This is a genomic window from Rothia sp. P4278 (genome assembly GCF_048512945.1).
Taxonomy (GTDB): domain Bacteria; phylum Actinomycetota; class Actinomycetes; order Actinomycetales; family Micrococcaceae; genus Rothia.
In genome coordinates this window covers 173,015-403,700 of the sequence record NZ_JBLXXU010000001.1, presented here as the reverse complement: position 1 = coordinate 403,700, position 230,686 = coordinate 173,015, and the positions used below count along the sequence as shown (strand labels likewise).

The window sequence follows — 230,686 nt, the reverse complement described above, 5'->3', positions numbered from 1 at the left end:
TGTTGGTAACGCGCACATCACTAGCTTCGGGGGCGGCCTGGGCGATAGCCTGCTCACCTACAGCAATATCGGTGTTCTGGGTTTGGGAGACAGTAAATTCAGAACCGCCCCGGAACTCGATACCCAGGTTAAAACCGCCACGGATAAACGGGACGAGAGCGGCCGCTACAGTCATCAAAAGAGCTATGGTCAGTAAGCGCTTACGCAGAGCTACGAAGCCGAACGACCGGCGCCCTGAGTGAAGATCATTGCCAAACTGAGCCAGTACATTAGCCACGATTGGCCTCCTCGTTCTTGGGTGACTCTGCTTCTTCCGAAGTGTTTTCCTGTTCCTGCTTTTCAGCGGCCAAGCGTTCGAGTCGCTTGCGCTCAGCTAGGCTGAGACGTTCTTGGTTTTCCTGGACGGTACGGACGCGTCCGGCACCACGGTAAAGCGGAGTTGAGCCCAGAGCCACAGGGTCCATGCCCGAGAAACGCCCGCCCCTAGCAAAGTAGTCCTTACGCCCCAGCAGAACCATCACCGGGTGGATAAAGAGGAAAGTGATGATCAGGTCCGAAACGGCGGTAAGACCGAGGGTAAAGGCAAAGCCTCGCACGTTACCCACTGACGCGAAGTAGAGAACCACAGCGGCAAGGAGGTTGACCGCCTTAGAAGCCATAATCGTCCGTTTCGCCCTGTGCCAGCCATGATCAATGGCCGCTGGGATCGTTCGACCTGTCCGAATCTCATCGCGGATACGCTCAAAGTAAACGATGAAAGAGTCAGCCATCAGGCCAATAGATACGATCAGACCGGCTACACCTGCCAAGGAGAGGCGGTAATTCATCACGTAACCCAGCAGAACGATAACACCGTAGGACAGTAAACCCGCCACCAAGATTGAGGTGATATTGACTAGGCCAACCAGACGGTACTGGAAAAGCGAATAGACAAAAACCAAGAGCAGGCCGATCAGGCCGGCGATCAGACCCATCTTGAGTTGTTCAGCACCCAGGGTAGCCGAAATCTGCTGCTCCGACTGAATGGTGAAGCTGATGGGCAGCGCCCCATATTTAAGCTGTTCAGCAAGGTTCTTTGCAGTTTCCTCAGTGAAGTTACCGGTAATCTGCGGCTTACCATCAGAGATCACGGCCTGGGTTACAGGTGAGGACAGAACCTGCCCGTCAAGCATAATTGCGAACCGTGCCCGTGCATCAGAAGGGTTGGCACCACGAATAGCATTCAGGCGGGTGGTGACGTTCTTAAAAGTTTCGGTAGCAGCGGGGTCAAAGACAATGTTTACCCCCCATTGACCGGTCGAGATTCCGGTGGAGTTTGTGACCGGCGAATAGCTAGCGGTCTCAATATCGGTACCGTTAATTTCGATGGGACCCAGAATATATTTCTCTGTCCCATCGGTAGAACAGGCAACAATAGCCGCCCGGGGATCCTGAGCGGAAGTATCAACATGAGCCGGGAGGGTGCAGTCCAGAGCCTCATACTGCCGCCAAAGTTCAGAAGTTACCCAATTAGTATCCGAGCCATCAGCAGGTTCAGCCGTGGGCTTGGGCAGGGCATCTTCTGCAAGAGCCTTATCAGCGGCAACAGCTTCCGCTGGTCCTGCGCTGATGACCGCACGGAAGCTCATCTGGGCTGATGTCTGTATCAGGTTGCGTGTCTCCGGGCTCAGGGTTCCGGGAACGGATACCACAACATTCTGCCCTGACTGGGTGGTAATCTCGGCTTCAGCAACACCTGAACCATCCACACGCTGGCGGATAATCTCAACGGCCTGATCAAGCTGTTCCGCCGTAATGGTACCGCCCTCAGCGTCATTAACCTGGGGTGCCAAAATAAGCTGGGTGCCGCCGGACAGATCAAGTGCAAGTTTAGGTAACCAGCTACCGCCCGAGGATGTGGTGCTGAAAATACCACCGGCAACGATAAGCAAGACAAGCGCCATGGAAGCAAGTGCTCCCCTAGCCTTGGCTACGGTGGCTGTCTTAGCCATGAATGCCTCTTCTTTTCTACAAAATAGTGACTGGAAGGTGAAAAGGCGCGCCACCGTGGACAGATGGCGCACCTTTGAAGTGTGATTAGTTAGTTGGCCGGGTCATCGTCAACCTGACCCTCAAGTGTGGGTTTGGTTTGCGCTGCTGATTCCTCGGCGGGCTTGTTGCTCTGCTCAATGGTCGTTACAGTCATCAGGTGAACTTTAACGACGGTGCCGGGAGCGATTTCCAGGTAAGCAACGTTTTGCTCACGATCCAGGGAATCAAGGGTGCCAAAAAGACCGAAATTGGTCATTACCTTAGTGCCGGGAACCATGGTTTCCTGCCGCTCTTTAAGCTGTTGCTGAGCCTTTTTAGCTCGGCGGGCCGGAAGCACGATAAGAATAATCATCATCAGGCCAAGGAGCAGGAACATAAACAGGGGTGAACCGCTTTCCACTGGTGTCCTCTTATCTTTGGGATAGGGTCAAGAAACTAAATTCCTATTCTATGCCAGAAAGCTGAGCTAGGACCCAACGACAGGGCCAGCACTCCCTATTTTCGTCACTAGGGAAGTTCAGGAGGCTCCAGGCCCAGGTGTTCCCAAGCAAGCGGTAGTGCCACACGCCCCCTGGGGGTCCGACCTATGAGGCCTTCTCGCACAAGATAGGGTTCAGCAACGGTTTCCACGGTTTCGGTTTCTTCACCTACTGCAATTGCCAGGGTGGAAAGCCCCACCGGGCCACCACCGAATTTGGTTATCAGCGCTGTCAGAACAGCCCGATCGAGCCGGTCAAGGCCACGCTCATCGACCTCATACATATTGAGGGCGGTAGCTGCTGCGGCAGCGTCTATGCGCTGGATGCCGTGAACCAGAGCCCAGTCCCGCACTCGACGCAAGAGACGGTTAGCGATACGGGGTGTACCGCGTGAACGGCCAGCAATTTCGGCAAAGCCCTCGGAAGAAATATTGAGTTCCATGAGCCCTGCTGACCGTCGGATAACGCTTTCCAGCTCAGCAACAGAGTAGAACTCAAGGTGACCGGTGAACCCAAAACGGTCACGGAGCGGACCGGGTAGTAGACCAGCGCGCGTGGTAGCCCCCACCAGGGTAAAGGGCGGCAACTCAAGCGGGATAGAGGTAGCGCCAGCGCCCTTTCCCACCACAATATCGACCCTAAAATCTTCCATAGCCATATAGAGCATTTCCTCAGCGGGCCTACTCATACGGTGAATTTCATCCAAGAAGAGAACTTCACCGGGAGTCAGGGACGAAAGAATAGCAGCCAGATCACCCGAATGTTGTATAGCCGGGCCGCTGGTAATTCTGAGCGGGGCATCCATCTCGGCTGCAATAATCATAGCCAGTGTTGTCTTACCCAAACCGGGTGGGCCAGAGAGCAAGACATGGTCTGCTGAGCGGCCACGCAATTTTGAGGCTTCCAGAACGAGCGAAAGCTGTTGACGCACCCGGTGCTGACCCACAAAATCATCAAGTGATTTGGGGCGCAGGGCGGCCTCAATCATCTTCTCTTCTGGCTCTTCGTCCATAGAGACCAGCCGGCCTCCGGGGGCAGGCCCGTCTGCGTTGGGAAATTGACTCATGCTTTTTCTGGCTTCTTAAATTCGAGGGGAAGGCAACAAGAAATTCTAGCGGCCGGTTGTGCTCTGGTTGCCCAGGGAAGCAAGCACGGAGCGGAGGGCTTGGGCAAGGCCCATAGTCTCGGCCTTGGGGTTATGTTCGATAAAGGACTCGATAGCAGCTGCGGCATCCTTTTCATTCCAGCCCAGGCTGGTCAGGGCATCTTGTACCTGGGGTTTCCAGCTAACGCCCTGGTTGATGGGTAGCTGATCGCTGGCACCATCGGCGAGGATTAGCTTACCTGCCAGCTCTAGCACAACACGTCGCGCCCCCTTGGGGCCGATACCGGGCACCCTGGTAAAGGCCTTATCGTCACCGGTAGCAACAGCCCGTTCAACCTCGGCAGGAGTGTGTACACCCAACACGGCCAAGGCAATACGGGGGCCAATACCCGAAACCGAGAGCATCATGTCAAAGACCTCACGCTCAGCGGCCTCAGCAAAACCGTAGAGAGTCATAGAATCTTCGCGCACAATCATGGTGGTAAGCACGGTAGCCTGCTCCCCCAGCCGTAGATGGGAGGCAGTTCGGGCGGTTAAGTGCACAAGCATGCCAAAGCCATTGACATCAATAACGGCAGTATCGAGGCCCAGGTGGGTTACCGTACCGGTGAGAGAGCTAATCATAGAAACAGTCTATTCGAATATATGTACTAAAACAAGGTGGGTTTATGAGCGCCGAGCACGCGACTCAGCTTCTAACCATGCCTTTTGGGCAGGCGTTAGCTGCCCAGAAAGCCGGGAGGCAGCAGGCTGGGACCCCTGGTGGGTTTGGGTTTTGGCGGCCATATTAATGCCCGAACCAATGCTACCCCCACGCCAGCCGTGACAAATCGCGAGGGCTAGAGCATCGGCGGCATCGGCAGGTTTGGGCATGGTGTCAAGGCCCAAAATTCTTGTGACCATTCTGCCCACAGAGGCCTTGTCGGCCCGGCCTGAACCTGTCACAGCGGCCTTAACCTCGGAGGGCGTATGGAAATGCACCGGTACCCCGCGCGCCGCAGCCGCCACTATCACCACACCAGAGGCATGAGCGGTACCGATAACGGTATTCACTTGCTCCTGCGCAAACACACGTTCAATGGCCAGAGCGTCGGGCTGGTAGGTATCGAGCCATTCTTCCGCTGCCCGAAAAATCTTAAGAATGCGCTGGTCAAGACTTTCGGCCGCGGCCGTTCCGGACACCCCCACCTTGACAAAGTGAGCCTGCCGGTTGGCTGTCATATCAATCAGGCCAAAACCGCACCGGGTCAAGCCCGGATCCACACCTAAAATACGGGCAGCGCCCGGAACCCGCTGCACAGCGGTTTCCGGGCGCCGGGTTGAGGTGCTGGCAGGTACAAGCCTGCCGGTTGGTACACCCTTGACCATTGCTAGGTTTTACTCAGCTTCCAACTCGGCCATAACAGCCTCGTTGATATCGGCGTTGGAGTAGACGTTCTGAACGTCATCAAGTTCTTCAACGGCATCAGCCAGCTTAAGGAACTTCTTGGCGCCCTCTGCGTCCAGATCCACATTCATGGTGGGGCGGAAGACGGGGTCATCATTGTTGTATTCCAGCTCAGCATCAACCAGAGCCTTACGGATAGCAGGCAGGTCAGTTGCCTCGGAGACAACGGTGAAAACGTCGCCCTCGTCGATAACTTCCTCAGCACCGGCATCGAGAACAGCCATCAGCACGTCGTCCTCGGTCAGGCCGTCAGTCTTGGCGACCTCAACAACGCCCTTGCGCTCAAAGAGGAAGGCTACAGAGCCGGAGTCTGCCATGGTGCCACCGTTGCGGGTAACAGCTGTACGAACTTCTGCCGCGGCGCGGTTGCGGTTATCGGTCAGACACTCAATGTAGAGAGCGGTGCCCTGGGGGCCGCGAGCCTCGTACATGATTTCGGTGTAGTCAATGGCTTCACCGGTCAGGCCAGCACCGCGCTTGATTGCGCGCTCGACGTTATCGTTGGGAACAGAGTTCTTCTTAGCCTTTGAAACAGCCAGATCAAGGGCGGGGTTACCGGCCGGGTCGGGGCCACCCATGCGCGCAGCAACTTCAATTGCCTTGATGTACTTGGCAAAGGCCTTGGCGCGCTTGGCGTCAATAGCGGCTTTCTTGTGCTTGGTTGTGGCCCATTTGGAATGACCTGACATGATTCTCCTTGTGCTTTTGAAGTTCCCGGCTATGCGGGCACCTTTTGACGCGTTCTATTCTAGCGATTTCGGCTCTGCTTCGCAGAACCCCTCAGCATGGGCCCTGTCTTCGGGTCCCGGTTTAGCCCCCGAGCCCTTAACGAGGGCGAGCAATCGCGGAGGCTCGAGCCTGCTCAATCAGGCTATCGTCAATGTCTACCGGTACGAATTCACCGTATTTTTTGAGCGCGGCCTGCTTGATTAAGAAATCCGAGATAGCGGGGTTCTTAGGCAGGAGGGAGCCGTGCAGATAGGTTCCCACTACGTTATGGACACGAGCGCCCTCCCCTGTATCGGACTTGTTGTTGCCGTCTCCCTTGGTAACGGTAGCCAGTGGTTTGGTATCACCGTTCAGGTAGGTCAGACCCGAGTGATTCTCAAAGCCAACAAGGATTCCGAACTCAGCTGATTCCTCGACAATATTTCCGATCAGGCGTTCCTCACTGCCCACGGTGTGAGCATCGAAGACACCGATACCCTGTAGCCTCTGACCGCTGACAGTTTTAAAGTCTTGACCGAAAAGCTGATAGAGCCCGCAAATGACCAGCATGGGGGTGCCATCAGCCGCGAGCTGGCGCAGAGTCTCAGCACGGACCAGCAAATCGTCCTGGATACGGGACTGGCCTGAGTCCTGCCCGCCACCACCTAGGAAGATGTCGCCGTCCTTAGGGAACGGGTCACCGGGATTGTAGTCCACAACTTCAACGGAGAAACCGTGGGCCTTGGCACGCCGAGACAGAGACAGAGTATTACCCCAGTCACCGTAGATGTTCATGTCACGCGGGTAGAGCTGAACAATCTTCAGGTGTTTTTCACCTGCTAGATCAGCAGAGGCTTCGTGGCCGGGCTGGTTCTGGAGCTGGCTCATGAAATGGCCTCCACATCGGTAATCTTGGCTAGTTCTTTTCGGATCGCCAGCATGGCGGTGTAAGTGCAGAAGATGCGCATGGGGCGGCCCTGGGACCGAGTAATGAAGGTAGCCAGTGCCTGCTCCAGGTCTTCGTTAACAGCTTCTACAGGAACCTCATCATGTTCAAGGCGCAGGGCCATATCGTAGGCCCGCACGCCTGAAACCATGCTGACCCCACCATTTATCAGTGAGTGGAAGTCGACGTCCCAGAGCCAGGACACATCGCGCCCATCGGCGTAGGCATCGTTAATGGTGATCATGGTTGAGTAGTCCCGGGCGTCGGCCGAGGCCAGTGATAGGCGGAAGCCGCTGGGGTTCTTGACCAGTAGAAGCTGGAGGGTTTGGCCCTTAACGGTCAGGGTTTCACCGCGACCAAAGGCAGGGGTGATATGTTCAAGCTCAGCCAGTAGCTGATCGGTCTTGAGCTTCTCCCCCATCACTGCGCGGGTCAGCGCTATAGCGGCGGCAGCGTTAAAGATGTTGTAGACACCGTAGAGGTTGATAGTGCCCTGCACTTCCTGACCGTCAAGGTCAAAGGTTGCCTGGGTACCCTTAAAGTCTTTGAGAGTGACCGCGGCTGCGGGCCTTTGAGGCCGGCTAACCACCTGAGCCTTACCGTCCGGGCCAAGACGCATCTGATCATCTGAGGGGAAGAGCACACGGAGCTTATCGGAAAGACCGAAGTAGCTGGTCTTGGTGCCTTCAAGCAGGTTCTCTGCTAGGGAGAGGATGCGCGGGTCTTCGCGGTTGAGAACTACAGTGCCGGTGGTAGCGCCCGCAACGCTGGCCAGCATGCGGCGGGTGGTATCGATTTCACCAAAGCGGTCAAGCTGGTCGCGCAGAACATTCAGCAAGAGCGAGTAGCGGGGCTTGACCATGCGCACAAAGTGAACGGCGTGAGCCTCATCAAGTTCAAGAACAGCGATGTCGGCATCAAGCTTGCCGGTCAGGCTCATCTCACCTAGCAGGGCCGCAGCAACACCGCGCACAAAGTTAGACCCGGTCCGGTTGGTGAAAACTTTTAGACCCTGAGACTCCAGCAGTTGGACCACCATCTTGGTGGTGGTGGTTTTGCCGTTGGTGCCCGAGACAACAACGACGCCGTGCGGAAGTTTAGCGAGTTCTTGGGCCACAAAATTTGGGTGGAGCTTTTCCATGACCAGGCCGGGGAAAGCTGAACCGCCCCCGCGTAACTTAGTTGCATAACGAATGCCTTGGCCAACAAGGCGTACTACAGGTCGTGACATGCTCTCTATCTTACTGGTTTGCTCCACGCTAGCCAGCCAGGCCCACGCCCACCGCCTTTCCTGCTGGTTTTAGAAAGGTTTCCAACCCCCGGTCAGTGAGTAGATCTTTTGGTTCGGGGTGCTAGCGAGAATAGCTTGGACCGCACGAGCTGACCGGCTACCGGCGGCACAGTAAACCACAAGCGGCAGCTCTGAGGGGTTCTCCATAAGTTCGCCCAGTGTGCTGCCCTTGCTCAGCTCTGCTAGAAGCTGGTCAAGAGGCAGATGCTGATCGTGTTCGTAGTGGCCGCCCCGGCGTTCGTCCGGACTGCGAACATCAAGTAGCTGGTAACGCTCCCGGTTCAGCCGCAGGTCCTCGTAGCTGATGGAGGGTACCTGCTGGCTATCCTGCTCACTCGAATAGCGCTGAATCTCTGCGAGCGCCGTCTTGAGGTTTCGGGTGGGTTGGCGGTTGGGGTCGGGGGTGATGGTCAGGGTTCTGGTGGTTGCTGTTCGTGCGTCGAAGAGCCAGAGTGTGCCCAGTAGTGGTTGGGGTAGGCCGGTGATGAGTTTGATGGCTTCGGTGGCCATGATGGAGCCGACTGTTCCGCAGAGGGATCCGAGTACTCCGCCTTCGGCGCAGGTGGGGACGGATTGGGGGTGGGGCATGTCGGGGTAGAGGTCGCGCAGGCTCCAGCCTTGTCTTGGGTGGCTGTTGAGGTAGCGGGGTGCGGACCAGAAGACGGTGGCTTGGGCTGTGTATTGGGAGAGGGTGCCCCAGATGAGGGGTTTGCCGAGTATTTCGCAGGTGTCAGCTACCAGGTAGCGGGTGGCGAAGTTGTCTGAGCCGTCGATGATGAGGTCGTAGGAGGCGAGCAGGTTTTCGATGTTGTGGGGTGTGAGGTAGAAGGGGTGGGCTGTGGCCTTGATGGAGGGGTTGAGGGCTTGGACTTGTTCGACGGCGGATATGGCTTTGTTTTTTCCGGCGTTTTGCCAGCGGTGGATGATTTGGCGTTGGAGGTTGGATTCTTCGATGGTGTCTCCGTCGATGATGTCCAGGTGGCCTATTCCTGCGGCGGCGAGGTAGAGGGCCAGTGGTGAGCCGAGCCCTCCTGCTCCGATGATCAGGACGCGGGCGGCGGCGAGGCGGCCTTGGCCGGTTTCTCCGATGCCGGGCAGGCTGGTGTGCCGTGCACCGATACGGGCTTGGATTTCGCTCAGGTGCGGGAGGGGTTCAACCAGCGGTGCTAGGGGTGGTAGTTCTTGACTCATGCTTTGCCTTTAGCTCTGGTGGGTGAGGTCCTGGGCGGTGGGGATGCCCTGTAAGATGCGCCCTTGCATGGGTGATGAGGCTTGGGCGTGGTGTCGTTTGGGGATGCGGCCGGCCTGCCGTGCCAGGTAGCCGGCTTGGACGGCGTGGCGCATGGCCTGTGCCATGGCGACTGGGTCTTGGGCGCGGGTGACTGCTGAGGCCAGCAGGACGGCGCTGCATCCGAGTTCCATGGCGAGCGCGGCTTCTGAGGCTGTGCCGATTCCGGCATCGAGGATGACGGGTAGCTCGGTCTGCTCTGCGATCATTTGGATGTTGTGGGGGTTGAGGATTCCTAGGCCGGTGCCGATGGGTGCGCCTAGGGGCATGATGGCGCTTGCGCCGGCGCGTTCGAGTTGGCGTGCCACGATGGGGTCATCGTTGGTGTAGGCGAAGACGGTGAAGCCGCGTGAGGCGAGCTGTTCGGTGGCCTCGAGTAGTTCGAGGGTGTCGGGGAGCAGGGTGGTTTCGTCGGCTATGACTTCGAGTTTGACCCAGTTGGTTTCGAGTGCTTCTCTGCCGAGTTCTGCGGTGAGGGTGGCGTCTTTGGCGGTGTAGCAGCCGGCTGTGTTGGGCAGGATTTTGATGCCCTTGCGTTGGATGATGGAGAAGAGTGATTCGCTGGTGGTGGGTGTGTAGCGGCGTAGGGCTACGGTGGTGAGTTCGGTGCCCGATGCGGTGAGGGCTTCTTCTAGGTTGGTCAGGGAGGTGATTCCGCCTGTTCCCATGATGAGCCGGGAGTTGAGTCTTACTCCGTCGATGATGAGCTGGTCCTTGATGCCGGTCATGGTACTAGCCTCCTTGGACTGCGGTGATGACTTCGAGTGTGTCGCCCTCGGCTAGCGGTGTGTCTTGCCAGGTGCTTCGGGGTATGACGGTTTGGTTGCGGGCTATGGCGATTCCTCGGCGGGTGTCTTCTTGGGCTAGTGAGCTGCCGTGGAGGTGTTCGACGGCGGTGAGCACGGTTGCTGTTTCGGGGAGGGTGGTGGGTTGGCCGTTGAGCAGGATGTTCATGGGTGTGCCTTTCGGTTTGAGGGCAGGGGCGGGTTTAGCAGAGTGTCAGGGTTAGAGGGTATCGGGTTGAGCGAACCTGTAGGGGTTGCAGGTAGCTAGGTCTGCCAGGTCTTGTTCTGTGGTCTGGCCGGTGAGCTGGCGGGTGATGAGTTGGGCGGCCCAGGGGGCCAGGAGGATTCCGTGGCGGAAGAAGCCGGTGGCTAGCAGAGCGCCGGTGATTGGCTGGCCCCGGTGGGTGAGCTGGCCGATGAGGGGGATGTCATCGGGGGTTCCCGGTCGGGCGCGCGCTGTGGCCTCGTGTATTTCGAGTTCGCTCAGGGCGGGCACGAGTTCGTGGGCGTCGCGCAGGAGCTGGTAGATTCCGCCTGCGCTCAGTCCGGTTTGCTGGTCTTCTCGCATGGTGGCTCCTAGGACCAGGGTGTTGTCCTTGCGCGGAACCAGGTAGACGGGGTTGCCCCGGACAACCCCTCGGATGGTCCGGGTGAGGAAGGGCCGTTGGTGGGGCGGGACCGTTAGGCGCAGAATATCGCCGTGGACGGGCCTCAGCGGCAGACTTTCTAGCGAGTCCGGGCCGTGCAGTTGGGTTGCGGCAAGCCCGTTGGCAACTACCACTTGGGTGCTGGCCATGCTCCCTTGGTTCCCATCGGCATCAACCCAGCTCACACCGGTAACCGTACCGTCTTCTAGGGTGATGCCCTGCGCACTTGCACGAATAACCCTTCCCGCAAGCTCTTGGTCAAGGGCACGCATCAGGCGGCGTGGGTCTATCTGGTGGTCTTGGGCTATGGAAACGGCTCCGGCTAGCGAGGGGCTGAGGACGGGTTCACGGCGGCGAGCAGCTCGGGCTCCGATGGGCTCTGGTGTGAGCCCCAGTTCTTGCTGGTAGGTGGCAAGTTCAGTCAGGTGCTGGGCATCGGCCCGGTCAAAGGCCAGCACAAGGGTTTCGGTGGGCCTCCACCCGACGCTCTGGCCGCTAGTGGCCTCTAACCTTGCGACAAATTCGGGGTAGAGCTGGGCGGAGGTACGCATCAGCGGGAGCAGGGCCTCTTGGCGGTACTGCACTTCTGAGATAGAGGCCAGCATTCCGGCGGCGGCAAAGGAGGCACCGCTACCCCGGTGCGGGTCTAACACAATGGGTTGCCGTCCGGCCTGGAGCAAATGCCAGGCTGTACTGAGCCCGATGACTCCCCCACCGATAAGGACGATGTCGGCCTGCTTGGGTGGTGTCGCTTCAGGGTCTTGCCCCGAAGAACCTATCCTTGGTTCCTTCTGGCAGTTGAGCAGGGTACTGGACATGGTGAACAGATCCTTCCGGCGGCATGACCCGCATCAAGTTGACGGTCGGCTTTCGCCCTCTCAGCGCGCTTTGGGCACAGGTGCCGCGCGCTCCCGTATGTTCTGCCCCTAGTATAGGAAGTAACAGTGTCTGAAAAAAATAGATACGTGACTCGGGAGGTAAAAATGCCCCAAAAGAATTTTGTTAACGTCACAGAGCCGTCATATACGCGCGCTCAAGGCCTTGAATTACTGGCCGCGGCTCAGCTCTACCTGTGCACTGATGCGCGCACCGAGCAGGGGGACCTCACAGAATTTTTGACCAAGGCTTTTGACGGGGGCGTGGATATTATCCAACTGCGCGATAAGACCCTGCCGGTCAATGAAGAACTTGAAGCACTCGCGCTACTAAAAGAGATTGCCCACCGGGCGGGCAAACTTTTTGCAGTCAATGACCGGGCCGATATTGCCGCACTGGTAGGGGCAGATATTTTCCACATGGGCCAGACCGATCTGACACCCAATCAGGCCCGTAGTTTGCTAGGCCCCGATGTGATCTTGGGCCTATCAACGCACACACCGGCCCAGGGTCTAGCAGCTTTTAGTCACCCCGACGTTGACTACTTCGCCTGCGGCCCGGTCTGGGAAACTCCCACCAAGCCCGGCCGTCCGGCCGCTGGCCTAGACTACATCAGCTACATCGCCGCCCAGCAACCGCGCAAACCCTGGTTTGCTATTGGCTCTATCAACCAGGAAAGCCTGCCGCAGGTGGTACAGGCAGGAGCCAGCCGGATCGTCGTGGTTCGCGCCCTCATCCAGAGTTCCGATGTTTCTCAGGCCGCTCACCAGCTCCGCCTGAGCCTGCCTCCACTACTCGGGGCATAAGATAACCTGGTAATTCAGCAAGCAGGCAAGGGAAAAGGGGCTTTTCGGTGTACGGTCTTCTCGATGATGTTCTGGGGCACGATTTTGTGTGGCGAGATATCACCTGGCGGGAGCGCGCCCCGGTTCTGACAGTTGAACCTCTCCAAGCCGGTGAGCCAGCGGGGCAGGTTCATACCCTACCTATCACTCCGGGAGCCTTCCTAGGGGTTCGGGTTCTCCAGCCCGGGGAAGAATCTGCGGGAACCTACTGCACCGGTTATGCCCAAGCCAAGACTGATGGACCTGGTTTTACTCACCTGCCCTGCCCCAGCTCCGCCCTGGTGCCAAAAGGTAAGCAGTGCCCCACTTGTCTGGCCCGCGACGAGTTTGCTCCCATTCACCGGGTGCATTTAGGGGCGCAGATGACCCCGGCAGCGCTGGACTACGTTAACCTAGAGCACTTCCTCTACATTGCGACCTTTCCCGATGCCACCTCAAAGGTCGGTACCGCTTCGCTCCACTCCAATCCGCGCCGTCTGGACGATCAAGCGGTCGCTACAGCCACGATTATTGCCCGCGCGCAGACCGGCATCATTGTGCGCCAGCTAGAAGATTTCGTGTCCCGGGACGCTAACCTGAGCCAGTTTAAACACGCCTCCACCAAGTACCGTTCCTGGGTGAACCCGCTGACCCCCGCAGAGATTAAGTCAGCCCACTATATGGCAGTCGAGGCCGCCACCTGGGCACTTGAAGATGCCGCTGACACTATCAGCGGGTTCCAGCCACTGGCTGAGCCTTGGGTGCCTTCACTGGCTATGGGGCGGGCTTATGCCTCTTTACGGGCAGAAAACCCCGAACCGCTGTATGCTTACCCCTCACTGACCGAGGGTGAGCACGGCTTCTACGTCACCGGCGGTACCGGCAAATTCCTAACAGCCCACACCGGCGACCCGGAAGAAACCTTCTTAGTCAATACCGCCACGCTCTCAAACAAAGCCTGTGCCAGCGTGGGCGGGCTCATTCACCAGGAAAGTAGCGAACCGCGCCTCTTCTAGACTTTTAGCACGATTTTTTTGTCGCACAGTACAGTGCATCTAGTGCCTTGATTGAGCCCAGTGATCGGCCAGCAAGGTACGAATCTCATCCAGGGTTTGGGTAACAGTTTTAGTGCCGGCAACAATCGGCAGAAAATTAGTGTCACCGCTCCAGCGGGGAACAAGATGCTGGTGCAGATGATCGGCAACACCGGCCCCGCCGACCTTACCCTGGTTCATACCAATGTTGAAGCCAGCGGCATTACTGACCGACCGCAATAGGCCCATAGCCTGCTGGGTCAGCGCCGCAATTTCAGCGGTTTCCTGGGGTGTGGCGTCATCGTAGTTAGGAATGTGACGGTAGGGGCACACCAGCAGATGCCCGGGGTTGTAGGGGTAAAGGTTTAGAATGACGAAAGCGTGCTGACCCCTGTGTACGATCAGTGACTGATCATCACTGCGGCCCGGTGCTTCACAAAAGGGGCAGGTCTGTTCGGTGTAGTCCTTCTGACCGCCTTTGACGTAGGCACGGCGGTGGGGCGTCCACAGGCGCTGGAAAGCGTCGGGTACGCCGGGTAGCTCAAAAGAATCGGTGGTGTAATCGGGCGTAGTCGTCACCTTCTCTAGTCTACTGCCCATCTCGAGCAAGTGCAGGAGCCGGAGCACCCAAGAGAGGAAGCTCCGGCTCGCAAAGGTTTGTTAGCGCCGAGTGTTCCAGGCCCGCTGATACTGGGCCGGGTAGTAGTCAATGTCTTCTTTAAGCTCCTGCGCCCACTCCAGTGCGAAGGAGGGGCGACGCAGGGCCTCACGGCCCACCAGCACAATATCGGCCTGTCCAGAGCCCACAATGTATTCAGCCAGACGGGGTGAGTTAATCATGCCAACAGCCGCCACAGGAATCTCGGCCTGCTGCCTAATCTGGTGTGCCAGCGGGGTCTGGTAGCCGGCAAAGACCCTAATCTTAGCCGGATAGTTACCGCCAGCAGACACATCGGCCATGTCAAGGCCATCCTCTTTGAGCCACTGCACCACCTGAACGGTTTCCTCCGGCGTGATACCGCCCTCCACAAACTCACTGGCCGACAGACGCACCAGCAGGGGCATAGTCTCTGGGATGCGTGAACGCATAAGCCGGACTACCCTGCGGATAAACCGTGCACGGTTCTCCAGGCTACCGCCGTAGTCATCGGTACGCTCGTTGGACAGGGGCGAGAGGAACTGGGTCAGCAGGTAGCCGTGGGCGCCGTGGATTTCAATAAAGTCAAAGCCAGCGGCAAGGGCGCGCTCAGCGGCGGCCCCAAAGGCCTCAACCAGTTCCTCAATCTTCTCCAGGCTCAGCGCCTGGGGTTGATCATAGCCCGGGTAGGCAATAGCTGAAGGGGCAAGGGTTTGCCAGCCTCCTTCTTGGGGGCTAAGCGTCCCCTTGTGACCGCCACGAGCCGCAATCTCACCGGCTGTTGAGGCTTTGCGCCCCGCATGGCCAATCTGGATACCGGCCTTAGCGCCCGCTGCCTGGATAGCCTGCACCACCGGTTTGAAGGCCTCGGTGTGCTGATCGCTCCACAGGCCCAGGCAGTTGGGGCTAATACGCCCCTGGGGCTCAATATCGGTCATTTCAACAATGACGGCCCCGGCACCGCCGCGTGCCAGCGCAGAATAGTGGCCGACATGGTAGGCGGTGGCAAGCCCGTCGCCTTCGGTCACAGAGTACTGGCACATGGGCGGCACCCAGAGCCGGTTACGGGTGCTCATAGAGCCAAGAGTGAAAGTTTCATACAGTGGGGAAACCAAAACTTTTCCACTTCCTTTACAAAGTTAGGTAGGTACAGAGCCAACTCTATCTAACCGAATGAACCTCTTGAATGAGCAAAACCGCAAACGCCCCTTAGCTGAGAAATATTGACTTTTAAGACCTGGCTAAAGCTAATCTAGGCAAGACTAATTCGCGCCGCATCGGCATACTTTGCGGGCACTGAGCCGGTTCGTGCCAAGCTAGCCCAGACAGCGCGCAGGGCCCGCCCCTGTTGAGTACGGGTTGATGGCCCCGCACCTGCTCGGAGCGCTGAGCCTTCCCAGGCCGGATTGTCGAAGAGCAAGCTAAGATCTGAGCTGTGGGTTGAGCGCCGGTAGTGCCAGCCCAAGCCAGTTTCCAGCGAATATACAGTCGCTTGCCCACCGGCCCGCCTGTATTTGTCGGCAAAGTTCCGGCTGGCCCGAGTGTAGATCCGCCCGGTGAGCCAACGGGTCAGAGGCTCGCCCCAGGCAAAGAGGAAGTTCCCCAGCGCGGTGGGGAACTCAGGAGTCAGCCCGGCCGCCTCCCTGGGCATGTTGCCCACCAACAGCGGTACCCTAGCCCCTAGCTGTGCCAGTTGGACGGGTTCTTCTTCCTCTGCCGGTAGTGGGTAAGCACCAAACTGACACCCCAGGGGCAGGAAACCGGACCAGCCAAAACGTAGGGGGTTGGCGAAGAAGTAGCGGCCGCCCTGATGCGCCCAGACCTGGGCGGGCGCTCGCCTATCTAAATGCTCGGTGGCCGCCAGTAGGTAGTCAGTCAGCTTTTGCTTGCCGTAGCCCAAGTCCAAGGGTGCGCTCTGGATGATAGCCCTGTGGATGAGGTTCTCTTCCGCCACCTTGGGGGTAGCTAGGAGGCGGGCAACTAGGTCTCCGCCAGCGGATTGTCCCCAGGCTGTGACACATTCCGGGTCACCGCCAAACCTCTCAATATTTCCTTTGACCCAGAGCAGGGCCGTCAGGGCATCCAGTAGCCCCAGGTTGGCGGGGCGGCCCGGGGTCCCACCCAAAAACCCCAGTAGACCTAGCCGATAGGTGACCGTAACGACTACCAGGTTCTGCTCTGCAACCAGCTTGTGGGGGTCATAGGCGGGGGCGTCTCCCCCACCGGTCAGGTAGGAACCCCCGTGGAAGAAGACCATCACGGGTAGTTTTGTGCCCTCTGCGTGAGCAGGGGTCATGATGCTGAGCTTTAAACAGTCTTCGGCGAAACTGGTGGGCTGGCCGATGTCCGGCCCGGCAGGCCCTGTGGGTTGAGGGCATCCGGGGGCGGGGGTCTTGGCCCTGAAGTTGGGAGTCAGGGTTTCTAAGGGGGTGAGTTGGGGGTAGCTAAATCTCTTTGCCTCGGCGTAGGGAATTCCCATGTAGTAGTTGGTACCGTTCCGGGTTTCAGGGTTGGGCAGCGGGCCTGAGCTTGGCCCGTGTACGGTGGAAGCCGACTGTTGCTGGCGTTGTGTATCCATGTTCTTATGGTAGGACACCTAGAGGGCTATGCTAGGTGGCGGGCCTGCGGGGGCTACTGGGTCAGTACGATACGCCGAGTCGAGGCCCCTAGCACCAGCAAGACCCACGTTTCTTGGATTTGGGTGTTGTGATTTAGTGCCCTGGGCAACCCCAGCCGCTAGGGTTAGTGGCGCAATCATCTGCGACGAGTCCAGCTTTGACCCGCCACACCCGAATCAGCTGGGGCTGGCTGCTTGCTTGGCCGGTGCCCTCAATAACCTGCCAGGGACCTCCGGCTACGCTGAATTCGCCCCGGTAGTAGGTGGTGACGCTGTAGTTGAAGTCGCCCGGCTCTGCGTATTTGTGGCTGGTGGGGGTTTCTTGGTCCCAGATGTCTTCGCCTAGCTGGTAGCCGGGGTTGGTGGTCTTGAGAGTTTGGCCGTCACCGTAGGTGAAGGTGTAAGAGATGGGGATAGCACGCACTTGGACAGGTAGGCCGCCCATTTCAATGTCGAAGGTTTGTTCTTGGGGTGTAGCCCAGAAGTTGGTGTTGTAGTTTTTGAGGGTGTGGGGTGCACGTTCTTGGTGGGCTTCTGAGGGCAGGATGCCGAGGTTTTGGAAGTCTTCGGTGGTGACGATGATCGGTTCTGGGGCGGTGACGATCTGGCCGTCGGGTAGGGTGTATTCGATGGGGTCTGCGGCTTGTCCGTCTGGTGTTTTGGGTAGGCAGAGGTAGGTTTGCCCGAATTTGCCTTGCTGGACGCCAGCAACGTCGGGTGGGGCCAGCACCAGATTGCGGGAAGCGTCAGGACTGCTACAGGGGACGTGTACGGGAGAAGACTTCGAGGCACCCAGTGAATTAGAGGAATAACGGTATACATCTTCATCCACTTGCCTAGGCACTGGTTGAATTGTATTTTTATTGTCAGCAAATCTATCGGGATAGCCTGGAGGTAAATCTTTAAATTTCTGATTACTCCATACTTTGATTGTCGAGTTATCAATGGTTCCTTCGACGGCAAAGCAAGAGTTATTCAATGTGACCAGGCTCAATAGCGGAATTGTTACTATAACCCGCAGGCTCTTAAAAGTTTTTGTCAATTTACTGCCCTTCTACTACTTCAACCCCTTTAAGAGTCCAGAACCCTTTTTCAAACTTCGCGATAAAATAAATTCCTTGGCCACGAGTGTGAGACCAGTCCACTAAATCGCCAGGGCCGTCCAGCTGGACTCTCATATCCTCGATATTTAGGTTCCCACCCCAGGTGTAAATTCCATCCCCTTGGGCAACTAGCAGGCCCTCTCCAACGATTGCTTCTCGTCGGCCACCTTCAATCCACCCCTTTCGGTTGTAGATTTCATTGGACCAAATATAAAACTCTCGTTCGCTGGTATATTCATCAGAGACAAGGGGCTCAGCATATGAAAAGTCACCGGTCTGAATCCCATAATTCACACAGTCGTTCCAGTAACCGACGAATTTAAAGAGTCCATCCTCTGACTCAACGTTCATGCCCTCCGGCTTAACCGGCTTGGGTACATTTTGTGCAGGCCCCTGCTTATCAGCTGGGCGATATTCACCTTCTGGCGCCTTAGACCCGCCTGAGTAATGCTCGGCTACGTCACCGGATTCTGCTGGGGTCCCCGTGACGCTGGTTGAAGATACGGCACTGCTGGAAGGTGTTGACGGCTCAGGAATAGATCCAGTTTTCTGCTCCCCACAGCCAGTAAAAGTTAGTGCTGCTAGAGCCACTAGGGTGATGGGTGTTGCGAGAGTTTTGCGGCTTACCATGCTGGTTCTCCTGGGTGACGTGGGGCGATGGGCTGTTACACCGTTTCTACCACTGTAGAAGTGCCCAGGCAAGCAGGTAATGCTGGCACTGTGTAAAACCCTGTTTTGTGTCAACTTGTTACAGTTTTTGAGAACAAATGAATCATTGAAAACAAGCGACGCTGTTCAGCTGGGGCGGGCATAGTTCCTCATTTGGCGAATTCAGTCAGCGATAGAGGCCCGGGAAAAAATATTATGGCGAGCCACAGATATCTTTTTATCTATTACCAGATGGAGTGCTGGAAAGAAATAATATGCAGGCAAAAAAATTGAGGCTTAAGATGGAAACGCCTCAGCAAAAGCAACTATATCCATTACCCATTTTTCGTCTTTATAAGTAGCTTGAAAGTAGACGCTCCTGCCCCGGGTTTGCGAACCATCAACTATTGTTCCAGGCTCATTGAGATATGCCTGCATGTCTTCGACGTTGAGATTACCAATCCATCTATAAACCCCATTACCCTGTTCCGCTAACGCATCTTTGTTTAGAACTACTTCACGCCTGCCACCGACTACCCAGCCACCGCGAGCATATACTTCTTCTGCCCACACATATAACTCTAAATCAGCCGTATAGTCCTGAGACACCAAAGGCTCAGCGTACGAAAAGTCACCAGTCTGGATCCCATAATTTACGCAGTCATTCCAATACAGAATGAACTTTTCCAAGCCCTCCGCTGTTTCTTCGTTCATTCCTTCGGGTCTCACCGGCTTCGGCACATTCTGCGCAGGGCCACGTTCATCTGCTGGCTGGTAACCATTTTCAGGACTAGGGGCATTCCCTAGGGTCACTGAAGCTGAACCAACTACAGCAGAAGGTGCTGATTCTGCTCGTGGTTGGGCCTGACTATTCATACCGCAACCCGCACAAAGCATGCCGCTAATAACGAGTACGACAGCACTCTTCGCGCATAAATAGCAAGTCTTATAACCGCGATTCATAATATTCACCACCAATGTTTAAATTCTGACCTAAAGTTATTTAGCTACTTCAATACCGCTTAGTCTCCATGAACTATTATTGAAATTTACTTCAAAATAGATTCTTTGCCCCCTTGTATGGGACCAATCGATAGTATCTCCTGGGCCGTCAAGCTGCACCCTCATATCCTCAATATCAAGATTTCCTGCCCACTTATAAGAAACAGCATCATGAGCGACCGGAGAGCTATCTAAAACAATAGCTGTGCGTAAACCTCCTTCGATCCATCCGTCACGGTTATATATTTCATTCGCCCAGATATATAGCTCATGTTCGCTCTGATAAGTTTCAGCTACAAGCGGCTCTGCATATGAAAAATCACCGGTCTGGATTCCATAATTTACGCAGTCATTCCAATACAGAATGAACTTCTCCAACCCCTCAGCTGTTTCTTCATTCATCCCTTCGGGCTGCACCGGCTTCGGCACATTCTGCGCAGGCCCTTGCTCATCAGCAGGCCGATACTCCCCCTCAGGAGCCTTAGACCCACCTGAGTAATGCTCGGTTGCATCCCCAGACTCCGGGACAGTCGCTGAGCCACTCATAGAAGAGGCCGCGCTACTAGAAGATGATGATGGCTCAGGAAAAGACCCGGCATTCCGCTCCCCGCACCCAGAAAAAATTAGCACCGCCAGAACAGGCAAAGTAATCGAGATCGCAAGATTTTTTCGAGGTTTCATAAGCTACTCATATGTGACTTGGGGCGATGAATAGTTACACAGTTTCTACCACTGTAGAAGTGCACAGGCAAGCAGGTAGCCACGGGGCTGTGCAAAACCCTGTTTTGTGTCAGCTTGTTACTGCTTGAGAGCACATCCATGGCGTAATTAGGGCCTTTCGATGTCCGGGAAAGAGCCTGTGCAAAGTGCTATATAAGCTGCGAATTCTTGGCCCAAAATAGCAAGGTGCATCCACTCGGTTTTGTCGAGGCACATTGCTATTTTAGGCTGTGCGCCGGGGCATCATGTCGCTAGATGATCTAGCTTATGAGCCTTCGTGCGGTGTTATGGGTGAAGGGCGGATACCGAGCTATTTCTGACGGTCGCTGATATAGCTTTACATCTGAGCCATAACATTGCCCGCCGCATAAGGCCCTTTGATGTGAGCCAAAGAGAGAATGTGGTGAGCAGAGTACACCTTTCGATTAGCCTTAGAAACTACCCTTTGCACAGGGTTCAGGTGACGGCGAACGAGGTCAGGCTCGGCAAATTTAATACCGATTCGATTCCTGCGATTCATAATCTCTATAAATAGTTATCCCACCACAAAGGATGACGAGTATTTCTTGACGAATAGACGAAAAGCTAGGAAAATTCCAGCAAAATCTTTCCTCAAATTAAACCAGGCCTTAATATTTTATCTATTAATATACCCAATAAGGGCGAAGCACTTAAGGCTTCGCCCTTAAAATTTGAACTATAGTTACTTATCGATTATTGCGAATTTTATTAATTTCAAGAATAACTTTTTCAATAGCGCTTTGTTGTGTCAATGTAATATCATCAGTCAAACCAAATAGCTGAATATTTTCATAATCAGTTTTTTTGAGTGAGACATTCAGCCCAGCATTCTTCAGATCATGAAAATGTTTTTCATAATCAAAGTCATCAATGGTCTTACTTGTAACACCCAGATTTAGACTCCAATCCCCCTGAACCTTATTATACCTCAAGAATCCCACACGTGAATCCATGTAAATAACAGACCACTGAGAAAGTTCTTTTTGCCTCTTATACTTCAGATTCAAAATTTGAGTTTCTGTAATAAGTTTCTCTACAGGCCTTACTAAATCGGATGGGGCATTTTCAGATTTAATAAACCCGCTACGTTCAGAAGAGATGCTGTCGTCAGACAAACTTGAATAATTATCAACAATAAATTGCAGAAATTCTTTTTGATAAAGTTTTCGTGAATTTGACAGAGATTCTTCTTTTTTATAAGAATTAATAGCATTCTCAAGCTTAATAATCTTACTCCTGATTGATCCCGACTGCTGGTTTGGGCCCAGTGTAAGCGCTAGGATATAGAATACTTTCTGCTGGCTTTTTTTGATTGAAAGTTTTTTTACAGGATCAGATTTATATTCATCAAGTATCGAAAAATATGTCTTCGCATAGCTGACAATACTTCCACCAGTCAAGTCACTATTAAAAATTGAGTCGTAATAGTCTGTAAATAGCTTTCTTTTTGCGTTTGAAACCGCATAAGGGTACCCCTTTATTGAATAGATAATCTGAGCCATAGTTTCTTTCGATAAAGATCCATTCCCACGCTTCGACGATATCTCACCTCTTTTTCGAATATAATTAATATTCTCAGAGGATAATAACTCTTCTATGGAGCGCTGTATCTTATCGATAGATTTCAAGTCAGCATCATTAATTTTTGATTGACTATTCGTATATTCAGCAACTTGATACTTCATTTCTCCAGATGCCAGCAATACCCTAACAAGAACTTGTGCTTCTCGCAAGTTACTTAGTTTTTCGTTGCCATCGAGGTATCGGTAAATTGTTTTTAGCGTCTGTCCCCCATTTACAACCTGAACACCCTCGAGGATAAGCTTATCCTGGTTTCTCATTTCTTTGAGCTCAGCGCGATCAACTACAATTGTTATACCATTATTAAAATAGAAAAAATACTCAGGGTCACTTGAGAGAACCTTCAACATATTCTTATTAAATTGATTTTTCGGCCCAAGGTAGCCTCGCACATTGTCAAATAAAATATTTGATGCTATTGATATATCAATATCAGATTCAATAATATTGACATCATTTGTATTCTCTCTCAACATAGGATCGTTACATGTAATTCTAATAATTTCATCTAAGTGAATCGATGCTAAATATGAAAGTTTTGAAGACATCGGCGAAATAGAGTGTTTGAGAACCGACCCTTTCGGAAGATTTACTTGGGCATCTATCTTTTCACCTGAATCATATATATAAGATGCTAAGTCATTCAAAAAATGAGTTGTTATTGTAACATCATTCGACTGTTCAAGGTCCTTTAAATCTCGTTCTTGCTTTTCTCTCTCAAGTAATTTCTTCTCACGAAATTCGGGGGAAATTCTTTCCCGATGAGCATTTGTGATAAAATTTATCTGAATATCATAGCTATCATTGGACATCAGCTCCATAATCTGATTTCCTAGCTCTTCAGATTTATTGGGGTCCACAAAGTCACTACCATTTCTCAGGTGGTGTGCAAAAGCTATAGTATTTTTTATTGCATTTATTGGAACAGATCCATGTTTTGATTTTGTAACATGTTTTAAATTAAAAATGTGTACGACCTTTGATTCTTCATCGACCCAAAGAGCGTCCACACCCTTATCATCGAATTGTTCGCAATCAAGTACATTTTTATTAAACTCCCCATCAGTGATAAATTCTAAAAGCTCTTCAGGATTATCGATATCAATAAACTGAGACAGTGAAAGGAAGTAAAATCCAAACTCGGCTTTTTTGTCATCCGGGAGTTTCTTATCGGACACAATATTAAAATATTTAATACTTTCATTTCGTACTGTGCGAAAGTTTATACTATCTACCATAGTTCCTCCAAATACTTACAAACAGGCCCATACCTAATGGTATGGGCCACTCTTCTATATTCACTTATATTACGTATGGTGTGTTATGCCTCAGTTGTACCCTTGGGATCCTCATTCACTCGGCCCTCAATGTGCTCCACAATGCGCTTCACAGCTTCATCAACGGGTACGCCGTTTTCTTGGGAGCCGTCGCGGAAGCGGAAGGAGACGGCGCCGTTCTCGGCGTCCTCTCCCCCGGCAATCAGAATGAAGGGAGCCTTCTGCTTAGAGGCCGTGCGGATCTTCTTGGGGAACCGGTCAGTACCGTAATCCACCTCAACGCGTACACCGGCCGCCTGTAGTTTAGCGGCAACCTGGCCCATGTAATCGTTGAAAGCCTCAGCAACCGGCACACCAATGACCTGAACCGGGGCCAGCCAGGCCGGGAAAGCACCGGCATACTGCTCAATGAGTACACCCAAGAAACGCTCAAAAGCACCAAACTTTGCACAGTGAATCATGACAGGCTCCTGGCGGGTACCGTCCGATGCCTGGTATTCCAGCCCAAAACGCTTAGGCTGGTTGAAGTCGTACTGCACGGTAGACATCTGCCAGGTACGGCCAATAGCGTCCTTAGCCTGAACAGAAATCTTGGGGCCATAGAAGGCGGCACCACCGGGGTCAGCAACCAGCTCTAGGCCGGTCTCTGCTGCAACCTGTTCCAGTACAGCGGTGGCTTCTTCCCACTGCTCATCGGTGCCGATGAACTTGTCCTTCTTATCGCCCTCGGTGTCGCGGGTGGACAGTTCCAGGTAGAAGTCGGTCATGCCGAAATCTTCCAGCAGGGACAGCATGAACTTGAGCAGGTGGCGGATTTCATCCGGTGCCTGCTCCTTGGTCACATAGGAGTGGGAGTCGTCCTGGGTAATCATGCGCACGCGGGTCAGCCCCTGGAGCACGCCGGACTTCTCATCGCGGTAGACGGTGCCAAATTCAAAGAGACGCAGGGGTAGCTCACGGTAGGAGCGGCCACGAGAACGGAAAATCTCGTTGTGCATGGGGCAGTTCATGGCCTTAAGGCGGTAGGCCTGCCCCTCGTCCTCCATTGCGGGGAACATGCCGTCTGCGTAGTAGGGTAGGTGGCCGGAGGTGTAGAAGAGGTCTTCCTTGGATATATGCGGGGTCTTGACGTACTGGAAGCCCTCCTCAATGTGGCGGGTGCGGACGTAGTTTTCCATCTCGCGCAGGATGACGCCGCCCTTGGGGTGGAAGACGGGCAGGCCGGGGCCGATAGTCTTGGGGAAGGAGAAGAGGTCCAGTTCTTCGCCCAGGCGGCGGTGGTCACGGCGCTCAGCCTCAGCAATGCGGTCCTTGTAGGCCACCAGTTCTTCTTTGGTGGGCCAGGCGGTGCCGTAGATGCGCTGGAGCATGGGGTTCTTTTCAGAACCGCGCCAGTAGGCGCCACCGGCACGCATGAGCGCATAACCGTTAGCAATCAGCTTGGTGTTGGGCAGGTGGGGGCCGCGGCAGAGGTCCTTCCAGACCGTTTCACCCTTCTTGTTGACGTTGTCGTAGATGCTGATTTGACCAGCGCCTACCTCAACGGAGGCACCCTCGGCGGCATCGGCACCGGAGCCGGGCCCCTGGGAAAGGGTCAGCAGTTCCAGCTTGTAGGGCTCGTTTGCCATCTCCGCTTCGGCCTCAGCCTGGGTGACCACACGGCGGCGGAAGGTCTGGCCGCTCTTAATAATCTTCACCATGTTCTTCTCGATCTTCTTCAGATCTTCGGGGGTGAAGGGTTCTTCAACGTCAAAGTCAAAGTAGAAACCGTCGGTGATGTAGGGGCCAATACCCAGCTTGGCGTCCTTGCGGTATTCCTGCACCGCCTGCGCCATGACGTGTGCGGCTGAGTGGCGGAGCACGTTCAGGCCGTCTTCCTCATGGATACTGACAGGTTCAAGGGTGCAACCGTCGGTCAGTTCAGTGGAGAGGTCTACCAGGGTGCCGTCGATACGGGCAACGACAATCTCGGGGTTCTCGGCGAACAGGTCGGCTGCGGTGGTGCCTGCTTCAACGGTGTGAGCGGCGCCGGCTAGGGTGATGGAAAGGGATGACAAGGAGTCTCCTAAAGGGTAGTGCCCACCCCTACAACGGGTGAGCTAAAGTGTACATCTGCACGGTACGAGGGTGCAGAACAGTATCAAGTCTACCCTGCCAGCAGGAAGGGCAGCAGAATGCTGGAGACCACAATGACCAGAAAAATGATGCCAAAGACCCAGCTTGCCGGGTGCGCCCAGTTGGGTGAGTAGCCAACACCGATGTGTTTGGGCACCATGATGTTGGGGTTATCCCGGTTGTAGTAGAAAATCCCGTACTTGATGTGGTCGCTTTCGTCGGGCAGTTCTAGTTCGGCGGGGTCCACTGCCCCGGCTTGGGCAAGCGCAAGGACGGCCCTATCGAGCGACCGGGTAGCTTTGACACCGGCCAAGCTGACCAGCAGAGTGGCTCCCAAGACCAGTACTAGGAAGATCCAGAGCTTGGCGGCATGGAACCAACCGGGCAGAGTAATCAGTGCGGAGAGGTCCAGCAGCCCGATACCGAGTGTTAGCGTAAAAGCAAGTAGCCCCAAGGAGCGCAGGGTTTTCTGAGCCGCAACCTTGCTGCGGAGTCCCCGATAGTCTGCGGCACTGACACCAAGGGCATCGCTGAGTAGGTCAAGGTCCTGGGGCGGCTTGGCAGAAAGACCAGCCAGCTTGGCCTCCCCCGGTTTGGCCTGGCCGTTCATCTGGTGGGCCACGAACCAGCCGCACAGCCATACCGTGCCGAGGGTAAAGAGGGCACTGGAAAGAGGCATAAAGACGGCCCACGCCGTTTTAGTCGCCCAGCCGTCGGCTTCACCCGCCGCGTTGAAGTGAACGGGGTAAGGGTCGGGCAGCTGGGGGTAGCGCAGAAAAAGGGCGAGAGCCCACAGGGCTACCAGGAGCAGAGAGGCCACAAACCAGCCGGTTGGCATGCTTAGGGGTGAGCCTTGGCTGACCTTGATGTTAAAGGTCTTTCCGGTTTCTACCCCGGCGTACCACTTGCCCCGTTCCTTAAGGTCTGCAACCACCGTGCGTGCTTGAGCAATAGCGTAAGCCGTTCCGGCCAGCTGTAGAAAAGGGAGCAGGGTGAGAGCCACCAGCCCGTTCAGCTGGCTGAGAACCGCTAAAAGGCTTGCCCCCAAAATAAGCGGTAGAGATGTGGCTACCGTCCAGAGAGTAAAGACCCGGTTTGCCTGCTTGAGCTCCGGTGTGTGGACGTAGCTCAGGGGGATGTTCACCCCGTAGGGCTTGTTGACCGCTGCGAGATTCGGGGTTGTCAGCAGAACGGCCAGCATAAAGAGGCCCGTGATCAGGGTAAGTACGGGCAATGCTAATGCGTTAGACATGGCTAACCTCCTGCTGGGATTCGAGCCAGGTCAGTTGCTGGCGCACAGTGAGAAGAATGGCTTCGGTGTCTCTGCCTTGGGCGCGCCCTAAGGCCAACAGGTGCAGGAGGGCTTCTTCCCAACTACTACTGTCCAGGTCTGTAGCCGTATGGTGCGGGTCGGCGGCGACGGTTGTTTTCCCTCGGTTGTGGCTAACAATCAGGCCTTCTGCCTTAAGCAGGTCGTAGGCTTTGAGCACCGTGGCGGGGTTAATGCTGAGTTCCTGGGCCACGGCTCGCACGGAAAGAAGCTGGTCGCCGTAGGCCAGCTGGCCGGTAGCAATTGCTTGGACCACCGCATCGTGTATCTGCTGGTAGACCGGTAGCGGCGAATTATCCCTAATGGTGATGTTCATGGTCCCCCCTATCTGTATTAGTTTTAATAATACAGATAGGGGGGTGGGGCACAAGACCTCCATGCAGAAATTGCGGGGCAAGCGACCTTAGGAAAGTGCCTTGTACCCCAGTTCAAAGAAGTCATATTCAAGCTGAAGAGCCTTTCTCCACAGCGGCAGCAGGGTCTGAACCTGCTCACCATCAAGAAGTTGGCGCTCCAGCTCCCCTGCCAAGAAGTTCACCCACTCCTTGAAAGAATTGCCACGGTGCAGATCAATCCACCCCCGGTACAGATCATTCTCTGGAAGCTCCCTCTGCAGAGAGCCCCAGTCCAGGTAGAGCCCTTCAGCGATAACCAACATAACCAGGAGCTCCGCGTAGCTACCCTCCCGGCTCACTGAGTACATCAGCTCTTGAAACTGCCTGGTTGTTGCATCCAGTTCAGGCTGCGAATAGTCCGCTTCGGGCACTCCGAACTGCCCGAAGGCCTTCAGGAAGTATGAGTCTTCATCGCTAGCCAGAAAGCCTAGCTGTCGTGAGAAACGGATCTTTGCTTTCATGCTGTCAGCCCGGGCAACGCAAGATCCCAACATGCAGATGAAAGCCTCGAAGAATTGGTAATCCTGAATCAGGTAGCGGCAAAAGACTTTTGGGTCCAAGGTGTCATTGAAGAGTTCATCAACGAACCTGTGCTGGATAGAGGCCTGCCACAGCTCCTGAGTCTCGGTGAGGAATTGTGAAAGGCGGGGGCCTACCCCAAAGGTGTGTTGGTTCTGAGCCATGAATCTGCACTTTCTCTGGGAGACATGGTTGCACCAACAATTATGCTGTTTTTAGACAGCCTTTGGGAGGTTTTGTGAAGCTTTAGCTCGTGATTTCTTAAAGGTGACGTCCAGACCGTCCACAGCTCTCAGGCGCTTGCGCATGACCTTAATGGCCTCGGGGTTCTGGTCAATCATCAGGAATTTACGGCCCAGCTCCGCACAGGCGTGCCCGGTTGTACCGGAGCCACCAAAGAAGTCCAGCACCCAGTCACCCTCGGCACTCGATGCCTGCACTATACGGCGCAGGATACCCAGGGGTTTTTGGGTGGCATAGCCAGTTTTTTCTCTACCGCTGGGTGAGACAATAGTGTGCCACCAAACGTCTGTGGGCAGTTTGCCAATCGCGGCTTTCTCTGCGGTAACCAGCCCGGGCGCCATGTAGGGCTCCCTATCAACAGCCAATGAATTGAAGTAGTAATTTTGGGGGTCTTTGACGTAGACCAGAATATTGTCGTGCTTGGCGGGCCATTTTTTCTTTGACTTAGCACCGTAGTCATAAGCCCAGATAATCTCGTTCAAAAAGCATTCACGGCCAAAGAGCGCATCGAGTACCACCTTGGCGTAGTGCACCTCGCGGTAGTCCAGGTGCAGGTAGAGCGTGCCGCTGGGCTTGAGTAGTCGCCAGGCCTGCATGAGCCGGGGCTCTAGAAACTCCCAGTAGTTCTCAAATGAGTCTGAATAGCCGTAGATATCGCCCTTAATAGTCTCGTAAGTCTGGCCTTTATAGCCGACCCGGGTTCCGCTCTCAGCACGTACGGTTTTGATGCTCTGCCGCTTCTGGGTTTTACCCGTATTAAAGGGCGGGTCGATGTAGATGAGTTGGAAACTCTCTTCGGGCAGGTTTTTGAGCACGGCAAGATTATCGCCGTGAACCACCATGCTGGAACTATCTACTGACCACAAAGAACGTTTTGACACAAGCTATAGGATACCCCACGAGCTTACCTACCCTTAGGGTATCCCCGCCGCCGGGATCCAGCCAGTCTTCCTGATGAGCAGTTTAAAGCCCTTGACTTATAAAAATTTCTTTATATAAAATATCTCTTATGGATACCGCTGAAGAATACCCACTAGAGACCTACCAGCCCTCAGTGGCGCTCTTCTCGGCTCTAGCTCACCCCTTGCGGCTAGCTATGTGCCACCACATTATGGACCAACCCCATACGGTCAGTGAGATTCATAACTGCCTAGGGGTTTCCCAGCCCCTGGCCAGCCACCACCTCAAGCTCCTCAAAGAGGCCCAGGTTATTACTAGCTGGCAAGAGGGCCGCAAAACCTTCTACCAGCTAGCTGATCAACATATCAAACACATCATTCAAGATGTCCAACAACATACAAAGGAACAAAGATGAGCACCCTTAGCCACCGCGAATCAGAAGCCCACGCCCACACCCACGGCCCAGACTGCGGCCACCAGGCTATCATCCACCTGGACCATGTAGATTACCTGCACGATGGTCACGCCCACCGTGAGCACGAGGGCCACTACGATGAATGCAGCACCTGCCAATGCCAGGACTGCTCAGACATCTGCGCCACCTGCGAATGCAGTAACTGCGACTGCCCCACCTGCAACCACCAGAGTTGCCAGTGCGCAGAGTGCAGTGACAGTTGCGCCAACTGCCTCTGCGATAACTGCAGCTGCTCCACCTGCCAGCACGCAGCCTAAAAAGCAAGCAGTCTACGGACCATAGAGCACCTACAGAGAACGCCACAGGCGGCCCCCCGGGAGCCGCAGGATAAAATTATCCTGCGGCTCCCGGTTTACTGAGGATAAGTAGGCAATACCCCCTCAAGACGGTATTCTATAAATCACAAGTACAAAACTTGACATCCCCTGAGGAGGAGAGAAGAAGATGAGCGGAACAATTACCCTGGTATCGCAGACCTCTAAGTCACATAAGCCTCTAACGGTAAACACTCGATGGGCGCAGCCACAGGATGCTCAGGATTTGGCTCGTTTGTACTTTGCCTCCTATGACGAGAACCGCTTTGGTTCCCAGTCAGAAGCTGAGCAAGAAATATCGAGCATCCTGCGCGGTGAGCACGGGGACTTCTATGCTGAAGCCTCCCCCGTCATCCTAGATGACCACGGCAGGATCATCGCCGCTGCGCTCTGCCTCAAAAACCGCATCGTGACCGAGCCCAAAAATATACCGACCATCTACGAGCTGTTCACTGCGGCCTCACGCCGCCGTGAGGGCCTGGCTGAGCAGCTGATTCGCCGGAGCCTGGATCAGATGTTTGCAGACGGCTACCAGCAGGTATCGGTATGTATTAGCGATAATAACGCTGCCGCGCTAGCTCTCTACCTGACCCTGGACTTTAACCGCTGGTTCCCTGAGCCCGAGGATATTATCTAGGCCTCCCGCAGCCTGCCTTTACAATCCGGTCAGTAGGTCCTCAACTGGCTCGATCAGGTAGCTGGCCTTATTGTGCACGTTACCCACGTCCTTACTGACCGGGTGCAGGGTCCAGGCAGAGAGCTGGGCGAAGGCTTCTTGGCGAATTGAGTCTAGCTCGGCTTCCGCGGCCTGTCGATACTGCGCTTTGAGGGCAGAGGTTGAGGGTGCTTGCCCGCCAGCGGGCCGACCTGCCTGCAACCAGCGGGTGAGACTGTCACTGGGGCTGATAGCTTTATCATCGGCGACAGAGAGAGGCACCGGTAGCCGGCTGTGTAGCTTCCCCAGTTCCTCTTCCATGGGGCTGGCATAGGCGGGGCTCCCTCCCACATCAGCCACAATTCCGGTGTCAAACTCACCATTGCCTGGTGAATCCATGGTGATAATGGAGCAGGACAGCAACCAGCTCTTGGCTCGACCCTCAAATACTTGACCGGGACCGGCAAAGTCTTCAGGAATCCGCCACCAGGAATACAGCCCCGCACAATAAATGGGTCTGCGGTCAGAACGGTGCACAAAGTAGGGTGTCTTGGCCTGTTTACCGCCAGCAGTGGTCTCGGTCTTCCATTCGTAGTAGCCGCTCATAGGGATTGCACAGTGCCCGGCTACAGCGGCATCACGGAAGGTGGGCTTAGTAAAAATAGTCTCGCTCCGGGCGTTAAAGGCACGGGAAGACTGCGCCGGGTCTTGAGCCCAGGCAGGTAGCAAACCCCAACGGGCACTGTGCAGTTCGCGCACAAAGCTACCGTTCTCAAGCCTATCGACCAGAATAGGCACGGAGGCTGTGGGTGCAACGTTGTAATTAAGGACTGGTTCAGCTAGCTCAACACCGGCCACATACTGGGGATGTTCCATAGCAAGCTCTAGGGCGTAGCGGCCACACATGAGAACCCCCCCTTTTCGTAGGCGTCAAGGAGGGCATCTTCGACATCATCAACGGTCACTAAAGGCTCAATGTCCTGGACTGCACCGACTGTTGCAGGGTCTAACGGTAGCTCTAAAGCCTGATAAACATCGCGAGTGACCGCGCGCAGGGGTGCTGAATCTTGCACTACTATCCCCGCTGAAAACCACCAGGCACCAGCGACAACCCGCTGAGCTGTTCCAACCAGTTTAACCTTCTTACCGTTGGCCAGCTGACCCCAGACCGAATACTCACCGGGGCAGTACTCCCCCGCTATCTCTCCCAGGCCAGCCTCTACCCCCAGTGTTTCGAGCGCCTGAGCGAGTAAGTCCCCAAACTGCCGGTAGCGCAGGTGGTTGCCACTGACAGCATCCGGGTCGTGCTGAAAATGGTCAATGACCAGGCACCCCCGGTGGTAAGCGGCAGCTCGTCCGCCCACCCGCCGAACAAGGGGTTCAAAACCGTGTGCTTGCGCTAGCTGCGCGGCCTCTTCAAAGCCAGGATTGAGCTGATCCCTACGTCCAAAGGCAAGAGCAGCCGCAGGGCGGTAAAGCCTGATATGTGATTCTTCCTCCCCCCTGCCCACAGCCCTGACGGTTTCTAAAGCACGCTCAATCGTGTTGGCCATCCTCGACCCCTCTCGGCCAGGCCGCCGAATCTCTACCATTAGCTCACCGAAATTTCATTAAGACTGGTCGAGACGAACTCCCACCAGGCCGGGCGCAGACCGGCCTTCAGGGCTACCTGCTGGCTCAGGATATGTGAGGGGCTTGTACCGTAGAAAGGAACGAATCCTTCCAGCAGAATAGCAACTGCAAGTTCACGCACCAGATAAGAAGCCAGCCCCCTACCCCGGTACTCGGGGAGCACATCAATCCCAATTTGCCGGCACCAGTTGGAGTCTTCGCTAGCCCCTGAAAGAGCAACCACTTCGCCCCCGGCAAGGGCCCCCAGTACCTGGACATCTGGGCGGAGCTCCTTGAAACCCAGGGCATTTTCGAAGCGGCTATCGCCCCGGAATTTCTCGAATTCTTCCGGCTCAAGCCACCGGTACTCAAAGCCTGCGGGGGCAGACCGTTGTAGGTTCTGTTCCTGCCAAAAATCTTTGCCGGGGGTATAGAAGAGCGAGGTACCGCTTAGCTGTAGCGCATAGGGGGTCAGGTAATCGTTGAGTTTGCGCAGTTCGGAGTAGTCCCCCACCCAGTTGCCGTTGTCCCCTGCTAGTAGGTTATCGGCGGCCTCGCGGACTCGCGGGTGCTGGGCGCAAATCACCGTCAGCCCTCGAAAGTTTATCAGCCTCAGCTCCCAGTGGTCACGGTAGCGGCGGCGGGCCGGGTGCATTTGGTCCAGCGGTAGTCGAGGCGCAGAAAGCTGGGTAGAACCGTGCTGACGAGCTATGGCAATGGCCTGTTCAGGTAGGCACAAATCTACCGACAGTTGGGCGGCCAAAATTTCTTCTACAGCTACATAGCTGGTGATGGCGGCAGGCATAGCTCTCTTTCTCTGGCTATCTGGCTCGTCTCCTGGGGCGCGGGCAGCTACTGGTGAACGCACCTGTCATGCCTCTCCCCCGCTTGTGTGCGGTGGAGAGGCAGCTTTCTTCAGGTTAAACGTTGGGGCTTAGCTTAGAAGTCCCAATCCTCGTCCTCTGTGTTAACGGCCTTGCCGATCACGTAGGATGAGCCGGAGCCAGAGAAGAAGTCGTGGTTCTCATCAGCGTTGGGTGACAGGGCTGCCAGGATTGCCGGTGACACGTTAGTGACGGTTGCCGGGAACATAGCCTCGTAGCCTAGGTTCATGAGTGCCTTGTTGGCATTGTAATGCAGAAACTTCTTAACGTCCTCGCTCAGGCCAACCCCGTCGTAGAGTGAGTGGGTGTAGGCCACTTCGTTCTCGTAGAGTTCGTAGAGCAGGTCGAAGGTGTATTCCTTAAGTTCTGCCTGGCGCTCGGGGGTTTCCTTTTCAAGAGCGCGCTGGAACTTGTAGCCAATGTAATAACCGTGCACGGCTTCGTCCCTGATAATCAGGCGGATCAGGTCTGCGGTGTTGGTGAGCTTGGCACGAGAGGACCAGTACATGGGCAGGTAGAAGCCGGAGTAGAAGAGGAAGGATTCCAGCAAGGTTGAAGCTACCTTCTTCTTAAGGGGATCGCTGCCCTGGTAGTAGTCCATGACGATGCGGGCCTTCTTCTGCAGGTGCTCGTTCTCGGTGGACCAGCGGAAGACCTCATCGATTTCCTTGGTGGAGCAGAGCGTGGAGAAGATGGATGAGTAGCTCTTGGCGTGTACGGACTCCATGAAAGCGATGTTGGTGTACACGGCTTCTTCGTGGGCAGTTACGGCATCTGGCAGCAAGGAGACAGCGCCAACGGTTCCCTGGATGGTGTCCAGCAGGGTCAGGCCGGTGAAGACGCGCATGGTGAGCTGCTTTTCTTCCTCGGTGAGGGTCTTCCAGGACTGGACGTCGTTGGAGAGCGGCACCTTTTCTGGTAGCCAGAAGTTGGCGGTCAGGCGGTCCCAGACCTCTAGGTCTTTTTCATCTTCGATACGGTTCCAGTTGATTGCTTCAACGTGATGGACCAGTTCGACCTTCTCACTCATGGTGATGGGTTCTCCTCGCATGGGGGTGGTATGTGTGCCGGTGAGGGCACTTTCGTTTCTATTCTGTCACCCTACCGGGTAAAAAGCATGGTGACCTTGAGGCGGGTTTGGGGGTGCTCCCCCGCCGGGCTCGAAAAAGCTTGCTGGGCTTCATAGTCCAGCCCAGCAAGCTTCAAGCCTTTAGAGCATGCAGGACACGCAGCCTTCGACTTCGGTCCCTTCAAGAGCCATCTGGCGGATACGCGAGTAGTAGATGGTCTTAATGCCCTTTCGCCAGGCATAAATCTGGGCCTTGTTGACGTCGCGGGTAGTTGCGGTGTCCTTGAAGAAGAGGGTCAACGACAGGCCCTGATCCACGTGCTGGGTGGCAACAGCGTAGGTGTCGATGATCTTCTCGTACCCGATTTCGTAGGAGTCCTGGTAGTAGTCCAGGTTCTCGTTGTTCATGTAGGGCGCGGGGTAGTAGACACGGCCCAGTTTGCCTTCCTTGCGGATCTCAATCTTGGAGGCAATCGGGTGAATCGATGAGGTTGACCCGTTAATGTAGGAGATTGAGCCGGTGGGCGGAACGGCCTGCAGGTTCTGGTTGTACATACCGTATTCAGCGACGTTGGCAGCCAGCTGCTTCCAGTCATCAGCGGTGGGTACAGAGTGTCCTGTAAAGAGTTCACGGGCTCGTTCGGTCTCAAAGTCCCAGGTTCCGTTGATGTACTTCTCAAAGTACTCGCCGCTGGCGTACTTGGACTTATCGAACCCCGCAAAGGTTTCCTTGCGTTCACGGGCGATTTCCATAGAGGCGCGGATTGCGTGGTAGGTGACGGTGTAGAAGTACATGTTGGTGAAATCAAGTGCTTCTTCGGAACCGTAGTAGATATGCTCGCGGGCCAAGTAGCCGTGCAGGTTCATCTGTCCCAGGCCAACGGCGTGGCTCATGGAGTTACCGCGTTCGATGGAAGGTACGGAGCGAATATCAGACTGGTCTGAGACTGCTGTTAGCGCGCGAATTGCGGTTCCCACGGTCTGACCCAGATCACCACCGTCCATTGCCAGGGCAATGTTGAGTGAACCCAGGTTGCAAGAGATGTCCTTGCCAACGGTTGCGTAACCCAGGTCGGGGTTGTAAACCGAGGGCTCGGAAACCTGCAGGATCTCGGAGCAGAGGTTGGACATAATGATTTTGCCGTCGATGGGGTTGGCCTTGTTGACGGTGTCCTCAAACATGACGTAGGGGTAGCCGGACTCGAACTGGATTTCTGCCAGGGTCTGGAAGAATTCGCGGGCCTTGATTTTAGTCTTCTTGATGCGAGCATCATCGACCATTTCGTAGTACTTCTCAGAGACGTTGATATCTGAGAAAGGTAGGCCGTAGATACGCTCAACATCGTAGGGCGAGAAGAGGTACATGTCCTCGTTCTTCTTAGCCAGTTCGAAGGTGATATCGGGGATGACTACGCCCAGGGACAGGGTCTTAATACGGATCTTTTCGTCAGCGTTTTCGCGTTTGGTGTCCAGGAAGGAGTAGATATCTGGGTGGTGGGCGTGCAGGTAGACTGCACCTGCACCCTGACGGGCACCTAGCTGGTTGGCGTAGGAGAAGGAGTCTTCCAGGAGCTTCATCACGGGGATAACACCCGAGGACTGGTTCTCAATCTTCTTGATGGGTGCGCCGGCTTCACGCAGGTTGGTGAGCGCAAAAGCCACACCGCCGCCGCGCTTGGAGAGCTGCAGGGCCGAGTTGATGGAGCGTCCGATGGACTCCATGTTGTCTTCGATGCGCAGCAAGAAGCAAGAAACCAGTTCGCCACGCTGCTTCTTACCGGCGTTCAGGAAGGTGGGGGTCGCCGGCTGGAAACGACCTGCGATGACCTCTTCAACAATCTTGGTGGCAAGAGCCTGATCGCCCTCTGCTAGCAGCAGGGCTACCATGACCACGCGGTCTTCGAAGCGTTCCAGGTAGCGCTGACCGTCAAAAGTTTTGAGCGCGTAGGAGGTGTAGAACTTGAAGGCCCCCAGGAAGGTGGGGAAGCGGAACTTCTTGGAGTAGGCCAGTTTAGAAAGCTCTTTGACGAACTCGAAGGGGTACTTTTCGAAGATCTCTGGCTCGTAGTACTGGTGCTTGATGAGGTAGTCAATCTTTTCTTCTAGGTCGTGGAAGAAAACAGTGTTGTTGTTGACGTGCTGCAAGAAGTACTGGCGGGCTGCTTGCCGGTCAGCCTCGAACTGAATCTGGCCCTTCTCATCGTATAGATTTAGCAGGGCGTTGAGCTCGTGGTACCCCATGCCCTGGTATTTTTCGGGGGTGCTTGGGTCCTCGTGGCCTGGTTCTAGGCTGAGACCGGGTACAGGGAGTTTTGAGTCCAAAATTCTTCTAGTCCTTTTCGTACGGTGTCTACGTCTTCTTGGGTGCCCATCAATTCAAATTTGAAGAGCACCGGTACCTGACATTTAGCGGCGACTTTATCTGCTGCTACGCAGTAAAGGTCACCAAAGTTTGTGTTCCCGGCTCCAATGACTCCTTGTAGGAAACGGCGGTTTTCTGGGATGTTGAGGAACTTCAGCACCTGAGGTGGGATAGATCCGGCCCCTCCTGGACGCCCGTAGCTTGGTAGACAGAGGACGTAGGGGTGGTCTACTAGGGGTGGCTCGTCCTTGGTTTTCAGGGGGAGCCTGACACTGTTTATCCCGGTTTTCTGGATGAACTTGTGTGTGTTTTCAGAAACTGATGAGAAGTAAACGATAGTGGGTTGGCTCGTGATCTGTTCTGGTGTGTACTGGGGTTTTTCCATGAGCGCAGTCGCCTGGCCTGAGGTTGTAGTTACTGGGTTCTTGCCTGCTCTTATACGGCGGCAGTTCAAGGGGCCCTTGCTGGCTGTACAGTCCTCTAAAGCCCCAGAAGATTTTTAAGCGGCGAGTTCGGCTAGAGAGTTAATGCGGTCGGGCTGGAAACCTGACCAGTGGTTTTCGCCGGCGATCACAACGGGTGCCTGCAGGTAACCCATGCCCTTGATAAGTTCTAGCGCTGCGGGGTCCTCGGTGATATCAACGGTGTTGTATTCGACTCCGAGCTTATCGAGTGCGCGGTAGGTCATGTTGCACTGAACGCATGCTGGCTTGGTGTACACCGTTACGGTCATGGTGGGGTCTCTCCTTGGTATCCCGCTTGCGCAGGAAGTGACTGAAGCGAACAGCCCTTGCGAGCTGTGTGGGGGTGTTCTGGGGAGGAATCTCCCTTATCCCCCGAACCGGGATTTAATACTACATCTAGTGTTCAAAGCACGCACCTAGCCCAACATAGTGTGGTCTGTTACGAAAAAATTTTTGGTCGACGTCTATCCACAGGGCCTTCCGCGGGTTTCCGCGCTTTAAGGGGGTTATCCACATATTTATCGGTTACCGTAGCTCAGTTGCCCCATCATGTGAGTTACGATGCAGGCTCTGTTCCCGGGCTCGCACCGGGTGGCTAAAGCTACCGCGTATTTACAAGGGAATGGCGCTTAACCCTAAATTGAGCCTTGAGCCTTTAAGGCTTGTTCACCAAGATTTAAGAGATTTTTTTACCAAGGTGTGTCATCGAAAAAGCACCCTTGCCAGGCTTGACAAGGGTGCTTTTTAAGGTTTTGGGGGGACAAGGGCTACACTAGGCCGCGTTCTTTCAACTGCTCGTAGAGGGCAGTACCGTCATTGCCTTCCAGCCAGAGGTCACCTTTGATGATATCGCGGGCTCGATTATCGCCCCAGACACGGCCTGAGGAAAGGACCGATTCGCCAAAGGTGAGGTTACGAATCAGGATTGCTTCTACGTTCTGGGGGTAGCGCACAGCAAACCCATTGTAGATTTCGGGGTCCCGCTGACCATCATCACCGATGAGAATCCACCGTATATTGGGGAACTCACCGGCAAGGCGTTTGAGGGCGTTTACTTTATGGAGCGATCCGGAGCGGAACCAGCGATCAGGGGTGGGCCCCCAGTCGGTGAGCAGGAAGGTGCCTTTGGGGTAGCCGTTACGGTGCAGAAAGCGGCGGAGGGTGGGGGTAACGTTCCAGGCACCGGTGGAAAGATACATGAAAGGTGCCTTGGGGTGAGCTCGGTGTAGGCGATCCATCATCACCGCCATGCCGGGGGTCGCACTCCTGGCGTGCTCGTTGAGCACAAAACTGTTCCAGGCTGCCACGAAAGGCCGGGGAAGGGCCGTGTTCATGACAGTATCGTCCACGTCGCAGATAACGCCCAGGGTTTGGTCTTCGGGTACGATGTAGACGCTGGTGGTTACCGGCTGGCTCCCCTCTGTGGACATCGTGACGTCGTGCAGACCGGGTGCAAGGTCCAGCTTGAGCTTCTCATCAATTACTCCCCCTCGGTCTGTATAAACTGTGTGGGTTAGACCGTCAATGGTGACGTTAATCGGGGCGTGAGAAATCGCTACCGAGGTAAAGGACCGCCAGCCCCGCACAGGGTCCACGGAGGGGTCGCCCTTTTCAACAGAGTCAAAGAACTCCTCAAACAGGTTTGTTTTGTAGAGTGCCCGTCCGAGTATCCGGACCCAACCTTGCCCACCGTACCCAACGCTGGGAACGAGGACGGGTTCAAGCCCGGTTTGGCGGGCACGTTTGGCTCGGAATGAGTGAATGTTATCGCCAACACGGTAAACGATGTTGGCGGCTTCGTCAGCTGCTTCTGCAACGATGGTTCTTAGTTCGTGCGCCCCGGGAGTGCTCATAGGGCTAGTTTTTCATATTCTTGCTCTCAACGCATATTTGGCTCGGCCTTAAAGCGTAAGGTGGGCACCGTCTGCGGCGCCCACCTGTGTGTGATGAGAGAGTGTTATTGGTTATGCAACATTGAGAACGCAGGTTGCGCTACCGGTGCCCTCAGCCGCGTTGTTGTGGTTAACATGCTCGCCTTCTTTAAGAGAGTAGCCGGTACCCTTAATAGCGCAGGAGACCTCGGCCTCAGCATCCTGAGCTGAAACTGAAATACGGAGCTGGGAACCTGAGAGGTCTGCCAGGTCGTCGAAGGTCAGCTTGTAGAAGTTTTCGCCTTCAAATTCTGTGCTGTTGCCCTCAAAACTAATCTGGTCCTGGTAAACAGTGACGGTTGCGGGTACTTCGGCGCCGTTATGTTCGGCAGTTACCTCAAAGGTGATGTCGTCACGGCCACCCCAGCCGTCAGTTTTTTCGAAGCCCAGGCCGGGAACAGTGGTTTGCGCACAGCCAGCGAGCAGGGCGGTCGCCGCAAGCGCGGATACTACGGTAACTTTTTTCTTTGCCATACATAAAAATATAGCCGGTTGGCAGGCTCTTGAGGTAATGCTACGCGCCGGGAGCTGACAGTTTGTGCTCAAAACTGTCTCAAGCTCCCTAGAAAGCTAAGTAACAATAACCTCTGAGACCCGACCCTATTGGTGGTGATAGGGGCGCCCAGCCGCAATTTCACCGGCCCGGTAAATCTGCTCGGTAATAATCAGTCGGACCAGCTGATGGGGAAAGACCAGCTCCGAAAGGCTCCATACAGTATTGGCGCGGGAACGCACTGTCTCATCTACCCCGTAGGCCCCACCGATCACCAGGACGATCCGTTTAAAACCCAGCTGTGCCTGAAGAACCCGAGATAACCCCGGGGAGCTGAGCATCTTGCCCCGCTCATCGAGCAGAATCAGGTAATCATCACGGCCAATTTTTTCCAGGATGCGCCGGGATTCTTCGGCACGAGCGGCTTCTTCTGCCAAAGATGAGTGCGGTAAATACTGCCAGGTCAGGTCCCAGGGCTTGCGCAGGCGGGTTTCGTAGCGATCAATTCCGTCCGCAACCCATTTCTCGTGCTTCTTACCGATGGCAATAATTTTGATAGTCATAGTTTCTTTCTGCCTATTTCTTGCTGGCACTCAAGACGGTAAAGGTGGGTGTACGTTCCAGCTGGCGGGTATTAATGAAGAGTTCTTCTACCTGCTGGCGATAGCGAGCGTGCGAATTATGCACTAGATATAAGCGCCCACCGGGTGCCAGCACACGGTAAGCGGCTCTCAGGAGAGGACCAATCAAAGTAAGGTCCACCGCTGTTCCTAGATGGAAGGGCGGGTTGAGCAGGACAGCATCTACGCTGGCATCAGGTAACCTACTCGCAGCATCATCCCAGCTCACCTGTACGGCAGGGTTCTTAGTGAGGTTAACTGTAGCCGAGCGAATAGCGTCAAGGTCCAGGTCAGTGGCATAGAGCGCTGATACCCGGCACCCCACAGGTAAGCTACCCAAGATGTCCAAACTCACAGAGCCATTACCGCACCCTAAATCGAGCAGAGTTAATGGTCGTTTGTTCACAAGCTCATTATCGGAGCTTGCAAGGTCGCTAAGGAAGGCACGGGCTAAGAGCTGACCACCAGCATCGGGCTTACCGCCGGAGAACACCCCACCAAAAGCGGCGAGCGCACCAGCCAGCTTAGGTGGACTCCCCTGGGGTTTTGGTTCGGTTGCTAAGAGGCACCGGTGTTTGCCTTTGCCGCGCAGTCCACGAACGCTGGCGAAGCTCTGCCCCAGTGTCTCGTTAAAGGTGTGAACCATGTGTTTAGTATTACCGCCTACTAGCAGAGTTGCCCCGGCTCCCTTGGCCTGTTGGTAGGTGGAAAAATCGTAGCTGGTGTCCGCTAGTGCAGAGTGGCTCTTAGGTAGGTGCCCCAAAGCTAGGTTGCCCTGAAAGCTGTGGGCTACCAAAAAGTTGGTGAGGCCAAAGGTGCCTGGGTCTATCTCTCCTTTGTTATCGAGGCCGGCTATGAGGAGGCGGGCGGACGCTTCCTCCCCTAGGGTGTGAGCCGTGTGGAAGAGCTCTAGCGCTAGGTCATAGGAGCGTTGACGGCTGAGCACCCGCCCTCCGCGAGCAAGCACTAGGGCTAGTGACTCCAAAGTTAAAGCACCGGTGGGGTCATCGAGAATCAAGATATCCTGCCCCGGCCCCTTAGTAATCTGGCGCATGTCTTTGGAGTCAGCAAGAATGAGTCGGTCAAGGGCAGTGCCACGGGAGTCAGCCAGGGCTAGTATTTGCTTGCTCAGGAGGGTATTCACCAACCTATTATCTCACGGAGTCAGCATGGGACTGCACGGAAAACTATCTAGACAATTGTCAACATATATTGACACTATCCACCATTAGCAACTAAGGTTGACATCATGGATCCAGAAGCAGCCACCCATCAGGCAGCCAACACCAGTGACCCTAGACGGGGTCTGCGTGCAGTAGCAACACTGAAAGCTCTTGCCGACTCTCTTGAACATCAGCAAGTCGAAGCCGCGCTCAAGAGCGGCATGAGCTGGCAGGCCATTGCAGATTGCCTAGGGGTTAGCCGGCAGGCTGTGCACAAAAAGTACGCCAAACGGATAGACCCATCTATCCCTCTCCCACGGAGGAAATCATGACCCTACAGAAGAAGCAGGCGCCTTCATTAACTGATTACATCGCAACCCTTACCCTAGCCCGGGATATTGCAACAGAGCGCGGCAAAAATATCATCGACCTGCCTGATCTGCTCATGGCTCTCGCACTCGATGCTGGCCAAGTAGGGGTCACCCTCCGCAGTCACAGAGCACACCCAAGAGTCCTAGCTAGCGCGACCAGAGCAGTTGATAACAAGCTACTCAAAGAACTCGGTATCAGCGCACCAGCCCCAGTGTCACTCCCGGAGCTTGCTGGCTACCAGCTGACTGACCGCGCAAGGAGAATTCTCAATCAGGTAAAGACATCCCGTGAGCTAGCCCTTGCTCTGGCCCAAGAGTCCAGTGGGTATATCCAAGAGATCCTGAGCGAAGCCAAGATAGAGCATTCAGCGCTTGTAACGGCCCTAGAACAGCTGCCCTCCTCTACATCCAGGCAGGTTGTTGACACTTCACATCAGAACCGTATCGGTGCAAGTCACACGGTATTCCTTCCGACCAACCCGCAAAAGGCCTGGGAATTCGTCAGTAACCCCAGCAACCTCCCCAACTGGCTACCTGCTATCGAGTCTCTCGAGGTAGAGCCAGGATCCACCGGACCCTGGCTTGGTCGCTCAGCTGCTCCCACCGGAAAATTTTCTAAGGTTCCAAGCAAACCAAGCCGGCAGGTTCAAGAAGTCACTCTCATAGGAAAAGACGCAGAAAGTAAGCGCATTGAGTATGAGCTCAAGTTCCCCCATGAACCGCAGCTGAACACTCAACAGGTTTCAGTCCAGCTCACCGAGGACTCAAATGGGTGCATCTGCCGGCTATCTCTCGTATGGGTTCGGCCCAACAGCAAGAAGATAGGTACCCTCCAAGGCCTGGTGCGCAAGCCACTTGGCCTTATTGCTAAACCTGCCGTGAGGTACTTTGTGATGGGGCAGGCAACCGCTATCACGAGGAACCTACGTCAAGCATTAGATAAGGAACTTTAAGGTCAGCTAGGTAGACCGTCCCCAGGAATTAGCGTCTGCTAGCCCACAGCCCTATCGCCCCGGGGGCAAGGAGCAGACCAGCTAGCCCGGCAAGGACAGGGAAGGATGCAGCCGCCAGTACAAGGCCTGATGCCAGTGCTGCCATAGCTGCCCCCAGGTTCATGAGCGCATCTAGGCCGCCTGAGGCTTCAACTCTCTGTTTCTGCGGGAGCGAGGCCGCAAAGAGCGCCGATCCGGCGACAAACACCGCCGACCAGCCCAAGCCCAGCAGGGTCAGGGAAAGTACCATCACAGGCTGGTTCTCGGGTGCAACTATGGCTAGTGCGAGTGAAAGTACAAGTGTCATCAGCCCCGCCATAATAACCGGTCGTTGCCCAAACCTATCAGCGGCAATTCCCATGAGCGGGGACAGGCCGAACATGCCCAGAACGTGCAAGCTGATCGTCAGGCCAATGACTTCAATGCTGGCGCCCTGGTGGTTCATGTGAACCGGCGTCATGGTCATCACGCTCACCATCACAGTATGGGCACCCAGCAGAGCAAGAACAGCGCACCGTGCCTGAGCGTTACCAACAATATGCCGGTAAACCGCTGCACACCGGGCACCAAAAGAAGGCCGGTGGGGGCTGACTCCCGGCGGGTCAGTCACATTCGATGTAAGGGAGGGGGCAGGCAGGAACAGGTAGGCCATCGCTGTAGCTAAGCAGAGAGCAAGGGCAGCTAGCCCGAAGGCTGTGCCGTAGAGGTTGGTACCCCACCGCTCAGAGAGCAGGCGGGCTGGCGTACCGATGTTAGGCCCGAGCACAGAACCGATGGTTCCCACCCACACGATAAAGCTCAGGGCTGAGGTACGCTGAGACTCTGAGGCCTGGTCGGTCGCTGCAAACCGTGCCTGGTAGCTAGCTGCGCTCCCCGCACCAATCATGAGCATACCCAGGATAACCGGGGTAAGGTAGGCGCCCCCTGCAGAGAATGCCAGAAGAGCAGCCCCCAGACTTGCGACCAGCCAGCCCGCCGAGAGAGCACACCGGCGTGATGTTCGTGCTGCCAGGTTGGCCAGCGGAATACCGAACAGGGCCGCACCAAAAGTGGAAGCCGTCCTCGCTACTCCTGCGAGCGCCTGGCTGTGGGTCATCTCGCTGGCAAGCAGAATACCGATGGTAGGGGCGACTCCTAGCCCGATGGTTCCAAAGACCTGAGTGAGGGCTAGGGCTAGGAGGGTGCGGCGTTGCGAAGCGGGGGCAGTCATAGCAACCATTGTATGAGGGGTTTACAGGGATGGGGGTGTCCATTTGTTGTTTGTTCTTTTTGTTGTTTGTTCTTTTTGTTGTTTGTTCTTTTTGTTGTTTGTTCTTTCGGCTTGGGTCTTGCCTCCGATTTAGGATAGTGCTATGACTTTCGCCCTCTGACTTTGGTTGGTCGGGGCTTTTGGGTGAATATGTCTAACCCTAAGGCTATTGTTTTTATGCTTGCCTTTATGCCGCAGTTCATTAGACCCGATCAGCCGCAACTTCCCCAGTATCTGATTCTGGCCGTGACCATGGTGGCTATCGATCTTGCGGTGATGTGGGGCGGTTTTGCTGTGGTGGCTCAGCCGCTGACCCGGCTGAGCCATTCACCGCGCGGGCAGAAGATTCTTAACCTTATTTTTGGTTCCCTCTTCGTGCTGGTGGCCCTCCTGATGATTTTTGCTATCCACTAAGGGCCAAGCTCTTCTGGCCCATTACCTGCTAGACGGTAGCGGGAGCATCCGAAACCATTGGCAGACCACCAGGGTATTTTCATCAAGCTCAATCTCCGGTTGCCCCAAGTGGGTTCGGTAGTCTTCTGATCCCCAGAAAGTACGGTGAGCCGCCCACCAATCGTCAACCGAGGTAAACCCTTCACCTTCTGCCAGAGCAAAGTCAAGTTTCATGTCGCTCACCGGCAGTACCTCCACGGCTACGGTTTCGGTTAGACAGACCGGATGCTGGTGTGAATCAAGAACGATTTCGCGCTGGCCCACCTGGGGCAGGTCTTCCCCAAAGCGCCGGTATTCCTCGTATAGGGATGAGGTCGCGGTCTTCTGCCCGCTAAGAATTGCGGCGACAAGCCGGTCCCGCAGCGGCCTGGGAGTTCCATATTCCCCGACCGGTAGTGCGCCCATATCAGCCCTTGCCCCATCTCAGCTTTCTCTCCTGATAACCATATCTAGGTAACGCTAGCTTCGCGCCAGTTGTCAAGCGTCTTGTCTCGAGCCCAACTCGTCCAGGTAGCGACTTCTTCTGCGCCAATGCGCTAAACTCTAGCCAGATAGCGGAGGGATAACAATGGACGCGGTAACTATAGACCAAGAACTAATCCACGAGGTCATCGGCGCAGTTGCCCCAGAGCAAACTCTGGATCAGGTCGTACATCTGGGGACAAGTTCGGTCGTGGCCTTGACTGAAGATCTGGCGATACGTATTGCCCGCAACACCGAAGTGGCAAAATCAATTCTGCGGACCCAGAAGCTAGTTGATGCCCTACCCGAGTATTCTTTCGGCCTCCCCCGCTCCGCCGGAGAGCCCTTACAAGAAGAGAGGGTTACAGCTGTACCAACCCTACGATTATGGGGAGAGCCTCACGCCGCCGGGAGAGGTAATACAGCAGTTTTATACGGGGTTCTTCAAGAAATTAGAGCTACCTCCACCAGCCATATCCGACCTTATCTTGCAGAGCCCCGAGCCTTCTGCGGCGGTAAACGGTGGCGGAATGAGATGTTAGAGCAGGTGATACCGCTTCTGAGCTACGCAGCTCAAGAGCGAGCGCTGGCTATTATTAACGACCTCAGTGCCCTCCAAGCAACTTTAGACACATCTCAACTTGTGTTTTCACATGTTGACCTAGCCGGAACCAATATGTTGTTTGAAGGTGGCAAGGTCAGCGGAATCTTAGACTGGGACCTCGCAACTGTGGATGACCCAGCAGTAGATATCGCCTGCCTGGCTGCATGGCATGGGGACCAGTTCATCCGGTTGCTCGCGCGTACCCGTGAGGAGGCCGAGCGTGCCATGCTTTTTAGGCTCTCGCACCCTTTGCAGGTGATAGCCTTTTCTATTCTACATAAGCACCCCAAAGAGCAAGTTGATGCACTCATTGCCAGAGCTGAGGAGCGTCTACTTAAAAACTATTGAGCCGGTTAGTCCTGGCCCCACGGCACCGGAGTGCTTGTTCCGCTTTCCCAGTCACTGCGTAAGATAGCGTAGGCTACCGAATCGCGGGGTTCAGCGCCGGTGACCGGCCAACCCTGTCTGTAGTATGCTTCCTTAACCCAGCCGGCTTTGACAAAGGTACGGCGCATGGGCAGGTTATCGTCCCTTGTCTGCCCCTCGAAGCGGCGTGTAGCTGGCATGTGCTCAAATACCCAAGCCGTTGCTACCTTAAGAACTTGAACTCCCAGGCCCCTGCCGCGATACCGGCTAGCTAGACGTAGATCAAAGACCGGGGTGTCATCTTCCAAATCCTCAAAGCGAATAAGGCCAATTCGACCAAGGTCAGCATGATCAACCCAGTAAGAATCACGTTCATCACTCCGGTAGGCTCCGGATTCAATGGCTTTTTCAATCTGCTCACGCGGCATCTGTGGAGTCACATGAAAAGGCCAGTGGTTACCCGTTATAAAGTCAATAAGGTCTTCTCTCTCAGCGATTGGATCAATGCGAGTTAACGTTATGTGGTCGAGGTTCATAAGATACTCCGAATAAAGAATTATTTGTAATCTGAAAGATAAGGAGCCTAAAAGTCAACCTAACAGATGAACCTGTAGATGACCAGATGCACCCAACGGGCTGGTAGATCTTACGCTGAGCAATAGGGTTCAAGTATGCGATAATAACCTGGTGCGAGATGAGAGGGGCCCCACCGTGGGAATTGAGAGTGAACGCTTTGCCCGGCTAAGACTGGTCCTTAGAGATGAGGGTCTACAAAAACTGCAGGATGCGACCGTCATGGTTCTTGGATTGGGTGGGGTAGGCTCTGCCTGCGCCGAAGCCCTAGCACGGGGCGGGGTAGGTAACCTGATTGTGCTCGATCGAGATGTGGTTGAAGAGAGCAACATCAACCGTCAGGCTCTGGCGTTTACCTCTACCCTGGGCAAGGTCAAAGCTCTGGTCATGGAGGGCATGATTAAGGAGATTCAACCCGACTGCAAAGTGATTGCCGAGCAGATTTTCCTGACACCGCAGAACATTGCTGAGACCCTTGGGCAGTTCCCGCGCCCTGATTACGTCATTGACTGCATCGACACTATCTCCCAGAAACTGGCCGTCTACCGCTGGGCGGCAGAGAACAACCTTAACCTGCTGGCCTCTATGGGTGCAGCCAACCGGCTTGACCCGACCATGCTGGAGTTCGCCAATATCCGTAAGACCTATAACTGCTCTATGTCCAGGGTCATTCGCTCGGAGTGCAAGAAACGTGGTATCTACGGTCTAGAGGTTCTTTTCTCCACAGAGCTACCCTTTGCCGTGGAAAAGACCGGTGGAAACACCAAGGGAGAGACCCTGGGGTCCATGAGCTATATGCCGCCTATTATGGGTCAGATGCTGGCAGGTAGGGTCATCCGCCAGCTAGCTGGCATGGAAGAGATTCAGGCACCGCCCTACCTTGCTCCTCAGCCCGGTGAGTAACTCTGTCGAAGAGGAGGGAACCAGCATGCCTAGTCTGCTTCTGGATTCTCATTTTCACCTTGATTTTCTGGCCCCTAAGCTGCGCGAACCTTTTGTGGATTCCCTGATCGCTCAGGGTGCACAGGTTGTTGCCCAAACCCTGCTACCGTCAGCCTATAAAGAGCTAGCAGCTTACTCCCCCAGCTCTAGTCTAAGAGGTCAGGCTCCCCTGCTTTCTTTGGGCTTTCACCCCTGGTGGATTACCTCACCGGAGCAGGCAGAGCGGGAGCTCGCTATTTTTGAGGAAGAGGTCATGAGCACCAGGTTTATCGGTGAAATTGGCTTGGACTTCCTCCCCCGGCGCTTAGAAACAGCCAGTGCTGACCTCCAACTGCAGGTGTTGGGGCGTATCTTGCTGTCAGTCAAGCAAGCCGCTACAGGATGGCCGGCAGATCAACCCTATGTGCTTTCTCTGCATGCGGTTCGGGCGGTCAGCCCGGTGCTTGACCTTCTTGATCAGTTAACTTCACCTGATTGCTCTGTCGTCCCGGTCATGCACCGTTTTGGGGGCAGCAGCGACGAGCTAACCCGGCTAATCAAGCTGGGCGGTTATATCTCGGTGCACCCGCAGATGTTAGAGACCAAGCGCGGGCGGGCCTATGTGCGCCAGGTGCCTGCTGAGCGGTTGCTACTGGAAACCGACCTTCCCGAAAGCCCGACAGCTGAACTGGATAGTGGTCTCTTCGCCCGCCAGGTTGCTGGGTATCTGCAGCAGATGGTGGATGACATATCAGCTCTGCGGGACGAGGACTTCCTGCTCACGCTACTGGCTACCCAGGCTCTGCTCTACCCCCTCTAGCCCTTCGGCTGAAACGGATACCGGGCACGAAAAAGCGGTCTCCGTGATATGTCATCACGAAGACCGCCTTTCTTGGTGGAGGTAAGGGGATTCGAACCCCTGACCTTCTGCATGCCATGCAGACGCGCTACCAACTGCGCCATACCCCCGTGGAGCTAAGGGGATTCGAACCCCTGACCTTCTGCATGCCATGCAGACGCGCTACCAACTGCGCCATAGCCCCTTATAAAGTTGTGTGCCACTCTTGGCGACCTCTCCATCTTATGGCACACCCAAGCACTAAGGCAAATTCACCGACCGGCAACATTTATGAACTGCGCCACACCCTGCGCCTATTGGGAGTTACAGAAAAAGGTGCCCCGCCCACTCGGGGCAGGGCACCTCAAAAAGTAAGCTACCTTCATGGCTAGCTAGAGCAAAAATTTAGTCCTCGCGCTGGTTCATCAGATCAGCCTCAGGGGTGATGATATTGAAATCAGCTTCAGCCCCTTGGGTATCAACCCTACCAGCTTCACTTTCCAGGCCAAGGTCGATACGGGGCGCTTCGCCCCACAGGCGGTCCAAAGCATAGAAGGCGCGGTCTTCTTCATGCTGAACATGAACCACAATATCCCCAAAGTCCAGCAAGACCCAGCGGCCCTCGGCGCGGCCTTCCCGGCGCAAGGGCTTGAGGCCCAGTTCTTCGCGGAGCTTGTCCTCCACCTCATCAACAATCGCGTTGACCAGTCGTTCGTTGTGGGCCGAGACCACCAAGAAACCGTCAATCAAACCCATGATATCCGAAGCATCGACCGCCAGCAGGTTAGTACCCTGCATCTGATCAGCCGCGCGTGCGGCTACCTTCAATGCTTCAATAGACTCTGCAGCAGCAGTCATTTCGCCCTTTCCGAGCACTTCACTCCCCCAAACTTTTTGAGGGGTTTTATTCATCTAAAATCTAATTGTAAAAAACGACCCAGACAAGAACCAAGGCAACCAAAAACAGGAAGATGCCCCCCATAGCGACAAGGGTGCCGCCCTTGCCGGGCTTCTCCGAAGATGCCGATTCAACAGCATCAGTCGCCTCAGCATCTGCTGATAGGTCAAGAGCACCGGTACCACCCTGTTGCTGACCTGTGATGACAGAAGCATCAGGTCCGTCAACCAAATCTGCCTGGCACAGTTCATCTGAGGTATCGCTCTCCGATTCAGCAAGAAGCTTGCCCTCAGGAACCTGAGTGTTTTCTTCAGAACTATCAGATTCTACAGCACGAGCCGTCTCGCTGGCTAGGGCACGCTCACTCGGTACAGGCTGGGCAGGTGTGTCGAGTTCAGTCAAGTCCAGGCCTTGGGCATCGATAGCACGAACGGGGCTAGGTAGCTCTAGAGCAGGAGTCGCAAGGGGAGCCGAGACCGCTTGGGCTACAGCATCATCGGCCTGGTCGGCAGTTTCATTCGTTTTAACTTCTGCTTCTTCAGGGCTGATGGCTTCTTCCTGGGCCTCTTCACCGGCAGCAGGCTCATCGTTAGCCTCAGAATTTTCATGGGCTGTTTCGTGGGCGTCGCCCCCTGATGCAAGATCTTCAATACTGATGAAATCGCTGTCGCTACCAATCTCAATCGGTGCTGCCGCAAAGTCAGTCTGGTCAGACCCTAGAGCTTGCCCATCATCGGGTTCACCAAGAATCTGTTGGCCAATATGCCCCAGGGGGTCCTCAACAAGAGTGACCTGGTTATGGTCATAATCAATGTCAAGCTCTCCCTCATCAGTGCTAATACTCCCCATCTGCGAAAGCCCCACCAGGGTAGCACTCGGGTCAGCTTTGACGGTCAGCCCCTCAACCTTCCCCATAAACATAGGAGGAGGGGGTAGCTCATCATCCCCGCGCGCCACGGCCCGCAGGTAATTGGCAGCTTCATCATAGTAGCGAGAAAGACGACGAGGACCCATCGGCCGCGTAGGAGGTGGCACCTCAATACCATCATCTGTGATGAAAGTATCGGAGAGATAACTGGGCGCGACATTTTTACTGGTGCCCTCTGCCTTCTTGGGTGTGCTGCTCACAGTTTCATTCCTCACGAAAGTGCCTAAATCTTGACTCAATAGTACCAAGTCAGCCTTAAAGTCCCCATCAGCCAACCTGGGCCGTTACCTATTTATGGGCCGGCAAACCATCGCTGTATCGCCCGCCCCCCTCTTCATCGGCGGTGTGCTGGTAGAGGTCATACTTGTTGATGTACTGGACCACCCCGTCGGGCACCAGGTACCACACCGGCAGACGGTACCGCACCCGATCCCGAATATCGGTTGACGAAATCGCCATAGCCGGAATCTCAATAACACGGACCCTACCCTCCGCTTGGGGCGGTACGGTGAGCTCATGACCGGGCCTGGTCACCGCAACGAAGGTAGCCAAATCCCACATTTTATCTGCGTCTTTCCAGGTAGCGATCTGGCTCATAGCATCGGCCCCGGTGATGAAGAAAAGCTCAACATTCGGTCGATCTTTATGCAGGTCAGTCAAGGTATCGATAGTGTAGGTCGGTCCCCCACGGTCGATATCGACCCGGCTGACGCTAAAGCGCGGGTTAGAAGCTGTGGCAATCACCGTCATCAGGTAACGGTGCTCCGGGTCAGATACCCGTTTCTTAGCCTTCTGCCAGGGGTTGCCCGTAGGCACAAAAACAACTTCATCCAGGCCTAGCACGGCAGCTACCTCGCTGGCGGCCACCAAGTGCCCGTGGTGGATCGGGTCAAAAGTGCCGCCCATGACACCTAACCTCGTTGCTGAGGGGTCAGGCTCAGGGATACTCAAGGCTTTACGGATATCTTGGGCAGGGCGAATCACGGGACTCCTGGGAAGCGGGTTCGGGGTACAGATTCGGCGCGGGCCCCGCGCCCCGAAAGGTCACTGCAGGCAACCGCGCCGAATCTACTAAAGGCTAATTAGTGCTTGTGCTTGCTGGTGTAATCACGCAGAGCTTTGGCCTCATCCTCTGAGAGATGGTCAGCTGCATGATCGGGGCGAACGATGCCGCGGCCAGAGAAAGAAATAGTAATGAAAAAGAGCAGGCCGAAGAAGACAAAGCCAAAAATGGCAAACATGTAGGTAGGCATACCCAGAACATGGAGCTGGTGGCTACCTTCTTCGGAGGCAAGGACTGCGGTGCCTGCTGCAAGAGCAGATGAGATCATGTGTGTACCTTTCAAACCTTAGGGGCGTATGCTCCCCTCAGCGCGGGCATAGTATGGAGCTAACACCATGCTACCGGTTAGAGCCGGCTTCTGCTGGTCTTTCCCCGATAGCCGACAAGTTTTTTACTCACTTAGTCGCGGGTGTGCCAGTCACCTCGCACAATCCACTTGCTTGTGGTCAGTTGTTCAAGACCCATGGGACCGCGAGCGTGCAGTTTCTGGGTGCTAATGCCGACTTCTGCGCCCAGACCGAACTGACCACCATCGGTAAAGCGGGTCGAAGCGTTCACATAAACCGCAGCCGAATCGATATCACGGATAAACTTTTCTGCGTTGCTCACGCTATTTGTCAGGATCGCCTCGGAGTGGCCCGTTGAGTATTTGCGGATGTGTTCAATAGCGGCTGGCAGGTCCGGGACGGTCTTAACCGCTAGGTCGAGAGAACCGTACTCGGTAGCCCAGTCCTCTTCTCTTGCATCAAGTGCCTGAGCACCGGCAGGCAGGTGAGCTCGTGACGCTTCATCAAGGTGCAGGGTTACCCCTGCCTTGACCAGTGCGGCCAGGACAGCAGAGGAGGCTTCGGAGCCCTCAGCCAGCAGAAGGGTCTCGACCGTGTTGCAGGTACCGGGGCGCTGGGTCTTAGCGTTCACCAAAATCTCAGCTGACTGAGCAGGGTCGGCTGAAACATCGACAAAGATATGGCAGTTGCCTTCACCGGTCTCAATGACGGGAACACGGGCCTTGTTTACCACCGACTGAATCAGCTGGTGGCCACCGCGCGGAATCAGGACGTCAATCAGGCCACGTGCCTGCATGAGCGCATTGGCGCCGTCGCGACCAAACTCATCAACAGACTGCACTGAGTCAATCGGTAGCCCGGTAGCGTGCACAGCATCACGGATAATTCGAACAATGACCTGATTGGTTTTGGCAGCAGCTGAGCCGCCACGAAGCATGACCGCATTACCGGATTTAATAGCCAGGCCAGCAATATCGACCGTGACATTCGGCCTTGCCTCGTAAATGGCACCGATAACGCCCAGGGGCACCCGAACCTGCTGCATACGCAGACCGTTGGGTAAGGTTGAACCCCGTACCAGCTCGCCCACGGGATCTGGAAGGGCAACCAGCTCACGCAGAGCAGCTGACAGCTCACTCACGCGCTTGGGGTTCAGGGCAAGCCTATCCAGCATGGCCTCGCTCATGCCCTTATCCCGCTCCCGGGCAAGGTCCAGAGCGTTCTGCTCCGTAATAATCTCGGCGTGAAGTTCCAAAGAATCCGCTACCGCAAGCAGGGCTTTATTCTTCCACCGGGTATCAGCCTTCGCCAGCCTACGCGAGGCAATGCGTGCATCCTCAGCCATATCGGCTACCTGACACATCACGTCTTCTGGAACAAGCAGTTGCTCTGCCATCACCCTAACTCCTTCACTCGTTCAAAACCTACACCCCATGCTATCGACAGATCAGGGCATCGGCCAGGAAAACTTTATCTAACGCACGGCACTAGCAACCAGGGCAATATTATCGGCGTGGGCGACTGTACCGTCGTATGTTTCACCCATAGCCTGCTGAATCTGCCCGGTATGTAGCCCCACCATCTGCGCTGTCTGATCAGAAGAGTAGGAGCTCAAAGCGTGGGCAAGAACCGTGCCTGACTCATCGGCAATCGCTACGGGGCTACCGCCCTCAAAGTTCCCGGAAACACGCACCAGCCCAGCAGCCAGAAGCGAGCGTCGGCGGAGCAGAGCTGCGGCGGCTCCCTTGTCCACGACCAGGGTTCCCTCAATGTCGGCCAGATGTTCCAACCACAGGGTCTGGACGGGCCGGCGCTCGCCGGTAGCGTAGAACCAGGTGCCCACGTCCTCACCAGCAAAGGCTTGGCGGGCCAGAGCCGCGCTGGTGACCAGGGCAGGAATGCCTGAGGCGGCGGCCACCTGGGCCGCCTTGACCTTAGTAACCATACCGCCTGAGCCAACACCGGCAGAACCCACCGAGCCAATACTCAGCCCAGCCAAATCCTGCTCATTTTTTACGTGGCTGACACGTTCACCGCCCTGGTCAGGGTGACGTGTGTAGAGCGCATCAACATCGGATAGCAAGAGTAGAGCATCAGCTTTGACCGTATGGGCAACCAGCGCCGCAATCCGGTCATTATCGCCAAACTTAATCTCAGTGGTCGCCACCGCATCGTTCTCGTTAATAATGGGCATGACTCCCAAATCCAAAAGGCGCTCCAACTGGCGGTGGGCATTCTGGTAGCGGTCACGGGCCATGAGGTCCTCAGCGGTCAAGAGCACCTGTGAAACAGTCACGCCGTAGCGAGAGAAAATATCGGTATAGCGGCTCATCAACAGCGACTGCCCCACCGATGCCGCAGCCTGCTGGGTCGCCAAATCCTTAGGACGGCGTGACAGCCCCAGCGGTGCCAACCCGGCGGCAATAGCACCTGAAGACACAAAAACCAGCTCAATATTGGGGTGCTGCCGCTTTTTCTTGGCGAGGACATCGGAGATGGTAGCAATAGCCAACTCGTCCAGCGAATTCTCAATAGAGGTAAGGGATGAGGAACCAACTTTCACCACAATGCGCTGAGCCAGCGGCATATCCGAGCGATGGAGAATCGGGCTACGCCGGTGTTTGCCCCGAGACTCAGCACTCGCCTGAAAGGCGTCCTTCAAATCCATTGCTTAGCTCCCTTAAAGAATCGTCTTTAGCTCTTTGAATATACAGCAGAGTCGCCCACCAACTCACGCTGGCAGGCGACTCATTGCACATTATGAAACCCTAATCGCAGCTTTATACCCGGCGCCCTACTGGTCCGAGGAATCCTGAGAAGGCTTTGAATTCTTCTGGGCAACAGATTCGGTCCAAATACCGGCTTTACGCTCAGCTTCAAGCTCTGCTCGAGCCTCAGCCTTGGCATCCATACGCTCGTGGAACTCAGCCTTACGCTGGGCACGAGTCGGGCGAATCAGCTCTTCAAGGCGGGCATCGGTACCGCGCGGTGAGGAGAGTAGCTCTGCGCCACCAACCATAGTGGGTTCCCAGTCAAAGACCACTGCATCGGCTTCTTCACCGATGACCACGGCATCACCCGCAACGGCACCGGCCTTGAAAAGTTCGTCCTCCACGCCCAGACGGTTCAGACGGTCGGCCAGATAGCCCACGGCCTCATCGTTGTTAAAGTCAGTCTGTTTGATCCAGCGTTCAGGCTTTTCGCCCATCACGCGGAACAGCGGCTCCAGGTTACGTTCTTCCTTGCGGATAATGAACTCCTGGCGCTTACGCGAGCGGAAGCCCTTGGGCTTGACGATGGTGACATCTTCAGCAGGTATCTCTTTGCTCTTCTTGCGCGCCTCGCGGTCTTCTTCCACCAGCTTGGCCATGGCAAAAGTGAGCTGGCGCAGGCCCTCATGAGAGGCGGTAGAAATCTCAAAGACTTTGTAGCCGCGCTCTTCGAACATGGGGCGCACGAACTCGGCAAGCTCACGCGCTTCGGGGACATCGACCTTGTTCAGAGCGATAATCTGGGGGCGATCATTGAGGGGGACGGTCACACCGGCGGTGGGGTCAACCTCGTAGTTTTCCAGCTCAGCACGAATCACATCGAAGTCAGAAATGGGGTCGCGGTTGGGTTCCAAGGTGGCGCAGTCAATGACATGTACCAGTGCGCTTGAGCGCTCTACGTGACGCAGGAACCTATGGCCCAGGCCCTTTCCTTCTGAGGCGCCCTCGATGAGGCCGGGTACATCGGCTACGGTGTAACGGGTATCGCCTGCCTGCACAACACCCAGGTTAGGAATCAGGGTGGTGAATGGGTAGTCGGCAATCTTGGGGCGGGCAGCAGAAATAGCGGCAATCAGCGAAGACTTACCGGCTGAGGGGTAGCCCACCAGAGCGATATCGGCAATTGACTTGAGTTCAAGGACGATATCTCGCTGTGAACCGGGAATGCCCAGCAGAGCGAAGCCAGGTGCCTTACGCTTGGTCGAGGCTAGAGCCGCGTTACCCAACCCCCCCATGCCACCTTCAGCCGCAACGAACTCATCGCCCATGCGAATCAGGTCTGCAAGCACGTTACCGTCTTTATCCTTAACCACGGTGCCCTGGGGAACAGGCAGAATAAGGTCTTGCCCATTGAAGCCGTGCGACATGTCGCCACGGCCAATATCGCCGTTAGGGGCGTGCTGGTGAGGGCTGTGGTGGTACTCCAGGAGGGTGGTTGTTTGACCGTCCACACGCAGGATAACGTCACCGCCTTTGCCCCCGTTACCGCCGTTAGGACCGCCCAAAGGCTTAAACTTTTCACGGCGAACCGAGACACAGCCGTGCCCACCGTGCCCGCCTGTTGCGTGCAGGACCACGCGATCTACAAATTCTGCCACGAAATAAAGCTCCTTAAAGCTAAAAATAAAAAATAGTGTGGGTATAAGTCTACAGGCTCAAAAAAGAGCAGGTCTGGTTATTGCGAACCTTACCCAAAAACATGAGAAAGGGCGACCACGTCTAGCGTGGTCGCCCTCTACACTGAAAAAGCTATAAAACCTTACTCAGCGGCTGCAAGGATGTTGACTACCTTGCGGCCCTTGCGGGTACCGAACTCGACCTTGCCTGCTGCCAGAGCGAACAGGGTGTCATCGCCACCGCGGCCAACATTGTTGCCGGGGTGGAAGTGGGTGCCACGCTGACGAACGAGAATCTCGCCGGCATTGACGGTCTCGCCGCCGTAGCGCTTAACACCGAGGTACTGGGGGTTTGAGTCACGGCCGTTGCGGGTGGAGCTTGCGCCCTTCTTATGTGCCATTGATGCCTACCTTAGGTAAAAAGAATGGGTTGTTTTAAAACCAGTCTAGTGCGAACTTACGCCTTGATCGCAGTGATCTTAACGGTGGTCAGTTCGGCGCGGAAGCCCTGACGCTTCTTGTAACCGGTCTTGTTCTTGTACTTCTGAATAACGATCTTGGGACCGCGGAGGTCTTCGATCTTTTCAGCAGTTACCTTGGCAGAAGCCAGGGTCTTTGCATCAGCGGTGACCTTGTCCCCATCAACTAGCAGCAGTACAGGAAGCTCAATAGTGCTTCCAGGCTCACCAGCGACGCGGTCAAGGGTAACGAGATCTCCTACTGAGACCTTTTCCTGGCGGCCGCCAGCGCGAACAATTGCGTATGCCACTTGGGAACTCACTTCTCTTGACGTCATTTTAATAATTGCAAGATAACCATCTCTGAAAGCTTCACCGGCTCAAACAGCAAGGTGCCTTACCCGGTTACCACAGTTTGCACCGGGTATTTTCAGTGATGAATTATCCTCTGTTGGCTTGGCCTTGAAATACCCTAGAGGATGTTCATGCCCTAGCTGAACTCACGCTAACGCTTGCTTGTGAGAACAGCACCACCTCACAAGTTTACGCCTTAACCTTGCGTTGGGCAAGCAGAGAGCAGGGGTGTGGGCAAGCACTCACCCTCAATCTCGCGGTAGCTCAAAACGCAAACAGGCCCCCGTCCCGGCGAAGGGGCGGGGGCCAACCGGCTAGGGCTTAGCGGCCCTGACGCTTGATGTCGGCGGCAGAGACACCAACACCCAACATAACGGGGCCGTTCTCAGCCGCGGTTACCGGCTTCTGAACCTGCTCAAGGCTGGCAACAACCGAAGTACCCTGGGCAGCTGCAACTTGCTCAGTCTTGACAGCCGAAGATCCGGCGCCTGAGCTGACAGCACGGCGGGGGCGGCGCTTCTTACGCGGAGACTCAGCTACCGGCTCAGCGATAGCTTCGACCTGCGCTACCTCAGCAACAGGCTCAGCAGCTTTCTTACCTGGGGTTGCCACACCGGTGACACCGGGTTCAGCAGGAACCTCAAGGGGAGCGACATACTTGACGTCCGAGCTGGTAGCCCTGCGTGGACGCCGGCCACGGCCCCGACCACCTTCAGGTGAGCTATCCCGCTCATTCCAGTTACGGCGGTTGGAGCTACGACCCGTACGGTCGCCACCGCGCTGGGGAGAGTCCTTAGACTCTTCGCCGTCGCGAGGTTGGTACTCACGGCCAGCACGCTGGGAGGCGCGGGCCCTAGCCTCAGCGGCACGGATAGCATCGAGCCTGGTTGAGCTCTGCGTAAAGCGAGAGTCAGCCTCGGGGTCAACTTCCAAACTGGCATCAGAGTTCGCAGACAGAGCATCGGCAGAAATCTCCTGACGCTGTTTACTGCCACGGCGCTTACCCTGGTTGCGGGCACGGCCTACGGGGCGGTTGTCCTCTTGATCCGGGGCCTCAGAGTCGAACACAGCGGCCAGAGTTTCAAGCGTGAAGGAGCCCTGCTCCCCCATGCCCTCTTCAAGAGACTCAAGCTCACCACCGGTGGGAAGCTCAATGACATCATCACCGATAGTAAGGACCTGCTCTGCACCCTGCTGGCTAGCATCAAATTCTGCACCAGCTTCGGCACGGCGGTTACGCTTGCGGCGCTTACGCTTACGAGCTGACTTAGATTCGGCTTCTCCCTCTTCATCCTCGTGCTGGCCGCTGGTAGCGGCTACCAGATTGGCAAGAGCCGCCTTACGGGCCTCAGCCTTCTGCTCATCGCTCTCATCAATTTCGGCGATGTCAGCACGGCGAACCTGATTCTTCTGGTTGCGGTAACGCTTGCGGTCATCGCGCTCAGAACGGTGAATGAAGTCCGACGCGCCGCCGCTACGGCCCTTCAGCGGCTGGTCATGCACCAGCAGACCACGGCCTGCACAGGCCTCGCAGGGCTCCGAAAAAACCTCAAGCAGGCCGGTTCCCATACGCTTACGAGTCATCTGAACCAGACCCAGGGAAGTCACTTCAGCGACCTGGTGCTTGGTGCGGTCACGGCCCAGGCACTCCACCAGACGGCGCAGTACCAGCTCGCGGTTAGACTCAAGGACCATATCAATGAAGTCAACCACGATGATGCCACCAATATCGCGCAGACGGAGCTGACGGACGATTTCTTCGGCCGCTTCCAGGTTGTTCTTAGTAACGGTTTCTTCCAGGTTGCCACCGCTACCGGTGAACTTGCCCGTGTTCACATCGACTACGGTCATAGCTTCGGTGCGGTCAATCACCAGCGAACCACCGGAGGGCAGGTAGACCTTACGGTCAAGTGCTTTCTGGAGCTGTTCCTCAATACGGTAGTGGTCAAAGAGGTCATCGTCCTCTTCCCACTGCTTGAGGCGATCGAGCAGGTCGGGGGCAACATAGGTAACATAGGCCTCAATCGAGTCCCAGGCTTCCTGCCCCTGGACCATCATGGACGTAAAGTCCTCATTGAAGACATCGCGGACCGTCTTGATAGTCAGATCGGGTTCCTGGTAGAGAAGCTCAGGGGCAAGTACCTTGCGGGACTCGCTCTTTCCCTTGATTTCCTCCCACTGAACACGCAGACGGTTGATATCGTTGCTCAGCTCTTCTTCGCTAGCGCCCTCAGCGGCAGTACGCACAATAACGCCCGCATCTTCGGGGAGCTTGTCCTTAAGAATCCTCTTCAGGCGCTGACGTTCAACATCGGGTAGCTTACGAGAAATACCGGTCATAGAGCCACCGGGTACATACACCAGGTAGCGACCAGGTAGCGAAACCTGGCTGGTCAAACGGGCACCCTTATGCCCCACGGGGTCCTTGGTTACCTGCACCAGAACCGAATCCCCAGCTTTGAGAGCGTTCTCAATTTTGCGGGGGGCACCATCCAGGCCACTGACATCCCAGTTGACCTCCCCCGCGTACAGCACAGCGTTACGGCCACGGCCAATGTCAACGAAAGCAGCTTCCATAGAGGGCAGAACGTTCTGGACCTTGCCCAGATAGACGTTGCCAATCAGGGAATCCTGCTGGGTCTTAGAGACAAAATGCTCGGCCAGAATACCGTCTTCAAGAACACCGATCTGGATACGATCGTCCTTCTGACGCACCAGCATCTGGCGGTCCACCGACTCGCGGCGGGCCAGGAACTCAGCCTCGGTGATGATCTGGCGACGACGGCCGGTTGCGCGGGTTTCGCGGCGGCGCTGGCGCTTAGCCTCAAGGCGGGTAGAACCGCGAACACCGGTGACCCGGTTGCTGCTGTGAGAATCAGGCAGGCGGGGTGCGCGCACCTTAACAACGGTGTCCTCGGGATCACCCTCAGTGCCACCCTCAAACTCAAGGTCAGCGTCGCCGCGGCGGCGACGACGACGGCGGCGGGAAGTAACCTCAGGGTCAAGATCAGCCAGACGGCGCTCGCGTCGCTCAGCCTCTTCTGCCGCACGGCGGGCCTCTTCCTCAGCGCGGAGCTGTTCCTTGATGGAATCAAGGTCGGGTGAGTAGAAGAGCAGGCTATTAGCGCTGGCAGCAGCTGCAATACGGGCCAGTTCTTCTTCTTTCTGTTCACGCAGGGTCTTCTGGCGGGCAGTTTCTGCGGCCTGTTCCTCGGCGGTCATGGTCGGGTCTAGCCCGCCAGCTTGGTCCTCTTCCTCGGCGACAACAGCTTCTTCTACCTCTTCCTCCGTCTGCCCTGAGGGTCCTTCGGTGGCTTCCGAGCCACTGTCGGTAGATGACTGCTCAGCGGGTTCGGCAGACTCGTCGACTTCGCTGGTTACTGTAAGACTTTCGGGCTCCGAATCGGATTCACCCTGCGGCGCGACTTCTTGGGGTTGAGCCTTCGTGACAGGGCGACGGGTGCGAGTCCGCTTTTTGACGGGCTTATTCTCAGCGGCCGGAGCCTCCTGAGTCTCAGGCTGATCTTTAACCGCAGTCTGAGGTTCCTCCACAGACTGGGGTTCGAGGTTTTCTGGGGCCTCGTTCTGTTCGCTGCTCATCAGCGTCCACTCTCCTTTAAGTACATGTGCCGCCACCGCATGAGCGGACTTATAGTTCGTCGATGATCCCACCGCTTACTAACGCGGTGTCCACCGAAATCCTGTCTACCCGGTTCGCTAGAGCACCTAGGCTTATCCTCGGTCGGTCAAGGCTTCTATGCTCCGTACCGAGTGAAAACCGGGCCAGCGGCGACCTCCGAGGCGGCCCATCCGGGGCCACTCTTTGCAGGGAATAACCGCTCCGACAGCGCAAAGCTAGCGGCGTAGCGGTCTCCTATCAGGGTGCCTACTGGGTAGTGAGACCGTATGCGGACGGCACACTACCACACTCATTCTCTCACAGACAGGGACATTTAGCCCCATTAAAGTAGGTGAGCCTTTCACGGCAGACCGAGCACAAAACCAGCCCGCTCCAAGGACCATCAAGGCCACAGCCATACAGCAGCTGTGAACTTTCGTAAAGAAACCCCCGACGGTGGCACTTACCCCCTTGCTCCGGGAAACCTGCGCGTACTATGGAGAGGTAAGCGCTATATAAAACCTAAGGATTCGCTGTGTCTACACCCGTTAGCAGGCTTGATACCCTACCGGAAGAAGAACATGCCAGAGCAGACCGCCGTCTGGGCTGGTTCACTCTACTCCCTGGCCTCATCGCTTTAGCTTCTTCCTCGATGCTAGTTTATGAGCGCCTGCAAATTTATATGGACGGGGCCCACAAATCTGTCTGCGACCTGAACGCCCTCCTCAACTGCGGAACGGTTATGCGTACCTGGCAGGCTGAAGTATTCGGCTTCCCCAACCCCTTCATCGGTCTGGTGGGTTACGGAATTGTTCTCGCTATCTCCACCGCTCTCATAGCTGGAGCCCGCTTCAAGCGCTGGTACTGGATCGGTATGCAGGTAGGGCACACGCTCGCTATGGCTTTCGTTCTTTGGCTCTGGTACAACACTACTTTTGACATCAATGCCCTGTGCCTGTTCTGCATGATTGTGTGGGTTATGCAGACCATGATTTTTGTTAGGGTGACAGCCCGTAACCTCCAGGCCGGTCTCATCCCGGCTCCCGAATCAATCCGTCTGGCCGCCCCCACCTGGACCTGGTTCTCCATCACACTGATTCTAATTCTAGTGTTCGGTATCGTCTTTATCCGCTTCTTTGACGTGATCGTGGGAATGTTCTAAACCCAGCCTCACCATCAGAAAAGCTGTGGCCTCCACTCAACCGGTGGAGGCCACAGCTTTTTGGCACCTGCCTCAAACCCTTAGGAGGCGAACCAGAGGGCGATTTCTCGGGCTGCCGATTCAGCTGAATCGGACCCGTGAACCAGGTTCTTCTGGACGCTCTGACCCCAGTCACGGGCAAAGTCACCGCGGATAGTGCCGGGAGCCGCAGTGGTGGGGTTAGAGGAACCCATCAGGCTGCGGGCACCCTCAATAACGCCCTCGCCCTCAAGTACCAGAGCAACAACAGACCCGGAACCCATGTAAGAAACCAGCGGCTCGTAGAAGGGTTTGCCCTCGTGCTCTGCATAGTGCTGGGCCAAAAGCTCCTGGGAGGGGACCAGCATCTTTAGCTCAGCCAGGCGGTAGCCCTTACGCTCAAAACGGGCCAAAATTTCACCGGTCAGGTTGCGTTCTACGCCATCGGGCTTAACCAAAATTAGGGTGCGCTCAGACATGAAGATCTCCTTTAGTAGTCAGGGAAAAGTTTATTCTCACCCTACCAGAGTAGGAGGATCAATCTTAGAGTTACCAGACATAAGCTCAGTGCCCCCGAACCGCACAGGGCGGGCGAGGGCACCGGGCCGCTTGAAAAGGTTGCAGCTAGAAGAGGTTTCAGTCTTTATCTATTTCGCTGAGCCTTCTCCCATTCTTCCTGTTCGCGGGCACGAATCTCGTTTTCCGCGTCAAGGCGGCTACCGCGAGTCACTCCAAACCAATAGGCCACCGCAAAAGCGGCACCCACCAAGAACATGGAAGGCAGAGCAAAGCCAACCGCAATCAGCAGGACCTGTAGGAGGTACCCCAGATGGTAGCCCCAGGGTTTACGGAGCAGAGCCGGAGTAAGTACCAGGGCACCTGCCAGGAAAAGACCCAGCACCCAGATCAGGACTTTGATCCAGGTAGGGTCATTGAAATGGTGGCCAAAAATAGCCAGGGTCGCAAAGAAAGCAACCAGAGCTTCCAAAGAAAGCACCATGGAGGTAAACAAAACCTTGATAGACCGCCGTTTGGGGGCTTGCCCGGGCTTCCACTCCCGCTGAGCGCGTGTCATACGAGCCATCGGTATTCCTTTCCTTACAGACCTAGCAGGGTGCTGGCTTGGCCCACTACGGTGATAGAACCGGTGACCAGCACAGCAGAGTTCAGGTTGGGAACATCAGCCGCAACAGTGACAGCAGCAGCAAGAGCATCGGCCACATTTTCGTGGGTCTCGACCTTATCCTCATCAAAGCCTGCTTCAAGGGCCAGCTCCACAAGAGCCTCCGGGGCAATTGCACGCGGCGAATCAGAGGCAGTCAGGTGCAGAACAGTGCGGAAGTCCTGACGATCGACGTACTCGCTGAGCAAGATCTCGAACATGCCAGCAGCATCCTTCTCACCCAGAATACCTACCACCAGATGCAGTTCCTGGAAGCTGAAGGACTCCTTGAAAGCGGTAGCCGATGCAAGCAAACCGTGAGGATTATGGGCCGCATCAAGCACCACGGGCGGCTCAGTACGGGCAAGTTCCAGGCGACCGGGTGAACGAACCTCACCAAAAGCCAGTTTAACCAGCTCAAGGTTCAGTTCTTTCTGCCCACCACCTAAGAATGCTTCCACCGTTGCCAGGGCCACCGAGGCGTTCTGAGCCTGATGGGCACCAAAGAGTGGCAGGGCAATGTCATCGTAACGGGTAGCTAGGCCCTCAATAGTGATGAGCTGGCCCCCCACACCTGCGGTTCGTTGGGTCGTCCCAAATTCAACACCCTCGAAACGGTAGTCGGCGTTCTGGGCCTGGGCTGCTTCAAGTAAGACCTGTGCCGCCTGCGGGTCCTGAACGGCAGAAACCAGGAAACCATCAGGTTTGATGATGCCGGCCTTTTCAGCGGCGATTTCGGCCAGGGTCTCCCCCAGTATGTCGGTGTGGTCAAGGCCGATGGGGGTCACCACTGAAACCGTAGCATCGGCGACATTGGTGGCATCCCAGGTGCCCCCGATACCTACTTCAAGAACCATGACGTCAACCGGCTCATCGGCAAAGATAGCGAAAGCCAGAATGGTCAAGGCCTCAAAGTAGGTGATACGGGGCTGACCTGCGGCTTCAAGCTCAGCATCCACAATATCCAGGTAGGGCTTGATTTCTCCCCAGATACGCACAAAAGTGCTATCTGCCACCGGCGCACCGTCAATATTGATGCGCTCGGTGACCCGTGCCAGGTGAGGGCTGGTGTACCGGCCGGTACGGATATCGTGGGCCATGAGCAGACGCTCAATCATGCGGGCGGTAGAGGTCTTCCCGTTCGTTCCGGTCACATGAATCACCGGGGCAGAGCGATGAGGCTCCCCCAGGATATCCACAGCCCGACGCACTGCATCAAGACGGGGTTCCATCTTGTTCTCGGGCGCACGGCCAAGAAGCTCCGCGTAGACCGTTGCCAGGCCGGGGGCGTCATCCGCAAGGACGCCCTGAGCCTGAACCTCGGTGAAGACAGGATCTATATTCAGGGACTGGTCCGTCATTTAGGCCTTCTCTACGGTTGCTGAGAACTCAGTTCCCTCAGCGTAGGAGATGCTCACTGCCAGAGTCTCACCTGCAACCAGCTGCTCGTGGGCGCGAATCGCTTCAAGGTCAGCAGCAGGTGCCAAGACGGTGAGCTTGATACGGTCAGCGACGTTCAGGCCGGCTTCTTTACGCTCGGACTGGATTGCGCGGATTGCATCGCGGGCAGTGCCCTCTGCAAGGAGCTCATCTGTCAGGGCGGTATCAAGAACTAGGAATCCTCCACCGGGCAGAACAGAAACCGCGCCTTCGGCGGCCCCATCGGCCTCAGCGACCACGGTTTCAAGCTCATATTCACCGGCCTCAAGAGCCATACCACCCTCAACAGCCTGGAAGCCAACGACCACAGTACCGTCCTCGGCGACCTTCCAGTCACCGCTCTTGGAAGCCTTGATAGCGACCTGAACCTGCTTGCCCAGGCGGGGCCCAGCGGCACGCGCATTGACCTTAAGTTGCTGAGAGATACCGAAGTCAGCAGGGGCCACCTCTGCGGCATCCAGCAGTTCAACGGTTTTGATATTTAGCTCATCAGCGATGATGCTCTCGAAGGTTCCGGCGAGTTCCTTACCGCCAGCAACAGCAACAGTCAGGTGAGCCAGGGGCTGGCGTACGCGCAACTTCTTAGCCTTACGCAAAGCCGAACCGGCAGAAGCAACTGCCCGGGTAGTCTCCATGAGAGCAAGCAGGTCCTCTTCGTTCTTGAAGTCCTCAGGGGTGGGCAAATCGGTCAGGTGAACCGAGCGCTCGCCGGTCAGGCCACGGTAGATTTCCTCGCTGGTCAGCGGAAGCAAGGGGGCGGCAACCTTGACCATAGTGACCAGGGCGGTGTAAAGCACATCAAAGGCTGCGGTATCTTCGTTGAAGAAACGCTCGCGGGAACGGCGCACATACCAGTTAGTCAGAGCATCGGTGTAGGAACGCAGAGCATCGCAGGCGGCAGACACATCGTAGGCGTCCATTGCCTCGGTGACCTGGGCGACCAGCTGGCGGGTCTTGCCCAGGATAAAGCGGTCCATGACGTGCTCGGCCTCGGAGACCAGTTTTGCCTCGTAGCCAGTGCCCTGGTGAGCTGCGTTGGTGTAGAGAGCAAAGAAGTGGTAGACGTTCCACAGGGGTAGCATGACCTGGCGGACCCCCTCACGGATACCCTGTTCGGTCACAATCAGGTTGCCACCGCGCAGAATGGGGGAAGACATCAAGAACCAGCGCATAGCGTCAGAGCCATCGCGGTCCAGCACCTCGGACACATCGGGGTAGTTGCGCAGGGACTTAGACATCTTCTGCCCATCTGAGCCCAGCACTATACCGTGAGCAATGACGTTCTCAAAGGCAGTACGATCAAAGAGCGCGGTTGCCAGAATGTGCATGGTGTAGAACCAGCCGCGGGTCTGGCCGATGTACTCCACAATGAAGTCAGCCGGGTAGTGAGCCTCGAACCACTCCTTGTTCTCAAAGGGGTAGTGGAACTGGGCGAAAGGCATGGAGCCGGAGTCGAACCAAACATCCAGTACGTCCTCTACACGGCGCATGGTGGACTTACCGGTGGGATCATCGGGGTTTGGGCGGGTTAGCTCGTCAATGTAGGGGCGATGCAGGTCAACCTGGCCGTCCTTGTTCAGGGGCAGGCGACCGAAGTCTGCCTCTAGCTCAGCCAGTGAACCGTAAACGTCGGTTCGGGGGTAGTTGGGGTCATCGGAAACCCACACAGGGATTGGTGAGCCCCAGAAGCGGTTACGTGAAATTGACCAGTCGCGGGCGTTCTCTACCCACTTACCGAACTGACCGTGCTTGACGTTCTCGGGGATCCAGTTGATATTCTCATTCAGTTGGCTCATGCGGTCTTTGAAGTCGGTGACGCGCACATACCAGGAGGTGATGGCGCGGTAGACCAGCGGGGTGCGGCAGCGCCAGCAGTGCGGGTAGGAGTGCACGTAGGACTTCTCACGAATCAGGGTGCCGTCGGCCTTGAGTACGTTGATGATGGTGCGGTTGGCATCAAAAATCTGCACACCGGCAATATCTGCCAGGGGCGCACCCTCAGCCAGGTTGGGGTCGGCGAACAGGTCAAGGAACTTAGCGCCCTCGTCCATAGAGAGGATCACGGGAATACCGTAAGCCTCGCAGGCCTTCTGGTCCTCTTCACCGTAGGCAGGTGCCTGGTGTACCAGACCGGTACCATCGGTGGTGGTCACGTAATCAGCCAGCAGAATCTGCCAGGAGTTTGCGGTGCCAAACTTCTCGGCATCGGTGAAGTAGTCCCACAGGGGTGCGTAGCGCAGGCCTTCAAGCTGGCTACCGGTGTAGGTTGCCAGGACAGCGGCACGGGCTGCCTCCACCGGGTTTTCTTCAGCGGCGTAGCCCAGGTCCTTGGCGTACTCCCCTAGTAGGTCCTCAGCCAGCAGGAAGCGGCGGCCAGCCAGCTCACCGGCACCGGCTACAAGGGCGTAGCGCACCTGGGGGCCAACGGCAAGCGCCTGGTTGGTGGGCAGGGTCCAGGGGGTGGTGGTCCAGGCAAGAGCCTCAACCCCCACCAGTTCAGCGGCAACAGCCTGATCGGCGGCTAGGGAGGTGTCGCCGGTAATGCGGAAAGCAACGGTGACCGAGGGGTCCTGGCGGTCCTTGTAGACGTCATCGTCCATGCGCAGCTCGTGGTTTGAAAGCGGGGTTTCGTCTTTCCAGCAGTAGGGCAGAACGCGGAAACCCTCGTAGGTTAGTCCCTTGTCGTGCAACTGTTTGAAGGCCCAGATGACCGACTCCATGTACTCAACGTTCAGGGTCTTGTAGTCGTTCTCAAAGTCGACCCAGCGGGCCTGACGGGTGACGTATTCTTCCCACTCTGTGGTGTACTTGAGCACTGAGGCGCGGGCGGCATCGTTGAAGTTATCAATGCCCATCTCGATAATCTGTTGCTTATCGGTCATACCCAGCTGCTTCATGGCTTCAAGCTCAGCGGGCAGGCCGTGAGTGTCCCAGCCAAAGCGGCGTTCGACTTTGTGTCCGCGCTGGGTCTGGTAGCGGGCTACCAGGTCTTTAACGTAGCCGGTGAGCAGGTGGCCGTAGTGGGGCAGGCCGTTAGCGAAGGGAGGACCATCATTGAATACAAACTCGTTGGCCCCGTTAGCGCCTGCCTCCCTGTTGTCAATGGAGGCTTGGAAAGTACCGTCCTGCTTCCAGTAGCTCAGCACGGCTTCTTCGAGTGCTGGGAAGGAGGGGGAAGCGGCTACGAAGCTGGCACCGCTTGCGCTTGCCTTAGGGTAGACAGGCTTTTGAGTCATGGTTGCGACCTTTAGTTCTCGACATGGGTTGAGTTTGGGTTCTGCAAGGACGCTAGGCCCGAACTAGGTGCCGGGTTTGGCGCGGTACCACCTTGCTTACTGAAAGAACCGGCCCGACTCCCAGCCATTGCCTTACGGGGCTTGCATGGGCCTGCGCCAGCGGCTAGCTCGTCGTGAGATGAGCCAGCCGCTGGCGCAGGTGCCGAACCGGTTATCAGTCGCTTCATGACAGCTGTTTCGGGCTTACCCGTCCGGGTCTACTGGGGTTATATCTATTCCGCGCACTCCCCTCGTCGCAACGAATTTACGGGGGTGTGCAGGTATAACCTGTTCTTCCGGATTGCTCGCCGGTGATGGCCGGGTCTTTGCAACTGATACTTAGTTTATGCGCTGATTCCGCCTCTGTCTAACCTGTTTTTGACCCATTTTTTACCTGTTTATTCATTGAGGCCTCAAATTACAGAGATGTGAGTACAAGATATAGGGGTAGCGCCCCACGGTGCCCCCAAGATAGCGGCCAGTGCAGGTAAAACAAGGTGAGCAGACCAACCTAAATTACAATTTTGGGTTTTGGGAATTCTGCTCTTCGAAGCACTCTCCCAGCTAGAATTACCACCATGACAAACGATAAATCTACAGCTACTGTTCCCCCTTGGCCGTTCTTTGTTCGTCCAGCCTTGGAGGTGCTTGAAGAGCACGATGTGGTCAGCACGAAAGACATCGTAAGACTTATCGAAGACCGATACCTAGCCTCCCCTGATGCACGCTCAGCAAAGTTGCCCAGCGGTATGAAAGTTTCTGCTCACCGTATTGGCTGGACGCTCAGCCACATCACTAAAGCAGGATGGGCAGTCCGCCCCTCGAAAGGCTTCTATACCATCACTGAAGCCGGTAAAAATTGGCTGGAAGGTAATAGAAACACCAACCTTACCTATGCAGAAGCGAACAAAATATTTAGGCAGTTCTGGCCTCAGAGAAAAACGAGTGGGGAAATAAGCTCTGTTGATTCTCACAATCTAGAAATTGATTTGGAGCCCCCGGCTGAATCAATCGAAAAGGGTATCGCTCTTCTCACTTCACAAGCGAAAGACGAGTTACTGGTGCGCCTTCGCGCCTCAGACCCGTCTTTTTTCGAGAAAGCTGTTATCAAGCTATTATTCGCTATGGGCTACGGAGGTGCGGAGAAGCGAGGCCAGCAGATCGGAGGTAGCGGAGACGGTGGTGTAGATGGAGTAATCGACCAAGATGCGCTGGGACTCGAAAAGATCTATGTACAGGCCAAAAGATATGCAGAAAACAACAGTATCGGTAGCGCAACCATACGTGAGTTTATCGGCGCCTTAGCTATCAAAGGGGTAAGTTCTGGAGTTTTTATCACAACCAGTAATTTCACCGAGTCCGCCCGGCGAACTGCTGATTCACCTTCCCATAGCATTGCCTTGATCGATGGTGAACGTCTTACGTCCCTCATGGTCAAGTACAAAGTAGGTATCCAAATAAAGCAGATGTACGAAGTTGTTGAGCTGGACGAAGAGTTCTTCGATGATGCCGATATGTAGTGATTCAACCGATTCTGCGCCCCCATTGCGCCCTTTGCGAGCTTCCACCGATTAGTTCCTGAGATATTTGGTGCATGGGATATCACGGTAAGTAGCGTCAATGCCTGCCATAATAGTATTTACACATTTTGTTTACTCTATCTATATTGAGGTCTTACAGTGACTCAGTCAGCTACCCCCACGCACCCGGCACCCCGCCCACACGTCAGCTTTGGACAGGCCCTTAAAAATTGGCGCAAGTACATGTTCCGCTTTAGCGGACGCGCTTCACGCTCAGAATTCTGGTGGGTCATGCTCGTATGGTTTATTATCAGCTTGGTGCTTTCCATAATAGCTTTGGTGGCAATTGTTCCAACATTCAACCATCTTCAGCAACTACAAGAAGCGGCGTCCACAAGTCTGGATGCATACAATGAATATAGGCAGGCGTCTAATGAGCTCGGCCCGGCGTTGGCTGGTAAGACGTTGATTTTCGCACTTATTATCGGTGTATTTGGAATTGTACAGTTTGTCACCATGCTGGGCCTCTGGTGGCGCCGCCTGCAAGACGCCAATTTTCACGGTGCTTTTTACTTACTGAGCTTCGCAGGCCCCGGTGCACTTGTTCCCCTAATTATGGCTATTCTGCCCTCTAACCCTGCAGGTGTCCGCTTCGACAAACCAGAAGATGCAACCCGCCCGTAGAACTTACGTGGTTTAGCAATCATGCCGCTGGCTCCTTACCCGGGTCAGCGGCATTTTTGTTGATCAAGCAGCCTACTGGAGCAATCCTTGCTCAGTCTGGGCCGCCCAGCTTGCGAAGCTCTGGTCGCGGTACTGGAGGTGGACCAGGTAGTTCCGAACCTGCGGGTCCACCTTACATATACGTAGCTGGTGGCCGGGACTCATGCTCCTTGTTGCCCCCTCCCGCCTAGGTTAGCTACCGCTGGCAAGCCCATTCACGCCAGCCCGACCATCCACTTCTCTGGACCCAGCCCTACCTACCCTTGATGTAGATCAGTCCTTTTAAGATTTGGTCACAAGCATGTACCGCCCCCTTTTTTCTATTGCCGCGTGGTGTAGTGAAAGGTCATAGGGTCACAGGGAATCATGGGTCTGTGACACAATACCTTTATGCGTATTTTGTCTATTCAGTCAGCCGTAGCCTACGGGCATGTCGGCAATTCAGCAGCAGTTTTCCCCCTCCAGCGCCTAGGCCACGAGGTTATGCCAGTCAACACCGTCCTCTTCTCTAACCACACCGGCTACGGTGAGTGGCGCGGCCCCTTGATGTCCGGCGACGATGTGCGTGAGGTTGTTACCGGTATTGAAGAACGCGGCGGCCTCGATGACACCGCTCTGGTCATTTCTGGTTACCAGGGTGGCTCATCCATTGGCGATGCCATCTTGGACGCAGTGGCTAAAGCCCGTGCCAAGAACCCCAAGGTACTCTACTCCTGCGACCCTGTTCTGGGTAACGCCACCAGCGGTTGCTTTGTTTCACCTGAGGTGCAGGAGCTGATCCGTGACCGGGTCATCCAGCACGCCGATATTATTACCCCCAACCAGTTTGAGCTGGGCTTTGTCACCCGCACCAACCCGCAGACCCTCGATGAGGTGCTCGAGTCGGTCAAGAAGGCCCAGAAAATTGGCCCGAAGACGGTGCTGGTCACGAGCGTTTCGACCCCTGAAACTCCCGGCAACAGCATCCAGATGCTAGCTGTCTCCGGCGATGAGGCCTGGCTAATTACCACGGACCGGCTGCCGCTGAAGGCTAACGGTTCAGGAGACGTGACCCAAGCACTTTTTGCTTCTCACTTTACATCGGGTAAGTCTTTGAAGGAGGCCCTGGAACTGACAACAGCCAGCGTCTATGAGCTTCTGAAGAACACCCTAGAATCTGGCCAGCGCGAGCTACAGCTCATTGAATCGCAGCAGTCCTATGTGGCTCCCCAGGTTTCCTTTGAGGCCGTGCGGATCCGCTAATTTCTACTTGCGTCAAGGCCCCGCTCCCCCGGTGGGCGCGGGGCTTTAGCGTACTTCAGGGGCAGACTTGATGTGGGGTTCTCAAGGCTTTGGTAGTTGGCTCTTCAGGGTTTAGGGAGTTGAGGGGCTTGGGTTGGCTAGGCAGTTCGTGTTTCTACGGACATCAAAAGCGGCCGGGTTCATCAGAACCGCTCATCCTAAACACCACAACGCTCCCGAAAAGCCACCACAAAATCAATAAAATACGGCCGCTGAAACCTCACTTCCTTAGCAGCATGCCGAGCCTCAAACTCATCCAGCCACCCCAAAGCCTCATCCCGCAAACCAACCACCTCAAGAGCCAACACATAACTAGCCCACCACCGAGCACCGCCCATATTAGGATGACACCCCCGCTCCCTCAAAACCTCCAACGCATACTCCACCGAACACATCTTCCGCATATGAGGCACGCCCTGCTCCACCAAATACGTCAAAGGAGCCGTCAAATCAATCGGCTCATGAGGGCCTTCCTGAATATCCCAGTTAACACCCAACCTCTGGCTCCGCAAAGGATCAATCTCATGTAAAGGCTCAGCAAAGACAGGAGTTCCTTTAGGAGACAACACATAAGGCGCCACCTCACGAGCCAACTCCGTAAAAGGGTGCCATATAACCCCAAGAGACACCGACACAGAGGAACCGGCCCCGTAATTCGAACTGGTAGTCATCCGAACACAGGAGGACCACTGATCATCAAGTCGATAATGAGCATAATTGCCCACCTTCTTAAACCCTAACTGGGCAAGCTCAGCATGCCAGAGCTTTTGCACATCACGATCTCTTGCCATACAAACCACCCTCCCTAAACACCACAACGCTCCCGAAAAGCCACCACAAAATCAACAAAATACGGCTTCTGAAACCTCACTTCCTTAGCAGCATGCCGCACCTCAAACTCATCCAGCCACCCCAAAGCATCCTCCCGCAAACCAACCACCTCAAGAGCCAACACATAACTAGCCCACCACTGAGCACCCCCAATATTAGGATTACACCCACGCCACCTCAAAACATCCAAGGTGTACTCCACCGAACACATCTTCCGCATATGCGGCACGCCCTGCTCCACCAAACAGGTCACAGGAGCCGACAAATCAATCGGATCATGAGGGCCTTCTTGAATATCCCATTCAACACCCAAACGCTCACTCCGCAAAGGATCAATCTCAAACAAAGCCTCACCAAAAACCGGCTCCCCCTTTTCTTCAACCAAAAAGGGCGCCACTTCACGAGCCAACTCCGTAAAAGGATGCCACACAACACCAATAGTCACATCAACAGAGGAACCGGCCCCATAATTAGAACTCGTAGTCAACCCAACAAAACCTGACCATTCCTCATCAAAAAAGTACTGGGCATCCCTGCCCACCTTCTTAAAACCCAACTGGGCTAACTCAGCATGCCAGAGCTTCTGCACATCACGATCTCTTGCCATTATGATTCTTACCTTTCTGGGTATCCGTCAGGGAAAAAATGGTGAACCTCTATCGGGAACCCCTTGGCCGCTTCATCAACTACAAAAGTAGCACCGCGTCTTTTGGCTGCTTCTGCCTTAGCTCCGTGAGGGGTTACATCGCTCTCCAGGAAATGAGGATAAGCCTCCTGCTGGTTGGTCGTAAATTTCGCTTTAGGACCCAGCTTGGTCTCAACCCCAAAAATGGTACCATCCGGGCGGGCCGCCACAGCGTCCAATCGAACTCTAGTAGAGCCAATATCCGGTACATCCACATCAAAAGTAACCTCAGTAGCCAAGATACGATCACCGCGGGCTTCAATATCTTTGACTGCTAGTTCTGTGCCCAGCTTCCCTTTCTTATGAGCAGACAGGGCAGCCACATCAAGACCCGAATCCAGCACAGGGTTAGAGGATAAGTACTCTAACTTTCCCGGAGAATATCCACCACTTATGGGAATCCCAGAACTAATATTTCGCTGTGCAGAACTCTCCGCAACCTGCTGCACAGCACGAGTAGAAACGCTATCGGTTGCTGCCCTCGAGGTCTGAGAAACCACTGAATCAGCAGCCTCACCCACCAGCTTCTTACCCGCAGACGAAGGCCCCGGCAAAACAGCCACAGAAGCCAAAGGATCAACACTCAAGAATGAAGCCGTACCCGGGTCGTAGCCACGCGCACCCATCAACTCCACACCGCAACAACGGGGACACCACCAACACAGGTGATCTCCACTAGAGTATCAACCTTTGTGGCGTGTGAGACAAGTTCCTAAACATTACCTGTAGTGAGCTCGATACCGCGGAGATGACCAGTAACACCATAAGAGAACTCGCGTACGGCCTGGCTTTAAGGAACTTTATTCGCAACAATTAGTGAGTTTTGCACTCATCGAGCAGTGTTGAATTTATGAGATATCTATAATTCCCAGAGTCAGAAAGATAAAATGAGATACCCTACGGAACCTCACTAGGTAACTCGATACGTTTCACCTGAACCAAGCTATCGATCCAATCAGATAGCTGAATTGGATGTAACCAAAACAGCACTTGCTGGTCATGATATGAGTTCAATAGCTCAACTGCTCCATCAGTAGAATTTGCCCCCAAATCACCGCGATACACCAAGTCGCCACATTCTTTAGTCTCAATAATAATTTTTGGTGTAGCTGACGAACTCTTCAGACCACCGCCAGAACCTGATTTATAAGCCTGTGAGATTGTGCAATGCGCCTCGCGCTGCAAGGATTCATCATTTCCCACTATGAAATACAGGGGTATGCTTGCAAGACCGCCAACAACTAAAACAGTCATTGTTAATAATCCTAAAAAACCTACATAGAATTTTGGCCCCTTAGTCTTCGAGCTATGCGCTAGTGGATTTAATTCTTTATATTTGGGTTTTTCCTTGAGTTTATCCTGCGTGTACTTATTTTCATATCGCATAGGGTTCATTCCTTAGCAAAACAAATGAATTAACTGTCATTGAGCATCACTGCCTCCACTAGCAATACCTGTATTAGACCCTACATGACCGGCATGGGTAGCAGTGCCACCAGCCACATACTCCCAGTTATCGGCCACCCAGTTCCCTGCGGTGGCTAGCGCGCCCTGGTGTGCTTGCGCGTAGGCCTGTAGGTCAGCGTCGGTGGCTGGACGTAGCCCTCCCACGGGTCTACTGGTTGATCGGGTTGTTACCAGCATAGGAGTATGGGGTAAAACTCCACGCGGCCTAGCTATTTCAACAAGCGGAAAAGTCACATCGTGGGTAAGTCCAGCTGACAGCCAGAAGCCGCTAGAAATCTACGCGTTCAGCACGAGTGGAGTCAGAGCTGAGCTGTAGTTTTCCGATGTGGAAGGTAAGGGTTTGCCCTTCGTTTTCGTTGATTTTGGTGGAGAGTTCTTCGAACGAGCTGACGTTCATGTTGTGTAGGCGGCTGATATAAATCATGCCGCAGTCAGAGGTGTGGATGAAGACGCTTTCATGCTTAGTCGCTGAATGCGGCCCACCCGTTGATAAATCAATTTCTGCCGACTCGACAGTGCAAGCAAGAGGTGCTGAGGTCGTATCGTTGATAAAATTTAGTAACGGCTGGAACCAAAAACTCCCGTCGCAAAAGGAATACACAATAAAATTACAGCAAACCGTCGAAACTTAGTATTTTTAGTTTTTGCGGTTTCTGATTCTTTTTGTGTTGCTATATTCATTGTTTTAACTTCCAGACTCAAAAATGAAGCCGTACCCGGGTCGTAGCCACGAGCACCCATGAGTTCGATGCCTGCAACGACGGGGATGCTGTCTGTGTTGAACGTAAAATCTAACCCTTAGAAATCTACGCGGTTAGCCTCGGTGCTTCCACTATTCATTTGTATCCTACCGATCTAAAAAAATAAGAGCCTTATCTTTATTCTCATTGAGTTTATCGGCTAATTCTTGAAAGCTTCTGAAGCTACTCCAGAGTCGGTAGATCCTGATTTCTCCGCATTCTGAGGTTTGTATATGCACAATTTCGTGTTTGGTGGCTGATTTGGATCCACTAGTCGATGTTTCAACTACAGCTGATTCAACGGTGCATGTGCGGGGTTCAGCGGTCATATTATTGACCCATGGAACGAGTATGGGGTTAGCCATCATGAATATTACGGTTCCAAAAATCAAGGGCATAAGGATTTTTGCTCGCAGGGGAATGTGGGAGTTTTGTTTGTTTGGTGGGTGATTATTAGTTATTTTCAAAACTTTGTTTCCTGAACTATAGAAAAAACAATTATCTGCGACCAGAATCAATTGCATCCAAGAAGTAGCCTCCCCAGTTACCTCCCCCATAACACGACGCCCTGCGCTTGATGGGCCTGGTAAAGCAGTAACGAAGCCAGCGAACGCAACATTTCCAGTCAGCCCAGAAGCAGTGTAGGGTCCTGGTTGTTTCATATACGAATACGCGGCAAAGGTGCCACCGGCAAGGGCTCGAACCGCAATCCCACCGGGAACCACGTCCATGGCTAGCTGTCGTGGGCCTACTAAGACTACCCCTATTTCCTTGCTCTAATCGTATCTACACGAAGCTGTAAGGGAACATAGGGGGTAGGAACTCCATACGAAGATGTCAGCGGTGTCTGCTTGTGAACCAGGGGGCGGGTTGTTATTTACAAGACTGGGTTTTCTACCCCATCAATCAGGCCCTGGTTTGCCTCTGCATCGGTGGGCGCACGCCAGAGAAGATTCCCCTTGTCATCAAGGATGCGCCAGGTCAAGGCGGGTTCGCTTGAACCGATCTGCCTCAAGCGCAAAGAATCAAAAACCAGCGAACATCCATATAATCCGAAACCGCTTCCAGTGTAACCTTGTAGAGTTTCACCCTGAGCAATAGAGGCAAAATTGAGTGCTCCGGCCTTGGTAGCATTATCCATTAATAAAACTTTATCTGAATAAAAGGCCCAAGAATTCCAGAATTGAATCTTATATTTTTCTACGGAATTTTTCTGAAGATAAATTTCAAGAACTCGATTACTATGGTCCTTTTCAAGCAAATTCAATGAAATAATTTTTGCGCCAATCAAACCATGAGGAAAACTTTTTTTGTTACTTAAAATAACTGGCGTATATAAAGCATCCCACTGAGTAAAATCAGTGCCAAGGGCAGAAAGTTCGTAAGGATAAATCTCTCCTGCAAAAAGCTGTTCTCCCTCGCCCACAACAGTTAGACTCCATTCCGTGGCAAATTTATTATCAGACGTGAGGGCTCGGATCATTCCCCCGTCTTCTAAAATGTATGTTGCATCGTAAACATTATCTGGCCCTAGAATATCAACAATTTTGACGCCAATAATTCTCTGGAGATTGCTATTAATTGTTTCATCTGTATTATCCCAACTAAAAACATCTCCTGCATAATATATTTCCCAGTAGAAATCTAGATATAATGAAAATTCTCGACCGCTGGAAGTTTTTCCAGCCAGGGAAAGTGCGTAACTACCTGGTTGGAAATATTCGATAGTGAAGGGCAGTTCATTAATAAATTCTTTGATGTTATTCATTATTTACTCATAACGGTGCAGAGGCAGATGTGATTTTTCCATCATTTTTATAGATCTCTCGTGCCCTTTTAATCCTGCATCAGGTTTGGGCACGTCCCAAGTGGCAGGATCAAGTTTTAGAGGTTTTTTATCTAGACCTGCTGGATTCTCTCTTTCATAAACTGCACGCAAAATATGGTGCTGATGATTAGGGTTTGTGCCAGTGTTAGATTCCATGATTCGAATTATAGAACCATCGAAAGTACTCACCCACTGTTGACCGGGGCTACGTGTGGGGTACGGCCCATCCCAAACCGGCGAATCATTAAGAACCTTCGCGAACCTATCAGCATTCGTATTACCAACGGCCACGCCATCTTTGTTCATTATCCAAGCATTTTGAGCCAAAGGATAGTCGTGGGGAATTACCTGGGGAGAAAGGTTCTGCAGTTTTGGTTGGGCCGGTGGTAATGCAGGTAAAGTTCCGTAAACACCTGGCCCGATAGCTTTCTGTCCAGAATGTACGGTGGCCGGTGACGGACTAAAAGCAGCAGGCTGTAATACTTCTCCTTCAATTACTCGAGTTGTCTTACTACCTCCGACAGAAACGACTTCGTCTGTTAGCTTCTTGCCCGCAGACGAAGGCCCCGGCAAAGCAGCCACAGAAGCCGCCAACGTCACTTCACTCAACAAACCAGTCGCTGAATGGGACCCCGGTTGCCTCATATACGAATAGGCCGCCGAACCACTGCCAGCTAACCCTTGCACCAGGGGGCCACCAGGAACCATATCCAAAGCAGTCTGAAGAGGATCAACCGAACCGGTAGTAGCCTTCTGCACCCCCACAGAAATACCGCCCTGAACCAGCATCAAACCAACAGGGCCACCAACACCGGTAGCCATCAAAACACCACCGGCAATCACCATACCGGCAGCCGCTAAATACTCCCAGTTATCCGCTAGAAAATCACCAGCATCAGCCAGAATACCCTGATGAGCCTTCTGGTAGTCCGCTAGTTCAGCGTCGGTAATAGGCCGCAAACCCCACGGGTCCACCTGATTCACCGGATTATTACCCGCAAAAGAATACGGGTTAGAACCCCACGCAGCACCAGCCACAGGAGCCAGAGGATCAACGCTCAAAAATGAAGCGGTCAGCGGATCATAACCACGAGCACCCATCAACTCCACACCGGCAACAAGAGGCACACCATCAGAGGTATCGGGTCCAGCCCCAGCCACCCCAAAAAAATCCTGGGAACCAGCCCCGCCTGCTAAACACCAAAAAGTAGCAGAAACTACACACTCCTACTCTGTTCTTCTACATACTCCACACAAAGATCATATAAACGCGTTCTCAGACGGTCTAACATCACATTTTCTTGTGGATAGAAGTTGCCCGCGGTAGACAAAACAAGATCTGAGAAACTACCAGCCCCTCGGTACATTTTGAGGATATTTCTGATTACGATTTCTTCGTTTGGGACTGAATGAAGGGAATGCACTATGCCTTCAAAAGAAGAACTATAAGGTTCGCACTGCATAGAATTAAGCAGGGCATGTATTTTTTCGACACATTCTGTGATGTGTTTTTTTAGTTGAGTTCCCAATGTCCTACCGCTTTCGCCCCTTCAATAGTCCAGGTTTTCGATGAGAGTTTGTTGAGTTCATCCCATGTAAAGCCCTCCGGAGCAGTCCGATAAGCATGGGCTTCCCTCAGCGCACTTGGGGGTTTACTTGACGGGATTCAACGAAGTCACACCAGTGGACCCAAACACATCCTTTTGCAACTACAGGAAAACACCAACAAACAACGTGGCATCATCGCAAGCAGGAAATACATGCCGCTCAGTTTGTGCTGCCTAAACATCACGCGCTCTAGTGCTCAGCCCGTTTCCGAAGGCAACTCGATACGTTGAGCATCAAGCACAGCACCAGTCCAACGAGGCAGCTGATATGGGTGTAGCCAAAATATCACGGTTTCCCCCTGATGCAGGTCTAAAAGATCCACAGCCCCTTCAGTAGAGCCTGTTCCTAAATCACCTTTGAACCCAATAACCCCACACTCTTCAGTACGAATCATAATCGTCGATGACGTCGAGGCGCTTCTCAGTCCCCCACCTGAACCATCAATATAAGCATCTTCAATAGTACAGCGCTTCTCTTCTTGCATGGATTCAATATTGCCCGCGATAAAATACCAAGGAATACCAACCATTAGAGTTAAACAAACACTAAAAAATACCAATAACCCTAGACATCCTAAATAGTTTTTAAATCCAACTTTTCCCTCAAGGTTACTTCCAGGATGATTAGACTGAGATATTTTAGTTGAATATTTTTTCATAGTAACTTTCTGATAATTAGTGTGAGCCTTCGCCACCACTCCCTATAGAAGTGTTGGCTCCAACTTGCCCCGCGTGGGTAGATGCACCCCCAGCCATATTCTCTAAACCTTTAATAACCATATCCTTACCTGAGAATTCACCTCCATATCCGATAAGATAGTTTCCTGCACCTGTCGAGAAATCAATGATTCTGTCTGAAGTATACCCTGCAACCTTGTGCACACTTGAATTATTTATAGCTAGAGAAGGTAATGGATTTAAAGCAAAAAGTTGATCTACGATCGGATTAGCAGCTTTCAGGCTGTTTTCTCCAAGTTTTCTAGCAGAATTGCCCAAGGAGGGAGTAACGCCACCAAAGATGGTGCCAGAAGCCCAAGTCCTCAGTGCTCCATCCACACTTAGGTCGTACTTTTCGCCCCCCCTTAGAATCGATAAAGTAACCACCTAAGCTATTGAAGCCACCGGTTGTAGCGCCTTCCACGACTTACCCTGGAAGCACCTGACGGAATGTACTCAACCTTGCACAATTATTAGCCCGAGAAATGGCTGCCTGTTCAGAGCGTCTTACACTTTCACCTTGCAACACCAAACTCTTAAAGTCGCTTCGAGGTCGTCCTGTCTTATAAAAATTAGTAGCCTTCTGGAATAACATAGCTGATTCATCACTTAGACTAGCTGCCGTACTTGCAGCACGTCCTGCAAGTATTTTGCCAACACCCAATGCAGCACCTCCACCCAAAAGAGCTGAAGCTCCGCCTACTAGAGCGTTCAATCCACTCCTATAAAAGTAAGAGCCGCCCCTACAACCCCCGCTGCAACAACAGCTTCACACCCCCAACAACAGGCACACCAATAGCCGGTAGGTCAAAAAGCCAATAAAACCATCCAAACCACTTCAGGCTCCACCTGATTCACCGGGTTAGTGCCCGCAAAGGAATAAAGGCTTGATCCTCTGTGGCCCCATTCCAGTTATTCAGGCGAGATCAGGTTAATCCGTGGTAGCCCAAAATATTTATGGAGATTTAGATTATACAAGTCTATTAATCGATTTTCCGATACCTTTTACAATTTATTACTCGACCACTGTTGCAATTATTATATATTACTTACTACTCAACAGAAATCTGCTTCAAAAAGCTATCAAAATCTTCCGGAGAAAAAGCTGCCTGAACAGGCTCAACACTAAGATTCACAAAACAAACTACCCACCAGTGCTTAGGGACACCCATTACTTGTTTTTCAAACAAAGAAGACTCGGGAGCCCAATCTACATTCGCAATAAAAACTGGCCCATTTGATGAATCAAAGGACTCAGCAATCGCTTGCCCTTCAAAAAAATTCTTGGTTAATTCGGAAGTTTCAAATTCAGCCCATTCTTTGCCAACCGTCAACCGGACACGATGAAAAGTCTTATTCTTCTTCCACAGGACTTTCTTCTCATACACTTTTCGCTCCACAGAAATCTTCCGACCCGAGGAATCTTTAAAAACCATCGTCACACACTTTATCTCTCAATAATTTTAATTTTTTCTCGTTGATTAGAACCAACGTGAACACCTGGAAAAAACCCTGGGATAATCATAACCATAGATTTATGCCATACTTCATCTCCCGCTACACCATAGGCAAACACGAATACCCACAGAGCAAAAGATAGCCAGTAAGCAATACTTCTTGGCAAAAAGCGAAATATCAAGTAACCCAATACACCGAATGCTATAGTCGCAATAAACAATATAAAAAAATGTTGTAAACCAATAAAAAATAAATACAGCACAAACAGTGAAACAGGCGCCGCAAACAGCGAATATAAATTTTTAGATTTCTTACTCACCTTTTAATATGTCTCCAAACAATATATCATTAGCTCCAGAAATTGAATCTCCCAGTAAAGCGCCTCTCCACATCCTAGAAGACTGGGTGCCTTTAAACATGCCACGAAGTGTACTTGGAGACGTCCAGCTTGCCTGATTCAGTGTATTTGCTCTCGTTGCTTTCGCAACAGGTAATTGTGAGAAACCTGCAGAAGTACCTCCAGCAACCAATAGTTTTCTTATATTAGTTTCTTCACCTGAAATTCCGGCGGTAAGACCTTCGGCTCCAACACCACCCGCAAAGTTCGTTCCAAGTTCAGTAATTTTTTGCCTGAGGTAAGGAGATGCTTTAGCTAGCGTTCCTGAGCCTGGGCCAAAGAAACCGCCCACAGCTGCACCGAAGCCTCCGCCTACGCTGTTGCCAATAAACTCCCTCAACTTCCATTTCTCACCTTTCACCGCTGAATTAACGGAGTAAGTAAGACCACCACCAACTGAGCCACTCGTAAAGTGAATACCAGCGTTCACAGCCACTGAGCCCTTGAAACGGGTAGCGGATTTTGTAACTGCCATCGTTAACTTTGTGGCAGCGGTACCAGCTCCGCCTATAGCTCCAGTGGCTCCACCTACCAGGGTGTCTATTCCTACTTTTTTCCAGTCAACTGTGCCATCTGGGTTTTTATTGTTGAGGATAGAAATACCACCGCTCAGTGCAGCGCCGCCAGCAACACCAAGTGCTATGAGACCAATAGGCCCGGTGGCAACAAGGGCGGCGAGGCTTAAAACAGCGCCTGCAGCAATTGCAACGCCAGCAATAGCATCAGCATGTTCGTTGGCCCAATCTTTAACGGCCCCCAACAGGCCACCGGATTGTGCTTGCGCATAGGCCTGCAAATCAGCGTCAGTAATAGGCCGCAAACCCCACGGGTCCACCTGATTCACCGGATTATTACCCGCAAAGGAATACGGGTTAGAACCCCAGGCGGCACCAGCCACAGGGGCCAGAGGATCAACGCTCAAAAATGAAGCGGTCAGCGGATCATAACCACGAGCACCCATCAACTCCACACCGGCAACAACAGGCACACCATCAGCGCTGAGACCAAAACCAGCAAGCAACCCACCCTCACCAGAGGCACCGGGGCCAGCACCGGGAACAGCGAAAGGATCCACCTCATCCGTCGAACGGGTCAAACGCCAACCGGTCGCAGGTGCAAGCCCCAAAGACTCACCAGCAACACTGACCAGCGTGGGAACCGGGGCGGTAGAATCCCAGAACAAATCAATACCGTCAATCTGAGCGATCTCACCCAGAGCATCGACCCTTATTGAATGTGCTATCGACTCCCCAGCACCCGTACTAACCCGAATACCTTCCAGATAGCCGGCAGGACCATAGGCAAACTCACGCACCGAACCATCGGGGTCAGTCTCCCGAACACGCCGCCCCAAACCGTCATACACAAACTCACGAACAAGACCATCAGAGCCAGTCACACTCACAAGTTGAGAAGCCGCATCGTAGGCTAAAACCTGATCAGTACCATCAGCACCCACAGTTCGAACCAGACGCCCACACTCGTCATACTCATAACGCACAGACTCTCTACCGGTAGTCGAGCTATGAACAGACACAAGCTGCGATGCGTCATCGTAACCGTAGTTTGCGTAGGTGCTCGTTCCATCAGCGGCGATTCTTTCAACCCCTGCAACACGCCCAAACTCGTCACGGGAAATCGACGTTTCCTGAGCAACCTTGCCCTGGCCGTCCACCAGACGGTGAGCAACCACAGCACCGTTAGCGTAAGTCCACTGTGATACTAAATCCTTAGTCGCTGTAGAAACTACACGCGACGCAACATCGTAGTTATAAACAACCCTTCTGCCGTCTGAATCAGCAACACTTTCCAGGCGTCCCGCACCATCGTAGGAATACTCAACAGACCCACCAACAGGATCAACCCTCGACAGCAGCTTGCCAGCCGCATCATAGGACCAGCGCATAGTCGATTCGCCACGCGAACGCGAAAGAAGCCTGCCCACACGGTCATACTGCAACTCGTGCACAGTCTCGCTGTCACCCAAATACTCGTGAACGCGCACCTTACGCTGAGCAAAGTCACGCTCAACCGAAGAAACCAAACGCCCATTGACGCTCATTGAGGTTTCGCGGCCCTCAGAGTCATAGGTCCAGCTAGTAACCCGGCCCGTGGGATCGGTCTGAGAAAGCTGATGCCCAGCCGCATCATAGGTAGCCTGTGTAACACGCCCCAGAGCATCGGTCACAGAATCGACCTTATCCAACTGCGTGTAAGTACGGGTTGTTACACCCCCAGCAGGGTCAACCATACGCACCATACGGCCACGCAGGTCATACTCATACCGGGTGCGCCCACCCAAGCCATTGATAGCCTGCACCAGTTGACCGGCAGCATCGTACTTGAAGCGGCGAATACCGAATGAGCCATCCTGCATAAAGGTCAGACGGCCACAGACATCGTAGCCGTAACGTGCTACTCCCCTACCCGGGCTTACAGACCTGACCAGGCGACCGCAGGCATCGTACTCATACTCTGAGCGCTCACCAGCAGGGTTCACCTTAGCAACCACACGGGAATCAGCGTCGTAAACCAACTCAGTCACAGCGCCCGATGCATCAATATAACGGTAAGCACGGCCAGCATCATCATACTCGTAGCTCACACGGGCACCGTCAGGGCCAACGACCGCAACCAAACGACCCGCAAGGTCATACTCGCACCGAGTCAGAGCACCCTCACCATCGACCAGCTCAACGGGATTACCAGCAAGGTCGTAGGAAGTCAGCTCAACAGAGCCATCCAAATTTTCGCGCTTAACCGGCCGACCATACGCATCGGTAGTAATCGTAGCGGTGCCAAAAATATCATTCAGCGTAATCCGCTGGTCAGCACGGTCAAGGCTCGCCGTAACCCGGTTACCCAAAGGGTCAACAGTCGCAGCAAGCTGACCGGTCTGATCGTATTCACGGCTCCACACAGAACCCGCAGGGTCCGTAATCGCCACCAGTCGTGAAAGGCTGTCATGCTCAAAGCCCCAGGAGGCCCCGTCAGGCAAAATAGCCGCAGAGACGTTACCCATATCGTCAAACTCACGTGACACCGACCGGCCCAGCGGGTCAATAGTCTGGGCAACCTGGCCGTGCGCACCGTAGCGCATAGAAGTACGCTCACCCGCAGGGTCCACGATTGCTACCAGACGGCCCGCAGTATCGTACTCGTAGCGGTGAGTTGCGCCATCAGGGTCAACCTTACCCACCACCTGACCGGCGGCATCATAGGTAAAACGCGTCTTATGGCCACCCGGCGAAATAGCCTCAACAGCACGCCCAGCCTGGTCATAGACCATACGCGCAGTATCACCGTAAGCATTCGTTACGCTCGTCAGGTTACCGAAGGAATCGTAGGTAAAACTCAAGGGCACCCCGGTCGGCCCAACAACCCCAGTCAAAAGACCGGACTCCCAGGTCAAATGGGTGATACCGCCCAGTGCATCGCGAATCTTGCAGGGGTTACGGTCCTGCCCCTCATAGGAGTAGGAAATCAGACCACCGGTGGTAGTCACAACATCGGTGATACGGTCCTGCTCATCCCAGGCAAAAGTAATGTCAGAACCCTCTGGTGTTACTGTGCGGGTTCGCCGGCCACGCTTATCATAAGCATGCACGGTCATTGAACCGTCGCGTTCAGTAACAGAGACAAGGTTACCCTTGCGGTCATAAGACATCGACTGCCGATGGTCGTGAGCATCAATAACGCCCACCAACCTACCCTTGGCATCTGAAATCCAAGAGTTAGACCGCTGGCCGTCTTCATCAGCCACAACGGTAACTCGGCCGGGCAGGTAGGAGAACCTGACTAAACGACCGTGCGGGGTCTTCTGGCTAATAACCCTGCCGTACTGGTCATACGTATTGACGACTTCCTGAACGCCAGCGGCATCAGCCACCACTTCAATAAGACCCTGCTCATTGTGCGTGTAGCGGCGGTGGTAGTTACTGCCCTTAGCCTCGGTCAGCAAACCAGCTGCGCTGTAGGAATACTCAATCCTTCGCCCATCAGAGCTGGTTGCAACAGCGACCTTGCCATCTACATATTCAAAAGAGATAACCCTGCCGCGCTCATGCCTTAGGGCAGTAATTTCGCCCTGACGATCACGGTCAACATAGACTCCCGTTCCCGGCCCCTGAGCAGAACCAAGCCAGTCACCCGCAGCAGTGAAGAACCACCCGGAACCGGTATTATTGGCAACAACCCAGGCGACCCGACCGCTCAGAACCTCAGGTATCAGAACGGTACTTGCATCTGCTACCGGTACAAGCCAAAAGTTCTCGTCAGCACAGGGTAAGAAGCCCTCCCCCGACCGCGCAAAAGAAATCTTTCTGCCATCGTGCATAGCCCAGGTTGCCTGCTCATCATCAAAGATAAGAGCAGTATCGAGCACAGAGCTCCACCCAGGGCCAAAAACCCCGCCCGTCTCACCGCGCGAGTTATACATACGGGTAAGCGCTAGAGCCGAGCAAGCACCCGCAAAAGAAAGATCATTCTCCGGTTCAATAAAGTTACCGTTACCGGTATTAACCGGGTCAAGCGTGTACCCGCTAGTTGGTTGACCGCCAACAGCGGAAGGGTTTACCACAGTCATATCTTCACGGATCGCTGATACACCTGCGTTATTAAGTGCCGTAGCCAGAGCAGAATCAGCTAGTGGGACGGGATGACCCGCGTGCGCCCCTGCGTCCTCAAAAGCTTGAGCAAGCGTGTGAGCCCACCTAATATCTTGAGCGTTCTTCTCAAGCCAGATATCAATAGCTCCAATAGCACCAGCCGCATCGAGGGAACCGTAGTTGCAGCTCCCCTGAAAATCCGCATAAGCAGTATCCAGGGATGTTTTCTTACCCTTGACCTCTGTATCCAGCGGTTCCAAGCCGGTACTGAAAGCCCTGAGATTTTCAGGAATAGCGGATGTTGTGCCCCCGCCGCCCCTACCGTTGCCAGGGCTGGGTGTTTGACGCGGGGTATTATCCGGAGTCGGAGCACTCTTGTTGATGGGGGTTGATGGTGGGCCCACTGGGGGTTCAGGTGCGCCAAAAATGTTGTCGTAGGCCTCCTTGAGCCCCCCAAATGTATCTTTAAGGCGCTTCTGCTCAGCGATGAACTCGCGTGCAAGGCGGCGACGTTCGTTCTCTTCTTTTGCCCTTTGAACAAGGTCGTCCACCAAGCCAACAGCATTACTCAGTGCCGTAGCGATCTCATCTGCATCGCTGGCAGCTGTCTGGGCATTGGAAGCAAAAAGTTCTTCAAAGTACCCTCGAAATTCTTGCCGGGCGGTGGCGACAAGTGAAGCGCGCGAAGAAGCTTGAGTTCTTAAGAGACCCGCCGCGTTCCTCAAAGCGCTTTTGAGGGTTTCGGCGTGCCCGAAGTTAAACTCAACGTTGCCATCAATTGCACCGAGATTATCGCTCATCTTCTTCCGCTTCCTGCATCACATTATCGAACTGTTCAAAACTGCAAATATCTGCTTCACCAAGACAAACATCCACCTTTACTGATTCTACTCAAAGAGCCTCAACTGATTTCGTTGTGAAACGTTTTTTGATGGAACCAGCTCAGTTGTTTCCCCTGCTTATTCTTCATGCCCCAGTCCGAATGACCTTATACTGGGCGGCCTGGGCGACCGGGCGCAGAGTGATATGGTCCAGGTTGATATGGTGGGGAATGTTCACCGCAAAGGTGACGGTCTGGGCTACGTCTTCGGCCAGGAGCGGTTTCTCTACTCCGGCATAGACCTTGGCCGCAGCTTCGCCCGAGCCCAGGCGGTTGAGGGAGAATTCTTCGGTGCGAACCATTCCTGGGCGGATCTCAATCACGCGCACGTTGTTCTCTGCTTCTTCAAGACGCAGGGTTTCGGTCAGCGCGCGTTCCCCGAACTTGGCGGCGTTGTAGCCTGCTCCACCTTCGTAACCAGCTTCAGCCGCTGTGGAGGTCAGATTGAGTACGGTGCCCTGCCCGTTAGCGCGCAAGGCGGGTAGGAAGGCCTTGACCATGTTCAGTGTTCCAACAACATTGAGGTTGAACATGGACAACCAGCCGTCGGGGTCAGCATCAGCCACGGCATCCACACCCAGAGCGCCACCGGAGATATTAAGCAGCGCATCGAGCTGTCCCCCGGTTTCTTCCAGAATCCGTGCGGCTTGCTCAACCACCGCGTCACGGTCAGTAATATCTAGGACCACCGGGCGCACACCGCACTGCCGGGCAAGTGCTTGGAGCCGTTCAGCGCGGCGGGCTACGGCGTAGACAGTCCAGCCGGTAGCGGCCATGAGCTGGGCTGTTGCCCGCCCAATCCCCGAGGAGGCACCGGTCACCACCGCCACTTTTCCAGCTTGAGCATCGGGGCTAAAGGGGTTAGCGGGAAGGGCCATGGGTATGCTCCTCAATCTGCGGGGTAGTTGCTTGGCACGCAAACGGTGCGGCTACCTCCATCTTACGAGCTTTGAGCGCCAAGGCCCGGGTGCATAGAGCCTCAAGACATGAGAGAATGAAAAGCATGGCTGAAATAAACCAGGGCACAGACACGCCCGCAGAACCCGCAGTAGACATTACCGTTCCCGCAAAGCCCGGCCTCGAAGGCCTGGAAAAGAAGTTCACACAGAACTGGGCCGAGCACAAGACCTACGCTTTTAACCGGGACACCACCCGCGAGCAGGTCTACTCCATCGACACCCCGCCTCCCACAGCCTCTGGCTCCCTGCATGTGGGGCACATGTTCTCCTACACCCAGACCGACGTCATCGCCCGCTACCAGCGCATGAAGGGCAAGAACGTCTTTTACCCCCTGGGCTGGGACGATAACGGCCTGCCCACTGAGCGCCGTGTTCAGAACTACTACGGGGTTCTGTGCGACCCCGCTATCCCCTACGACCCCAACTTCACCGCACCCGAGAAGCCTGCCAAGAACCAGCGTGACTGGCCGCGTATCTCACGCCAGAACTTCATTGAACTCTGCGAGATTCTTGCTGTTGAAGACGAAAAGGTCTTTGAAGAACTCTTCACCACTCTGGGTCTTTCGGTGGACTGGTCACACACCTACCGCACCATCGATGCCCACTCCCGCAAGGTCTCCCAGCTTGCCTTCCTGAACGATCTAGCCAGCGGCGATGCCTACATGGCAGAGGCCCCCACCATGTGGGATGTCACCTTCCGCACCGCGGTTGCCCAGGCCGAGCTGGAAGATAAGGAACGCCCCGGTGCCTACCACCGCATCTCCTTCCACCGTGAGAACGGCGAGAAAGTCTGGATTGAGACTACCCGCCCCGAGCTGCTGCCCTCCTGTGTAGCTCTGGTGGCCCACCCCGATGACGAGCGCTACCAGCCTCTCTTCGGCACTAAGGTTACTTCCCCGCTCTTTGGCGTTGAGGTAGAAATCAAGGCACATCCCCTGGCTCAGCCCGACAAGGGTGCCGGTATCGCCATGATTTGTACCTTTGGTGATACCACCGACGTCACCTGGTGGCGTGAGCTCCAGCTTGATACCCGCGCGCTCATTGGCCGCGACGGCCGCTTCGCTTCAGAAACCCCCGGCTGGATTACCAGCCCCGAGGGCCGTGAACGCTACGCCCGTATGGCCGGTGCAACCGTCTTTACCGCGCAAAAGACCGTGGTCGAGATGCTGATTGAAGCCGGCGAAATGGACGGCGACCCCAAGCCCATTACCCACCCGGTCAAGTTCTACGAAAAGGGCGACAAGCCCCTTGAAATCGTGGCCTCACGCCAGTGGTATATCCGCAACGGTGGCCGCGATGCCGAGCGCCGCGAAGCTCTTATTGAGCGTGGCCGCCAGATTACCTGGCACCCCACCTTTATGCGTTCCCGCTACGAGAACTGGGTAGAGGGCCTCAACGGTGACTGGCTCATTTCACGCCAGCGTTTCTTTGGTGTGCCCTTCCCCATCTGGTACGCCCTGGACGCCGATGGTGAGCCCAACTACGATGAGCCGATTGTTCCTAGCGCTGAGATGCTGCCGGTAGACCCCGCCTCAGAGCCTGCACCCGGTTACACTGAGGACCAGCGCGGTGTACCCGGTGGCTTTATCGCTGACCCCGATGTTCTAGATACCTGGGCTACCTCGTCACTGACCCCGCAGATTGCCACCGGCTGGGCCGTGGATCGGGAGCTGCACGAGGTCACCTTCCCTATGGATTTGCGCCCCCAAGGCCACGACATTATCCGTACCTGGCTCTTCTCCACCGTGGTTCGCTCAAACTCACTAGAGAACTCTGTTCCCTGGACCGATACCGCACTGTCAGGCTGGATCCTAGACCCGGATCGTAAGAAGATGTCCAAGTCCAAGGGCAACGTGGTTGTTCCCCATGAGGTTCTGGAAAAGTACGGTTCGGATGCGGTCCGTTACTGGGCGGCCAGCGCCAAGCTGGGTGCAGATACCGCCTACGATGAAGCTCAGATGAAGATTGGTCGCCGCCTGGCTATCAAACTCCTGAACGCTTCAAAGTTCGTGCTGGGTCTGGGGGCAACTGCTCAGTCAGTTATCACCACCCAAGCACAAGCTAACCTGCTCACCAACGACCTGGATCGCTCCCTGCTGGCTCGTCTAGCTAGCCTGGTTGAGGAATCTACTGCGGCCTTTGAGAATTACGAGTACGCTCGTGCCCTCCAGATTTCCGAGACTTTCTTCTGGCACTTCACCGATGACTTCGTTGAGCTCATTAAGGACCGCGCTTACGGCAAGGCAGGAGACGCTGAACAGGCATCAGTTCTGTCGGCTCTTGCCACCACCTTGGACGCTCTGCTCCGTATGTTTGCGCCCTTCCTACCCTTCGTGACCGATGAGATTTGGTCCTGGTGGAGGGCAGGCTCGGTGCACCGTGCGCCCTGGCCTACCACTGCCGGTTACGCGAAACTTGCCAAAACCGCTGACGCAGAGATTCTGCCCACCGTGGCGGCCGCTCTTGGAGGGATACGCAAGGCTAAGAGCCAGGCCCAGGTCAAACAGCGTACTGAAGTTGAGTCAGCAGTAATTACCGGTTCTCAGCAGTCTATCCAGCGCCTCAAGGCTGGCCTAGCAGACCTGAAGGCAGCCGGAAATGCTCACCAGCTCACTCTGCAGGTTCAAGACGCTCAAGCCGAACTAGAGATCAGCCAGGTCAAGCTCAGGGCAGAAGAAGAGAGGGCTTCCTAGCCTTCCTTACCTGCCCTAAACGGCTTACCCCCTGAGAGAGGCCTAGCTCATTCACCCGGGCTAGGCCTCTCCTTTACTACCCTGACACTAGACTGGACTGATAGACCTATGAACTCTGATCCCAATTACCCGCGATACCGGGGCAATACCTCGCCCGAAAAGATCAAAAGCTACCTGCAATTTCAAGCAGATAGGCGGGTTTTCTCGGGTGCCCTGGACAAGCTCTATTTCATTGGAGCTGGTCTGGCCTCAATTTGGCTGGCCATTGTAGCCCTCATAGAAGCCAGCACCCATTCCTGGTGGGCTATCCCCCTGATCATTGTCTTCTGGGGTATCTGTGCTTATTTCACCTTGCCGCGTTTTCACCGAATCATGACCGATATTTATGTGCCCAGCTACTTTATCGGTCGTGCTCGGACCGGTGACGGCCTTTTGGGAGACCCTATTAACATAGGTATCAGAGGGGAAGAAGCAGATATCCACCGCGCCATGACCCAGGCAGGCTGGCATCAGGCAGAGCCTGTCACGTTAGCATCCTCCTGGCGTATTATTCGCAATACTCTCACGAGAACTCCCTACCCCACTGCACCGGTTTCCCCTCTCTATCTCTTTAACCGCAAAGAGGATTTCGCCTACCAGCAAGAGGTTGATGGGTCGCCCCAAAAACGACACCATGTACGTTTCTGGAAGGCCCCTCAGGGGTGGAAGCTGCCCGGCGGTGCCTCAGTTGATTGGCTAGCTGGCGCAACCTTCGACAGGGCCGTCGGACTTTCCCTTTTCACACTCCAAGTCACCCATAAGATTGATGCAGACACTGATAAGGAACGAGATTATGTAGTAGAAACTGTCGCCTACTGCAACCCCCAGACTCAGGTTGAGGTCATCAAGGATTTCTCTACCGGCTACCACTCCCGTAACGGTGGTGGGGATGATATCCTCACCGACGGTAACCTCCCCATCTTGGAACTTGCTCAGCTTCAGCCCTCACCAGCAGAAAACTCAGACCTTAGCCCAGAAAAGCTCAGAGGCCACCGGCCCGCCTGGGAACTGGTCCAAGAAGCACCGCCCAGCGTCTGGGTAGCTGCACTCTTTGTGGGCATTCTGGCGATGTTCCAGTTAGGTATTAACCTCTGGCAAATCTCTCGGGGCGATTTTTTGAGTTTGGAGAATAGCCTAACTGGGGATGAACTAGCCCATATCTCTAATGCTATGACTATAACCCAGTGGACTCTTAGCGGGTTGCTGATCCTCATTACTGTGACTCAGGTCTTCCTCTGTCTCCAAGTAATTCGTGGCAGCCAGCGATCACGAAAAATAATCCTGGCACTTCTGAGTCTCTCATTCGTAGGTACAGCGCTCTCGGTCTCGGCTGGATCAGCCGAAGGCGGAAACCTCTATGCCGTCTTTATTATTATGGCAAGCCATGTTTTTGCCATGCTGGAGTTTACTTCTGATGGAGCGGTTAACTACACCTACAATGCCACCGCCAAAAACCAGGCTCGCGCACAAAAGTAGCTAGCAGGCATAAGCAAAGCCCCCGGAGCAGGTTCCCTTCAAGGGACCCTCCGGGGGCTTCACTCTAGTTCTCTGCTCTAGCTGCGAAGATGGGACCCACTGTTCTGGGTCGCTTAATTTCAAAGAAACCGGGGTAAGAGGCTAGTGCTACAGCCCCATCAAAGACCTTAGCGGCTTCTTCACCGGTGGGGGCAGGGCTCATGACCGGACCAAAGAAGGTCACGCCGTTAATACTGATCAGCGGCACACCGATGTCATCGCCACCGGCGGCTTCGAGGCCCGCACGGGTTGAGTCGCGCATGAACTCATCGTATTCTTCAGTGAAAGCAGCCTGCGCAAGTTCAGAGGGCAGGCCAACAGTTTCCAGAGCCTTAGTAATGGCGTCAGCGTAGAGTTCACCGCCCTTGTTCTGCTGGTGGTGGATCTCCTCCCCCAGGGCCGTGTAGAGCGCATCAACCTCGGCCTGCGAGTACTTCTGAGCGACGGCAGTAACTACACGGGCCGGGCCCCAGGCCGTTTCCATGTGTGCCTGGTAGTCAGCAGGCAGGTCACGCCCCTCATTGAGAACAGACAGAGAGAAGGGATGCCAGGTGACCTCAACATCGCGCAGGCCCTGGACCTCTTTAATCCAACGGGAGGTCATCCAGCACCAGGGGCAGGTGGGGTCAAACCAAAAATCAACTTTGTTCTCAGCCACAGGGGCTCCTTTCAGAGAAAGCTGTGCTTTTGCACCGAAATACTATCACCAGCAAAACACCCCGTTCCGGGATACTATTCCCGGAGCGGGGCTTTTCTTAAGCGCTCTTCTTTTCCACCGAATTATCAATGACGAGAATCGGGTCTTTATCGCCGGTGACAACATCGGCATCGATAATGACCGCCGATACGTCACTACGGCTGGGTACATCGAACATGACCGGTTGCAGAATAGACTCCATGATGGAACGTAAACCGCGAGCACCGGTGTCGCGTTCAACAGCCTGGCGGGCAATGGCGGCAATGGCGCCGTCCTCAAAAATCAGTTCAACACCGTCAAGGGCGAACATACGTTTGTACTGCTTGACCAGAGCGTTCTTGGGTTCGGTCAGAATCCGTTTGAGGTCGCTCTCGGTCAGCTTACCCAACGTAGCAAGCACTGGCAGGCGGCCAATGAACTCAGGGATCAGACCAAATTTCAGTAGGTCTTCGGGCATGAGCTTAGTGAGGATATCGCTCTCCTTGGCGGCCTGCTCAATCGAGGCACCAAAGCCAATACCCTTGCGGCCTACCCGCCCACCTACTATCTCTTCGATACCGGCAAAAGCACCGGCCACGATAAAGAGGATATTGGAAGTGTTAATCTTGAGGAATTCCTGCTGAGGGTGCTTACGACCGCCCTGTGGAGGCACCGATGCATCCGTACCCTCAAGGATTTTAAGGAGTGCCTGTTGCACCCCCTCACCCGAAACGTCTCGAGTGATGGAAGGGTTATCTGCCTTACGGGAAATTTTATCGATTTCATCAATGTAGATGATGCCGCGCTGGGCTTTTTGAATGTCCCCATCGGCGGCCTGAATTAGCTTGAGCAGAATGTTCTCAACGTCTTCGCCCACATAACCAGCCTCCGTGAGTGAGGTCGCATCGGCAACCGCAAAAGGCACGTTGAGTTTTTTGGCCAGGGTCTGGGCCAGGTAAGTCTTGCCGGAACCTGTCGGGCCAACCAGCAGAATATTGGACTTAGCAATCTCAACGTCTTCACCGTCAGTAGCCAAAAGCTCCTTAGCCTCAAAAGCTGAGCTTTCTTGCGCCCGAATACGCTTGTAGTGGTTGTAGACCGCTACAGACAGGGCACGCTTAGCGGCCTCCTGCCCAATGACGTACTCCTGGAGGTGGTCAAAGATCTCACGGGGGTTGGGGAGTTCTTCAGCAGACCCTAGACCCTTGACCTCGGTCAGTTCCTCTTCAAGAATCTCGTTGCACAGCTCAATACATTCATCGCAGATGTAGATATTGGGGCCAGCAATCAGCTTACGAACCTGCCGCTGATTCTTGCCACAAAATGAACATTTGGGAAGAGTGGTGCTATCGCCTAGACGAGCCATACCCCTACCTTTCTTTGGGTTCCACTACATAATCTACCCTGAAAAATTAGCCAGCCCAATTGTGTGACGTTTAAGGAAAGATGACGAAACAATGACATCTGTGTTCTCACAGATATCACCCCGACTCGATAATCCATATAAAACGCCGCCATCGGCTCTCTACTCTCGTGGAGCAGAACCAAAGGCGGCGCCAATACCCAACGGTTTGGGGTATCTATCTAGTCGTGCTTCTCAGCAGTGTTGAATGCCGGCTTATTGGCCTTGCGTGACTCAAGCACCTGGTCGACGATGCCGTACTCCAGTGCCGCTTTAGCGGTCAGAATGTTGTCACGTTCAATCGACTTATCGACCTCTTCAAAGGTCTTACCGGCGTGCAGAGCAAGAGTCTGGGCAGTCCACTCACGCATGCGCATTACTTCGTTGGCGTGAATCTCAATGTCTGATGCCTGGCCGCCCTGCTGACCCGACAGCGCAGGCTGGTGAATCAGTACGCGGGCGTTGGGCAGGGCAAGACGCTTACCGGGGGTACCGGCTGCCAGCAAGACAGCGGCGGCTGATGCGGCCTGACCCAGGCAGACAGTCTGAATCTCGGGGCGGATGTACTGCATGGTGTCGTAGATTGCAGTCATCGCGGTGAAGGAGCCACCGGGTGAGTTGATGTAAAGAGTGATGTCACGGTCAGGATCCTGGGACTCAAGAACCAGGAGCTGGGCCATGATGTCATCGGCTGAGGCATCATCGACCTGAACGCCCAAGAAAATGATGCGGTCTTCAAAGAGCTTGGCGTAGGGGTCCTGGCGCTTGTAGCCGTAGGGGGTACGCTCTTCAAAGTTGGGGAGCACGTAGCGGTCGGTGGGCATACCGGCCGGGGCGGTAGATGAGGGGAGGTGAATCATTCGGTTTCTCCTAGAAAGTCTTGCGTGGCCGGTTTACTTGTCGGTGGCGCTGGTGGCCGGGCCAATTTTGTCCAGAATCTTGTCGAAGAAGCCGTAAGCCAGGCCTTCTTCTGCGGTGAACCAGTTATCACGGTCGTTATCGCGCAGGATGGTTTCTACGGTCTGGCCGGTGCGCTCTGCGGTGATTTCGCTCAGTCGCCTCTTCATATCCAAAATGAGCTGGGCCTGGGTGCGAATATCTGATGCGGTACCACCGATACCGCCGGAGGGCTGGTGCATAAGGATACGGGCATTAGGGGTGGCGTAGCGCTTGCCGGGTGCCCCTGCTGTGAGCAGGAACTGCCCCATTGAGGCGGCCATGCCGGTCACAACGGTGACAACGTCGTTGGGGATAAGCTGCATGGTGTCGTAGATAGCCATGCCTGCGGTTACAGAACCACCCGGTGAGTTGATGTAGAGGTAGATATCGGCCTCGGGGTCCTCAGCCGAGAGCAAAAGGAGCTGGGAGCAGATACGGTTGGCGTTGGAATCGCGTACTTCTGACCCCAGCCAGATAATGCGCTCTTTGAGTAGACGGTTATAGATATAGTCGTCCTGGCTCCCCATGGGTGTTTCCATGGCGGGGGCCTGGTGTGCTTCAGGAAGGGTGAAGGACATTGATTCCGCTCCTTGTGTCGGTGGCGGCGGCCGCAGACTGCGGGCACCAAAGAATTGCTTGACATTCAGGTTATCGCTTTTGGGCACTGGCGTGAGCACAAAAGAGCCTCAGTTCGCTGATGGCATGTTAGGGCAAACGGTCTCTTAGCCTGCCCAGCCCAGGGAAGGAGACAGAACAAAGGCCCCACCTAGCCTTAGCTGGGCGGGGCCTTGTACTAAAGCACCAAGGTCGGTGCAGGCTAGTACTTACTGCTGGCCATCATTGTCGTTAAGGAATGATGAGAGGTCAACAGCCTTACCGTCTGCGTCAACAACCTCAGCCTTAGCCAGAACAGCGGCCAGAGCCTTGGAGCGGCGAACTTCGCCAACGATCATGCCGGACTGGCCTGAGCCGTCAAGCATCTGAGCGAACTGGTTGGGGTCCATACCGTACTGCTGGCTCATGGTGATGATGTAGTCGATCAGCTCGGACTGCTCAACAGAAACTTCTTCCTTCTCGGCGATTGCGTCGAGAATGATTTCGTTCTTGAAGGCACGTTCGGTGTTCTCACGAACCTCAGCGCGGTGCTCTTCGTTGTCGTGGTCAGCTTCCTGGCTGGGGGTCTTGAAATGCTGCTCCAGCTGGTCTTCAATAACCTTCTCGGGAACGGGAACTTCTACCAGTTCAACCAGCGAGTCAAGAACCTTATCACGCGCTTCTGCGCCCTGCTCGGCAACCTTGGAGTCAGCGGCCTGCTTCTTCAGGTCTTCCTTGAGCTCTGCAATGGTATCGAATTCGGAGGCCAGCTGAGCGAAGTCGTCGTCTGCCTCGGGCAGTTCGCGTTCCTTAACAGCGGTGACAGAAACCTTGACGGTTGCCTCTTCACCAGCGTGCTCGCCACCGGCAAGCTTGGTCACGAAGGTTGCATCTTCACCAGCAGACAGGCCAATAACAGCTTCGTCCAAGCCCTCCAGCATGGTGCCGGAGCCTACCTGGTAGGACAGGTCGTTGGCAGCGTCAACTTCTTGGCCATCGATTTCAGCGGCGATGTTAATGGTCAGGAAGTCCTGGTCAGCGGCGGGGCGCTCAACAGCCTTGAGGGTACCGAAACGGCCACGCAGGGCATCGAGTGCCTTCTGCTCGTCTTCTTCAGTAACTTCTACGCTTGCAACCTCAACCTTGATGCCTGAGTAGTCAGGCAGTTCAATTTCGGGGCGAACGGTAACCTCTATAAGGAGCTTGAGGTCCGCTTCACGGTTGCCCTCTTCGGGCTTTGCAATGATGTCCAGTTCGGGCTGAGCCAGGGGTGTGAGCTCGTTCTCAGCCAGAGCCTGGGAGTAGTAGCTGTTCAGCGCTTCATTCAGAGCGTTCTCAACAACAAAGTCGAAGCCAGCACGCTGATCAATCAGAGCCTTAGGGGTCTTGCCCTTGCGGAAACCAGGAACTGAAATCTGGTTAGCCAGTGACTTGTAGGTGCGGTCAAGGTAGGTCTTGAACTCAGCGAAGGGAACCTCGACCTCGATTTTTGCGAGGGTCGGGTTGATCTTCTCGACGGCAGTCTTCACGTCCGTTGATCTCCTGATATCTTGAGGGAACCGCAACCCGGAACTAAATATGAGTGCGGCAAACTAATCGTTCTATAGAAAAACCCGCCGTTTCCGGCGGGCCGATCTATTTCACGTCGGGGTGACAGGATTCGAACCTGCGATCTCCTGCTCCCAAAGCAGGCGCGCTAGCCAAGCTACGCCACACCCCGTATTGCACGGAAGGCAACACCTAGTCTAGCGGGAACCCATCGTAAAATCTAACTGGCGACCGCATTACGCCTAGGGCGTGTTGCCGACTTTTCTAGCCTAGCCGATTTGACAAGCCCACCACAAACCGGGTTTACTAGAAATCGTCCACGAGGACGCCACCCCACACGGGGATGTAGCTTAATGGTAAAGCCTCAGTCTTCCAAACTGATTACGCGGGTTCGATTCCCGTCATCCCCTCTCCTGCGGCTGTAGCTCAATGGTAGAGCGCACGCTTCCCAAGCCTGATACGCGGGTTCGATTCCCGTCAGCCGCTCCAAAGAAAAGCGACCACCGGCAGGTGGTCGCTTTTTTCTGCCGTCCATTTTGCAGAGGGTGTTCTACGGTCTCAAGTTTCTAGTAGTGATCGATAAGTTCAGTCAGCGCCCTAACCCGCTCAATTCCGGGCGGAATCTGCTGGTGACGCCTGCTCCTGTTAACCCAAACCGCTCCTAGGCCGGCTCCTACCGGGGCTTGCACATCTGCCAAAAAATTATTGCCCACATGCACAGCAAAAGCCGGGTCGGTTTCAAGAGCGGCGCAGATGAGACGGAAAAAATCTTCTTTTGGCTTGCTGGTACCCAGGAGTTGTGATGTTAGCAGCGGCAGATCTGAAAGGCCTAAAGTATCTAGCTTGGCCTGTTCAACCGCCTGAGACCCGTTAGTTACGGCAACTACTTGAAGATGAGAACTATAAAGGTCGAGGCCACGCATGAAGCCCTCAACATCGTCAAAAGCAACCCAGGCCTGCCGACGGTGGGCCTCAAAACAGCCCAAGAAGCCCTCTGCCCGTTCTTGGGAATGGGCAGTGCCCGTCATGAGGTTAAGCATGCTGGCTATCCGCTGGTAGTAGTGCTGATCAAAGGCCTGCTCCCCTGCCAAATACAGCTGAAAATCTTCCCGCTGAATATCTGACCAGACGCGGTACAAAGCTTGCGACTCAGCAAAATCACCCCGAAAACCATACCTCTGAAGGGCCCGGTAAAACCCTAGAGATGTAGCGGTTTCACTATCAAGCAGGGTGCCCTCAATATCAACCAGCAGTAGTCGAGCTCGCCTCAACAAAGAACTCTTAAGGCTCACGCTACCCTCCCCAGCCTCTACTGCACTTTCCTACAGCATAAGCCTATCCCTGCTTGAGCGCCCTCTAAAAGAGCTCTTTTAGCCAGCTCAAAAGAACCGCGAAGCAACCCTACGCGTTCAACAGCCCACATGCCGACTTTAGGATTCTTCAACCTAATCGATAAATCCAGGGACATTAGGGTCGCCTATCGAGATTATGAGCTGACAGAGCCTACAGAGCACAAAACCCTGTAACTCAAAGAGTTTAGAGGACCTTCTCAACGCTGACAGCCGGGGCACCAATACAGTTTTCGCCCAGCAACTTCTTGCAATGCAATCGTGCTCCCGCACCGTAAACAAGCCTGCCCCTGGTGGTGATAGACGTAATTTGCGTGCTCAGGCCAGGCCTCATATTCAGAAACACCAGGGCGGTCAGCCGGCTCAGTTGTAATAATCCGGCCCACCCTGACACCAATTTCAAGCAGGTGCTTGTTATCGCCCCAGAGAGCCTCAAGTTCAGAGCTACTACATTCTTTTGCGGGGCGGAAAGGATCGATACCGCACCTGAACAGAGATTCAGCCCTAAAAATGTTGCCGACACCAGAGATAACTTTCTGGTCCATCAGGGCAACCCCGATAGGTCGGGAGGTCTTCCTCGCTCGGGCATAAAAGGCCTGCGGGTCAGCATCCGGGTTCAGAGGGTCCGGCCCCAGCTGAGAACGCACGCGGGCCACTTCGTCAGCCGTTAAAACCCGGCAAATGGTGGGTCCGACAAGGTCGGCCCACCCATGCTCAGAGACCAGGCGAGCGCGAGTGGTTGGCCGCGGTGCCGGCGGCTTGGCGCTGAGCTCTTGGGAGTGATCCTCCTGCTCACCAATCTTGCGCGGTGCCCCAATCGACGAGGCACCCGTGAATCGCTCGTCACCGCCAAAGGTAAATGCACCGTAGATACCCAGGTGTACGTTCAGGTAAAGGTCGTTGGAGAACTCTGCAAAGAGGTGTTTACCGTGGGCAAACGACCGGATCAGCCGGTGCCCATGCAGAAGCGCCGCTCCATCGGTGAAACGTCCCTGGGGGCTACTGACGGCAAGTTGCTGGTTGGCAAAAACGTCGGTGAGCTGGCGTGCAAGCCGGTGGATGGAGTGGCCTTCTGGCATGGGTTCCTTCTGGGGTTTTGGTCGCGGGGGTGGGTGATCCTAGTAAGTATCGATGTGTTTGCCGCTGATTGCCCCGGTGGTTTCGTATTCTGCCATTTGACCGATGCGGCGGGCGTGACGTTCTTCCTTGGTCCATTCGGTGCTCAGGAAAACCTTGATGATGTCCAGGGCCTCTTCCTTGCTGTGCTGACGGCCACCTACAGCTACAACCTGGGCATTATTGTGTTCACGCGCAAGGGCGGCGGTGTCGTGGTTCCAGGCGAGCGCTGCCCTGATGCCCGCTACTTTATTGGCTGCCATCTGCTCGCCGTTACCGGAGCCGCCCAGAACAATCCCCAGGGAGTCTAGCCCTGCCTCACGGTCAGCACGAACGGCAAGCGCAGCATTGATGCAGAAGCTGGGGTAGTCATCGAGGGCGTCGTACTCTGCTGGGCCGTGGTCGACCATCTCGTAGCCAGCTGCGGTGAGTTCCTGGATGAGGTAGTGGCTCAGGTCAAGGCCTGCATGGTCAGTAGCAATGTGGACGCGCACGGTGTCTCCTTAGGTCGTTGGCGGCAGGGGGAAGCTGGAAACCACACTAGATAGTTAGGTGAATCACGGGCTACCACATAGAATTATAGGCGTATGTGCTGCGTGACGACCAACCTGCAGCAGCAGGTTACCCGTGGCTGTTGGCAGGGCAAAGACCGCCCTTCTAGTACTGGAGCTATCCGGCTCTTCCCTTTCTACCACGATAAGGAACCCCATGCCTGGAATGAATTTGACCCGCGCCGAAGCTGAGCAGAGAGCATCTCTTATTCAGCGTGTAGATTCCTACACCATTGATCTTGACCTCACCCGGGGCGAGCGAGTGTTTGGTTCACGCACTGTTGTCCGTTTTGACGCTGTACCCGGGCAAGAGACCTTTATTGACGCGATTACCGATACTGTCCACAGTATTGTTCTCAACGGGGAAAACCTGCCGGTAGATTGCGCTGATGGCCTTCGGATTACTTTGCCCTCACTAGCCCAGAAGAACGAACTGGTGATTGAGGCCGATATGCTCTACACCAACACTGGTGAAGGCCTGAACCGCTTTGTTGACCCGGTAGATGGTGAGGTCTACCTCTACTCGCAGTTTGAGGTTCCGGATTCTCGCAGGGTTTACCCCGTTTTTGAACAGCCCGACCTCAAAGCTGAGTTCGAGTTCAGGGTCAAGGCGCCCGCCCACTGGGTTGTTGTCTCTAACCAGCCCGAGACATCTGTTGACGAGCAGGCAGACATTAAGGTGTGGAACTTCAAGCCCACTCCCCGCATTTCCTCCTACATCACCGCCATTATTGCTGGTCCCTACGCGGGTGTTTCCTCATCACTGACCAACAGCCAAGGCCGAGAGATTAAGCTGGGTTGCTACGCCCGTAAATCACTCGTGGAATACCTGGACGCTGACGAGATCTTCCACATCACCCGCCAGGGCTTTGAGTTTTTTGAAGAACAGTTCAAGACTCCCTACCCCTTTGAAAAATATGACCAGCTCTTTGTGCCCGAGTTCAACGCCGGTGCCATGGAGAATGCCGGGGCGGTGACCTTCCTTGAAAGCTACATCTTCCGTTCCAAGGTCACCGAGGCAATTATTGAGCGCCGGGCCATTACCGTCCTGCACGAACTGGCCCACATGTGGTTTGGTGACCTGGTTACCATGAAGTGGTGGAACGACCTGTGGCTCAATGAGTCCTTCGCTGAGTTCATGTCTACCTTGGCTTTGGCCGAAAACACCAGTTTCGCCCCCGAAGCCTGGGCAACTTTCTCCGCGTCGGAAAAGACCTGGGCTTACAACCAGGACCAGCTCTCCTCGACCCACCCCATTGTGGCACCTATCCGCGACCTGCAAGATGTTCAGGTGAACTTTGACGGTATCACCTACGCTAAGGGCGCCTCTGTGCTCCGCCAGCTTGTTGCCTGGGTGGGCCAGGAGAACTTTATGGCCGCCCTCAAGGTCTACTTTGAGAAGCACGCCTACGGCAACACCGTGCTCGATGACCTACTTACCGAGCTTGAAGCAATCTCCGGGCGCGACCTGCGGGCCTGGAGCAAGCTCTGGCTAGAAACTGCCGGGGTCAATACTCTAAGCACCGAAGTTGAAGAAGCAGAGGACGGAACTCTGGCCCGCCTGGCTCTGCGCCAGACTTTTGCAGAGGGCTACGAAACCCTGCGCCCCCACCGCCTCATCCTTGGCTTCTACAGCATGAAAGATGGTGCGCTCACCCGCACCCACCGCCTAGAAATTGACGTTGACGGCGAGCTGACCGAGGTACCCGAGGCCGTCGGGCTGGCCCGCCCCGATCTCATTCTGGTCAATGATGAAGACCTGGCCTACGCCAAGATCCGCTTGGATGAGCGTTCCCGCGCTACCGCCGTAGCCCACCTGGGCGCTATTGATTCTTCAGTTGCTCGCGGGGTTGTCTGGGGCTCCCTCTGGGACACCGCCCGCGACGGCCAAATGCCTGCCCGTCAGTTCGTTGAATTGGTACTTAACAACATCGGGGCAGAAACTAACTCCACCGCTGTCCGTACCCAGCTCACCAACCTGGAAACTACCCTGCGGGCTTACCTCAACCCCGCTCACGCGGAGTCTGTACGCCAGCAGGCTGCAGACCGGCTGTGGGAACTTGCTCAGCAGGCTGAGGCCGGTTCAGATAAGCAATTCCAGCTGGTCGGGGCCTTTGCACGTCTTGCCCACACCGACAGCCAGCTTGACACTCTCGAAGCCCTGATGAGTGGGAACACCCAGCTTGAGGGTCTTGAGATTGATACTGACCTACGGTGGGCCCTGCTCATTTCACTGTCAGCCGGTGGCCGCAGAAGCAAGACAGATATCGATGCTGCTCTGGCAGACGACAACACCGCTACCGGCCAGCAATCAGCGGCCACAGCACGAGCCGCTATCCCCACCGCAGAAGCAAAAGCAGAAACCTGGCGAGCGGTCGTTGAAACCGGTGAACTTTCCAACAACGTCCAGCGCGCGGCTATTCTTGGCTTCTACCGCGGCAACCCGCAGGTCACAGCCCAGTACACCGAACGCTACTTTGAGTCTGTGGAGAAGGTCTGGCGTGAACGCTCCCACGAGGTTTCCACCCAGATTATTACCGGGCTCTTCCCCCGTGTCTACACCCAGCAGGTGCTTGACCGTGCCGAAGACTACCTGGAAACACTGCCTGAGGACGCCGCAGCCCTCAAACGCCAGGTTGCCGAAGGCCGCGACGCTCTAGCACGCGCGCTCAAGGTTCAGGCCGCCGATATGGCCTAAAGCTACAGCACCAAGAAAGGCGGGGTTTTCGCTCAGTGAGAGTGAAGGCCCCGCCTCTTCTATACCTCCCGTCCCTGCCGGTGGTCAGACCGTAGCCAGTGCACGGGAGTAAACTAGAGGGCATGAATCAGTTACCCAACCCCGCTTTCAAACCCATCTCTCTAGCCGACGGCGCAGGTCAAAATCCCCAACCAGAAGGTGACGATATTGACCCCCGCTCTTTCTATTCCCAGGTTGGTGGGCACCCAGTTTTTGAAAAACTCTGCCGGGAGTTCTATGCGCGGGTTGCAGCTGATGAGGAATTTAAAGCCATGTACCCCGAGGCTGATTTAGGCCCCGCCGAAAGACGGCTCAGAATGTTCCTGGAACAGTACTGGGGAGGGCCCAAAACCTACCAGGAAGAACGCGGCCACCCCCGTCTGCGTATGCGACACAACCCCTTCTATATTGGCCCTAAGGAACGGGACACCTGGTTGCGGTATATGCGGGAGGCCATGGACACTCTGGAGCTTGCCCCGCTCTATGATGCCGAGATGTGGGGCTACTTTGAGCGTGCCGCTCACGCTATGCAGAACAGGGCTCAGTAGCGCCTGGAAGCATTCTCTCGCCCCCTTTACGGCTTGCTTGACCGCACCAAAACATGCCCTGCACGAGCAGAAATACGGGCCCAATCCCCATTCACCCACACCGGCATTGGCTCGGTAGCTCGCGGAGGCAAAAAGCCCAGCACCTCAAGGGCGAAAGCAGCACCTGCTGGCAGAGGCACCTGAGTATTCGGTGTTTGGACGGGTGAGGACCAGATGCGTGAACGCACTGTTGAAACCACCGCATGGCCGGGGTGAGCTGGCAAGGCTCCGTCCACTGTCTCAATACCGGCCTTAGCGGTCTGACGTGCATCATCGGATAGGTAGAAGCCAGATTTTTCCCACCCGGTAATTGGTGGTGTCCGGCCAGCCCAGCCCGCAGTCACGGCAACCGGTGGAAGCGCCAGTTGCAAGCCCTCCTGCTCAATACGAGCCAGGCGGTCTAGCAGGGCAGCAGCCTCAACCGTTATATCCAGATCAGCCGGTTCAGCCAGTTTGATAGCGCGCAGGCCAAGAACCGTAGGGGTCGTATCTAAAAGATGCTCAGGTTCCAGGGCGCACACAGTTACCCCCAGAATATCCCCGCGAGCCTGCAACCGTACGGCCGCCTTCGGGTCCAGAGACTTAGCCCGCACCAGATAGGTTGTGAGGTCGCGGGCTGTGGATTCATCGGGCAGGTGCACATACGGTCTTGTATGCGCAGATCCTTGGCTAGACATGGGGTGCCTCTTTCAATACAGAATTAATCACTTCATCTTATCCCTCATAACATTAGCCCACTTATGAGAAGGTAGAACCATGAGTCTAGATACACACCAAGAGACGCTCACCCCCACAGGCAAGCTACTTGCTATGCTTGACCTACCTGTAGCTAGTGCCTCTGCACATGAGCAGGTCTTTCAGGCAAGGACCCTGACTAAAGAGTCACCCCGCATCTTCGGCGGGCAGGTTCTCGCCCAAGCCCTGGTTGCTGCGGCACGGACCGTAGAGAGTAAACAGGTACACTCACTCCACGGCTATTTTCTGCGCCCTGGTGATGTCAACGCCAGCCTCGCCTACGGGGTAGAAAACCTCAACGACACACGCTCTTTCGCCAGCAGGCGTGTTCAGGCCTACCAAGGCGGCGCACCTATCTTCTCCTGTATTGCCTCTTTCCAGACAGCAGCCAAGGGGCCGGAGCACTCATCGGAGATACCCACCGACCTGCCAGATCCCGAGTCGCTCCCCACAGCAGCCGACCTACTGGGGCATATCAACCTACCCATCGCCCAAAAGGTGGCGCACGGCAGACCCTTCGATATCCGCCATATCAGCCCAGCGCTCTACCTTGACCCGGACACGAGCGGATCGGCTCAGAATATGGTCTGGTTCAAGACTAAGGAGAGGCTACCGGATAACCCGCTCATTCATCAGGCGGCTATGGCTTATGCCTCTGACTACACACAGATTGAGCCGGTTCTGCGCCGCCACCAGAAATCATGGCTAGAACCGGGCATGAAAGTAGCTTCCTTAGATCACACCATCTGGTTCCATCGGCAGGCTCCTGCGGATGAGTGGCTTCTACTGGTTCAGGACTGCCCCAGCTCTCAGGGCGCACGTGGATTATCGCTGGGTAAAATTTTTACCCGTGATGGCAAGCACATTGCAACGGTAGCCCAAGAAGCGCTCATTCGGCTACCCGAATACCGCACGACCTAAGAGCCCTCTAAACGCAAGAATCCCCCGCACCCCATGGGGTGCGGGGGATTCTTTACAGCCATGACCGGAGCTACCTGCGCCAAACTACCGTCAGGGATAAGAACTTACAGGTTGAGCCGGTCATTGTAAGCCTTAGCGGGTCAGCTTACGGTGGACAAGGCGGTGAGGCTTAGCGGCATCGGGGCCCAGGCGCTCCACCTTGTTCTTCTCGTAGGACTCGAAGTTGCCTTCAAACCAGTACCAGTTATCGGGCTGCTCATCGGTGCCTTCCCAGGCCAAAATATGGGTAGCAACCCTATCTAGGAACCAACGGTCGTGGGAGACCACAACGGCGCAGCCGGGAAACTCTAGCAGAGCGTTTTCCAGCGAGGTCAGGGTCTCAACGTCCAGGTCGTTGGTAGGCTCATCGAGCAGTAAGAGGTTGCCCCCCTGCTTGAGGGTCAGAGCCAGGTTCAGACGGTTGCGCTCACCACCGGAAAGCACACCGGCCTTCTTCTGCTGGTCAGGGCCCTTGAAGCCGAAGGCTGAAACGTAGGCGCGCGAAGGCATTTCAACCTGGCCAACCTGAATGTAATCCAGGCCGTCAGAGACAACCTCCCACAGCGACTTTTCGGGGTCAATGTTTGAACGGTTCTGGTCAACGTAGGAAATCTTGACGGTCTCGCCCACCTTGAGGGTGCCACCGTCCAGGGCTTCGAGACCGACAATAGTCTTGAACAGGGTTGACTTACCCACACCGTTAGGGCCGATAACGCCAACGATACCGTTGCGGGGTAGCGAGAAGGAGAGGCCGTTGATCAGTGAACGGCCGTCAAAACCCTTTTGCAGGTTCTCGGCCTCAATAACCACGTTGCCCAGGCGCGGTCCCGGGGGAATCTGAATTTCCTCAAAGTCAAGCTTACGGGTCTTCTCCGCCTCAGCTGCCATCTCCTCGTAGCGAGCCAGACGGGCCTTTGACTTAGCCTGGCGGCCCTTAGCGTTGGATCGAACCCAATCCAGCTCATCTTCAAGGCGCTTAGCAAGCTTGGCGTCCTTCTTACCCTGAACTTCAAGGCGAGCACGCTTCTTGTCCAGGTAGGTGGAGTAGTTACCCTCGTAGGGGTAGAGGTTGCCGCGGTCTACTTCGGCAATCCATTCAGCCACATGATCGAGGAAGTATCGGTCGTGGGTAATGGCAATAACAGCGCCCTCGTAGGACTGCAGGTGCTGTTCGAGCCAGAGCACCGATTCGGCATCTAGGTGGTTGGTGGGCTCATCGAGCAGGAGCAGGTCGGGCTTCTGAAGCAGGAGCTTACAGAGAGCTACACGGCGGCGTTCACCACCGGAGAGGTGGGTTACGGGCGAATCTCCGGGAGGGCAACGTAGAGCGTCCATTGCCTGCTCAAGCTGGGAGTCAATGTCCCAGGCGTTGGCGGCGTCAATGGCTTCCTGGAGTTTGCCCATTTCTTCCATGAGGGAGTCGAAATCGGCATCGGGGTTAGCCATTTCTTCTGAGATTTCGTTGTAACGAACAATCTTCTCGTAGATTTCGCCCACGCCTTCCTGGACGTTACCCAGGACGGTTTTTTCTTCATTGAGCGGGGGCTCCTGCATAAGGATACCCACGGTGTAGCCATCGGAGAGTCGTGCTTCACCGTTGGAGGGGGTGTCAAGACCCGCCATAATTTTCAGGATGGTTGACTTACCGGCACCGTTGGGGCCGACCATACCGATTTTTGCACCGGGGAAGAACGACATTGAAACGTCGTTGAGGATGACTTTATCGCCCACAGTTTTGCGGGCTTTGGTCATGGTGTAGATAAATTCTGCCATGCCTTTAAGCCTACCGGTTTATGTCAAGTTGGTTGGCCCCAAGCGGGCGACCGCCTGAGAAACTTGGTGAGAGTCTTGTACCTCCCCTCTTGTTCAGAGCATGACCGAGAGGGCTACCGCTCTCGAGCCCTCAGTGCCGGCGTGTTCTAGCTGGTGAGGCTGACACTGGCCTCGTCGTTTGCTCTAGCCTCAGTGAGGCCCGTCTGGTCGTCGGCCTGCACCTGCTCATTGAACTTACGGTCGGTATCGTCTATCTCTGGCCTGCGGTCGGTTACCCGGGTAAAGTTTGCCAGCCCAAAGTTGAGGTCATGCCCTATAGAGCTAGCATCAATCTCAATGCTGGTACCTGCCGAGCCATCTGCCCTTTCGAACTGTTTGACCTGCAGGCGGCCGGTGACCAGGACGGGCTGGCCCACATGAAGGCTGCGGGCAGAGTTATGGGCGAGCGCCCTAAAGGCATTGACTGTGTACCAGTTGGTATTGCCTTCTTTCCAGCTCCCCGATGTGGTATCGAACCAGCGGGGTGTGGAAGCGATGCGGAAGTTGGTGACGGGTATCTGCCCACCTGGCAGGAATTTCTGGGTTGGTGCTGTGGCAATAAAGCCTCGAACGGTGACGGTATCGCTCATGATTCCTCCTTGAGTCGGCTCTGTTCTGGTAGCCCCAACCTGCCAGGTAGGGCCTGCTGGAGGCAATAGTGCATAAAGCCTGTGGATACGAAAATTCAGGCTATGAGAGGTAAGTAAAGCTGCACTCGATGAAGATAAGACAGTTTAGGAATATGAGATGTTCACACCTCTACCTCTTGGGCCGCTCTCTCTTTAGGCTGGTGGCAAGCTCAGCAGGAGCTGGGCAGGGTAAGGCATAGAGTGAGTCAGCAGACCTGGGAGGAATACCTGTGAAGCCAGAGGTTTGGTGTGGAGCAGAATAGTTATGGGTAACTATCCCTCATGGGCGCCAGAAGAGATTGCCAGCTATCTCAGCCCCCTAGGGTTTAAAGGCCTTGGGTCGGTAATTACTTACTCCCTAGCAGAGGTAGCTGGGTACATCAGACGTGCTGATGAACCGCATCAAAGTGACTTTTTCTGGCCCAGGAGCTAATATTGAGTGCGCTAGCCTCAGTAGCTCAGTGGATAGAGCAGGAGCCTTCTAATCTCTTGGTCGGGGGTTCGACTCCCTCCTGGGGCGCTATGCACAATAGCCCCTCACCTCTTGGTGAGGGGCTATTTCTTTGGGCGGACTCTCCGGTTCGAGTTTTTGGGCCTCTCCCCTATTCCTTAGATACTGACCTCGTAGAGGGAAGAGCGCTGGGCTCTTCGCAGGACTCGACGGGTGGCTGGGTCAAAGAAGACCAGCCAGAAAGCGTAAGCCAAACTCAAGACCACGGCAATAAGACGGCCCATGTTTTGGTCGAAATTATCCAGATAGGGCGAGACAGCCAACTGGTCTGAAACCGCATAGATAACGAAGAACATGGTGGTCAAGAAGTAGAAGTCAAGTTGCCAGTCAGTTCGTACACCAGAGACAACAAAGAGTGGGATAAACCACAGCAGGTACCAGGATTGCAGCATCGGTGAGAAAGCCACAACTAGGCCCAGGGCTAAGCCTGCCCTGCGAATCAGGTTCTCGTCTTTACCGCACACCATAGTCAGGACTGCCAGTAACACGCCAGTGAGCTTGCCCAGGTTGAAGAATGTGTCCCGAATACCGTTTGCCAGGGCATTATCACCTGTAATCGACACAATAATCTGGTTAATTTGTAGTCCCAGGAACCCGATGGGAGTGAACCAGATGTACTGCCCACCGGTAGTGGAAAGGGCTGAAACCCAGCCAAAGTTAAGGCCTGTTACCCAGCCCATGAGACCGAGTTGGGCCATTGAAATTGCCAGGGTGAGTGCCCAGAAAACGATGCGGCGTGGCCAGCTTGCCCCGCGCCCTGCCCAGAAAAGCCCGATAAAGGGTAGGGCTACCAGGGCAATCGGTTTGACGGCAACGGCAGCAGTCACCAGGGTCACGCCAAGAAGGCAACCCAAGGTATCGCGTCTAGAAGCAGCGTAGTAAACGCCGGCCAGGATCAGTCCGGTCATCAGCGCATCATTATGTGACGAGGTAATAAAAGCTGCGATGAAGAGCGGGTTTGCTACCACCAGCCAGTTGGCGCGAATACCGTTGATACCGTGGAGTTGAGCGAGCTTGGGAACGTAGTAGGCAATCATGGCTACGCCGATGAGTGCAAGGAGCCTAAAGAGATAAAGGGCGGTATCGACTGAATTACCCGACCATTGGGCTACCCATTTCTCAATCACCAGGAATATGGGTCCGTAGGGCGGTGCTGATTCAGACCACATCTGGTCGGCCCCGTATTGGAAGAAGTTGTTAACCGAGGAGACTCCATACTCATAGGGGTTGAGGCCTGACGCCATCACCCGCCCCTGGGCAAAGTAAGAAAAAACGTCCCGGCTATAGAGCGGGAAAGCAAAAAGTTGAGGAATGATCCAGCATACCGCTGCACCCGTAGCCCATTTTTTTGCCCTCGAATCCCAGACCATGAGCTTCTGAACCATGCGGAGCCATTCTCGACACAGCATCATGGAACCTACCACCAGCATGGCGATGCAGGTTACCAGACCGGGAGCGGTGTAACGCAGGGGAATAATCCAGTCGACGCGTCGGAAAAGTGAAGCATCGGCAAGCCAGCCCACACCAAAGGAGGCGAACATGACCAGGAGCGAACCAATGGTTCCAACGATTAGGGTACGTAGTGGGCTACCTGACACATAGTTAGCTGTCTTGGGGTTATAGCGGTGCACAGGGCGGTTACCGGGTTCGATTTGCGCTGTTCTGGGGCTCATGGTCATCCTAGGCGGGCTGAAGATTACACCTGATTTTACCCGGCTCACGCCTTGAGCAAGTACCGCTTCTGCTGGTGGGCCATATTTCCCGAGTTCGGGCCAGCCTGCACACGGTTTGGGGTAGATTGGAGGTGTGTCTATTTCAAATGAACGAATCGTATGGATTGATTGTGAGATGACGGGCCTTTCCTTAGAGAATGATGCCCTGATTGAGGTTGCAGCCTTGGTGACTGACGGGGACCTGAATATTTTGGGCGACGGTGTTGATGTTGTCATTAAGCCTGAGCCCCGGGCCCTTGAGCAGATGGACGATTTTGTGCGGAATATGCACACCGTGTCGGGTCTGCTCGATGAGCTTGATGGAGGTATGACCATGGCGGAGGCCGAACAGCTGGTTCTGGACTACGTCAAGGCCTGGGTGCCCGAACCGGGTAAGGCTGTTTTGGGCGGTAATTCGGTGGGTACCGATAAGACCTTCCTGGTACGCGATATGCCGGCCCTGGTGGACTACCTGCACTACCGTGTGATTGATGTATCTACCATCAAGGAACTTTCTCGCCGCTGGTTTGAGAAGGCAACCTATAACGCTCCTGCTAAGACAGGGAATCATCGTGCTTTGGGCGATATTCAGGACTCTATCGATGAGCTCCGTTACTACCGCGGTACGGTTTTTGTGACCGCTCCCGGACCGGATAGTAAGACCTGCCAGCGGGTAGCTGAGTCTGTGGCTGAAAGCCGCCAGGAGATCAACCCGGCCTAGCTCTTGTACGGTGGGCTGAGCTTTCTTGGCTGAGACAGTCATTTTCCAACCCTACAGTGAGAACCATCACCTCAATTTGGGGTAGGAAAATTTGCAGGTTCCCCTGGACGCATGTAAGCTAGTATCCGTTGCCAAGACAAGCTGTTGAATCGGTTTGGCTTGAACACATGGTGGTCGTAGCTCAGTTGGCAGAGCGCCTGGTTGTGGTCCAGGAGGTCGCGGGTTCAACCCCCGTCGATCACCCCGAGTGAGAGGGTCGCTACGGTTTGTCCGTAGTGGCCCTTTTCCTTTACCCAGTTTTCCGAGAGGTTGTTCCGATGGCTGTTTTACCTATTGTTGTTCACGGTAACCCTGTTCTGCACCGCCCGGCAGCTCCGGTGACCGTGTTTGATGATGACTTGCGTCAGCTCATTGACGATATGTATGAGACTCAGGAATTATCGAACGGTGTGGGCCTTGCTGCCCCGCAGGTGGGTGTGGGTCTGCGGCTTTTTACCTATAAGTTTGAGAATGAGGATGGTGTACCTCCCCTTGGTGTGGTGGTGAACCCGGTTCTAACTCTGGGCAAGATTGCTACCACTGACCCTGACCCCGATGAAGAGGTTGAGGGTTGCCTATCTTTCCCCGGTTATTCTTTCCCATTGAAGCGTGCTGAGTGGGTAACTGTTTCTGGTTTTGATGGCCACGGTAATCCCCTAAAGTTTGAGGCGACCGGATGGTTTGCTCGCGTGATGCAGCATGAGACGGATCATTTGGATGGCAAACTGTATGTAAATCGTTTGAACGCTAAGTACAGCAAGAAGTACAAGAAGGTTGTTAAGGCTGAGGGCTGGACCGTTGAGGGTAACTCGTGGGTTCCCGGTGTGGACCCTGACCCTTTCGGCCACTAATTTGGTTTGAGTGTAGGACGCTGGTGCTAGGCACCGGCGTCCTTATGCCTTAAGGGGTCGTGTGGTCTGTAGCGACGGGCCTAGCACCCCGGGTTCTGCCCGGCAAACGGAGCTGTGCCCTGAGCACCAACTGGCTCGGGGCTGACCTTCAAGGGTGTTGGGTCTAGCTACACCGCCCAATAGGTAGATAGGTAAGTAAGAGAGAACGGGACGCCCGATAAGCCGGGTTCTGTCCCCCATTTCTGGGGTGGCAATCATCCATCTAGGCCCGTCGTTGCCGGCGGGCTCAAGCAGCCTACCCGAGCGCTTCACCGCACTAGTTACTGGCGCGCTCTGTTTGACCTTGCTCCGGGTGGGGTTTACCTAGCTACCGTAGTCACCTGCGGTACTGGTGAGCTTTTACCTCGCCTTTTCACCCTTACCCCGTGGGGGCGGTTTGTTTTCTGTGGCACTGTCCTGCAAGTTGCCTTGAGTCGATGTTATCGACCACCCTGTGCTGTGGAGCCCGGACTTTCCTCGAGGTGTTGCCTCGCGATTGCCTGGGCGTCCCGTTCCGGGTTCCTACTTTACTACAATGGTGGGTATGTTGATTTTGTTTCCACCGTCTGAGGGTAAGTCTGCAGCAGCTGTGGGTGAGCCGGTGTGCCTGGGTGATTTATCGTTTCCGTGTTTGACGGGTGCTCGTGAGGCTGTTGTTGATGAGCTGGTTCGTGTCAGTGCCTTAGAGGAGGCGCCGGAGATATTGAAGGTTGGGGCTTCCCTGGTAAGTGAGGTGGAGCGCAATACCCGTTTGTGGTCTGAACCTGCGATGGCTGCCGCTCAGGTCTATAGCGGGGTCCTGTTTGAGGCTTTTGGGTACGGGTCGCTATCTGCTGGGGGGCGGGCTCGGGCTGATGAATCGGTGCTAGTGATTTCAGCGGCGTGGGGTGCCGTGCGCCTGGTTGATGCTATTCCTGCTTACCGGTTGTCGATGGGGACCAAGCTGGGTGAGATGGGTGATACCGCTAAGTTCTGGAAGGGTGAGCTGGCTGATGCTCTTGATGAATTTGCGGGCGATCAGCTTATTCTTGATGGGCGGTCAGCGGCCTACGCTAAGGTGTGGTCGCCGCATCCGTCGCGCCACCTGCTGGTGCGGGTGGAGCGGGTGCAGGCTGATGGGGCCCGTAAGGTGGTTTCGCACATGGCCAAGCATTACCGGGGGTTACTGGGCCGCTATGTGGTGGAACAGGGGCTTACCGGTCTTGAGCAGGCTGAAGAACTTGTTCAAGCTCTCAGCGGCGCCTTTGAGGTGGAGCTTGTTGCTCCTACCTCAAAGAAGGCGGGGACGCTCACCTTGCTGGTCAGGGACTAGCCTTTCTACCCCTAGGGTAAGGCAGGCTCACAGCCCCTCTTGGGTGGGGCTGTGAGCATGTTGTAATTGGGGGCCTTGGATGTTTTCTAGCTGCTGGGCGTTCTAGCCGGCGGTGGAGGCAGAACCCGGTGTGTACCCGGTGCTGACGGTGAAGTCCCAGGGGTCGGTGTTCAGGGTTGAGACGTAGGTGCTGATAGCGAAGCCGCGCTGGGCTAGGGCATCACTCAGAAGCCGAGCGGTTTCCTCCATCCAGAGCCATTCACTGGCGTAATGGGAGCAGTCAATGAGTGCGGGTTTACCGCCGTTCAGTAGTGCCTGTTCGCGGGCTTCTGAAGCGGGGTGGTGGCGCAGGTCAGCGGTGATGTAGACATCGGCCCCGCTGTCACGGGCCTGGGCAAAGAGCGAATCACCGGCCCCGGTACACAGGGCTACCTTCTGCACGCTGGTTTCGGGGTTCCCTGCGATACGGAGGCCACCTGCTGTGGCAGGGAGGAATACTGCAATTTTTTCTGCCAGTTGGGCCAGGGTCAGGGGCTCGGGTAGGTTACCGACTCGACCGATACCTACCCTTCTTTCGGTTCCCGAGATCAATGCGTTTTTTTCATCGGCTAGTATCTGCCGGTCGGTAATCCCCAGGCAGTCCATAAATGCTTCGTTGGTGCCGTGAGGGGCTGAATCGACGTTGGTATGAGCGCCCAAGAGACCGCAGCCAGCTTCGATGAGAGTATGAACGATTTCGCCCTTGTAGTCTGTAGCGGGGAGGAAAGAGGCTCCTTTCAGCAAGAGTGGGTGGTGGGTGATGAGCAGGCCTGCCTGTTCCCGCGCGGCTTCCTGTGCCGTGGCTACGGTTGCATCAACAGCAAAACCTATACGGTCGACGGGGCGATCAGCTCTGCCTAAGACCAGTCCTGCGGCGTCCCAGCCCTCGGCAAGCTGAGGGGGGAACATCTGGTGAAAGGCTTCGACAATATGAGCTAAGGTCGGGGTTAATAGTTCAGTCATAGCCCTTATTCTTCCACGGTGCTCAGCTCACGGGAATAAAGGGGCATTGTGAGCAGTTGAGGAGAGTATGAAAAGTTTTGTTGTAGGCGGCGGGTGCTTCTGGTGCATTGACGCCGTTTTTCGCCAGTTTAAGGGAATTACCGCCAGTATCTGCGGGTACACCGGGGGCACATCCCCTGATCCCACCTACCGGGAGGTCTGTTCAGGGCTAACCGGGCATGTGGAGGTGGTCAAGGTAGAGTTTGATGAGACGGTAATCCCGGAGGAAACCGTTCTCGATATTTTCTTTGCCTCGCACGATCCCACCAGTTGGGACCGTCAGGGGGCCGATGCAGGCAGCCAGTACCGTTCCGCTCTCTTCTATGCCTCTGAAGAGGAGAAGAACCTTTTTCAAGATGCTGTTCGTCGAGCCCAGAACCTGTGGGACTCCCCCATCGTGACCCTTGTCCAGCCGCTAGAAACTTTCTACGAGGCTGAGGACTACCACCAGAATTACTATGCGCTCAACCCTTACCAGGGCTACTGCATGGCCGTGATTAACCCAAAACTTGCTGCGGCAAGGAAAAGTTACGCTAGGTTTCTTAAAGGGTAAAGCTCTTGCGTGTGCTCTCGTAGACTAGGGAGCGAATTCATTGACTTATTTGAAAGGCTTGCCTCATGACTCAGCTTTACAAGAACATCACCGAGGTCGTAGGCCGCACCCCGATTGTGCGTCTGAACCGTCTCGATGCTGACCTGCCGGGGAATGTGGCCGTCAAGCTGGAATTCTATAACCCCGCTAACTCGGTCAAGGATCGTATCGGCGTAGCTATTATTGATGCCGCCGAAAAGGCGGGTGTACTCAAGCCCGGTGGCACCATTGTCGAAGGTACCTCGGGTAACACCGGTATCGCTCTTGCTATGGTCGGTGCGGCACGCGGTTACAAGGTGATTCTGACCATGCCCGAGACCATGAGCAACGAGCGTCGTGTCATGTTGCGTGCCTACGGTGCCGAAATTGTCCTGACCCCCGGCTCAGAGGGTATGCGCGGTGCGGTGGAGAAGGCAAAGGAGATTGTGGCTTCCACAGAGAATGCTATTCTTGCCTCGCAGTTCTCCAACGAGGCTAACCCTGAGATTCACTATAAGACCACCGGCCCCGAGATCTGGGAAGCTACCGAGGGTAAGGTTGATATCTTTGTTGCCGGTGTGGGTACCGGCGGCACTGTCTCAGGTGCTGGCAAGTTCCTCAAGGAGCAGAACCCTAAGGTCAAGGTTGTTGCTGTTGAGCCTAAGGATTCTCCGCTGCTGACTGGGGGTAAGGCTGGCCCCCATAAGATTCAGGGCTTGGGCGCTAACTTTGTTCCCGATACCCTCGACCGTGAGATCTACGATGCAGTTGCTGATGCGACTATCGAAGATGCTGTCAGCACTGCACGGGAGCTGGGCACCAAGGAAGGTATCCTAGGTGGTATCTCCTCCGGTGCGGCTGTTTGGGCTGCTCTTGAAGAGGCGAAGAAGAGCGAAAATTCTGGCAAGCTGATTGTAGCTGTTGTTCCTGACTTTGGTGAACGCTACATTTCAACTCTGCTCTACGAGGATATTCGCGGCTAAGACGAGACTTTTTGCACGGCTACCAGGTGCCCCTTTGCTACGGTTAGGGGGCACCTCTTTTTGTGCATTACGCCGGGCCCTCCAGGTAGCAGAGAGTCGATCCCAGTTATTTTTTGGGGCCTACCGGAATATGCTGGGCTACCTGAGCGTTAAAGAGTTCAACATGAAAGTGGCATGCGAGTCACAGGAAGGGAAGGCCTATGAGTTTCTGGTCAAGACTGAGAGAAGATCTTGAGACAGTGCGTACCCATGACCCCGCAGCCCGCGGCCACCTGGAAATCCTCATTAACTATTCGGGGATGCACGCTATTTGGGCTCACCGACTTGCCCATAAGCTATGGCAAGGTGAATCGACCAAGAGTTTGGCGCGTACGCTTAGCCAGTTGGCACGGTTTTTGACCGGGGTTGAGATTCACCCGGGCGCAACTATTGGCCGTAGGTTCTTTATAGATCACGGTATGGGCGTGGTGATTGGTGAGACTACGGAAATCGGTGACGATGTCATGCTGTACCACGGTGTGACCCTGGGCGGCCGTTCCTTGGAGAAGGGTAAACGCCACCCCACCATTGGTGACCGGGTGACGGTGGGCGCCGGTGCTAAGGTTCTAGGGCCGGTACTGATTGGCCCTGACTCAGCAATCGGCGGTAACTCGGTGGTTGTGCATGACCACCCGGCTGATTCGATTATTACCGGCATTCCGGCGCGCTCACGACCCCGAACCCCCGACGCTAAGAAGCCCCTGGTTGATGCGGTGGAGTATGTAGACCCCACCATGTGGATCTAAATACTAAGAAAGAAGCCCTACCCCGGTAAAGGAGTAGGGCTTCTTGATATTTAGTACCGGTCAAGCTCACCCACTGACCTGCCCGGCCAGCTGATGCGTGGCTGGCCTTTTGGGATCTTGGCCGGCACGGAAGCGCATGAAACCTGCCAAGCGCAAACCCTAGTGGGTGTGGGAGTCCTCGGCGTTAATCTCGCTACGGTCACCACTCCACTCGGTGTGCCACATGCCCTCAGCATCAACGCGACCGTAGGTGTGGGCCCCGAAGAAGTCACGCTGACCCTGAATCAGGGCAGCGGGCAGACGCTTGCGGCGTAGGCCGTCGTAGTAGCTCAATGAGGATGCAAACACGGGGACGGGAACTCCCTCTGCAGTAGCCTTGGCCACAACGCGGCGCCATGAGGGAACCAGGTCTTCCAGCAGCTTCTTGAAGCCGGGAGCCAGCAGCATGTTGGCAGGGGTTTGGTCCTTATAGGCGTCCATAATGACACCGAGCAGTTCAGCGCGGATGATGCAGCCTGCGCGCCAGAGACCGGCGATAACATCGAGCTTGAGATCCCAGCCGTATTCCTTACTTGCCTTGGTCAGCATGTCGAGGCCCTGGGCGTAGGAGACGAGCTTGGAGGCGAAGAGTGCCTTGCGGACGTCCTCGATAAATTCCTCATCGCCAGCGGCTACCGCGGTGGCCGCAATCAGGCCTGCGGGCAATTCTGCCTGTGCCTGGGTGCGAGCGGCGGGGTTTGATGAAGACAGCGCACGGGCGAAGACTGACTCAGCGATGCCTGAGACGGGTGAGCCGAGGTCGAGTGCGGCCTGAACAGTCCAAAGACCGGTACCTTTCTGGCCTGCTTGGTCTGTGATGACATCAACGAGAGGCTTGCCGGTCTTGGTGTCGACCTGGGCCAGAACCTCAGCGGTGATTTCGATGAGGTAGGAGTTCAGGTCCGTGGTGTTCCAACGCTTAAAGATTTCGGCCTGCTCGGCGGGCTCTACTCCGGCAACGGTGCGGAGCAGGTCGTAGGCTTCGCCGATAACCTGCATGTCTGCGTATTCGATGCCGTTGTGAACCATTTTGACGAAGTGACCGGCGCCGTCGGTGGAAATCCATGCGCAACAAGGGTCGCCGTTGGGTGCCTTGGCGGAAATCTTTTCGAGCAGGGGGCCGAGGGATTCGTAGGCCTTGGCGGAGCCGCCGGGCATGATGGAGGGACCCTTCAGGGCGCCCTCTTCGCCACCTGAGACGCCGATACCGACAAAGTGCAGTCCCTTTTCAGCCAGTGCGCGTTCGCGGCGGATGGTGTCGGGGAAGTGGGAGTTACCGCCATCGATAATGACGTCGCCTTCATCGAGAAGGGGTACCAGCTGGTCAATGACGGAATCAACGGGACCGCCGGCCTTGACCATGATCAGAATCTGGCGGGGCGACTCCAGGGAGTCAACCAGTTCCTGGAGCGTCTCGGTGCGGATAAAGTCACCTTCTGAACCGTGGGCTTCAAGGAGGGCATCGGTTTTTTCAACAGAGCGGTTGTGGAGGGCAACGGTGTAGCCGTTGCGGGCTAGGTTTCGGGCTAGGTTAGCGCCCATAACAGCCAGGCCGGTTACGCCAATCTGCGCCTTCTGTGCAGTCTTATTTTTAGTCATGTCTTAAAGACTACGCCGGTTACTGTCTTTTGTATTTACAGGCCGACTGAGACAAATAAAACTTTCACATATTGGGAGGGAACGGGCGCACTCCCCCCAGCCTCTAATCAGCTAGCTGTTATAGGTGTCCTTAAAGAGGACCCAGACGGCAGCAGCGCCAATTACTAGGGCAACTACAGCGAAGATTGACCAGAGGGTTACGAGAGTGCCTTGCCCTATGAAGAAGAGGGAAATTGCCAACCAGGTGGCTGACAGAAAGACTGCTGTAAAGTTTCTGGGTTTAAAGTTACGATTCATGGCTTTCTTCCGTCACCTAGGGACACGAGGTGTCAGGGCGGCTCATCAGGTGAGTGAGCTTTTAGCCCCTGATAAATCTTAATAAAAGAAAAACCCCGCACAGGATGCGGGGCTTCTTGGTGGGTCCTACCGGGATCGAACCGATGACATCCACGGTGTAAACGTGGCGCTCTACCAGCTGAGCTAAAGACCCATATGTCTTCCGCCTTATCTCTCGCGGCGACAGGTAATACTCTACGCAGTCCTAAAGGGCTGTGCAAATCGAAAAGGGGTTCACCTGACCATTTTTAGGTCATTTTTTGCCCATTTTTACCCAAAAACCCCGCATAATACTGCCCTGACATGGGGATATATTCAGGGTAAAAAAATTCCAAAAAATTTTCCAAGCGCTCCCAAAAAGCCGAAGGGCCCCTTACTAGAGGCCCTTCGATACTCACACTTTACTTGCCCTGGTGGGAAATCAGACGGGTAGCAGTCCATTCCTGAGCCAAGGACTCAGTGGTGGTCACTTTAAGCCCTGCCAAGGGAGCCGCATGCAACACATCTGCCGGAGAAACATAACCTTGACGACCGGATTTAGGTGTCAGCAACCAAATCACGCCCCCATCATCAATAGAGGCAAGCACATCCATCAGCCCGTCAACCAGGTCGCCATCATCAGAGCGCCACCACAGAAGAACACCGTCGACAATTTCCTGGTCGTCCTCATCCAGCAACTCAGAACCCAACAAATCTTCTAGAGAGTCTCGAAGATCAAAGTCAACGTCGTCGTCATAACCGAACTCTTGAACCAAGCCGTCTTCGGGCAGGCCCAACATTTCTAGTGTCAGTTTTTGTGCAGCACCAGTGGCACTCACGTGCGTCCTCCAAAATCAAACCGTTAGGGTCCTTAGCTCCCAGGCCCGCATCGTGGAACGGCCCTCAAAGCTATACAACCCTGCTATCAGTACCTACTGAACACTTTTCAGCCCATCAAATCAACAGAACACGACCAAAAACTGCCGGTAAATTTTGCGCTGAACCCAAGCCACCTTAAGTGACGGCTATTTCACACCGGTAAACCAACGTCACCGTGACCTAAAAGGGGATAATTTGTGACAACATAGAAGAGAAGTTGTCTCTGCGACTAAAACTCTTGGCACATGAGACAAGACAAAAGGTTCACCATCGGCAGCACAGTTGCCCCGCGGTGACACAGACCCCTACAACAAAGAGAGGTTGGCTAGTGGGACCCTCAGATACGAACGATCACGTTCTCAGTGCACTGACCAATAGCTTCACTGACATCGACCCCGAAGAGACCAGCGAATGGCTCGAATCGTTTGATGACCTTGTAGAAGCGCACGGCACCGAGCGTGCGCAGTTCATTGTTCGCTCACTCATGCAGCGGGCAGGCCAGAAGTCAATCACCGTCCCCATGGTGACCACCACTGACTACGTCAACACCATTCCTGTAGACCAGGAGCCTGAATACCCCGGTGACGAGCAGATCGAACGTCGCTACCGTGCATTCCTCCGCTGGAACGCAGCCGTCATGGTTCAGCGTGCCCAAAAAGCTACCATCGGCGTGGGCGGGCATATCTCCTCGTATGCCGGTGTTGCAACCCTCTACGAGGTAGGCTTCAACCACTTCTTCCGCGGACGCAACCACCCCGGTGGCGGCGACCAGATCTTCTTCCAGGGCCACTCCTCACCCGGTAACTACGCTCGTGCCTTCCTCGAAGGCCGTATCACCGAAGAGCAACTCGATGGTTTCCGCCAGGAAAAGACCAAGCAGGGCACCCACCTACCCTCCTACCCGCACCCCCGGAACCTGCCCGACTTCTGGCAGTTCCCCACCGTATCCATGGGTCTTGGCCCCCTCAACGCAATCCACCAGGCACAGTTCAATAAGTACCTGAATAACCGCGGTATCAAGGACACCTCCCAGCAGCATGTCTGGGCTTTCTTGGGTGATGGCGAAATGGATGAGCCCGAGTCGCGTGGCGCTCTCCAGCTTGCCGCTAATGACAAGCTGGACAATCTGACTTTCGTCGTTAACTGCAACCTGCAGCGACTGGACGGCCCCGTTCGCGGTAACGGCAAGATCGTTCAGGAACTCGAAGCTTTCTTCCGCGGTGCCGGCTGGAACGTCATCAAGGTTCTCTGGGGCCGTGAGTGGGATGCCCTCCTCGAAAAGGACAAGTCCGGTGAGCTTGTTCGCATCATGAACGAAACCCTGGACGGTGACTACCAGACCTACAAGGCAGAGTCCGGTGGCTTCATTCGTGAGCACTTCTTCGGCCAGACCCCCGAGACCAAGGAACTGGTTGCGGATATGACCGACGACGAGATCTGGGCCATGAAGCGCGGAGCCCACGACTACCAGAAGGTCTACGCCGCCTTCAAGGCCGCCATGGAACACAAGGGCCAGCCAACTGTCATTCTGGCGCAGTCCGTTAAGGGCTACGGTCTGGGTGCTAGCTTCGAAGCTCGCAACGCTACCCACCAGATGAAGAAGCTATCCATGGAGGACCTCAAGCAGTTCCGTGATCATCTGCGTATCCCCATCTCTGACGAAGAGCTGGAGAAGGACCTCTACAACCCGCCTTACTACCACCCCGGTAAGGACTCCGAAGAGTACAAGTACCTCATGGCCCGCCGTGAGGAACTAGGTGGCTTCATCCCCGCTCGTAAGAATGTCCAGCCCGAGATTACCCTGCCCTCCGAGAAGGCCTACAAGGGTGCTTTCAAGGGCACCGGTAAGCAGATGGCTGCTACCACCATGACCTTTGTGCGCCTGCTCAAGGACCTCATGCGTGAGAAGGACTTCGGCCACCGCATCGTCCCCATCATCCCCGATGAGGCACGAACCTTCGGCATGGACTCCTACTTCCCCACCGCTAAGATTTACAACCCCAACGGCCAAAACTACCTGGCTGTTGACCGTGAACTGATGCTGGCCTACAAGGAATCACCCGAGGGCAAGATCATTCACGTAGGTATCAACGAAGCAGGTGGCACCGCCGCTTTCACCGCTGTCGGCACCTCCTACGACACCCACGGCGAACCCATGATTCCCGTCTACATCTTCTACTCGATGTTCGGCTTCCAGCGCACCGGCGATGCCTTCTGGGCAGCCGGTGACCAGCTCAGCCGCGGTTTCATTATGGGTGCAACCGCAGGCCGCACCACCCTGACCGGTGAAGGTCTGCAGCACGCTGACGGCCACTCGCCGATTCTGGCCGGTACCAACCCCGCCGTCATCCACTACGATCCCGCCTTCGGCTACGAAATTGGCCACATCGTCAAGCGCGGTATCGAGCACATGTACGGCACTGGGGACGAAGACCACAACGTCATGTACTACATCACCGTCTACAACGAGCCCATTCAGCACCCCGCTGAACCTGAGAACCTCGATGTTGACGGCCTGCTTGGCGGTATCTACCGTCTACATGAGGCAAAGAACGACGGGCCCCGTGCCCAGATTCTCGCTTCGGGTGTAGCCGTTCCCTGGGCAGAGAAGGCACAGCAGATTCTGGCCGATGACTGGGGCGTTTCCGCCGATGTCTGGTCAGTTACCTCCTGGACCAACCTGCGCCGCGACGGCCTAGAAGCTGAGCGTGAAATCCTTCAGGATCCCACCGCCAGCCCACGCACTCCCTTTGTTGCCAAGCAGCTTGAGGGTGCAACCGGCCCCATCGTGGCCGTGTCTGACTACCAGACCGACCTCATGGACGGTATCCGCCAGTTCGTTCCCAACGAATTCGCAACCCTGGGTACTGACGGCTTCGGCTTCTCCGACACCCGCGCAGGCGCACGTCGCTTCTTCAAGATTGACGCCGAGTCCATTGTCGTCCGTACCCTGCAGATGCTGGCAAAGCGAGGCGAAGTACCCGCCGATGCGCCCGCCAAGGCATTCGCCCAGTACGATCTGAACAACATCAACGCCGGTACCTCAGGTACCGCAGGTGGTGATGCCTAAGCAGTAGGGCAATAGCTCTGACTGCCTAGGCCCAGGCAAGCCCCCGAGGGAACTCGGGGGCTTGCCTTTTATCTGCATAGGGTGTAAGTGGCTGTGTGAACTTTATTGGCTTTTGAGAAGATGCAGGTCGAGATGGGGCCTGACCAGGCTTTGGGGAGTAGGATAGTTATTTGAAATTATGTACCGGTAATCTTCAAAGATCCGGTCTCCTTCAAGAACTGAGGCGGTAAATCGCGTGATTGCACTGGTGTGCCCCGGTCAGGGCTCTCAAAAACCCGGCTTCCTATCCCAGTGGCTAGAGCTGGAGGGAGTTCGCGACCACTTAGAGCAGCTCTCAGCGGCAGCAGACCTAGATCTGGTGCACTACGGTACCGAAGCTGACGAAGAAACTATCAAAGACACCGCCATTGCCCAGCCCCTTATCGTTGCCGCTGGCCTTGTGACCGGTAGGCTGGCTCTCACAGCGCTGAAGGGTCAGGACCTCATTCTGGCCGGGCACTCCGTGGGTGAGATTACGGCCTGCACCCTAGCCGGTGTACTCACCGACGAAGAAGCCATGCGCTTTATCAAGGTTCGAGCTACCGGTATGGCCGCCGCGTCAGCTGCTACTCCCACCGGCATGGCCGCTGTTCTAGGCGGCGCCGAAGCGGATGTCCGGGCAGCTATTGAAGCAGCTGGGCTGACAGCAGCAAACTCTAACGGCGGCGGCCAGATTGTTGCCGCTGGCTCCCTTGATAGCATTGCGACCTTTGCTCAGAACCCCCCGGCCAAGGCCCGGGTGATTCCCCTCAAGGTGGCCGGCGCTTTCCATACTTCTTACATGGCATCTGCCCAGGAACCCCTGGCTGATTTTGCCGAGATTCTCAGCCCCGCCCAGCCCCAGTTTGAGCTTCTTTCTAACTATGACGGTCAGGCTCTTGCAGGTGGCCAGGAGACCCTGGACTCTTTGGTCGCCCAGGTCACCCGCCCCGTCCGCTGGGACCTCTGCATGCAGACTCTCGGTAACCACCAGGTAAGCCGCATCGTTGAAGTCTCTCCCGCTGGCACCTTGATAGGCCTGGCTAAACGAGCCATGCGCGGAACCCCCAGCACTGCGGTAAACACCCCTGCCGACCTTGAAGAACTTACAGAAGCGCTCAGCGCATAGCCCACCCGAAAGGATCTCCCATGCCTACTCTCCAGCAGGTTGAGACCAACCGATACTCCCGTATTTTGGGGTACGGTGCCGCCCGCCCCGACCTCCTGGTCACCAACGACGATATAGCCGGGCCGATCAACTCATCCGATGAATGGATTGTTCAGCGCACCGGCATCAAGACCCGCCACCGTGCCTCAGAAAAGATTTCGGTTGCCGACCTAGCTATTGGTGCCGCTCAGGACGCGCTAGAAGCCTCAGGCCTTGCCGGGGAAGAGCTGGATGCTGTCATCATCTCCACCATCTCCCACCCCTACGCCACTCCTTCCTTGGCTACTATCGTGGCCGATGCTGTTGGGTCAAAAGCGCCGGCCTACGACATCTCAGCCGCCTGCGCAGGCTTCTGCTACGGTATTGCCCAGGCTGATGCGCTAGTACGCTCTGGCCTAGCGAATAAAGTACTGGTCATCGGTGTTGAGAAGCTCTCAGACTTCATCGATAACACCGAACGATCCATCTCCTTCCTGCTCGGTGATGGTGCTGGTGCCGCAGTGGTAGGAGTATCGGATACTCCCGGTATCGGCCCCACTATCTGGGGTAGCGACGGTGAGCGTTGGGGTGCAGTGGGCATGACCCACTCCATGCTCGATATCCGCAACCGCGACTTTATAGCCAACCCCGTGCAGGAGGGCGAAAAGATTTGGCCCACCCTGCGTCAGGACGGCCAGGCTGTCTTCCGCTGGGCCGTCTGGGAAATGGCCAAGGTTGCTCAAAAGGCACTGGAGGCCGCAGGTATTACCGCAGATGAGCTGGGTGCGCTCATCACCCACCAAGCCAACATGCGCATCATCGATCAGATGGTCAAGACCCTCAAACTACCTGAGACTGTTGAGGTTGCCCGCGATATTGAATGCGCCGGAAATACTTCCGCCGCGTCGGTTCCTCTTGCCGCCCACCAGCTTCTGCAAGAGAACCCCCAACTGTCCGGCACCTTTGCCCTACAAATCGGTTTCGGCGCGGGCCTAGCCTTCGCAGCCCAGGTCGTCGTCCTTCCCTAGCTCCTATCGGCAGGGTACCGCCAAAAACGGCGCTCAGGCTGCCGCAATATTTTGAAAAATGTTAGATTTATTTCAAAATTTTAGTGGCGTCACACCGTCTCTTTGCGCGGGCTAGAAGCTACACTCATTGTTGAGGCTTAAGCGGGACTCCCGTGGCCAGCCACCACCCTTGCCCTAAGGCTTGGTGCGTAAAGTCAAAAGCGGCCTATAGGGCCGTCATCTCTCAAAAGGAGCCATCATGGCAGATCAGAACGAAATCCTTGCAGGTCTTGCAGAGATCGTCAACGAAGAAACCGGCGTTGAGGTAGAGGACGTCCAGATGGATAAGTCCTTCACCGATGACCTGGATATCGACTCCATCTCAATGATGACCATCGTTGTCAACGCTGAAGAGAAGTTCAGCGTCACCATCCCCGACGAAGAGGTTAAGAACCTCAAGACCGTAGGCGATGCTGTCAACTTCATTGCCAACGCCTAAAAAGCGTCGTTAGGTTGGGCCCGGTTTTATGCCGCGCCCAACCTCCTTTTTATTATTTTCACCCTTAGTTCGTCTTCAAAGGATTCAAACATGACTCGTAAAGTTGTGGTGACCGGTCTCGGTGCTACTACCCCCATTGGTGGGGACGTCCCAACGACCTGGGAGAAGGCCCTTGCCGGTGTTTCTGGTATCAGCACCATTGAAGAAGACTGGGTTGAAAAGTACGAGCTCCCCGTTTCTATTGCTGGTCGAGTCGCAGTTTCCGCTGTTGATTCGGGCCGTCTGACCAAGGTCGAAGCCAAGCGCCTTGACCCCTCTGGCCAGCTCGCTCTGGTCGCGGCCCGTGAAGCCTGGCAGGATGCAGGCTTCAGTGGCCCCGACGCTGAAGCAGCTAAGGAGTGCGACCCGCTGCGGACCGCGGTTGCCTTCGGCACCGGTATCGGCGGCGTATGGACCCTCCTTGATGCCTGGGACACCCTGCGCGAAAAGGGGCCCCGCCGTATGCTCCCCATGACCGTGCCCATGCTGATGCCCAACTCTAACGCCGCCGCAGTTTCTATGAACCTCAAGGCTCGCGGCTCAGCACAGACCGTGGTATCTGCTTGTGCCTCATCGACCGAAGCACTTGAAATCGGCCTCATGCTGATTCGTTCGGGTAAGGCTGATGTTGTGATCGCTGGTGGTTCAGAAGCCGCTATCCACCCCATGACCATTGGCGCCTTTGCCAAGATGCAGGCCCTGTCTACTCGCAACGACGACCCCCAGGGCGCTTCACGCCCCTACGATACCGACCGTGACGGCTTTGTCATGGGTGAAGGCGGCGCCGCCCTGATCCTGGAATCTGAAGAGCACGCGCTGGCTCGCGGTGCCCGTATCTACGCTGAACTTGCCGGTACCGGTGTATCAGCCGATGCCTACCACATCACCGCGCCCGACCCCGCAGCTCTCGGTGCTAGCCGTGCTCTCCAGGAAGCGCTAACCGACGGCGGCATCAGCCCCGAACAGGTTGTTCACGTCAACGCACACGCGACCTCCACCCCCGTGGGCGATATTCCCGAGTCCCTGGCTCTACGCGAAGTCCTTGGCGATCACACCGATCAGGTCGCTGTCTCTGCCACCAAATCCATGACCGGGCACCTGCTCGGTGGTGCTGGCGCCCTTGAGGCAGTGCTGACCGTCCTTGCTCTTCATCACCGCAAAGCCCCCTGCACCATCAATCTGCAGAACAAGGATCCCCAGGTTGAGCTCGATATCGTTACCGAAGCACGTAACCTACCTGCAGGCGAGATCGTTGCTCTTTCCAACTCCTTCGGCTTTGGCGGCCACAACGCCGTAGCCGCTTTCCGCAGCGTTGAAAACTAACTAAACCCTAGGGTTCAATAACCAGGGGCGGTCTTCTCAACTAGGGGAAGACCGCCCCTGTGCATCTTCAAAACGCCCTTACCTGCATACTGACATCTGTGTGTGAGAAAAGTCAGATGGTTTTTAGCCTTCGCTCCTAATATGAGCGATATTGATGGTCTTCTTGCTATAACGAAGTGGCTCAAGCTCCTCGTCCCAGGCTTGGCCCAGTGCGAGCGCAAACTGGTCGTAGAGGGCCTTGTAGTCACCGGCGGCTTGCTCAAAGGCGTAGCGGATTCTGTCTTCAGTCACGGTAAAGTTGCCCTGCGCGTCAACGGGCTGTGTACAGAGGCCCAGTGAGGGCGTATGCATGATGCGTAAGGCGCTACTGGTGGCGGTGGGCCGTTCGGTGATCTCAAAGTGGGTATCTGAAAATTGGCGGAGGGCTGAAGCCAGCTGGGCGGCCGTGCCTGCTGGGCCGGTCCAGGTAAGTTCGGTGCGCTGGTAACCGGGGCGGGCAGGTTGGGCTTCCCAGCTCAGCTTGAGGGAGGCTTTGAGGGTGTTTTCGATGCTCCACCGGATATGGCTGGTCAGGGCGGCGGGGACGGCATGTAACAGCACGAACCCGCCGGTGAGGGCGGGGCGTTCAAAAAATCCTTGAGTCTCTGTTGCTGAAAACATGCTTTTTCTATCCTATATCGTGGCTGATGGCTATCAGAAAGCGAGGGTGCAAAGGTGCAGGCAAGAATGGTGGGGTTCTCTTGTTAGGCTCTGGGGTGGGCACGCGAATAGACCTGCGCTAACCGGTCTACGGACACGTGGGTATAGACCTGGGTGGTTGCCAGGGAGCTGTGTCCAAGGAACTCTTGGACTGCTCTGATGTCTGCGCCCCCGTCGACCATGTGGGTAGCGGCGGTATGGCGGAAGATGTGGGCACCACTGGCATCAGTATTATCGAGGGTTTCTAGCAAGCGGGTTAGGTCGGCTCTGATTTGCCGGGCATTTGCTCGTTTGCCCTTGGGGCCTATGAAGAGCGCGTACTGAGGCTCTGGTTGAGTGTGGGGGTACTCCGTGCTAGCTTGCGGTAGCCACTGGGGCCTACCCTGGGCAACCCAGAGGGAGAGAGCTTTCATAGCCTGAGGACCGAACGGCACTACCCGTTCTTTGTTGCCTTTGCCGATGACCCTCAGGGTTCTGCCCTGCCGGTCGATGCTGGTTAGATCGAGACCGGTGAGCTCTGAGATGCGGATACCTGTTGCGTAGAGGACTTCCACGGCCGCGTTCAGGCGCAGGAGCCGGGGGTTGAGCGGGTCTAGCCCCAGCGCACGGTGCAGGGTCTGGGTCAGGCTTTCCATATGGTGAGCTGAGAGCACCGTGGGAAGGTAGCTGGTTTTCTTGGGGGTGGAGAGCTTAAGCGCCGGGTTGGTTGCTATCAGTTCTTCCTCTTCTGCCCAGAGAAAGAAACTGCGAATACTTGAGGTTCTGCGTGCCATCGACGATCTGGCCGCCTGCTTCTGGTGGTGGGTTGCCAGCCAGCCACGGAGCAATTCCAGGGTGATATGTGAGAGGTGAGTTGTTCCGTGCCTCCTGGCATAATCAAAAAAATCCCGGAGATCTGCCAGGTAGGCCCTCATGGTTTCGGGTGACCGGTGCAATTCATAGGTCAGGTAGCGCTCATAGGCTTCAAGGGCCCTGACGTATTCTCGATCTTCGTCGATAGCGGCTGCACCGATTTTGAGGGTGGTGGGCAGCTGATGACTCTCGTAGCTTGGGCCCATCTACTCCCCCTCTTTTCTTACCTGGATATGACGACCATAGGTTCACCCCATTTTAGCCCCTAAGTGCTTGTGCCCTTGCTCAAACTTTTTGCGCCAGCCATTTCCCTGACTCTGAGCTAGCCCTAACCGTTCCATCTGGGTCAGCGCTAGCATGACAGACCGGGCTGGGATTCCGCTTTCAGCACCGATAGCGTCCACAGGGCGGTAGCTACTGACCGGGAGCACGTCCCAGACCCTGCCTTGAATCTCCGTTAGGCTGTCTATTAGCGCCTTCCGGGCATCGACAGATTCGCTCAACAGACTGGCCTGTTCAGGGGCTTCTAAATTCAACCTACCTCTTTCGAGGTGTGTGGCATCGGTGATGAGCTGGGCTAGCCCATCGCGGATCAGCCGGTGGCAGCCCTCAGAGCTCGGGGAAAAGATAGGCCCGGGTACCGCGTAGACCGGCCTGCCCAGCTCTAGAGCGTGGTGGGCGGTGTTGAGGGCTCCGCTGCGCCAGCGGGCTTCTACGACCACGGTGCAGTAGGCAAGGGCCGCAATGAGCCGGTTCCTTTGCAAAAAACGGTAACGCGTGGGGTTCTGGCCCAGAGGGACTTCCCCCAGAATCAGTCCACGGTCGATGATGTTTTCGAGCAGACTGGCGTTTTGACGCGGGTAGAGCCGGTCCAGCCCACCTGCCATGAGGGCAACCGTAGGAAGTTCCGACGCGCCGGTGCTCAAGGCGACCCGGTGAGCTAGAGCGTCAACCCCAAATGCGCCCCCGGATACGATGGTCTTACCCGCTGCGGCTGAGTCACCGGTTAGGTGTGAGGTTGCAGAGTTACCGTAGGAGCTGACATCCCTGGAGCCTACGATGGCCTGGCTGGTAGCAAGGTTGAGATGCTTGAGCAAGGCTCTATCGCCTCTGCCCCACAGCCCAAAGGGCATACGTTCGGCAAGGTCATTGAGGGCCACCGGCCAGTCAGGGTCTTCGGGCACACAGAGCCAGGCCCCGCAGGCCTTTGCCCAGGTCATATCCTGCTCTACCCTAATCCCACCCCGTCGGGCCTGCCAGCGTTCCATACGGGCTTGCACAAGACCACGGAGCGAGGCAAAGAGCTGGGGGTCCTCCCGGCCAGCTTGCGCCAGCTCTTCCTGCAGGTAGCTGGCCGTCAGCTCCCTGCGCCCGGTCAAGAAATCGGCTGTCAGGAGCGGCCCGCAGAGGGCGATCAGGGCGGTAGTTGCTGTATCTTCGGGGTCGCTGATCCGCATGATTTCCGCTCTTGCGCGGCGGATATTTTCGAGGTCCTGGTGCTCAGTCATGATGCGCTGCCTTCCATACCAAGATTGCGAAAATACAGGGCCAGGTCCAGATGGTCCTGGGTGGGGCTAGTGCTCCCGTCAAGATCGGCCAGGGTCCAGGCGGTTCGGAGTACCCGATCATAACCGCGAGCGGTGAGCGTCCCCCGGTCAATGGACCGGGATAGCTCCGCGGTGAGAGCCGCAGAGAGCTTAAGCGGCCCGCGCAGAATCTTTCCGTTCGTCTCAGCATTGGTGCTCAACCCGTAGGGAGCAAGCCGCTCAGCCTGAGCCGCCCGTGCCTCTTTCACTCTCTCCCGAACCCTTGCAGAACTCTCATAAGTGCCGCTGGCTGCCAGATCAGCGGCCGTCACCTTAGGGACGGTAATACGCACGTCAAGACGATCGAGTAAGGGGCCAGAGAGCCTACCGAAGTATGCCCTCCGTTCCCTGCTGGTACAGGTGCAGTCCAGTCCCCGCCCCACGTTGTTACCGCAGGGGCAGGGGTTAGCCGCCATTACCAGCTGAAAACGTGCCGGGTAGCGAGCAGAAGCTGCAGCGCGGTCGATGACAATCTCCCCGCTCTCCAGCGGCTGGCGGAGCGAGTCAAGAACTGTCCGCTTGAACTCAGGTGCCTCGTCCAGGAAGAGGACCCCGCGGTGGGCCTTAGAGACACAGCCGGGACGGGGAATGCCAGCACCACCACCCAGAATTGCGGGAGCGCTGGCGCTGTGGTGGGGCGCTTCGAAGGGAGGAAGGGTCATCAACGAACTCCGAGCCGCCCCACCCGAGCACAGCGAATGAATTGCCGTTACCTCCATAGCATCTTGGGGACCCAGCGGCGGCAGAATACCGGTCAGCCGCTCAGCAAGCATGGTTTTACCTGAGCCAGGAGGCCCATTCAGGAGCAGATGGTGCCCACCCGCCGCAGCAATTTCTAGTGCCAGCCGGCCTTCGGCTTGACCAGCAACATCTGCCAGGTCAGGAGGTAAAGCCTTGGTTTCTTGTTCATTCTCTCGCACGGGTCTGGTCAGCTGAGGCCGTTTGAGACTTTCAGGCTTCTTAGCACCCAGTTCCACAAAGATATCGGCCAGGCAGCTGTAGCCGTAAACCTCAGCCCCCGCAACCAGCGCCGCCTCCTGCTGGTTACCGGCAGGAACCACAACCTTGGGGTACCCCGCATCGACAGCGGCCTTAACCGCAGGCAAAATACCGGGTATCTCCCGCAGGCTCCCGTCCAGACCTACCTCCCCCAGGTAGACAGTCTGCCCAGACGGCTTCAGCTCCCCTACAGCTTGCAGGGCAGCTACCAGCATGGCAACGTCAAAGGCAGATCCCCGCTTAGGCAGGGTCGCCGGAGTGAGATTGACGGTGAGCTTCTGCGGCGGCAGGGCAAGCCCGGAATTCTTAGCCGCAGAACGTACCCTGTCCTTAGCCTCATTCAAAGAATTATCGGGGAGACCCAGCAGTACAAAGCCAGGAAGCGCAGCGGACACATCAGCCTCTACCTCAACCAGGTGGCCTGTTACCCCGACCAGTGCTATTGAGAACGTCCGAGCAAAAGCCACAGCTACAGCACCGCCTTAACATGCTCAAAAGTGAAGTCCTCGGCTGTGCCGCACACCGCAACAGCATCAATACGCAGGGAACGGTAATCACCGGTATGCTCCGAACACCAGGCATAAGCAAGCTGACGGAGCCGGTTGCCTTTCTCACGGGTAATGGCTTCTAGCGGGTGGCCGTATCCGCTCCCTGACCGCGTTTTAACCTCAATAAAAACCAGATCCATGTCGGGATCAACCATGACCAAATCGATCTCCCCCACCGGTGAGCTCCCTAGGTTGCCAGACGGTGGCCGCCAATTCCGTTCCACCAGGCTATAGCCATTAAGTTCCAATACAAGCAGCGCAAGGTCTTCACCCCAGCGCCCTACCCTAGTGTGGTTGGCGATACTGGACTGGGTTCTCAAGCTCATAGCCAGGCCTTTCTCATGTGAGGGTCAGGTACCCTCAGCATGGCCTAGCAGACCCCCACTACCTCGCCCCAAGTAGCGCTGTGTATGACTCAAACCGCCCTAGATGCACAAATACAGAGGTAAGCCAGCTACCAAAAGGTGAAAGAATGACGGCCTATTTCCTCGCAGACCTCTCGGGTGCTCACACCCGAGAGTCAATCACCCCACCAGCAGTAGGTAGCGCGGGTAGGGCAAAGCCCCGGTGGGAACTCACTCACCGGGGCCATGAGAACAAGACAGGCACTACCCTAAATCGGGGTCCAAATCAGTCAAATGAGGTACAACCAGTTCCTCCGCAGCCGCCCGCTCCTCAACGTTGATATCACGCACAGAGTAGACCCTCACATTCTTCACAAACCGGGAAGAACGGAAGACATCCCAGACCCACACGTCCTGAAGCTCCACCTCAAAATAGATAGCTCCGTCTGCGGTTCGCGGTCTTACCTGTACCTGGTTAGCCAGGTAAAAACGACGGTCGGTTTCCACTATGTAGGTAAAGAGCTCAGCGACATTCTTGTACTCTTCGTAGAGGGCAAGCTGGGCACCTGATTCGTAGCTCTCTAAATCTTCGTTACTGCTCATCGATCCTCCTTCTCTCGTTCAAGCAATGCGGCTTTCACCTGATCTGCTGTTGCTGGGAGCGACCAGCTCAGGCGGTGGACCGGTGTAGGGCCGGCCTCCTTAATCCTGGCCCGGTGAGTGGTAGAACCATAGCCCTTATTCTTGGCCCATCCAAAGCCCGGATAAGTACGGTCAAGCTCTACCATGAGCCCGTCGCGTTGGACCTTGGCTACCACTGAGGCGGCAGCAATGGAGGCACACCGGAGGTCTCCCTTAACTTCCATCTGGACCGGCCCGAACCAACCGTTCTGGGTACCCGGAACAGCTTTCCAAGCTTCTGCAACAAGGTCAGTGTAGAGTGCCTGGACTGGGTCAAGCTCAGCAAAAAGGTCATTCTGCGGGTCTGCCAACCAGTTATGTTTGCCATCCAACAAGATAGCATCGGGGTAAGCCCCAGCGGCAGCTACCTGGGCAAGCGCTCGCTGACCTGCTAAGCGCAAGGCTGTGGTAATGCCCAGGGCGTCAATCTCCGCCGGTGATGCATGACCGACAGCGGTTACAGCCCACTGCTGAATCTCGGGGAGCATAGCCAAGCGTTTTTTCTCGCTCAGCGCCTTGGAATCAACCAGTCCCTCAACCTTCAGCTGGGCACCGGCCTTAATGACAGCTACCCCCACCGTCACCGGCCCAGCCAGCGGTCCACGGCCTACCTCATCCATACCGGCTAGCAGGGTAAGGCCCCGCGCAAACAGCGAGGACTCTACCGAAAGGTCAGCAACTGGCCTTGTTTTACCTACCAACTGGCTACTCGCTATCGGGGACCTGCGAAAAGACGTCATCGGCACCATTGATGAAAGTAAAGTTGGACAGCGGCCAAGCTACCACGAATACCTCACCAACCACCTCAGCATCGTTGATAAACTCTGTACCGGTCTCAATGTGGTAGCGGGAATCAGCCGAATTGGAACGGTTATCGCCCATGACGAAGTAGGAGCGTTCGGGGACAATGACGTCAAAGGCGACCTCGGTCGGTTTGACACCGGGCTTGAGGTAGGTTTCGTCAATCTTGACACCGTTGACAAAAATACGCCCGTCTGGGGTACCCACAACGTGATCCCCACCGACACCGATAACGCGTTTCACAAGGTAGTTGGATGAGCTGTCTGGCATCACGCCCACAAAGGCTAGGGCATCGCGCACAGGGTTTGAGTTAGAAGAGGCAGGCATCCACCCCTGGGCGTCTTTGAAGACCACGATATCGCCGCGCTCAGCCTCACCGAACAGTTCACCGGCCACATTCACAAAGACTCGGTCGTTGATCTGGAGAGTGTCCTCCATAGAGCTGGAGGGGATGAAGAACCCTCGTACCACAAAGGTTTTGAGCAAGAAAGCGATGAGGACCGCGTACAGAATAATCAGGGCGTACTCTTTGAGAGCGCTGTTTTCGCGGCGGCGTTTACCGCCTTTAGGTTTCTTCACCTTTGCGGTATCGCTGTCGCTAGTCTCATCAATGTTTGCTGAGTTCTGCTGCTCCATGAGCATGCACCCTTCTGCTGAAAACGTCTTTACTGGTTTAGTTTAGTTGCTGATTCTGCAAGGACGGTGGAGGCATTGGCCCAGCCCGGTTTGGGTAGGGGCCCTTGGTCACCTTAGTCAGGTGTGGTGCTACTTGGCCCTATTTTGTTCAAAGGCCAGACGGTATAGACGGGGGACCCAATCACCTTGTCCACCCTAACCATGCCACCTCCAGGTGCCCCCAAAAGCGCCCGTGAGTCAGCTGAGTTAGATCTGTTATCTCCCATAAGCCAGATTCTGCCCTCTGGAACCTGCACGCTAAAGGACACATCACTAGCACTCTCCCCCTGGGGCAGGTAGGGTTCCTCAAGCCGCTGGCCGTTCACCAAAAGGTAGCCCTCTGAATCGCAACATTCAACGGTGTCACCGCCCACCCCAATCACCCGCTTGATGTAAACCGTATCTGAACCCACCAATCCTAGCCACTGCCCAGCCGTTCCCAGCGGATCCCGAACCCAGGGACTACCGGATTGGTAGGGGGAAAAAGAACCGGTGCCGTCAAAAACGACTACGCTACCGCGCTCGATATGGCCGGACTGCTTGGAAACAATCAGCCGGTCCCCGGGCTCATAGGTCGGTTCCATGGAGGCAGAAGGAATGTAGTACACGTCATAAAAGAAAGACCGAATAACCAGGAGCACCGCCAAGGCAAGGAGCGAGGCAGTAGCAACAAGGCGCCAGCCCCGTAAAAAGGGTTGGCGCCTTGCCTCACTGGATTCGGCGGTGAGGCCGCTATCCATTGATAAAGGTGAAACCTAGTCGGTTTAGGCTTCGCGCTTCTCGCGGATACGAGCAGCCTTACCGTGGCGGTCACGCATGTAGTAGAGCTTGGCGCGACGGACGTCACCGCGGCTAACAACCTCAATCTTTTCGATGACGGGAGAGTGTACGGGGAAGGTACGCTCTACGCCAACACCGAAGGAAACCTTACGAACGGTGAAGGTTTCGCGGATGCCGCCACCCTGGCGACCAACAACGAAGCCTTTGAAGACCTGGACACGGCTGCGGTTACCTTCAACGATGTTGACGTGTACGTTGAGGGTGTCGCCGGGGCCGAACTCGGGGATGTCGGTGCGAAGTGACTTGTTGTCAATGAAGTCAAGAGTCTGCATTGAATTTCTCCGTGAATATCTCTGCCGCAGGTCAAACATATTCCTGATAAATCGTAGGCAGTGTCTGAGGACGCCGGGGCGCCAGACCGATGCTGTCTACGAGTAGATTGTTTCACCCTCACCCGCTCTGGGGGCTTGGGTGGCTCATACTGTTAGCGGTCGCTCTTCCCCCTACGGCAGGGGCGTGCCCAGTATGAACACAAAAAATAATTATCTCACAGGAAATTAGCTCTGGCCAAGTATGCTGGCGGGAAAGATTGCTAACCTTGTGTGAGTTTAATTGCTTGGCTCTGGGGCTCCTTATGCAAGGGCCGCTTGCTCGGCGGCTTTCTTAGCGGCATGCAGTTCTTGCAGGAGCTTACGGTCCTTCTTGTCCCAGCCCTCTTGGGGGTAGGCCTTTATCATGTCGTAGCGTCGCTCAAAGGTGCGGATAATCTGCTCATCGCGCCGCCAGCGGGCGATGGCCCCGTGGTTGCCAGATAGCAGAATAGAGGGAACCTGCTGGTCCCGCCAGGTAGCCGGTTTAGTGTAGACCGGGTATTCAAGCAAGCCGCCTGTGTGGGATTCTTCGTCCAGGGACTCGGGGTTGCCCATAGCACCGGGTATCAGGCGGGTAATAGCCTCAATCATGACCATGACCGCGACCTCTCCCCCATAGAGAACATAGTCACCAATGGATACCGGCATGACTCTAAAGCTTTGCTGGGCCCAGTTGAGTACCCGCTCGTCGATGCCCTCGTAGCGGGCGGGCGCAAAGACAATGTGTTGCTCTTCTTCGGCCAGCTGGTAGGCCAGTTGCTGGGTGAGGACCTGCCCGGCCGGGGAAGGAACGATCAGTAGCGGCTGGGAGTCGCCAGCAAGCGGGGAGTTAGCTAGGGCTTGGTCCAGGGCCAGGCCCCAGGGTTCGGGTTTCATGACCATGCCTGCTCCCCCGCCGTAGGGGGTGTCGTCCACGGTCTTGTGCCGGTCGGTGGCGTAGTCGCGCAGGTTGGTGAGGTTTAGCTCAACTTTGCCGGTCTCTTGGGCTTTGCCCAGCAGGGAAAGTTCCAGGGGCGCAAGGTACTCGGGGAAGATAGTAATGACATCAAAGCGCATGGGTTATGCGTCCTGCTCGTTTTCGCTCTCTTCGGTCTTGCTGTTGAGTTCCAGTAAGCCGGCGGGCGGGTCGATAATGACGTACCCCTCTTCAATATCAATAGCTGGAATAAGCTCTTCGACGAAGGGAATCATGACCTCAGAGCCGTCCGCGGTGTTTTTAAGGAGCATGATGTCCTGGGTGGGCATAGTTTGCAGGCCCACGACTAGGGCGATGGGTTCTTGGGGTAGGTAGCCGTCCTCGCTGATGTCAGAGGCCAGGTAGACCGGCAGATCCAGGAGTTGGTGCTCGTAGTAGCCTTCGCTATCGTCTTCTGCCGCTTCGGTGGTGGAGTCGAAGCTGAGGCGGGTGTCGCGTAGGAGTTCGGCCTGGTTGCGGTTTGTGATTTCTTGGAAGGCTACGACCAGGATTTTTTTGTTCCAGCGGGAGTTTTTGACAGTCAGGCTACCTGCCGGTGCCAGGGCACCGGCAGGAGTTGCAGGGTTATGGTTTTCGATCTCGAGGACGGAGCCGGGGGCGAAGCGTTCTTGGGGGGAATCGGTGAAGAGCTGGACGGTGACTTCGCCGCGAATGCCGTGGGGTTTGCCGATTCGGGCTACCTGGACCTGCATGGGTGGCTCCTTAGAAATATATATACAGAGACACTACTTACTTTAGTGGATGAGCTTCAGATAAGTGTTAAGTTTGCTAATAAATCCATCTTTGACTTCAGTAACTGACTTGCCTAGTTCAATGAGGTTTTCATAAGTTCTTCTATAAAAATATCCATCTCACAATTCATATACCACGAATCTGGAGGGATATATTCACCGCGCTGTGCCTGCTCAGGAAGCGGGAAAGGTATATAAAACTGGCCGGTTCGAACAAACTCCAGAACATTTTGAGACGAGTTGTCCAGCAACTCCGCACCTAGGGGAATGCATTGGCAGATAAGCTTTGGTTTAGAATCGTTGCAGATCGGATAAGCCAGATATACATTACGCCGGGTTCTTAAAGCGTAAGTTGCCATCTGATATTGGTCTGGCATGGAGGCCTTAGTGACACCCAAATCTGAGACTTTATACTTTGCATCAACATAGAAAGATTTGCTATCTTTAGTGACAACAATGTCAGGGGATTTCCCTCGATCTGCAGGTTCCCATCTACCAGCCTTGCCTGTACTATAAAAAATATTGATTCGCCGAGATTTACTCTGCCCTTTAGTAGATACACCAACTACATTTGAGATAATCCTCTCGGCTAATTGCTCCCACAGTTTACTAGTGGCATATTTTATATTGACTATTACACCCGAGCCCAAGGAGGAACCAATCGCTAATCGATATTCTGAAGTCAAAATCGCCAAAGCTAATTGATAGCTCTTCCTAACATAATAGTTTTCATTTGAACTGGAAATATAATTTTTAGCATCACTTATTACTTTATTGACAACAATATGACCACCCTGAATGTAAATATCACTGCTAAATTCAGGTCTCGATCGAATAGCCCTGTAGGCTTCACTTGCTTTTTCAGAAAAATTCTCACCACCAGAATTTTTAGAATCTTCTAAAATTTCTTTCAGAGCACAAAAAATCGCTTGCCAGACATGATTCGAAGGCCTAATTTCTTCAAAATGACAAAGAACTCCTTCTCTCGACCTACATGCACTATTAACTAAATCTCTTGAATCAATTCGACCTCTTGGAGCCTTTAAAAATTCATTCTGCGAATGATAAATCGGTTTTATATCTTTGATAGCCTCAAGTGTATTCTGAACAAAGCTTTGAATAATAAATGGTTTCATTAGCTCAGAATTTCTAAACAAAGGGGCAGCATTGGGGCCAAACTCCCTCAAATCCTTCGTTGGCTCTAGCTGGATATCAAAAGATTCCAGCATTCTCCACATTGGTTCAGCAAACTGCTTAACGTATGCGCTAGATTCTTTCAGACTTCCAAAGATTTCTCTTTCTTTAGAATCAGATGGATAATTCTTAGACCAAAGAGGAGACTTTCGCCTAAAGGCAACATCGCCAATAACAGAATCAATTATTTTAGGAGAATAGCCAACACCCTTCACAGCTATAGCATCGAAGTGTTCTACCAATTTGTCAGGGACTTGGAGAAAATCTGTTTCAGCAAGGATAAAGTGAAGTTCTTTCTTATCATTTTTGAGTGTTTCGTACTCTAGTTCCCAGAAGTAATACTTCTTACCCTGATCAACGGCTTCATTATTTTTGTCATGGTTTATAGCGGCAATAAATTTAGACCAAACTTTGGGCACAATATGGAAGATTAGACACTTACTACCCTTTTCTAACTGTATGTTGAGGATAGTAATACCAATGCCATCCCCAAGGGAGCTTACTTGATAACAATTCTCACTCTTAAAATTACCCATTTATATATCCTGAACAGCTTACTGCATAGTGCTAGTATCTAGGGGGGAAACAACTACCATTCTTTCACCAATACCTTTACCCCTTGTCTCTATTCCAGTATTATATATCCACTCTATATCTTCAATTTGGTTAATATTGATATGGAAAGAATGCAAAATTTCAACTAGTTGATTTAATAAATCTCGATAAATTTTTTGGCTGAACTCGCTTCCGCTACCATCTCTCTCTTTAAAGAAGTATGAATGTCCCAACCTACCATCAGGACCAATTTCCTTCGCAAGTACTATATTAGTTTGCAAATACCATTTGATGAGTTCAGGATCAACTTTAAGAGAAAATTCAGAAAACTCTTCTTCACTCAAAAAAGGTTCTATAGTTTCCCATGTAAAACGGCGGCGAAGAGCTAAATCTATAGTGCCTACAGTTCTATCTGTGGAGTTCATAGCACCAACAATATACAGATTTTTAGGAATTACGAGGTAATTAAAAGGCTCATCCAAACCATCAATATAAACCTCAGTTTGAAGACGCACCTTGTCGATAATCTGAAATTTTTCAATTTCCTTCTTGGTGAATACGGCGCGTAAAGGAATCTCTCTTTTTTTTAATTCTTCAATATAATCGACTCTTTTTGATTCTTCTAATAATAGAAGTAAGTCACCAAACACTTTAGAGGTATTTGCTCGATTAATTTCATCAATGACTAGAAGGTAGTCATTATTCGGATCTTTCGCTGCTTCATTGCAAATATCAATAAATACCCCAGAACTCCCCTTAAAACCGCCTTCTCCATCGGATCGCAAGCCCGATACAAAGTCCTCGTATGACGTTGATGGATGAAAAACGACAGTTTCATGGTTTTTAAAAATAGGCTTGCCGTCAGATTTCGCTTCTTTCATCAAGCTACGGATTTTATGGGACTTTCCGCAACCAGCAACACCTTCAAAAATTACATTGCGCGAAGGAAGAATTCCCTCCTTTATTGGATAATTATCATTTCTCATATTACTAATTTCATATTTTTTTGGCTTATATTTATCGTTGATGGTTTGGTCATTATCAGATAATCCACCGCTCAATAAATATCCTGTGATTTCTGTATCCGATGTAAATCCATACTCTCCATTTTCCCAGTAGTACTCATGAAGCATACTAATAAGTAGCCTATACTCATCTGTACGATCATACTGAGACAGTCCTTTATCGACATCCTGGTTGGGGGATCCTAAGAACTCTAGTTGTTTTCTATATTCTTGATATAACTCCCCCAATTCTTCATTATTAACTTCAATATATTTCTTTAATGTTTGAGGTAAACTTCTAGGATTCGTATAACCTCTTTCATTATTAAAACTATTGAGATTATGAAAATGGGATGCAATCAGGTTGCTCTTACCGTTATATTTAAGCCTTACAGAGGTGTTTGTCCTTAAACTATAACCTTCAGCTTGTAAAAAATCTTCAAGTGTAATTGTCCCATATTCACCATTTGGAACGACTTTCTTTAAAGATCTTTCAACTCCTTTTTTTGCTTTTCTTGCTAGCCACGGAATGACTTCATTTGTACTTTCTTTAACAAAACTATCTTTATCTTTCATTTTTACCCCTGAATAGTGTGTGTTATATAACTAAAGGTGCCAACCAGATAAATCTGATTGGCACCTTGTAAGTATTCAGTTAGCGTCGTCGATCGGTCTCGATGACATCTACCCTAAGGCGGTCACCATCGTTAATGGCGTTGACCACGGTGCGGATGCTCCTGGCGGTTCGGCCAGAACGGCCAATCACGCGACCCAGATCATCGGGGTGGACGCTGACTTCCAGAGTTTCACCGCGCCGACCGGTCTTAGCCCGAACCTTCACGTCCTCTGGGTTATCGACGATACCCCGAACCAGGTGTTCGAGAGCGTCAGCCAACATGATTACTCTGCTGCTTCCTCAGAAGCGGCTTCTTCAGTAGCCTCTTCAGCGGGAGCTTCCTCAGCCTTGTCCTCACCCTTGGGGGTGATAGCCTCGGGCAGAATGACCGAGCCCTTCTCGGGAACAACGAACTCAGGCTTAGCGTCAACAGGCTTGACCTGGTTTTCAGCCTTTTCGCCCTTGGCAGCAGCCAGGTCGCCGGTTAGCTTCAGCAGAGCAGCTACCTGCTCGGTGGGCTGGGCGCCAACTGACAGCCAGTACTGGGCACGCTCTGAGTTGATTTCGATGCGTGAGGGGTTCTCGGTCGGGTGGTAAATACCGATTTCCTCGATAGCCTTACCGTCACGCTTGGTGCGTGAGTCAGCTACTACAACACGGTAGCGGGGATCGCGGATTTTACCGAAACGCTTGAGACGAATTTTAACAGCCACTGTAGTGGTTTCTCCTGTTTTCTATCAGTGTTCGAAGAACTGGTCCTGGCTCGTGGGGCGGGCCTGACCAAGCTCCTCTGCGGACACAACCTCCCCCGGATGAGAGGGGCCGGGGAAAATCGAGTACCCGTCAAGTATGCCAGCTTGTTCCCACTTAAGCTAGGCTTTAGCCTCCTAAAAGCGGTGTGTTGTGTCTAATGCGTATGAGGCTGTGCCCGCCGACTGGCTCGGCTCTGGCGGTCAGGGGAGGTCGGCAGGCTCAGCCGCGAGCGTGCAGGGAGCAGGTTTACTTTTTGACTGCCTGCCTCCAGCTGACCGAGCTACCGCCACGCATGATATTGGAGTGATAGATTCGGGCACCCAGGCGGGTCAACAGGGCTGCCGCCAGCAGGGTAAGGCCCAATGCGGCCAGTGGCTCCCACAGGGCCACTTCTTCCGTCAGTAGACGGCGGGGCATAGCGATGGAGGACAGCACCGGCACAAAGGATACTATTTTCAGGATGGTACCCGAAGCATAAACTCCGCCAAAGAGAGCGGCTAACAAAACCATAGTGACGGGGCTAGCCAGGTTGGCTATATCTTCGGTACGGGCCGCCATAGCCCCCACAGCCGCCCAGATAGTTGCAATAGCAGTGAAGCCGGCAATATAGAAGACAGCAAACCAGCCTGCCGAAGGTAGGATCCAGCCAAACTCAGCGGCAGCTCCGGTAACCTGTAAACCGATCAGGGCAACGATTGCGTAAGCAGCAACCTGCAGGATAGCCAGGATCAAATTGCCCACTACCTTGCCTGCTAGCACCTGCCTTAGGGGGACGGCGGTAGCGATGATTTCTACGATGCGATTCTGTTTTTCTTCCACAACGCTATTAGCGATGGCAACACCGAAAAGCACCGTGCTCATATAAAAGAGCATGGCAAAGACAAAAGCCACCAGGAAGGCTAGGGCGGTGTTATCGTTACCGGAGATAGAGCTACTCGTCACCTTAGTTCCAGCACTGAGGGCCTCTAGGTCTATGCCCTGGGCTGCTGCGTTTTGGGCGGTGACGGTGGAGGTAATGGCCTCGCTCATATCGTTGAACAGGCTCTTATCGGGCTCGGTGTCAAAAACCAGCTCCCAGCCACTATCGGTGGGTGCTAGATAGGCATCAGCATCGCCGTCTTTGACCAGGGCGCGGGCGGCATCGGCATCGGCTACTTGGGTAGCGGTGAAGCTGGTGTCTTGGTCACTGGTGGCATCAGCTACGGTGACGAAGGAGCTGGCTCGGCTGTCAGTGGTGGCTAGGGTGTATTCTTTGCCGCCGGAGTTGAGGAAGTAGGGAATAAGGATACTCGCTAGCACGATTAATACTGTGAAAATAGTACTACCGACAAAGCTCTTGTCTTTGAGCTTGACCATGACCTCCCGTGTGGCCACAATCTGCCAGGCGTTTTTGGGCTGATTAATCGTAGTGCTCATTGCTGGGTTACCTTCCGGTAGATATCGCCAAGAGTGGGTAGCTGACGGGAGAATTCGTGCATGTCGTGTTCGATGCCCTGGCGGAGGAGGGCGGTGCGAGTGGCATGCAGGTCGGCGCCGGGTTCGATTTCTAGGATGGCTTGGGTTCCGGCAACGTCCAGGACCTTGAGGCCGGGGAATTCACGCAACCAGGCGGCATCTTGGCCGCCCTTGTAGATGAACCGAGGTACACCGGCCTGACGGAGGTCTTTGGCTTTGCCTGCGGCAGGGATACTGCCCTGGTGCAGGATAACCACGGAATCGCAGAGGCGTTCGACCAAATCAAGCTGGTGGGAGGAGAAGAGAACGGGGACACCCTGTCGCATGAGCGAGCGGAGCATAGCGACCATGGTATCGACGGCTTGAGGATCTAGGCCAGAGAAGGGCTCGTCCAGGATCAGGGCGCTGGGGTTATGCAGGATCGAGGCTACAATCTGGACTCGTTGCTGGTTGCCCAGGGAAAGGGCTTCGAGCTTGTCGTTGAGTCGCTCCCCCAGCCCCAGTTCGCTCAGGTGCTCAGCGGCAAGGCTTTTGGCGCTGCTTGCGCTCATTCCGCGGAGCTGGCCCAGGTAGGTGAGCTGGGCCAGGATGGGCTGTTTGGGGTAGAGGCCGCGTTCTTCGGGCATGTAGCCAAAGCTGGCACGGTCGGCGGCGGTAATCTCTCGACCCCGGTAGCGGATTGAACCTGCGGTGGGTTCGAGCAGGCCCATGATCATACGCATAGTGGTGGTTTTACCTGCACCGTTAGCGCCAAGGAATCCAGTCATGCTCCCGGGTTCTACGGTAAAGCTCACCTGATCAACAACGGTCTTGGTGCCGTAGGTCTTGGTCAGACCTTGCACCTCAATTCTGTTAGCTTGCATCACGGTCTTTCTCCTGGGGAGTTAGGGCTAGCTGGTGTGCTTGCCCCAGTATGTGGTTTTGTTTCTATCTATCACTCTAGGTTTGGGCCAGCATAAAGAACTCCCCCGGGAGGGGGAACCTCTCGGGGGAGTTGTGTGGGGTGGATCAGCTGACCAGCCCTACGCGGTGGGCAAAGATAACCGCCCCGACTCTGTCCCTGCTGTGGGTCTTAGCCAAGATGTTAGAGACATGGGTTTTGACAGTAGCGGCTCCCAGGAACAGGCTTGAGGCTATCTCGGCGTTGGTCATGCCCCCTGCCAGCAGTTCGAGGGTCTCTTTCTCGCGCGGGGTCAGAGAGCTCAGAGCAAAAGCGTCCTCAGGGCTCAGCTCAGGCCCGCTTCCCTGCTTGTTTTCCTTCCCCCGAGAGGTGGATTGCACGAACCGGGCGATGAGTGGCAGGGTCATCTCGGGTGAGAGCAGGGCCAGGCCGCTGGCTACCTTACGGATAGCATCGACCAGGTCATCGGCATCGGATGTTTTGAGCAGGAAGCCACTGGCTCCGGCTTCGAGAGCCGCAAAAAGGTAGTCCTCCCGATCAAAGGTGGTCAGAATCAGGACGGCGGTTTCGGGGTAATCTTGGCGGATACGCGCGGTGGCTTCGATACCGTCCATGACCGGCATCTGAACGTCCATCAGAATGACATCAGGCCGAGTCTGCCCGGTCAGGGCTATCGCGTCCTGTCCGTTACCCGCTTGGCCAACGACCTCCATATCCTCTTCCATAGAGAGAATCAGCGAGAAGCCGCTCCGAACCAGTTCTTGGTCATCGGCCAGAAGAACTCGAATGCTCATGGTTACTTTTCTTCCTGGTAGTCTTCAAAACGGACGGGGAACCGAACGAGTACCCTCCAGCCCTCGGCTCCTGTGCGAGGGCCAATCTGGGCGCTACCTCCGAGAGCGGCGGCTCTTTCCCTGATGCCCTGAAGTCCGTACCCAGCCCTTGGCCTAGCCTGGCTGTTTTCTGTCAAAGTACCGTCATCGGTGACTTCAAGCTCCGCCCAGGTCTTCTCCCCTTGACCGCCGGTACGCAGAGCCAGGATCACCGACCGAGCCGATGAATGTTTACGAACGTTTGTTAGGGCCTCCTGGGCCATACGGTAGATGGAGAGCTGGGTGCCCTGGTGGAGGCCCTCTATTTTTTCCAGGCTCTGGGTATCTACCTGTATCACAGTTTCAATGCCACTTTCTTGCATACTGTGGGCCAGGGCCGGAATATCAGCTACTTGGGGTTCCTTGGCAGTACTACCGGGATCAGCCTCTGACTCTCTCAAAATCCGAATGAGGTTCTTCATCTCTGCCACCGATGAACGGGCCAGCTTTTCAATATTCCGTAGTGGTACTGTAGCTAGCTCAGGTTTTTTCCTTAGGGCTCGGTCTGCCGCAGCAGCCTGAACTCCTATGGACGAGACATGATGGCCCACCGAGTCGTGAAGCTCCCGGGCTATGCGCAACCTGTCCTTATGAACTGCATCCTGGGCTATCTGAACGGCCTGAGCCTCAAGCTGGTCGGCCTGCTGGGCCAGAATATGACGCTGATAGGCCTCCTTCCAGGCAGTACGCCCCAGGGCACCAGCCAGGCCGAAGTAAGAGATATTGACTAAGGTCATTACTATATAAGAGGCTGTAGGGCGACTAAAGAGCCCCCCGCTGTAGTTCTCAATCCCAAAGAGGTTAAAAGCAGAACCCAAGGTCAGCCAGATAGCGATAATCCACAGAAAAACTGAAAGGCAGACTAGGGCGTAAGCAATCCACAGCATAGCCCGGTTTTTAGCCCAAGCCACTGCTGTGTAAAGCACAGTAAAGTAGCATAACTGAGAGCTGAGTGTAGAGACTGCAAGCTGGGAAAAGCTACTCATACCGAAAAATATGGCGGTAGCTACCAGCAGGGTTGCTATGGGGTAACGCCGCCGGGTCATCAGCGGCAGGGTCAAGGCGGCAACAACATAATAGCTCTTGACCGTTTGCTCTGGGTCACTGCTGTAGAGCCCACTGCTGTGTAAGCCGGCATTGTAGAGCAGGCTGATAGCTAAAATAAGGACCCAGGCCCAGATATCGCGCCGCAGGCTAGCCCTTGGCGGGGTGGGCCGCTCCCAGTCAGGATCGATACGGTTCCAGGTGCTCATGGTAGGCAGGAAAAGTCTTTTCACCCGCCCACCCTATCAAGCCTGCTAGCCCTTCAAACTCCCCCATCCGGGGGATATATGACCCAGTTCTAGGTGCCCTTAGAAGAAGTGAACTAGACACCAGGCCACAAACCCCGGTCTGGTTTTATTCGGACCTAGGCCCAAGATACTTCTGGCCAGCCCTCCTAGCTTTTGCCCCCAGGCCTGTAAAGGCTCTGCGGCTCAAAGTTTTCAGACTCTTGAGGTCAAGCGGATGAGGATTTTTCTGCTCAGCTTCTTCTTTCTGAGCTTGTAGCTCATCAAGAATTGAGGTAGGCGGCGCATGCCCCTGCTCCGCAGCAGGGGGGTGGACCTGGTGAAGCCAGCTATAAGCACGAGCAAGGACCAGCTCTGCGGCTCCGCTTGCCCCCAGCGCCGCTGCGCTAACAGCGGCACCGCGGGCAGGCTGGCCCTTGAGAAGACGGCGGGTAGCCCACACAGCCAGCAGGCCGGAAGCACCCAATTGAGCAAAGCCATCTGCTGCCGCTAGCCAGGGCCGCTGAATCAGCTCACGGGACACAGCGCTGAGCCTATCAGTACCGTTGGGGTAGGCAGTGACGCTCTCCTTGAGCCGGTCCAGGCCGCTCATCTGCGGGCTAAATTCCCGATAGCCTACAAAGTCGGCAAGGAGCACGGAGCCATCGATAACTTTAAGGAGTTCATCAGGCAGTTCCAGCGCGTGCAGGGCAGATTCTAAACCTTCGGCGCTGGCACCATCCATGACATAGTTGGTCAGCCGTCTGCTCGCCTGCTCATCCAGGCCGTAGAGCCAGATGAGCTGGTCCAGGTTATCGCCGGTCACGATGTCCTGGTGCGGGTTGGGTAGGCGCCCCGGCAGGGACCAGAGCATGTCTCCAAGGGGGCTTTCAAAGGGCAAGCTCACGGCACCGCGTTTGGCTATGCCCGACCAGCTAAAGGTCAGGACTGCCCCCAGGTGAGCATTATCAGGTGCCCCCAGGGCGCGGTTGACCCAGTCGGTTACGGACCCTTCAGCAGGCCCCTGGGCACTCTGAGAGGGTAAAACAAAGCTGAGGTTATGGGCAAAGAATGTTTTTTCGGCAACGATAGTCGGTACGTTCATGGTCTGTATCAGACGGCTTAGGGTCAGGCTGTCTGCCTGGAGCAGCGACCAGCCCTTATCAGCAGGGGCCGCTTGAACCTCACCGGCTATAATCTCGGGGCGCATATAGCCGGGCAGGCCACTCATGGGCAGCTCTACCAAAGCGGCACACCGGCCAGCAGGGTCAAGGTCGAGCCGATCAAGCCCCTCAGAAAAATTGGCGGTGTGTAGGAAATCGCTACCATCGAGCACCCACTGAACACGCCCAGCGGGGAAGCTGGCGGTTAGTTGATCCACAAAGGTCTTCAGGGCAACCCCCGCGAACAGTTCACCCTCTTCGTTGGTCTGTACAGTGCCCAGCGCTCCCCCAGCTTGGCTCTGCTCGCACAGAATGTAGAGCTGAGCGCGGCCACCCTGCATCTCATAGACGGTGGCTTCGGAGCGTGCGGCTAGGAAAGCTGGAAGGTCAAGGGCAAAGTCCCAGTGGGAGTCAGTCTCAAAAGGGGCAGATTCACTCTCTGTGAGAACAACCCGGCCCTCTTGGGCTGAATCCGTTTCGGGAGCTTGGCTAGTCTCTTCGGTTTCTGCCTCAGCCTGCACCTGCGAGGAGCTATTGCTCTGAGTGCCCTCGTCCACAATGCGCTGAATCAGCTCATCAAATTTCTGGGGGTCTGCCACCAGCTCGTCCACCATCCGCAGGTCTTCAACGCTCATAGGCTCAGTATGTCCCCCTGCGGCCTGCACGTTCACAGTGGCCTGATACTGGATCAAGTCGATGATATTCGCTAGCTGTTCACGCACCTGGCGCTTGATTTCTTCTTCCGAAACAGCCCGACTCTCCTTGCTACCCCGTTCGGTGCTATCGGCCTGGTCCGGGGTAAGGGCAAGGGCTGCCGGCCAGTTCTTGGGATCATCAACAACCGATAATCTCATACGAACCCACACGGTGCCAGCTTCCACCTGTTCGCCATTAGCAGGGGGCAAGGGATTGTGCTCGGGTTCGTCCAGGGGGAATGTCATAAAGCCTTTTCCTTGAAAGATGAGCGCCCCTTATCAGAGGGGTCAGGGCGGTAGGTGGTTCTAGCGGGCGGTGCTTGAAAACTCGTAGACAGCACCGGTGTCTAAAGCCCGGTAGGCTTGGCGAAGGCGGTGGGCGTGGCGGGCACCAAAATAGCGGTCCAGGTCCTCCGGCGCAACCCACTCATAGCCCACCAGTTCTTCTTCTTGCAGGGTGATTTCGGCACCCTCGGGCACTACCCCTGCATCGTAAATGTAGTAGGTTGAGTCGCCCCAGATACCCATCGCTAAGCCGTGAAAGATCACCAGAAGGCGGCCAGGTTCTAAGTCCAAGCCCACTTCTTCAGCGACCTCGCGGAAGCAGCCCTCCTGAGGTGCTTCACCAGCTTCAACCGTTCCACCGGGCACAGTCCAGCCGTCCTTGTAGTTGGGCTTAACTGCCAGCATGCGTCCCTGAGTATCACGAATCAGAGCACCGGCGGCCAGACGTCGGGTAGGCAATGTAGCGATAAAGGCTTTGAGCTCATCTTCAGGCAGGTAAGAATCAAGCATGTCAGTCTTCCCTCGGTTCATAAATACAGTGCTGTGCCCAGCGTGCAGGCCTACACCCAAATAGGTGTCACTACCCAATGTACATCTGTCACAGGGCACTCAACAGCAGGGTGTCCCCTTGCACTCTCTCAGCAGAATAGGAGCACTAGAAGATAAGAAGCGGGCGGGCCAGTCACTAGGACCGCCCCGCCCGCTCACCAATCCCGGGCTGTCACCTAATCACGCCCTACTTAAGGAATTTCTCGAAGCCCTTAGGCAGGTTCATCTCGGACATATCAAAGTCCTGCTTCTGCTGGCCAAAGGCTGAGCCTGCCGCGCTCTGCTTCTGAGCGGCGGCCTGTTCCTGGGCGGCACGCTTGGCGGGATTACCGGAACGAGCCTTAGACTTCTTGCCCTTACCCTTACCCTTGCGGGCAGCGCCACCAGCGGCGGCCATACCCGGCATCTGCATGCCACCGGGCATACCGGCCATATTGCCACTGGCCAACTTCTTCATCATCTTCTGAGCCTGGGCGAAACGCTCCATGAGCAGGTTCACCTCGGTCACGCTCACACCGGCACCCTTCGCGATACGGGCACGGCGCGAACCGTTAATAATCTTGGGAGCGACACGCTCGTGCGGGGTCATTGACCTGACGATTGCCTCAACCCGGTCAATTTCCTTCTCGTCAAAGTTCTCCAGCTGCTGGCGAATCTGAGCCGCACCGGGCATCATCATCAGCAGTTTCTTCATGGAGCCCATCTTGCGAATCTGCTGCATCTGAGCGAGGAAGTCCTCAAAGGTGAAGTCTTCCTGGTCCACGAACTTCTTGGCCATGCGGTCAGCTTCGGCCTTGTCCCAGGTCTGCTCAGCCTGCTCAATCAGGGTGAGCACATCGCCCATGTCCAAGATACGGCTGGCCATACGGTCGGGGTGGAACTGCTCAAAGTCGCTGACGTTCTCACCGGTTGAAGCGAACATAATCGGCTTGCCGGTCACCGAAGCAACGGAGAGGGCAGCACCACCGCGGGCATCGCCATCGAGCTTGGAGAGGACAACGCCGGTAAAGTCCACGCCCTCGTTGAAGGCGTTGGCGGTGTTCACGGCATCCTGACCAATCATGGCGTCAATGACGAAGAGAACTTCGTGGGGCTCGATGGCATCGCGGATATTGCGGGCCTGTGCCATCAGCTCGGCATCAAGGCCCAAACGACCTGCGGTATCGACAATGACAACGTCGTGGAGCTTGGCGCGGGCCTCAGCCACACCGTCACGGGCCACCTGAACGGGGTCGCCGGTGGGAGCGTCAAATTCACTGGTGACACCGGGGTGCGGTGCGTAGACGGGAACGCCAGCGCGTTCACCAACTACCTTGAGCTGGTTGACGGCGTTGGGGCGCTGAAGGTCAGAAGCAACCAGCATGGGGGTGTGCCCCTGCTTCTTGAGCCAGTGCGAGAGCTTACCGGCCAGGGTGGTCTTGCCGGCACCCTGCAAACCAGCCAGCATGATGATAGTCGGGCCGGTCTTGGCCATGTTAATGCGGCGGGTCTGCCCGCCCAGGATATTGACCAGCTCTTCGTTAACGATCTTGACGATCTGCTGGCTGGGGTTGAGAGCTTCAGAGACCTCCGCGCCCAGGGCACGTTCTTTGACGTGGGCGGTGAACTCGCGTACCACGGGTACGGCGACGTCGGCATCCAACAGGGCGCGGCGGATTTCGCGTACTGTGGCGTCGATGTCCGCTTCGGTGAGCTTGCCTTTACCGCGTAGGTTTTTGAAGGTTGCTGTCAGACGATCTGAGAGTGAATTGAACACGAGCCTTAGAACCGCTTTCGTATGCCGGTAGAAATCTTCTGGGATTCGCTACCCTACCCGGTCATGTGGGTCACGGGTGCGCGAACCTATCAACTATCTAGGATAACGCATATTGAGCAACCGTGCCCGACGGTGGTCGGGGGGTATACCTAGGGTAAAGACTGGGCGACCTATTAAAACCCGGCCCCCAGAGCCGTCCTGGGCATCAGGCTTGATGCCCAGGACCCCTCACAAAGGGCGGTTATGCCCCGAGTGAAGCCATAACCTAAAACCTAGAGCTCAATTTCTAGCAGAATCGGAGTGTGATCCTGGCGGGGGCCTGAATCAACCGTCTCAGACTTGGTGACCTTATCAGCCACGCGGTCACTGACCAGCCAGTAGTCAATACGCCAACCGGTGTTGTTAATCTTGGAGGTTTTAGAGCGCTGAGCCCACCAGGTGTAGGCACCGGTCACATCACCATGCAGGTGGCGGAAGGTATCGGTAAACCCACGTGAAAGTAGGTGGGTGAAGCCCTCGCGTTCCTCATCGGTAAAGCCGGGTGAGCGGCGGTTGGACTTAGGGTTAGCCAGGTCAATTTCGGTGTGGGCAACATTGAAGTCACCGGTCGCTAGGACCGGCTTGCTGGCGTCCAGGGTTGCCAGGTAGTCAGCATAAAGACGATCCCAGACCTGACGGTCCTCCAGGCGACGCAACCCCTCGGAGGCGTTGGGTGTGTAGACCTGGGTGATGTAGCAGTTTTCGAATTCGAGGGTAATCATACGCCCCTCGGAGTCCATGGTGGTCGGCGCGTCAAGGCGGGGGTAGGTGACAACCGGTTCCAGTTCGGGGCGGTAGAGGAACATGGTCCCGGCGTAGCCCTTGCGGGCAGGCTCATCGGAGGACACCCAGGCCACCTTGTAGCCCGGGAAGTAGCCATCAAGCACCTCCAAATGTTTTTTGGTGGGGCCCTTGACCGGGAGCTTGGTTTCTTGAATAGCCAGCACGTCCGGAGCCAGCTCTGAAAGAGTGGCAAAAACATGGCGGGACAGCTGGGCACGGGGTGATGCGCTGGTAAGAGCCGCATTAAGGGAATCAACATTCCAGGAAACTAGTTTCATATCTACCAGTCTAACGGCCACCCTGCTAGGGTCCCCACCAGCCACCATAGGCTATCGGCTCACTGTGTTGCTTTTCCGTCATCTAAATGATTCTGCCCAGAAGTTTCCCTTTGAGGCCGGTGTAGGGCGGGTAAATCAAGCGCAGGGTATCCGGGGTGAGAGGCTTTATGAACACAGTTTTTTCGTGGCTAAAAATTTCCACGCTTTTTTCGCCATGATAGGCCCCCATGCCGGACTCACCTACCCCGCCGAACTGCCAGTTGTGCGGTGAGAGGTGAACCAGACCTGCGCCAAAGACCAGGCCACCGCTGGAGGTCTCTGCTACCAGCCGCTGTTGGTTCTGGGGCTGAACAAAGCCGTAGAGGGCCAGGGGTTTGTCGCGTTCATTGATAAAGTCGATGGCTTCGTCCAGGCTAGCCACGGTCACAATAGGCAGCAGCGGCCCAAAGATTTCCTGGGTCATCACCGGGGCTTTGAGCGAGGCTGGTTTGAGCAAGGTCGGTTCAATGTATTTCTCTGCGGCATCGGTGCGACCGCCCTGCAGAATCTCACCGTCATCCAGGTATCCACTGACCCGCTGAAAATGGCGGTCGTTGACCATGCGGCCGTAGTCCGGTGACTGCTGGGGGTTTTGGCCGAACATTTCGGTAATAGCTGCCTGCAGCTCCGGGACTAGGTCTTTTTCAACCCCGTCGATAGCCAGCAGGTAGTCAGGAGCTACACAGGTTTGACCGGCGTTGATGAACTTGGCCCAGACGATACGCCGGGCGGCAGTTGCCAGGTCGATACCTGGCTCTACAAGGGTTGGGGATTTACCACCCAGTTCCAAGGTGATGGGGGTCAGATGCTCGGCTGCGGCTCGTGCCACCACACGCCCCACCTGACCGTTGCCGGTATAAAAAATGTGATCATAGCGCTGGGCCAGAACTTGGGTGGTTTCTTCTACCCCACCCTCAATGACCCTTACCGCCTGAGAGTCCAGGTAGTTAGGAACCAACCGCGCAATCAGAGAAGAAACGGTTGGCGTGACTTCACTGGGTTTGAGCACCACGGTATTCCCCGCGGCCAAGGCACCCACCAGGGGCACTAGCAGGAGCTGAACCGGGTAGTTCCAGGGAGCAATAATCAGTACCGTACCAAGAGGTTCACGCACGGTAGCTGCCTTGCCGGGGGCCAAGGTCAGGGGCAGCGGCAGGCGGCGGGGCGCTGTCCATCGCGCCAGGTTCTTGAGGCTGTGATCAATAGCATCCAGCGTGATACCAATTTCGGTCATCTGAGCCTCAGTAGCCGACTTGTGCAGGTCAGCGTATAGAGCATCTAGAAGCTCCCGGGTGTTCTCTGCTACCAGAGCGCGGAGGGCCTCAAGCTGTTCCTGCCGCCAAATGCGCGGCTTGGTGGCTCCGCTTGCAAAGTACTCGCGCAAGCTCCTTACTGTCGGTTCAATCATGCTGATATCTGCTGCCATGTTTCTCTCTTTCATCGGGCCGGCTATTGTCGGTTATCTCTGCTATCTCGCCTTGGCGCTCCACACTCTAGCAGGTAGGCAGGTAGTCCTCTCGCAGCTGGCTTTGGTATTGTCTCTCCCCCCCCTCCCACACACAAGACATAAACGGGCAGAGAAAACCCGCGTACCCTCCCCCACAGCTGCTTGTAAGGAAAATACGCGGGTTCAAAGCTCATACAGCTTAGTCGAGCAGGGCGTCCACGAAAGCACCGGGCTCAAAAGGAGCCAGGTCATCCGGGCCTTCACCCAGGCCAATCAGCTTGACCGGCACGCCCAGTTCTTCCTGGATAGCCACCACAATGCCGCCCTTAGCGGAACCGTCCAGCTTGGTCAGCACGATACCGGTAATCTGCACAACCTCGGAGAAGACTTTGGCCTGAATCATGCCGTTCTGGCCGGTTGTAGCATCAATAACCAGGAGCACCTCGGTCACGGGAGCTTCTTTCTGGACCACACGCTTAATCTTGCCCAGCTGATCCATCAGGCCGGCCTTATTCTGCAGGCGGCCAGCCGTGTCAATCATGACCGTATCTACACCACGAGCTTTGCCCTGACGGATAGCCTCAAAAGCAACGGAGGCAGGGTCAGCACCGTCTTTTTCTGAGCGCACGGTATCAACACCTACCCTGTCGCCCCAGGTTTGAAGCTGGTCAGCAGCGGCGGCGCGGAAGGTATCGGCAGCGCCCAGAAGCAGGTTCTTGTCCTCAGCAACCATCACACGAGCCAGCTTGCCAACGGTCGTAGTCTTACCCACACCGTTGACACCCACCACCAGCACCAGGCCGGGGTTACCGTCAACACCCTCAAGGTTGAGGGAACGATCGGTGTCCTCCCCCACTATTTTCAGGAGCTCTTCACGGAGCATCTGCTTAACATGGGCGGGGTTCTCGGTACCCTCAACACGCACACGCTCTTGGAGGGCCTCCACCAGGCGGGTAGAAGGCTCAGAACCCAGATCAGCCAAGAGAAGGGTTTCTTCAACTTCGTCCCAGACCTCCTGGTCAATCTTGTCGCGGGACAGCAGAGCCAGCAGACCCTTACCCAGTAGGTTATTGGACTTGGACAGGCGGGCGCGCAAACGCACCAGACGGCCCTGAGCAGAAGCAGGCTTCTCAATCGAGGTGACCGGTTCACCGGAGTCGGTGACCGGGATATCGTCGGCGTCGCGAGTCGTCCCATAGCCACCTTTAGGTGCCTTAGGACCGCGCAGGAGGACGGCTAGAACACCGCCCAGGATGAGAAGACCCAGCAGAATATAGACAATCAGAGTTAAAGAATCATTCACACCTCTAGCTTGCCACATTCTGCACCGCTATACAGCCCCCGCACCCACCGGTAGAATGCAGTTCTGCATATTATAGCGCTCAGAGGTGTGAGCTATAATACTTTGAGAAAATCTAAGACTGGCGAAAGCAAGATGAGCAAACATATCCCCACCCCCTCCATGGACACCGGAGCCATCCCGGTCATTCCAGAATCAATCCGTCGAAGTGTTCACATCCAAGGCTCCCCTCACCCAGCACAAGAAAACACCAAAGTACCCACCCAAATCAAAGTACTCATCGCTGCCTCCTTTCTCATCGCGCTAGGATACGGACTTGTAGCACCCGTCCTCCCCGGCTTCGCACGCTCCTTCGATGTGGGAGCTATGGCGGCAACCTTCGTAGTCTCAGCTTTCGCCCTCTCCCGCCTTCTCTTCGCCCCGGTCTCCGGCAAACTCATTACAGCATTCGGGGAACGACGCATCTACTCCACCGGCCTGATCATTGTAGGGCTAGGATCCATCGGTGCAGGGCTATCTATCAACTACCCCATGCTCATCGCTTCTCGTATCATCGGGGGCACAGGCTCGGTCATGTTCACCGTAGCCGCCATGGGAATCCTGGTGCGCAACTCACCACCCTCCATCCGGGGTAAAGTCTCCGGCTACTACGCCACCTCCTTCCTGCTAGGCAACATCCTAGGCCCAGTCCTAGGAGCTGCCGCCTCCGCCCTGGGCATGCGAGTCCCTTTCTTCGTCTACGCCGGCATGCTCCTGTGCGCCTCACTCATCGTCATGACCCAGCTTAAAGACCAAGCACCACAAACCCACCTCAACACCCAGGGCATACCCGTAGCAAAGCCCGAACTCACCCTCAAAGAAGCCCTCAAGTTCAGCAACTACCGCTCAGCCCTGTTCACCAACCTCACCGTAGGCTGGAGCATCTTTGGACTCCAATCAACAGTTGTACCGCTGGCGGCAGTAGCCCTACTGGCCAGCCTCCACGGCTCAGAGGCAGGCTATGACCCTGCCGCCGCAGGTGCCCGCCTGGCCGGTTTCACCCTGGCCACCTACGCAACCGGCAACGCACTCATGCAAATCTACTCAGGCAAGCTCGGTGATAGAATCGGTCGCCGCCCCATGATCTTCTCAGGCCTCCTCTTGGCCGGCATCGTCACAATCGTCTTTGGAACCATTACAGCACCGTCGGCCTTCGTTGCCTCCGCAATCCTGCTCGGTATCGCTGCAGCCCTTCTGAGCCCCTCCCTCCAAGCGGCAATCTCCGATATCGTAGGCAACAAACGCTCAGGTGGCCAACCCCTGGCCTACTTCCAGATGGTCTCTGACATCGGCCTGATTGTAGGTCCGCTCTTCGCTGGCTTCATCATCGATGCCTGGGGCTTCTTCCCCGCCTTTGCTGTTGCCGGTGCACTCCTGCTGATCGCCGCCATTGGCTGGATACCGGGCATCAAACCCAAGTTCCCCGCAGATCTTGCCGACAAAGGCTACACAGGCCGCTAAGACTGCAGACACGAGCGCCGGGCTGAAATTTTCAGCCCGGCGCTCGCCCCCTTTAACCTGCCCTGCCTACACCTCAGATGATTGGCTGTAATCTGCAAGCCTCTGCGAAATAACAGCCGAAACGCCATTGCGCATCGATACCCCGTAGAGTGTATCGGCCTGCGCCATAGTGCGCTGGTGGTGGGTAATCATCAGTAGCTGCGACCGTTCCCGCAGCTGCCCCAGCACCTCAAGAAGACGGCCCAGGTTTCGATCATCGAGAGCCGCTTCTACCTCATCAAGCACATAGAAGGGAGCCGGGCGGGCCATGAAAACCGCTAGCAACAAGGCCAGTGAGGCCAAGGTCCGCTCGCCACCAGAGAGAAGCGATAGCCTGGTTACTTTTTTACCAGCTGGCTTGACCTGAATCTCCAGGCCGCTGTTCTGATGGTCAGCGGGGTCACTGAGCACCAGCTCCCCCTGACCACCGGGAAAGAGCGTGGCAAAGATAGGCCCAAATTGTTCTTGGACATCTGCCAAAGCTGAGTCAAAAGAGGTCACAATGTAGTCGTTGACCTCCTTCATGACCGCACGCACATCGGTGCGACTAGCTTTAATGTCAGATATTTGCTGGCGCAGATAGCCAAACCGTTGTTCCAGAGCCTGATATTCCTCCAGCGCTAGCGGGTTGGTAACACCCAGGCGGGCTAGCTCAGCTTCTGCCTGGGCCAGAGCTTTCTCAGTCTCAGCACGATCAGCGGCCACCCCGCTACGGCTTGCAATCAGCTCATCCAGGCTCAGCCCTAACTCATCACGGACACGGTTCTCCAACCCCTCCCAGCGCGTCTCACAGCGAGCCCGCTGGGCGGCGGCCTCTGCCTGGAGCGTCAGCGCAGCAGCCAGTGATTTCTGCCCGCTGGCTAGTTTCTCCCGGGTATCGCTGAGACCTTCTGCCAGGGTAAGGGCCTGGGACCGTGTGCTTTCGTGGCCTTTCTCTGCCTCTTTCAGCAGCCCGGCTAGCTGACAAGCAAGAGCCCGAGCCGCCAGGTTTAGGCGGGTAGCTTGGTGACGAGCAGCTTGTTCCTGGGCATGGCGGCCTTGCCGATTCAGTTCGGCCGTTTCAAGGGCGTTCAGAGCTTCTTGGGCTTGGAGTGAGCGAGCATGAGCGGCCTGTGCATTCTCCCGATCGCGCTCCAGACCGGTACGGGCCTGAGCAAGTCGTTCAGTAGCTTGCTGAACGGTGCTAGCGGCTTCTTGCGCCCTCTCCAGCAGATCAGCAAGGTTGGGGTGAGGTGGGTTCTTCCGGGCACGATCAAGCTCATCTGTTGCCGTAGCCAGTTGTGCTGCAGCCTCTTTAAGCGCTTCATCTGCTCGGTGTGCCGCATCGGTGAGCCTGCGCTTTTCAGCCTGGGCACTGGTACAGGCCCCGGTCAGACCAGCCAGGTCAGTTCGAGCTGTGGTGACCCGCGCAGACAGGGCTCCAACCTTTCGGGCCGCCTGCTTCTCCTGCTCCTGGGCAAGAGTCAGCCCCCGCTGATTTTGGGCAAGGGCGAGGCGAGCTTCTTCGCATTCCTTTTCGATATCTTTCATATGCGACTGAGCCGCAATCAGCTGGGCGTGAGCGTCAAAGCTCGTCTCGACCTCTTGGGGGTAAAGGACAGAGACAGATGTGACCAATAGGCCGTCTGCTGTCGCCACGGTGATGTCCGGGAAGTCTTTGACTGCTTCCTGCGCCTGGACAAGGTTCTCACAGAGATAAACCCGGCCCAGGAGAATGTTGAGGGCATCTGTTAGCGCGGCGGGGGCAGATAGGGCCTGCCGCAAAGCCATAAAACCCTTATCTTCAAGTTCAGGTATAGATAGTTCCTTCTGGCCAGAAGGGTTCTGCATGCCTTCGGGGCTGAATACCTGCGACACCAGGTGGGGCTGATTCCTCCCTTTCTCATCAGCAAGAACACGGGCATAGGGACCAATGACAGCTGCTACAGCCTTCTGCCACTGAGGCTTAACCTCAAGTAAAGATACAAGCTCCTGCGCACCTGCGCTCAGGGCTTTTTCACGCTCCCCAGCTGGCTCGGTGGATGACTCGTGATCCTGTGACCAGGCCGCTTCGAGTGCCTGGTAGCGAGCCTGAGCAGACCGCAGAGCCAGCTCGGTCTCTTGCAGCTTGACCCGGCTCTTCTCCTGGGCATCCGCCGCGGCTTGACGTCCGCAACGGGATTGTTTCTCGTAGAGGAGAGCCTGCTCGTACTCTGCTACAAGCGCTTGGACCGTGGCACGGGCGGTTTCAACAGAAGCGCTCACCTGCGCCTGGTTGCTCTCAAATTCTTGGTATTCATCCTTACGGCGGGCTGCTTCAGCCTGAGCTTTTTCAAAGGAGGTCCGCGCCGCTGCAAGTGCGGTGGTCAGCTGCGAAAGCAGTTCCCGGTGTTCAGCAACCTCACTCCTAGCCTGCTCTAGCTCTTGATTGAGCTGACGGTGATCCTTTTCAGCAAGCCGCGAGATGTCTTCCAGGCCTTTAAGCTCTTTTTCCGCCTGAAGCACCCGTTCCTTAGCCAGGCGGGCGGCTTCTTCTTCCTGGCCTGCACCCAGCCGGGCAGTTTCAAGGTGCGCCAGGGCATCAGCATAATCGTCCTGCTGATTCGCCTGTTTTATACGCTCTGAGGCAACCCGCTCAATCGTCTGGACCCGGGCAGCAAGAGCCTTAAGGGTAGCGACTTCTTGCATGCTTTCTTCCAGGCTGGCTTTGAGGGCGGCTTCATGTGCCGTAAGGTCAGCCAGGTCTTGGGTGAAAACCAAGTTCTTTTCTTCGGAGCGAGCGCGGGCTACAGCCGCCTGTTCGGCTGCTTCAGTGTGTTCCGCTATCTCCGTTTTCAGATGGGCACCATCCAGCGCCAACAGATCACCCTTCAGTGCCCGCACACGAGCGGCAACGTCAGAGGCAATACGAGCCGCTTCAGCCTGCTCGCGCCTTCCTTCGAGCTGGTCAGAAAGTTCAGCAGCCAAATCTTCCAGCCGGTCAAGATTACCTTTAAGGTCGTCGAGTTTAGCTGCGGTCTTTGCCTGGCGACGGCGGTGCTTGACCAGGCCAGCAGCCTGCTCAATCAGCTCCCGTCGGTCCTGGGCGGTGCCGTGCAGGATTTTATCGACCTGCCCCTGCCCCACCAGGGTGTAGGGGTCTTTGCCCACGCCGGTATCGGCAAGAAGCTCCTGAACATCGGTCAGACGAGCGGGCTGGCCGTTGATTTCGTACTCTGACCCGCCAGCGGAAAACATGGTGCGAGTGATGCGAATCTCTGAGTGAGGGAGCGGTAAGGAACCGTCAGAATTATCAATAACCAGCTCAACCTTGGCCCGACCCAGCGCCCCGCGTTCGCCGCCACCGGCAAAGATGACGTCCTTCATGGCAGCTCCGCGCAACTGCTTAGCGCCTTGAGCACCCATGACCCAGGCCAGGGCGTCCGCCACGTTGGACTTGCCCGACCCGTTGGGCCCAACAATCACGTTCAGGCCCGGTTCAAACTCAAAAACGGTGGCCGAAGCGAAGGATTTGAAGCCGCGCACGGTCAAAGATTTCAGGTACATTCGAGGCCATTCGGTTGTTCTCTTGGGATAAATTCTCAGGTTTCAACTTTACAACAGCAGCTCCTGGCTACTGTTCGGTGTGAGAGGAACCAGCCCCGCCAATGGGGCGCATGCAAGCGAGCGGGGCATAATATGGTAACGGTGCGCTTTGCAATGAATATTAGCGCCCGCCCCTGTCCCCACTCCGAGGCTAGAAGAGTAGATTGACCGCTAATTCAGATATACGCCACCAGAACGCTTCGATTCTGTCTGTCACCCGTGTACTGCCTCCCGAGGTAGTCACCAGTTCCTACTTCGATGAGCAGCTTGCCGCCACCTATAAGCGGCTCAAGATGCCCAAGGGCCTGCTTGAACGCCTGGCCGGTATTAGTGAACGTCGTTCGTGGGGTAAGGGCATGACCTTTGAGGACGGCGCTGTTGCCGCCGCCGAGCAGGCTATGGCCCAGGCCGGTATCGCCAAGGAACAGATTGGTCTTATCATCAATACCTCGGTAACCCGTGATAACTTTGAGCCTGCCGTTGCCGTGGGCATCCATGACCGTCTGGGTTTGCCCCGCCAGGCCCTTAATTTTGATATCACCAATGCCTGCCTAGGCTTTGTCAATGGCATCACCGTTGCCGCAACCATGATTGATGCCGGGGCTATTGATTATGCTCTTATTGTGGACGGTGAGGATCCTTCGCCCTGGCATGCTACTGCACTTCGTCAGCTCAACCGCCCTGATTCCACACGCGACGATGTTCTTGCCCAGTTCGCTACACTCACCCTAGGGTCGGGTGCGGCCGCAGCAGTCATCGGTCGTTCCGACTTACACCCCAAGGGGCACAAGATTGTTGGCTCTGTCTCCCGCTCCGGAACCGAGCACCGCAACCTCTGCATCGGCGGCGAGGCTGACCAGGGTATGAGCACCGATGCCGCCGGTCTGCTCAAGCACGGCCTACAGCTGGTCGCTGAGGCCTGGGAAGAAGCCCACCAGAACGGCTGGGACTGGACCGATATGCACTCCTATGTAACGCATCAGATTTCTAACGCTCATACCAACGCAATTATTGAGGCGGTGGGCATTGACCGCAAGCGGATTCCGCTAACCTTCCCCGTCTGGGGCAATGTTGCGGCGGCGGCTCTACCTATGACCTTGGCCGAGGACAGCACCAACTACTCCCCCGGCGACCGTATTCTGTGCATGGGCGTTGGCTCCGGCCTGAATACTGCCCTCATGGAAATTATCTGGTAATAAACCTTTGGGCCCCGGCTCTTTCTGCCAGCAGAAAGAGCCGGGGCACTGCCTTCTAAAGGGTGCATTGCACCGTCCCGCGTTTTAGCCTGACGAGAGAAATACATGAAGAATCTACAGCTCACCCCGACTCCCGCCCAGTGGCCAGGTGTTGACAGCGACTGGTCCCAGACCATCACGGTAGCCTCCACAGCGCCGGTTGAGAGCACCGGGTCTAGCCGCACCTGGCATTATCTGGATAACGGCCCCCAGCTGGCTGCCGCGGGGCGGGAACCTGTCGGTACGGTATTGGCTGTCCATGGTAACCCCACCTGGTCCTACCTGTGGCGTTCGGTCTTAGCGGCAGCTAGCCAGGCTGAACGCCCTTGGCGGGTGGTGGCTGTTGATCAGCTCGATATGGGCTACTCGGAGCGTACCGGTCTCAAACGCGCCCTCATCGATAGGGTAGCTGACCTGGGAGACTTCACAGCAGCACTGGGTCTCGATAGCACCGACCGCCCTCTTCTTACCCTGGCCCATGACTGGGGTGGCCTGGTATCACTCGGCTGGGCACTGCGGCACCGCGATATTCTCTCGGGCATTATGCTCACCAACACCGCTGTCTTCCACGACTCGGCAGAAAAGATCCCGCTTGCTCTGCAAGCCGCTCTGAACCCCGCTCTTCATTCCTGGGCTACAGCAAAATCTTCCGCCTTCATTGACGTCACTCTGGGTCTTGCGCAAAAACCGCTGAGCGAGGCTGTCAAACAGGCCTACAAACTCCCTTATACCACCAGTGAGCTTAGGGCCGGTGTCCGTAATTTTGTAGCGGATATTCCCGCTACCCCGGCAGCAAGCAGCTACCGGCAGATGATTGAAATCGCAGAAGGTATAAGGGAACTGGACCTTCCAGCTCTCATGCTCTGGGGTACTAAGGACCCGGTCTTCCAGCGCCGCTACATGGCCGATCTTGCCACCCGGCTACCTCATGCTGATATCCACCGTTTTGAACAGGCCAGCCACCTGGTCGCAGAAGACGAAGACATTGCCAGCCCTATTCTTAACTGGCTGACTGAGCACTTTGTCACCGGCATCACCCAGCGTGAGCGCCACCTTGCAGCCCGCCAGGAGCAAGCCCCCGCTTTAGGCGAATACCGCCCGATGATTGCGGAGTTGACCGCCCGGGCCAAGGATCATTCACTGGCCGTTGTCGATATGAACCCCAAGGGTGACGGCACCCAGGTTGCGGCTCAACTGACCTGGGCGGAGCTGGCAGCTGAGGTTGATCGGGTCGCTGATGGCCTGTACCAGTTGGGTGTAGGCCGGGGGCATCGAGTCAATCTGCTGGTTCCTCCGGGTATTAGACTCACTACGCTCATCTATGCCTGCCTCAAGCTGGGAGCGGTCATTGTGGTGGCCGATACCGGGTTAGGCGCAAAGGGGCTAACCCGCGCTCTGAAGGGTGCCCGCCCCGACTGGCTGGTGGGTGTTCCCGCTGCCCTCACCGCCGCCCGTTCTCTGGGCTGGCCCGGCCAGCGCATTGCTGCCACGGCTTTGCCCAAGGCGGCCACTAAGGCTCTGGGCCTTGTGGGTTCCGTTGAGGATTTCACAAAATCTGGAACCGCTGACGTTGAGCTCCCCGACCCCGATAGCGACGCGGCAGTTCTTTACACCTCCGGCTCCACCGGCCCCGCTAAGGGTGTGGTTTATACCCACCGTCAGCTGGCCGGTATGCGCGATACCATTTCATCGACCTATGGTTTGAAGGCTGGTAGCGGCCTGGTTGCCGGCTTTGCCCCCTTCGCCTTACTTGGCCCCGCTCTGGGCGCAACCAGCGTGACTCCCGCTATGGACGTCACCAGGCCCAAGACCTTGACAGCGCGGGCGCTAGCTTCGGCAACAGCCGCTATCGACGCCACCACCATTTTTGCCTCCCCTGCGGCTCTGATGAACATCATTGATACCTTTGATGCCCTTGATGAGAACCAGCGGGCCGCTCTGGCTAAGGTCACTACCCTGCTTTCAGCAGGGGCACCAGTAACGACTCCCCTCTTGACCAAGCTTCAGACCATTTTGCCTGCGGCTTCTTTGCACACTCCTTACGGTATGACTGAAGCCCTACCCGCCACCGATGTTTCATTCGATGAGATTAAAGAGGCTGAGCAGGACGCCCGTGACGGCATGCACGGCGCAGGCGGCGGCGTTTGCGTGGGCAAGGCTGTTGATGGCGCTTTCGTTCAGATCGCCCCCTTACTGGCCGATGGTACTGCCGGTGCAGAGACAAGGCAGGAGCCCGGTATTACCGGCGAGATTCTGTTGGCGGCCCCTCACGTTAAAGACCGTTATGACACCCTCTGGGTGACCGAGCAGGTTTCAACTTCGACCCCTGGCTGGCACCGTACCGGCGATGTGGGGCACTTCGATGCGGCTGGCCGCCTCTGGGTGGAGGGCCGCCTAGCCCACGTGTTGGTGACCTCCCAGGGTGTACTAACCCCTGTTGCTCTGGAACAGGCTGCTGAGGGTGATGCCGAGGTGCGCCGCGCTGCCGCTGTAGCCATTGGTCCCGCTGGTACTGGCACGGTTGTGCTGGTTGCTGAGGTCGGTCCCAGGTTCCGGGGTAAGAGGACCGTTCAGGGCCCTGCCCCAGTTGATTTGGCTGCTCGGGTACGGGAGCGTGTCCTGGCTGAAACAGGCGTGGAGGTATCGGCTGTCCTCATTGTGGATGAGCACCCCACCGATGTTCGCCACAACTCAAAGATTGACCGCCCTGTGGTTGCTCAGTGGGCTGAGAAGGTCCTCACTGGTAAGCGGGCTCGCCTAGGAAAGGGTGTTATCGCATGGTAGTCTCCCTGCGTTCTTTAGATCCCAAGGTCTGTCTGCCGGAGCTCGGTGAGACCGTTCTGGTTACCGGTGCCTCTGGGTTGCTGGGCCGCGAGGTGGTCTTTGCCCTCCTGCGAGCTGGCTACTCAGTCCGGGCCTTTCAGCGCGGGGACGCCCAGCTTGAAGAGGTTTTACCCCAACACCTGCGGGGCCGTTTTTGGCAGGTGCGGGGTTCGCTCACTGAGCCCGGCGCTGTTGAGCAGGCCTTGACCGGCGTGGATGGGGTGGTCCACCTGGCCGCCAAGGTTTCTGTGGTGGGCCGATGGGAGGACTACCGCCTGGTCAATGTGGAGGGTAGCCGCACACTCCTTGAAACTGCTCAGACTCTGGGGGTCAGTAAGTTCCTGCATACCTCATCGCCTTCTGCAGCTCATACGGGTTCGTCGATTGTAGGTGAGGGCAACCCTCCTGCCTCTCCCAACCATGCCCGGGGTAACTATGCCCGCTCTAAGGCTGAGTCTGAGCTACTGGCCCTTTCCTATAACTCGGACCGTTTCTGGGTGGGTGTGCTGCGCCCGCACCTGGTCTGGGGTCCGGGTGATACCCAGCTGGTTGAGCGTGTTTTGGAGCGTGCCGCCGCTGGCCGTCTCCCCCTGCTCAATCGTGGCTCGGCGATGATTGACACGCTCTATATCGACAACGCCGCTGACGCTTTTGTGCGCGGCTATCAGCGTCTTGAGGCTATCCGGGGTATTCCTCTGGTGGTTACGAACGGCCAGCCCCGCCCGGTGGCGGAGGTTATTGCAGGCATGTGTGCCGCGTGCGGGGTAAAACCGCCTGCTTATTCGGTGCCTGCCCCGGTGGCTTACGGGGCGGGTTTGGTCATGGAGAAGCTCTGGAAGGTTTTTGCTCCCGGTGAGATTCCGCCGCTGACTTCTTTCTTGGCTGAACAGCTTTCTACTGCCCACTGGTTTGATCAGGGAACTACTCGTAGCTTGTTGGGCTGGGAGCCCGAGGTGAGCCTGGAGCAGGGTTACCAGGCTTTGGGCCGTTTTTATGGGGACCGGTTTAGTAGCTAAACCGGGTCTTTATCCCTCAACCCCGCGGGGCCTCCGTTGACAGTGCGGATGGAGTGCCCGGGTGCGAGCGAGCGAGCACACCAGAGGGCAGGTAATCGGTGCCCGCCACCTTCAGGCACTTATCGCTGAACCCCGCGGGGCTTCCGTTGACAATACGGGCACCGGTAGGAGCTCCTACCCCCAAAAGGTTCACGTACCATCAGCGAGGTGCGACCCGCTTCCAGGCAACGGCAGCAGGGGTGCCCTGCCTGACCGTAGGCCTTGAGGGAACGGTCAAAGTAGCCTGATTCGCCGTTGACGTTCACATAGAGAGCGTCGAAGCTGGTGCCTCCTTGGGTGAGGGCATCGTTCATGACCTCTTGGCAGGCTTTGACGAGTTCCCGGGTGGCTTGCGGTGTGATTGTCCGCGCTGGCTTGGCGTAGTGGAGTTTTGCCCGCCAGAGGGCTTCGTCGGCGTAGATGTTTCCCACCCCGGAGATGGCTGACTGGTCAAGGAGTAGTTTCTTAATGCCGGTTGATGTGGACAGCATACGGCGGCGAAAGTCTGCGCTATCAAAGTGGGGGTCGAGCGGGTCACGGGCGATGTGGGCTACAGCCTCAGGAATGAGAGGCAGGCCCAGGACGCTCATGGAGGCTCCTGGGAGTGGTTGCCCCTGTGTGCCTGTGACCGCTTGTAGGGGGCTGAGGAACATGCCACCGAAGATTCTCTGGTCCACGAAGCGCATATCGAGAGGGCTGGTGTGCCCGCTTTCATCTGTGGCATCTTCGAGTTTCAGCACGATTTTCTGGTGTTTTTCGGCGGGCATGGGCCCCTCTTTGAGCAGGACTTGGCCGCTCATACCCAGGTGAATGACTAGGGCGAAGTCTTCAAGGAGCCTGGTATCTGCGGGATCTGCCACGGAGTTCAGGCTGGCAGCTTGCTGGGCATGGATGTGGGGCTGGGCGTGGAAGAGGACCCACAGGTATTTGCCACGCCGGGCGATATCGGCTATTCGCAGGCCGGTGAGCCGGGCGCAAAAATCTGGAGTGCCTTCGGTGTGTCGGCGGAGGGACCGGCTATCGGCTACGGTGACAGCGCCCACTCTTGCGCCTACACAGTGGGCAGCAAGCCCCCGTCGAACAACCTCAACTTCGGGTAACTCAGGCATACTACTTGACCTCTCTTTAGTGTCGTCCCCTAAAATTATGCCCTCTTTACCTCGCTCTTTAGACAGGAGCCTTGCAGAATAGAGTCTAGGCTATTGCGCAGAGAGCAGCCGAGTCTGAACACTACCCTGCCTTGTACCTTGGGTGTGGGTATACCAGCCAGCACAAACTGCTAACCTCAAGGATTATTATGTCTCATCAACCACTGCCCTCCGCTAGGGGCGCGACACAGTCTTATGCCCATGAGCAAGAGGGTTTTAAACAGGGGCTCAAACCCCGCCAAATCCAGATGATAGCAATGGGCGGCTGGCTCCATTGGTACCGGCCTCTTTCTGGGCGCCGGTGGTCGGTTGCATGATGCCGGTCCCTCCCTAATTTTCCTGTACGCTATCGCCGGTTTCTTCGGCTACCTGATCCTGCGTCAGCTAGGTGAGCTAGTGGCCTACCGTCCTTCGTCCGGCTCCTTCGTGAGCTACACTCGTGAGTTCTACGGTGAGAAGTGGGCTTTCTTTGTGGGCTGGATGTACTGGTTCTCCTGGGCTGCTACGGCCATTGTCGATGCCACTGCTATCGCTATTTATTTCCGTTGGTTCGGTCAGTACCTCCCCTCCATTAATGATGTTCCCCAGTGGGTTGTTGCCTTTGTCGTCATCGTTCTGGTGGTTTCCATGAACCTAATTTCAGTCAAAATTTTTGGTGAGCTGGAGTTCTGGTTTGCTCTAGTAAAAGTCTGTTCGCTCCTAATTTTTATGGTGGTTGGTATCCTCTTCCTTATTTTTGGTACTCCCACGGGTACCCCGGTGGGTATTACCTTAATAAGCGAATCTGGGTTCTTTCCCAACGGTCTAATGGCTGCTTTGATTGTTTCTCAGGGCGTTATTTTTGCTTACTCAGGTATTGAGCTGGTGGGTACAGCTTCGGGAGAGATTAAGGATCCCCGCCAAGCTATCCCCAAGGCTATCAATACTGTAATTTGGCGTATTGCCCTCTTCTATGTGGGCTCGGTTCTCTTGCTTTCGCTTTTGCTCCCCTACGATGCCTACAGCGCCGATGAGTCGCCCTTTGTGACCTTCTTCGGTTCAATCGGGGTGGATTACGCCGCACCCATTATGCAGCTTGTGGTGATTACTGCGGCAGCTTCTTCACTGAATGCTGGACTCTACTCCACCGGTCGTATTACACATTCTATGGCTATCAACGGCTCAGCACCCAAGTTCACCGGTGTAATGAACACCTCGGGTGTGCCTGTGGGCGGTATTTTGTTGACCGGTGCAGTAGCTCTGTTGGGTGTCATCATCAACTACTGGAAGCCTTCCGATGCCTTTGAAATTGTCCTGAATATCTCGGCAATTTGCATTGTGATTGGCTGGATGGCTATCACCCTGCCTCACCTGCGTTTCGTCGCCCTGGCACATAGGGGTGAGCGTACCCGCCCGGACTTCCGTGCTCCCCTGGCTCCCTTTACCAACTGGTTGACCATGTTCTTCCTGGTGGGTGTACTCGTACTCATTGCCTACGACTATCCCATCGGCACCTACTCGCTTGAGGCGATGGCTCTGGTCATTCCTCTGCTGGTCCTTGGCTGGTTCATGGTTCGTACCAGGGTTAAGCAGCTGGCTCAGGAACGTCAGGCAGAATCCACAGCCAAGACGACCTCCATCAGCATTGTGACCCGAGAAGACGAAATCGGCCTGCCCTAACGATTCATGGGGCGGTTGCCAGGCTGTGAGCGGCCAGCCTGCTTAGCTCAGGGTTGGGTAAGGCTCCGCTTAAAGTCAGAGGGCGGGGGAAGCAGAGGTAATCTCTGCTTCCCCCGCCCTCTGGCATAGGGGACTTTACTTACTGTCGCCGTAGACCCTGTAGTAGGCTTCTTCGGCGGCCATTCGTTCAGCTTCTTTCTTGCTGGTCCCTCGCCCAGTACCCATGAGGTTATCTGCTAGCAGTAGCTGGGCTGTGTACCGGCGGGCATGGTCAGGGCCAGTGCCCTCCACGCGGTAGACCGGCTCCCCCAGCGAGTTCGCCGCGGCGTACTCCTGGATTTCGGTCTTCCAGTCACGACCAATGTTGAGGGTTTTACGATCATCCAGCAGGTGCGCTGTATGAGCTAAGACCAACTCGTGAGCTTTTGCGGGGCCGTAGGCCATGTAGACGGCACCGAAAACAGCTTCCATGGTGTCTGCAAGGATTGAGTCCTTGTCCGCTCCACCGGTCTTTTTCTCACCCTTGCCTAGTAGGATGCAGGGGCCCAGTTTGAGGTTGCGCGCCAGCATCGCCAGAGTCCGGGTTGAAACGACCACATGGTGGCGTTTAACGAGCTCACCCTCGGCCAGGTCCGGGAACCTCTTGTAGAGTTCAGAGGCAACGGCCAGTGAAAGAACCGAGTCGCCCAAAAATTCTAGGCGCTCGTTATGGGGCACGTTACCGTTCTCAAAAGAATAAGAACGGTGCGTCATAGCAAGCTGAAACGTCTCGGTATCGAGTGTGATACCGAGACGTTTCATAAACTCTTGTGATGCAGAGTTAGTCATACAAACGCTAACTTACGCGTCAGCTACCTTGCGGCCCTTGTACTCGTAGAAGAGTTCGTTGCCGGCTGAGTCAGTTACAAGCTTTGCCTGGTGGGGCAGGGAGTAGGTAACGCGACCGTTTTCAACGGTCTTGACCAGCTGAGGTACGGACGCCTTCCACTGGGAACGGCGTGCGCGGGTGTTAGCACGGGACATTTTCCGCTTGGGAACAGCCACAGCTATCTCTTTTCTCTTGTCGCTTTATAAGTTTATTTTTCGTCTGCATTGAGCAACGCAGAAAGCGCGTTCCACCGGGGGTCGATGACCTCGTGGTGGTGCTCAGGGTCGTCCTCAAGGCGTGTGCCACATTCGGAACACAGGCCCTGGCAGGAGTCACTGCAAACAGGCTGGAACGGCAGTTGAAGAATCACTGCGTCCCGCAGCGCCGGTTCGAGATCAATTTCATCGTTCTCTACGGCATACTGCTCATCTACTTCATCTTCGGGGCCACCTTCTGGTGCCTTCTCGAAAACAAAAAGCTCTTGAACATCGGCTGTAACTTCAAAGTCAACCGGGTCTAGGCAGAGACTGCACTCACCGCTAACGGTAACGCATGCAGTTCCAGTAACCAAGATACCATCTGAAACGGATTCCAGGCGAACATTGAGGTCAATGTCGCTTCCTTCTTCCGCTTCAATGAGAGCGTTGCCAAAGTCGCTTGGCGCTGGCAGAACTTCTTCAAGGGTCTCCATGGCACCCGGGCGATGAGCTAGATCCCTTACAGAGATCATCAGGGGCGATGAATCTTTTCGTGAAATGACGAACTCCCTATCAAATGTTTTAAACCAAGTACCCAGTTTAGAGCTAGGTCAGCCTTGAAGCAAGTAGGGCTAGCTCACTCTTCTACCTGGTTGACCCCAAGCGGGCTTCTGCATGAGCCTAGCCTGGCAACTCTTGCAGGGCTCGCTGGGTGGCACGCGGTACGAAGGATGAAACATCACCGCCTAGCCCGGAAACCTCTTTAATCATGGTCGAAGAGAGGTGGTTGTATTTGGGGTCACCCGCTATAAAGGCTGTTTCGACACCAGCAATATGCCGATTCATAGAGGCCATAGGAGCCTCATACTCAAAGTCAGCGGTATTGCGTAACCCCTTGACAATCAGTGAAGAGCCCTGCTCTCGCACAAACTCAGCAAGGAGCTTACCCTCGGGCAAGATAACCGCAGACACACCGGCGAAGAGCCCAAAGGTTTCCTCCACCATCGCCACCCGCTCTTCAAGGCTGAAGCGGTATTGTTTGGAGGAGTTGTGGGAAACAGCCACCAACACGTTGCCATAGATTTTGGCGGCTCGGGTAATAATTTCGACGTGACCATTATGGATAGGGTCAAAAGACCCCGGGCAGACAACAGTTTGCATATGTCAAGGCTACAGTACGGCATGGTCTATGACATACAGTGTCACAGTACCCCGGGTATCCTGGCTTAGCTTGTATTCTGTTGAGGAGACAATCCACTGGGAACCGTCGGGCTTTTAGCTAAGCTTTCCCGACTCTTTCAAGCGGGAGGCCAGCATGAGCAAGCCCTACGAGCGTGTAGGAGCGGCAACCGGGCTGCTAGGAGCTGACGGCAGCCAGCGCTCCACTATCTTTGAGGAAATGTCGGCCCTAGCCCAAGCCCACGGCGCTATTAATCTAGGGCAGGGTTTCCCCGATACTGACGGCCCCCAAGCCATGTTAGAAGCCGCTGCTGAGGCAATAGCGCGCGGTGCCAACCAGTACGCCACCATTGCAGGTAACCCTGCTCTTCGGGGAGCCATCGCAGAACACCAGCATCGTTTTTACGGCCTTGAGCTGGACCCCGATACTCAGGTGACGGTCTGTGCGGGAGCATCCGAAGGTCTATCTGCAACCCTAGCAGCTCTGGTGCAGCCAGGTGATGAAGTCATCCTCTTTGAGCCCTACTATGACCTTTACCCTGCGGCGGCAGCGCTGGCTGGAGCCACCATCCGTACCGTACCCCTGGTGCCACCCACTTTTGAACCCGATCTTGAAGCACTCCAAGCGGCTTTCTCTGCCCGCACTGCGCTCATTGTGGTCAACGATCCCCACAACCCCACAGGCATGGTCTTCTCTCAGGAAGCCAAAGAAAAAATTGTCGAGCTAGCCCAGCGATTCAATGCGGTGATCCTAGCTGATGAGGTCTACGAGCATCTGACCTACGGGGCACCCTACTCCCCCATCCAGGCCCTGCCCGGTGCCGCCGAACGGACTATCGCTGTCTCGGCCATCTCTAAAACGCATTCGGCCACGGGCTGGCGTATTGGCTGGATGACCGGCCCTGCCCATCTGATGTCCGCTCTACGAATGGTCAAAGGCTATTTCACGCACAGCGCTGCCGCTCCCCTACAGGAAGCGGCAGCCGTAGGCCTTGCCTCAGGTGATGACTTCTACCTGGGCCTTAAAGAACGCTACGCCCTCCAGCTCAGGGTGCTAGTTGAAGGTCTAGCTGATAGCCCCTGGCAGATTATCGAGCCTGCGGGTACTTTCTTCGCTGTGGCTGATGTTGCTCAGGTACTGGCCCAAAAGGGCTTTACAACCGCTCAAGAGCTTTGCCAGGAACTACCCCAAGCCTCAGGAGTCACCCTTATTCCGCTCACTGCCTTTACCACCGAGGGCTACCGATCCCAGGTTGAAGGTTACGTTCGTTTTGCTTTCTGCAAGAAACCTGAAGTACTGGCAACAGCGACCAGCCGTATCCTGGCATACAGTGCGGGCTAACTACTTACTATCCTTGGCACGAATCAGGTCAAGAGCCACCAGAGCACCAATAATGGCAAGCCTGACCTCAGCGGGAGCAACCGGGTCAAGATGCACTCCGTAGCGGCTCTTACCTCGAATGGCTGAGGTCAGACCGCCCCACTGCCTGCTAACCTGAGCCGCAACGGTGCTACCGGCCATAATATTGAAGCTGTATTCAAGCAGGTTGCCTTCAAGGTTAAGGGTGAGCTGGGGCAGTTCAATGCTCAACCGTTTGGTCAAGAACGAAAAGTGCTTCTGTACGTGAGCGAAGAAGCTACCGTCGGGCTTATACAACTCGTAGCGATCCAGACCCAGGTCAAAGGGGTCACGGATGGTCAGAAGAGGCTGACCACGGTCATCGACCAGGTCGAACGAGCGATTACCTTTCAAAAAATTGACAGCTAGCGAGCCGGTGGTGTGCACTCGACCCAAAACCATCCCACGCTCGTCTTCAAGAGCAAAATCGTTGCTGAGGAAACTTCGGGTCTGCTGAATCACCAAAGAGTTTTCAGTCAGAAGCCGGGGCACTCCTGTTGACGGCGGCGGCTCATAGGGTGGGGGTTGCTGGGGTTGTTTGTGCTCTTGGGTCATACCTTTACCCTATCAAGGCCACCCCCTAGCAGGTTATGAAGAGAGGTTTTATGCGGAAGTGCTAAGCACAGGTTCAGCATAGAAGAGTTGAGTCTCCCCGTATTTCTTCTCAGCGAACCGTTCCAGGCCGGTCCCCCAGGAAGGTTCACCAGTGCGGGTAGAACGCTCGAGCACTACAACAGCGCCCTGCGCCAGGTAGTCTGACAATAGTTCTAGCAGCTCTTCCAGCTCGGCGTTCGTGACAGAGTATGGAGGGTCAATGAAGACCAGGTCCCAGGGCGCACCGCTATAGCTGGATAAGTAGGTTTTGGCCTGCATACGGTGGATTCTGCTGGTGCTTGCTCTTAAGCCGGCGCTGGTCGCACTCTGAGCAAGAGCCCGGGCGTTCTTCTCGATAACGGCTATTGCCTTGGGGTAGTGATCCACAAAATCTACATGGGCCGCACCGCGCGAAAGTGCCTCGCACCCCAGCGCGCCGGAGCCAGCGAAAAGGTCGAGTACACGAACGTCGGCCAGCATGTTGTAGCTCTCCAGGCGGGAGAACAGCGCTTCTTTGACCCGGTCTGTTGTGGGGCGGGTCTTATCGCCGGGCACGTTTGCCAGGCGTAGGCCTCCGGCCAAACCAGAAATAATGCGGCTCACTGCTGTCCTCTCTTGATAATTATTCTGCTTCGACTTACCAACCTACCAAGGCTAGACAAAAACCATGGCACCACCGACTTCAACGGGGGCACCATGGTTTACTTGCTAGTAGTCTAGTTCTTTATCTGATTGACAAATTCTGCCGCAAAATCGTGAATACGTTGTGTATCCACCTCAATGCCATCGGTGCGGGTCTTATCGACCGTACCAGCTAACATGAGTACGCCGCCATCTGCCACAGGGAAGTAGCATTTCTCAGAGCGCATGCTGTCTGATTCATGTTCCATGCCACACATACCGTTACCCATTTCGTGTTTCTCATCCAGACCAGATGTGCGGGTCTGGTAGTCAGACCCGGGAAGGTAGGACACGAGAACGTTGGTGTAGTTCCTGGGATTATCGCCGTGATACATGTACTTCTGGCTACCCTTCGATGAGCCGCTATCTTCAAGCTGTGCACCGTCTTTTTCAAACTGAGCGATTCCATCAGGGCGGGCACCTCCTGCTTTCTCGGCAGAAATAGTCATATCTGCTGGAAGCGGCGCTGAACTAGACGTTACGTCATGAGAAGCTGAAGCGCTTGCCGAGCTGCTGGAAACAGACTCGGTCGGTGAGGCTGAAGCCTGCTCAGACTCACGGGCAGAGGCCGAGCTTGAAGAAACAGCGAAGCTATTGCTCGTAGAGGTCTCAGTAGCCGAAGCGCCCGATTCTTCTGTTTTGGCAGCTTCGGTTGATGAGCCACAGGCTGATAAAGCCAGGGCCAGGGTAGCACAGGCGGTAACGATTTTAAGTGTTTTCATACAACCATCATAGGCATATCTCGGGAAGTCCTCCAGCACAAACAGCACAGTGAAGTGAGTGTCTACAGTGACCCCAAAATATGAACAAGTTCTGCTCTGCCCAAATTTTCATGGCCCAAGAACTCCGCTTCCCAAAGTCTAGCCCCGCCCCAGGAAGGCTTCACGGTCAGCGTCCAAGGCTCGGTCAATGGTACGAGCCAAGTCGGGATGCAAAGCAAGAGTCGGATCCCTCTCAATCACGGCAAAGGCATCTTGCCTAGCCCGCTCAATCAGCTTGGCATCGGTGAGAGCACGCAAGAGTTTTAGGGTGGATTTCTTACCCGACTGAGCGGCCCCCAAAATATCGCCCTCTCGGCGCTGCTCAAGGTCCACCCGTGAGAGCTCGAACCCGTCGGTAGTGGAGGCAACCGCATCCAGGCGCTCCCGGGAGACACCGTCCGCAGGTTGTTTTGTCACCAGCAGGCAGGTTCCGGGGAGCTGGCCTCGGCCAATGCGACCGCGCAGCTGATGCAGACCCGAAATGCCAAAACGGTCAGCGTCCATAATGACCATGAGGGTCGCGTTAGGCACGTTCACGCCCACCTCGATAACGGTGGTGGAAACGAGCAAGTCTAGCTGGCCATCAGAAAACTCGGTCATGACCCGGTTTTTCTCGGCGGTATCCATACGCCCGTGCAGGCCGGCGATACGAACACCGGCAAGTGCGGGTTCCCCCTCAAGGTCTTCCAAGACCGACTCGACCGATGCTAGCGCTCCACCGCGAGCGCTCTCGGTGCTGGCAGTAGCAGAGCCAAAGAGGGTTTCACCGGTTTCAGTTTCTGCTGAGCTGTCGCCCCCGCCAATTTTGGGCACCACTACATAGACTTGGTGGCCGGCATCAATTTCTTCGCGGGCGCGAGACCAGATTCTTTGGGCCCAGGTAGGGTGCTCGGCCAGGGGCACGACGTGTGTACTTATTTTTTGGCGACCCGCGGGGAGCTGGTCAAGTACCGAGGTATCGAGGTCGCCAAAGACGGTCATAGCCACGGTTCGAGGTATGGGGGTTGCGGTCATGACCAGGCGGTGAGGTAGCGCCCCGCCGGGGCCGCGCAGGGCATCACGCTGTTCGACACCGAAGCGGTGCTGTTCGTCTACCACGACCAGGCCCAGATCAGCGAACTGCACGGCATCGGCCAGCAGAGCATGGGTGCCAATCACGATGTCGGCAGAACCTGATGTTATGGCTAGCAGGGCCTCTTTTTTGGCTTTTGTTTTGAGTGAGGCGGTCAGCAGAACCACCCGGACGGTGCCTTTATCTGCCGGGGGTTCATGCACGGATTTAGCGGCGGCTGGATCGAATGGGCGGGTATCGAGAAGATCACCCAGAATCTGGCAAACCGACCGGTAGTGCTGTTCGGCCAGCACTTCTGTAGGCGCTAACATAGCGGCCTGGGCGCCATTGTCAGCAACCTGCAGCATAGCCCGCAAGGCTACCACTGTCTTGCCTGAGCCCACATCCCCCTGAAGCAGGCGGTTCATGGGGCTGGAACTAGCCAGGTCGTCCCTGATTTCAGCGCCTACCGTTTCTTGCCCCTCGGTGAGCTTGTAAGGCAGTAGGCCCGTCAGCGCATCGGCTAGACCACCGGGAACAAAGGGGCGGGCAAGGGTGTGGTGGGCAGCACGAGCCGCACGGATACGTGCCAAGGCCGCTTGTAGCACAAAGGCTTCGCGGTAGCGCAGGGAGTGGTGGGCCGCCCGCCAGGTTTGCTCGGTATCGGGTGTGTGCACAGCCCGGTAGGTCCAGGCCAGAGAGGGAATTTTACGGCTTTTGCGCACGGTGAAAGGGACCGGGTCTTCCAGCTCTTTGAGAGATAGGCGCTCCAAGAGGGCTTCCAGCGCAGCGGCTACCCTATCGGTAGGGTATTTGGGGGTTGCCTTATAGACCGGAATGGGGGCATTAGCCCGTGCTTTGGCACGCTCGATAGCTTCGGCGCTGGCCCCCGGAGCCATGCCCGAAGCACGGTCGGCTATCACGGCGTAGTGGGGGTTGGTAAGCGTCAGCTCACCACGGTAGGTACCCACCTTGCCCGAGAACATGACCTGGTCTCCCTCGTGAATTTCCCGGGCCGCCGTCCAGGCATTGAAGAAACTAAGGGTCATGGTGTCGCTGTTACCCACCATGGCGTAGGAGCCAGGAGCATAGCTGTTGAAGACAGCACCGAGCTTAAAACCATGACCGGCCCCATAGTCGCTTCTTGGGCTACCGGCCATAGCACCGGCTGATCCTTGAAGCCGAGGGTTACTGTAGCCGGGCTGATAGGCAGCCGGGGCGCCAGCCCCCCGGTAGGCATTGGGGTTGGGTCGCAAGGATTCTATGGCGGGACTTGGAGGCTGATCGGTTAGTTGATCGGTGATAGTAATTTCGGTAATGGAACCGCGTCGGGAGGCCATCTGCCGGGTGGTTACTTTCAGTACCCGGGCAACAATCGTGGCTTCGCTCCCCTCAACCAGCGATGAGAATGGGGTGAGTTCTCCGCGCGGCAGGTATTTGCGCGGGTAGTATTCGAGCGCCTGGCCCACCGTTTCAAGGCCCAGGTGCCTCGCTAGTGCCTTAGCGGTGCTCGCACCCAGATAGTTTTTGAGGGGGGCGTTCTCTAACCGGTCTTCACTGGCGTAGGTTTCGATAACCTCCCCTACTTTGGGGTCTAGCTCTTTAACTGTGCGGCGGCGGGTAGAGGCGCTGTTCTTAGTCTTCCGAGCGGTTTTTTGTGTGCCTGCTGATCCGGTGCCAGTTTTCTGAGCGCCATTTTTGCGGCTTGCGTTTTTTGTGGAAGTCCGGCGAGGTGCTGGGGCTTTTTCGGGCAGGTCAAAGAGCCCCTGTCCGGGTTCAGTCATGCGAACACCCCGCTAATGCAGGTTCGCTGTCACCAGGAGCCAGGTTACTGATGCGCACGTTGAGTGGTTCACCAGCGGCTTCAAGCACTGTGAGGGCATCCGCTGCGGTGGGTGTATGCACATGAATAGCCCAAAGAGCTTCGTTACCGGCCTCTACCTGGGCTATTGACACAGAATCACCCACAGCGTCAAGGGCACTACGAAGCTGACTGGCTTCGAGTACAGGCAAATAGATATCGCACATGACCTCTACGGTTGAGTCAGATTTCTTGGAGCGCTGTGAGAAGGGAGGGAGGGCATTAGGCCAAGAAGGCGCGGGGCTCTCTTCCAAAAGATCTGCGTAGGTCTTAGTAGGTGCTGAGCCGTTCAGCTCAGTAGCCAGCGCTACCAGAACTAGCAAAAAACCAAGGGCACCGGAATCTACCCAACCGTTGCGGGCGTGAGAGGCCTGAGCAGTTTCCCGCACAGCAGTCTCAGCGCCCTGCAAGAGCTGTGAGGTGTAGCCGAGCCAGTCATCAGCGGGGGGAACCTGCCCAATGGCCTGCATAACCGTCAGCATGGTTCCCTCAGCGGGCTGGCTCAGGGCCGAGCGAGCGTCACGAACGGCACGCTTAAAAGCACTGGCTAGAAGAGCGGGGGTTAGAGCTGAATTTTCCTCAGGTATACCGGTGGTAACAGCTTCAAGTTCGCCCACCGGCCCCAGCTCCCTCGCAAGACCTAAGAGCCACACCGCAAGCAGGGTACCCGAATTCCCGCGGGCACCCCGCAAGGCCGCACGAGCCGCCAGGGCGAGAGTCGGATCATCGGCCATACCAGCGCTATCAGCAGCCCGCCCCAGGGTGGCGCTCAAGTTAGAACCCGTATCGGCATCAGCTACAGGAAAGACATTGATGCGGTTCAAAAGTGCACGGTGTTCGACCAGCTGGGTACGTCCGCCTAGCAACCAGCTCAGCCACCAGTTAGCGGGAACCTGCCTCAAAATGATCCCATCCTTTCGCTGTATAGGGGTGCCCATCGACTGTTACACCGGTACCTGGGCGCACCGTCCCAATTCTAGTAAACCCGGCTGGTATCTGCTCAGGTGGGCTGGTACCCAGCAGGGCATGGTTTTCGCCGCCTGTCAGAACCCAGCCTAAGGCCAGGTCAGAAGCTTTCTGGCCCTCAGCCCCCGCGAGGAGAAGAGCAGGTTCCCTCAGCTCAAGTAGCCAGGGAGCCAAAGAAGCTGTGTCGATGTCAAAGGCGCAAGCCGATGCCTGAGCCAGTCGCCCGCCATCACGCACAAGACCATCCGATACATCCATAAGAGACGTAAGATTTTCGGCGCCTTGGATACCAGCGGCCAGCGGGCTGACCGGGCGTTGCTGGGCTTCGATGCAGGCCTCGATTTGGTGGGAAAGGGTTTCGGGCAACTCCGAGTTTTCAAGTAAGGCCAGCCCCGCCGCGGCGGTACCCAGCGCTCCGGCCAGAACAATAGCGTCCCCAGCTTGAGCACCGCTGCGGGTGACAGGCTTTTGAACCAGGCCAAGGGCTGTGACCGTGACTGAAATCTCGGTACCGGAGCCCACATCTCCCCCTGAAATGGAGCAGGTCTCTGCACCCTGTGCGGTGCAAGAGTCCACCAGGCCTCGGGCGAAATCTTTGACCCAGGCGAGAGGGGTAGAGGGCGGAAGGGTTAGTGAAACAAGCAGGGTAACCGGACGCGCTCCCATAGCCGCAATATCTGCAAGGTTCTGCGTTGCGGCCTTCCAGCCAACCTCATAGCCCCCACTGGTTCTACCGCTAGGCCAGGAGAGACGAAAATCCTGGTTCTGCGTCTGAGTATCGGTACTCATGACGGTCAGTCCACCGCTCAGGTCAAGTACAGCGGAGTCATCGCCTGGCCCCAGAACCAGGCTTCTTGCACCCGGGGTCAGCCTCTGGGCCTTGGCGTTATGTTCCTGGATGGTAGGGAGGAATGTGGCCAAGAGCTGTCCCTCACTCACAGAAGAAACAAGAGTCATGGTAAAAGTTATGCCTTTGGGCTTCGGTTGCGCCACACAAAGTTGAAGACAACCAGCGCAAGACCGGCCACCGCCACACCGCTGAAGATAAGAAGCGGGCGCGCACCGGTCACAATCGATATACCGCGCTGGAATACGTTCGACCCGCCGGTTGGTTCAAACTGGTATCCCTGAGCTTCAGCCCCAATCACACCTGCGGCCTGGTTAGAGTTGTTGGCGGTATCACCGAAATCGTTCTGGTCGCTCGCGTTGAGGAAGCCTTCAACCCAGTCAGGTGTACCGCTGTAGTTCTGCTGCGGGGCGCTCGTCAACCCGAGTACCGAACTGCCAACCGGCGACCGGTTCACTTTGCTGGTATCAGCATCCATTGTGGCGGGAGGCTCAGCCCCGAGCACTTGCAGGCTCGGTGCTGGTGCTAGCCTGTCGGTGCTGGCTTGAACGGGCACCGGGGCCTGCTGAGTAGTAGCCAGCCGGTTGGAGGGGTTCATAGGTTCCTGGCTTTGTACGGGCGCAGGGTTGACCGGCTCAGCCGGAACAGGAACCGGTTGCGGTTGCACAGGCTCTGGGCTTGGAAGGGGTGCAGGCTCAACCGGTGGTAAGGGAGTAACCGGGGTTGGTTCAGGATCAGTAGGGGGTACCGGGTTCTCTGTTGGAGAAGGTACCGGGTTCTCTGTTGGAGTGGAAACCGGATCTTCCGGAGGTAGCGGTTCCTCTGTTGGAGTAGGCACCGGCTGCACAGAAGGAGCAGGTTCCGTGGGGGTGGGTACAGGTTCTGTGGGTGAAACCGGATCTTCCCGCGGGACCGGGGCATCGGACGGAAGGGGTTCAAGGGGCGGTTCAACCGCTGCGCTAGGGGTGGGCTCCGGGTTGGTGGGAAGTACTTCTTGGACTTGCGCAGAAGTCGCTAGCATTGGCAGCATCTCTGCTGGAAGTGCCATTGCCTGGCTACCCTCATCGTGCAGCTGTACCGGCAACAGAGCAAGCGAAGCCACCGAACATGCAACAAGCACTGTCTTTTTGCTGGTGTTCATTCTTTGGCTCCTTGGGGGTTCCGCCCCCGGTGATCACGGGCTCTACTGGTCCGATAGTGTTCAATTCATCAACCACCACACTACCCAATCACTGGCAAATCAGCCACCGTTTCAAGCCGTCAGGTGGGGCTCAAGTAGCGAAAGTTATACAATGGGAAGGTGAGCATAGACCATCAAAAGATTCTTCCTCTCCTTGTCCTAACTGCCAGCATCACCGCCTGCGGACCGAACGCGGTTAATCTTCAGCCCGCGCCCGATGCCACCAATCCTGCCTGCGCCAAAGCTATGGTTGCCATGCCCAAAACCCTGAGCGGTTTAGACCAACGGGAAACGACAGCGCAGGCGACAACAGCCTGGGGTGAACCCACGGCAATTGTTCTTAAATGCGGTGTAGAGCTCCCCACCGCCCCGATCTCAGACCCCTGCCAGTCGGTCAATGGTGTTGATTGGATTGTGAAACCCACCGATAAGGAACAGGCCCAATCATCAGAGCAAACCGCAACGGGAACATGGTATGCAGAAACCTTTGGCCGAGAACCTGCAATCCAGGTAACTTTTGAAGCCGACCGGGTTTCCTCATCAACCGTATTGGCAGAGCTGGCCTCTGCGGTGGAGCAACTCCCCCAGAAGAAGCAGTGCACCAATGTGGAGGATACGCTCACCGATGTTCAGGGTGGGGTCGGCTAAATATCCCTTCCAGCCCGAATATTAGAATGTCCCCGGTGTCTCTGCCATGAGAGACCGGGGACATTGATAATTAGCCGATAAGGGTCCAGCTCGGCTAGCTCTAACGCAGACCCAGCGGGCGTTCCATGGCCAAGGAAATCAGTTGATCGATTAGGTCGCTATAGGCAATACCGGTATTTTCCCACATGGTTTTATACATGGAAATGGGGGTAAAGCCGGGCATAGTGTTGACCTCGTTGATCACCAGGCGGCCGTCCTCAGTGTAGAAGAAATCAGCGCGGCACAGGCCCTCACCGTCAACAGCTAGGAAAGCCTCAATAGCTAGCTTGCGCATACGCTCCGAAACTTCAGCGGGTAAGTCCGCCGGGCATCGAGTCTCGGCAGAGGTCTTCGAAACGTACTTAGCCTCAAAGTCATAGAAATCGTGTTCACGGTCAACCACCACGATCTCACCGGGGTAGGAAGCGCGGGGTAGCTCAGAGTGGTGGCCATCGAGCACCGCGCACTCAATCTCGCGGCCCACAATCCCGGCCTCAATCACAAGCTTTGGGTCGTGCTTCTGCGCCTCGGCAATTGCGGCATCAAGCTGGTCAGCAGAATCAACCTTAGTGATGCCAAAGGAAGACCCGGCACGGGCAGGCTTAACAAAGACAGGATAACCCAGCTGGCTGATTCGCTCACGGGCACCGGCCTGGTCAAGGACCCACTGGCGGTGGGTGACAACTTCGTAGGGGCCAACTTCAAGACCTGCCGCCTCAAAGGCAACCTTCATGAGATGCTTATCCATGCCTACCGCTGATGACGCGACACCACAGCCAACATATCGCAAGTCCGCCATTTCGAGCAGACCCTGAACTGTGCCATCTTCGCCAAAGGGGCCGTGCAAGAGAGGAAAGACAACATCAATCGCGGGGCCAAGCTCCACCCGGGTTTCATCGGTGGAATCAATCAGACGCAGGCGGTTATCGCCACCGCCCAGAGGCAGGAAGACCTGTTTGCCCTCGGCGGGAAAATCAGCCAGCGCGCTCGCTTCGGTTAAACGGGTCAGGGTTTCTTCATCGGTCAGGTACCAGCGGCCGTCACGGGTGATACCGATAGTCACCACGGTGTATTTATCGTGGTCGATAGCCCCCAGTACACCGCGTGCGGTAATCAAAGAAATTGAGTGCTCGGAGGAACGCCCACCGCAGAGTAGAGCAACGGTGGGTTTAGTGCTGGTTGTGGTCATAGCGTCCTTTGATGGGGCGGGGAGATTCTGTTCTCAACCCACTTACTTGGTAGGTTCGATATCTTCTGATTTAAGAGAGCGCCCTAGAAGCGCGGGGGCAAGTTCTTCAACTGATATTGTACGGTTGAGGACCGCTACTACAGCTTCTGTAATGGGCATTTCTACCCCTACTTTTCGCGCGAGTTCTGCCACAACGGGGGCAGATTTGATGGACTCTGCGGTCTGGGTCATTACGGTGTGAAGCTCATCGGGAGCGATTCCTTCAGCTAGCAGACGACCGGCAGTGTGATTGCGGGAAAGCGGGGACGAGCAGGTAGCAATCAGATCGCCCATGCCGGCAAGCCCGCTCATGGTTTCCAGTTTGCCTCCCAGAGCCAGGGCAAGACGGGTTGTTTCGGCCAGCCCACGGGTCATCACTGAGGCCTTGGAATTATCGCCGTACTGTTTGCCTTCGCACATACCAACGCAGAGGGCAATCACGTTCTTGACCAGCCCACCAATCTCAACCCCCACAATGTCGGTGTTGGTGTAGGGCCTAAAGTAGCCTGCCGCACAAACTGAAGCGACGGTGCGTGCGCTTGCCTCGGTTGTTGCGGCAACAACGCTGGTGGTAGGTTGCTCCACAATAATTTCTTTGGCTAGGTTAGGGCCTGAGAGCACAGTAACGCGGTGGGGTACGCTTTCGATTTCTTGGGGAGAAGCGCCGGTTGCAACCAGGTGCCCTTGGAGAGAATCGACAATAACCTCGCTCATGCGCAGGCCGGTTCCCATTTCAAGGCCCTTAGCTAGTGAGACGAGCAGGGCATCGGGTGCCAGTAGCGGAGCTACAGTTTCAAGCTGAGACCGCAGGACCTGAGCAGGGATAGCTAACACCACGATCTGGGCACCGGTAAGAGCCTGAGCAAGGTCCGAGGTCATCGTGAGATTTTCCGGCAGAAGGGTACCGGGGAAGTAGGCCTCGTTAATGCGGGTCTTAGACATCTTGTCCATGGTTTGCGGGTTACGCCCCCACAGACTTATTTTCCGGTTGCTACCGGTTGCCCGCGCGGCATCGGCAAGGACCTTGGCAAAGGCTGTGCCCCAGCTTCCTGCGCCTAAAACAGCGACTTGGTGGATATCGGAGGTGCTCATTGTGGGGTCCCTTTCCGGTCGGGTGTCTGGGCCTACTGCTCCGGTGATTGACGGACGTTCAAAACTGAATTCCAGCGCCCTTCGGGGGCCTTTTCTCCTCTAATATCCTCAAGCAGGTCAGTAATCCGGTCAAGCATGCGGTTAGTGACAGCGGTCAGTTGGCTATGACTATAGTGGGTACCTGGTTCACGGTCTTCAAGCAGATCGCTCCAGTCGATGGGGTCCCCCACAACAATACTGACTTTTTTACGGGGGAAGCCAAAGCGGGGCTTACCGTACTGCGGCAAGAAGTCCTGGTCACCCCAATGGGCAATCGGGTAGACGGGTGCACCTGTGGCTAAAGCCAGACGGGCAGCACCGGATTTACCGGTCATGGGCCAGAGTTCAGGGTCCTTGGTCAAGGTGCCTTCGGGGAAAATCAGCACCGCTCCCCCGGAGCTCAGCACAGCTTGAGCCACCTCCAGTGACTTAGCTGCTTGAGCTGAGCCTCGGGTAACGGGGATGTGAGCGCACTGACGCATGAGCCAGCCGAGGAGCGGCACACGGAAGAGAGAGTCTTTTGCCAAGAAGCGCGGCAGTACCCCCCGCATGAAGAGCGGGTAGGCAACGGTGATGGGGTCAATCTCGGTGACATGGTTTGCCACCACAATAAACCCGCCGTCGGCAGGAAGCTTTTCCATGCCAATCATCTCGGGCCGCATCGGCAGATTGTAGAGAGGCCTGAGCAGGTGCCCTGCGGCTCGGTAGACCGCATCCCCCCGCTTGCTTGGCTTAATCTCTTTCGGCCATGCGCTGTGCTTACTCATGACTAGGCAGTAACCTCGAAGTCAGCTCCCAGGGCGGTGAGCTTATCTACAAAGTGCTCATAGCCACGGGAAATAACCGTAACGCCGGTGACGTTAGATGTACCCTCAGCAGTCAGCGCCGCGATCACGTGGGAGAAACCACCGCGCAGGTCGGGCACGTTAATATCTGTACCACGCAGGGGTGTCTTGCCGGTAATGACAGCTGAGTGCTTGAAGTTCTGGTGGCCAAAACGGCAGGGGGTGGGGCCTAAACAGTCCTTGTGGAGCTGGATAGTAGCGCCCATGCGGACCAGGGCATCGGTGAAACCGAAGCGGTTCTCGTAGACAGTCTCGTGGACCAGGCTCACGCCTTTAGCCTGGGTCATGGCAACAACAAGTGGCTGCTGCCAGTCGGTCATAAAGCCGGGGTGTACGTTGGTTTCAACGAATAAGGGATTCAGGTCCTCGCCCTGGTGGAAGAAGCGGATGCCTTCGTCACTAATGTCCAGGCCACCACCAAGCTTGCGGTAGACGTTGATGAACGTTGACAGGTCCTTCTGATTAGCGTTGCGCACAAATATATCGCCGCCTGTTGCCAGTGCTGCAGAGGCCCAGGAGGCTGATTCGTTGCGGTCAGGCATAGCTACGTGGTTAAAGCCGGTGAGCTCATCTACACCTTCGATGATGATCTGGCGGTCGGTCTCAACAGTGATGATTGCGCCCATCTTCTGAAGGATTGCAATCAGATCCATGATTTCTGGCTCAATAGCCGCGCCGGTTAGTTCGGTCTTGCCCTTGGCGCGGGTTGCTGCCAGAAGAACCTGCTCGGTAGCACCCACAGAGGGGTATTCCAGGGGAATCTGAGCGCCCTGTAGACCGCCAGCGGGAGCCTTCATGGAGATACCGGTGGGCAGTTTCTCAATCTTGGCGCCGAACTTTTCAAGCACACGCAGGTGGTAGTTGATGGGGCGGTCGCCAATCTTACAGCCACCCAGGTCAGGAATGAAAGCCTCACCGATGGTGTGCAGCAGAGGACCGCAGAGCAGGATTGGAATACGGGAGTCACCGGCGTGAACTTCGATGTCGGTATGGTTGGCGACAGAGACCTTGGTGGGGTCCATGCGGAGCTCGCCTGCCTCCACATCGTAGTCCACAGAAACGCCGTGGAGTTCTACTAGGTCGGTGACGACCTTGACATCCTTAATTTCGGGGACGTTGCGCAACACCGAAGGGGTTGAACCCAAGAGAGCGGCAACCATAGCCTTGGGGACCAGGTTCTTGGCACCACGGACGTTAACCTCGCCCTTGAGAGGGGTGCCACCTTCAATACGCAGTGCGCTGACCATGTATATCCAATCGTAAATTTTCTGTCTTCCGAGTAGTCTACTCGGCTCGCCCCTTTTAACCTGAAGCGTTGCATAGATAAATCTGTGGTGCCCGCCTAGGCGACCGACACCTTCACAGCATTATTTCACGCATCAAGCAAAAATTGGTGAATAAAACCTTGCCTAACAACTTTACCTCAGAGTTCAGAGTAGGGCCTACTGGGGGCAGTGTTCTCCACCATAATGGTGCACCAGCGCCCCCCTTTAAAGGGCCCAGGGCACCTACCTATTTTCTGCCGGCTCCCTGGTCTGATGTGGCCTTATACTGATTCCTTGCTTTACTGAGTGCGCGGTAACCAGGCGGGGCGGTTAGCCTCGTAGGCTGTAATAGCTTCTTCATGTTGCAGGGTTAGCCCGATGTCATCGAGGCCTTCCATGAGGCGCCAGCGGACGTAGTCGTCAATCTGGAAAGGAACGGTCAAGGCGCCGACGGTGACGGTTTTCTCTTCCAGGTCCACCGTCACTTCAGTACCAGGCTCGGTCTCAAGCTGCTTCCAGATCAGCTCAATGTTGTCCTGATCAACCTGAGCAGCCACCAAACCCTGCTTGCCCGAGTTACCCCGGAAGATGTCAGCAAAACGAGCCGAGATAACAACGCGAAAGCCGTAATCCTTCAAAGCCCAGACGGCGTGCTCTCGTGATGATCCGGTACCGAAGTCAGGGCCGGCAACCAGCACCGAACCCTGCTTGTAGGGTTGCCGGTTGAGAACAAAGTTCTCATCCTTGCGCCAGCCCGCAAAGAGGGCATCGTCAAAGCCGGTCTTGGTGACGCGCTTGAGGTAGACGGCGGGGATAATTTGGTCGGTATCGACGTTGGAGGCCCTCAGGGGCACGCCAATTCCGGTGTGCTTTTTAATCGGTTCCATGAAAAATCCGTTTCTACCCGGCTATCCGGGTACTCAAATTCGATGACTTATTCCGCTCTAGAGGTCAGCGGGAGCTGAGAGAGTACCGCGGATAGCGGTAGCGGCAGCAACCAGGGGTGAGACCAGGTGGGTGCGCCCGCCCTTGCCCTGGCGGCCTTCAAAGTTACGGTTAGAGGTTGAGGCGCAACGCTCCCCCGATGCCAGCTGGTCCGGGTTCATGCCCAGGCACATAGAACAACCGGCAAAGCGCCAGTCTGCGCCAAAATCCTTGAAAATCTGGTCCAGGCCCTCAGCTTCTGCCTGGGTGCGAACCCTGTGGGAACCGGGGACAACCATCATGCGAACACCCTCTGCCATGGTCTTGCCCTTAAGGATTTCGGCGGCGGCACGCAGGTCCTCGATGCGGGAGTTGGTGCAGGAACCCAGGAAGACGACATCAACGGGGATCTCTTTCATGGGGGTACCAGCGGTCAGGCCCATATATTCCAGGGCGCGAGCGGCGGCCTTCTGCTCGTTCTCATCGGCAAAGTCCTCGGGGAAGGGAACAGCCTGGGACAAGGGGACACCCTGGCCGGGGTTGGTGCCCCAAGTGACAAAAGGCTCTAGCTCATCTGCGTTGATGAAAACCTCATGATCAAAGGTTGCACCCTCGTCGGTGGGCAGGGTCTTCCAGTATTCAAGGGCGGCATCCCAGTCGGCACCGGTAGGTGCGTGGGGGCGGCCTTTAACGTATTCAAAGGTCGTCTCATCAGGTGCAACCATACCGGCGCGGGCACCTGCCTCGATGGACATGTTGCAGATGGTCATGCGCCCCTCCATAGAGAGGGAGCGGATGGCGGAGCCCCGGTATTCCAGCACGTAGCCCTGGCCACCACCGGTACCGATTTCGGCAATAACAGCCAGGATAATGTCCTTAGCGGTCACACCGGGCTTGAGGGTGCCCTCTACGTTAATAGCCATGGTCTTGAAAGGAGCCAGGGGCAGGGTCTGGGTTGCCATGACGTGCTCAACCTCGGAGGTGCCGATACCAAACGCCAAGGCACCGAAAGCACCGTGGGTTGAGGTGTGCGAGTCACCGCAGACAACGGTCATACCGGGCATGGTCAGGCCCAGCTGGGGGCCAACCACGTGAACGATACCCTGTTCTTGATCACCGAGTGAATGGATACGTACACCGAATTCTTTAGCGTTCTTACGCAGGGTCTCAATCTGGGTGCGTGAGGTGAGATCTGCAATCGTCGAGAAAATATTCTCAGTGGGGGTGTTGTGGTCCTCGGTTGCAATGGTCAGGTCCAGGCGACGCAGTGGACGCCCCTCAAGACGCAACCCCTCGAAAGCCTGAGGTGAGGTTACTTCGTGAACCAGGTGCAGATCGATGTAGAGCAAGTCGGGCTTACCGTCTGTACCGGGCACTACGGTGTGCGCCTCCCAGACTTTTTCAGCCAATGTAAGCGGGGTATGGTCGGTGCTACCAGCCATCAAGTCCTCCAAAAAATATTGTGATGCGTTAATAAGTGTGACGGCACCGCACTCATCTTTCCAATAAACGAACTTGCATATCAGAATATGAGAAGTCAAAATTAAAGTACTCAGACACAATCCATATACCCATTATCTTTCACCCCCGAAAGATCGCATCACACATAATCACTGGGCCAACGCACCGGCCCATCTGCGAAAGTTGCCCACTATGCAAGAGAAGCCTAGCTCCGGCGTCGGCGTACTTGATAAAGCCGCGCACATTCTTGCCTGCCTTGAAGCTGGCCCCGCCACCCTTTCCCAGCTTGTTGAAGCTACCGGTCTGGCTCGCCCCACCGCCCACCGTCTAGCTGTTGCCCTCACACACCACAGGCTGGTAGCCCGCGATGTTCAGGGCCGGTTTATGTTGGGGCCCCGTCTCAGTGAACTCTCAAGTGCCGCTGGCGAAGATCGTTTGATTGCTGCCGCTGGCCCCGTCCTCAACAACCTGCGTAATGCTACGGGTGAATCTTCACAAATTTTCCGTCGGCAGGGTGATTGGCGGGTCTGCGTAGCCTCCGCTGAACGGCCCATCGGCCTGCGCGACACCATTCCGGTGGGCACCCAGCTCTCTATGAAGGCAGGTTCAGCCGCCCAGGTACTCACCGCCTGGGAGGATCACGCCCGCCTGGTCGAGGGCCTGCACAGTGCTCGTTTTTCTGCCACCATGCTGGCAACTGTCCGCCGCAGGGGCTGGGCGCAGTCCGTGGGTGAGCGCGAGCGCGGTACCGCCTCAGTCTCCGCACCGGTTCGCTCCCCCTCCGGCAAGGTGATTGCCGCCGTCTCTATCTCCGGCCCGATTGAGCGCCTGAGCCGCCAACCCGGCCGCCTGCACGCTGAGGTGGTATGTGAAGCGGCCGCCGCACTATCAGAAGCCTTACGGAGCTAGCCATCTGCTCTCAGACCAAGAAAGAGCCCCGGTACCCATATGGGTACCGGGGCTTCTTCTGTGAGACCGTAAAGTTACTTGCCGGCCTGGGCCAGTGCCTTGCGGTAGTTGGCAAGTCGATCCAGTTCCTCTTGAACGGGTTCAAGGACACAGCGTGAGGCTACGTCACTCATATTTTCTTCAAGCTGACGGCGAATACCCTTGGCGTACATACGATAGCCGACAGTAGCTATGGCTCGACCCAGCGCAGCCACCAGAATACCGGCCAAGAGGCCCGTAACCACCAGGAGGGTGGGCACAGGTAGCGGGAAGCCCTCAACCGTTGGCGGGTCTGGTAGCACAAGCTGGAAGTAGCTTGCGGCGGCGAGCGCGGTCAACCAGAGCAGGCCAAGCAGAGCTGCTGCTAACCCTACCCACTGCAAGATGTTGAGCAGGTGCCACCACCAGCGTTTTTTGGTTGCCTCGTAGTGGACGCTGGCGGCCGCCCGTTCAATTTCGCGGGGTAGGTGTTCTTCGTAAGTTCGGGCGGCTGACCGGATGGAGTGGCTCCAGGGTTCTGCCAGGCCCTCGGATGCCTGACCTGCAAAGGTGCGCAGGCTGGTGCTCAGCGCCGCCTTCTGGGGCGCACCGAGCGGAGGCAGTGAGGACTTGCTGATGGGTGCCCCATCGTGTTCTTTGTGCAGGCCCAGGCGTTTGAGGGGGTCCCGTTTATTCTTGAGGACCCACCGGGTGGCGATCCAGCCGGTTTTCTCGGCGGCGTGGAGCTTATATGAATCGGAGGCCGCTTTGACCAAGCCTTCAGCGCCGGAGGCCCGGTAGAAGCCCTCTTCAAGCTGGGTCATAGCGGGGGCGGTGATGCCTGCCGGTTCCCCCTGCCCGTCCTGGGTAGCAAGTTCTGAGCGAACCCCGGCCAGGTCTGCCTCGATACGGGCCACAGCGGCATTTTTGGCGACAGCGACCTGCCCCAAGATCTCCCGCAGACGTGGAATGTTATGGCCGGTGCGGGCTGAAACACCCAGGGGGTCAGCCAGCAGGGTGCTGGTGAGCCCGTCCTTGGCCAGAAGCAGTTTGAGGGAGTCCAGCACGGCAGGCAGTTCAGCCTCATCCAGGCGATCTACCTGGTTGAGCACAGCCAAGGTTACAGCGCCGTGGGCGGCTAGGGGCTGGATGAAGTCCTGGTGAATCACGGCGTCAGCGTATTTCTGGGGGTCCATGACCCAGACCAGAACGTCCACGCACTGCGCCATTTTCTCCACGATTTTCCGGTTGGAGGCCTCCACCGAGTCGAAGTCGGGCAGGTCAAGCAGGACTAGACCGCCGGTGGCTTCTTCTGTTTTACCGGCACCCACCGATGTACGGATTTTGTTCCACATGCCCACGGTGACCGGCACATCGGCCCGGTTGAGGGCTTCTGCCGCTTGGGCTGGGTCCTCGTCCATGTAGGTTCGGTTGCTTACGCCCAGCCAGTCCAGGAGGGGTTCAACGCCCTCTTTACCCCAGACGGCGGCCTGGGCGGTCGATGTGGTGGGCCGGCGGGCGGCGGACTTGGCGATCTCTTTGCCAACCACCGCATTAAACAGGGTTGATTTACCGGAACCGGTAGCCCCGAAGAAACCAATCACGGTGTGTTCTGCTGAGAGTTCGCGGCGAGTAGCAACCCGCTCCAGGACCAGGCGGCCCTTTGCCAGGATTTCGGGGTCTAGGCGGCCTTGGCCTAAGTCGAGGGCGGTGGTGAGGGCATCCACGGTGGTGGCCAGTGCTGTGGTGGCAGGCTCTGCCTTGCTGGTAGAAGTTGGTGTCACGGTTTTAGCTCTCGGTGGTTGTTTCAGAAGCGGCAGGTAGCTGAACACTGGCCGCTAGCTGGGTGCTTGCGGTGTTCAAGGTGGTGGCAACAGCTTCTAGGTCGCTGGCAGTGGGGCGGGCCTGGTCCTCGCTCCCCTGCCCGGTAACAGATTCAAGGCGGTCGATAAAGCGGGCCTGCTGGGTTTCAAGTAGCTCGCCAATGCGCTCTTCGAGCCGGGTGCGGGCACCGGTTGCCATGCGGCGCACAGCGTCCTCGCCAAAGATAGCTTCAAGGAGCTTTTGGCCAATCACACCGGAGCCACCGGCAATACCGACTTCAACGCCGGTCAGTCCACCGGTCATTGAGAAGACCGCGACCATCAAAATCACGGCCGTTACGTTCACGCCCAGGGACATGAAGCGGGCCTTTTGGCGTTTGCCTGCACCCTCGGCAGAGATGATGTCCATGACATCTTGTTGCCAGGCACGGATGCTTTCGGCCACGTCTTCGGAGAAGCTATCGTCCAGCTTGGCGAGGTCCTCCCCAGCCAGCAGCGCACGGCCTGCACGGTCTTCGAGCCAGCGGCGCTGGACGGTTTCGGCGGCTGTAGCTGCCTCTTCCATAATGACCGAGTGCAGGCTGACTTCAAGGGCCTGTTCTACCTCAACAGCCTGTGTGGGCGGGGTTCCCCTGAAAAAGCCTGCGATACGGTCGCGCACCTTGCCCACGGTTGTTTCTACCTGGCGGAAGAATTCTCCGGTACCCACAAAGTCTTGCCAGCGCCCCAGTACTTCGCCTCGGAGCATCTGGCCGTCCTGCGTGCTTTCGTTCAGGTTGGTCAGGGCGCGTGCGAAAGCGCTGGTAGCGTCGGCCCGCAGACGGTTTTCTGCGGCTTGTTGGTCTTGCGCGGCCTGAGCTAGATCGCTTGCCTGCCGGGCTAGAGAACGCACAGCCCCCTCCAGGGTACGGCGGGCGATATCACCACGGGCATCGGTGTCGGCGCCCAGTGAACGTAACCAGAAAATCAAGGGGAGCAGGGCCACGCTGGGAAGCAGGCCGCGCTCATCACGTTCCTGCTCGGTCACAGAGTGAATCAGGGCAGGGGTGATACCGGCTTCGGCCAGCATTCGGCTCAAATCTGCTTCGATCTCGTCCTCGCTGCCCTCGGGCACACGGTTGAGTACCACGGCAATGGTGATATCTCGGGTAGCCGCCTGTCGCAGGATCTCCCAGGGCAGGGCATCTGCGTAGCGGTTAGCGGTGGTGACAAAGAGCCAGAGGTCAGCGGCTCGTAGCAGTTGCTGGGCGAGACGGCGGTTCTCCTCGCTCACCGAGTCAAAGTCGGGGGCATCAATCAGTGCAATGCCCTTGGGCAGGGAATCGACCGGGACAGTCACCAGCTCGTCTTGGCCGCTGTGGGGGTTGGCCCCCGGTAGGGCCTGGCCGGGTTCAACCGGAAGGCGTACCAGATGCGGAAGAATCCGCTCAGGGGTAAAGGCGGCGACGTCCTCGGGCCTATAGAGCAGCACGGGCTGGCGGGTAGTGGGGCGGATAGCCCCGGAACGGGTTACAGGCTCACCGATGAGCGTGTTAACCAGGGTTGATTTGCCGGCTCCGGTGGAGCCACCAACAACCAGGGTCAGGGGAGCATCCAGTGTGGAGAGCTTAGGCAAGATGTAGTCGTCGAGCTGGGTGACTGCGGTTTTGGCTTCTTGCTGAGCTTGTTCAGCCGATCCTGTGTTCAGCGGGAAAGAAGCTGCCGCGAGGGTGTTGCGGGCTTCTCGCACGGAGGCCAGAGTATTAAGAATAGTTTGGTTGTACACACTCCCTATTCTGGCATGTTCCTAGCGCCGGAGCTGCCCTATCAGTGGAACTGTCGCCACCTATCTTGCCGCTGGTGCCTACCGGTCAGCACAGGGTACAAAAAATTCCCCCACCTAAACTTTAGGTGGAGGAATCTTTAGCCTGTGACCCCAACCGGATTTGAACCGGTGTTGCCGCCGTGAGAGGGCGGAGTACTAGGCCGCTATACGATGGGGCCCTTGCTCTCAAAAAAGAGCTGCTACCTTTGTGGCAACAGATAAAACTATATAGGCCACCCCGCTAGTACGCAACTTGAGATACTGTAGTTTCAGCCACAGCGGGACCTTAGCACACAGCCAACAGCGGGAACAAAAAAATTCCCCCACCTAAACATTAGGTGGAGGAATCTTTAGCCTGTGACCCCAACCGGATTTGAACCGGTGTTGCCGCCGTGAGAGGGCGGAGTACTAGGCCGCTATACGATGGGGCCGTAACATCTTGAAACAAGATGTTCGCTGGGATACCAGGACTCGAACCTAGAATGACGGTACCAGAAACCGTAGTGTTGCCAATTACACCATATCCCATTGGTATTGCTTAGCTGATTTCCTTGAGGAAGTCATCGCCGCAACGAGTTATAACTTTATACGACCCCCAAGGGGCGTGCAACTTGAAAAGGGTAGACCTACATCACAAGGCCTTCTTTCAGGGCGCACAGAATCCCAAAGTTCCCCGGTTTTTCGCGGTTTTTGGGGCCAAAAATTCCCTTCAAAAAATTTTTTGGGGGTGCACCAAAAAAGCTAAAGAACCTGCCCCTCCCCAGAGCTGGGGTCAGGCAGGTTCTTGGTTTAGAGTATCGCCGGCTTAGGCGGCAAGCTCCTGGTGCAGTTTCTTGAGGCGAGCCAGCGAGGACTCCTTCCCTAGAATCTCCATGGACTCAAAGAGCGGCGGTGAGATGCGGGCACCGCTGACAGCGGTACGCACGGGGCCAAAAGCCAGGCGGGGCTTAATCTCTAGGCCCTCCACGATGGCGCTACGCAGGGCTTCCTCAATAGCCTGGGCGGTGAAGGTCTCCAGGGGTTCAAGAGCTGTGAGAGCGGCTTGGAGCACAGCGGGTGCTGACTCTTTGAGCTGTTTGGCGGCGTCCTCAGCGACCTCAATCTCTTGGTCCTTTGTGAAGAGGAAGCCCAGCAGGCCGGCGGTCTCCCCCAGCAACTGCATACGCTCCTGAACCAGCGGGGCGGCTTGGGTCAGGGTAGCCTGCTCGCGCTCAGTCAGCTCCTCAAAGCTCTTGGCGGTGACCAGGCCGTCCTTGTGCAGGAAGGGAACCAGGCGGTTGCGGAAGTCCTCCGCCTCTAGCAGGCGAATGTGGGTGCCGTTGATAGCTTCTGCCTTTTTGAGGTCAAAGCGGGCAGGGTTAGCCAGCACGTCCTTGACGTCAAAGTGCTCAACCATGGTGTCCATGCTGAAGATATCTTCGTCATGGGACAGTGACCAGCCCAGCAGGGACAGGTAGTTAAGCAGGCCCTCCTTGATGAAGCCAGCATCGAGCAGGTTGTAGAGGCTGGACTCGGGGTCGCGCTTGGAGAGCTTCTTGTTACCTTGGCCCATGACGTAGGGCAGGTGGCCGAACTCAGGGATGAAACTGGTGACACCTACCTGGACCAGCGCCCGGTAGAGGGCAATCTGGCGGGGGGTGGAGGACAGCAGATCTTCGCCACGCAAAACGTGGGTGATACCCATGAGGGCATCGTCTACCGGGTTGACCAGGGTGTAGAGGGGGCGACCGTTAGCGCGCACCACAACGAAGTCGGGAACGGAACCGGCCTTGAAGGTGATTTCGCCGCGCACCAGGTCCTTGAAGGTGATGTCTTCATCGGGCATGCGCAGGCGCAAAACGGGGGTGCGGCCCTCGGCACGGTAGGCGGCCTTCTGCTCTTCGGTCAGGTCGCGGTCAAAGTTGTCGTAGCCCAGCTTGGGGTCTTCGCCCTTGGCGCGGTGGCGCTCCTCCACCTCTTCGGGGGTGGAGAAATCTTCGTAAACGAAGCCGCCGGCCTTGAGCTTGTCAATGACCTGGGCGTAGATGTCCATGCGCTGTGACTGGCGGTAGGGCTCGTGGGGGCCGCCCACACCTACACCCTCGTCCCAGTGGATACCCAGCCACTGCAGGGATTCGAGGACCTGGTTGAAGGACTCTTCGGAGTCACGAGCGGCGTCGGTGTCTTCAATACGGAAGATGAGCTTGCCGCCGGTGTGCTTGGCGTAGGCCCAGTTGAAGAGGGCAGTGCGGACCATGCCCACGTGGGGGGTGCCGGTGGGCGAGGGGCAGAAACGCACGCGGGTTTCGCTGGGGTCTGACAGCTTGAGGGCGTAATCAGTCATGGGTGGGGTCACATCTCTTTCGTTGTGGGTTCTAGGAAAATTTTTTAGTCGGCGCGGACGGTGTTGATCAGGGAGCCGATGCCTTCGACCTCAATTTCCACCTGGTTGCCTGCGCTCAGGCGCCCTACTCCTGCGGGGGTGCCGGTGAGGATGACGTCACCGGGTAGCAGGGTGAAGTATTCGCTGGCGGCGGCTACGAGCTCGGCTACGGAGAAAACCATGTCGGCGGTAGTGCCGTCCTGTTTAAGGTCGCCGTCCACCCAGGTCTGAATGGCTAGGTCGTCGGTGTCCAGGTCGGTTTCGATCCAGGGCCCGATCGGGCAGGAGCCGTCAAAGCCCTTGGCGCGGGCCCACTGTACATCGGTGTTCTGGGCGTCGCGGGCGGTCAGGTCGTTGGCTACGGTGTAGCCGTAGATGACCTCGGGTACGCGCTCTAGCGGCACGGACTTGGCGATACGGCCGATGACAACGGCCAGTTCGCCCTCGTAGGACACGTCGGAGGACCAGTCGGGCAGGGCGATAGGATCGCCGGGGCCGATCACGGAGGTGTTGGGTTTGAAGAAGAACTGCGGGCTGGTGGGGGTTTGGTTGCCCAGCTCGCTGGCGTGGTCGCGCCAGTTGCGGGCGGCCCCTATAACCTTGGAGCGGGGAATGATGGGGGCCAGCAGGCGGACGTCCACCAGGTCGTACTTCTTACCGGTGGGGTTGACCCCGGTGTAGAAAGGGTCGCCGGAAAGCACGGTGAGGGTTTCAGAGCCGGGCTCACCCTCAACCAGGCCAAAGTGAAGGTTATCGTCTACGGTAAATCGAGCAATGCGCATGGCTACTAGCCTACCGGACTCGCCTGCCCTGCGCGCAGGGCAGGGGCGGTTAGGTAAACAAGTAGGCAACCTTTATTTGGTTATAGGGTTGCTAGTCGCTCAGCAGACACAGCTACGGCAAGGGCCCTTCTCGCCCGGTTCGCTGGCGCTAACTCGGCGATTCACGCCAGCCCCCCATCGAGCTTGCCTACCCGCTGTGCCTGATGGGAGATTAGCACCGAGAATGTGAATCGCAAGCCGTCAGCGACCGACCTTTCTCTTGGAGACAACAGGGAGTTAGTCCCGGATATTATGATTCCAAGGCCGCATTGCCCTGAGCCGCGCGGCGACGCCTGTGCTCCGTAATAACTTTGTCTACCAACTGTCCAGGAAGATCACTCTTTAGAAGCTCCTCACGGTTAGGTAATTCTTTACAAGATGCTATCCTGCAAGCAATGAGGTCAAACACTTCTATTTTCCCAAGTTTAAATCCTTCAAAGAAACTAATGAAGCGAGCCCCATCTAAACGCGCCCCACTGAAATTAGTTCCATCAAATTTCACATAGCGCAGATTAGCTTTCTGTAAGTATGTATCCCCGCCTAACGTAGCTCCATCTAGGCAAGCAGCTGTCAGGTCAGCGCTTTCTAGATATGTGCACCAAAAGGTTGTGCGCTCCAAATGAGCATTAGTAAGATTGGCATTCACCAAATAAGTACCAACTAACGTAGAACCTTCCATATGAGCGCCCTCCAGGTTTGCATGCTCGAGATTCCGCCATGAAAAGGATAGCTTTCTAAGGTCTAAATTACCGAGATCAAAAGAAAATTTCTCTCTATCCAGTTCATTCTCAGAATTGTCATTGGTTCTATTTTCCGGATTTTCATCAAACTCGGGAAAGATATCCTGAATAACCGAGTTAAGAGTTCTTACCTCTTGTTCTGTTCTATCATCAATGAGATCCCCTTCATCCTTTCGGGGAACACCAAAAAGAATTTTCAGGATATTTCTCTGCTGGCTATTTTTCTGCCTTTTCACAACTTCCGATGAAGCCGCCAGAGTTTCCCAATCCTGGTAGAGGGTTGCTAGCTGAAAATAGCTTGCTGACCGCTCGTTCTCATCTTTGCTGTAGCGACGCGACAGAATCTCATGCAGGCGGTCATTGAGCGACTTAATAATTTCAGCGTCCTGCTTATTCTGCTCCCGCTGGGCGCGCTCGTCCTCAATCTCCCGCTGATGTTCGAGCTGCCGCCTCAGGTTCTCCTGCTGGGCAAGCCTGTTTTCCTCGCCCGTCTGGTAGCTAACTGTAACAGACACCACAACACCCACCGCAGCAATCAAAGCCGCAAAAGCGGTCGCAAGGCCCTGCCGGGCATCCACCCAATCACCGTTATAGGTAGTAAGAGTTAACACCAAAGTAGCCAACGCAGAGACCACAAAAAGAGCCGGAAGAACCGCCACCACAATACGGAACAGCCTGTTGGAACCGCTGTTTACGGTATTCTTTCTTCTGAATAACCAGGCTAGACCCGTAACCGTTAAGCCACCCAGCAGAGCCGGGCCCAAATCTAACAGACCCAAAGCACTGCTAAAAGTCAGATTGGGATAATCACGTTTATTCAATAACCCAGTAAATAACCACCCATAAATTATTGTGCCAGCTACCCAGAACCCCATTTTAAGCCAGCTCTCTACCGAGTTGCCCACTTGCCCGCTCCTCTCCTGCTGTTGCTTACCCACCTGCTCATAGCCCTTCTCGCACGCACAATTCACTTAAACTTAAGTATGCCAAGCCTCCTCCCTACAACCATACAAAAACTCTTTTGACGGGTTTCTACGCCCAACCATAAACTAGCTCTCGGAATTACTGTCTACGGAAGGCACATCAGTGGATTTTTCAGCAGCTCTCTAGCCCAGGCTGAAACCACTCTGCCCGCACCCGGCACCGGTTTTCAGCACCCCCCCTGAGAACTGAGGACTATCCACCGTGCCCGCATACCCCCCTTCCGTACCCACAGCCATCAGCTTCACCCACCTCACCCACACCTGGCCCGACGGCACACCCTGCCTCACCAACATCACAGGTACAGTCACAGCCCCCATCACCGCCCTCATTGGTGATAACGGTAGCGGCAAGTCAACCCTGCTCAAAATACTTGCAGGGCAGCTGACCCCCACTTCCGGGAGCATCAGGACCCCTTCCAGCACCGCCTATCTACCCCAAGATTTAGGGCTATCTGCAAAGCAAACCCTGGCTGACCTCTTCGGTATCAGCACTATCCTCGATGCCCTCGACGAGTTAGAATCAGGCAACTACTCCCCCACCCTCCTGGACACCATCGGTGATCACTGGGACGCCGCCGAACATGCCCTAGCCCAGCTCACCGCCGCAGGTTTCTCCCCAGCAAACACGGTAGAACCAGCCGACTGTCGTCAGTTCCTCCGGCGAAGGGTAGGCACTCTGTCCGGCGGGCAGGCAGTCACCGCCGCCCTAGCCGGGGCACTCTCTGGCTCCCCCAGCTTCCTCTTACTGGATGAACCCACTAACAACCTCGACGGCCAAGCAAAGGAACGCTTCTACCAGCTCCTAGAGCGCCTTCCCTGCCCCGCCCTCATTGTTACTCACGACCGGGAACTGCTATCGCGCGTCCAGGCTATCCTCGAACTGAGGGCAGGCAATATGCGCTCCTTTACCGGTAACTATGCTGTCTATCGGCAGGCCATTGCCCAAGAGCAAGAAGCCGTCCGCCGTCACTATAGACAGGCTCAGCAGGTCGAACGTAAAGAGAAACGTGACCGTATTGAGGCTGAGACAAAGCTGGCGCATTCTCATCGGCGAGCTCAAACCTTTAAGGCACGCAAGAAGGCATCAGCCATGGAAATGGGCCTGGCCGCTTCAACGGCGCAGGTGTCTGCTGCCAAGCTCCGCAAAACTCACCAGGAACGCCTGCAAATAGCCCAGGCCACCAAGCAGAAAACTGCGGACGCCCTACGCAAGGACGAATCCGTCTATCTCGATTTGCCCGGCACTTCCCTACCACCAGGGAAGCGGGTTCTTGAGCTGGAAATTGTGAACCCCGGCATCAGTATGCCATCTGACCAGCCACGCTATCTTGCCCTGCAAGGGCCAGAACGCCTACGGCTGGCTGGGCCTAACGGCTCTGGCAAGACCACCCTACTCAGGGCTATAGCGCAGGCAGGATCTACTGAGTATAAAGACCAGGTAGCTAACGCTCTCCCCAGCATTTACAGTGTCACCTATTGCCTACAAGCGGTCAGCTACCTGCCCCAAGTGATTGATTTACCAGCGGATACCACCATGCTTGACTATGTGTGGCAGGCTGACCCCCAGCTCACCACCCAAGAAGTACGCGATAGCCTCGCCCGCCTGCTTTTCCGCCGAGACCGTGTGGAACTCCCGCTAGAGGGTCTCTCCGGCGGTGAACGCTTCCGGGTGGCTCTTGCCCGCCAGCTTCTTGCAACCCCGGCCCCTCAACTTCTCCTTCTCGATGAGCCAACCAACAACCTGGATATAGCTTCGGTGAACTGGCTGGTATCTGCCTTAGCTAGTTACAGAGGTGCCTTGCTGGTGGTCAGCCATGACGATTATTTCTGCCAACAGCTGGACCTCACCCGGACCTTAGATTTGCCCTAAAACCGCCTAAAGATAGATACCCGCCTCCCCTGCACTAGCAGGAAAGGCGGGCACAGTTCTTGAGCTGAGCCTTTCTGGTACAGCATCGACCGGAGCTAAGCTACAGGCTCAAGGCCCAGTGATTCTTAGACCAGTGTGACGTTCCAGCCCAAGCGGTCCTCAACCTTGCCGGTCTGAATACCGACTAGTTCTTGACGCAAGCCCATGGTCACGGGCCCGCCCTCAGCACCGGAGGCTGAGGGGACCTCAAAATCAGCGGCCTTGAGCTTACCCACGGGAGTAATCACAGCGGCGGTACCGCAAGCAAAGACCTCGGTAATCTCACCGCTGGCTACGCCCTGGCGCCATTCAGACAGAGTAATTTTGCGCTCTTCAAGGGTGTATCCCCTGTCCTGGGCCAGCTTGATGATGGATTTGCGGGTAACACCGCGCAAAATAGTGCCGGTTAGCTCAGGGGTGGCAATACGCCCGTCCTTGAAGACAAAGAAGACGTTCATGCCACCCAGTTCCTCAATGGCATCATCGCGGTTGGGGTCCTTGAAAATGACCTGCTTACAGCCCTGGGCTTCGCCTTCCAACTGGGCGGCAAGTGAGGCGGCGTAGTTGCCGCCGCACTTGGCTTCGCCGGTACCGCCCACACCGGCGCGGGCGTAGGTGGTAGATAGCCAAATATCAACGGGCTTGGGCGTGCCAAAGTAGTTACCGGCGGGTGAGGCAATCACATAGAAGGAAACTTCACGGGCAGGGCGGATCCCCAGAAAAGCCTCTGTGGCGATCATGAAGGGGCGCAGGTAGAGGGATTCCCCTTCACCGGAGGGCACCCAGTCAGCGTCGATGGTAACCAACTGGCGGATTGCCTCCAGGAACAGTTCCTCGGGCAGATGGGGCAGAACCAGTCGGTCTGCCGACTTGTTCAGCCGGGCGGCGTTCTCCTGGGGGCGGAAGGTGGTGATGGAGCCGTCAGCCTGGCGGTAGGCCTTGATGCCCTCAAAAATTTCCTGCCCGTAGTGGAAGACACTGGCCGCCGGGTCAAGGCTGACAGGCCCGTAGGGCAACACCTGGGCCTTGGACCATTCACCGCCGTCGGCGTGGCTGCCTTTCCAGTCGATACGGACCATGTGGTCGGTAAAATGGTTGCCGAAACCGGGGTCGGCAAGTATTTCTGCCCTGCGCTCAGCGCTGGCGGGGTTGGGGTTGCGGGTAATAGAAAATTCCAGGGTCATGTTCGTCCTTCAATCACAGTGTATGGGACTGTAGCTTGTCAAAATGTTAAGCCCGGGTAAGCAAGGCTGTGCGCCAGCTGGCTCGGGTCTGGCGTTTTAGGGGGTGCTAGTGCACAGCCTTGCTGGCCAGGGGCGGGCTCCTGAGCTTTTGGCTTGGTGTGTGCCCTTATCTTCCTTTTCCTTATGAGAATACATCAGCTCTGTGGTTTCTGTGCTCTACCTAACGTGGGCCCCCGCCGGTGAGACGGAAGGGACCAAGGAGCTTAGGCATCCAGGGCGGCCAGAATTGCGGAACCGATCTCGTCAGTACCGCGGGTTGCACCGGGGTTGGCGGCTAGGTCTGCTTCTACGGCGCGGTCAATGCGGGCGGCGGTGCCCTCGTAGCCCAGGTGACGCAGGAGCATGGCGGCGGCCAGGATGCTTGCCGTGGGGTTAGCCGTGTTGAGCCCTGCGATGTCGGGGGCGGAGCCGTGGACCGGCTCGAACATGGAGGGGAAGGTGCGGTCGGCATTAATGTTTCCGCAGGCCGCGTAACCGATACCGCCGCTAATAGCGCCTGCCTGGTCGGTCAGAATGTCGCCAAAGAGGTTGTCGGTGACGATGACATCGAACCGTGCCGGGTCGGTGGTTAGGAAGATGGTGGCCGCGTCAATGTGCAGGTAGTCGGTGGTGACCTGCGGGTATTGGGTGGCTACCTGGTTGAAGATGCGGGTATAGAGGGCCCCTGCGTTGACCAGGACGTTGGTCTTGTGGATCAGGGTCAGCTTCTTCTTGTCGCGGGTATTAGCCAGCTCAAAAGCGTAGCGGATCAGGCGCTCGATACCGTGAGCGGTGTTGAGCGATACTTCAGTGGCGATTTCTTCGGGGGTTCCGGCGCGCAGGACACCGCCGTTACCTGCGTAGGGGCCTTCGGTGCCTTCACGCACAACCACAAAGTCGATTTGGCCGGGGTTAGCTAGCGGGGAGACTGCACCGGGGTAGAGGCGTGAGGGACGCAGGTTGATGTAGTGGTCAAAGGAGAAGCGTAGGTTGAGCAGGATTTCACGCTCAATCAGGCCGCTAGGCACTTGGGTGGAGCGGGGGTCTGCGCCGACGGCACCAAAGAGGATGGCGTCGTGGGTTGCTAGTTTTGCTTTGGTCTCTTCTGAGAGGGTTTCGCCGGTTGCTAGCCAGTGATCAGCACCCAGGGGGTACTCGGTGGCGGTGACAGCAATCTGGTCAAGTTCGGCGGCGCGGGTCAGGACGCGCTGGGCTTGGGCTACTACTTCGGGGCCGATACCGTCACCGGGAATTACTGCCAGGTTGATGGAGGGAGTTTCAGTCATGTTCTTAAGGCTAGTCCTGCACAGTGCCCTTTGCCCATATTTTGGCTTTGGGTTTCATATATTGGCCGGCTGGCCTGCCCCTGTGGGAACCTCTGCACCTTTACCCGGTGCTGCTGCTAAGAAGACGAGTTCTTCCGGGCGGGGTAGGCAGACGGTGTTTTGACCGATGGGTGCTATTTCAAGGTCGGTCAGGTAGTGCCCCACTAGATGGGCCAGAAGCAGGGCGGATCCGTCCTGGGTGGTTGCGGTTAAGACAGTGCGGGGTGCCGGTGTTTCAGGCCGGCTAGCCAGCAAGGTGGCTTCTGAGTCTGCCGGGTAGTGCAGGGTAAGGGTGATGCAGGTGGAGCAATCGCAGCTCTGTTTGGCCTGTGCTGTGTTCAGCCTGCGGATTAGCCCTTGCCGTTCCTGTGCGCTGGGCTTGTGGCTTTCGGTATCCAGCGGCAGACCCTGAGTGATGAGCGCGGCCAGCAGGTTTTTCTGCTCGTCGGTGAGTGCCTCCATACGGCAAACCCTAGCAGGGCCTGTTTTCTTCTGACAGGCTTTACACCCGGGTAATTTTAACTAGAACAAATCGTCATGGCTACCGGTGCCAGTAAGTACGAGCACCAAGCTTTTCTGCCTTGTCATGCTTTTTGAAGAGGGCCTTAACATCGGGCTTGATTTAAGGGGTATAGGTGATACTAGGAAGCATGGGTCAAATCTGCCGTCAGCTCATCAAAGGTTATGAACTTCTCCCCCAGCCCATTTTCTGCTTCGTAGCGTGCGCGAGCGCTGGCAGGGTTTTCGCGACGCGGGGTAAACGGTATTCCGTTATCCACGAGCGCCTGGCGAAGAAACATATTCAGGGCTGTACTCATGTCGAGGCCAAGTTCACTGAAGAGCCGCATAGCCTCTTCTTTGGTTTCGCGGTCTGTACGGAACGAGATAGTAGTTGTAGACATTTGCCCTCCAGCAGTTAATACATATTCATTACAATGTCGCTACAACTGCATGCTATCCGGTCGGCACTCTGAACTCAATACATCCGCGCCGGATTAAACACAGGGGCGGGGAACCGTTCGGTTCCCCGCCACTGCGTTGAGACTTGATGCCTTAGCTGGCCTGGCCTTAGCTTTCAGGGCAGAGGGCAAGCGTGCCCCTGCCAACTAGCTTAGGCCTGGCTATCAGGGCAGAGGGCAAGGCTGTGCCTGCCAACTGGCTCGGGTCTGGCGTTCAGGGAGGTTGGCAGGCACAGCTTTGCCCAATCTCCCCACAAGCCCCTTGCCCATAGTCTTAGACGTTGCGCTCAATCAGAGCTTTAACAGCCTCTACATCATTGGGTAGGTCAATTAGGTGGCGGTCAGCCTCCATGATGCCCGCGAAGCGCTCAGGGATAGCGGGCTCGGAGCCGGTTGCTTCCTTGATGGTTTCAGCGAACTTGACCGGCAGCGCGGTCTCCATGCAGATAATGGGAGTTTCGACCCTATCGGCCCAGTCGCGGGCAACCTTCACACCATCGGCTGTGTGAGGGTCAAGCAGGACGTTCAGCCGCTCATGGGCATCACGAATCGTAGCCACCCGGTCAGCGTGGATGGAGCGGCCCGATGCGAAGCCGAACTTATCTGCGGCATCGGTGAAGGCTGGGTCCCCTGCCAGGGTAAAACCGCCCTCTTTGACCTGTCGGCCGAAGAGGTCGCCCACCCGCTCGGCGTCGCGGTCGAGCAGGTCGTAGATGAAGCGCTCGAAGTTGGAAGCGCGCGAGATATCCATGGAGGGGCTGGAGGTCTCAAAGGTATTAGCCGAGGAACGGACACGGTAGTTGCCGGTGCGGAAGAATTCATCGAGGACGTCGTTCTCATTGGTTGCCACGATCAGGCGGTCAATGGGCAGGCCCATCTGTCGGGCGATATGGCCGGCGCAGATGTCACCGAAGTTGCCAGTGGGTACGCAGAAGGAGACCTTCTGGTCGTTGGTTTCGGTGGAGCGGATCCAGCAGGAAACGTAGTAAACGATCTGGGCCATGAGGCGGGCCCAGTTGATGGAGTTTACGGCGCCGATGCGTTTTTCGGCCTTGAAGCTGGCATCGGAGGAGATAGCTTTGACGATATCCTGGCAGTCGTCGAATACGCCCTCGAGGGCGATGTTGAAGATGTTGGCATCGTCTAGGCCGAACATTTGGGCTTGTTGGAAGGGGGTCATGCGCCCGGCGGGGGTCAGCATGAAGACCTTAATGCCGGCGCGGCCGCGCATGGCGTATTCGGCGGATGAGCCGGTGTCGCCAGAGGTTGCGCCTACAATGTTCAGGTCTTGGCCGCGGCGAGCTAGTTCGTATTCGAAGAGTTCGCCCAGTAGTTGCATGGCCATGTCTTTGAAGGCGGCGGTGGGGCCTTCTGAAAGGTGTCCGATGAGGATACCGGGTTCCAGCTCGGTGACCGGCACGATCTCTGGGGAGGCGAATTTGGGGTAGGAGTAGGCGCGGGCGGTAATGGCCTTGAGTTCTTCTAGGGGGATGTCATCAATGTAGAGGGCCAGGATTTGGGCGGCGAGCCCCTGGTAACCTTCGGTAGCGAGGACGGCCCGCCAGCGGGTGAGGGTGGCATCGTTGATCTGGGGGTAGGAGACGGGGAGGTAGAGGCCACCGTCGGGGGCTAGGCCTCCCAGGAGGATGTCGGTGAAGTGGGCTGGGGTGCGGGTGGTGTCGCGAGTGGAGATGTACTGCATGACTATAAGGTTACCTTTTCTGGTGGGGGTAGGCCGGTAGGCGCTTCATACTGGGGTATGAACTTGGGCCTGGTGCAGGGTGGGTGCTGGGTTCTGGGTGCGGGTGCAACCTAAACTGGTGGGGTGGAGAGCTTTCTATTTGAACCGGCTGTTTTGGCTCGGCGTAAGCGCTGGGTGAACGGTATTTTTGTTGCCTTGTGCCAGTTGTTTACGGTTGGTTTTACCGGTATTGCGGGCCTCAACGGTAATCTCTGGTGGCTCTATATGCTCCTTTGGGCGGTGGTGACCGGCAGTCTCTATTTCCGCTATAGCAGGCCAAAGACCGTGACTGTTTTAGTCCTTGTGGGCTTGCTGGTTACTGTTGTTTTGCCCTTCCCGGCTCTTGATATGTGGTGGGTGGCTCCGCTGGCGGTCTATCACTGGGCCAGGTACGGCGAGCGCCGGGTGCGTATAGTAACTATTGTTCTTTTTTTGGTGGCTTCAGTGGTGGCTGGGGCTAGTGCGGGTTTTCAGCTTGCTTCTGTCTATAGCTGGAGCACCGTTGAGCTTTTGGTTCTTTCTCTGGTTATTTTCTTCTTTTGTGCCGCCTTGTGCACGATTGCCTGGTTTCTGGGTGATACTAGGCGCTTGCGGGATAACCGGCAGAGGTCGCTGGTTGAGCGTAACCGGCAGTTGGTGCATGAGCGGGAGCAGGAGCGGGTTATGGCGGCCCTGGATGAGCGTGCGCGTATTGCCAGGGAGATGCACGATATTGTGGCTCATTCTCTTTCGGTCATTATTACGCAGGCGGACGGGGCACGGTATGTGGCTCAAGCCCGTCAGCAGGCGGAGCTAGAGTCTTCCGCCCGAGGCGGTGAGCTGGTCGAGCCGGTGGAGATTGCCGCCTTAGGGACTATTTCTGAGACGGCTCGTTCTTCTTTGCAGCAGATGCGTTCCCTGCTGGGAGTTTTGCGGACGGATGAGGGCGCCGCTTTTCAGCCTCTACCGGCTTTGCACAATGTGCCGCAGCTGGTGGATCAGATGCAGGAGCTGGGTTTTAATGCCAGGCTGGTGTGGGAGTGCGAGGGAGTTGATGAGAAGCTGCCGCAGGGGGCTGAGCTGACGGTCTACCGTATTGTGCAGGAGGCTCTGACCAATGTGCGTAAGCATAGCCCCACGACCCCGCTGGTGACGGTGACGGTTCGTGAGGGTAAGCGTTCCTTAGATATTGATGTGGTCAATGCGCCCCAGGTTCAGGCTTCGGAGCCTTTGGCCGGTGCCCGCCGTGGTTTGCTGGGTATGCGGGAACGAGTTGATATGTATAGGGGTAGCTTGCATTACGGTCGCCTGGCGGACGGCTCGTTTAGGGTCTTTGCGCAGATTCCGTTTGCTCCCTAAGAGCGCTGGCTGTCTTTTTGGCCGGGGCAGGCCAGCTGTTAAGAGAGAAGTTGTTGAAGGTCGAGAGGATTGAGAAGAGACGATGAGCGGAAAGATTAGGGTCATGCTGGTTGATGATCAGCAGTTGGTGCGCTCTGGCCTTGCCATGTTGGTTGGTTCCCAGCCTGATTTGACGGTGATAGGTCAGGCATCGAATGGCCAGGAAGCTGTGGAGCTTACCCGGCAGTTGGCGGGGCAGGGTTCTGTACCCCATGTGGTGCTCATGGATGTGCGTATGCCGGTCATGGATGGTATCGAGGCGACCGGGGCAATTATTGCGGGCTACCCCTCCGTTCGTATCGTTATGCTGACAACTTTTGATATTGATGACTATGTCTACGCGGCGGTCCAGCGCGGGGCCAGTGGCTTCTTGCTTAAGGACGCGCCTGCTGAGCAGCTCTTGGAGGCTATCCGTACTATCTACCGGGGGGATGCCGTCATTGCACCAAGTGCTACGAAGCGTCTCTTGGAGCAGATGATTATCCCCCAGCTAGCGCAGGATGCCCCATCCGGTCAGGGCGCGGGCCAGGCCGTGGGGTTTGCTGGCTTACCCGCGGACCGGCAGGCTGGCTCCTCTGCTCGGTCCAGCGGTAAACACCAGCAGGAAATAGCCAGCTTGACTGCCCGCGAGTTCGAGATTTTCATGCTCATGGCCCGGGGCCTCAGCAACGCTGAAATCACCTCAGAGCTTTTTGTGTCGGAGGCAACCGTCAAGACGCATGTCTCCCATATTCTGGCCAAGTTGTGCGCCCGCGACCGTGTGCAGGTCGTCATTATGGCCTATGAGGCAGGCCTCCTGCCCTAGGCTACTTGTCGGTCGTTCCAGGCCGGGAACAGGTATCTCATACCCGGGTATGAGGTCCTTCCCAGGTTTCACTCCCAGGCCTGATGTATCCAGGTAGATCTCTTGCCAGACTGGAACTATGAATACACACCACACATTTCCCGTTGCGGTAGGCGCACGCAACCTCAGCAAAACTTACGGAAGCGGTACTTCGTCCGTGCGCGCCCTCGATCAGGTCAGCATCGACTTTGAACGCGGCAAGTTCACGGCCATTATGGGCCCCTCAGGTTCTGGCAAGTCCACTCTGCTCCATGTCCTTGCCACCCTCGATACCCCAGACCCCGGGACTGATTCTTCTTTGCAGGTACGGGGTGTCGAACTGCTGGGCCTCAAAGATTCCGTGCTAGCAGAGTTCCGGGCCAAGAATATCGGCTTTATCTTCCAGGCCTACAATCTGGTCCCCACACTGACCGCAGGCCAGAACATTGATCTGCCCCTGGGTCTTGCCAAGATGAAGGTTGATAATATTTGGCGTGATGAGCTGGTACGGGTTCTGGGCCTGACGGACCGGCTTAAGCATGCCCCGGCTGAGCTATCGGGTGGCCAGCAGCAGCGAGTAGCCATTGCCAGAGCGCTTCTACCCCGCCCCGCCGTCATTTTTGCCGATGAGCCAACCGGGTCTTTGGACTCAGTTTCTAGTGCCGAGGTTTTAGATCTGCTACAGCAGGCTGCCCGCGCTCAGGGGCAGACCATTCTCATGGTCACCCACGACCCGGTAGCGGCCTCTTATGCTGACCGGGTAGTACTGCTGCGCGACGGCAAATTGGCCGGTGTGCTTGAATCACCCACCCGCGAGTCAGTGCTTGCGGCGCTTTCTGGGTTGGGTGAATAGCATGGCAACCACATTGGGCACCGTTGCCCGCTCTAACCTGGGTAAGCACAGGCTGCGCTTTGCGCTGACCTCCATCGGTATTGCTATCTCGGCTTTCTTCCTCTCAGCGGTTCTTATCAGCAACCTGTCGCTCATGACTAGCTTGCGTGAGTCAGCGGCCCAGTTCTATGGGAACTCGGATCTGGTCTTGGAGGACCCTGATCACAGCCAGTTTGTTATAGAAAGTCCCCCCTACTTGAGTCAGAAGGCTGCCCAGCAGGTTCAGGCTAGTTCCCTGGTCAAATCCAGTTGGGGTGTAGCAACAGCTGATGATGTCATGTATTTAGCTGGCTCGGGGGCCCAAGAACCAAGTTTTTTGGTCAAACGCACTGATTTAGCGGCCGATGATTCTGTTCTCTCTCTCACCCTTCAAGAGGGTGATCTCCCCAGCACCAGCAGTCAGGTCCTCATACCCTCCTCCCTTGCTCAAAACTCCGATCTGAGAGTTGGGCAGACGGTACGGATGACTGACTACACCCTACCCGTTGACTTTCAGGGATTACCCCCAACCAGTGACTTTAAAATCAGCGGTATCTACGCACAAAAAGCTGCTACGGGACCTATGAATAATATGGTCTTCACCGGCGGTAGCTTGACCGCAGACTACACCAAGTCACGTGAAGCTGACCCCAGTAGCGGCTACAGCATGATGATGGTCAAGTTAGCACCGGGGGTTTCAGCCCATGATTTCAAGCAGCAGCTCACATCAGCAGGGCTTGAGGTGGCGGTCTCTACTGTAGAGGAACAAATCCAAAAGGATGTAGATGACTTCACCGGGGGGATCTCACAGGTCACCGCCGTTGTTCTGGGCTTCGGCCTGCTATCCCTCCTCATGTCCAGTTTTGTGATAGCTAATACCTACCGGGTCTACGCGGCCTCGCGTACCCGCGAACTGGCTCTGCTCCGTACTCTGGGTGCCACCCGTTTTGCTCTGGTGCGGATGCTCCTACTGGAGGCCTTCATGCTGGGTGTGCTTTCTGCTCTAGCGGGTATCGTCACGGCCTATGGCCTGGCATTCCTTATATCCACTTTTATGACCGGGGGCTACATGATCGATTTCTCCCCCGTCCCAGCCCTCATCTCCCTCTTTATCTGTGGGACTGTTGCCGTCCTTAGCGCTTTGGCACCAGCCTGGTCAATGCGCAAGATTTCGCCCATCACAGCCATCCAGAGCGTACCTGAGCCCCGGACAAGGAGCGTCCTTAAGAAGGTCTGGTTCTGGCTGCTGGTGCTCCTCCTTGTAGCCCTGGTAGCTGTGGGTATCTTCTGGGCTCAGAGTTCTCCCTTAGAGCCAGGGTATGTGCTGGCCACGGTTGCCCTGGCAACCCTCCTTGTCCTGGTTTTCCCTTTCTTCCTATCCCCCCTGCTCGCTGTGACGAGCAGGTTCTGCCAGCCATTTACTACCGCCGGTATGGCCCATAGTAATATCCGGCAGGCTAAGGGCCAGACCGTAGCTAGCGGCCGGATGCTCTTTATCTGCGCAGCCTTTCTAGCTGCTCTCATGACCGGTTTCACTAGCCTGAAGGTTTCCGTCCTTGAGGATATTGAGCGTTCCTACCCTTTCCCTGCTTCGGGCTTTGTGAGTGCTCAGAGCTGGGAGGCTAGCACCCGCTTGGAGCAAGAAGTTCAGGCTTTTGGCGGGGTAGATGCGGCGACTGTGGCAATCCCCCAGGGCTCCTTGGAGAATAAGCTCTACCAGGATGCCAACAGAGTGAGCGTATATTCTCTCGATGCTTCTCAGCTAGATCGCTTAGCTCCCTATGATTTCCCGCACCCCTTGGCCGATGACCAGCTCCTCATCAATGCCTCAAGCGCTGAATCACTCGGTCTGGTAGAGGGTAGCAAAATTAGGGTTGCTGGAACCCACAAGAGCCAGGAACTGACTGTTGTTTATACGGATACTGATTTGTTTGGACCTGTCATGACCCGGGTAACAGGTCAGAGAATAAGCGGTTCCGAGCTTCTGGCTACCTCGCCTTCCCCCGACTCACCCGCCCTGATTCTTGGCTTTGACCCCTCGCTCAGTAGCGATCAGCAGTTGGCGGCTTTGAAGGGCCTTGAGAGCCAGGTGGGGCTTGCCCAGGGTAGCCTCTACGGGAGCCTGACCATGGGTAGAGATATTGAGTTGGGTCTAAACATAGGCCTCTACGTTGCCCTGGGGCTACTGGGGGCAACCCTGGCTATTACTCTGATTGGTATAGCCAATACCCAGATTCTGAGCGCCTACCAGCGGCGCCGCCCCTACGCCCTGTTGAGGGTTGCGGGTATGAGCAAGAAACAGTTGAGGGCCATGATTTCCTTCGAGACGACCCTGGTGGCTTTGCTGTCCATACTGTTGGGTATTGGGGCTGGTTATGCTTGTGCGATCTTGCTCTTGCAGGTGTATGCCACCAATGGTTTTAGCATGAACTACTCTGTTCATGGCTGGGACCTGCTCCTGATTCTGATCGGCGGGGTCGCTCTGACCTGGCTCACTAGCCTGATCCCAGCCCTGCGGGCTTCGCGTCTCTCACCGGTCGTCAGCCTGCAAGAGACCCCCTAAAGCTGGTAGGCACACTACTAGTTCATATAGGGCCAAGAAATTCGGTGCTGTGCCCACCTCTACGAGCTTTGGGCCAGTATGAGCTGGGCACGGCACCGATGAGCACCAGGAGGCTAGCAGGAGGGTGGGGAAGGCTGGCCGCGCCCCTAGGATGCTGTGGCTGTTGGCTCAGCTGAGGCGCTAGCACTCTCAGAGGGTGTAGGTAGGGTGACCGGTGAGGTGTTCTTGGGGTCGGCCTTATCCGCTTCCACCCGCTCCTGGGAGGTAGCGTGGATGGCTTCAAGCTCATCCTTGAACTGCTTGAGCCGTTTGTAAACGGACTCGTAGTAAGAATTTTTGAGCTCAGAAACGGAGGAATCAAAAGAATGTCTTTCACGACAGGAAATATCGGCCTCCAGCATCTTCTTAGCATCCGCCTGGCCTACCAGGCTAGCCTGGTAAGAGGCCAGGTCGGTACTCTTGACCTGGCCAAAGCCTGCATCGGACATACAGCTAGCCCACTGCCTCTGCAACTCAACGTACTTCTCGTCCGAGCGCAGGCTATCGGCGATAGCCGAGCCAAACTGGGGAGCTAAGAGGGCGGCCTTAATACCGTTTTCAACCGACCCATAGAGGTACTCATAGCTCTGAGCCATACAGCCGTCAGCTTTCAGTTCCCCACTGGAATAATCCATGAAGCTCACGCTCAAGGTACTATCGCCCTTGCCCAGGTAGGCATCAAGACCAGCCTGGTCAAAGCTGGCAGTTGCTCGGTCGCTCTGGGCGGGCAAAGGCCCGTACCCGTTAGCTTTCAACTCATCAGTAGTGCGCCCGGTATAGACAGCGTGGCCCAGGCTATGCACCGCAACCGGCTCCAGGTATTTACCCCCGGCTTGAGCTACGCAGCGTTCAACAAAAGCACGGCGAGCCTTTTCTGCGCCCTCAGGGGGATACATCAAACTCTCAAGAGCGGTAATGTGCTCCGGGTTTGCTTGTTCAGGCTCAAGCTGCTGGAAATTTTGGGGCTGGGGCTTACACCCAGTCAGGGCCACAGCAAGCAAAAGGGCCAGGCTCGTACCGGCCTTCACACCGTGGGCAGTAAGTAATGACACGCAAGCCTCCCTAGCTAATCATCATCCATTCTAACTACTATAAATAGTCGGGCATCACCACAACCTCCCTTGATGACACGACGGACTCGTCACAGAAAGTAGCAACCGCACCACCATGACACCTGAAACACAGCCAGGAGTTCGCACCAGCCGCCGCGACCTCGTCCGTTTTGCAACCCTCACGGGCGTTGCAACTGTGGCCACAGCAGCTGCAGGGGGCTTGGCCGGTCAGCAGGCGGCTCAGGCAGCCGATGCCAGCTCTACTGTCTTCCCCGCAGAATACATTTACCCCACTGTTTCTGGCCCTTCCTTAGCCATCTGGGGCAGTTCATCCGTAGAAGGAGCTTACGCCGATCAAGGTGTTCCTGCCGGAGTCAAAGCAACCCTACCTGAGCTTCTTTCAAGCTATCTCTCTGTGCCGGTTCTCGGTTTTGGGCGTAGCGGCGATACTTCCTCAATGATTGCGGCCCGTCGCGGTGTAGGCCACAGCCGCTACAAGCTGGCCTTGCCAGATAATAGGGTTCCAGCATCGGGTAGCGTCAATGTGACACTTGCACCTGAGGCAGATGTCAAGTGGGGTACTTCAACACAGGTACCGGGTTATATCGGCGGTGCGCCCGGTGTACTGACTGCTGGTGCCACAGACGGTAGCCTGATTTTCACCCGAACCGTACCCGGCGAAGAAATTTATGCGCCCTCCGATACAGCTGCAGCCTGGCTTTACTCCTACCAGGAGATGATTAGCCGCGCTTGCTACCATGTGCTTCAAATCGGTCGCAACAATCTGGCTGAAACCTCCCGTATACAGGAAGATACCCAGCGGGCTTTTGATATGGCTCCCACCCGCTCGATTGTTCTGGGGCACTTCCGCGCCCAAAAGGATTCAAACACATCAGATCAAGCTAAGCAGGTCGAAACCTACAACACCTGGGCAGCTAAAACCTTCGGGGATAGATTCATGAACCCCGAGACCTTTCTCCGTGAAACCACCCAGGAAAGCTGGCTCCGCTACGGTGCGCTGGCAGGGTCCGGGGTCTGGTCATCCGATAAGGACCGCGCCGCCTACAAGGAGGGGAAGATTCCCCCCAGCTTCTATGCCACCGACGGCTTCCACCTCAATGGCTGGGGCTATGTCGCTATCGCACAACAGATTTATTACCGGGTCACCCAACTGGGCTGGTTCTAAAGATTCTTACCTCGGATAGCTTCAGGCCCGCTCCCCTTATCTTGGGGGCGGGCCTGAGCTCTATTTGCTATTCTTACCGGTGGCTACGGGTTAGGCGTCCTTGGGTTCCTCATAACGCGGGAAAATCGGCGCAGGCGCGGGCAGAACAGTACCAGCGACCAGGGCCCGGTCAAGGTCCCTAAAGCTACGGTTTTCCGGTGCCACAGCCAGTAGGTCTAGGAGCTTACCCATAGAGGTAGGCATGACCGGCTGGGTGAGGGTTGCCACAATGCGTAGAACCTCAGCGGTCACGTACAGAACGGTGTTCATACGTTCCGGGTCGGTCTTGCGGAGCTTCCAGGGTTCCTGGGCCGTGAAGTAGCGGTTAGCTTGACCGACAACCTGCCAGATACGTTCTAGGGCACGGTGGAAGGCCAGAATATCAAAGTCAGCCCGGACCTGCTCCAGCAGAGCACCTGCGGCCTCAAGCATAGCGGTATCCTCCGCAGTAAACTGCCCGGGCTGGGGAACAGTGCCCTCACAGTTCTTAGCAACCATAGACAGTGAGCGCTGGGCCAGGTTACCCAGATCATTGGCCAGGTCGGAGTTAATACGGTTCTTGATAGCCTCGGCTGAGTAGGAACCGTCCTGACCGAAAGAAACATCGCGGAGCAGGAAGAAGCGGAGCTGATCCAGGCCAAAGCCTGCTACCAGGTCTGCGGGGTCCACGGTGTTGCCGATGGACTTTGACATCTTTTCGCCGTCCACCAGCAAGAAGCCGTGGCCAAAGACCTTCTGGGGTAGTTCCAGCCCAGCGGACCAGAGGAAGGCAGGCCAGTAGATAGCATGGAAACGGGTGATGTCCTTTCCGATCAGGTGCATATCAGCAGGCCAGTATTTGGTGAAGAGTTCGCTGTCGGTATCGGGGTAGCCCACACCTGTCAGGTAGTTGGTAAGCGCATCGACCCACACGTACATGACGTGCTTGTCGTTGCCGGGTACAGGTACGCCCCAGTCAAAGGTTGTGCGGGAGATGGAGAGGTCGTTGAGGCCACCCTTAATAAAAGAGGCCAGCTCGTTACGGCGGGTTTCGGGGTAGACGTAGCCCTCGGTTTCATACAGGTCAAGCAGGCGGTCGGCGTACTTTGAGAGGCGGAAGAAGTAGGATTCTTCTTCGGTCCATTCCACCTCTGTATCGGTAGCAATCGCATAGCGCACACCGTCACGCAGTTCGGTTTCTTCCTCGGTGTAGTAGGCCTCATCGCGGACCGAGTACCAGCCTGCGTACTTATCCAGGTAAATATCGCCCTTCTCTTCCATCTTCTTCCAGATGGCTTGAGATGCGGCGTAGTGGTCGGGGTCGGTGGTGCGAATAAAACGGTCAAAATTGGCTCCCACGAGCTCAGCCATTGCGCGGAATCGGGCTGAGTTTTCGTCGGCTAGTTCCTGGGGGCTCTTCCCCTGCTTCTGTGCAGTGGTTTGCATCTTTTGGCCGTGTTCGTCGGTACCGGTCATGAAGCGCACATCAAAACCGTCTAGTTTCTTGAAACGGGCCATGGCATCAGCGGCAATGACCTCATAGGCATGGCCGATATGAGGGGCGCCGTTGGGGTAAGAAATTGCGGTGGTGATGTAGTAGGGGGTAGCAGTCATAGTCATGATTTTACAGGGTGGGGAACAAACCGGCGACCTGCCCACTCCACTTCTTCGTCGTAAGAACTGTCTGTTCGGCACTAGATAGGGCATGAGCCCTGCCCACCAACTGGCTGATGCGGGGTTCAGAGCTGGTAGGCAGGGGGTAGCTAAGCTACTTCTGTAGCCGAACCCGGGAGTTGTTCACCCCCCCAGTGCCATGGGTCTAAAGCCCGCCGCGCCAGTCCTTGGGAGCGAACTGGAGGTGTTGGAAGGGGAAATCATGCAGGTTTTCGGGTGCCTGGCCGTACTTTTTCTGCACCTGGGTGTACCAGCGTGAATTGCCCTGGTTTGCTTGGGGCTGGCTGGTGTCATACTCGTAGTTAGCCGCCATGCACCAAATGTTACGGTCACTGCCATAGCCACCGTATTTCTGCACGGCTTGCGCGATCATGAGGGTTAGTGGGCGCAACCCCAGGGTATTGAGGTTAACTGCGGGGTTGATGCGGAACCACTGCCCCTCATAGGGTGCCAGAGCATGGGTCAGGTTACCGTCCCCCTGGCGTGCAGGCCAGGAGAAACCGCTACGCGCATTAGGCAGGGTGAAAGAGACTGCGTGGTTGATAGAACCAGCAAGAACCTCGTCAATACCGATCTGGGTGAGTTCGCTGGCCATCCCGACCACCGAACTTGTGCCTCCGGTCAGTTGCAGGCTGTGCTTAGAACCGGGGAGCTTGTGAGCATCTTTAATATAGCCGCCGGAGCTGTAATGCCACTGACCGGCATGGCTCCCACTGGTTGTTTTCTTGACCTGGTAGAGGGAACGCCAGATACCGGTTCCCCGATCGTAAATAGCGATAGAGCGGTCCCCACCACCGGGAATCTGGAAGTTCTTAGGGACGGGCAGGCGTACAGCCCTTTCAGCCCCCATCAGCCTCTTATACTCATCACTCTGGTATCTAACCCGGTTATCGAGGCTGTAGAACCATTCGTAGTGCTGGGCGGGGTCTTTGCTATTGACCGTATGAATGGGGATATTGTAGGCGAAGACATTACCGCTCAGAGGTAGCTTGCCTCTAAACCGGTCACTCACATACCTGCTGTGCAGATTCTTGAGGTAGTTGGCCATCTGTGCAGAGTTGGAGAGCACCGGCATCTGCGAGACATTCCGCTGGGCAACCGTTCCTCGCGCCAGGTAGGAGGCGGGGCTAAGTGGTGAGGTTACGGCTGCTGATGCCTGTTCCACGGGTAGGGCCATAGCCGCTATACCTCCAAGGAACAGGGGTGCCAGAGCCCGGCGGCTAATGGGGTGTGCAGAAGACATTGAACATCCTTTATCTCGGGGGTCTGTGGGGGGCCAGAACCGCTGGGAACTGCCAGGATATTGACCCCGCAGTGCGCCCCTTATTTCAGAGGCTGTAAGCCCCAGCGGTTGCTAGCGACCGGCTTTAACCTACCAGTATTGCGCATCACCTTCACCCTCTTAATATTATTCTGATATGGCAAAACATTTATCTTAAGCCCACAAGAACCGCTCATGAGCCCACTGGTCATTCCCCATCAGCCCACAAAAAAAGGTGCCTCCCCTCCCCCAATCGGGAGATAGAAGGCACCCCATGCCGAGGCTAACTCAGAGCTTAGTCAGCCAAGTTGATAATTGCGGCGCGTGAAGCATTCACGACCCGCTTGATGGATTCCAAGACCTCATAGGTCAGTGCTGAGTCAAGGGCCAGAACACATAGGGCCTGCGCGTCCTTCTCGTGGCGAGAAACCTGCATACCGGCGATATTGATGGAGGCTGTACCCAGCAAAGTACCGATAGCGGCAATGACGCCGGGGCGGTCCTCATACTCCAGAACCAGCATGTGGTCAGTAATGGCGATTTCTACATCGTAGCCGTTGACGTTGGTCAGCTTCTCAATGAGCTTGGGGCCGGTCACGGTACCTGCCACCGATACAACCTCACCGTTTGCCAGGGCGCCGGTCAGAATGGTTTCGTTGCGGAAGTAATCGGTTTCGGTGGTGGTCACCAGCTCCACCGCAAGGCCGCGTTGCTCAGCCAGAATCGGGGCGTTAACGTAGGACACCTTATCGGAGACAACATCGGTGAAGACCCCCTTGAGGGCTGAGAGCTTGAGTGAGGTGACGTCCTTAGTGGCGATTTCACCTGCGATTTTGACTTCAACGCGGGTCAAGGCTTCGTCGCCGCCAATGGCGGTCAAAATCCGGCCAACCTTTTCGGCCAGGGGCACGCCGGGGCGCACGTCCTTGTCGATGGCCCCACCGGCAACGTTCACCGCATCGGGCACCAGATCCCCTTCAAGGGCCAGTCGTACCGACTTAGCCACCGAGATACCTGCTTTCTCCTGGGCTTCAAAGGTTGAGGCACCTAGGTGAGGGGTTGCCACAACATTCGACAAACCAACAAAGGGAACCTTCTTAGCCGGCTCCTTGACGAACACATCAATGGCGGCGCCGGCAATCTCACCGCTTCGCAGTGCGGCATCGAGATCAGCTTCGTCAATCAGCCCGCCGCGGGCCACGTTAATGACGTAAGCGCTCTTCTTCATCCTCTTGAAGCTCTTGGCATTAATCATGCCCAGGGTCTCTGGGGTACGGGGCATATGGATAGTGATGAAGTCTGCCCGCTCAATCAGTTCATCCAGCTCCACCAGCTCAACGCCAAGTGACGCGGCACGCGCGGTCGTAACAAAGGGGTCGTAGGCAATAAGCTCGGTGCCAAAGGCACGCAGACGCTCAGCCACCAGGCCACCGATGCGGCCCAGACCAATGATGCCTACGGTCTTTTCGTAGAGCTCGACCCCGGAGAACTGGGAGCGTTTCCACTCCCCTGCCTTCATCGAAGAGTCGGCGGCCGCAATGTTGCGGGCTAGCCCCAGAATATGACCTAGGGTCAGTTCTGCAGCAGAAATAACATTGGATGTAGGTGCGTTGACCACCATGACACCGGCCTTGGTGGCGGCCTTGATGTCGACGTTATCTAGGCCTACACCGGCTCGAGCAATCACCTTGAGCTTCTTGGCAGCTCCAATAGCTTCGGCATCGACCTGGGTGGCAGAGCGGACGAGAATAGCGTCCACATCGGTGATAGCCTTCAGGAGCTGTTGGCGGTCTGCCCCGTCGCAGGTGCGGATCTCAAAATCGGGGCCCAAGGCTTCGACAGTGGCAGGTGATAGTTCTTCGGCAATCAGTACAACTGGTTTTGCAGTCACGGTTTTCCTTGGTTCAGGTAATGAGGGTGTTCTCTCGTATGGGCAGAGGCGCTTCGGACCCTAAGGACGCCTCATCAAAGATTGGGGGTTGCCCCCCCGGTGCAGGACTCTGCGAGGGGCCGGAGTAGGTGCATCCTGTAGTTCACCTTAAGGGCTACAGGGGGCACTCCGTCTGACCGCTGTAAGGGTCATAGAACAACCAAAGCCGACCACCTGACGGTTTGGCAGGTAGTCGGCTTCAGCTCAGAGAGTGTCGGCGCTCAAGCAGCGAACGGTCTTCATGCGCCTTAGCGAGCTACAGAACCATCAACGTAGTCGGCATCCACGCTGTTGGTCCATGCAAAGAGCTTACGCAGTTCGCGGCCGGTGGTTTCGATGGGGTGCGCTTCGCCCTTAGCTCGAAGTTCCTTGAACTCGGGGCCGCCTGCGGCCTGGTCTTCCATGAAGCGCTTGGCGAAAGCACCACTTTGGATATCGGCCAGAACAGCTTTCATGTTTTCCTTGACCTCGGGGGTGATAACGCGAGGGCCGGAAACGTAGTCGCCGTACTCAGCGGTGTCAGAGATGGACCAGCGCTGCTTAGCAATGCCACCTTCAATCATCAGGTCAACAATCAGCTTGAGCTCGTGCAGAACCTCAAAGTATGCAATTTCAGGCTGGTAGCCAGCCTCGGTCAGGGTCTCAAAGCCGTACTGGATGAGCTGTGAAGCGCCACCGCAGAGAACAGCCTGCTCACCAAAGAGGTCTGACTCGGCTTCTTCCTTAAAGGTAGTCTCAATGACACCGGCGCGGGTTGCGCCCAGGCCCTTGGCGTAAGCCAGAGCCAGGTCCAGTGCCTTACCTGAGGCATCCTTTTCAACGGCTACCAGGGCAGGAACCGCGCGGCCAGCTTCAAATTCGCGGCGAACGGTGTGGCCAGGACCCTTGGGGGCGACCATGGCAACATCTACGCCGGCGGGAGCTTCGATGTAGCCAAAGACAATGTTGAAGCCGTGGGCGAAGAAGAGAGCGTCACCTTCGTTGAGGTTGGGAGCGATATCCTTCTTGAACACTTCTGCCTGGACCTGGTCCGGGGTCAGAATCATGATGACATCTGCTTCGGCTGCTGCTTCTGCAACGGTAAGTACGCGCAGGCCTTCTGCTTCGGCCTTGGCACGGGATTTTGAGCCTTCTGCAAGACCAACGCGGACATCTACGCCTGAGTCGCGCAGGTTCAGGGCGTGAGCGTGGCCCTGTGAACCGTAGCCGATGATCGCTACGGAGCGCCCTGCGATATTGGCCAGGTCTGCATCGTCGTTGTAATAGATCTTTGCCATGTGTTTCGATCTCCTTGATCGGTAGAGGGGTAGCTGGCGCTACCCGATCTGTGGGGTTTGAAAACCTCTAACCTACATAGCGGCGCTTGCCGTGGGTAGACAGGGGCTTTACATTGTGAAAGTAAGTGAGCTAGATCCGGTTCTAGCTTCGGAGGGCTTTTTCGTTCATGGAACGAGAGCCACGGGAGAGGCCGATGGTTCCTGCGCGAACAATTTCCCGCACACCAAAGGGTTCAAGCACTTCAAGAAGAGCGTTGATTTTGTTGGCTGATCCGGTTGCCTCAATGACCACCGATTCGGGGGAGACATCGACGATGCTAGCCCGGAAGAGGTCAGCGGCCTGGGTCACCTGAATACGGGCTGCAACATCGGCGCGCACCTTAATGAGGATGTGGTCACGTTGAGCTGAGTTGTCAGCAGGAAGTTCAACAACCTTAAGGACATGGATGAGCTTATTGAGCTGTTTGGTGACCTGTTCCAGGAGCAAATCGCTTGCGTCCACTACAACCGTTATCCTTGAGATTCCAGGGACCTCGGTGGGGCCCACAGCCAGGGAATCGATATTAAACATACGACGCGCGAAGAGGCCAGATACGCGGGCCAGCACACCGGGCTTATCTTCTACGAGAACAGAGAGGGTGTGGCGACTCATAGCATCTCCTCATCATCCCAGGTCGGTGAGATGTCTTTAGCAACTTGGATTAAATCGTTGGATACACCGGCTGGAACCATTGGCCAGACCAGGGCATCGGGGCTGACGTTAAAGTCCACCACAACGGGCCGGTCGTTGATAGCCAGGGCCTGGGCGATGGTTGCCTCAACGTCTTCATCACGTTCACAGCGCAAACCGGCACAACCGTAGGCTTCCGCGAGTTTGACAAAGTCCGGGACCCGTTCGGTACCGATGCCGGTCTTAAGGTGGGTATTGGAGTAGCGGCCATCGTAGAAGAGGTTCTGCCACTGGCGCACCATGCCCAAGGACGAGTTATTGATAATTGCGACCTTGATGGGGATCTTGTTTTGGACGCAGGTTGCCAGCTCTTGGTTGGTCATCTGAAAGCAGCCATCGCCGTCAATGGCCCAGACAATCGAGTCGGGGAAGGCGACCTTGACACCCATAGCGGCGGGTACGGAGAAGCCCATGGTACCCAGGCCCGCTGAGTTGATAAAGTGGCGGGGCTTTTCGTTGGTGATGAACTGAGCTGACCACATCTGGTGCTGGCCAACCCCGGTGACGTAGTAGGCATCGGGGCCGGTCATTTCGCTAATCTTCTGGATAACGTACTGGGGTGCGCCCAAGCCGTCATTGGTCTTGGTGTAGCCCAGGGGGTAAGTTTGCTTGAAATTATTAACCAGTGTCCACCAGTCCGTGAGGTCTGGCAGGGCGCTGGAGAACTCACCGGCCAGAATCTCATTGAGTTCGGGAAGGACCTGGCGCAAATCACCCACGATGGGCACATCTGCAACCCTGATCTTGGAGATTTCAGCCGGATCAACATCAACGTGGATGACCTTAGCTTCCGGGGCGAACTCCGAGACAACACCGGTAACACGGTCGTCGAAACGAGCACCGAGGGTAATCAGCAGGTCGGACTTTTGCATGGCTGTTACCGCTGGTACGGTTCCGTGCATACCGGGCATACCCAGGTTCTGGGGGTCGGAGTCAGGGTAGGCACCACGAGCAGTCAGCGTGGTGACAACTGGTGCCCCGGTCAGCTTGGCCAGCTTCATGAGTTCTTCCGATGCACCGGCGCGTACAACACCGCCTCCCACATATAGGACCGGACGCTGGGATTCGGTGATGAGCTTGGCTGCTTCACGGATCTGCTTGGAGTGGCCGCGGGTAACGATGCTGTAGCCGCGTGCCTCATGGGTAACAGGAGGCCAGGAAAAGTCCATCATACCCTGTTGGGCGTCCTTGGTAATATCGATCAGGACGGGGCCGGGGCGACCGGTGGAGGCAATGTGGAAAGCTGTTGCGATGCACCGCGGAATTTCCTGAGGGTCCCGCACCATAAAGGAGTGCTTGGTAATCGGCATGGTCATGCCCACGATGTCTGCTTCTTGGAAGGCATCGGTACCGATAACGGCCGAAGATACCTGACCGGTAATGCAAACAAGCGGTACAGAGTCCATATTGGCATCGGCAATAGCGGTCAGCAGGTTGGTTGCACCGGGGCCGGACGTAGCGATTGCCACACCGACCTTGCCGCTTGCAATAGCGTAGCCTTCCGCTGCATGCCCAGCCCCCTGCTCATGACGCACCAGAATATGATTGAGCTGCTCGGAGTCGTAGAGGGGGTCATAGGTGGGAAGGATGGCTCCACCGGGCAGGCCGAAGATATCGGTGACGCCCAGCGCTTCGAGCGAACGGACGATAGCCTGGGAGCCTGTCATACGTTCAAGGGGTGAGGGTTCTGAGGGTGCGGATGCAGCCCTCAGATTCTTTGCGAGATCTGCCGGGTTGATGGGTTGTCCCGTCGTCATGGGTGATCCTAGTGGTGGTCCGAAGATAGTCTTGTGTGCGAGCGGTGGGGTACGCCCTGTGGGCCAGGTGCTACCGGGTCACGGTTTTACCTAGAAAAAAACCCTCCGCTTGGTTGAGCGAAGGGTGCGCACGCCATCAGATACAGAGCATCTTATGCTGCGCACTCCGCTAGGAGTCGCACCACAAGAATAATCTGTGATTGCTGGTGTGATGTCATACTCTTTATTCTTGGCTTTTCCCGGCCAGCAGGTCAAACCGGTCTTAGAATATGACACTATATTTCGTTACTGGGTTCACTGCGCGTAAAAAATCTCGGCTGGTCACAGGTCTATGGTGAGCAGCGCAAGCCTGCCCTCGTCAGCGGGCGAACACCCATTGGGTCCCCCTGCGGATGCCGCTGTCATCTTGTGTCATTTAATATCCCCACAGGCTTAACTGCCCCGAGCCACAGCCCTGCACCGTAGACTGGGGGCATGACTGCCTCACATCAGCTCACCAGCAATGAGATCGCCAAGGCCCTTCACACGGTCTTCGATAGCCAGATCATCAATTACGGTGCCTATAACCTTGTGTTTGCAACAGGTTCAGCTATTTACCGTAACTCCGATGTGGCTTCACTCCAGGAGGACGAGCAGCGTTACTTCCTGGTCGGTTACCGGGACACCCCCCGGGAGGCGATTATCGCTCCCCTCGACCTACCTCAGATTCGTAGCTTGGGCACCCCCACCTCGATTGATAACACAAATGCGGCTCGCACCTTTGCCGTCACAGACCTCAATTTTGGGCTAGAGGCAACCAACGGAACCTCTTTTTCTCTTACCTTTGACCCCAAGCACTTTGTTGAAACGAGTCAGGGATCGGGGGTCTTGGACCAGGCCCTTGATATTGAAGATTTCAAACGGGTCATCATTGACGCATGGGCCCTGTAGTCACCTGTCAATGTATAGGCACGCACAAGAGAGGCCTGACCGGTAAACCGGTCAGGCCTCTCTTCTTCTGTGCGCCCCCTGGGACTCGAACCCAGAACCCATTGATTAAGAGTCAATTGCTCTGCCAATTGAGCTAGAGGCGCATATTCATTTGTTTGACCAGGTTTCCCTGGCAACAGATAAATACTATACACACCCCATGGGGACTGCACAAACCCATAAGGGTGTTTGTGAGAACCTTCATAAAAACCAGTTTTAACCTGCTATCAAACCGGCCACTTCAGGGAGCCAGTGCAGTGCTATGAATGACCTTGAACAATCGTCTCGGGGGTAATGACATCCATAACCGCTGTGATAGTGCGTTCCTGCGCTACCGCCTCGACATTGGTCTCAGGGGGCAAACCCTCACCGCCGCTGCCCTGAACCAAGGAATGGGTCAGGGCGCCAATCTGCGCGGACTGCTCTTCGGCCAAGCCCGCTAAGACCTCGCCACCACCGTGATGCTCGCTGAGGCTCTCAATGATATGTACCAACATTTCACGAAATTTAGGGTTCGACAGCTCACCGGCTGAACCCAGCATACGGTCAACGTTTTCCGCTTCAGCCAGGACCCGCCGCCCCTCCTCGGTAATACCTAAGAGGTAGCTCCGGCGGTCGATCGTGTTACGTGTACGAAAGACGTGCCCGTGGGCTTCGAGCCGGGCCAAGGTCTTTCCCATAGTCTGCGCCTGAACGCCGACCAGGGAGGCAACCTTAACCTGGGAGATCATGCCTTCCCGTGCAATCACATCGAGAGCCGTGACACCGGCATGAGTAAGACCTAAGGATTTAAGCTGAGCATTCCAGCTATATTCCAGCATGCGTGCAGCTGTTGAGAGGAGTCTATTAATAGACCAATTACGAATTTCTGGCATGCCAACAGTATAGACACGTTTAGCTGATGCTAAACCGGGCGCATTACAAGCGTTTCAAGTTAACAAGGAGCTCTAGCCAGCCTCTCAAGGCCGCGACCTTCCAACCTATTTAGGGCACCGACCTACTTGGTAAGCTGGTTTTCGACCCACATATTCTTCACGGGATATCATTACGATTTCCCCATTGTTTTCACTATCTGAAAGGCAGATACCATGGCACGTCTCGAGCCAGGAGCTACCGCCCCTGATTTTACGCTCCCCGCCGCCGGTGGCTCAACAGTCTCGCTAGCAGACTTCACCGGTCGCAAAGTAATCCTCTACTTCTACCCCAAGGCTTCTACTCCCGGTTGCACCACCCAGGCCTGCGACTTCCGAGACAGCCTTGAGTCACTGAGCGCACATGGCTACCAGGTTCTGGGGGTATCTCCCGACGGTATCGCTGCACTCGATAAATTCACCGCCACCCAGGACCTACCCTTCCCCCTGCTCTCCGACGAGAACCACGCCGTTGCCGAAGCCTACGGCGCTTGGGGAGAGAAAAAGAACTACGGGAAAACCTATGTAGGCCTCATTCGCTCAACCCTCGTTATTGATGAAGCCGGAAAAGTCGCTCTTGCCCAGTACAACGTCCGGGCCAAGGGGCATGTTGCAAAGCTCCGCCGCGATCTGGGAATTGATAGCTAGCTCACCCACCATCAATTAGGAAAAAGCTCACCTGGTGCTGTATGATTTTCTGTGTTGTGCTTACAGCACCACCTGCGCGAGTGGTGAAATTGGCAGACACGCAGGATTTAGGTTCCTGTGCCTTACGGCGTGAGGGTTCAAGTCCCTCCTCGCGCACTCTATATCAATAACCCGTTTCGCCCGGTTCATTCCCGGTTGAGCGGGTTTTTTGATTATGTTCCCCCCAAAGGGAGTCAACAGTAACCCCTCAGCCCCAAGACCCGATAGCGGCCCTGGGCGGGGCCCAGCCATGTCATCAAGAGGTAATAGCAATGGCAGCAGAGACAGTAACTCGCCGGGAGGCTCTAGGCATTGGCGCTGCGCTCAGCGCTGGTTTTGCACTCAGTGCCTGCTCTACCTCAGCACCCCGCCAACCCGTCGCCACACCGAGGGGCGCAACAGCTTCTAGCGGTAGCGGTAAAGTATTCCGTTTTGCACAGGCTGCGCAGATACAGTCCTTAGACCCTACCGCTACTACCCGCATTGAAAGCCACCGCATCAGCGCCCAGATTCTTGACCCCTTGGTAGGGGCAGACGTCAACACGGGCGAGCCTGTCCCCGGCTTGGCTTCGCAATGGGATATCAGCGACGACGGGCTCACCTACACTTTCACCTTAGACAAGGATCTAATTTTTAGTGATGGTAGCCCCCTAAATGCACAGAGTATCTCCCAGAACTTTGACCGGTGGAAGACTCTGGCCGCAGCTCCCTTGACGCAGCTCAACCAGGCCTACGCCCACCTCTTAGCAGAAACCCCCCGCGCCAGTGGGCGACCAGCCCCAGCTCTGGTCAGCGCCTGGTCGGCTGAAACTGACACCCGTTTTACAGTTACCCTCTCACGCCACTCCGCTAGTTTCCTCAAAGCCCTCACTCAGCCCGCATGTGGAATTATGAAGCCTGACCAGTTTGCCAACAATACGGCAGCGGTTGAATCGCCCATCGGTAGCGGCGCTTTCACTCTTAAAAGCTGGGATGGAGCCACGGCTGTTCTCGAACGCTCTGAGAACTACAGAGGGACAGCACCCGAGATTGACCGCCTGGAATTTGTGACTATTCCCGGTGCCGAGAAACGCTATTACAACCTTGTTGAAGGCCGGATTGACGCCTACGACCAGGTAGCCCTCAAAGACTATGTCCCTCTGGCCCTTGATGGGTACGCGGTGCAATCTCGTGACCCCTATGCCGTTGCTTATATCGGCATCAATCTAGCCCACCCAGCTTTCGATGACCTCAGAGTGCGTCAGGCTCTAGCCTGCGCTATTGACCGGGCCGCCCTCATTAGCGCCTACTACCCCCAGGGAACCAAGGCAGCCTCCGATTTTATCCCCGCACTTTTTCAGATGAAGAACCCCGAAGCCGGGGAGGTCTATAACTACTCAGCGACGAAGGCAAAAGAGTTACTGCGAACCTCAACCTACGCTAACCAGAGCATCGACTTCTACTACCCTGTCAATATTTCGCTGGCCTCATTACCCTCACCAGAGGGCATTTACTCTCTTATTGCAACCAACCTCATCAGTGCGGGCTTCAACCTTGTGCCCAAACCCTACCAGTGGACCGACCAAGGAAGTGACGATATCCCTGCCAAACACCCCAATTACGGGCTAGAACTGGCAGGTTTTATCGGCGCCTACCGCGACCCCACTGCTTTCCTGGGGCAGGTTCTTGCGCCCGCATCAAGAGCACCAGCTGAGATCAGCATGCACCCAGGGGGATCGACTTCTACCCCAAGTACAGGGGAACCAGCTACCGACGACCCTTCCAAAGCCGCATCAAGCTACACCAGCATCATGCAAGCCATTGACGAGGCAGACAGCATCACCGACATCTCTGCCTGGCGCGATGCCTACCGCAAACTCAACGCGCAGGTCTCTGAGCTCCTGCCCGCTATCCCCCTGGCCTACCCGGTATCCGGTGTCACTCAGGGCGCACGGGTCACACGCTACACCGTCACTGCTACCTGCCTCGATGTGTTCTCAACGGTGGATGTAGAGAATTGACACCAGCCATAGAGATTAGGGCGCAACCCCGTCACAGTGTTAGGTAGGTCGCCCTATCTGTACTAGGCTAATAAGGAACCTGGGGTGAAACCCCACACACAAGGCGCCCCAGCTCGGCGCCAAGTCTGAGTACAGCGACGGAGTGTCAAACAGTGGCTAATGAAGTACAAACCGACGTCCTTTTAGTCGGCGGCGGTATCATGAGCGCAACCCTGGGTGTCCTACTCAAAGAAGTAGAACCCAGCTGGAACATCACCCTGTTAGAGCGCCTTGATGAGGCTGGACAGGAATCGTCAAACCCCTGGAACAACGCAGGCACCGGCCACTCGGCCCTCTGCGAGCTCAACTACGCACCGGCAGGGCCGGACGGTACCGTTGACCCAGCAAAAGCTCTGGGCATCAACGAACAGTTCCAGATTTCCCGCCAGCTGTGGGCATCGCTGGTTGAAGAAGGAAAACTCAAGGACGCTTCCTTCATCAACCCCGTACCCCACATGTCTCTGGTCTTCGGTCAGGAACATTCCAACTACCTGGCCAAGCGCTTTGAAGCCTTCGAAGGGCAGAAGCTCTTCGAGCGCATGCAGTTCTCCACCGATATCGACAAGATTCGTGAGTGGGCTCCCCTGGCCGTTGAGGGCCGCGACCCCAGCCAGCCCCTTGCCGCCACCTGGTCACCGGAGGGCACCGATGTCGATTTCGGCAACCTCACCCAGCAGATGCTCGACTACCTGGTAGACCAGGGTGTATCGGTACAGTACGGCCAGCAGGTCACCGATCTCAACCAGCAAAGCGACAGTAGCTGGGTGGTCACAGCCAAGAACCTCAAGGAAAAGGGGCAGCAAGAAACCATCCGTGCACGCTTCGTTTTCCTGGGTGCCGGCGGTGGTGCCCTCAGCCTCCTCCAAAAATCTGGCATTAAAGAGGGCAAGGGCTTCGGCGGTTTCCCCGTCTCGGGCCTTTTCATGCGCAACACCAGCCAGGAAACCGCCCTGCGCCACAATGCTAAGGTCTACGGCCAGGCATCAGTGGGCGCTCCTCCCATGTCTGTTCCCCACCTTGATACCCGCTATGTCAAGGGCAAGCGATCCCTGCTCTTTGGGCCCTACGCGGGTTTCAAAACCAACTTCCTCAAGCACGGTTCCCTGCTTGACCTGCCGCTCTCGCTCCGCCCCGATAACCTTGTCCCCATGGTGCGGGCCGGGCTGGATAACATGGACCTCACCAAGTACCTGATCGGTGAGCTGCTTAAGAATCGTGCTAAGCACCTTGAGTCTCTGCGCGAATACTACCCCACCGCAGTCGATGACGAGTGGGAGCTCATCACCGCCGGTCAGCGCGTTCAGGTTATCAAGAAAGACCCCAAGAAGGGCGGCGTCCTACAGTTCGGTACCGAGCTCATTGCATCAGGCGACGGCAGCCTAGCGGCTCTACTCGGCGCTTCACCGGGGGCCTCCACAGCCGCACCTATCATGCTGAACCTGCTAGCCCGTTGCTTCCCCCAGCAGCTTAGCCAATGGGAGCCACGCATTCGAGAGCTAGTTCCCGGCTACGGTGTCAAGCTCAACGACAACCACCAGCTAGCCGATGAGCTCTTTGCCTACACCTCTAAGGTTTTGGGTATAGACAACTAGTATGGCAGGCTGACTCTAAGGCCCCGGGCTCAAAAGCCCGGGGCACAACTCTTTCTACCTGAAGTAAGCAGCATTTTGCCGCTCACAAGCCCCTGATAGGATATCTACTGATTAACATCTCAAGTCATCGAAGGAAACTTATCTATGGGCCGTGCAGCCACGACCGTCAAACGCTCACGCACAGAACCAACCCACCAAGCAAGGCCCAAGCCCTCTAAGCTCACCGAAGTCAGTGGGTCCAGCTGGAAATACATCTTTAAAAGGGCTCTCAGCGAGTTTAGCCACGACGGGTGCACCGATCTAGCGGCGGCCCTGACCTATTTCACGGTGCTCTCTATATTCCCAGCCTTGCTGGCCATCGTTTCCTTGCTGGGTGTCTTTGGGCAGGGGGAACAAACGGCAAAGACCATTTTGGGCTTCTTGCAAGATTATGCTCCTCAGGAAATGCTCACGATTCTTGAGGACCCCATCACCCAGCTGACCAGCTCCAGTGCAGCCGGTCTGGCCCTGGTCACCGGTATTGTCGGTGCGCTGTGGACCGCTTCAGGCTATACCGGGGCATTTGGCCGTGCTATGAATAAAATCTATGGAGTTCTTGAGGGTCGCCCTATCTGGAAGCTACGACCTATTAACCTCATGGTTACGACCGTTTTAGTGCTCATCGTAGTATCCATGATGTTGGTCTTCCTCTCATCTGGGGACGTTTTGTTGATGATCCAATCCGCAGTTCCCGACTTTGAGTTGGGCGGATTCATCGGAATCTGGATGTGGCTACGTTACCCAATCATGCTGGCCCTAGCAGTTGTCCTGATCAGCCTGCTCTACTTTGCTACTCCTAATGTCAGGCAGCCCAAATTAACCTTCCTGACCCCTGGCGCTGTTTTCGCCCTGGTCTTTATGGCATTGGCCGGTACCGGCTTTAGCTTCTATGTTTCAAATTTTGGCAAATATAATGCCACCTACGGTCTGATCGGTGGCGTTATCGTCATGCTCCTATTCATATGGATCATGAACAATGTGCTCTTACTCGGTGCTCAGATTGATGCAGAGATCCAACGTAGCCGTGAGCTTCAAGCAGGCATCAAGGCAGAAGATAACCTGCGCTTACCACCCAGAGACGACACTATGGCTATCAAGATTCAGCAGAAGCAGGAAGAATTGATTGAGGAAGGCCGAAAAATCCGTCTCTCCCATAGCGGGGTCGATTTTGAGAAGATGGCCCAAGAAAAAGAGAAGGAGTAAAGCCCACCTGCAAGGTTGCCCCGGCGCTGTCAGTCAGTGACCGGGGTTTTCTTCACCCTATATGCACCGTACGATGAGCCTATGACCACCGCCACCACCGACCAGCTACCTTTAGTTGTTGATTCTATCCCACCTACGCCGCAGGACAGCGGGCAACCACCCCGACCCTTGGAGGGAGCCCATGTGCTTCTGGTTCACGGGTTCGCCTCTACACCGATGGTTAACTGGCACCATACCCGTTGGGTCAGCCAGCTTCAGGCCCAGGGTGCTACAGTCCACACGGTGACTCTGCCCTACCACCGGCTCCCAGAATCAGCTGAGGAAACATCTGGTGCTGTCAGCTACCAACTACCAGCCACACAGCGACTGCTTAGCGCAATAGCTGAATCGCTGGCCAGTTACCTGGCTACTCTCAGCGGTGAGGTGCACCTGGTAGGTTATTCCATCGGTGCCCGTATCTGCTGGACTCTCGCTTCGCTCTACCCCGATGCCGTTAGCTCCCTGGTTGCAGGGTCCATGCCGCTTACCAACCATGTGCCCCTCATTAACCGGGCACTACGCACCGGTGGCAGGCTCCCAGATGGTTTTGCCGATATCCTGGCAGGTTCGCCAGTGCCAGAACCCCAGCTTCAGGCCTTCGCGGCTCTACCCATAGAAAGCTTTTCCTCCAGCCCGCTGCCTGCATGCCCCGTTCTCTTTTTCCGGGGTAATCAAGACACCGTAGCCCGTGATTCATTCAAAGCCTACAAGCTCCTTGCCCCAGATCAAGCTGTCTGGTTAGAGTACCCCAGGCGCGACCATATCAATATTCTGACCAGTGGTAAGCTCAGAGCCACCACCATAGAGTTCATGGTTCGTCACAGGCAGACACCAGCTAGCTAGGTGAGCCAACACACGGTAGCGTAGAAACCGCGAGCGCCCCACAAACCGGGTTAGCTCCACGACTTATCTTCTGATGAAAAGGAACAAGATGCAGCAGGTTAAAGCCCTTATCTCCCGTGCCAAGAACCAGCCGGTTGAAGTGGTGACCATCAACGTGCCCGATCCCCTTGCCGGTGAGGCCCTGGTCAGGGTTCTCACCTGCGGTGTCTGCCAGACTGACCACCACTATGTTCAGGGTGGGGTAGGTGATGATTACCCCTATCTGTTGGGCCATGAGTCAGCGGGTATTGTTGAGGCTGTAGGTGAGGGCGTCACCAATGTGGCTCCCGGCGACCTGGTAATCCTGAACTGGCGTGCTGTGTGCGGTGAATGCCGCGCCTGCCAAAAAGGTAAGCCCCAGTATTGTTTCGCAACCCATAATGCCACCCAGAAGATGAGTCTGGAGGATGGCACCGAGCTGACCCCGGCGCTGGGCATCGGTTCTTTTGCCGAGAAGACCCTGGTTGCAGCCGGTCAGTGCACCAAGATTACTGAGGACCTAACTGAGGACCAGTACGCCGCTATTGGCCTGCTGGGTTGCGGTGTTACCGCCGGTTTGGGTGCCGTGCTCAATACAGGTGAGCTGGAACGTGGTGAAACCGTGGCCGTTATCGGGTGCGGTGGTGTGGGTACTGCCGCTCTTGCCGGTGCCAAGCTGGGCGGTGCCACCACCATCATTGCTGTTGATATTGATGAGCTGAAACTGGCTCGTGCCAAGGAACACGGTGCTACCCACACCGTGAACTCATCGGAGCAGGACCCGGTAGAGGCTATCCGCCAGCTAACCGGCGGTTTTGGTGCCGATCTGGTGGTTGACGCTGTCGGTATTGAGGCAACTTTCAAGCAGGCTTTTGAAGCCCGTGATTTAGCAGGCCGGGTTGTTCTGGTGGGTGTCCCTGCACCGGGCACCACCTGGGAGGCACCCCTGGATGAGGTCTTTGGTCGCGGTGGTTCCATTAAGAGCGCCTGGTATGGAGACACCCTGCCCTCTCGTGATTTTCCGCTCTTTGTGCGCCACTACCTACTGGGCAACCTGAACCTTGACGGTTTTGTTTCTGAACGCATCAGCTTGGAGCAGGTCAATGAGGCTTTTGAAACCATGAAGACCGGACAGGTGCTCCGCTCGGTAGTTGAACTCTAAGGAGGGTAAAAATGACTGAAGGTATTGAACGGCTAGTAACCTCTGGGACTTTCTCGCTCGACGGAGGTAGCTGGGAGGTTGATAACAATGTCTGGCTGGTCGGTAACGATAAGTCCCTGATTCTGATTGACCCGGCCCATGATGTGGATGCTATCTCTACCCGCCTAGCTGGACGGCGGGTTGAAAAGATTCTGCTGACCCACGCCCACGATGATCATATCCGCTCTGCCCGTGAAGCCGCTGACCGGTTCGGTGCCCCGGTCTATCTAAACCCCGCTGATCGCCCGCTCTGGGAGATGGTCTACCCCTCCTGGGACTTTGATGCTGAGCTAGCTGACGGTGACCGGATTACTATCGGGGACACTGAGCTGACAGTTCTAGCAACCCCTGGGCACTCCCCCGGGTCCGTTTGCTTCTACGCGCCTACCCTCAGCTGGGAAAACAGCGAGGGAGTGGTATTCTCGGGGGACACCCTCTTTCAGGGGGGTCCCGGTGCGACTGGGCGTTCCTTTTCCAGCTTTGAGACCATCATCGAGTCCATCAAGGAAAAGCTCCTTACCCTGCCTGAGTCCACAGCGGTTCTGACCGGGCACGGTGACTCCACCGGTATCGGCCTAGAAGCCCCTGAGCTCGATACCTGGATGAAGCGAGGCCACTAGACCAGGCTAACCCGCTCATTCACTACGGGCTGGGCCGGTACTGCCAAAAAGAAGTAGCGGCCCAGCCTGTTCTCAAGCTCCTTTAAGGCAGCAGAGCCAGGTGCTCTTCGTAGGAGCGTCTCCACAGGAAACCGTACAGGTGGCCCAAGCAGAAGAAGGTAGCCGCAGCCACCAGCGGGATAATGAGCGAGACCTGGTAGCTGTAGCTTCCGCTGAGGTCAGCCGCCCACACAAAACCAAGAGCAATGCCGCCTAAAGAACTCGCCTGGAGCGTAGACAGTGCCAAATCCAGATTTTTTCGGGCAGAGAGACTGGCCGCAACCGAGTCCATGGTTACCAGGCACATACCGTAGGCCATACCCATGAAGATGAGGGGTGGAATCATGCCGGATGTTGACCCCGGCAAGGAAAGTATCATTGCGGTCATCATCAAGAAAATGCCGCTAATCAGCCAGGCCACCCAGCCGAACATGGGGAGCCGCTCAAACAGTACGAAGAGTGCCGCGCCGACAGCGCAGAGCCCAAGAAGGGCAATGAGGAAGCCCGCTGCACCTAGCTGGTCCGTGCTCATCGTAAAAGAAACGATGGAGGCCTGGGTCGCGCCCAAAGAAATACCCAAGCAAATCGTACCCAGCTGGGGAATCCAAAGTAGTGACCTGCTGACACCGCGTAGCGGCTTACGCCGTTCAGTCGCGCTGGTGTCACGGGTTTCCACCGGCAGGTTCTCGGGCCGCCAGAGCAACATGATGAGCCCCAGAACATCAATCAGGATCACCGCAAAAAGGGTGGATTGAGCGGTAAAAAGTACGGTAGTCATGCCCGCAATTGCCGCACCGGCGGGAATAGCGGTGACATCGAGCATGGTTTCCAAGGAGATCGAGGCATTGAGTTTGCGCCGATCCTTGGTGCTCAGATACTCAGCGCTCCAGTAGCTTCGCATCATGGCTCCCAGGGGAACAGTGGTTACACCCACCACTGCGCAGGCCACCAGAAAGCGGGTAATCGATCCGTTACTTGTGCCCGAAAACCGGAGCGACTCAGTCGTCAACCACATCAGGGCCACCATGTTCAAAGCGGTAACGGCGAAGAAGATGCGACGCTGGCCCCACCGTTCAGAGATGGAACGGTAGACCGGTATCATCAGGGCAGAACTCAGGCCCACAGTACCTGCCGCGTATCCGCCTAGGGTGGCCTCACCGTTCTGCACCGCCAGCATCATCATAATTGCCAGCATGACCATAGCCGCAGGCAGACGCATCAGCAAAGAGAAAACTAGGAAACGCCACCCGTGAGCTAGCAAAATACCCTGGAACCTGCTCCTGGCATAGCGGGCCGACACGACAAGCCTGCGGGCCCCCTCAGCAATCGTGATGGGGATACTAGCGGTGGTCGCAGGAACCTGAGATTGCGCACCACGGTATCGCGGTGCCGCTGTCCTGTAGGTAAAGGTTTTTTTGGTTTTACGTTGGGGCTGGCTCATACTGCTCCTGTTTCTTTCACCAGGCTAGAACCCTGGGGGGAAGTCTGCAAGAGGATGTGCCTGTTAATCCGGTTTTTCATCTCAGCAACGTGGGAGATGAGCCCGATGACCCGTCCACGTTCTCTGAGTGAGTCGATGGTGGACATGACCTCTTCTAGGGTTTCATCGTCCAGAGAGCCGAAGCCTTCGTCAATAAAGAGGGTGTCAATTTCGATGCCACCGTTGGCCTGCTGGACCACATCAGCCAGTCCCAGAGCTAGGGCCAGGGATGCCATAAAGCTTTCTCCCCCGGACAGGCTGGCCGGTTGGCGGTGGGCATTGTGCCAGGAGTCAAAGACCAACAAGCCCAGACCTGATTTTCCGCGTCCCTGAGCACGGTCGCTGTGTTCTAGCCGGTAGCGCCCGTGGGTCATCTTTTCCAGGTGTTCACTGGCGGCCAGAGCGACCTCGGAAAGCTGATAGGCAAGCACATAGGTGGTCAGCGTCATCCGCAGGTGGTTATCGCTCCCGGGGGTGGCATTGGCCGTAGCCGCGAGTTCCTGCCGCAGGTGGGCGGTCTCGATCAGTTCCTGGCTGCGAGTCAGTGCGGCCGTGAGCTCTTGCTGTACCTGGATGATCTCATCCTCTGCCCCCGAAATGCGGGTGGAGTGGGCGATGAGCTCATCCTTTTCGCGGCTGAGGGTTTCTAGGCGGGAGGTAAGAACCGCAAGGTCTTGCGGATCGGGCGCGGTTTCGCCCCGGCTAGCGCGTTCAGCAATGCTCAGCAGGGCTGGGCTCTCAAGACGGGCACGGGTAGCAAGCACCCGTTCCTGGTAGTGACGGATCTCTTGCTCAAGCTTCTGGGCTTGTGCTGGTGCAAGATGCGCAGCTCGCACTTGGGCTTGATCACTCCAGCCTGACTGGCCTAGGGCTTGGGCTGTTTCAGCCTGAGCAAGCCGGTAAACCTCAGCCTGCCTGCTCTGTTCCAGGCGGGAGTTACCGAGCTGGGTCAGGCAGGTATTGAGGCTGGTTAGAGCATGGGCGCGGTCAGCAAAGCTCATCTTCTGGGTCTGAGGTTTCAGCCCGGCTTCAAGTTCGGCTAGTGTTCGGGCTCGTTCTTGGATTGTGGCCTTGTGCTCAGCAACCAGGCGCTGCGCTGCCACCAGCTGGGCCCTCAGCTTTTCTTCGTGGGTCTTGCCCTCTTGGAGTAGCTGGTCTAACTCATCGCGACGTGTTTGGGCTTTCTGGGCTCGGGTCAGCGCGTCCTGAGCTTGAGCTATGAGGTTTTGGGCGGTTTCGGGTTCAGGTGCGCCTGACCGGGTGAGCTGGTCCAGAGATTCCCGGGCAGCTGAAAGCTCGCCCAGGGCTCGAGAAGCCTCGGTTTCGGCGGCAGTTCTCTGGGCACGAGCCTTCTGCAGGGCTTCTTCGCTGACCGCGGCGCCTGCTTCTAGTCCGGTAGCAGGTGCAGGGTGTTGGCGTGAACCGCAGACTGAACATGGCTGACCGGCAACCAGAGCTTCGGCTAGAATCAGCGCGGCATTCTCAAAACGGCGGCGGTGAAGTTCATCGGCCTGGTGGTCTGCCCGCACCCGTTTCGATTCAGTCTCAGTAGCTGCTTGCTCTGCCTGCTCAACCCGTTGACGCGCACGGACCAATGCCCTTGCCTTTTGTTGCGCCTCTTGGGCACCGGCGTAGTCCATGCCTGCTTTTTCGAGCTCAACCGGTGCATTTTCAAGGCCTTTGTATTCTTCTTCAAGGTCTTGAATCTTCTTGCGATGGGCGGTAAGGTCCTGCTCTGCCTCACACACTTTGCTTTCCAGCGGAGCACCTTGAGCTTGGGCCTGTTTCTGCTCGGCCGCCAGGTCTATCAGCCTCTGCTCATCGCGGTCCAGTGCTTGAAGATCCTTGGCATATTCAGCCAGGTCATGGCTTATTTGCTCGTAATGCTCTACGTCCTGCTGATCCTTGAGAAGGTCCAATACCTTCTCCACGGTCGCAAGCTCACGCGCCCTTGGGTCAAGATTTCCCTGTAATTTTGAGACTAATTCCTGCCCCCGGAAACTTAGCGCGGTGACGCGCTGCCGGGTGCTTTCACAGGATGCTAGCGCTCTTTCCTCCGCAGTGAGGAAAGGCAATACAAGGGTCGCCTTGCGGTGGGATTCCAGCAGACTACTCT

General features: G+C 55.9%; 204 protein-coding genes, 13 tRNA genes, 1 other RNA gene, 1 pseudogene and 1 riboswitch (2 of these 220 cut by a window edge). Of the genes and pseudogenes, 57 read left to right on the top strand and 162 right to left on the bottom strand.

Features of this window, described 5'->3' with window-relative positions:
* The 13 genes from secF to thiO all read right to left on the bottom strand — a co-directional run.
* On the bottom strand, window positions 1-277 hold the 5' end (the start) of the coding sequence (gene secF, locus ACN085_RS01820; RefSeq protein WP_419110390.1) for a protein translocase subunit SecF. The gene continues 791 nt to the left of window position 1, outside the view; the window shows 277 of its 1,068 coding nt (coding positions 1-277); the start codon lies at window positions 275-277; its stop codon lies off the left edge, out of view.
* Window positions 270-1,991, bottom strand: a complete 1,722-nt coding sequence (gene secD / locus ACN085_RS01815) for a protein translocase subunit SecD (RefSeq protein WP_419110389.1) — start codon at window positions 1,989-1,991, stop codon at window positions 270-272. Before secD ends, secF begins: the two co-directional genes overlap by 8 nt.
* 89 nt (window positions 1,992-2,080) lie before the next feature.
* Complete coding sequence (locus tag ACN085_RS01810) at window positions 2,081-2,431, bottom strand: preprotein translocase subunit YajC (RefSeq protein ID WP_419110388.1); 351 nt, start codon at window positions 2,429-2,431, stop codon at window positions 2,081-2,083.
* A gap of 107 nt (window positions 2,432-2,538) precedes the next feature.
* Entirely contained in the window at window positions 2,539-3,576 is a 1,038-nt protein-coding gene (ruvB, locus tag ACN085_RS01805; protein WP_419099631.1) for a Holliday junction branch migration DNA helicase RuvB, read from the bottom strand.
* A gap of 45 nt (window positions 3,577-3,621) precedes the next feature.
* Complete coding sequence (gene ruvA, locus ACN085_RS01800) at window positions 3,622-4,239, bottom strand: Holliday junction branch migration protein RuvA (RefSeq protein ID WP_419099630.1); 618 nt, start codon at window positions 4,237-4,239, stop codon at window positions 3,622-3,624.
* A 42-nt stretch (window positions 4,240-4,281) separates the two neighbouring features.
* Window positions 4,282-4,983 carry a crossover junction endodeoxyribonuclease RuvC gene (gene ruvC, locus ACN085_RS01795; protein WP_419110387.1) on the bottom strand — a complete coding sequence of 234 codons (702 nt, stop codon included), beginning with the start codon at window positions 4,981-4,983 and terminating at the stop codon, window positions 4,282-4,284.
* 9 nt (window positions 4,984-4,992) lie between these two features.
* Window positions 4,993-5,751: a YebC/PmpR family DNA-binding transcriptional regulator gene (locus ACN085_RS01790; RefSeq protein ID WP_419099628.1), complete on the bottom strand. Its 759-nt coding sequence runs from the start codon at window positions 5,749-5,751 to the stop codon at window positions 4,993-4,995.
* 136 nt (window positions 5,752-5,887) lie between these two features.
* Window positions 5,888-6,658, bottom strand: a complete 771-nt coding sequence (locus tag ACN085_RS01785; protein WP_419110386.1) for a type 1 glutamine amidotransferase — start codon at window positions 6,656-6,658, stop codon at window positions 5,888-5,890.
* On the bottom strand, window positions 6,655-7,956 hold the full coding sequence (locus ACN085_RS01780) for a MurT ligase domain-containing protein (RefSeq protein WP_419099803.1): 1,302 nt from the start codon (window positions 7,954-7,956) through the stop codon (window positions 6,655-6,657). Before ACN085_RS01780 ends, ACN085_RS01785 begins: the two co-directional genes overlap by 4 nt.
* Window positions 7,957-8,016: 60 nt before the next feature.
* Window positions 8,017-9,198 carry a ThiF family adenylyltransferase gene (locus tag ACN085_RS01775; protein WP_419110385.1) on the bottom strand — a complete coding sequence of 394 codons (1,182 nt, stop codon included), beginning with the start codon at window positions 9,196-9,198 and terminating at the stop codon, window positions 8,017-8,019.
* A gap of 9 nt (window positions 9,199-9,207) precedes the next feature.
* On the bottom strand, window positions 9,208-10,023 hold the full coding sequence (locus ACN085_RS01770; protein ID WP_419110384.1) for a thiazole synthase: 816 nt from the start codon (window positions 10,021-10,023) through the stop codon (window positions 9,208-9,210).
* 4 nt (window positions 10,024-10,027) lie between these two features.
* On the bottom strand, window positions 10,028-10,249 hold the full coding sequence (gene thiS / locus ACN085_RS01765; RefSeq protein WP_419104547.1) for a sulfur carrier protein ThiS: 222 nt from the start codon (window positions 10,247-10,249) through the stop codon (window positions 10,028-10,030).
* A gap of 51 nt (window positions 10,250-10,300) precedes the next feature.
* Window positions 10,301-11,545: a glycine oxidase ThiO gene (gene thiO / locus ACN085_RS01760; protein WP_419110383.1), complete on the bottom strand. Its 1,245-nt coding sequence runs from the start codon at window positions 11,543-11,545 to the stop codon at window positions 10,301-10,303.
* Window positions 11,538-11,652: riboswitch (TPP riboswitch) on the bottom strand. (Overlaps the previous gene by 8 nt.)
* 58 nt (window positions 11,653-11,710) lie before the next feature.
* Here thiO and thiE point away from each other — a divergent pair.
* Both thiE and ACN085_RS01750 read left to right on the top strand, forming a co-directional pair.
* Window positions 11,711-12,409 carry a thiamine phosphate synthase gene (gene thiE / locus ACN085_RS01755; RefSeq protein WP_419110382.1) on the top strand — a complete coding sequence of 233 codons (699 nt, stop codon included), beginning with the start codon at window positions 11,711-11,713 and terminating at the stop codon, window positions 12,407-12,409.
* Window positions 12,410-12,456: 47 nt separating this feature from the next.
* Window positions 12,457-13,443: a hypothetical protein gene (locus ACN085_RS01750; protein WP_419110381.1), complete on the top strand. Its 987-nt coding sequence runs from the start codon at window positions 12,457-12,459 to the stop codon at window positions 13,441-13,443.
* Between the two features lie 39 nt (window positions 13,444-13,482).
* Here the strand turns inward: ACN085_RS01750 and ACN085_RS01745 are convergent, their stop codons facing one another.
* From ACN085_RS01745 to ACN085_RS01685, 13 genes are all read right to left on the bottom strand, one after another.
* A complete protein-coding gene (locus tag ACN085_RS01745; RefSeq protein ID WP_419099620.1) occupies window positions 13,483-14,040 on the bottom strand; it encodes an HIT family protein in 558 nt (185 codons plus the stop codon).
* 81 nt (window positions 14,041-14,121) lie between these two features.
* Entirely contained in the window at window positions 14,122-15,213 is a 1,092-nt protein-coding gene (locus ACN085_RS01740) for an NADH:flavin oxidoreductase/NADH oxidase (protein WP_419110380.1), read from the bottom strand.
* Between the two features lie 137 nt (window positions 15,214-15,350).
* Window positions 15,351-16,676: a carboxylesterase family protein gene (locus ACN085_RS01735; protein ID WP_419110379.1), complete on the bottom strand. Its 1,326-nt coding sequence runs from the start codon at window positions 16,674-16,676 to the stop codon at window positions 15,351-15,353.
* A gap of 133 nt (window positions 16,677-16,809) precedes the next feature.
* A complete protein-coding gene (locus ACN085_RS01730; protein ID WP_419110378.1) occupies window positions 16,810-17,547 on the bottom strand; it encodes a hypothetical protein in 738 nt (245 codons plus the stop codon).
* Window positions 17,548-17,758: 211 nt separating this feature from the next.
* A complete protein-coding gene (locus ACN085_RS01725) occupies window positions 17,759-18,448 on the bottom strand; it encodes a DUF6318 family protein (RefSeq protein ID WP_419099615.1) in 690 nt (229 codons plus the stop codon).
* Between the two features lie 315 nt (window positions 18,449-18,763).
* On the bottom strand, window positions 18,764-19,342 hold the full coding sequence (locus ACN085_RS01720; protein WP_419110377.1) for a DUF6318 family protein: 579 nt from the start codon (window positions 19,340-19,342) through the stop codon (window positions 18,764-18,766).
* A 123-nt stretch (window positions 19,343-19,465) separates the two neighbouring features.
* A complete protein-coding gene (locus ACN085_RS01715) occupies window positions 19,466-20,149 on the bottom strand; it encodes a DUF6318 family protein (RefSeq protein WP_419110376.1) in 684 nt (227 codons plus the stop codon).
* A 746-nt stretch (window positions 20,150-20,895) separates the two neighbouring features.
* Window positions 20,896-22,968 carry an AIPR family protein gene (locus ACN085_RS01710; protein ID WP_419110375.1) on the bottom strand — a complete coding sequence of 691 codons (2,073 nt, stop codon included), beginning with the start codon at window positions 22,966-22,968 and terminating at the stop codon, window positions 20,896-20,898.
* A gap of 143 nt (window positions 22,969-23,111) precedes the next feature.
* The gene (thrS, locus tag ACN085_RS01705) at window positions 23,112-25,124 is read right to left on the bottom strand and encodes a threonine--tRNA ligase (RefSeq protein WP_419110374.1); all 2,013 of its coding nucleotides are present in this window, start codon (window positions 25,122-25,124) and stop codon (window positions 23,112-23,114) included.
* Between the two features lie 89 nt (window positions 25,125-25,213).
* Window positions 25,214-26,434: a DUF1648 domain-containing protein gene (locus ACN085_RS01700; RefSeq protein ID WP_419110373.1), complete on the bottom strand. Its 1,221-nt coding sequence runs from the start codon at window positions 26,432-26,434 to the stop codon at window positions 25,214-25,216.
* Entirely contained in the window at window positions 26,427-26,828 is a 402-nt protein-coding gene (locus tag ACN085_RS01695) for a GntR family transcriptional regulator (protein WP_419110372.1), read from the bottom strand. Before ACN085_RS01695 ends, ACN085_RS01700 begins: the two co-directional genes overlap by 8 nt.
* Before the next feature lie 87 nt (window positions 26,829-26,915).
* Window positions 26,916-27,590, bottom strand: a complete 675-nt coding sequence (locus tag ACN085_RS01690) for a TenA family protein (RefSeq protein WP_419110371.1) — start codon at window positions 27,588-27,590, stop codon at window positions 26,916-26,918.
* Between the two features lie 51 nt (window positions 27,591-27,641).
* Window positions 27,642-28,511: a DNA-methyltransferase gene (locus ACN085_RS01685; protein ID WP_419099802.1), complete on the bottom strand. Its 870-nt coding sequence runs from the start codon at window positions 28,509-28,511 to the stop codon at window positions 27,642-27,644.
* 167 nt (window positions 28,512-28,678) lie between these two features.
* Here ACN085_RS01685 and ACN085_RS01680 point away from each other — a divergent pair, with 167 nt between their 5' ends.
* Entirely contained in the window at window positions 28,679-28,984 is a 306-nt protein-coding gene (locus ACN085_RS01680; protein WP_419105298.1) for an ArsR/SmtB family transcription factor, read from the top strand.
* 20 nt (window positions 28,985-29,004) lie between these two features.
* Here the strand turns inward: ACN085_RS01680 and ACN085_RS01675 are convergent, their stop codons facing one another.
* Both ACN085_RS01675 and ACN085_RS01670 read right to left on the bottom strand, forming a co-directional pair.
* Entirely contained in the window at window positions 29,005-29,142 is a 138-nt protein-coding gene (locus ACN085_RS01675; protein ID WP_419099607.1) for a hypothetical protein, read from the bottom strand.
* 12 nt (window positions 29,143-29,154) lie between these two features.
* Entirely contained in the window at window positions 29,155-29,292 is a 138-nt protein-coding gene (locus ACN085_RS01670) for a hypothetical protein (protein ID WP_419099606.1), read from the bottom strand.
* 196 nt (window positions 29,293-29,488) lie between these two features.
* Here ACN085_RS01670 and ACN085_RS01665 point away from each other — a divergent pair, with 196 nt between their 5' ends.
* Window positions 29,489-29,995 (top strand): GNAT family N-acetyltransferase, encoded by a 507-nt coding sequence (locus ACN085_RS01665; RefSeq protein ID WP_419099605.1) that lies wholly within the window; start codon window positions 29,489-29,491, stop codon window positions 29,993-29,995.
* 18 nt (window positions 29,996-30,013) lie between these two features.
* Here ACN085_RS01665 and ACN085_RS01660 read toward each other — a convergent pair whose 3' ends face one another.
* The 11 genes from ACN085_RS01660 to ACN085_RS01610 form a co-directional block, all read right to left on the bottom strand.
* A complete protein-coding gene (locus tag ACN085_RS01660) occupies window positions 30,014-30,919 on the bottom strand; it encodes an SOS response-associated peptidase (RefSeq protein ID WP_419110370.1) in 906 nt (301 codons plus the stop codon).
* Window positions 30,898-31,566: a lipoate--protein ligase family protein gene (locus tag ACN085_RS01655; RefSeq protein WP_419110369.1), complete on the bottom strand. Its 669-nt coding sequence runs from the start codon at window positions 31,564-31,566 to the stop codon at window positions 30,898-30,900. The genes ACN085_RS01660 and ACN085_RS01655 overlap by 22 nt, the downstream gene beginning before the upstream one ends.
* Window positions 31,567-31,604: 38 nt before the next feature.
* On the bottom strand, window positions 31,605-32,429 hold the full coding sequence (locus ACN085_RS01650; protein ID WP_419105301.1) for a GNAT family N-acetyltransferase: 825 nt from the start codon (window positions 32,427-32,429) through the stop codon (window positions 31,605-31,607).
* 134 nt (window positions 32,430-32,563) lie between these two features.
* The gene (gene nrdF / locus ACN085_RS01645) at window positions 32,564-33,538 is read right to left on the bottom strand and encodes a class 1b ribonucleoside-diphosphate reductase subunit beta (RefSeq protein WP_419099601.1); all 975 of its coding nucleotides are present in this window, start codon (window positions 33,536-33,538) and stop codon (window positions 32,564-32,566) included.
* 180 nt (window positions 33,539-33,718) lie between these two features.
* Window positions 33,719-35,899, bottom strand: coding sequence for a class 1b ribonucleoside-diphosphate reductase subunit alpha (gene nrdE / locus ACN085_RS01640; protein ID WP_419099600.1), 2,181 nt, complete (start codon window positions 35,897-35,899; stop codon window positions 33,719-33,721).
* The gene (nrdI, locus tag ACN085_RS01635) at window positions 35,863-36,324 is read right to left on the bottom strand and encodes a class Ib ribonucleoside-diphosphate reductase assembly flavoprotein NrdI (protein WP_419099599.1); all 462 of its coding nucleotides are present in this window, start codon (window positions 36,322-36,324) and stop codon (window positions 35,863-35,865) included. The genes nrdE and nrdI overlap by 37 nt, the downstream gene beginning before the upstream one ends.
* A 114-nt stretch (window positions 36,325-36,438) precedes the next feature.
* Window positions 36,439-36,672, bottom strand: a complete 234-nt coding sequence (gene nrdH / locus ACN085_RS01630) for a glutaredoxin-like protein NrdH (protein ID WP_419099598.1) — start codon at window positions 36,670-36,672, stop codon at window positions 36,439-36,441.
* A 498-nt stretch (window positions 36,673-37,170) separates the two neighbouring features.
* Entirely contained in the window at window positions 37,171-38,256 is a 1,086-nt protein-coding gene (locus ACN085_RS01625; RefSeq protein WP_419105302.1) for an App1 family protein, read from the bottom strand.
* Window positions 38,257-38,367: 111 nt separating this feature from the next.
* Window positions 38,368-38,808 (bottom strand): hypothetical protein, encoded by a 441-nt coding sequence (locus ACN085_RS01620; RefSeq protein WP_419105303.1) that lies wholly within the window; start codon window positions 38,806-38,808, stop codon window positions 38,368-38,370.
* A gap of 126 nt (window positions 38,809-38,934) precedes the next feature.
* On the bottom strand, window positions 38,935-39,390 hold the full coding sequence (locus ACN085_RS01615; RefSeq protein WP_419110368.1) for a 23S rRNA (pseudouridine(1915)-N(3))-methyltransferase RlmH: 456 nt from the start codon (window positions 39,388-39,390) through the stop codon (window positions 38,935-38,937).
* 13 nt (window positions 39,391-39,403) lie between these two features.
* Window positions 39,404-40,591 carry a class I SAM-dependent methyltransferase gene (locus ACN085_RS01610; RefSeq protein ID WP_419110367.1) on the bottom strand — a complete coding sequence of 396 codons (1,188 nt, stop codon included), beginning with the start codon at window positions 40,589-40,591 and terminating at the stop codon, window positions 39,404-39,406.
* Between the two features lie 105 nt (window positions 40,592-40,696).
* Between ACN085_RS01610 and ACN085_RS01605 the strand changes: the two genes are divergently transcribed.
* Both ACN085_RS01605 and ACN085_RS01600 read left to right on the top strand, forming a co-directional pair.
* The gene (locus tag ACN085_RS01605) at window positions 40,697-40,942 is read left to right on the top strand and encodes a hypothetical protein (RefSeq protein ID WP_419099593.1); all 246 of its coding nucleotides are present in this window, start codon (window positions 40,697-40,699) and stop codon (window positions 40,940-40,942) included.
* Window positions 40,939-41,934, top strand: coding sequence for an SRPBCC family protein (locus ACN085_RS01600; protein WP_419105305.1), 996 nt, complete (start codon window positions 40,939-40,941; stop codon window positions 41,932-41,934). The genes ACN085_RS01605 and ACN085_RS01600 overlap by 4 nt, the downstream gene beginning before the upstream one ends.
* A 28-nt stretch (window positions 41,935-41,962) precedes the next feature.
* On the opposite strand, the gene ACN085_RS01595 is transcribed toward ACN085_RS01600, so the two are convergent.
* The gene (locus tag ACN085_RS01595) at window positions 41,963-43,183 is read right to left on the bottom strand and encodes an MFS transporter (RefSeq protein WP_419110366.1); all 1,221 of its coding nucleotides are present in this window, start codon (window positions 43,181-43,183) and stop codon (window positions 41,963-41,965) included.
* A 162-nt stretch (window positions 43,184-43,345) separates the two neighbouring features.
* Between ACN085_RS01595 and ACN085_RS01590 the strand changes: the two genes are divergently transcribed.
* Entirely contained in the window at window positions 43,346-43,636 is a 291-nt protein-coding gene (locus ACN085_RS01590) for a LysE family transporter (protein WP_419105307.1), read from the top strand.
* Window positions 43,637-43,657: 21 nt separating this feature from the next.
* Here the strand turns inward: ACN085_RS01590 and ACN085_RS01585 are convergent, their stop codons facing one another.
* A complete protein-coding gene (locus ACN085_RS01585) occupies window positions 43,658-44,080 on the bottom strand; it encodes an ASCH domain-containing protein (RefSeq protein WP_419110365.1) in 423 nt (140 codons plus the stop codon).
* Between the two features lie 163 nt (window positions 44,081-44,243).
* Here ACN085_RS01585 and ACN085_RS01580 point away from each other — a divergent pair, with 163 nt between their 5' ends.
* Entirely contained in the window at window positions 44,244-45,089 is an 846-nt protein-coding gene (locus ACN085_RS01580) for an aminoglycoside phosphotransferase family protein (RefSeq protein WP_419105309.1), read from the top strand.
* Between the two features lie 5 nt (window positions 45,090-45,094).
* Here ACN085_RS01580 and ACN085_RS01575 read toward each other — a convergent pair whose 3' ends face one another.
* Complete coding sequence (locus ACN085_RS01575; RefSeq protein WP_419110364.1) at window positions 45,095-45,643, bottom strand: GNAT family N-acetyltransferase; 549 nt, start codon at window positions 45,641-45,643, stop codon at window positions 45,095-45,097.
* Window positions 45,644-45,818: 175 nt separating this feature from the next.
* Between ACN085_RS01575 and ACN085_RS01570 the strand changes: the two genes are divergently transcribed.
* Both ACN085_RS01570 and ACN085_RS01565 read left to right on the top strand, forming a co-directional pair.
* Window positions 45,819-46,583, top strand: coding sequence for a ThiF family adenylyltransferase (locus ACN085_RS01570; RefSeq protein ID WP_419099586.1), 765 nt, complete (start codon window positions 45,819-45,821; stop codon window positions 46,581-46,583).
* A 25-nt stretch (window positions 46,584-46,608) separates the two neighbouring features.
* Entirely contained in the window at window positions 46,609-47,421 is an 813-nt protein-coding gene (locus tag ACN085_RS01565; protein ID WP_419110363.1) for a TatD family hydrolase, read from the top strand.
* A gap of 73 nt (window positions 47,422-47,494) precedes the next feature.
* Here the strand turns inward: ACN085_RS01565 and ACN085_RS01560 are convergent.
* From ACN085_RS01560 to ACN085_RS01505, 12 genes are all read right to left on the bottom strand, one after another.
* A tRNA-Ala gene (locus ACN085_RS01560) sits at window positions 47,495-47,570 on the bottom strand.
* Window position 47,571: 1 nt separating this feature from the next.
* A tRNA-Ala gene (locus ACN085_RS01555) sits at window positions 47,572-47,644 on the bottom strand.
* 200 nt (window positions 47,645-47,844) lie between these two features.
* Window positions 47,845-48,297, bottom strand: a complete 453-nt coding sequence (gene rsfS / locus ACN085_RS01550) for a ribosome silencing factor (protein ID WP_419099583.1) — start codon at window positions 48,295-48,297, stop codon at window positions 47,845-47,847.
* A gap of 61 nt (window positions 48,298-48,358) precedes the next feature.
* Complete coding sequence (locus ACN085_RS01545; RefSeq protein ID WP_419110362.1) at window positions 48,359-49,465, bottom strand: hypothetical protein; 1,107 nt, start codon at window positions 49,463-49,465, stop codon at window positions 48,359-48,361.
* A gap of 88 nt (window positions 49,466-49,553) precedes the next feature.
* Window positions 49,554-50,249, bottom strand: a complete 696-nt coding sequence (gene nadD / locus ACN085_RS01540; protein WP_419099581.1) for a nicotinate-nucleotide adenylyltransferase — start codon at window positions 50,247-50,249, stop codon at window positions 49,554-49,556.
* 98 nt (window positions 50,250-50,347) lie between these two features.
* Complete coding sequence (locus ACN085_RS01535; protein WP_419099580.1) at window positions 50,348-50,596, bottom strand: hypothetical protein; 249 nt, start codon at window positions 50,594-50,596, stop codon at window positions 50,348-50,350.
* Window positions 50,597-50,727: 131 nt separating this feature from the next.
* Entirely contained in the window at window positions 50,728-52,011 is a 1,284-nt protein-coding gene (locus ACN085_RS01530; protein WP_419110361.1) for a glutamate-5-semialdehyde dehydrogenase, read from the bottom strand.
* A gap of 78 nt (window positions 52,012-52,089) precedes the next feature.
* The gene (proB, locus tag ACN085_RS01525; protein WP_419099578.1) at window positions 52,090-53,283 is read right to left on the bottom strand and encodes a glutamate 5-kinase; all 1,194 of its coding nucleotides are present in this window, start codon (window positions 53,281-53,283) and stop codon (window positions 52,090-52,092) included.
* Window positions 53,284-53,409: 126 nt separating this feature from the next.
* A complete protein-coding gene (gene obgE, locus ACN085_RS01520; RefSeq protein ID WP_419110360.1) occupies window positions 53,410-54,984 on the bottom strand; it encodes a GTPase ObgE in 1,575 nt (524 codons plus the stop codon).
* Window positions 54,985-55,145: 161 nt separating this feature from the next.
* Complete coding sequence (gene rpmA / locus ACN085_RS01515; RefSeq protein WP_135013898.1) at window positions 55,146-55,403, bottom strand: 50S ribosomal protein L27; 258 nt, start codon at window positions 55,401-55,403, stop codon at window positions 55,146-55,148.
* A gap of 56 nt (window positions 55,404-55,459) precedes the next feature.
* On the bottom strand, window positions 55,460-55,771 hold the full coding sequence (gene rplU / locus ACN085_RS01510; protein WP_419099576.1) for a 50S ribosomal protein L21: 312 nt from the start codon (window positions 55,769-55,771) through the stop codon (window positions 55,460-55,462).
* A 364-nt stretch (window positions 55,772-56,135) separates the two neighbouring features.
* Complete coding sequence (locus ACN085_RS01505) at window positions 56,136-59,414, bottom strand: Rne/Rng family ribonuclease (RefSeq protein WP_419110359.1); 3,279 nt, start codon at window positions 59,412-59,414, stop codon at window positions 56,136-56,138.
* A gap of 554 nt (window positions 59,415-59,968) precedes the next feature.
* Here ACN085_RS01505 and ACN085_RS01500 point away from each other — a divergent pair.
* Window positions 59,969-60,595: a vitamin K epoxide reductase family protein gene (locus ACN085_RS01500; protein WP_419099574.1), complete on the top strand. Its 627-nt coding sequence runs from the start codon at window positions 59,969-59,971 to the stop codon at window positions 60,593-60,595.
* A gap of 80 nt (window positions 60,596-60,675) precedes the next feature.
* Here ACN085_RS01500 and ndk read toward each other — a convergent pair whose 3' ends face one another.
* The 4 genes from ndk to ileS all read right to left on the bottom strand — a co-directional run bounded on the left by ndk (window position 60,676) and on the right by ileS (window position 66,451).
* Window positions 60,676-61,092 (bottom strand): nucleoside-diphosphate kinase, encoded by a 417-nt coding sequence (gene ndk, locus ACN085_RS01495; RefSeq protein WP_419105316.1) that lies wholly within the window; start codon window positions 61,090-61,092, stop codon window positions 60,676-60,678.
* 164 nt (window positions 61,093-61,256) lie between these two features.
* On the bottom strand, window positions 61,257-61,697 hold the full coding sequence (locus ACN085_RS01490) for a DUF4233 domain-containing protein (protein WP_419099572.1): 441 nt from the start codon (window positions 61,695-61,697) through the stop codon (window positions 61,257-61,259).
* Between the two features lie 14 nt (window positions 61,698-61,711).
* Window positions 61,712-63,136, bottom strand: a complete 1,425-nt coding sequence (locus ACN085_RS01485; protein ID WP_419110358.1) for a bifunctional folylpolyglutamate synthase/dihydrofolate synthase — start codon at window positions 63,134-63,136, stop codon at window positions 61,712-61,714.
* Entirely contained in the window at window positions 63,137-66,451 is a 3,315-nt protein-coding gene (gene ileS, locus ACN085_RS01480; protein WP_419110357.1) for an isoleucine--tRNA ligase, read from the bottom strand.
* A gap of 617 nt (window positions 66,452-67,068) precedes the next feature.
* On the opposite strand from ileS, the gene ACN085_RS01475 reads away from it, so the two are divergent.
* Together ACN085_RS01475 and ACN085_RS01470 are read left to right on the top strand one after the other, a co-directional pair.
* Entirely contained in the window at window positions 67,069-68,010 is a 942-nt protein-coding gene (locus ACN085_RS01475) for a restriction endonuclease (protein WP_419110356.1), read from the top strand.
* A gap of 159 nt (window positions 68,011-68,169) precedes the next feature.
* On the top strand, window positions 68,170-68,694 hold the full coding sequence (locus ACN085_RS01470; protein ID WP_419105320.1) for a DUF805 domain-containing protein: 525 nt from the start codon (window positions 68,170-68,172) through the stop codon (window positions 68,692-68,694).
* A gap of 72 nt (window positions 68,695-68,766) precedes the next feature.
* Here the strand turns inward: ACN085_RS01470 and ACN085_RS01465 are convergent, their stop codons facing one another.
* Window positions 68,767-68,898 (bottom strand): hypothetical protein, encoded by a 132-nt coding sequence (locus ACN085_RS01465; RefSeq protein ID WP_419110355.1) that lies wholly within the window; start codon window positions 68,896-68,898, stop codon window positions 68,767-68,769.
* A gap of 225 nt (window positions 68,899-69,123) precedes the next feature.
* On the opposite strand from ACN085_RS01465, the gene pdxY reads away from it, so the two are divergent.
* Complete coding sequence (pdxY, locus tag ACN085_RS01460; protein ID WP_419099568.1) at window positions 69,124-69,975, top strand: pyridoxal kinase PdxY; 852 nt, start codon at window positions 69,124-69,126, stop codon at window positions 69,973-69,975.
* 197 nt (window positions 69,976-70,172) lie between these two features.
* Here pdxY and ACN085_RS01455 read toward each other — a convergent pair whose 3' ends face one another.
* The 15 genes from ACN085_RS01455 to ACN085_RS01385 form a co-directional block, all read right to left on the bottom strand.
* A complete protein-coding gene (locus tag ACN085_RS01455) occupies window positions 70,173-70,805 on the bottom strand; it encodes a hypothetical protein (protein ID WP_419110354.1) in 633 nt (210 codons plus the stop codon).
* 14 nt (window positions 70,806-70,819) lie between these two features.
* Window positions 70,820-71,434, bottom strand: a complete 615-nt coding sequence (locus tag ACN085_RS01450) for a hypothetical protein (protein WP_419110353.1) — start codon at window positions 71,432-71,434, stop codon at window positions 70,820-70,822.
* Between the two features lie 26 nt (window positions 71,435-71,460).
* Window positions 71,461-72,156: a hypothetical protein gene (locus tag ACN085_RS01445; RefSeq protein WP_419110352.1), complete on the bottom strand. Its 696-nt coding sequence runs from the start codon at window positions 72,154-72,156 to the stop codon at window positions 71,461-71,463.
* Between the two features lie 271 nt (window positions 72,157-72,427).
* On the bottom strand, window positions 72,428-72,916 hold the full coding sequence (locus ACN085_RS01440; protein WP_419110351.1) for a hypothetical protein: 489 nt from the start codon (window positions 72,914-72,916) through the stop codon (window positions 72,428-72,430).
* Window positions 72,917-72,952: 36 nt separating this feature from the next.
* On the bottom strand, window positions 72,953-73,141 hold the full coding sequence (locus ACN085_RS01435; RefSeq protein ID WP_419110350.1) for a hypothetical protein: 189 nt from the start codon (window positions 73,139-73,141) through the stop codon (window positions 72,953-72,955).
* 124 nt (window positions 73,142-73,265) lie between these two features.
* The gene (locus ACN085_RS01430) at window positions 73,266-73,421 is read right to left on the bottom strand and encodes a hypothetical protein (protein WP_419110349.1); all 156 of its coding nucleotides are present in this window, start codon (window positions 73,419-73,421) and stop codon (window positions 73,266-73,268) included.
* Between the two features lie 423 nt (window positions 73,422-73,844).
* The gene (locus tag ACN085_RS01425) at window positions 73,845-74,468 is read right to left on the bottom strand and encodes a hypothetical protein (RefSeq protein ID WP_419110348.1); all 624 of its coding nucleotides are present in this window, start codon (window positions 74,466-74,468) and stop codon (window positions 73,845-73,847) included.
* Between the two features lie 146 nt (window positions 74,469-74,614).
* The gene (locus ACN085_RS01420) at window positions 74,615-75,505 is read right to left on the bottom strand and encodes a hypothetical protein (RefSeq protein WP_419105490.1); all 891 of its coding nucleotides are present in this window, start codon (window positions 75,503-75,505) and stop codon (window positions 74,615-74,617) included.
* Window positions 75,506-75,508: 3 nt separating this feature from the next.
* On the bottom strand, window positions 75,509-76,726 hold the full coding sequence (locus tag ACN085_RS01415) for an RHS repeat-associated core domain-containing protein (protein WP_419110347.1): 1,218 nt from the start codon (window positions 76,724-76,726) through the stop codon (window positions 75,509-75,511).
* A 643-nt stretch (window positions 76,727-77,369) separates the two neighbouring features.
* Window positions 77,370-77,831 (bottom strand): hypothetical protein, encoded by a 462-nt coding sequence (locus ACN085_RS01410; protein ID WP_419099564.1) that lies wholly within the window; start codon window positions 77,829-77,831, stop codon window positions 77,370-77,372.
* Between the two features lie 16 nt (window positions 77,832-77,847).
* Window positions 77,848-78,228 carry a hypothetical protein gene (locus ACN085_RS01405; RefSeq protein ID WP_419110346.1) on the bottom strand — a complete coding sequence of 127 codons (381 nt, stop codon included), beginning with the start codon at window positions 78,226-78,228 and terminating at the stop codon, window positions 77,848-77,850.
* A 713-nt stretch (window positions 78,229-78,941) separates the two neighbouring features.
* Window positions 78,942-79,331 (bottom strand): hypothetical protein, encoded by a 390-nt coding sequence (locus ACN085_RS01400; protein ID WP_419110345.1) that lies wholly within the window; start codon window positions 79,329-79,331, stop codon window positions 78,942-78,944.
* A 5-nt stretch (window positions 79,332-79,336) separates the two neighbouring features.
* Entirely contained in the window at window positions 79,337-79,666 is a 330-nt protein-coding gene (locus ACN085_RS01395; RefSeq protein ID WP_419110344.1) for a hypothetical protein, read from the bottom strand.
* Complete coding sequence (locus ACN085_RS01390) at window positions 79,659-85,151, bottom strand: DUF6531 domain-containing protein (protein ID WP_419110343.1); 5,493 nt, start codon at window positions 85,149-85,151, stop codon at window positions 79,659-79,661. Before ACN085_RS01390 ends, ACN085_RS01395 begins: the two co-directional genes overlap by 8 nt.
* 166 nt (window positions 85,152-85,317) lie before the next feature.
* A complete protein-coding gene (locus ACN085_RS01385) occupies window positions 85,318-86,109 on the bottom strand; it encodes an SDR family oxidoreductase (protein WP_419110342.1) in 792 nt (263 codons plus the stop codon).
* 125 nt (window positions 86,110-86,234) lie between these two features.
* On the opposite strand from ACN085_RS01385, the gene valS reads away from it, so the two are divergent.
* Together valS and ACN085_RS01375 are read left to right on the top strand one after the other, a co-directional pair.
* Window positions 86,235-88,883, top strand: a complete 2,649-nt coding sequence (valS, locus tag ACN085_RS01380) for a valine--tRNA ligase (protein ID WP_419110341.1) — start codon at window positions 86,235-86,237, stop codon at window positions 88,881-88,883.
* A 108-nt stretch (window positions 88,884-88,991) separates the two neighbouring features.
* Window positions 88,992-90,398 carry an LssY C-terminal domain-containing protein gene (locus tag ACN085_RS01375; protein WP_419110340.1) on the top strand — a complete coding sequence of 469 codons (1,407 nt, stop codon included), beginning with the start codon at window positions 88,992-88,994 and terminating at the stop codon, window positions 90,396-90,398.
* A 64-nt stretch (window positions 90,399-90,462) separates the two neighbouring features.
* On the opposite strand, the gene ACN085_RS01370 is transcribed toward ACN085_RS01375, so the two are convergent.
* The 6 genes from ACN085_RS01370 to ACN085_RS01345 form a co-directional block, all read right to left on the bottom strand.
* Entirely contained in the window at window positions 90,463-91,095 is a 633-nt protein-coding gene (locus tag ACN085_RS01370; protein ID WP_419099555.1) for a DsbA family oxidoreductase, read from the bottom strand.
* A gap of 97 nt (window positions 91,096-91,192) precedes the next feature.
* Window positions 91,193-92,479 (bottom strand): ATP-dependent Clp protease ATP-binding subunit ClpX, encoded by a 1,287-nt coding sequence (clpX, locus tag ACN085_RS01365; protein ID WP_419099554.1) that lies wholly within the window; start codon window positions 92,477-92,479, stop codon window positions 91,193-91,195.
* Window positions 92,480-92,697: 218 nt separating this feature from the next.
* Window positions 92,698-93,375 carry an ATP-dependent Clp protease proteolytic subunit gene (locus ACN085_RS01360; RefSeq protein WP_419099553.1) on the bottom strand — a complete coding sequence of 226 codons (678 nt, stop codon included), beginning with the start codon at window positions 93,373-93,375 and terminating at the stop codon, window positions 92,698-92,700.
* A 33-nt stretch (window positions 93,376-93,408) separates the two neighbouring features.
* Window positions 93,409-94,032, bottom strand: coding sequence for an ATP-dependent Clp protease proteolytic subunit (locus ACN085_RS01355; RefSeq protein ID WP_419099552.1), 624 nt, complete (start codon window positions 94,030-94,032; stop codon window positions 93,409-93,411).
* Between the two features lie 246 nt (window positions 94,033-94,278).
* Window positions 94,279-95,577 (bottom strand): trigger factor, encoded by a 1,299-nt coding sequence (tig, locus tag ACN085_RS01350; RefSeq protein WP_419110339.1) that lies wholly within the window; start codon window positions 95,575-95,577, stop codon window positions 94,279-94,281.
* Window positions 95,578-95,693: 116 nt separating this feature from the next.
* Window positions 95,694-95,768, bottom strand: a tRNA-Pro gene (locus ACN085_RS01345).
* Window positions 95,769-95,935: 167 nt separating this feature from the next.
* On the opposite strand from ACN085_RS01345, the gene ACN085_RS01340 reads away from it, so the two are divergent.
* Window positions 95,936-96,006: transfer RNA gene (locus tag ACN085_RS01340), tRNA-Gly, on the top strand.
* 5 nt (window positions 96,007-96,011) lie between these two features.
* Window positions 96,012-96,085 (top strand) — tRNA-Gly (locus ACN085_RS01335).
* Window positions 96,086-96,162: 77 nt separating this feature from the next.
* Here the strand turns inward: ACN085_RS01335 and ACN085_RS01330 are convergent.
* The 3 genes from ACN085_RS01330 to ACN085_RS01320 form a co-directional block, all read right to left on the bottom strand.
* A complete protein-coding gene (locus tag ACN085_RS01330) occupies window positions 96,163-96,888 on the bottom strand; it encodes an HAD family hydrolase (protein ID WP_419099550.1) in 726 nt (241 codons plus the stop codon).
* A 257-nt stretch (window positions 96,889-97,145) separates the two neighbouring features.
* A complete protein-coding gene (locus tag ACN085_RS01325; RefSeq protein ID WP_419110338.1) occupies window positions 97,146-98,024 on the bottom strand; it encodes an Fpg/Nei family DNA glycosylase in 879 nt (292 codons plus the stop codon).
* Between the two features lie 39 nt (window positions 98,025-98,063).
* Complete coding sequence (locus ACN085_RS01320) at window positions 98,064-98,555, bottom strand: ribose-5-phosphate isomerase (protein WP_419110337.1); 492 nt, start codon at window positions 98,553-98,555, stop codon at window positions 98,064-98,066.
* A 214-nt stretch (window positions 98,556-98,769) separates the two neighbouring features.
* Here ACN085_RS01320 and pepN point away from each other — a divergent pair, with 214 nt between their 5' ends.
* Together pepN and ACN085_RS01310 are read left to right on the top strand one after the other, a co-directional pair.
* Window positions 98,770-101,310, top strand: a complete 2,541-nt coding sequence (gene pepN, locus ACN085_RS01315; protein WP_419110336.1) for an aminopeptidase N — start codon at window positions 98,770-98,772, stop codon at window positions 101,308-101,310.
* Window positions 101,311-101,432: 122 nt separating this feature from the next.
* Entirely contained in the window at window positions 101,433-101,897 is a 465-nt protein-coding gene (locus ACN085_RS01310) for a globin (RefSeq protein WP_419104719.1), read from the top strand.
* A 26-nt stretch (window positions 101,898-101,923) separates the two neighbouring features.
* Here the strand turns inward: ACN085_RS01310 and ACN085_RS01305 are convergent, their stop codons facing one another.
* On the bottom strand, window positions 101,924-102,613 hold the full coding sequence (locus ACN085_RS01305; protein ID WP_419104718.1) for a hypothetical protein: 690 nt from the start codon (window positions 102,611-102,613) through the stop codon (window positions 101,924-101,926).
* 79 nt (window positions 102,614-102,692) lie between these two features.
* Here ACN085_RS01305 and ACN085_RS01300 point away from each other — a divergent pair, with 79 nt between their 5' ends.
* Entirely contained in the window at window positions 102,693-103,592 is a 900-nt protein-coding gene (locus tag ACN085_RS01300) for an acyl-CoA thioesterase (protein WP_419110335.1), read from the top strand.
* Window positions 103,593-103,724: 132 nt separating this feature from the next.
* Here the strand turns inward: ACN085_RS01300 and ettA are convergent, their stop codons facing one another.
* Together ettA and ACN085_RS01290 are read right to left on the bottom strand one after the other, a co-directional pair.
* Entirely contained in the window at window positions 103,725-105,404 is a 1,680-nt protein-coding gene (gene ettA / locus ACN085_RS01295; protein WP_419110334.1) for an energy-dependent translational throttle protein EttA, read from the bottom strand.
* A gap of 146 nt (window positions 105,405-105,550) precedes the next feature.
* Entirely contained in the window at window positions 105,551-106,033 is a 483-nt protein-coding gene (locus ACN085_RS01290; RefSeq protein ID WP_419110333.1) for a single-stranded DNA-binding protein, read from the bottom strand.
* A 486-nt stretch (window positions 106,034-106,519) separates the two neighbouring features.
* Between ACN085_RS01290 and ACN085_RS01285 the strand changes: the two genes are divergently transcribed.
* Window positions 106,520-106,592, top strand: a tRNA-Arg gene (locus ACN085_RS01285).
* An 89-nt stretch (window positions 106,593-106,681) separates the two neighbouring features.
* Here ACN085_RS01285 and mptB read toward each other — a convergent pair.
* Window positions 106,682-108,256, bottom strand: coding sequence for a polyprenol phosphomannose-dependent alpha 1,6 mannosyltransferase MptB (gene mptB, locus ACN085_RS01280; protein WP_419104714.1), 1,575 nt, complete (start codon window positions 108,254-108,256; stop codon window positions 106,682-106,684).
* Between the two features lie 133 nt (window positions 108,257-108,389).
* On the opposite strand from mptB, the gene orn reads away from it, so the two are divergent.
* The 3 genes from orn (at window position 108,390) to def (ending at window position 109,906) form a co-directional block, all read left to right on the top strand.
* Window positions 108,390-109,016: an oligoribonuclease gene (orn, locus tag ACN085_RS01275; RefSeq protein WP_419110332.1), complete on the top strand. Its 627-nt coding sequence runs from the start codon at window positions 108,390-108,392 to the stop codon at window positions 109,014-109,016.
* A 170-nt stretch (window positions 109,017-109,186) separates the two neighbouring features.
* Window positions 109,187-109,259: transfer RNA gene (locus tag ACN085_RS01270), tRNA-His, on the top strand.
* Between the two features lie 74 nt (window positions 109,260-109,333).
* Entirely contained in the window at window positions 109,334-109,906 is a 573-nt protein-coding gene (def, locus tag ACN085_RS01265) for a peptide deformylase (protein WP_419099539.1), read from the top strand.
* Window positions 109,907-110,108: 202 nt separating this feature from the next.
* Here def and rnpB read toward each other — a convergent pair.
* An RNA gene (gene rnpB, locus ACN085_RS01260) (RNase P RNA component class A) lies at window positions 110,109-110,457 on the bottom strand.
* A 32-nt stretch (window positions 110,458-110,489) separates the two neighbouring features.
* On the opposite strand from rnpB, the gene ACN085_RS01255 reads away from it, so the two are divergent.
* Window positions 110,490-111,257, top strand: coding sequence for a YaaA family protein (locus ACN085_RS01255; RefSeq protein ID WP_419110331.1), 768 nt, complete (start codon window positions 110,490-110,492; stop codon window positions 111,255-111,257).
* A 102-nt stretch (window positions 111,258-111,359) separates the two neighbouring features.
* On the opposite strand, the gene ACN085_RS01250 is transcribed toward ACN085_RS01255, so the two are convergent.
* The gene (locus ACN085_RS01250; RefSeq protein ID WP_419104712.1) at window positions 111,360-112,259 is read right to left on the bottom strand and encodes a Nif3-like dinuclear metal center hexameric protein; all 900 of its coding nucleotides are present in this window, start codon (window positions 112,257-112,259) and stop codon (window positions 111,360-111,362) included.
* Between the two features lie 67 nt (window positions 112,260-112,326).
* Here ACN085_RS01250 and msrA point away from each other — a divergent pair, with 67 nt between their 5' ends.
* The 3 genes from msrA (at window position 112,327) to epsC (ending at window position 114,637) form a co-directional block, all read left to right on the top strand.
* Window positions 112,327-112,851: a peptide-methionine (S)-S-oxide reductase MsrA gene (msrA, locus tag ACN085_RS01245; RefSeq protein WP_419099536.1), complete on the top strand. Its 525-nt coding sequence runs from the start codon at window positions 112,327-112,329 to the stop codon at window positions 112,849-112,851.
* A gap of 65 nt (window positions 112,852-112,916) precedes the next feature.
* A complete protein-coding gene (gene cysK / locus ACN085_RS01240) occupies window positions 112,917-113,852 on the top strand; it encodes a cysteine synthase A (RefSeq protein ID WP_419104711.1) in 936 nt (311 codons plus the stop codon).
* Between the two features lie 200 nt (window positions 113,853-114,052).
* Window positions 114,053-114,637 (top strand): serine O-acetyltransferase EpsC, encoded by a 585-nt coding sequence (gene epsC, locus ACN085_RS01235; RefSeq protein ID WP_419099534.1) that lies wholly within the window; start codon window positions 114,053-114,055, stop codon window positions 114,635-114,637.
* Between the two features lie 159 nt (window positions 114,638-114,796).
* On the opposite strand, the gene gndA is transcribed toward epsC, so the two are convergent.
* The 4 genes from gndA to ACN085_RS01215 all read right to left on the bottom strand — a co-directional run bounded on the left by gndA (window position 114,797) and on the right by ACN085_RS01215 (window position 117,429).
* Entirely contained in the window at window positions 114,797-116,275 is a 1,479-nt protein-coding gene (gene gndA / locus ACN085_RS01230; protein WP_419110330.1) for an NADP-dependent phosphogluconate dehydrogenase, read from the bottom strand.
* A 111-nt stretch (window positions 116,276-116,386) separates the two neighbouring features.
* The gene (locus tag ACN085_RS01225) at window positions 116,387-116,572 is read right to left on the bottom strand and encodes a hypothetical protein (RefSeq protein ID WP_419099532.1); all 186 of its coding nucleotides are present in this window, start codon (window positions 116,570-116,572) and stop codon (window positions 116,387-116,389) included.
* Between the two features lie 117 nt (window positions 116,573-116,689).
* A tRNA-Val gene (locus tag ACN085_RS01220) sits at window positions 116,690-116,765 on the bottom strand.
* A gap of 247 nt (window positions 116,766-117,012) precedes the next feature.
* Window positions 117,013-117,429 (bottom strand): DUF3052 domain-containing protein, encoded by a 417-nt coding sequence (locus tag ACN085_RS01215; RefSeq protein ID WP_419099531.1) that lies wholly within the window; start codon window positions 117,427-117,429, stop codon window positions 117,013-117,015.
* A 368-nt stretch (window positions 117,430-117,797) separates the two neighbouring features.
* On the opposite strand from ACN085_RS01215, the gene aceE reads away from it, so the two are divergent.
* The 5 genes from aceE to fabF all read left to right on the top strand — a co-directional run bounded on the left by aceE (window position 117,798) and on the right by fabF (window position 124,572).
* Window positions 117,798-120,539: a pyruvate dehydrogenase (acetyl-transferring), homodimeric type gene (gene aceE, locus ACN085_RS01210; RefSeq protein ID WP_419099530.1), complete on the top strand. Its 2,742-nt coding sequence runs from the start codon at window positions 117,798-117,800 to the stop codon at window positions 120,537-120,539.
* Window positions 120,540-120,774: 235 nt separating this feature from the next.
* On the top strand, window positions 120,775-121,686 hold the full coding sequence (locus ACN085_RS01205; protein ID WP_419110329.1) for an ACP S-malonyltransferase: 912 nt from the start codon (window positions 120,775-120,777) through the stop codon (window positions 121,684-121,686).
* A 20-nt stretch (window positions 121,687-121,706) separates the two neighbouring features.
* On the top strand, window positions 121,707-122,732 hold the full coding sequence (locus ACN085_RS01200; protein WP_419110328.1) for a beta-ketoacyl-ACP synthase III: 1,026 nt from the start codon (window positions 121,707-121,709) through the stop codon (window positions 122,730-122,732).
* A gap of 238 nt (window positions 122,733-122,970) precedes the next feature.
* Window positions 122,971-123,210, top strand: coding sequence for an acyl carrier protein (locus ACN085_RS01195; RefSeq protein WP_419099527.1), 240 nt, complete (start codon window positions 122,971-122,973; stop codon window positions 123,208-123,210).
* A gap of 90 nt (window positions 123,211-123,300) precedes the next feature.
* Window positions 123,301-124,572 (top strand): beta-ketoacyl-ACP synthase II, encoded by a 1,272-nt coding sequence (gene fabF, locus ACN085_RS01190; RefSeq protein WP_419110327.1) that lies wholly within the window; start codon window positions 123,301-123,303, stop codon window positions 124,570-124,572.
* A gap of 123 nt (window positions 124,573-124,695) precedes the next feature.
* Here fabF and ACN085_RS01185 read toward each other — a convergent pair whose 3' ends face one another.
* The 26 genes from ACN085_RS01185 to ftsY all read right to left on the bottom strand — a co-directional run bounded on the left by ACN085_RS01185 (window position 124,696) and on the right by ftsY (window position 151,588).
* Complete coding sequence (locus tag ACN085_RS01185; protein ID WP_419110326.1) at window positions 124,696-125,232, bottom strand: DUF3145 family protein; 537 nt, start codon at window positions 125,230-125,232, stop codon at window positions 124,696-124,698.
* An 83-nt stretch (window positions 125,233-125,315) separates the two neighbouring features.
* Window positions 125,316-126,329 (bottom strand): tyrosine recombinase XerC, encoded by a 1,014-nt coding sequence (locus ACN085_RS01180; protein ID WP_419099524.1) that lies wholly within the window; start codon window positions 126,327-126,329, stop codon window positions 125,316-125,318.
* Between the two features lie 42 nt (window positions 126,330-126,371).
* Complete coding sequence (gene dprA, locus ACN085_RS01175) at window positions 126,372-127,631, bottom strand: DNA-processing protein DprA (protein ID WP_419104703.1); 1,260 nt, start codon at window positions 127,629-127,631, stop codon at window positions 126,372-126,374.
* A complete protein-coding gene (locus tag ACN085_RS01170; protein ID WP_419110325.1) occupies window positions 127,628-129,175 on the bottom strand; it encodes a YifB family Mg chelatase-like AAA ATPase in 1,548 nt (515 codons plus the stop codon). The genes dprA and ACN085_RS01170 overlap by 4 nt, the downstream gene beginning before the upstream one ends.
* 2 nt (window positions 129,176-129,177) lie before the next feature.
* On the bottom strand, window positions 129,178-129,582 hold the full coding sequence (locus ACN085_RS01165; RefSeq protein WP_419099521.1) for a YraN family protein: 405 nt from the start codon (window positions 129,580-129,582) through the stop codon (window positions 129,178-129,180).
* 282 nt (window positions 129,583-129,864) lie between these two features.
* Window positions 129,865-130,203 (bottom strand): DUF2469 family protein, encoded by a 339-nt coding sequence (locus ACN085_RS01160; protein WP_419099520.1) that lies wholly within the window; start codon window positions 130,201-130,203, stop codon window positions 129,865-129,867.
* Window positions 130,200-130,982 (bottom strand): ribonuclease HII, encoded by a 783-nt coding sequence (locus ACN085_RS01155; RefSeq protein WP_419110324.1) that lies wholly within the window; start codon window positions 130,980-130,982, stop codon window positions 130,200-130,202. The genes ACN085_RS01160 and ACN085_RS01155 overlap by 4 nt, the downstream gene beginning before the upstream one ends.
* Before the next feature lie 4 nt (window positions 130,983-130,986).
* Window positions 130,987-131,718: a signal peptidase I gene (gene lepB, locus ACN085_RS01150; RefSeq protein ID WP_419110323.1), complete on the bottom strand. Its 732-nt coding sequence runs from the start codon at window positions 131,716-131,718 to the stop codon at window positions 130,987-130,989.
* A 113-nt stretch (window positions 131,719-131,831) separates the two neighbouring features.
* Window positions 131,832-132,497, bottom strand: a complete 666-nt coding sequence (lepB, locus tag ACN085_RS01145) for a signal peptidase I (protein ID WP_419104699.1) — start codon at window positions 132,495-132,497, stop codon at window positions 131,832-131,834.
* A 24-nt stretch (window positions 132,498-132,521) separates the two neighbouring features.
* Window positions 132,522-132,869 (bottom strand): 50S ribosomal protein L19, encoded by a 348-nt coding sequence (rplS, locus tag ACN085_RS01140; protein WP_419099516.1) that lies wholly within the window; start codon window positions 132,867-132,869, stop codon window positions 132,522-132,524.
* A 300-nt stretch (window positions 132,870-133,169) separates the two neighbouring features.
* Window positions 133,170-133,964 (bottom strand): tRNA (guanosine(37)-N1)-methyltransferase TrmD, encoded by a 795-nt coding sequence (gene trmD, locus ACN085_RS01135; RefSeq protein WP_419099515.1) that lies wholly within the window; start codon window positions 133,962-133,964, stop codon window positions 133,170-133,172.
* A 3-nt stretch (window positions 133,965-133,967) separates the two neighbouring features.
* Window positions 133,968-134,576, bottom strand: a complete 609-nt coding sequence (gene rimM, locus ACN085_RS01130; protein ID WP_419099514.1) for a ribosome maturation factor RimM — start codon at window positions 134,574-134,576, stop codon at window positions 133,968-133,970.
* Window positions 134,577-134,689: 113 nt separating this feature from the next.
* Window positions 134,690-136,345 carry a 5-methylcytosine restriction system specificity protein McrC gene (locus tag ACN085_RS01125; RefSeq protein ID WP_419110322.1) on the bottom strand — a complete coding sequence of 552 codons (1,656 nt, stop codon included), beginning with the start codon at window positions 136,343-136,345 and terminating at the stop codon, window positions 134,690-134,692.
* A gap of 18 nt (window positions 136,346-136,363) precedes the next feature.
* Complete coding sequence (locus ACN085_RS01120) at window positions 136,364-137,944, bottom strand: McrB family protein (protein ID WP_419110321.1); 1,581 nt, start codon at window positions 137,942-137,944, stop codon at window positions 136,364-136,366.
* Window positions 137,945-138,023: 79 nt separating this feature from the next.
* Window positions 138,024-138,266, bottom strand: coding sequence for an RNA-binding protein (locus tag ACN085_RS01115; protein ID WP_419099511.1), 243 nt, complete (start codon window positions 138,264-138,266; stop codon window positions 138,024-138,026).
* A 2-nt stretch (window positions 138,267-138,268) separates the two neighbouring features.
* Window positions 138,269-138,697: a 30S ribosomal protein S16 gene (rpsP, locus tag ACN085_RS01110; RefSeq protein WP_419104697.1), complete on the bottom strand. Its 429-nt coding sequence runs from the start codon at window positions 138,695-138,697 to the stop codon at window positions 138,269-138,271.
* A 286-nt stretch (window positions 138,698-138,983) separates the two neighbouring features.
* The gene (locus ACN085_RS01105; RefSeq protein ID WP_419110320.1) at window positions 138,984-140,153 is read right to left on the bottom strand and encodes an ABC transporter permease; all 1,170 of its coding nucleotides are present in this window, start codon (window positions 140,151-140,153) and stop codon (window positions 138,984-138,986) included.
* Entirely contained in the window at window positions 140,150-141,055 is a 906-nt protein-coding gene (locus tag ACN085_RS01100) for an ABC transporter ATP-binding protein (protein ID WP_419110690.1), read from the bottom strand. The genes ACN085_RS01105 and ACN085_RS01100 overlap by 4 nt, the downstream gene beginning before the upstream one ends.
* A gap of 145 nt (window positions 141,056-141,200) precedes the next feature.
* Complete coding sequence (locus tag ACN085_RS01095; RefSeq protein WP_419104695.1) at window positions 141,201-141,887, bottom strand: response regulator; 687 nt, start codon at window positions 141,885-141,887, stop codon at window positions 141,201-141,203.
* A gap of 2 nt (window positions 141,888-141,889) precedes the next feature.
* Window positions 141,890-143,218 carry a sensor histidine kinase gene (locus tag ACN085_RS01090; protein WP_419110319.1) on the bottom strand — a complete coding sequence of 443 codons (1,329 nt, stop codon included), beginning with the start codon at window positions 143,216-143,218 and terminating at the stop codon, window positions 141,890-141,892.
* A 145-nt stretch (window positions 143,219-143,363) separates the two neighbouring features.
* Window positions 143,364-145,337, bottom strand: coding sequence for a hypothetical protein (locus ACN085_RS01085; RefSeq protein ID WP_419110318.1), 1,974 nt, complete (start codon window positions 145,335-145,337; stop codon window positions 143,364-143,366).
* A gap of 60 nt (window positions 145,338-145,397) precedes the next feature.
* Window positions 145,398-145,886, bottom strand: coding sequence for an NUDIX domain-containing protein (locus ACN085_RS01080; protein WP_419099505.1), 489 nt, complete (start codon window positions 145,884-145,886; stop codon window positions 145,398-145,400).
* A gap of 226 nt (window positions 145,887-146,112) precedes the next feature.
* Window positions 146,113-147,681, bottom strand: a complete 1,569-nt coding sequence (gene ffh / locus ACN085_RS01075) for a signal recognition particle protein (protein WP_419099504.1) — start codon at window positions 147,679-147,681, stop codon at window positions 146,113-146,115.
* 272 nt (window positions 147,682-147,953) lie between these two features.
* The gene (locus ACN085_RS01070) at window positions 147,954-148,781 is read right to left on the bottom strand and encodes an exodeoxyribonuclease III (protein ID WP_419110317.1); all 828 of its coding nucleotides are present in this window, start codon (window positions 148,779-148,781) and stop codon (window positions 147,954-147,956) included.
* A gap of 82 nt (window positions 148,782-148,863) precedes the next feature.
* Window positions 148,864-150,246, bottom strand: a complete 1,383-nt coding sequence (locus ACN085_RS01065; protein WP_419110316.1) for an aldehyde dehydrogenase family protein — start codon at window positions 150,244-150,246, stop codon at window positions 148,864-148,866.
* Between the two features lie 220 nt (window positions 150,247-150,466).
* Window positions 150,467-151,588 carry a signal recognition particle-docking protein FtsY gene (gene ftsY, locus ACN085_RS01060; RefSeq protein WP_419099500.1) on the bottom strand — a complete coding sequence of 374 codons (1,122 nt, stop codon included), beginning with the start codon at window positions 151,586-151,588 and terminating at the stop codon, window positions 150,467-150,469.
* Between the two features lie 114 nt (window positions 151,589-151,702).
* On the opposite strand from ftsY, the gene ACN085_RS01055 reads away from it, so the two are divergent.
* Window positions 151,703-153,067, top strand: a complete 1,365-nt coding sequence (locus tag ACN085_RS01055; protein WP_419110315.1) for an MFS transporter — start codon at window positions 151,703-151,705, stop codon at window positions 153,065-153,067.
* 66 nt (window positions 153,068-153,133) lie between these two features.
* Here ACN085_RS01055 and smc read toward each other — a convergent pair whose 3' ends face one another.
* Window positions 153,134-156,631 carry a chromosome segregation protein SMC gene (gene smc, locus ACN085_RS01050; protein ID WP_419110314.1) on the bottom strand — a complete coding sequence of 1,166 codons (3,498 nt, stop codon included), beginning with the start codon at window positions 156,629-156,631 and terminating at the stop codon, window positions 153,134-153,136.
* A gap of 203 nt (window positions 156,632-156,834) precedes the next feature.
* On the opposite strand from smc, the gene ACN085_RS01045 reads away from it, so the two are divergent.
* The 3 genes from ACN085_RS01045 to ACN085_RS01035 all read left to right on the top strand — a co-directional run bounded on the left by ACN085_RS01045 (window position 156,835) and on the right by ACN085_RS01035 (window position 161,744).
* Window positions 156,835-157,866 carry a 3-oxoacyl-ACP synthase III gene (locus tag ACN085_RS01045; RefSeq protein WP_419104688.1) on the top strand — a complete coding sequence of 344 codons (1,032 nt, stop codon included), beginning with the start codon at window positions 156,835-156,837 and terminating at the stop codon, window positions 157,864-157,866.
* A 105-nt stretch (window positions 157,867-157,971) separates the two neighbouring features.
* The gene (locus ACN085_RS01040) at window positions 157,972-160,689 is read left to right on the top strand and encodes an alpha/beta fold hydrolase (protein WP_419110313.1); all 2,718 of its coding nucleotides are present in this window, start codon (window positions 157,972-157,974) and stop codon (window positions 160,687-160,689) included.
* Window positions 160,683-161,744, top strand: coding sequence for an NAD-dependent epimerase/dehydratase family protein (locus tag ACN085_RS01035; RefSeq protein WP_419110312.1), 1,062 nt, complete (start codon window positions 160,683-160,685; stop codon window positions 161,742-161,744). The genes ACN085_RS01040 and ACN085_RS01035 overlap by 7 nt, the downstream gene beginning before the upstream one ends.
* A 119-nt stretch (window positions 161,745-161,863) precedes the next feature.
* Here ACN085_RS01035 and mutM read toward each other — a convergent pair whose 3' ends face one another.
* On the bottom strand, window positions 161,864-162,892 hold the full coding sequence (gene mutM, locus ACN085_RS01030) for a bifunctional DNA-formamidopyrimidine glycosylase/DNA-(apurinic or apyrimidinic site) lyase (RefSeq protein ID WP_419110311.1): 1,029 nt from the start codon (window positions 162,890-162,892) through the stop codon (window positions 161,864-161,866).
* A 188-nt stretch (window positions 162,893-163,080) separates the two neighbouring features.
* On the opposite strand from mutM, the pseudogene ACN085_RS01025 reads away from it, so the two are divergent.
* Window positions 163,081-164,590: pseudogene (locus ACN085_RS01025) on the top strand (amino acid permease).
* A gap of 135 nt (window positions 164,591-164,725) precedes the next feature.
* On the opposite strand, the gene rnc reads toward ACN085_RS01025, so the two are convergent.
* The 4 genes from rnc to coaD form a co-directional block, all read right to left on the bottom strand.
* Window positions 164,726-165,418 (bottom strand): ribonuclease III, encoded by a 693-nt coding sequence (rnc, locus tag ACN085_RS01020; RefSeq protein WP_419099493.1) that lies wholly within the window; start codon window positions 165,416-165,418, stop codon window positions 164,726-164,728.
* A 12-nt stretch (window positions 165,419-165,430) separates the two neighbouring features.
* Window positions 165,431-165,634, bottom strand: a complete 204-nt coding sequence (gene rpmF / locus ACN085_RS01015) for a 50S ribosomal protein L32 (RefSeq protein ID WP_135011069.1) — start codon at window positions 165,632-165,634, stop codon at window positions 165,431-165,433.
* Window positions 165,635-165,666: 32 nt separating this feature from the next.
* Window positions 165,667-166,149 (bottom strand): YceD family protein, encoded by a 483-nt coding sequence (locus ACN085_RS01010; RefSeq protein WP_419099492.1) that lies wholly within the window; start codon window positions 166,147-166,149, stop codon window positions 165,667-165,669.
* A gap of 187 nt (window positions 166,150-166,336) precedes the next feature.
* Window positions 166,337-166,816, bottom strand: coding sequence for a pantetheine-phosphate adenylyltransferase (gene coaD, locus ACN085_RS01005; RefSeq protein WP_419099491.1), 480 nt, complete (start codon window positions 166,814-166,816; stop codon window positions 166,337-166,339).
* Window positions 166,817-166,970: 154 nt separating this feature from the next.
* On the opposite strand from coaD, the gene ACN085_RS01000 reads away from it, so the two are divergent.
* A complete protein-coding gene (locus tag ACN085_RS01000) occupies window positions 166,971-168,176 on the top strand; it encodes an aminotransferase class I/II-fold pyridoxal phosphate-dependent enzyme (protein ID WP_419110310.1) in 1,206 nt (401 codons plus the stop codon).
* On the opposite strand, the gene ACN085_RS00995 is transcribed toward ACN085_RS01000, so the two are convergent.
* The 7 genes from ACN085_RS00995 to ACN085_RS00965 all read right to left on the bottom strand — a co-directional run bounded on the left by ACN085_RS00995 (window position 168,177) and on the right by ACN085_RS00965 (window position 176,135).
* Window positions 168,177-168,788 (bottom strand): LURP-one-related/scramblase family protein, encoded by a 612-nt coding sequence (locus ACN085_RS00995; protein ID WP_419104682.1) that lies wholly within the window; start codon window positions 168,786-168,788, stop codon window positions 168,177-168,179.
* A 48-nt stretch (window positions 168,789-168,836) separates the two neighbouring features.
* Window positions 168,837-169,430 (bottom strand): 16S rRNA (guanine(966)-N(2))-methyltransferase RsmD, encoded by a 594-nt coding sequence (rsmD, locus tag ACN085_RS00990; protein ID WP_419110309.1) that lies wholly within the window; start codon window positions 169,428-169,430, stop codon window positions 168,837-168,839.
* A 113-nt stretch (window positions 169,431-169,543) separates the two neighbouring features.
* Complete coding sequence (locus tag ACN085_RS00985) at window positions 169,544-170,230, bottom strand: hypothetical protein (protein ID WP_419099487.1); 687 nt, start codon at window positions 170,228-170,230, stop codon at window positions 169,544-169,546.
* Window positions 170,231-170,368: 138 nt separating this feature from the next.
* The gene (locus ACN085_RS00980; protein ID WP_419104680.1) at window positions 170,369-173,104 is read right to left on the bottom strand and encodes an ATP-dependent DNA helicase RecG; all 2,736 of its coding nucleotides are present in this window, start codon (window positions 173,102-173,104) and stop codon (window positions 170,369-170,371) included.
* Window positions 173,097-174,083 carry a DAK2 domain-containing protein gene (locus ACN085_RS00975; RefSeq protein ID WP_419110308.1) on the bottom strand — a complete coding sequence of 329 codons (987 nt, stop codon included), beginning with the start codon at window positions 174,081-174,083 and terminating at the stop codon, window positions 173,097-173,099. The genes ACN085_RS00980 and ACN085_RS00975 overlap by 8 nt, the downstream gene beginning before the upstream one ends.
* The gene (gene thiL, locus ACN085_RS00970) at window positions 174,064-175,104 is read right to left on the bottom strand and encodes a thiamine-phosphate kinase (RefSeq protein WP_419110307.1); all 1,041 of its coding nucleotides are present in this window, start codon (window positions 175,102-175,104) and stop codon (window positions 174,064-174,066) included. The genes ACN085_RS00975 and thiL overlap by 20 nt, the downstream gene beginning before the upstream one ends.
* Before the next feature lie 8 nt (window positions 175,105-175,112).
* Window positions 175,113-176,135 (bottom strand): hypothetical protein, encoded by a 1,023-nt coding sequence (locus ACN085_RS00965; RefSeq protein ID WP_419110306.1) that lies wholly within the window; start codon window positions 176,133-176,135, stop codon window positions 175,113-175,115.
* A gap of 159 nt (window positions 176,136-176,294) precedes the next feature.
* Here ACN085_RS00965 and ACN085_RS00960 point away from each other — a divergent pair, with 159 nt between their 5' ends.
* Entirely contained in the window at window positions 176,295-176,822 is a 528-nt protein-coding gene (locus tag ACN085_RS00960) for a DUF3515 domain-containing protein (RefSeq protein ID WP_419110305.1), read from the top strand.
* A gap of 100 nt (window positions 176,823-176,922) precedes the next feature.
* Here ACN085_RS00960 and ACN085_RS00955 read toward each other — a convergent pair whose 3' ends face one another.
* The 6 genes from ACN085_RS00955 to leuC all read right to left on the bottom strand — a co-directional run bounded on the left by ACN085_RS00955 (window position 176,923) and on the right by leuC (window position 183,696).
* Window positions 176,923-178,050, bottom strand: a complete 1,128-nt coding sequence (locus ACN085_RS00955; RefSeq protein ID WP_419104675.1) for a D-alanine--D-alanine ligase family protein — start codon at window positions 178,048-178,050, stop codon at window positions 176,923-176,925.
* 42 nt (window positions 178,051-178,092) lie between these two features.
* Window positions 178,093-179,181 carry an NAD(P)H-dependent glycerol-3-phosphate dehydrogenase gene (locus ACN085_RS00950; protein ID WP_419099480.1) on the bottom strand — a complete coding sequence of 363 codons (1,089 nt, stop codon included), beginning with the start codon at window positions 179,179-179,181 and terminating at the stop codon, window positions 178,093-178,095.
* Window positions 179,182-179,213: 32 nt separating this feature from the next.
* Window positions 179,214-179,987 (bottom strand): lysophospholipid acyltransferase family protein, encoded by a 774-nt coding sequence (locus ACN085_RS00945; RefSeq protein ID WP_419110304.1) that lies wholly within the window; start codon window positions 179,985-179,987, stop codon window positions 179,214-179,216.
* Window positions 179,988-179,989: 2 nt separating this feature from the next.
* Window positions 179,990-181,312, bottom strand: coding sequence for a UDP-N-acetylglucosamine 1-carboxyvinyltransferase (murA, locus tag ACN085_RS00940; protein WP_419110303.1), 1,323 nt, complete (start codon window positions 181,310-181,312; stop codon window positions 179,990-179,992).
* 317 nt (window positions 181,313-181,629) lie between these two features.
* Entirely contained in the window at window positions 181,630-182,217 is a 588-nt protein-coding gene (gene leuD, locus ACN085_RS00935; RefSeq protein ID WP_419099477.1) for a 3-isopropylmalate dehydratase small subunit, read from the bottom strand.
* Window positions 182,218-182,274: 57 nt separating this feature from the next.
* The gene (gene leuC / locus ACN085_RS00930; RefSeq protein ID WP_419110302.1) at window positions 182,275-183,696 is read right to left on the bottom strand and encodes a 3-isopropylmalate dehydratase large subunit; all 1,422 of its coding nucleotides are present in this window, start codon (window positions 183,694-183,696) and stop codon (window positions 182,275-182,277) included.
* A gap of 211 nt (window positions 183,697-183,907) precedes the next feature.
* Between leuC and ACN085_RS00925 the strand changes: the two genes are divergently transcribed.
* A complete protein-coding gene (locus tag ACN085_RS00925; RefSeq protein WP_419110301.1) occupies window positions 183,908-184,624 on the top strand; it encodes an IclR family transcriptional regulator in 717 nt (238 codons plus the stop codon).
* Window positions 184,625-184,698: 74 nt separating this feature from the next.
* Here ACN085_RS00925 and ACN085_RS00920 read toward each other — a convergent pair whose 3' ends face one another.
* The 8 genes from ACN085_RS00920 to ACN085_RS00885 all read right to left on the bottom strand — a co-directional run bounded on the left by ACN085_RS00920 (window position 184,699) and on the right by ACN085_RS00885 (window position 193,130).
* Window positions 184,699-186,426, bottom strand: coding sequence for a dynamin family protein (locus ACN085_RS00920; protein ID WP_419110300.1), 1,728 nt, complete (start codon window positions 186,424-186,426; stop codon window positions 184,699-184,701).
* 4 nt (window positions 186,427-186,430) lie between these two features.
* On the bottom strand, window positions 186,431-188,230 hold the full coding sequence (locus tag ACN085_RS00915; RefSeq protein WP_419110299.1) for a GTPase: 1,800 nt from the start codon (window positions 188,228-188,230) through the stop codon (window positions 186,431-186,433).
* Between the two features lie 145 nt (window positions 188,231-188,375).
* Window positions 188,376-188,448 (bottom strand) — tRNA-Glu (locus ACN085_RS00910).
* 179 nt (window positions 188,449-188,627) lie between these two features.
* Window positions 188,628-188,700 (bottom strand) — tRNA-Glu (locus ACN085_RS00905).
* Window positions 188,701-188,725: 25 nt separating this feature from the next.
* Window positions 188,726-188,797: transfer RNA gene (locus tag ACN085_RS00900), tRNA-Gln, on the bottom strand.
* Window positions 188,798-189,074: 277 nt separating this feature from the next.
* The gene (gene gltX / locus ACN085_RS00895) at window positions 189,075-190,592 is read right to left on the bottom strand and encodes a glutamate--tRNA ligase (RefSeq protein WP_419110298.1); all 1,518 of its coding nucleotides are present in this window, start codon (window positions 190,590-190,592) and stop codon (window positions 189,075-189,077) included.
* 44 nt (window positions 190,593-190,636) lie between these two features.
* Entirely contained in the window at window positions 190,637-191,413 is a 777-nt protein-coding gene (locus tag ACN085_RS00890) for a fumarylacetoacetate hydrolase family protein (RefSeq protein WP_419110297.1), read from the bottom strand.
* A gap of 289 nt (window positions 191,414-191,702) precedes the next feature.
* On the bottom strand, window positions 191,703-193,130 hold the full coding sequence (locus ACN085_RS00885; RefSeq protein ID WP_419110296.1) for a pentapeptide repeat-containing protein: 1,428 nt from the start codon (window positions 193,128-193,130) through the stop codon (window positions 191,703-191,705).
* A 247-nt stretch (window positions 193,131-193,377) separates the two neighbouring features.
* Between ACN085_RS00885 and ACN085_RS00880 the strand changes: the two genes are divergently transcribed.
* Window positions 193,378-195,045, top strand: a complete 1,668-nt coding sequence (locus tag ACN085_RS00880) for an ATP-binding cassette domain-containing protein (protein WP_419110295.1) — start codon at window positions 193,378-193,380, stop codon at window positions 195,043-195,045.
* Window positions 195,046-195,170: 125 nt separating this feature from the next.
* On the opposite strand, the gene ACN085_RS00875 is transcribed toward ACN085_RS00880, so the two are convergent.
* The 5 genes from ACN085_RS00875 to thrC form a co-directional block, all read right to left on the bottom strand.
* Complete coding sequence (locus tag ACN085_RS00875; protein ID WP_419110294.1) at window positions 195,171-196,268, bottom strand: branched-chain amino acid aminotransferase; 1,098 nt, start codon at window positions 196,266-196,268, stop codon at window positions 195,171-195,173.
* 263 nt (window positions 196,269-196,531) lie between these two features.
* Window positions 196,532-197,593, bottom strand: coding sequence for a 3-isopropylmalate dehydrogenase (locus ACN085_RS00870; RefSeq protein WP_419110293.1), 1,062 nt, complete (start codon window positions 197,591-197,593; stop codon window positions 196,532-196,534).
* Window positions 197,594-197,647: 54 nt separating this feature from the next.
* Complete coding sequence (locus tag ACN085_RS00865) at window positions 197,648-198,094, bottom strand: hypothetical protein (RefSeq protein WP_419110292.1); 447 nt, start codon at window positions 198,092-198,094, stop codon at window positions 197,648-197,650.
* A gap of 179 nt (window positions 198,095-198,273) precedes the next feature.
* Window positions 198,274-198,534, bottom strand: coding sequence for a type II toxin-antitoxin system RelB/DinJ family antitoxin (locus ACN085_RS00860; protein ID WP_419110291.1), 261 nt, complete (start codon window positions 198,532-198,534; stop codon window positions 198,274-198,276).
* Window positions 198,535-198,865: 331 nt separating this feature from the next.
* Window positions 198,866-200,293 carry a threonine synthase gene (gene thrC / locus ACN085_RS00855; RefSeq protein ID WP_419110290.1) on the bottom strand — a complete coding sequence of 476 codons (1,428 nt, stop codon included), beginning with the start codon at window positions 200,291-200,293 and terminating at the stop codon, window positions 198,866-198,868.
* Between the two features lie 123 nt (window positions 200,294-200,416).
* Here thrC and ACN085_RS00850 point away from each other — a divergent pair, with 123 nt between their 5' ends.
* From ACN085_RS00850 to ACN085_RS00835, 4 genes are all read left to right on the top strand, one after another.
* The gene (locus ACN085_RS00850) at window positions 200,417-201,670 is read left to right on the top strand and encodes a sensor histidine kinase (protein ID WP_419110289.1); all 1,254 of its coding nucleotides are present in this window, start codon (window positions 200,417-200,419) and stop codon (window positions 201,668-201,670) included.
* Window positions 201,671-201,752: 82 nt separating this feature from the next.
* A complete protein-coding gene (locus ACN085_RS00845; RefSeq protein WP_419110288.1) occupies window positions 201,753-202,514 on the top strand; it encodes a response regulator in 762 nt (253 codons plus the stop codon).
* 118 nt (window positions 202,515-202,632) lie between these two features.
* Window positions 202,633-203,385, top strand: coding sequence for an ABC transporter ATP-binding protein (locus ACN085_RS00840; RefSeq protein ID WP_419099461.1), 753 nt, complete (start codon window positions 202,633-202,635; stop codon window positions 203,383-203,385).
* Between the two features lies 1 nt (window position 203,386).
* Window positions 203,387-205,966: an FtsX-like permease family protein gene (locus ACN085_RS00835; protein WP_419110287.1), complete on the top strand. Its 2,580-nt coding sequence runs from the start codon at window positions 203,387-203,389 to the stop codon at window positions 205,964-205,966.
* A 146-nt stretch (window positions 205,967-206,112) separates the two neighbouring features.
* Here the strand turns inward: ACN085_RS00835 and ACN085_RS00830 are convergent, their stop codons facing one another.
* On the bottom strand, window positions 206,113-207,057 hold the full coding sequence (locus tag ACN085_RS00830) for a hypothetical protein (RefSeq protein WP_419110286.1): 945 nt from the start codon (window positions 207,055-207,057) through the stop codon (window positions 206,113-206,115).
* 115 nt (window positions 207,058-207,172) lie between these two features.
* Here ACN085_RS00830 and ACN085_RS00825 point away from each other — a divergent pair, with 115 nt between their 5' ends.
* Window positions 207,173-208,243 carry a hypothetical protein gene (locus tag ACN085_RS00825; RefSeq protein WP_419099458.1) on the top strand — a complete coding sequence of 357 codons (1,071 nt, stop codon included), beginning with the start codon at window positions 207,173-207,175 and terminating at the stop codon, window positions 208,241-208,243.
* A gap of 90 nt (window positions 208,244-208,333) precedes the next feature.
* On the opposite strand, the gene metG is transcribed toward ACN085_RS00825, so the two are convergent.
* The 6 genes from metG to ACN085_RS00795 all read right to left on the bottom strand — a co-directional run bounded on the left by metG (window position 208,334) and on the right by ACN085_RS00795 (window position 216,890).
* A complete protein-coding gene (gene metG, locus ACN085_RS00820; RefSeq protein ID WP_419110689.1) occupies window positions 208,334-209,875 on the bottom strand; it encodes a methionine--tRNA ligase in 1,542 nt (513 codons plus the stop codon).
* A gap of 205 nt (window positions 209,876-210,080) precedes the next feature.
* Window positions 210,081-211,178, bottom strand: coding sequence for a hypothetical protein (locus ACN085_RS00815; RefSeq protein ID WP_419110285.1), 1,098 nt, complete (start codon window positions 211,176-211,178; stop codon window positions 210,081-210,083).
* A gap of 313 nt (window positions 211,179-211,491) precedes the next feature.
* Complete coding sequence (gene serA, locus ACN085_RS00810; protein WP_419100594.1) at window positions 211,492-213,087, bottom strand: phosphoglycerate dehydrogenase; 1,596 nt, start codon at window positions 213,085-213,087, stop codon at window positions 211,492-211,494.
* 287 nt (window positions 213,088-213,374) lie between these two features.
* On the bottom strand, window positions 213,375-214,403 hold the full coding sequence (gene ilvC / locus ACN085_RS00805) for a ketol-acid reductoisomerase (protein ID WP_419110284.1): 1,029 nt from the start codon (window positions 214,401-214,403) through the stop codon (window positions 213,375-213,377).
* Between the two features lie 142 nt (window positions 214,404-214,545).
* On the bottom strand, window positions 214,546-215,055 hold the full coding sequence (ilvN, locus tag ACN085_RS00800; RefSeq protein WP_419100596.1) for an acetolactate synthase small subunit: 510 nt from the start codon (window positions 215,053-215,055) through the stop codon (window positions 214,546-214,548).
* Window positions 215,052-216,890 (bottom strand): acetolactate synthase large subunit, encoded by a 1,839-nt coding sequence (locus tag ACN085_RS00795; RefSeq protein ID WP_419110283.1) that lies wholly within the window; start codon window positions 216,888-216,890, stop codon window positions 215,052-215,054. Before ACN085_RS00795 ends, ilvN begins: the two co-directional genes overlap by 4 nt.
* Window positions 216,891-217,364: 474 nt before the next feature.
* On the opposite strand from ACN085_RS00795, the gene ACN085_RS00790 reads away from it, so the two are divergent.
* Window positions 217,365-217,820: a hypothetical protein gene (locus ACN085_RS00790; RefSeq protein ID WP_419100598.1), complete on the top strand. Its 456-nt coding sequence runs from the start codon at window positions 217,365-217,367 to the stop codon at window positions 217,818-217,820.
* Window positions 217,821-217,890: 70 nt separating this feature from the next.
* On the opposite strand, the gene ACN085_RS00785 is transcribed toward ACN085_RS00790, so the two are convergent.
* Both ACN085_RS00785 and ACN085_RS00780 read right to left on the bottom strand, forming a co-directional pair.
* Window positions 217,891-217,963, bottom strand: a tRNA-Lys gene (locus ACN085_RS00785).
* Window positions 217,964-218,119: 156 nt separating this feature from the next.
* On the bottom strand, window positions 218,120-218,680 hold the full coding sequence (locus ACN085_RS00780; protein WP_419110282.1) for a MarR family winged helix-turn-helix transcriptional regulator: 561 nt from the start codon (window positions 218,678-218,680) through the stop codon (window positions 218,120-218,122).
* 267 nt (window positions 218,681-218,947) lie between these two features.
* On the opposite strand from ACN085_RS00780, the gene bcp reads away from it, so the two are divergent.
* The 8 genes from bcp (at window position 218,948) to ACN085_RS00740 (ending at window position 227,051) form a co-directional block, all read left to right on the top strand.
* Window positions 218,948-219,418 carry a thioredoxin-dependent thiol peroxidase gene (gene bcp / locus ACN085_RS00775; protein WP_419100600.1) on the top strand — a complete coding sequence of 157 codons (471 nt, stop codon included), beginning with the start codon at window positions 218,948-218,950 and terminating at the stop codon, window positions 219,416-219,418.
* A 74-nt stretch (window positions 219,419-219,492) separates the two neighbouring features.
* A tRNA-Leu gene (locus ACN085_RS00770) sits at window positions 219,493-219,574 on the top strand.
* 155 nt (window positions 219,575-219,729) lie between these two features.
* The gene (locus tag ACN085_RS00765; protein WP_419110281.1) at window positions 219,730-221,457 is read left to right on the top strand and encodes an ABC transporter substrate-binding protein; all 1,728 of its coding nucleotides are present in this window, start codon (window positions 219,730-219,732) and stop codon (window positions 221,455-221,457) included.
* Between the two features lie 125 nt (window positions 221,458-221,582).
* Window positions 221,583-223,088 carry a malate:quinone oxidoreductase gene (locus ACN085_RS00760; protein WP_419105463.1) on the top strand — a complete coding sequence of 502 codons (1,506 nt, stop codon included), beginning with the start codon at window positions 221,583-221,585 and terminating at the stop codon, window positions 223,086-223,088.
* 144 nt (window positions 223,089-223,232) lie between these two features.
* A complete protein-coding gene (locus tag ACN085_RS00755; RefSeq protein WP_419105459.1) occupies window positions 223,233-224,330 on the top strand; it encodes a YihY/virulence factor BrkB family protein in 1,098 nt (365 codons plus the stop codon).
* 81 nt (window positions 224,331-224,411) lie between these two features.
* Window positions 224,412-225,212 carry an alpha/beta fold hydrolase gene (locus ACN085_RS00750; RefSeq protein WP_419110280.1) on the top strand — a complete coding sequence of 267 codons (801 nt, stop codon included), beginning with the start codon at window positions 224,412-224,414 and terminating at the stop codon, window positions 225,210-225,212.
* Window positions 225,213-225,300: 88 nt separating this feature from the next.
* Window positions 225,301-226,392, top strand: coding sequence for an S-(hydroxymethyl)mycothiol dehydrogenase (locus ACN085_RS00745; protein ID WP_419110279.1), 1,092 nt, complete (start codon window positions 225,301-225,303; stop codon window positions 226,390-226,392).
* Between the two features lie 11 nt (window positions 226,393-226,403).
* Window positions 226,404-227,051 carry an MBL fold metallo-hydrolase gene (locus ACN085_RS00740; RefSeq protein ID WP_419105457.1) on the top strand — a complete coding sequence of 216 codons (648 nt, stop codon included), beginning with the start codon at window positions 226,404-226,406 and terminating at the stop codon, window positions 227,049-227,051.
* Window positions 227,052-227,133: 82 nt separating this feature from the next.
* Here ACN085_RS00740 and ACN085_RS00735 read toward each other — a convergent pair whose 3' ends face one another.
* Both ACN085_RS00735 and ACN085_RS00730 read right to left on the bottom strand, forming a co-directional pair.
* Entirely contained in the window at window positions 227,134-228,531 is a 1,398-nt protein-coding gene (locus tag ACN085_RS00735) for an MFS transporter (RefSeq protein WP_419100606.1), read from the bottom strand.
* Window positions 228,528-230,686, bottom strand: partial view of an AAA family ATPase gene (locus ACN085_RS00730; RefSeq protein WP_419110278.1) — the 3' portion only. The gene runs 979 nt beyond the window's last position; only the last 2,159 of its 3,138 coding nucleotides appear in the window; its start codon lies off the right edge, out of view — the gene reads right to left on this strand; its stop codon occupies window positions 228,528-228,530. The genes ACN085_RS00735 and ACN085_RS00730 overlap by 4 nt, the downstream gene beginning before the upstream one ends.

Coding starts and splice junctions, on each gene's coding strand:
- secD (WP_419110389.1), bottom strand. CDS start 1,991: ATGGCTAAGACAGCCACCGTAGCCAAGGCTAGGGGAGCACTTGCTTCC.
- ruvB (WP_419099631.1), bottom strand. CDS start 3,576: ATGAGTCAATTTCCCAACGCAGACGGGCCTGCCCCCGGAGGCCGGCTG.
- ruvA (WP_419099630.1), bottom strand. CDS start 4,239: ATGATTAGCTCTCTCACCGGTACGGTAACCCACCTGGGCCTCGATACT.
- ruvC (WP_419110387.1), bottom strand. CDS start 4,983: ATGGTCAAGGGTGTACCAACCGGCAGGCTTGTACCTGCCAGCACCTCA.
- ACN085_RS01790 (WP_419099628.1), bottom strand. CDS start 5,751: ATGTCAGGTCATTCCAAATGGGCCACAACCAAGCACAAGAAAGCCGCT.
- ACN085_RS01785 (WP_419110386.1), bottom strand. CDS start 6,658: ATGAGCCAGCTCCAGAACCAGCCCGGCCACGAAGCCTCTGCTGATCTA.
- ACN085_RS01775 (WP_419110385.1), bottom strand. CDS start 9,198: ATGAGTCAAGAACTACCACCCCTAGCACCGCTGGTTGAACCCCTCCCG.
- ACN085_RS01770 (WP_419110384.1), bottom strand. CDS start 10,023: ATGACCGGCATCAAGGACCAGCTCATCATCGACGGAGTAAGACTCAAC.
- thiS (WP_419104547.1), bottom strand. CDS start 10,249: ATGAACATCCTGCTCAACGGCCAACCCACCACCCTCCCCGAAACAGCA.
- thiO (WP_419110383.1), bottom strand. CDS start 11,545: ATGTCCAGTACCCTGCTCAACTGCCAGAAGGAACCAAGGATAGGTTCT.
- thiE (WP_419110382.1), top strand. CDS start 11,711: ATGCCCCAAAAGAATTTTGTTAACGTCACAGAGCCGTCATATACGCGC.
- ACN085_RS01735 (WP_419110379.1), bottom strand. CDS start 16,676: ATGGATACACAACGCCAGCAACAGTCGGCTTCCACCGTACACGGGCCA.
- ACN085_RS01725 (WP_419099615.1), bottom strand. CDS start 18,448: ATGGTAAGCCGCAAAACTCTCGCAACACCCATCACCCTAGTGGCTCTA.
- ACN085_RS01720 (WP_419110377.1), bottom strand. CDS start 19,342: ATGAATAGTCAGGCCCAACCACGAGCAGAATCAGCACCTTCTGCTGTA.
- ACN085_RS01715 (WP_419110376.1), bottom strand. CDS start 20,149: ATGAAACCTCGAAAAAATCTTGCGATCTCGATTACTTTGCCTGTTCTG.
- ACN085_RS01700 (WP_419110373.1), bottom strand. CDS start 26,434: ATGTCTAACGCATTAGCATTGCCCGTACTTACCCTGATCACGGGCCTC.
- ACN085_RS01695 (WP_419110372.1), bottom strand. CDS start 26,828: ATGAACATCACCATTAGGGATAATTCGCCGCTACCGGTCTACCAGCAG.
- ACN085_RS01690 (WP_419110371.1), bottom strand. CDS start 27,590: ATGGCTCAGAACCAACACACCTTTGGGGTAGGCCCCCGCCTTTCACAA.
- ACN085_RS01685 (WP_419099802.1), bottom strand. CDS start 28,511: ATGGTGGTTCACGGCGATAATCTTGCCGTGCTCAAAAACCTGCCCGAA.
- ACN085_RS01680 (WP_419105298.1), top strand. CDS start 28,679: ATGGATACCGCTGAAGAATACCCACTAGAGACCTACCAGCCCTCAGTG.
- ACN085_RS01665 (WP_419099605.1), top strand. CDS start 29,489: ATGAGCGGAACAATTACCCTGGTATCGCAGACCTCTAAGTCACATAAG.
- ACN085_RS01660 (WP_419110370.1), bottom strand. CDS start 30,919: ATGTGTGGCCGCTACGCCCTAGAGCTTGCTATGGAACATCCCCAGTAT.
- ACN085_RS01655 (WP_419110369.1), bottom strand. CDS start 31,566: ATGGCCAACACGATTGAGCGTGCTTTAGAAACCGTCAGGGCTGTGGGC.
- ACN085_RS01650 (WP_419105301.1), bottom strand. CDS start 32,429: ATGCCTGCCGCCATCACCAGCTATGTAGCTGTAGAAGAAATTTTGGCC.
- nrdF (WP_419099601.1), bottom strand. CDS start 33,538: ATGAGTGAGAAGGTCGAACTGGTCCATCACGTTGAAGCAATCAACTGG.
- nrdI (WP_419099599.1), bottom strand. CDS start 36,324: ATGGAAAAACCCCAGTACACACCAGAACAGATCACGAGCCAACCCACT.
- nrdH (WP_419099598.1), bottom strand. CDS start 36,672: ATGACCGTAACGGTGTACACCAAGCCAGCATGCGTTCAGTGCAACATG.
- ACN085_RS01625 (WP_419105302.1), bottom strand. CDS start 38,256: ATGAGCACTCCCGGGGCGCACGAACTAAGAACCATCGTTGCAGAAGCA.
- ACN085_RS01620 (WP_419105303.1), bottom strand. CDS start 38,808: ATGGCAAAGAAAAAAGTTACCGTAGTATCCGCGCTTGCGGCGACCGCC.
- ACN085_RS01615 (WP_419110368.1), bottom strand. CDS start 39,390: ATGACTATCAAAATTATTGCCATCGGTAAGAAGCACGAGAAATGGGTT.
- ACN085_RS01605 (WP_419099593.1), top strand. CDS start 40,697: ATGGATCCAGAAGCAGCCACCCATCAGGCAGCCAACACCAGTGACCCT.
- ACN085_RS01600 (WP_419105305.1), top strand. CDS start 40,939: ATGACCCTACAGAAGAAGCAGGCGCCTTCATTAACTGATTACATCGCA.
- ACN085_RS01595 (WP_419110366.1), bottom strand. CDS start 43,183: ATGACTGCCCCCGCTTCGCAACGCCGCACCCTCCTAGCCCTAGCCCTC.
- ACN085_RS01585 (WP_419110365.1), bottom strand. CDS start 44,080: ATGGGCGCACTACCGGTCGGGGAATATGGAACTCCCAGGCCGCTGCGG.
- ACN085_RS01580 (WP_419105309.1), top strand. CDS start 44,244: ATGGACGCGGTAACTATAGACCAAGAACTAATCCACGAGGTCATCGGC.
- ACN085_RS01575 (WP_419110364.1), bottom strand. CDS start 45,643: ATGAACCTCGACCACATAACGTTAACTCGCATTGATCCAATCGCTGAG.
- ACN085_RS01565 (WP_419110363.1), top strand. CDS start 46,609: ATGCCTAGTCTGCTTCTGGATTCTCATTTTCACCTTGATTTTCTGGCC.
- rsfS (WP_419099583.1), bottom strand. CDS start 48,297: ATGACTGCTGCTGCAGAGTCTATTGAAGCATTGAAGGTAGCCGCACGC.
- ACN085_RS01535 (WP_419099580.1), bottom strand. CDS start 50,596: ATGATCTCATCTGCTCTTGCAGCAGGCACCGCAGTCCTTGCCTCCGAA.
- ACN085_RS01530 (WP_419110361.1), bottom strand. CDS start 52,011: ATGGCAGAGCAACTGCTTGTTCCAGAAGACGTGATGTGTCAGGTAGCC.
- proB (WP_419099578.1), bottom strand. CDS start 53,283: ATGGATTTGAAGGACGCCTTTCAGGCGAGTGCTGAGTCTCGGGGCAAA.
- rpmA (WP_135013898.1), bottom strand. CDS start 55,403: ATGGCACATAAGAAGGGCGCAAGCTCCACCCGCAACGGCCGTGACTCA.
- ACN085_RS01505 (WP_419110359.1), bottom strand. CDS start 59,414: ATGAGCAGCGAACAGAACGAGGCCCCAGAAAACCTCGAACCCCAGTCT.
- ndk (WP_419105316.1), bottom strand. CDS start 61,092: ATGTCTGAGCGCACCCTAATTTTGGTTAAGCCCGATGGCGTAGAACGC.
- ACN085_RS01490 (WP_419099572.1), bottom strand. CDS start 61,697: ATGGCTCGTATGACACGCGCTCAGCGGGAGTGGAAGCCCGGGCAAGCC.
- ACN085_RS01485 (WP_419110358.1), bottom strand. CDS start 63,136: ATGACGGACCAGTCCCTGAATATAGATCCTGTCTTCACCGAGGTTCAG.
- ileS (WP_419110357.1), bottom strand. CDS start 66,451: ATGACTCAAAAGCCTGTCTACCCTAAGGCAAGCGCAAGCGGTGCCAGC.
- ACN085_RS01475 (WP_419110356.1), top strand. CDS start 67,069: ATGACAAACGATAAATCTACAGCTACTGTTCCCCCTTGGCCGTTCTTT.
- ACN085_RS01465 (WP_419110355.1), bottom strand. CDS start 68,898: ATGAGTCCCGGCCACCAGCTACGTATATGTAAGGTGGACCCGCAGGTT.
- pdxY (WP_419099568.1), top strand. CDS start 69,124: ATGCGTATTTTGTCTATTCAGTCAGCCGTAGCCTACGGGCATGTCGGC.
- ACN085_RS01455 (WP_419110354.1), bottom strand. CDS start 70,805: ATGGCAAGAGATCGTGATGTGCAAAAGCTCTGGCATGCTGAGCTTGCC.
- ACN085_RS01445 (WP_419110352.1), bottom strand. CDS start 72,156: ATGGGTGCGCGTGGCTACGACCCGGGTACGGCTTCATTCTTGAGTGTT.
- ACN085_RS01440 (WP_419110351.1), bottom strand. CDS start 72,916: ATGCGATATGAAAATAAGTACACGCAGGATAAACTCAAGGAAAAACCC.
- ACN085_RS01430 (WP_419110349.1), bottom strand. CDS start 73,421: ATGATTTATATCAGCCGCCTACACAACATGAACGTCAGCTCGTTCGAA.
- ACN085_RS01425 (WP_419110348.1), bottom strand. CDS start 74,468: ATGGACGTGGTTCCCGGTGGGATTGCGGTTCGAGCCCTTGCCGGTGGC.
- ACN085_RS01420 (WP_419105490.1), bottom strand. CDS start 75,505: ATGAATAACATCAAAGAATTTATTAATGAACTGCCCTTCACTATCGAA.
- ACN085_RS01410 (WP_419099564.1), bottom strand. CDS start 77,831: ATGAAAAAATATTCAACTAAAATATCTCAGTCTAATCATCCTGGAAGT.
- ACN085_RS01390 (WP_419110343.1), bottom strand. CDS start 85,151: ATGAGCGATAATCTCGGTGCAATTGATGGCAACGTTGAGTTTAACTTC.
- ACN085_RS01385 (WP_419110342.1), bottom strand. CDS start 86,109: ATGGCCCTTCCCGCTAACCCCTTTAGCCCCGATGCTCAAGCTGGAAAA.
- valS (WP_419110341.1), top strand. CDS start 86,235: ATGGCTGAAATAAACCAGGGCACAGACACGCCCGCAGAACCCGCAGTA.
- ACN085_RS01375 (WP_419110340.1), top strand. CDS start 88,992: ATGAACTCTGATCCCAATTACCCGCGATACCGGGGCAATACCTCGCCC.
- clpX (WP_419099554.1), bottom strand. CDS start 92,479: ATGGCTCGTCTAGGCGATAGCACCACTCTTCCCAAATGTTCATTTTGT.
- ACN085_RS01360 (WP_419099553.1), bottom strand. CDS start 93,375: ATGATTCACCTCCCCTCATCTACCGCCCCGGCCGGTATGCCCACCGAC.
- ACN085_RS01355 (WP_419099552.1), bottom strand. CDS start 94,032: ATGTCCTTCACCCTTCCTGAAGCACACCAGGCCCCCGCCATGGAAACA.
- ACN085_RS01325 (WP_419110338.1), bottom strand. CDS start 98,024: ATGCCAGAAGGCCACTCCATCCACCGGCTTGCACGCCAGCTCACCGAC.
- pepN (WP_419110336.1), top strand. CDS start 98,770: ATGCCTGGAATGAATTTGACCCGCGCCGAAGCTGAGCAGAGAGCATCT.
- ACN085_RS01310 (WP_419104719.1), top strand. CDS start 101,433: ATGAATCAGTTACCCAACCCCGCTTTCAAACCCATCTCTCTAGCCGAC.
- ACN085_RS01305 (WP_419104718.1), bottom strand. CDS start 102,613: ATGTCTAGCCAAGGATCTGCGCATACAAGACCGTATGTGCACCTGCCC.
- ACN085_RS01300 (WP_419110335.1), top strand. CDS start 102,693: ATGAGTCTAGATACACACCAAGAGACGCTCACCCCCACAGGCAAGCTA.
- ettA (WP_419110334.1), bottom strand. CDS start 105,404: ATGGCAGAATTTATCTACACCATGACCAAAGCCCGCAAAACTGTGGGC.
- ACN085_RS01290 (WP_419110333.1), bottom strand. CDS start 106,033: ATGAGCGATACCGTCACCGTTCGAGGCTTTATTGCCACAGCACCAACC.
- mptB (WP_419104714.1), bottom strand. CDS start 108,256: ATGAGCCCCAGAACAGCGCAAATCGAACCCGGTAACCGCCCTGTGCAC.
- def (WP_419099539.1), top strand. CDS start 109,334: ATGGCTGTTTTACCTATTGTTGTTCACGGTAACCCTGTTCTGCACCGC.
- ACN085_RS01255 (WP_419110331.1), top strand. CDS start 110,490: ATGTTGATTTTGTTTCCACCGTCTGAGGGTAAGTCTGCAGCAGCTGTG.
- ACN085_RS01250 (WP_419104712.1), bottom strand. CDS start 112,259: ATGACTGAACTATTAACCCCGACCTTAGCTCATATTGTCGAAGCCTTT.
- msrA (WP_419099536.1), top strand. CDS start 112,327: ATGAAAAGTTTTGTTGTAGGCGGCGGGTGCTTCTGGTGCATTGACGCC.
- cysK (WP_419104711.1), top strand. CDS start 112,917: ATGACTCAGCTTTACAAGAACATCACCGAGGTCGTAGGCCGCACCCCG.
- epsC (WP_419099534.1), top strand. CDS start 114,053: ATGAGTTTCTGGTCAAGACTGAGAGAAGATCTTGAGACAGTGCGTACC.
- gndA (WP_419110330.1), bottom strand. CDS start 116,275: ATGACTAAAAATAAGACTGCACAGAAGGCGCAGATTGGCGTAACCGGC.
- ACN085_RS01225 (WP_419099532.1), bottom strand. CDS start 116,572: ATGAATCGTAACTTTAAACCCAGAAACTTTACAGCAGTCTTTCTGTCA.
- ACN085_RS01200 (WP_419110328.1), top strand. CDS start 121,707: ATGCCTACTCTCCAGCAGGTTGAGACCAACCGATACTCCCGTATTTTG.
- ACN085_RS01195 (WP_419099527.1), top strand. CDS start 122,971: ATGGCAGATCAGAACGAAATCCTTGCAGGTCTTGCAGAGATCGTCAAC.
- fabF (WP_419110327.1), top strand. CDS start 123,301: ATGACTCGTAAAGTTGTGGTGACCGGTCTCGGTGCTACTACCCCCATT.
- ACN085_RS01185 (WP_419110326.1), bottom strand. CDS start 125,232: ATGTTTTCAGCAACAGAGACTCAAGGATTTTTTGAACGCCCCGCCCTC.
- ACN085_RS01180 (WP_419099524.1), bottom strand. CDS start 126,329: ATGGGCCCAAGCTACGAGAGTCATCAGCTGCCCACCACCCTCAAAATC.
- dprA (WP_419104703.1), bottom strand. CDS start 127,631: ATGACTGAGCACCAGGACCTCGAAAATATCCGCCGCGCAAGAGCGGAA.
- ACN085_RS01165 (WP_419099521.1), bottom strand. CDS start 129,582: ATGAGCTTGAGAACCCAGTCCAGTATCGCCAACCACACTAGGGTAGGG.
- ACN085_RS01160 (WP_419099520.1), bottom strand. CDS start 130,203: ATGAGCAGTAACGAAGATTTAGAGAGCTACGAATCAGGTGCCCAGCTT.
- lepB (WP_419110323.1), bottom strand. CDS start 131,718: ATGGAGCAGCAGAACTCAGCAAACATTGATGAGACTAGCGACAGCGAT.
- lepB (WP_419104699.1), bottom strand. CDS start 132,497: ATGGATAGCGGCCTCACCGCCGAATCCAGTGAGGCAAGGCGCCAACCC.
- rplS (WP_419099516.1), bottom strand. CDS start 132,869: ATGCAGACTCTTGACTTCATTGACAACAAGTCACTTCGCACCGACATC.
- trmD (WP_419099515.1), bottom strand. CDS start 133,964: ATGCGCTTTGATGTCATTACTATCTTCCCCGAGTACCTTGCGCCCCTG.
- rimM (WP_419099514.1), bottom strand. CDS start 134,576: ATGCAGGTCCAGGTAGCCCGAATCGGCAAACCCCACGGCATTCGCGGC.
- ACN085_RS01125 (WP_419110322.1), bottom strand. CDS start 136,345: ATGGGTAATTTTAAGAGTGAGAATTGTTATCAAGTAAGCTCCCTTGGG.
- ACN085_RS01120 (WP_419110321.1), bottom strand. CDS start 137,944: ATGAAAGATAAAGATAGTTTTGTTAAAGAAAGTACAAATGAAGTCATT.
- ACN085_RS01115 (WP_419099511.1), bottom strand. CDS start 138,266: ATGTTGGCTGACGCTCTCGAACACCTGGTTCGGGGTATCGTCGATAAC.
- ACN085_RS01105 (WP_419110320.1), bottom strand. CDS start 140,153: ATGAGCACTACGATTAATCAGCCCAAAAACGCCTGGCAGATTGTGGCC.
- ACN085_RS01100 (WP_419110690.1), bottom strand. CDS start 141,055: ATGCAAGCTAACAGAATTGAGGTGCAAGGTCTGACCAAGACCTACGGC.
- ACN085_RS01095 (WP_419104695.1), bottom strand. CDS start 141,887: ATGAGCATTCGAGTTCTTCTGGCCGATGACCAAGAACTGGTTCGGAGC.
- ACN085_RS01090 (WP_419110319.1), bottom strand. CDS start 143,218: ATGAGCACCTGGAACCGTATCGATCCTGACTGGGAGCGGCCCACCCCG.
- ACN085_RS01085 (WP_419110318.1), bottom strand. CDS start 145,337: ATGACATTCCCCCTGGACGAACCCGAGCACAATCCCTTGCCCCCTGCT.
- ACN085_RS01080 (WP_419099505.1), bottom strand. CDS start 145,886: ATGCTTGATTCTTACCTGCCTGAAGATGAGCTCAAAGCCTTTATCGCT.
- ACN085_RS01070 (WP_419110317.1), bottom strand. CDS start 148,781: ATGAAACTAGTTTCCTGGAATGTTGATTCCCTTAATGCGGCTCTTACC.
- ACN085_RS01065 (WP_419110316.1), bottom strand. CDS start 150,246: ATGGCAGCAGATATCAGCATGATTGAACCGACAGTAAGGAGCTTGCGC.
- ftsY (WP_419099500.1), bottom strand. CDS start 151,588: ATGTGGCAAGCTAGAGGTGTGAATGATTCTTTAACTCTGATTGTCTAT.
- ACN085_RS01055 (WP_419110315.1), top strand. CDS start 151,703: ATGAGCAAACATATCCCCACCCCCTCCATGGACACCGGAGCCATCCCG.
- smc (WP_419110314.1), bottom strand. CDS start 156,631: ATGTACCTGAAATCTTTGACCGTGCGCGGCTTCAAATCCTTCGCTTCG.
- ACN085_RS01040 (WP_419110313.1), top strand. CDS start 157,972: ATGAAGAATCTACAGCTCACCCCGACTCCCGCCCAGTGGCCAGGTGTT.
- ACN085_RS01035 (WP_419110312.1), top strand. CDS start 160,683: ATGGTAGTCTCCCTGCGTTCTTTAGATCCCAAGGTCTGTCTGCCGGAG.
- mutM (WP_419110311.1), bottom strand. CDS start 162,892: ATGCCTGAGTTACCCGAAGTTGAGGTTGTTCGACGGGGGCTTGCTGCC.
- rnc (WP_419099493.1), bottom strand. CDS start 165,418: ATGACTAACTCTGCATCACAAGAGTTTATGAAACGTCTCGGTATCACA.
- ACN085_RS01010 (WP_419099492.1), bottom strand. CDS start 166,149: ATGGAGACCCTTGAAGAAGTTCTGCCAGCGCCAAGCGACTTTGGCAAC.
- coaD (WP_419099491.1), bottom strand. CDS start 166,816: ATGCAAACTGTTGTCTGCCCGGGGTCTTTTGACCCTATCCATAATGGT.
- ACN085_RS01000 (WP_419110310.1), top strand. CDS start 166,971: ATGAGCAAGCCCTACGAGCGTGTAGGAGCGGCAACCGGGCTGCTAGGA.
- ACN085_RS00995 (WP_419104682.1), bottom strand. CDS start 168,788: ATGACCCAAGAGCACAAACAACCCCAGCAACCCCCACCCTATGAGCCG.
- ACN085_RS00985 (WP_419099487.1), bottom strand. CDS start 170,230: ATGAAAACACTTAAAATCGTTACCGCCTGTGCTACCCTGGCCCTGGCT.
- ACN085_RS00980 (WP_419104680.1), bottom strand. CDS start 173,104: ATGACTGAACCCGGACAGGGGCTCTTTGACCTGCCCGAAAAAGCCCCA.
- thiL (WP_419110307.1), bottom strand. CDS start 175,104: ATGACTCTTGTTTCTTCTGTGAGTGAGGGACAGCTCTTGGCCACATTC.
- ACN085_RS00965 (WP_419110306.1), bottom strand. CDS start 176,135: ATGAACACCAGCAAAAAGACAGTGCTTGTTGCATGTTCGGTGGCTTCG.
- ACN085_RS00955 (WP_419104675.1), bottom strand. CDS start 178,050: ATGACCACAACCAGCACTAAACCCACCGTTGCTCTACTCTGCGGTGGG.
- ACN085_RS00950 (WP_419099480.1), bottom strand. CDS start 179,181: ATGAGCACCTCCGATATCCACCAAGTCGCTGTTTTAGGCGCAGGAAGC.
- ACN085_RS00945 (WP_419110304.1), bottom strand. CDS start 179,987: ATGAGTAAGCACAGCGCATGGCCGAAAGAGATTAAGCCAAGCAAGCGG.
- murA (WP_419110303.1), bottom strand. CDS start 181,312: ATGGTCAGCGCACTGCGTATTGAAGGTGGCACCCCTCTCAAGGGCGAG.
- leuD (WP_419099477.1), bottom strand. CDS start 182,217: ATGGAACCGATTAAAAAGCACACCGGAATTGGCGTGCCCCTGAGGGCC.
- leuC (WP_419110302.1), bottom strand. CDS start 183,696: ATGGCTGGTAGCACCGACCATACCCCGCTTACATTGGCTGAAAAAGTC.
- ACN085_RS00925 (WP_419110301.1), top strand. CDS start 183,908: ATGCAAGAGAAGCCTAGCTCCGGCGTCGGCGTACTTGATAAAGCCGCG.
- gltX (WP_419110298.1), bottom strand. CDS start 190,592: ATGACTGATTACGCCCTCAAGCTGTCAGACCCCAGCGAAACCCGCGTG.
- ACN085_RS00890 (WP_419110297.1), bottom strand. CDS start 191,413: ATGCGCATTGCTCGATTTACCGTAGACGATAACCTTCACTTTGGCCTG.
- ACN085_RS00875 (WP_419110294.1), bottom strand. CDS start 196,268: ATGACCCTGGAATTTTCTATTACCCGCAACCCCAACCCCGCCAGCGCT.
- ACN085_RS00870 (WP_419110293.1), bottom strand. CDS start 197,593: ATGACTGAAACTCCCTCCATCAACCTGGCAGTAATTCCCGGTGACGGT.
- ACN085_RS00865 (WP_419110292.1), bottom strand. CDS start 198,094: ATGGAGGCACTCACCGACGAGCAGAAAAACCTGCTGGCCGCGCTCATC.
- ACN085_RS00860 (WP_419110291.1), bottom strand. CDS start 198,534: ATGTCTACAACTACTATCTCGTTCCGTACAGACCGCGAAACCAAAGAA.
- thrC (WP_419110290.1), bottom strand. CDS start 200,293: ATGCAGTACATCTCCACTCGCGACACCACCCGCACCCCAGCCCACTTC.
- ACN085_RS00845 (WP_419110288.1), top strand. CDS start 201,753: ATGAGCGGAAAGATTAGGGTCATGCTGGTTGATGATCAGCAGTTGGTG.
- ACN085_RS00840 (WP_419099461.1), top strand. CDS start 202,633: ATGAATACACACCACACATTTCCCGTTGCGGTAGGCGCACGCAACCTC.
- ACN085_RS00835 (WP_419110287.1), top strand. CDS start 203,387: ATGGCAACCACATTGGGCACCGTTGCCCGCTCTAACCTGGGTAAGCAC.
- ACN085_RS00825 (WP_419099458.1), top strand. CDS start 207,173: ATGACACCTGAAACACAGCCAGGAGTTCGCACCAGCCGCCGCGACCTC.
- metG (WP_419110689.1), bottom strand. CDS start 209,875: ATGACTGCTACCCCCTACTACATCACCACCGCAATTTCTTACCCCAAC.
- ACN085_RS00815 (WP_419110285.1), bottom strand. CDS start 211,178: ATGTCTTCTGCACACCCCATTAGCCGCCGGGCTCTGGCACCCCTGTTC.
- ilvC (WP_419110284.1), bottom strand. CDS start 214,403: ATGGCAAAGATCTATTACAACGACGATGCAGACCTGGCCAATATCGCA.
- ilvN (WP_419100596.1), bottom strand. CDS start 215,055: ATGAGTCGCCACACCCTCTCTGTTCTCGTAGAAGATAAGCCCGGTGTG.
- ACN085_RS00795 (WP_419110283.1), bottom strand. CDS start 216,890: ATGACGACGGGACAACCCATCAACCCGGCAGATCTCGCAAAGAATCTG.
- ACN085_RS00790 (WP_419100598.1), top strand. CDS start 217,365: ATGACTGCCTCACATCAGCTCACCAGCAATGAGATCGCCAAGGCCCTT.
- ACN085_RS00780 (WP_419110282.1), bottom strand. CDS start 218,680: ATGCTGGAATATAGCTGGAATGCTCAGCTTAAATCCTTAGGTCTTACT.
- bcp (WP_419100600.1), top strand. CDS start 218,948: ATGGCACGTCTCGAGCCAGGAGCTACCGCCCCTGATTTTACGCTCCCC.
- ACN085_RS00765 (WP_419110281.1), top strand. CDS start 219,730: ATGGCAGCAGAGACAGTAACTCGCCGGGAGGCTCTAGGCATTGGCGCT.
- ACN085_RS00755 (WP_419105459.1), top strand. CDS start 223,233: ATGGGCCGTGCAGCCACGACCGTCAAACGCTCACGCACAGAACCAACC.
- ACN085_RS00750 (WP_419110280.1), top strand. CDS start 224,412: ATGACCACCGCCACCACCGACCAGCTACCTTTAGTTGTTGATTCTATC.
- ACN085_RS00745 (WP_419110279.1), top strand. CDS start 225,301: ATGCAGCAGGTTAAAGCCCTTATCTCCCGTGCCAAGAACCAGCCGGTT.
- ACN085_RS00740 (WP_419105457.1), top strand. CDS start 226,404: ATGACTGAAGGTATTGAACGGCTAGTAACCTCTGGGACTTTCTCGCTC.
- ACN085_RS00735 (WP_419100606.1), bottom strand. CDS start 228,531: ATGAGCCAGCCCCAACGTAAAACCAAAAAAACCTTTACCTACAGGACA.